Here is a 192,176-nt window from a genome sequence, read left to right on the forward strand (position 1 = left end):
CACGCCTCCCCAGTGCCCCGCCCCGGCCGCCCGCGGCGCCGGAAGAGGAGCCGCAGACCACCCGGTTGTCGATCGCCAAGAACGCGGTGCGCAACGCGGTCAGCACCGCCGCCGCCGCGGCGCAGCGCGCCACCGAGAGGCCCGCCTCCGGGCCGCCGGCCCCGCCGGCCCCGTCCGCCCCGCCTGCCCGCGAGGACCGCGAGATCGAGTCCTGGCTCGGTGACCTACGTGGTTCGCGCGCGTCGGGCACAGCTGCGGCCAATCCGCCGCAGCCGTTGCGGCCGTCCGCCGAGCCGACCCGGGCGATGCCCGACACCGGTGCGGCCGGGAACGAGCCGACCACGGCGATCCCGGCGCAGCGTGAATCCGAGCGGCACAGGGAATCCGCACGACACGACGATTCCGACGATTCGGCGGCGAGCACCCGCGCCATCCCGACGGCCCGGCAGTCCGACGCCGACGCCGCCACGGAGAAGCTCAACACCCGCCCCGACGACGAGGCGACCCGCCGCGGGGGCAAGGGGCTCAGCGCGCAGGACCTGCTGCGCCGTGAGGGCCGGCTGTAGCTGCCGGGCTATTCCTGCGGCGTTTCCACGTCGTCGGGTTCGGCGCGCACCACGGGCCCGTCCTCGGCCTCCATCGCGGCCTCCTCGGCGGCGGGATCCTCGGCGAGCAGGACACGCATCGCGCTGTTGACGAACGCCAGCGCCGGGACGGCCAGCAGAGCGCCCACGATGCCGGCCAACACACCGCCGCCGGCGATCGCCAGCACGATCGCCAGCGGATGGATGGCCACTGCGCGGCCCATCACCAGTGGCTGCAGCACGTGGCCCTCCAGTTGCTGCACCGCGATGATCAGACCGAGCGTGATGAGCGCGTAGATCCAGCCCTTGGCGATGAGCGCGACGATGACCGCCAGGAAGCCGGTCACGACCGCGCCGACCAGCGGGATGAACGCGCCGAGGAACACCAGCGACGCCAGCGGCAGCGCCAGCGGCACGCCCATGATGGCCAGTCCGACGCCGATGCCGGTGGCGTCGACGAGAGCGACGAGGAACGTGGCGCGGATGTAGCCGATCAACGACCGGAAACCCGCGCGGCCGGCGTCGCGGACCCGGTCCCGCACGTGCACCGGGAACATCTTGGTGACGAACGCGAAGATGTTGCGGCCGCCGTGCAGCAGGAAGATCAGCGTGAACAACACCAAAAGGGCGCCGGTGACGATCTCGGTGACGGTGCCAGCCGTGGACAGCGCTCCGCTGGTCAGCTTCTCCTGGTTGCTGCGCAGCGCCTCGATGGCCGCGTCGCGGAGCTGGTTGATCTGCTGGGGACTGACGTCCAGCGGGCCGTCGGTGAGCCACGTGCCGACCCCTTCGATGCTCGTCGTCACCTGCCCCACCAACGCGGGCGCACCCTCGACGAACTGCGTGATCACGAACGCGAGCAAGCCCCCGAAAAGCGCGAACCCGGACAGCAGCACCAACGCCACGGCCCCGCCCCTCGGTGCGCCGCGGCGGTCCAGGAAGTCCACCACCGGCAGCAACAGCGCGGCCAGGATCGTTGCCAGCGCGACGGGTACGACAATGATCTCGAGCCGAAGGATGAGCCACAGAAGCGTGACGATCGCCCCCAGGATCAGCAGCAGGCGCCACGACCAGGCCGCCGCCTTCCGGACCAGAGGGCTCACCGAGTCGTCGGCGAAAGTGTCGAAGCACGGGCCAGCTGACATCCCGGTAGCGTAACGGCCTGCTCTGTTCGTGCCCGGGATCTGCGGTTTCCGCCCTTTCGCGGCTTACCCTGTATCGCGTGTCCCACGACGCGCCCGCGAGCGACGCGCCGGCCGGCCCCGCCGGCCCCGACCGGAGCCGCGGCAAGTACTGGTGGCTGCGCTGGGCGCTCATCGCGCTCGCCGTCATCGTGCTGACCGTCGAGCTGGCGCTGGTGCGCGACCAGCTGGCCAAGGCGTGGAAGAGCCTGGTGTCGGCCGACTGGTTGTGGGTGCTCGCGGCCGCCGCCGCGGCGATGGCGTCGATGCACAGCTTCGCCCAGATCCAACGCACGCTGTTGCGGTCGGCCGGGGTGCGGGTGCATCAGTGGCGCTCGGAGGCGGCGTTCTACGCGGGCAACGCGTTGTCCACCACGCTGCCCGGTGGTCCGGTGTTGTCGGCGACGTTCATCTTCCGGCAGCAGCGGCTCTGGGGCGCGTCGCCGCTGGTGGCGTCGTGGCAGCTGGTGATGTCGGGGGCATTGCAGGTCATCGGCCTCGCACTGCTCGGCCTCGGCGGGGCGTTCCTGCTCGGCGCCAGGGAGAACCCACTGTCGCTGATCTTCTCGCTCGGCGGTTTCGTGGCGTTGATCCTGCTGGCCCAAGCGGTGGCGACCCGCCCGGAACTGCTCGACGGTATCGGTGCCCGGGTGCTGAGATGGATCAACTCGGTGCGCGGCAAGCCCACCCGCGCCGGGCTGGCCAAGTGGCGCGAGATCCTGACCCAGCTGGAGTCGGTGCAGCTCAGCCGCCGCGACCTCGGGGAGGCGTTCAGCTGGTCGCTGTTCAACTGGATCGCCGACGTCGCATGTCTGCTGTTCGCCTGCTTCGCCACCGGCGGGCATCCGTCGCTCGCCGGTGTGACGGTCGCCTACGCCGCCGCCCGCGCGGTCGGGTCGATCCCGCTGATGCCCGGCGGGCTGTTGGTGGTCGAGGCTGTTCTGGTGCCCGGCCTGGTGTCGAGCGGGATGTCGCTGGCGTCGGCGATCTCGGCGATGCTGATCTACCGGCTGATCAGCTGGATCTTCATCTCCGCGATCGGCTGGGCGGTGTTCCTGCTGATGTTCCGCACGGCACACGACGTCGACCCCGACTCCACCGCAGCGTCGACGGCCGCGGCCGCCGAGGATGTGGCCCCGCCGCTGTTCAGCCCGGACCCGGACGCCTTCCACCCGCCGGACGAGAAATCCGGTGCGCCACCGGAGGAGCCGGATCGCTAGCCTTCTTCAGGTGAGCACGGAGCCGACCATCGACCGCCCCTCCACCGGACTCGCGTTGAAGTCCCTTGCCGCCGACGTCGTGTGCGTCGTCGTGTTCTGCACGATCGGGCGGCGCAGTCACGCCGAGGGCCTGACCGTCAGCGGTATCGCCGAGACCGCCTGGCCCTTCCTCTCCGGCACCGCGGCGGGCTGGCTGCTGGTCCGTGCCTGGCGGCGGCCGACGTCGTTGATCCCGACCGGGCTGGTGGTGTGGGCGGCCTCGGTCGCGGTGGCGATGCTGCTGCGCAGGGCGACCGGGCAGGGCACCGCCGTGAGCTTCATCGTCGTCGCATCGTTGACCACCGCGGTGCTTCTGCTCGGCTGGCGGGCCGTGGTGCAGGTGGCCCGGCGACGGGCAGCCCACCGATCAGGACTCTGAATCCTGTTCCGGTGCAGGCTCATTCGAAATCGTGAAGGTGGCACGCAAGCCGCCCAGCGGACCGTCGGACAGCGTGATCGTGCCGCCGTGCAACGCGGCCTGCTGAGCGACGAGCGCCAACCCCAGCCCTGAACCGCCCGGCGCGGCATTGCTGCCCCGGGAGAAGCGGCCCAGTACCGCCTCGTGTTCGTCTGCGGGCAGGCCTCGGCCGTTGTCGTCGACGACGATGGTCACCGTGCCCGCGTCGCGGCGCGCGGCGAGCACGATGCGGGTGGCCTCACCGTGGGTGACGGCGTTGCGCACCAGGTTGTCCACCGCCAGCCGCAGCCCGCCCGGCCACCCCAGCACGGTGCCGAGATCGTCGGCCGCCTCGATGTCGATCTGTACGTCACGCCTGACCCGCATGTTCTCCCGCGCGACCCGCTCCAGCATGTCGGTCACGTCGATCACCTCGCGGTCCTCGGCCTGGGCCAGCTGGCCCGAGGCGAGCTGGCCCAGCGCGGTGATGATGCCCTCGACCCGGCGCTGCGCGCGGGACAGGTCGGCGACCACTTCCTCGCGTTCGTCGTCGGGCAGGTTGTGTATCCGCAGGGTGTCGAGGTCGGCACGCATGGCGGTCAACGGGGTGCGCAGCTCGTGGGCGGCGTTGGCCGCGAAGTCCTGGGCGGCCTGCAGAGAGTTCGTCGTGGCGCGCTGCGCGGCGGCGAGCCGGTCCAGCATCGCGCTCATCGCCTCCGACAGGTCCTCGGCTTCGCGCACCCCGCGCACCGCAGGCATCTGCTCGGCCTCATGGTCCAGCCGCTTGGTGTGTTCGGTGAGCTTGCGCAACGGTCTGATCGCCGGGCCGGCCAGCAACCAGCCCAGCACACCGGCGATGAGCACGGTGACCACGCCGACACCGATGTAGAACGGGATCCTGGCCCGGCTCAACAGGATGCTGTCGGCGCGGATACCGATCGACATCAGCACCCCGCCCTCCTGCTCGACCGGGATGGTCCGCACGCGGTACTCGACGCCGTTGACCATCACCGTGTCGGTGCCGGGGGGCAGCGGCGGCAACTGGAGTCCGCGCTGGAACACCACCTGCCCCGTCGACCGTGACCGGCCGGTCTGCAGCACGCCGCGGCGGGGATCCGAGAGCTGGTCGGGGAACATGCTGGCGTCGACGATCGCGTCGAGGCGCCGATCCAGTTGCGCCTCATCGTTGTTCGCCAACACCAGCGACGTGAGGATGGTGAACGCGGCGACCACCGCCGCCGCGGCGGCCGCCGCCGCGATGGCCACCCTGGTGCGCAGGGAAGCCGATCGCAGGAATCTGGGAAGGCGGGGCAGGGTCAGCACAGTTCCCGGGTCAGAGCTCTTCCCGCAGCACGTAGCCGATACCGCGCACCGTGTGGATGACGCGCGGCAGGCCGTCCCGCTCCAGCTTGCGGCGCAGATAGGAGACGAAGACGTCGGCCACGTTGGTGTCGACGTCGAAGTCGTATCCCCAGACCAGCTCAAGCAGTCGCTGCCTGCTCAGCACCACCCCGGCGTTCTCGGCGAGCGCGGCCAGCAGGTCGAACTCCCGCTTGGTCAGCTCGACCCGCTCACCGGCGACGAAGACGAGCCGGCGCGCGGTGTCGATGGTGAGCGAACCCACCGTCATGGTGTCCGACGTGGGATCGGAATGGTGCGCGCGGCGCAGCAACGCGTGCAGTCGAGCGACCAGCTCCCCGAGATCGAACGGCTTCGTCAGGTAGTCGTCGGCACCCGCCTCGAGCCCGGCGATCCGGTCGTTGACGGTGTCGCGGGCCGACAGCACACAGATCGGGATGTCGTTGCCCAGCGCCCGTAGCGCGGTGACCACCGCCACCCCGTCCAGCTCGGGCATCTGCACGTCGAGCACCAGCGCGTCGTGCGACTCGCTGGACAGCAGCCGCAGCGCCTCCTTACCCGTCGCGGCGACCCTGACGTCGAAGCCCGAATGCCGAAGACCCCGGGCGACCGAGGTCCTGACATCCGGGTCGTCGTCGACCATCAACACCGTGCGACCCGCACCGTCCTGAGCGGACAGCTCCCCCCCGCGAGCGGACGGAGCATCCACCCTGTCTCGCACCGGCGTTACGGGAAGTTCGGACCGTCGGGATCATCGGGGGTGAACCCGCAGCGGTGCTTGATATCCGCCAGCGGTTGACGGATTCCCCGCAGCTCGGCATTCACCTGCGGGTGCATCTCCAGGTAATTGGCGACCTCGGTCCGGATCTGCTCGTGCGGCATGCCGTGCAACCCGGTCAGGAACGTGTTCACGTCGGGGTGGGTGAAGAGGTAGGCCGACGAGGCCGCCGAGACACCGGAGGCGACCCCGGAGAAGTCGGCTGCCGTGCAGTTCGGCGGCGGAGGGGCGGGCTGAGCCGAGGCCGAGGGCAGGGCACCGACCAGCATTCCGCCGGAGACCGCACCCGCGCCGAGCGCACCCACGACCAAACGGCGCACAGCTGTGGCCGAGAACAACATGAAGGCTCCTTCTTCAGAGGTGGACCGACCCAATTTCGGACGCCGGTCGAGACCATCCTAGAAAGCTAAGCAGAACCGCCGCGCACTTTCTTGCCTAGCGGTTAACCGTTCATGAGAAAGTCCGCAGACGCCGGGTCAGCGCGTCTCGGTGACCCCGACGTTCTGCGCCGCCGGCAGCGCCGGAGCCTGCTGGGCGGCCTGCATCAAGCCGAAGACCTGCGGCAGGGTCAGCGGCAGTTTGCATTTGCCCGACAGCGCAACCAGCGGCTGCTGGAGCCGCTGCAGGTCCGCGGCGACCTTGGGGTTGGCGTCGAAGTAGGTCTTCAGCGCCGCCACCGACTGGGGCCCACCCTGCTGCTGCGAGATGGTGGTGATCGCCCGGTTGGCCTCGGGGTTGGCTTCGAGATAGTTGCCGGTGTAGGTGGCGACCTCGGCGACCGTCCTGGCCACCTCGCTGGCCGCGCACGGATCCGGCGCCGCGCCCGCAGGCGCCGCGGTCAACATCACCGCGCCGGCTGCGCCTGCCGCCGCGAGGGCGAACTTCTCCAGCAGATGCATGACGAACTCCTAACAGTTCGCTAACACGTCACGTGCTTCGCAAACTTGCTGCGATCATTGGCAGAGGGTCCCCGACGCCTGTACTTCTGTTACCGCAATTGCCCGCCATCCTGCCATCGCGCCGGCCGAGCACACCAATCCAGCGCCCGAACCTGCAGCTATTAGAGCTGCATGAGGCATTTCTGGCAGCTCTTTCCAGCCCCGCCGACTGGCAGAAACCTGCTGTACGCTTCCGCTACGGATTATCCGGGGAGAAAGTGGGGAGTTCCGATCCAGCAGTTCATGTTGCGCGTGAGCAGCAACCTGCGCAGGTTCCGCTGGGCGGTTTTCGCGGTCTGGCTCCTGCTCCTGGTGCCCTCGATCTATCTGGCCCTGAACCAGTCCAGCCACCTGACCGGCGGCGGCTTCGAGGTCGAAGGTTCACAGTCGCTCTACGTTCAGCGCCAACTCGAGGCGCAGTTCCCCGACCAGGGCGCCTCCCCGCTCGCCCTGGTCGCCGCGCCGCGCTCGGATGCGTCGTACGACGACATGACCGCCGCCGTCACCCACCTCGAGCGTCTGGCCGCCGAGGTGCCCAGCGTCACCGTCGTTCCCACCCCGCAACAGCCCCCGCCGCGGCCCGACCGCCCGTATGTCATCACGCTGCAGCTCGACTTCGAGAACACCGGTGCCGTCGACGTCGCCAAGCAGCTGCGCGAGAAGATCGGTGTCGACGGCGAAGAACCCGGCGAGATGGAGAACGGCAAGGTCCGGCTCTACGTCATCGGGCAGGGCGCCCTCGGTGCGGCCGCCACCCTGGCCACCAAGCACGACATCGCGCAGGCCGAGAAGTGGAACTTCCCGATCGTGCTGGTCATCCTGCTCGCCGTGTTCGGCTCGCTGGCCGCCGCCGCGATGCCGCTGCTGCTGGGGGTCTGCACCGTCGTGGTGACGATGGGGCTGGTCTTCCTGCTGTCGATGTACACGACGATGTCGGTGTTCGTCACCTCGACGGTGTCGATGTTCGGCATCGCGGTGGCGATCGACTATTCGCTGTTCATCCTCATGCGGTTCCGCGAGGAACTGCGCGCAGGCCGCGAACCCGAGGACGCCGCCGACGCCGCGATGGCGACGTCCGGGCTCGCGGTGCTGCTGTCCGGCCTGACGGTGATCGCATCGGTCACCGGCATCTACCTGATCAACACCCCCGTGCTGCAGTCGATGGCCACCGGCGCGATCCTGGCCGTCGCCGTCGCGGTGCTGACGTCGACGACGCTCACGCCCGCGGTGCTGGCCACCTTCGGCCGCAGGGCGGCGAAACGCTCGTCGTATCTGCACTGGGGCCGCGGTGTGGAGGCGACACAGTCGAAATTCTGGAGCCGCTGGACCGGCTGGGTGATGCGCAGGCCCTGGGTGTCCGCGACGGCCGCGGCAGCCGTGCTGCTGGCGTTCGCCGCGCCCGCGTTCTCGATGATGCTCGGCAACAGCATGCAACGGCAGTTCGACCCGACCCACGAGATCCGCGGTGGGGTCAACGCTGCCGCCGAGGCGCTCGGCCCCGGTGCACTCGGCCCGATCCGTGTGCTCGTCACCTTCCCGGAGGACGACGGCGCCGAGGCCGCGGCGCCGCTGCTCGAATCGATGCGCCAGAAGATGGGCCAGGCGCCCAACATCGTTTCGGTGTCGCCTCCGGTCTTCGGTAGCGACGGGCGCAGCGCGCTGCTGTCGGCGGTGCTGTCGGTCGACCCCGAGGACATGGGGGCCCGTGACACCGTCGACTGGATGCGCGAGCAGTTGCCGCCGGTGGCCGGGGCCGCCGCCCGCGTCGACGTGGGTGGCCCGACCGCGCTGATCAAGGACTTCGACGACCGGGTCAGCCAGACCCAGCCGTTGGTGTTCGTGTTCGTCGCGCTGATCGCCTTCGTGATGCTGCTGGTCTCGATCAGGTCGGTGTTCCTGGCGTTCAAGGGCGTGCTGATGACCGTGCTGTCGGTCGCCGCGGCCTACGGTTCGCTGGTCGTGGTGTTCCAGTGGGGCTGGCTCTCCGATCTGGGCTTCAAGCAGATCTCGTCGCTGGACAGCACGATCCCGCCGCTGGTGCTGGCGCTGACGTTCGGGCTGTCGATGGACTACGAGATCTTTCTGCTCACCCGGATCCGGGAACGCTTCCTGCAGACCGGCAACACCCGCGACGCCGTCGCCTACGGGGTGTCGACCAGTGCCCGCACCATCACCAGCGCGGCGCTGATCATGATCGCGGTGTTCATCGGCTTCGCCTTCGCCGGTATGCCGCTGGTCGCCCAGCTCGGTGTCGCGTGTGCGGTGGCCATCGCCGTGGACGCCACGATCGTGCGGCTGGTGCTGGTGCCCGCGCTGATGGCGATGTTCGACGAATGGAACTGGTGGCTGCCCCGCTGGCTGGACCGCATCCTCCCGTCCGTGGACTTCGAGAAGCCGCTGCCCAAGGCCGACATCGGCGACCTCGTCATCATCCCCGACGACATCTCGGCGCTCGCGCCGTCCGGCTCGGATCTGCGGACCGTGGTGAAGTCCGCGGCCAAGCTGAAAACTCTTGCGCCACAAGCGATCACAGTTGCCGATCCGCTCGCGTTCAGTGGCTGCCTACCGTGCGGCAAGATCAGCGGGACCCGTGTCGGCCGCGACGAGCGGATCACCGCGGCCGTCACCAACCGGGCCCACGGTAAAACCGTCGCGGTCAAACTGCCCAAGCACCCGGTGACGATGTGGCGCGGCAGGCTCGACGTGGCTCTCGACGCGCTGGCCGTCGAGCAGAACGCCGGCAACGGTGAGCCCCGGATCGAGCGCATCAGCCCGATGGAGACCACGAACGTGCTGCTGCCCACCGGCGACCGGTTGCAGATCCCGACCGGCGCCGAGACGCTGCGGCTCAAGGGCTTCCTGATCATGTCGCGCAACACCGCACGCGACTACCGCGACTTCACCGAACTGGTCGACTCGATGGACGTCGACACCGCGGCGGACGTGCTCGCCGGCATGGACCGGTATTACGCTGGGCAACCGGCACGCACGCACTGGGTGGCCACCCAGCTGGTGCGGCGTCTGGCCGAGCCCCTGCCCTCGGACGGCCCGGACATCGCGGCGGCCGGCGCCGACGAGGAGACGGAGTGGGCCAGGGTCAGGCAGCGCTGCCTGTCGGTGGCCGTGGCGATGCTGGAGGAGACGAGGTGATGGTGGCGCCTGAGATGTCGGGGAAGGTACGGGGTGAGGACCGCCGTGTCACCCCACCCGCCGACGACCGGCCGGTTGAGTTCTGGCCGACCGCCGCGATCCGCGCGGCGCTGGAGAACGACGACCTGGCGGTGTGGCAGCGCATCGTCGTGGCGATCAAACGCGATCCGTTCGGCAGAACCGCGCGTCAGGTCGAAGAGGTGCTGGAGACCGCGCGGCCGTACGGGGTGTCCCGGGCGATGTCGGAGGTGCTGACCCGCACCCGCGAACACCTCGAGGCCAACGAGTGCGCCGAGGTGGCCCGCCATGTGCACCTGCTTCTGGAACGTTCGGGCCTCGGCGAGCACGAGTTCGCCTCCCGCATCGGCGTTCCCGCCGACGACTTCGCCGCCTACCTGCGGGGCAGCGTCAGCCCGCCCGCCTCACTGATGATCAGGATGGGCCGACTGTCGGACCGGTTCGCCAAGATGCGGGCCCAGCGCTCCCGCGACTGACCCTTCCACCTGCCGTTCCGCGGATCCTCCTCAGCGGGAGTGGATCGGCGCGACGTCCTCGACTATCCAGCGGCCGTCGGTCTTGGACAACGCCACCCGCAGCGCCAGCACAGCGGTGTCGGGCCGCTGCCCGGGTGTGCTCTGGGTGCCCCGCAGGATCACTGCCACACTCGCCGCGTCGGGGCCGATCGCCTCGATCCCCGCAGACACCGTGCTGGCCTGGGCTGAGACGTTCCTCCCGCCCAGATCCTCTGCCACCGCGGCGAATTCGTTCTTGAAACGCTCGGCACTGGCCGCGGACATCATGCCGGCCGCACGGTCGATCGACGCGGTCGGGTTCTGCGGCGTGAACGTCGCCGAGGCCTCCGCGACGCTGCTGGCGATACCTGCCACCTCGGCGCTGTCGTCGCGCAGCGCCCGGTCGGGCAGAGTCCACTGGGTGTAGCCGACCACCGCCGCGGCGACCAGCGCGGCCGTCGTCGCGCCGACCACGGCCAACCGCAGCCCGGGACCGTCGTCGTCGGTGCCCACCGTGACGGCGTCACGCCGGGCCAGCACGAAGTTGGCGACCACCCCTTCGACCACCAGCACGCAGAGCACCGAGCACACCGACACCCACCACAGCGGCCAGCCCAGCGCGACGCCGATGTACAGCAGCGCCGCCACCGCAGCGAGCGGGGCCAGCACGTCGAAGGCCAGGACGCGTAACCGGTTCCTCATCGGATCGGCTCCAGCCGGGAGACGGCGAGTTTGCCGTCGACATCGGTGACGTCGAGCCGCAACGTCCACCGCACGGTCTGGGGCTTGTCGGTGCCCGCGTTCTCGGACAGCGACGTCGCCACCACCATCACGGTGTCGGTGCGCGCGGCGAAACCCTCAATTCCCTCCTCCTGCGGCGGGCTGTCGGGTTCGGCGTGGTGGATCGTCTCGATCGCCACCGAATCGATCTGCCCGGTGGTGCGTGACCGCAGCGTCTGCACCAACTTGCGGTAGGGCTCGACGGCGGTCTCGAAGTCGGCGTTGAGCTGGCCGACGGTGCCCTCGTGCAGCGTGGCCATGTCGGCGTCGACGGTGTCGGAGTTCATGTTGATGAGCACGCCGGTCCAGTCGGCCGCGGCCTGCAGCACCTGGGTGCGGTATCTGAGTTCGTCCGTGTCGTCGCGGTGGCCGCTCCAGACCCCGAGCGCCAGCACCGCCGCGGCGACCGCCACCACGCCGAGCACCGCCGAGGCGATGCCGTACGCGCTGAACACGCCGTCACCGTGGAGTTCAGGACGGGGCTCCGGATCGGAAAGCTGCTCGTCATCGGGCATGCGCGTGAGGGTACCGGTACGTTTCTGGAAGGATGTCGGGGTGACGGTAGAAGCACCTCGGAACCTGAAATCCGGAATCGACCTGCGCCACGTCGATACCGATGCCCGCCCCCAGGACGATCTGTTCGGTCACGTGAACGGCCGCTGGCTCGCCGAGTACCAGATCCCGGCCGACCGGGCCACCGACGGCGCCTTCCGCACGCTGCACGACCGCGCCGAGGAGCAGATCCGCGATCTGATCACCGAGGTGGCAGGATCCGGCGCCGCACACGGCACCGACGAGCAACGCAGCTCAGGCTCGATCGACGCGTCCCGCATCCCAACCTCGATCGACGCGACCCGCATCGGGGACCTCTACGCGAGCTTCATGGACGAGGACACCGTGCGGGCGCGCGGGCTCACGCCCCTGCGCGACGAGCTGGCCGCCGTCGACGCGGCCGACACCCCTGAGGCGCTGGCGCAGGTGCTGGGCGCGCTGCAGCGCGTCGGCGTGGGCGGCGGCACCGGCCTGTACGTCGACACCGACTCCAAGAACTCCAGCCGCTATCTGCTGCATCTGAGCCAGTCCGGGATCGGGCTGCCCGACGAGTCCTATTTCCGTGACGAACAGCACGCCGAGATCCTGGCCGCCTACCCCGGCCACATCGCGGCGATGTTCGGTCTGGTCTACGACGGCGAACCCGCCGACCACGCGGCGACCGCGGACCGGATCGTGGCGCTGGAGGCCAGGATCGCCGCGGCGCATTGGGATGTGGTGAAGCGCCGCGACGCCGACCTCACCTACAACCTGCGGACCTTCGCCGAGGTGACCGACCAGGCGCCCGGCTTCGACTGGCCCGGCTGGCTGACCGGACTGGGCGCGACGGCCGAGCAGGCCGCCGAGGTGGTGGTGCGTCAGCCGGACTTCCTGACCGCGTTCGCCGGGCTGTGGGCGGGCGAGAGCCTGGAGGACTGGAAGAACTGGTTGCGCTGGCGGGTGATCCACGCCAGGGCGTTCCTGCTGACCGACGAGCTGATCGCCGCGGATTTCTCCTTCTACGGGCGCAGGCTGTCGGGCACCGAGGAGATCCGCGAACGCTGGAAGCGCGGCGTGTCGGTGGTGGAGAGCCTGATGGGCGAGGCGCTGGGCCGGCTGTACGTGGAGCGGCATTTCCCTCCGCACGCCAAGTCGCGGATGGACGAGCTGGTCGACAATCTGCGCGAGGCCTACCGGGTCAGCATCAACTCGCTGGACTGGATGACCCCGCAGACCCGGGAGAAGGCGCTGGTCAAGCTCGACAAGTTCACCCCGAAGATCGGCTACCCGAACAAGTGGCGCGACTACTCGGCGCTGGTGATCGCGCGTGACGACCTGTACGGCAACTACCAGCGCGGGTACGCGCTGGAATACGACCGCGACCTGGCCAAGCTTGGCGGTCCGGTCGACCGGGACGAGTGGTTCATGACGCCGCAGACCGTCAACGCCTACTACAACCCGGGCATGAACGAGATCGTGTTCCCGGCCGCGATCCTGCAGCCGCCGTTCTTCGACGCCGACGCCGACGACGCCGCCAACTACGGCGGTATCGGGGCGGTCATCGGCCACGAGATCGGGCACGGCTTCGACGACCAGGGCGCCAAGTACGACGGCGACGGCAACCTGGTGAACTGGTGGACCGACCAGGACCGGGACGAATTCGGTGTGCGGACAAAGGCTCTGATCGAACAGTACGAGGAGTTGGTTCCGCGCGGCCTGGAGCCGTCGCATCACGTGAACGGGGCGTTCACCGTCGGCGAGAACATCGGCGACCTCGGCGGCCTGTCCATCGCGCTGCTGGCCTACCGGCTCTCACTGAAGGGCGAGCCGGCGCCGGTGATCGACGGATTGACGGGCGAGCAGCGCGTGTTCTTCGGCTGGGCCCAGGTGTGGCGCACCAAATCCCGTGAGGCCGAAGCCATCCGGCGTTTGGCGGTCGATCCGCACTCGCCTCCGGAGTTCCGCTGCAACGCGGTGGTCCGCAACATGGACGCGTTCTACGACGCCTTCGAGGTCGACGCCGACGACGAACTGTACCTGGAACCGCAACGGCGCGTGCATATCTGGAACTGACCGCCGGTCAGTCCAGGAACCGGGCCCGGACGTCGGGGGCCGGGATCGGGCAGGTGTCGTGGGTGCCGAAGATGCGGTAGCGGATCCGGGCGAACCCGTCGTAGAGCCGGTCCCGCAGGCGCGCCGGGACGACACCTGCGACCAGCAGTGCCCGCCACGGCCCGCCCAGGTACTCGGCCACCCGCAACGCCGCCGCGGACTTGACCGTCACACGTTCGTCGGGCCCGCCCGGGTTGTCGACGAACACCATCGAGTCGACGCCGTCCAGGGCCGGGTTCCGGACGATCACGCCTTCGGCGAAGCCGCTCTCGAGCGCCGCAAAGCGCAGAGTTCCGCGCCGGTCCAGCCGCAGAATCGTCTGCACCGCGCTGTTGCAGACACCGCAGACGCCGTCGTACAGCAGTACCGGTGCCGGCCGATGCGTGACCTCTGACATGGCACACCTCCTGTCGTCGTCATGTGGGTTCCCCGATGGCGGCCAAAGATGCCGGGTGTGAGCGAAAGCTCAGCGGGTGAACGGTTTCAGTGCCAACAGGTAGCCGGCGAGCAGAGCCGGCGGAGCCGCAAGCGGCAGCCACGGCACGTGCACGGGCAGCGCCAGCACGACGGCAGCGGCAGCGGCGAACCCGACGGCGAAGAACGCGGTCGGGGCAGTCGGGCTCGTGTGCCGCAGAACCAGATAGACGGCCGCGGCCAGTCCGGCGAGCACGGTGTGCATCGGCGCGGCGTCGGCCAGCACGGTTGTCAGCACCGCAAGCAGCACCGCCACCGTCGCCGCCGGACGCCACCACACCGAGACGACCACCGCCGTCAGCGCGGCCGCGGCCGCCGCGACGCCGTATCCGTGCACCCGGTAGGCCGCGGCGACGACCATGATCAGCCCGAACGCCAACGCCGGCAACAGTTTCGCGGTCATCGGCGCGCCCGGTGCACCGGAACCAGCGCCATCGCCTGATCCAGCGTGACGGCCGCCGGCCAGCCCACGACGTCGACGCCGACAGTCGCCATGTCGCGGTACATGAACGAGCGCTGCATCGACCACATCCGGTGCACCAGCGGGTCGTGGTCCCCTTCGAGCGGGCTGCCGTCGAGGACGTCGACGGCGACCACCGGATGACCCCGCTTACGCAGATCGATGAGCGCCAACGCGAATTCGGTGTCAAGCATGGTGGAGAACGCGATGACGATGGCGCGCGTCGGGACGGCGGGGCGCGGCGCCAGGGTGCCCGTGGCGTTCTGGAAGGTGTCGGAGGCGCCCAGCATCGTGTCGAGTACGCGGTAGAACTGCCGCTGCCCGATGTCAGCTCCCAGCCAGCGGACGTTGCGGCTGCCGAGCGCGACCAGTCCCGCCCGGTCGCCGTACCGCAGCGCGCTCTGAACCACCTGTGCTGCGCCACGAGCGATCCGTTCGGTGGCCGCGGTGGCCGGCCCCGGCGGTTGCGGGTAGGTGTCGACGAGGGCCACCACGTCGGCGGCCCGGTCGGTCAGCCGCTCGGTCACGTGCAGCGTGCCGCGGCGGGCACTGACGGGCCAGTTGACGGTGCGCAGCTGGTCGCCCGGCACATACGGCCGGATGTCGGCGAACTCGACGCCGGGACCGACGTGCCGGGTGAGATGCGTGCCCAGCCGGTCGAGCAGGTCGGTGCGCGGGATCGCGGTGGATTGCGGTGGTGCGACCGGGAACACGCAGACCTCCGCGGCGTCGGCCGTGCCGGTCCCCTCGACCAGCCCGCCCCGGCCGTCCACCCGCACGGTGGCCAGGATCGGATAGCGGCCCCACCGGGACGCGCGGACCGACAGCGTCGGCAGTGACATCGGCCCGACGAGTTCCATCCCCGCCACCACCGAGCAGTCCAGGGTCACCGCGCTACCGTCCTCCGCGCCCGCCGACACGGTCACCGCCACGCTCTCGCCCTCGAAGCAGCGCTGGAAGACCGGCTCTGCCTGCACGGTGACGGTCGGTTCCCCCCGCTGCCAGCCGATCGAACACAACACGCCGAGCAGTGGCGCGGCGAACGCCGCGAGCTCCCACCGCCCGGCCAGCAGTGCCGCCACGATCGCCGCCGCGGCACACGTGGCGATCGACCGGGTCAACGGGGATGCGCGCCAAATCAATTCGACGGTCGTCACTGCGTTCCCCGCGCACGGGGCACCGGTGTGCGCCGCAACAGCTCCTCGATCACGTCGGCGCCCTGCACCCGCCGGACCCACATCTCCGGCCGCAGGCTGATCCGGTGCGCCAGGGCGGGTACCGCCAACGCCTTGACGTCCTCGGGGATGACGTAGTCGCGGCCGAGCAGCAACGCGCGGGCCCTCGCCAGCTGCACCAGGTCGAGTTCGGCACGCGGGCTGGTGCCGACCGCCACCTGCGGATGCTGCCTGCTGGCGGTCGCCAGCGAGACGACGTACTGCAACACGTCGTCGTGGACGGTCACGTCCTCGACCGATTCCTGCATGGCCAGCAGATCGTGTGAATCCACGACCTGCTGCACCGTCGGGGCCGCCGATCCGCGCTCCAGGCGGCGGCGCAGCATGGTGACCTCCTCGGACTCGTTGAGGTACTTCAGTTCCAGCCGGATCGCGAACCTGTCCAGTTGCGCCTCGGGCAGCGGGTAGGTGCCCTCGTACTCGATCGGGTTGTCCGTCGCAAGCACCAGGAACGGCTGCGGCAGCCGATGGGTCACCCCGTCCACGCTGACCTGCCCCTCGGCCATCGCCTCCAGCAGCGCCGCCTGCGTCTTCGGCGGCGTCCGGTTGATCTCGTCGCCGAGGAGCAGGTTGGTGAAGATCGGGCCGCGGCGGAATTCGAAACGGCCGGACTGCATGTCGTAGATCGTCGAGCCCAGCAGATCGGCGGGCAACAGGTCGGGAGTGAACTGCACACGGGTGAACTCCAGCCCAAGCGCCGCGGCAAAGGACTTGGCGATCAACGTCTTTCCCAGCCCGGGCAGGTCCTCGACCAGCACGTGGCCGCGAGCCAGCACGGTGATGAGGATCAGGTTGAGCGCGTTGCGCTTGCCGACGACGGCACGGCCGATCTCGTCGAGCACAGCCTCGCAGCGGGCCGTGGTCAGCGCGGGTGTGGTCACAGTTTCTCCAACCGTTGCAGAATCTCGTCGAGCGTGCGTCGTCCGGGACCCTGTTCGGCACCTCCGGTCCGCGAGATGTTCTCCGGATCCACCCACTGCCACAGCTCGTCGCCGAAGACCATCCGGCCGGTCGCGTCAAATGCCTTCGGGTCCTTGATCTTCCGGTGACCGGCAGCGAGCTCGAATTGCCGGGCCAGCATCGGGCGCAGGCGGCGGTCCCAGTCGGAACGCGACGACTCCGACCAGGAGATCAGCGTCTCGGTGCGCGAGAGCCAACGGCGCATCGACGCCGCGGCTTCGTCGGTCACCGGGGCGGCCACGTCCTCGTCCCGGTGGGCGAGGTGGGCGCGGACGGCGACCAGCACGCACGCCAGCGCGCCGCCGGTCACCGCAAGCACGACGTCCCGTTCGAGTTGGGTTACCGCGAGCATCTGCACCACCACGATCAGGAAGGCGCCGACTACAACGACTTTCGTCATGTCGCCGCCTGCAGCTGATGCTGCACCTGCCGCAGCGCACGGACCGCGTCGGCGCGGTGACTTTCGTTCATCACGTGCGGACTGAAGCGGGCTTCTTCGAACAGGTCGACCAGTTCGGTTCCGGTGTCCGCCCGCAGTGCGTGGCGTGCGATGGCACGGGCCAGCACCTCCGACGGGGTGTCGGACTCCTGAGGGATCGTGCCCGGCGACTTCTCCAGCTCGCGCTCCATCGCGAGATAGCAGGCGATGATCGCCTGGCGCGGATCCCTGCTGAGGTCGCCCATTTCGGCCAGTCCGAGTTCGGCGGCCCTGGCCAGGTCGGGCTCGTCAGACTCGGACGTCGTCGTCCCGACGGTCGCCGGTTCCACCGGTGCCGGCGGCGCGGGCCCGCGCCTGCGGCCGAGCAGTGTGGCCGTCGCCGACAACGCGAACAGCAGGATCGTCGTCCCGGCCAGCAGGACGAACACGCTGCCGCCGTCGCCGGTCGGGGTCGGCGGCGCCGACGCAGGGTCGGGGTCGGCTCGACCGTCGGCGCCGGGCGCCGGCGGGGGTACGTCGTCGACGACCGCCGGGGACGCCCACCTCATCAGCACCAACATCAGCATCGACCAGACCAGCAGAACGGCGGCGGCGATCAGCAGCGGGCGCCACCGTAGGCCCGGCCATGGTTCGCGCAGATCCCTGACGGGACCGCCCGGGTCGGGAGCGGTTGAGCGCCGCCGACCTTGGGCGAGGATCGAGATCGAGATGACGCCGATCGACACGGCGAGGATGGCGGCGACGGCCACCAGGCTGCCGGTTCCCGACTCCGGGCGTTCGTCGGGTGGCGCGGCGCGGTCGGCGTCGGGCAGGTAGCCGCGCAACGCGACGACGGCCAGCAGCAGCAGCACGACCACCGCGATGGTGCGCCCCACCGCCTTCTTGTCCGCAGGCTCGATCTTGTCGGGCATGGCCCACCTCGACTCCGGCACCGACAGCCGGGCCGCCGTCGGCCTGTGCCCATCGTGGCACGACGGGCGGTGGGGGTGGAGCTATCCGGTCAGAACATCTGCCAGTCCGACGCGCCGTCGGGCTGGGTGTACATGCCACCGTCGGTGTTCTTGATGACGACCGCGTCGCCGCTGCCGAAGTTGTCGTAGAACCACTGGGCATTGGCGGGGCTGAGGTTGATGCAGCCGTGGCTGACGTTGCTCTCCCCCTGATCGCCCACCGACCACGGGGCGCTGTGCACGAAGATGCCGCTGTTGTCGATGCGCACCGCGTCCTGCACCTTGAGCTTGTAACCCTCGCCGGACGGGTCATCGACCGGCACACCGTACGTCGACGAGTCCATGACGATGTCGGCGAACTTCTCCAGCACGTAGTAGGTGCCGTTCTTGGTGTCGTAGCCCGGCTTGCCCATCGAGACGGGGAAGGTCTTCTCCACCACGCCGTTACGCACGACCTCCATCTGCTTGGTGTCGTTGTCGATCGTCGCGACCAGTTGCTCGGGGACGCTGAAGGTCGACTTGGTGCCTGCGGCGTCGATGGTGACGACGGTGCCCGCAGGCCAGAAGTCCTGAGGCCGCCAACGCAACTGGGTGTCGTTGACCCAGTAGAACCGGCCGGGCACCGGCGGGTTCGACGAGATGTGCACAGCGTCCTGGGCCATCTGCCGGTTGGCGATCGGCCGCTGGAAGTTGATGTAGATCGGCTTGGCCGCACCGACGATGGAACCGTTGGACGGGTTGAACGACGGCGGGATGAACGGCGGCTGACCGACGAACGGGTTCGGGTTCTGCCCGGCCGGGGTGCCTTCCGGGATGGGCATCGGCTGGCCGGGGATGACCGCCAGTGGGTTGGCCGCGGCGGGAGCCGCCGCACCCGCCGGCGCCGGGGCCGGCGGTGGAGCCGGCGCCAACGGGTTCGGGAACACGAACGGATCCGCCGGCGGCGGTGGCGGCGGCGCCGGTGCCGGAGCGGGCTGTGCCAGCGCCGACGGAGCGCCGAGCGTAAGTCCGGCGATCACGCCAACTGCCATGAACAGGGCGATGACCCGACCCCTGTTTCGCTGCCGCATGCGTTTACCTCCAGTCCAGCGACTGACCCCAGTGTGGCACAGCACCCGGATCGACCACGCTGGCGAACGCATCCGCCCGACCCCGGCGCCCTCCCCACGGAGGGCCTTGACCTGCTGTGATGATCGCTTCACGGGGCCTGTGCGTTACAGCGGGCCGCGACGGGATGAGGACGGTGATCATCGACGTTGTTGTCGGTCATGGCGACCATTCCGTCTGGATACGAACCGCTGCTGGAACGACCGCTCTACGGCCACCTGGCCACCACGCGTCCCGATGGGAACCCCCAGGTCAACCCGATGTGGTTCGACTGGGACGGGGAGGTGCTGCGCTTCACCCATACGACGAAGCGGCAGAAGTACCGCAACATCACCGCCAACCCGAACATCGCGATGTCGATCAGCGATCCGGACAATCCCTACCGGTATCTGGAAGTCCGCGGCGTCGTCGAGAAGATCGTGCCCGATCCCGAAGGTGCGTTCTACCTGCACCTCAACGACCGCTACAGCGGCCCGCTGACCGAACCGCCGGCCGACAAGGCGGACCGGGTGATCCTCGTCGTGCGGCCCACCGGCTACAGCTTGCAGTGACACTGGAGCCATGATCGTCGCGTTCAGCATCAGTCCTTCCGGCGGAGACGAGACCGGCGGGGTCGGTGACGCCGTCGCCGAAGCCGTCCGGATCGTGCGGGCGTCCGGGCTGCCCAACGAGACCAACGCCATGTTCACGAACATCGAAGGCGACTGGGACGAGGTGATGGCCGTCGTGAAGCAGGCCGTCGAGGCGGTGGCCGCCGTTTCACCACGGGTCAGCCTGGTGCTCAAGGCGGACATCCGGCCCGGCTTCACCGGACAGCTGACCGCGAAGGTGCAACGCATCGAGAATGCCCTGGGCTGAGTTCCCTTGCGCCGAAATTGCATTCCACGCGGCCGATCGCGCCTTGGATTCAAGCGGTGGCTGCAACGAATGTGGACGGGTCTGACAGTAGTCGGTCGAGTTCTTCGGCGGGTGTGCGCCAGCCGAGTCGTTTGCGGGGTCGGGCGTTGAGTTCGGCGGCGACTTGGTCGAGCCAGCCCGGGCCGTAGAACGACAGGTCGGTGCCTTTGGGGAAGTACTGACGGAGCAGGCCGTTGGTGTTCTCGTTGGTGCCGCGCTGCCAGGGGCTGTGTGGGTCGCAGAAGTAGATCGGCAGCCCGGTGGCTTCGGTGATCTTGGTGTGTAGAGCCATCTCGCTGCCCTGGTCCCAGGTCAGCGAGCGGCGCAGGATCTCGGGGATTTCGGGGACCTTGATCGACATGGCCTCGGCGAGGGTGGCCGCGGTGCGGTCCTCGGGCAGGTGCAGCAGCACCACGAACCCGGTGGTGCGCTCGACGAGGGTGCCGATCGCCGAGGCTGAGGCGGTGCTGCCCAGGATCAGATCGCCTTCCCAGTGACCCGGGATCGCACGGTCGTCAGCTTCGGCGGGACGTTCAGCGATACCGATCATCCCGTCTTTGAACCTGTTGCGGTCAATAGTGTTGCGGCCCTGCGCCTTACGGTGCACACGTCCAGTGCGTAAAGCTTTTTTGACCAGTCGGGCCAGCTCTCCGCGGGGCTGGACGTAGAGGGCCTGGTAGATCGTTTCGTGTGACACCCACATCTCCGGATCATCGGGGAAATCGAGACGCAACCGACCCGCGATCTGCTCGGGACTGTCGTGCTTTTCCAAGCGTGCCACCACCTCGGTCAGCAAGACAGGGTTGGCCTGCAATTTGCGGTCCTTAGGCCGCTTGCGACGGGCCTCGGCGACGTCCTGGCCCACCCGAGCGCGGTACCCCGAGCAGGTTTGACCCCGCTCGATCTCTCGGTTGATGGTGTCCTTGTGGCGCCCCAACGCCGCAGCAGCCTGCGCTGGCAGGTGGCCGGTTTCCAAGAGTTCCTCAAGCCGCCAACGCTCGGTGAACGTCAGTGGCGTTCGCGGCCGCGGGGGCGCGATCTCATCGGACGGGAGAGCATCGGGGGCCTGGGTTCTGGGCACATAACCAGCCTGGTTCACCCAGATCTGACCCATGTTCTCCGACACGCCGGCGATCACCGCTGCCTGCGTCGGTGAGGCTCCCGCCTGCATCGCCGCCCAGAACGAGTCGCGGATCGCCAAGGGATACCGGATACCGCGGTGCTTCAGATTCGCGGGCACTCCGGCAGCCTTGGCCCAACTACAGCCCGTCGTGTGAGAAACCCCAGCCACCGTTGCCGCCGCCGATTGCGACAACCCCGACCCCAACGCCTCCAGGAAGACCTCACGAGCCCCATCCGGAACGTCGTTGCTGCCACGCTTGCGAAACCCCATCGAACAACACCCCTAAACCAATCAGGTGTTGCAGCGACCGATTGAGTCTGACCGCCCGCGGGCCGCGTGGAATGCAATTTCGGCGGAGATTCAGGAACGGACGAGGCGCGCGATCGCCGCCGACGCCTCGGCGAGTTTCGCGTCGGCCTCCGCGCCGCCCACGGCCACCGCGTGGCTGACGCAGTGGCTCAGATGCTCGTCGAGCAGGCCAAGCGCGACCGACTGCAGCGCATTGTTGACCGCACTGATCTGGGTGAGGATGTCGATGCAGTACTTGTCCTCGTCGATCATCTTGGCGATACCGCGCACCTGACCCTCGATACGGCGCAGCCGCTTGGCGTAGTTCTCCTTCTGACCCGAGTAGCCGTGGGCGTCGGCCGCGACCGACTCCGGCGCGTTCTCCGTCGGGGCCTGATTGTTCGCTCCGCTCGGGGCCTGATTGTTCGCTCCGCTCGGGGCCTGATTGTTCGCTCCGCTCGGGGCCTGATTGTTCGCTCCGCTCACGGCAACCCCTCCAACATCTGCGTCATCTGCGCGATCTGTGTTTCCTGCGCGGCCACGATGTTCCTGGCGATGGCGATGGCATCGACGTTGGCACCGTCGGAAATCTCTGTGTTGGCCAACTCGACCGCTCCCTGATGCTGGCCGATCATCGACTGCAGCCACAGTTTGTCGAATTCCGGTCCGCTCAGCGACTCGAGCTTCGTGATCGTCGCCTCGTCGACGGTGCCCGGTAGCGCCCTTTCGGGTCCGCCGTCGTCCGGGCCGCTGCGGTTCTCCGGGTTCTCGTTCCACTGGACCAGAAAGACGTTGAGGATGTTGATCTCCGGCTGCTGGGTGGCCACGATCTGCTGGGCCAGCGCGGTCAGCTCGGGATTCGTCGACCGCTCCAGCGCCGTCCTCGACAGATCGATGGCCTGCGCGTGGTGCGGGACCATGTCGTAGGCGAACGCGATATCAGCGGCGTTGTAGCCCGCGGGATCCCCGGTGATCAACGGCGCCTCGGGCTCTTTCGAACCGCCCTGACCGTCGCCCGCCCCGTCGCTCTGACCGCCGCAGGCCACGAGCAACACCAACGCGGCCACCACGGCGATCACGCGCGCCATCAACGTCGTCATGCACCCAGGTTACTAGTACCCCACGGGGGTATCGGTAATGGTTTGGCCGGGAGAAACGCCAGGCGCATAATCACCCCATGCCCTCATCGCCAGACATCAAGCCCCGTAGCCGCGACGTCACCGACGGCCTGGAGAAGGCCGCCGCCCGGGGAATGCTGCGGGCGGTAGGCATGGGCGACGAGGACTTCGCCAAACCGCAGATCGGCGTCGGCTCCTCCTGGAACGAGATCACCCCGTGCAACCTGTCGCTGGACCGGCTCGCCAAGGCGGTCAAGGAAGGCGTCTTCGAGGCCGGCGGCTTCCCGATGGAGTTCGGCACCATCTCGGTGTCCGACGGCATCTCGATGGGCCATGAAGGCATGCACTTTTCGTTGGTGTCGCGCGAGATCATCGCCGACAGCGTCGAGACGGTGATGCAGGCAGAGCGTCTGGACGGCTCGGTGCTGCTCGCCGGGTGCGACAAGTCCCTGCCCGGCATGCTGATGGCCGCCGCACGGCTCGACCTGGCCAGCGTGTTCCTCTACGCCGGCTCGATCCTGCCCGGCCGGGCCAAGCTGTCCGACGGCACTGAGAAGGACGTCACGATCATCGACGCGTTCGAGGCCGTCGGCGCCTGTGCGCGCGGCCTGATGTCCCGCGAGGACGTCGACGCCATCGAGCGTGCGATCTGTCCCGGTGAAGGCGCCTGCGGCGGCATGTACACCGCCAACACGATGGCCAGTGCCGCCGAGGCGCTTGGCATGTCCCTGCCCGGCTCCGCCGCCCCGCCGGCCACCGACCGGCGCCGTGACGGCTTCGCCCGCAAGAGCGGCATGGCCGTCGTCGAGCTGCTGCGCCGCGGCATCACCGCCCGCGACATCATGACCAAGGAGGCGTTCGAGAACGCGATCGCGGTCGTGATGGCGTTCGGCGGCTCCACCAACGCGGTGCTGCACCTGCTCGCGATCGCCTACGAGGCCAACGTGAAGCTGTCCCTGGCGGACTTCACCCGCGTCGGCGCCAAGGTGCCGCACCTGGCCGACGTGAAACCGTTCGGCGCGTACGTGATGAACGACGTCGACCGGATCGGCGGCGTCCCGGTCGTGATGAAGGCCCTGCTGGATGCCGGTCTGCTGCACGGGGACTGCCTCACCGTCACCGGTAAGACGATGGCCGAGAACCTTGCCCACATCGCCCCGCCCGACCCCGACGGCAAGGTGCTGCGCGCCCTCGGCGAGCCGATCCATCCCACCGGCGGCATCACGATCCTGCACGGCTCGCTCGCTCCCGAAGGTGCGGTGGTGAAGTCCGCCGGCTTCGACTCCGACGTGTTCGAAGGCACCGCAAGGGTTTTCGAGCGTGAACGGGCAGCGCTCGACGCGCTGGAGGACGGCACCATCACGCACGGCGACGTCGTGGTCATCCGCTACGAGGGCCCCAAGGGTGGTCCGGGCATGCGCGAAATGCTCGCCATCACAGGCGCAATCAAGGGTGCCGGGCTCGGCAAGGATGTGCTGTTGATGACCGACGGCCGGTTCTCCGGCGGCACCACCGGTCTGTGCGTCGGCCACATCGCCCCGGAAGCGGTCGACGGCGGACCCATCGCCTTCATCAGGGACGGCGACAGGATCCGCCTCGACGTGGCCAACGGCACCCTCGACGTTCTCGTCGACACGGACGAATTCGAGGCACGCAAAGTCGGGTTCGAGCCGCTTCCCCCCGTCTACACCACCGGGGTGCTGGCCAAGTACACCAAGCTCGTCGGCTCGGCGGCCACCGGCGCGGTCTGCACGTAGAGCACTCCGGTGACGCTCGCCTTCCTGCTCACGTCGCTGGTGATCGTCGCCACCCCGGGAACCGGCGCCCTGTACACCATCGCCACGGGACTGGCGTTTGGAACGAGGGCATCGGTGGTCGCCGCCGTCGGGTGCACGATCGGGATCGTGCCCGCCATGCTGGCGGCCGTGACCGGGTTGGCCGCGATCCTGCACAGCAGTGCGATCGCGTTCCAGACCATCAAGTGGCTGGGGGTCGGCTACCTGCTGTACCTGGCGTGGATCACGTGGCGGGACAAGACCGAACTGGTCGCCGACGCGGTCTCCTCGGAGCGGCCGGGGTCCTGGCGCATCGCCGGGACAGCCGTGGCGGTCAACGTGCTGAACCCTAAGCTCACGATCTTCTTCTTCGCGTTCCTGCCGCAGTTCGTCGACCCGGTACGGTCCCCGGTCGTTCAGATGCTTTATCTGAGTGCGATTTTCATGGCGATGACGCTGGTGGTGTTCGCGCTGTACGGCGCATTCGCGGCGGGCGTGCGGACCCACGTGATCAGCCGGCCCCGGGTGGTGACGTGGATTCGGCGCACCTTCGCCGCGACGTACGTCGCGTTGGCTGCCCGGATGGCGGTCACGACGCGCTGAGTCCGCCGAGGTGTCCGCGTTCGACTTGAGCGCGAATATCCAGTGCCGCGGCCCACGATGTGAGTAGCATCACAACTTTGTTGATGCGCTCACTTCCCGTGGAGACAGCATGGCTCATGTGTTGGTTGCAGCTTCGGCAGCACTGATCGGCCTGATCGTGTATCCGTCCGCTCCGCTGGCCGATGCCGACGCAGACCAGACCATCCGGGTGCAGAACGGGCAGGTTCGGTGCCTTCTCAGCGCCGACTTCGAGGGTCGCGGTCGTCCCGCGGCGGTCTGCACCAGGGCGGACGGCGCTCCGTTCAGCACGGCGCCCGCACGGATGGACCTCGCGGTGGTGCAGGGAAGCGGCGAACTGTATTACCTCAAGGGCGCCCTGCCGGGCCCCGACACCGGAGATGCCGTGTTGGGCGTCGGCCAGACCTACCGCGCGAACGGTTGGACGATCGAAACCGAGGAACTCCGCACCCTCATCACCTACGACATCGGCCGCCACGGCATCAGGGTGAATCCGGTGGAAGTGGCCCCTATTTGGAAGTGACCCGGCGCGGGCTGGGCCTCAGGACCGCGGGGCACGCAGGCCGAGGGTTCGTCGACCGGCGTCGATCAGCTGCCTGCACAACTCCGCCTCGTCCGCCTCGACGACACCCGGTGCGGCGGTCGCGGCGATGCCCGCCATCACGACCGTGGCCCGCACCCGGCCGGCCAGCCCTGGCTGGACGGCCGCCAGAAGACCGATCTGGCGGCCGATCAGGTCTGCCCAATCCCGATCGGCGTGGATCACCTCGACCACACTGGGGTCACCGCTGGTGACTGCCACCAGAGCCCGGTTCGCGGCGGCCAACCGGGCATAACCGGTGAGGACATGTTCGGCCCGTGCCGAGGGCCTGCGCTGGGCTTCGGCATGTTCGACGATCGCGCGCAGCTGCTCGATCAACGGCCCGACCAGCGCGCGCAGGAGGTCCTCCCTGGCGCGGAAATGGTAGTAGAGCGAGCCCTTCGTGACGCCCATCTCGTCGGCGATCATCTGCAGTGACGTGCCCGCGTACCCGTGGCGCGTGAACAAGGCCAGCGCCACGTCGAGCACACGCTGACGCGCACTCTGCGGCGGCATCTGCGCCGACGACGCTGTCGTCACCTCGGCTCCCTACGTGTCGCACCCCACAATATCCGGTCGAGCGTCCGGTTGGCAGCCAGACGATCGTCCAGTAGATTACAGGACGATCGTCTGGTATGTCGCCGCTCTGCGAAAGGTTCTCCCCCATGGTCCGTGCATTGCCCCACAAGATCGCCGTCATCACCGGCGGAGCGTCGGGCATCGGGGCGGGCACCGCGCGGCGGTTCCTCGCCGAAGGCGCCCGCGTGGTGATCGCCGACATCGACCGCGAGCACGGAGAGGCACGGGCCGCCGAACTGGGCCCCGACTGCGTCTTCAAGTACACCGACGTCGCCAGCCGCGAGGACGTCACCGAGCTCGTCGAATACGCCGTGGACCGCTTCGGCGGCCTCGACGTGATGGTGAACAACGCCGGGATCTCCGGCCGGATGCAGCCGGAGCTGCTCGACGACGACTTCACCGACTTCGACCGCGTCATGCAGGTAAACCTGCTGGGCGTCATGCTCGGGACGCAGATCGCGGCGCGCCACATGAAAGACCACGGCGGCGGATCCATCATCAACACCACGTCCATCGGCGGCATCCAGGCCGGCTGCACCGTGATGACCTACCGCGCCGCCAAGGCAGGCGTCATCCACTTCACCAAGTCCGCGGCGATCGACCTCGCGCAGCACGCCATTCGCGTCAACACCATTGCACCCGGCGGCATCCCGACGGCGATCCTGTCCGCCGCCACCGGGGTGGACGAGTCCGACGAGCTGGGCACCACCGCGGCGATCCGCAAGGAGATCGCGGCCGAGCGCCCACTGAGGATGACCGCGTCCGTCGACGACATCGCCGCGGCCGCCGCGTATCTCGGCAGCGACGACGCGCGCTATGTCACCGGGGTGGTACTCCCGGTCGACGGCGGGATGACGGCGGGCAATCCGCGAAATCCGCTGCGCGACTTGGTAACCGCCGCTCAGTGAGGTTAGCCGGCGACATCGGCCCCTCGGCGACGGACCTGGGTCCCGGATGACCAGTGCTCCGCTTCGCCGGGCGCCGTCGCCGCTGCTCCTAGAATGGCGCCAGATCGGCGGTCATCGGCATCGGGCGGAGGTGAGGTTATGACGACGGCGTTCCCCGATACCGAGGTGCTGGAGAGCGTGCTTGACCGCGCTGCGCATGCCCCGTCGGTGCGCAACGCTCAGCCCTGGCGCTGGCACGTCGACCAGCGCGGCGTGCAGCTGTTCGCCGACTGGACCCGCCGCCTCGGCGACGCCGACTCCGACCGACGCGATGTGGTCCTGAGCTGCGGCGCGGTGCTGCACCACTGCGCGGTCGCGCTCGCCGACGCCGGATGGTCGAGCCGGATCCGTCGCTTCCCCGACGACGGTGTGCTGGCGGCCATCGAGCTCGCGCAGCGGCCACCCAGGGCGGGCAGCCACGAGCTGGCCGGCGCCATTGCGCACCGCCGCGCGGACCGGCGGCCCTACACCGGATCGCTGCCCGCGGGGATGATCGAACTGCTCATGCTTCGCGCGGAACGCTTCGGCGTCCGGCTGGCCGTGGTGCCCACCATTCGGTGGGCCCGGATCGGTGAAGCCGATTTCGCACTACGCTACGGCGACGGCTCACCGGGGCATCCGGGTGACGACGCCGCCATGCTCGTGCTGGCGACCGACACCGACACCGAAGTGATGCGGCTACGAGCCGGCGAGGCGCTCAGCGACCTGACGCTGGCGGCGACCGCCCTCGGGCTCGCCTCGTGCCCGTTGACGGACCCGCTGAAAGACGCCCGAGACCGGCTGGCCCTGGCGTGCGAGGTCTTCGACGGGGAGGCCTACCCGCAGGCGTTGATCCGGCTCGGGCGGCCGGCAGCCGGTGACCCGCTGCCGCCCGTGGACCGTCGGCCCGTCGCGGAGACGACCACGTTCGACCTTGATTAGGCGCCGGCTTTAACCGGTGAATCCCTCGCCCGATGTCGACCGGTCGTGATGGGTGTAGGTCAGCGGGATCTTCCGTCCGCCGGCGATCTTGTCCAGCATCGCGATCCGCTCACGCGCGGCCGCGCCGGTCTGCTTCCTGTGCTCACGGATCGGATTGGACCACGGCAGTTTGTCGGCCACCACGGCGATGCGGACGTTGAGTCTGGTCAGCTGCTCAAAGGTCTGCACGCGGCGTTCGATGTTGTAGCCGAGCGGCTCGAAGAGCGTGCCGACCAGCATGGCTTCGATCTGCTCGTACCCGAACACGACGCCTGCCGGCGCAAAGGCAATGGTGGCCGTGATCTGGTTGCTGTACCGGGAGACCACTTTTCTGAGCCAGCCGGGCAACGTCTCCGTCAGCGTTCGCAGGTGCTCGGGTCCGGCAATCGCATCGACAAGCTCGGCACGCCACGGGGACGGGCTGCCGCCCCTGGCAAGGACGTAGTTCAGCGACTTGATCAACTCAAGACCGTTGGAGGACGGAAGGAGTTCGGGGGCACCCCACAACCGCCCTGAGAACGACGAGTATTCGGCGAGGTCCTCGAGCTGCCCATGCGTCAGCTTGCGCCCGAACGCGTGATCGACGAGACGTCCGAGCAACATGCCGCTCCCGAAGCCCAGCAGCGACGTCACCGGAATGGGTTCTCCGAACTTCAGATAGACGTCGTCTCCCCATTTCCGCCGCAACCCACGACTGGCCAGCGCGTGCATCAACCGCACCCGCACCACATCCTGGAAAGCCTCCGACTGCCGGTCGAAGATCTCCGGCAGCGTGAACTGCGCGAACACCCGGGCGGTTTCGATGAAACGGCGCGGGCCGTCGTCCGCGAACCGACCTGTGGCCCCGGTGGCCGCAGAGATGTCGCCGGTCATCGCGGTCTCGTACACCGCCCACCCGCGGATGATCGTGGTGGCGGCCATCGTGCTCGACATCGCCAGCATCCGGCCCCGCTCAGCGGCGACGAGATCGAACCGACCTGGCAGCTGATCCAGATGCTCGAAGAGGTCGACGAACTCTTGGGGGGGATCGTCCAGCGTCTCGATACCCTGCGTGAGAGCCTGCTCGAACAGCGCGCGGCCCTGCGCATGACCAAGGCGCTCGAACGCGTCGACCACGCCGATCATGTGCTCGTCGCGCTGCCAGAAATAGTCGTCGCGCAGGCGCGTGAGGTCGCTGGTGTCGACCTCTTTGTCGATGTCGATCCACTCACCGAACATGAACTCGCGCATGCGACGCCACTGGGCGGCGAAATGGTCACGCCCCGGCGGGATGGGTCGCAACGGGCGATCGGGATGTTCGCGTCGATTGAAATCGACGTCCTCGAGGAGGATCTCTGGACGCTCACCAGTCACAGTCATGCAGCAACCCAATCTCGGATATAGAGGACACTGATTGAGACGTTATCTCACGATGCCGCGGATGTGAACGGCGATTCTTGATCTCGTCGCCGATTTCTTGCAGGCGACGGATCGTGATCACGTCCGGCTGCGGCCGGTCAGCCACCGCACCACTAGTCGTAAATGACGTCGAGCCCGCGACGCCGGAGTTCGGCCAGAGAGTCCCGCATCGCCTGCAGCTGCTCATCGGAATGGCCTGTCCAGTCGGTGATTTCGCCAACTATCCGCACGGGTTCGCGCGTGCGGAACGACCGGGTCGGATTTCCGGGCAGCTTCTTGTCGGTCACATTGGGATCGTCCTCCAGTGCACCCTGCGGTTCCACGATGAAGATCCGGCACCGGCCGTCGCCGGCGGCCAGCTCGGCCCCCCACACGGCAGCATCCAATGTCTGTGTCACGTATACGTGGTTCATCACCCGCCCTTCGTCATAGTTCGACCGGCGTCCGGGCAGCAGCACGTCGCCGACCGAAAGGTCGGCCCTGGAGCCGTGCAGGAACGCACCGGACTCGTGCATCTCAAAAGGTTTCGGTGTCTGCGGCACAACCACTTCCGTTCGTAGACCTAGTCGACCGCAGGATTGTGCCCCGCCTCGGGGGCCTTGCCGCAAGGCCCCCTCTATGCCATAAAGTGAGAGCGGGAAAGGCTGTGACAGCGCATGCATGTCCGCTTGAAACGACGAAGGCGCCCGCAACAGGGGCGCCCTCGTGTCACCAGCCGTCGTTCAGTTGCGCACGCTGGTGTCGACGTGCGGCACCTTCACCGTCGGGTAGAGCTGGTTCAGCCACGGGTTGTTGCTGTCCCGGCCATACCCGTAGCCGAAATCGTGGCCATAGCCGCTGTCGCTGCCATGTCCACCGAACGCAGGCCCGTTTCCGTCGGCCAGCGCCGGCCCGGCGAATCCGATCACCGCTGCGGACAATGCTCCCGCAACCACACTGAGAAGCCCGAATCTCTTCACGGCTCTCGCCTCTTTCCTCTGTACTGCTCCGTCGGCGGGCAGAACTCCCGCAACACCTGCTGGAACAGAGGACGGCGCGGATTGATTCCGGCGGTCAGTCAGCAATGCCGGGGCGAGGGCGTGGGACGGCGCTCCGCTATCGGCCGTGGCCTGTCTGATACTTCGCCGACATGGCCTCGATGCGGCGCAGCGCGATCGCCAGCACCGGCAGATAGCCCGGTGCCCACAGCGGGGCGCTCATCCAGACCCGGCTCCCGTCGTCCCGTGGCTGCACCCCGTGGCGGGTGGCCGGCACGCCGGCGACCCGCCAACCCCACGACCGGCCCTGGTCCAGCTCCGAGACCACGAACGGCAACGGCACACCGACCGGCGTCCAGATCCGTCCCGTCGTTCCCCACTCGAAAGCGGCCCCGTCGAGTTCGGCACGGGCCACGCTCGGACCCCACTGCGGCCACGCCTCCGGGTCGGTCAGCACGTGCCAGACCGCGTCCGCCGACGCTTCGACGTCCCTGCTCACCGTCCACATGCGGGCGGTATACCCCGGTGCGCCGTCAGCCGAACCTCGCGTGCAGCGCGGGCAGGAAGCCCGCGAGATGGTTCATCTCCTGGGCGCAGTGCACCAGCAGATCCCGGGGGTTCGGCAGCTGGCGCGCGGCCACCGGCCGAATCACGGTGTTCGCCAACAGGTTTCCGTGCCGGACGCCGACGTAGGGTCCCCCCATCCAGAACCGTGACCGCATCTCGGCACCGGCCGGCGTGCCACGCACATGGTGGACGAACCAGCCGATGTCGACCGGCACCTCCGAGGAGCCCAGCCGCGCGCACACCGCGACCGAGTCGCCGGGGTTCACGTCCAGCCCCACCGCCGCCGGATCGAGGAAGCGGATCGCGGCCTTCGCGTACGCCGACCCGAGGTATTCCTCGATGAGTGAGATCCGGCCGACGTAGTGTCCGTCTCCGCCGCCGTCGGCCCACCGCGCCGACGCGTGCGCCCGCGGATGCCACAGCTTGTAGCGCCGGGTGTCGCTGCCGTGCCAGCCGAACCACCAGTCCCACATCTGCGGTGTGACACCCGGCATGTCGGTGCGCACCGACACCTGGAACGCGCCGTTGCCCAACCGGCCGTACCCGTTCTCCGTCTCGTGGTAACCCTCGTCGAGAAGTGTTGCGGCGCTCTCCAATCGGAGGAGCAACGGTTCGGCCTGCGGGCCGTGGTGCAACGCGTCGACGATGTGGGCGGGCAGCGCGGTCATCTGGGGGTCGAAGAACCCGCCGTACTCGGTGTTGCCGTCGTCACCGCGGTACCCGAGGTAGGCACGTGCCATCAGGCCCTCCCCATCCAGCTGTGGAAGCGGCCCTGCGGGTCGTACTCGGCGCGGACGCGATCCAGCCTGGCCATCGCCTCCGGCGTGGCAAACGGTGCGGGACGGCGGCCGAGGTTCTCGTCGGCCAGCTGGATACCGGTCTGCAGGTGTTCCATCGCGGCCATGTTGGATCTCGCCCAGTCACCGTATTTTTCGTCGTCGGCGGCGTCGTCCCACACTCCGTAGAGAGCGAGGTAGATCTCGTCCTCCATGCTGTAGGCCATGTCCTGCCGCTGTGGTGACGGCCCCCAGTTCAGCCACAGGAAATGGGCGGGATGCGGCGGCATCGTCTCGAGGATGCGGGCGATGCCCGGCATCAGCTCGTCCGCGGACGCCGAGGTCCAGATGTTGTCGGTGGCGTAGCGATATCCGTCGGGATAGTTGCTCATCACCCCCGCATACCAGGTGTCCAGATCGGTGGGCGCATACGGCACCGCGACGAGGGCGCGGTCACGCACCGGGCAGGTCTCCAGCAGCGACAGGGCCGCGGCGGCCTCCTGCTCGGTATCGGCGAACACCGGCGAAGCCATCACGATGCCCGGGGACTCCAGACCCGCAGCCGGGACCGCACGCGAGGCGACCATCTGGAATTCCACCCGGCGGTCCACCTCGGCGCTGATCGACCGGGCCCACGGATAGATCAGCTCGGCCAGCTCTATCGGATACACGTACAGGCTGCTGCCGCAGACCCGCGGGCGCCGGTGCAGCTTGAGATGGAACGCCGTGACGACCGCAAAGAAGCCCGGCCCCGAACCCCTTGCAGCCCAATACAGATCGGCATGGTTGTCGCCGTCGATGTAGATCTGCTCACCGTCGGCGGTCACGACGTCCAGACCGAGCACGCTTTCGCATGCCGGGCCGAGCACGCGGCTGTTCCACCCGTACCCGCCCTGAAGCAGGTAGCCGCCGATGCACACGCCCTTGCAGTGCCCGGCCGGGAAGAACAGATCCTGCTCCCACAGCCGGCCCGCCAGCACGCTGCCCCCCACGCCGGGCCCCACCACTGCGGTCCCGGCCCCGGCGTCGACGTCACACCGGTCCAGGCCGTGCACGTCGAGCAGGACGCCGCCGTCGCGGATGTGATTGCCCGCCCAGCTGTGCCCGCCCGACCTGATGCCGATCTGCAGATCGTGGGCCGCGGCGTACCGCACTGTGGCCACGACATCGTCGGCATCGGCCGCCTGCACGACGAGGTCGGGGTAGCGCTCGGGGGTGCGCGCGTTCCATACCGTCCGGGCGCGTGCCTGTTCGTATCCGTCGTCGCCGCGGAAGAAGTGCCTGGTGGGAAGATCCATCTCATCCTCCACGAGATTCGGATATCGGATCTTGTGAGTCCGTTCAGCGGATCAATATAGTGACGGGATGCCTGGCGCGGATCAAAACGGACGAATCGACGCAACCGAGAGCCGTGACGACGGTCTGCAGGTCCTGCGCAGGGCTGCGTCGGCTCTCGACGAGATCGCCACCGCGCCGGGGCGGCTTCGGCTGGTCGACCTGGGCACCAACCTGGGGTTGGCCAAGTCGACGGCGCGCAGGTTGCTGGTGGCCCTCGTCGACGTGGGCTTCGCCGCGGTGGACGACGGCGGCCGGTACCACCTGGGCGACCGTCTACTGGGGCTGACCAGCGCGGACGGGTCGACTCTGGCGGCCAGGCTGCGGCCGGTGATCGAACGGGTCGCGCTGGCCACCGGGGAGACCGTGGACCTGTCGGTGCTGCGCGGACGGCAGATGTGGTTCGTCGACCAGATCGAGTCGGCCCACCGACTCCGCGCCGTCTCCGCCGTCGGCGGGCGGTTCCCGCTGCACGACACCGCCAACGGCAAGGCGGCGCTGGCCCTGATGGAGGACGACGCAATCCCTGACGGGTTACTCGGCGAGATCGCCGAAATCCGTCGGACCGGAATCGCCTACGACCGCGACGAACACACCGCGGGGATCTCGGCGGCCGGCATCGCCGTTAGGCTGCCCGGCGGGCACGTCGTCGCGATCTCGGTGCCCGCACCGACCGAGCGGTTCCTGGCCCACGAGGCCACGATCGTCGACGCACTGCGCGCCGCCGCAGCCGACCCGGTGTGGACCGGCGGTGCTAGCTGACCACCGCCACGGCGAAACCGTCCCAGCCCTTGGCGCCCACCGTCTGTATCGCGGCCGTGTCGAGCCGGGGATTGGCGCCCATCATGTCGAACATGGCGCGCACCGCACTGGCCTGCTCGTCGTCGGGCGCCGGGTCGAGGACGCGGCCGTTGCGGGCGATGTTGTCGACCACGATGACGGTGCCCGGCCGGCCCAGCGTGACGGCCCACTCGACATAGGAGACGTTGTTCTCCTTGTCGGCGTCGATGAACACCAGGTCGTACGACTCGCCGCGGTGTTGCAGGGTCGGCAGCGACTCCAGCGCGGCCCCGACGAGGATCTCCACCCGGTCGCTGACTCCGGCGCGCTCGAGGTTGCGCCGGGCCACCTCGGCGTGCGCCGGCTCGTATTCGAGCGTGACGACGGTGCCGTCGGGTCCGACGGCCCGGGCCAGTGCGATGGTGCTGTAGCCGGCGAGGGTGCCGATCTCCAGTACCCGGCGCGCGCCGGAGATCTTCACCAGAAGCGACAACAGTTTCGCGTGCTGCGCCGAAACCTCGATCGCGGGCATTCCGGCGGCCTGCCCGGCCGCTCTGGCTTCGCGCAGCGCATCGTCCTCACTGTGCAGCACGGACGTGAACAGTTCGTCGAGCGAAACCCAGTCGGGCGCAGTCACGCAGTCGACGCTACTTCACACCTTCCCGCGCGTACACGACCCGCAGCACGTGGGCGACCTCCGGTCCCATCACCGTCGCGGCCAGCTCACAGAACGTCGCGACGAACGCGGGGCCGTGCGGCGGGTCCACGTCGCAGAGGTGGTGGGCGATCTCATGCAGTACCACCAGTTCCCGCAGCGCCCACACCGCGCGGCCCTGCGGCACCGCGATTGTCGCCGCACCGTCCACCCGCTCGTAGTGGGCGGCCGCGGCGCCCCGGCGCGGCCGCACCCGCAGCGGTGCCGCCGCCGGCCAGCGATCCCGGACCGCGGGATGAGACAGCACCGTGTCGACGTAGGTCTGCACCGCCCCGGCGGAACCGAACCGCCCCTCCGGGGGCAGCGTCAGCTGCGTGCCGAAGAAGTCCACCACCGGATTCCCGCGCTCGGCGGCGCGGTCGAACATGGTGCGCACGAACCCTTCTGCGGCGTACACCTTTGCGCGCTGCCCGTCGCGGGTCATCTCTCCAACGCTGACCGCGCCCCCGCCAGCTCCGTCTCGCCACCCAGTCTGGCCCGTCGGCCGGCACGGTCGCCCGCGCGGCGCGCGGCCGACGAATAGCCCGCGGTGGCGCTCGTGGCACGCCACGTGCCGCGCGCCCGCGACGTCTCGCGGTAGTAGTCCTTGAGCTCGATGTCCTTGTTACGCAAGGCGATCGCGGTGCCCGGATTGCTCCCGGGACCACTCGTGGCCTCGCGCTGCGCCTCTTCGCGGGCTTCGGCGAGCCGCTGGCCCACCCTGGCGCCGAACGCGAGCTGGAAGTTCAGCCGCGCGGTGATCGTCGGCGTCGGCTTGTGGGCGCCGGAGCCGATGTAGTCCTTGGACGCCCGCACCATCTGCATGACGAGGCTGGTGTAGAGCGCGTGGGTGGTGTCGATGTCCTCGGCGAACCCGTAGGCGTACACGAAGGTGGAGTTCGACGCGACGTCACATTTGACGTCGTTGGCGGCGGCGATGACGACGAACAGCTGCACATAGGTGCGCAGTCCCCGTGCTCCGGTCTCACCGATGGTGATGGTGCGCTGCACCGGGGTCTGCGCCCTGGTGCGCCGGTCGGTGTGGCTGCGCGCGACCGCCAGGTCGATCGACGTCGCGGTGGCCAGCCGCTGGGCGGCAGCCATGAACGCGTCGGCTTCGTGTGGGTTGTCGGTGCCCTCGGCCTGGCGCAGCAGTGCCGCGATGCGGGCCAGCATTTTCTCGTCTGTGCTCATGCCGGCGAGGTTAGGGATCCGGTACGACGTTTCACCGGGTTCGAGTATCCCTCATCCCCACACCGGTTTTCATCCACAGGACGGCTCACTTGTCGGCGAACCCGTCCAGTGCGGAGACCAGCTGCCCGGACAACGGATCCTGCTTGGCGTAGTTGGCGATGTTGTCGGTCGGGTCGTCGCGCAACACGTGGCTGACGCCCTTGAGCTCGACGACGGTCAGGTCGGTGTGCTGCAGCGCAGCGATCAGCGGGGCCACGGCGTCGCAGCGGGCCTGGTTGTCGGAGTCCGAACAGGTGAGAAGCACCGGCGTGCCCGCGGGCACCGCGGCGGCCAGCGCGAGCGGATCGATCTTGTCCGCTTCGACCACGGCCGCGACGTTGCCCGGGTTCACGATCGCGTTCAGACCGTCGGGCAGTTTGGCGGGCACGGTGCCCTTGGTCCGGATCTCCTCGACCGCGGCCTGCCACGTCGCCACGGTCTCCGGGGATCCGTCAGCCTCGACCCGCTTGGTGATGATGTCCAGATAGCGCCCGGGCAGCGGCTGCAACAGGCCCAGAGAGTGCACCTTCGGCGCCCCGGGGGTGGTGTCGCCTGCCAGCTTCAGCGCGTGGATCGTGCCCTCCCCCAACGCATAGACCGATACCCGAGCGGGATCGGTGGCGGGCCGCCCGGCGAGGAAGCCCAGTGCCGCCGCGGCGCCATCGGTGTACACCCCGCTGACCACATCGGCGGGCCGGTTCTTGAACGGGCCGAGGCCCGTCCGGCCCGTCCCGACCTTGTCGTAGCGCAGGCTGGCCACACCGCGATCGGACAGCAGCTCGGCGAGTTGGCGCATGTTGCCGATCGGCCCCGCAACCTGGTTGTCGCCGTTGCGATCGGTGTTGCCGCTCTCGGAGATCAGCAGGGCCGCGGGCGCCGGTTGCCCCTCGGCGCGATACCGGTAGGTGCCGTGCAGGGTGAGGCCGCCCGCATCGAACGTCACCTCCTCGTCGGTCCACTTCGACTGGTCCTCGGCCGCGTCCGACGAGCATCCCGCCACCCATAGGAGGGCCGAGAGGAGAAGGGCTACAAGGGCTTTCACAGTTGCGACTCGATCCAGGAGGTGACGTCGTCGAGCACCAGGGCCTTCTCGGGTTCGTTGAACACCTCGTGGTAGAGCCCGGGGTACTCCTTGAGGTGCACATCGGCCGAACCGACGCGGTCGACGAGTTTACGGCTTCCTTCCACCGGGATCAGCTTGTCCTGATCGCCGTGCACGACCAGCAGCGGCGCGGTGATGGCCGCGGCCCGCGCCGGCATGGTCTCCCCGACGCCGATCAGCGCCCGCCCGACTCCTGCGGGCAACTTGCCGTGGTGGACCAGCGGATCGTTCTCGTAGGCGGCGACCACCTGCGGGTCGCGCGACACCGCGTCGGCGGGCAGGTTCTCGACGGGAAGGCCGGGCGAGAGGCGGCCCAGCACCTTGGCCAGCAACACCATCACCGGCGACACCGAGGAGTGGGCATCGACGGCCGGCCCGGAGAGCACCATGGCGTCGTAGTCGTCGGGATGCTCGACGCCGTAGGTGAACACGACGCCGCCGCCCATGCTGTGGCCGAGCACCACCAGTTTGCGTCCGGGGTGCTCGCCTGCGGCGATCCGGACCAGGCTGTGGAAGTCCCCGGTGTATTCGGAGATGTCACGCAGGTAGACCCGCTTGCCGCCGGAGCGGCCGTGCCCGCGATGGTCCAACGCGTAGGTGCCGAGACCGGCCTCGGCGAAGCGTGCGGCGACGTGGTCGTAGCGGCGGGCGTGCTCGGCGTAGCCGTGTGCGAGGACGACGATGCCACGCGGCGGCGTCTCCGGGGTCCACACGTCGTACACGATCCGGACACCGCCGATGCCGTCGAAACTGCGTTCGGTGCGGGTGACGGCCATGGCAGCGAGACTATCGGGCCGGCTCGGCATCGGCTTTCCCTGGCTGTCCCCGGCCGTCCCGGCCCGTCGCGCGAGTGCCTGGACATGTCACAGCCGGTGCGTAAGCTGCATTTCGTGACCGTCACAGCTCTTGACGGCAGCAGCGCCGAGGACGCCTTTCTCGCGGATGCGCAGAGGTATCGGCGGGAGCTGCTGGCGCACTGTTACCGGATGACCGGTTCGCTTCACGATGCCGAGGACCTGGTCCAGGAAACCTACCTACGTGCCTGGAAGTCGTTCAAAGGGTTTCAGGGCAAATCCTCGGTGCGGACCTGGCTGTACCGCATCGCCACCAACACCTGTCTGACGGCGCTGGACGGCAACAAACGCAGGGCGCTGCCGAGCGGGCTGGGCCAGCCGGCGTCCGACCCCACCGGGGAGCTGTTCGTGCGCCCGGAGGTGACGTGGCTGGAGCCGCTGCCCGACGCGCCCCGCGAGGACCCGTCGGATCCGTCGGTGATCGCCGAATCGCGCGAGTCGGTGCGGCTGGCATTCGTCGCCGCCCTGCAGCATCTCCCGCCGCGGCAGCGCGCGGTGCTGGTGCTGCGCGAAGTGCTGCAGTGGAAGGCCTCCGAGGTCGGTGAGGCGGTCGGCGCCTCGACCGCCGCGGTCAACAGCCTGCTGCAGCGGGCCCGCGCCCAACTCGACGAGATCTCACCGACCCGCGACGACGAGCCGGTGGCGCCGGAGTCCCCCGAAGCCGCGGAACTGCTGGACAAGTACATCGCCGCGTTCGAGGACTACGACATCGACCGGCTCGTCGAGCTGTTCACCGACGACGCGGTGTGGGAGATGCCGCCGTTCGACGGCTGGTATCAGGGTCCCGCCGACATCGTCATGCTGTCGAAGGTGCACTGCCCGGCGCAGCAGGCCGGCGACATGCGGTTCGTCAGGACGACCGCCAACGGGCAACCCGTGGCCGCGCTCTACATGCGCAACCCGGAAACCGGTGTGTACGAGGCGTTTCAGCTGCACGTGATCGACGCAGGCCGAACCGGCATCGCGCACGTGGTGGCGTTCAAGGAGAACGACCTGTTCGCGAAGTTCGGGCTGCCCCCCACGCTCTAGTCCGTGGACCTGGCGGCCCGGAGCCGGGACAGCACGACTTCGACGGCGGCACCGAACTCACGTTGCGCAGCGGCGGTGAGCCCGTCGAACACCATGGTGCGCACCAGATCCACATGCCCCGGCGCGGCGATGTCCAGGGCCGCCAGCCCGGCCTCGGTCAGCGCGACCGTCGCTCCCCGGCGGTCGTCGCCGTCGCCTTCGCGGTCCACCAGGCCGCGGCCCCGCATACGGCGCAGCTGATGTGAAAGCCTGCTCTGCTCCCAGCCGATCAGGTCGCCCAGCTCCTTGATCCGCATCGGCCCATGCTCCGAAAGCGCAACCAGGACGTCGTAGTCGGACAGTGAGAGCTCGCAGTCCTGCTGCAACTGGCGATGCATCGCCGTGTGCAGCCCGCTGACCATGGCGAGGTAGTTTCGCCAGATCACCTGCTGCTCGTCACTGAGCCACTCCATAGAGACCACCCTAACCGCGGAATATATGACACGTCATCAATGTTGTCGGCAGCAGGGCAGCCACCTAGGCTGACAAGGACTCTTCGAGGAGTGATCCCATGACCAGCAGCCCGAGCATCGTCGACGTCCGGCGGGCCGACGACCGCGCCAAGACCAGGATCGCGTGGCTTGACTCCAAGCACTCGTTCTCGTTCGGCAGCCACTACGAGCCGGACAACACCCACCACGGGCTGCTGCTGGTCAACAACGACGACATCGTCAAGCCCGGCACCGGATTTGACACCCACCCGCACCGCGACATGGAGATCGTGACGTGGGTGCTGCGCGGATCCCTGGTGCATCAGGACTCCACCGGGAACTCCGGCGTCATCTACCCCGGCCTGGCCCAGCGGATGTCGGCGGGACGCGGCATCATGCACTCGGAGAAGAACGACTCCTGGACCCTGACCGGGAAGGAAAGCCACAGCGAACCAGTGCATTTCGTCCAGATGTGGGTGGTGCCCGACGAGTCGGGCCGGGAACCCGGATACCAGCAGTTGGAGATCGACGACGAACTACTGCGCGGCAACCTTGTGACGATCGCGTCGGGGATGCCCGCGCACAGCGACGCCGCCGCCATCGCCATCGGCAACCGGTACGCGGCGCTGCACGGGGCACGGCTGGAGCCCGGCCAGAGCGTCCAGCTGCCCGAGGCGCCCTACCTGCATCTGTTCGTCCCGCGCGGTGACGTCACCCTCGAGGACGCCGGCCCGCTGCACGAGGGAGACGCGGTGCGGTTCACCGCTTCCGGCGGCCAGCGCGTCACCGCCACGACGCCCGCCGAGATCCTGATCTGGGAGATGCATGCGGGACTCGGTGCGGCATAAGCGATTCGGCGCGATCCTGCTCGGCGCCACGGTGCTCGCGGGGTGCTCTGCCGAACAGCGGGCCGAGCCTCCCCCGGCGGCGCCCGCTCCGGCGTCGACGACCTCCACCGCACCGGCCGCCGGGTCTACCCGGGTGACCGTCGAGGTCGACGACGGCCTGGCCGGGGCGCCGTTCGACGAACCCCGCGAGGCGGTGGTCCCGCAGGGCTGGACGCTGTCGGTGTGGGCGCGGACCCCACGTCCGCGGCTGGCCGCCTGGACTCCCGACGGTGACCTGCTCGTCTCGGTGCCGAGCGCCGGGCGGGTGCTGCGGTTCACGCCGCGCGGCGACGGCCCACCCGAGGAGTCCGTACTGCTCGACGGGCTCGACGAACCGCACGGCCTGGCCTTCGACGGCTCGACACTGTATGTGGCCGAAAGCGATCAGGTCGACGCCTACCGGTATGCCGCGGGGGCGGCCACCGAGCCCAGGACCGTCGCGGGCGGGTTGCCCGACGACCGCAGCCCGGATCTGCGGGGCGCCTATTCGCACGTGCTCAAGAGCGTGGCGGTCGGCCCCGACGGCGCGGTGTACTTCTCCATCGGGTCCACGGGCAACATCTCCGCGCAGGACCGCACCGCCGTCCCGCCGCGGGCAACCGTCATGCGGGTGCCGCCCGGCGGCGGACCGGCCGAGCCCTTCGCCACCGGAGTACGCAACGGCACCGGACTCGCCGTGGCGCCCGACGGCGCGGTCTGGACCGCCAACAACGGCCGGGACAACATCGCCTATCCCGAGCCGGGCCCGTCGTACGGGAAGGTGATCCCGGAGTACGTCGACGACAACCCGCCCGAGCAGATCGCCCGGCTGACCCCCGGACGGGAGCTCGGATGGCCCTACTGCAACAACGTGGGCGGGCCCGCCGACCTGCCGTTCGTCCGTGACGTCCAGACCAATGCCGACGGAGCGTTGCTGGACTGCGCGGCGCTGCCGCCCGTCGAACAGAGCATGGGCGCCCATTCGGCGCCGCTGGGACTCAGCTTCGTCGACGGCGAACTTCCGGCGCCGTTCCCCCGCGGCGCGCTCGTCGGCGTGCACGGTTCGTGGAACCGGCAACCGCCGCGCGCCCCCGAGGTGTCGTTCTACCCGTGGCAGGACGGGACGCTGGGGAACCAGCAGACGCTGGTCGGCGGATTCCAGGCCGACGACGGATCGCGCTGGGGCAGGCCCGTCGCCGCCGTCGTGGGCCCCGACGGGGCGGTGTACATCACCGACGACGCCGCCGACGCGATCTACCGGCTGGCACCGGGTTAACCCGGCGCGACGGCCAGCTTGTTGAGCACCGTGGCCATCTGCCGCTCGGCGCCACCGGCCCTCTTCTCGCACACCACCTTCATGACGGCACTGAGAAGCCTTGCGGTGCCGTACATTTCAAGATCAGCCTGGTAGGTCACCACGGACCCGGAGCCCTGGGCGTGCACCGTGATGGTGTCCACCGTCCTCGACGACTGGTTCTCCCCGACGAACACCACCCGGCGGTCGGTCAGCTCTTCGAGCTTGTAGGTCAACTCCGCGGTGACACCGAGGATCCTCGACACGCTGTGCCAGTAGGCGCCTTCGGCGACGGGGCCGCTGTCGATGCGCTCGCAGCTGCGGGTGCCCGGATCCCACTGCCGCGCGTGCTCGAAGTCCTTGAGGTAACCGACCACGAGGTCGGGCGGCGGAGCGACGGTGAAGGTCCGGGTCACGGTAGGCATCTCCTTCGGTTACCCGATCGGCGGCCACCCCACCCTGATCGGTCACCTTCCAAGCATGACGAACCCGGCCTCAGCAAAGGGCTCGGCAACCAGCCCGGAACCATCCCGTGATGCTGCTGTGACGAAAGTTGACAGGGTTTCTTCTGGGATTACTGTGGTTACGCCTGACCCGTCTTTTTCGATAGGAGCCGCCGGTGCCGACTCCACACGCAAACATCCGGCACCGCGCCAGGATCGCCGCCCTCGTGTCGAAGGCGACAGCGGTGGCGATGTGCGCCGTCGTGGCCGCCGCCACGGGGACTCCGACCGCACGCGCCGCCGGCGCCCGCGAACTGCTCGCCGGTGCGATCGCCAACACCCGCGGGTCGTACCTGGTGTACAACTTCGGCAGCGGGTTCCCGGCGCCGATGCTCAACGCGGCGGGCAACTGGTACGAGCTGAGCAACGGCGGCCGGCTGATGATCATCAAGGGCGCGTCCCAGCGGCTGGCGCCGCGGCTGCTCGCCGACTCCCACACCGGCTATCAGGCGCGCTGCGAACGTGATCCGCGCGCCCGCACCGGCGAAGGGCTCTGGCAGGCCTCCGAGATCTACTCCCCGATCGAGGCCTGGACGGCGCTCGGGCAGCCGACGATCGCGATCAACGCCAACTTCTTCGACGTGCGCGGTCAGCAGGGCGGCTCGTGGAAGACGACCGGGTGCAGTTCCCCGCTGGGCGCCTACGTCGACAACACCCGAAACCTGGGTCGCACCAACGCCAAGGTCACCGGCACGCTGGCATATGCGGGCAAGCAGGGGCTCTCCGGCGGCAACGAGAACTGGATGGCGCTGTCGACGATGATCCTGCCGGTGCAGGGCACGCCGTTCGTCGTTCCGCCCCGCAGCGACGACGACTACGACGCGGCCACGCCTGTGGTGACGCGGTTGATCGACCAGGGCACCCGGTTCGTCGCCGTCGCCGGCATCGGGCTGCTGGCGCCCGGCGAGACGGGTCAGCTCAACGATCCGGGGCCGAGCGCGGCACGCACCGCGCTCGCCTACGTCAAGGACCGCGACGAGATGTACGTGTTCCAGGGCGGCAGCTATACCCCCGATCAGATCCAGGACCTGTTCCGCGGTCTGGGCAGCGACACCGCGGTGCTGCTCGACGGCGGCGGATCCTCGGCGATCGTGCTGCGCCGCGACACCGGCGGCATGTGGGCGGGCGCCGGCTCACCCCGCGGCTCGTGCGACACCATGGCGGTGCTGTGCGATTCGCGTGAACGCGCCCAGCCCGCCTGGCTGGCGTTCAACTGAGCCACTTCGGCGTCGCTGGTCGCGCTCAGCGCGACTCAGCACGCCGAGATCCCTAAAGCTGCGGTGTCAGGTCGAACGAGGTGATGGTCGACATCCGGACGATGCGCCAGTCGCGGCCGTCCCGCTGCAACGTCAACCGGTACGACAGGTAGCGCAGCGACGGGATGTTCTTGGTCACCGGGCTGGTGGCCACCGAGTTGGTGTAGACCAGCGCGGTGGCCTCGGTCGGGGTCGTGGGCGGCGACACGGATTCGACGGCGGCGCCCATCACCTCGGTGGTGTTGGTGACCTGGGCCTGCTTGTTCGGCTCGACGATCGCGTCGATGTAGCGGCGGTACTCCGCGGCGAAATCCCCGCCGAGGTACACCGATGCGCGGTCGGCGAGCGTGGCCATGTCGTCGGGGGTGTAGGTCCACAGCGTGGTGATCGCGTCCGTTGCCGTGCGCGCGATGTTCAGCTTGGTCTCGACCAGGGCGCGCTGGACCAGATACGGCTGCACCATCGCCGCGGCGAATCCGCTCGCGCCGACGAACACCGCCGACGCGACGGCCGCCGCGACGACCAGTTTCCGGCCGGCGGGCCGGTGCGGCACCAGCACAACAGGTTCGGGCCCGGGTTCGGGCGGGTCGGTGTCGTCGGTGTCCAGCGCGTCGGCGGGGCCTTCGGTCTCCGGTTCTGCGTCCGGCGGCTGCGCCTTCGGGGTCCGCCGCGACTTACCTACGGGCACCTTGGGGTCCTCGACCTCGGTGGTCAGATCACCTGGATCAGGTTGCTGATCTTCCACTGCTGTCCTTCCTTGATAGCCGTCGCGACCCAGCGGCTCCCGCTCTCGATCGTCGACTTCCCGTCCGGCGTCTTCGAGGTGACCTTCGTCGCGATCAACACGTCGGCGCTGCCGTCGTCGTTCCATTGCCGCACCCCCGCGGCGAGCACCTCCCCGGTGCTCGGCTCGGAGCGAGCCACCTGAACCAGGATCTCGTTGAGCCGCCCGGCGAAGTTCTTCGCGAATTCGCCGGTGGCCTGCGCGGCGACGCGATCGGCATAGGCGTTGGCGTTGAACGGATCCAGGCTCGTGTACATGACCATGAACTCGCTCGTGTAACCCAGCGCGGCGGCCTCGTCGACCGCGGCGCGGCGATCCTGCTCGTGCCGGACCAGCATCAGGGCGCCGGCCGCGATCGCCGCAGCCATCACCAGGGCAACGATCCCGGAGACCAGCGGAAGTCCCCACCGCACAGCGGGTTTCGGCTCCAACCGGAAGTAGTCGGGACCGACCGCGCTGTCGCCGGGGTCGGAGTCGGTGAACCTGCGGGCCGGGCTCATTGCCCCGCCAGGTTCATCTGGGGCTTCTTCAGCACCGTCAGGTTCGCCACCCGCCACTGCCCGTCGGCCGACTTCTCGAAGTCCACCCGCACCGTCGCGGTGATGAACTTGACGTCGTTGGGGTTGGTGCCGCGCTGGCCCTGCATCGCCAGCAGCATCGACACCCGGTCCGGTGTAATGGGCGGATCGGTGAGCACCGCGCTGTTGACCGCCCAGTACTCGTTCGTGGTGGCGCCGGCCTGCTGCACGGCCTGCTGCTGAGAGATCAACTGAGGCCGATACCCGTCGGTGGTCAGGGCCTGGGCCCTGGCGAAGTCGTCGACGATGGTGTCCGCACCGTAGCTGAGCATCTGCTCGACGATGCGCGGTCCCTGCTCGGCGACCTGCTCGCGGGCCGTGTCCACCGCACGTTCCTGCCGGTACACCAGCGCATAACCCAGGCCCACCGCGACGACAGACGCCACTGCGGCCGCGACGAGCACCGTGGCGACCGTGCGGCGCATGTCCCGCTGCGGCCGCTCGACCCGGTACACCTCGGTGCCTGCCAGCAGGTCGGCGAAGGTCCGGCGCCTCCGGTCCCACAGCGGCCACACCCATCCGACGAACACCGCGAGGGTGTCGAGCAGGTGTGCGAGTTCGCGACCGGTCACCCGCAGCACCCCGACGGGCCGGTCGTCCGCGCGGCGCACGGCGATGCCGAACAGCGCACGCCCCAGCGTCCAGCCCGTCGCGACGGGCAGCATCAGCCGGTTGGCCGCCATCAGGAAGAACGTCACCGCCAGCGCCGCGATGAACAGCCAGCGCACCCAGCCGTCGGCGGCGGTCAGCGCCAGCAGCGCCGTCGTGACGATCACGCCGAGCCCGGGCAGGATGTCCACCGCGATCGCGCCCGCGCGGACCGGCCACGACGCCAGCGGCATCGGCGTGGTCGGATCGTCGGCAGAGGTGGTCAGGGTGGTGTCGAAAACCGCCGTCACGAGTTGACCTGGTCCAGGCTGGAGATCCGGTACTGCCCCTCGTCGAATGCCATCGTCGCGCGCAGCCGGTATCCGACCCGCTGGTCGGCGGCCTCGGAATTGGAGATCCTGACGCGCACCGCGACCAGCACATTGACCGTGCCGTCCTCGTTGCGCCGCTCGACGGCGGCCCGCAGGTCGTCGACCGCCACCGCCGCATCGGCAGCCTGGTAGGCCTCGGCCAGGACGCTGCTGAACAGCCCGGCCTGCACCCCGAACTCACCGGTGGAGCACTCCAGGATCTTCGACTGCGCGGCCGTCATCGCGGCCGTGTCGGGCGCCTGGGTGGCCGCCACGCATTCCTTGGCTGCCTGCAACGCGGCGTCATCGGAACGGGCGACCTCGGCCGCGCGTGCGTTCGCGCGCAGCGCGAGATAACCAGCGGTGATGCCGCCGCCGCCCAGCAGAAGCAGCACGGCGCAGATCGACGCGACCCAGCCTTTGCCCAACCGTGAAGGCCTGCGGGTGTCGGTCGGTTCTTCTTCTATGGGTTCTTCGGTGGATACCGCGTCGGCGTCGGCGCGCGATTCGATTCCCGGGTCGCTGCGCTCCTGCCCTCCGAAGGTCAGCCGGCTGGTGCCAGCATCTCCTTCCATCCGTCGTCTCCTGGGTTGCTCGAATTGCTCACGTTGTATCGGACCCCGTCAGGTCCCACCACCTCGCCACTGCTCGGGCTGTAGGCGGCGGTCGTGCCCGCCGGCCCCTGCGTCGGGGTGTAGATGCACGGGTTGGGCTGTTGACCGCTGCAGCTGACGGTACCCGAGCCGGGTGGGCTCGGAGGATCGCTGACCGGCGCGAGTGACTGCGGTGGCGGCAATTCGTCGGCGGGCAATGGATTGCGCCCGTTGTTCACCGACGGCGCGGGCACCACCTGACCTGGTGCGACGCGCTGGTCACACCGTGCCCCCGGGGCGGGGCAGGCAACGATCTGGTTCGGGTCGCCGTACCAGGGGTTGGTGCCCAGCGGGACGTACGGTTCATCGCTGCGGCACTCTTTCGGCGTCGCCGCCCGCTTACCAGGCACGTCGGCACACGGATAGTTGCGCGCGCCCCGCACGACGTTGCCCTGGTAATCCTTCGGGATCTTGCAGTACGTCCCCGACGGCAGCGGCGCCGTGCTGGTGTCGGCCGGCGACCGCCACTCCGACGAGGGTAAGAAGCCGGTCAGGCACGGCGGCGGCTGATTGATCGACAGGCCGAAGTGCAGCAGTCCCTGGCCTTCGAAGATGGTGGCCGTCTGCGCGATTGACGCACCCTGGGGCAGTACTACAAGTGTCTGCTCGAGGCCCTTGTTGTAGCGCTTCAGCATGTCGATCACGACGGACAGATTGGCCAGCGTCTGCGGCAACGAGTCCCGCACATCGGTGAACACGGTATTGACCTGGTCCAGCGTGGGCGCCGCCTGCTGCAGCCCGCTGCGCAGCGCATCGTCCTGCTCGGCGGTCTGCGACGCGATCACGTTCAGGTTTCGCGACCACTGCTTGATCGCCTCTCCGGACTGGACCTGGCTGTCCAGGATCGGTGCCGCGTTGGTAATGATGTCGTTGACCTGCGGGATGTTGTCGCGGAAGCCCTCGGCGAGGTTCGTCGTTGAGTCGACGAGCCGCTGCAGGGACGGACCGAGCCCGCCCACCGCGGCCGACGTCTCGGTGAGCAGCGCGTCGATCTTCTCCTTGGGCAATACGGCGAGGCCCTCGTTGGCGGCGTCGATCGCGGGACCGACCTCTTCGGGGACCGTGCTCTCGGTGATCGTCGAGCCCGGGCTGAAGTACTGATCAGTTCCCGACGGCGACACCAGGTCGAGGTACTGCTCGCCGATCGCCGACACCGAGTGCACGTTCGCGATCGCGTCCACCGGGATCTTGTACTTCTCGTCGATGCTCATCGTCGCCCGCGCACCGGTCTCGGTGGGTTCGACCTCGGTGACCTTGCCGATCTGGGTGCCCCGGTAGGTGACGTTGCCGGTGGCATACAGACCGCCGGAGCGCTCCAGGTCGGCGTAGAGCGTGTACTGCCCGACACCCGCCAAGCTCGGCAACCGCAGGTAGTGCAGGCCGAGCACACCGACCGCGAGGATGGTCAGGAGCGTGAAGATGATCAGCTGGATTTTGACGAAACGCGTCAGCATCGCTCACTCGCCCCTTTCCACCAGCGGTCCGCCCGGCACGGAATGTGCGTTCGGTGTGAAGCGCACATCCGGAATCATCGTGTTCGGGTCACGACCCCAAGCCTGTTCCAGTGCCCGGAGCATGCCTGAGACACCGGTGCCCGACAGAAACCCGTTGTCGATGGCCGACAGCGTCAGGTCCACCATGAGTGAGACGTTGACGTAGTCACCGCGGATTGCCTTCGGCACGTTCTCGATGCTGAACGGTGCGGTCAGCATCAGCTTCAGCGCGCCCAAAACATACGGTCCGGCCTTGCCCAACTCCCGCAGCGGACGCTGCAAATTGGCCAGATTGGCATTCAGGTTGTCACTCGCGGGGGCCAGTGCGTCCTCGGCGGCGCCGCTGATCCGGCCCAGCGCTTCGACGGCGTCAGCGAACAGATCCCGGGTATCCGCGAAATGCTCGATCAGCGGCGGGAATTCGGTGAGGACGGCATCGAGTGTGTTGTTCCGCTCGGCGACGATCGACAGCAGCCGGTTCGTCGAATCGATGGCGCGGGTGATGTCTTCGCGCTGCTGATTCAGTTCGTCGGTGAACGTGTCGAGCTGGCCGAGGAAGTTCCTGATCTCGTCACCGCGTCCGTTGAGGACGTTGTAGATCTCGGTCTGGATCGTCTCCAGATTCGACACCCCGCCGCCCGTCAGAATCGACGCGATGCTGGCCAGCACGCGCTCGGTCGTCGGGAACGCCGACGCGTTCTTCAGCGGGATCATGTCGCCGGACTTCAGCTTCTCCGGCGACGGGTCCGGCGGGAGGTCCAGCTGGACATGCTGAGAACCGAGAAGGCTCGTCTGACCGATCTTGGCGAGCGTGTTCACCGGCAACTGCACCGTGGGGTCGAGGTCCAGGGTCAGGGTCGCCACCCAGTTCCTCAGCTCGATCGCGCGGACGCGGCCGACGTAGACGTCGGCTACCCGCACGCGGCTGTTCACGTTGAGCGCCAACGTGTCCGGCATCTGGACGAGGATGGTCGTGTGGTCCGATCCCGTTCCGGGCCCGCCCGGCAGGGGGACGTTGGCTATGCCCTTCCAGGACCCGCACGACGTCAGCACCAGTGCCGCCGCACCGAGGGCGACGGTGCGCTGGGCCAAGGTGCGCAGCCTGATCATCGCGCTCCTCCAGCCTCGGCGGGCAGCAGCGGACCCGACGGCGCCGCGGGCGCCGCAGGTGCCGGTGCCGGTGCCGGTGCGCCGAGCGGGCTACCTCCACCCGGGATCACACCGGGAGCAGGCGCCGGTGGGGGTCCGGGCTGCGGGTACCACGGCGGGGGCAACGGGTTGTTCTGGTCGAACGCATTCGGGGGACCGGGCAGGTTGCCGTTCCGCGTCGTCCCGAATGCGGGCGGCGCCGCCGGCGGAACGATATCGGGGCCGCCCATCAGTTCGGCCAGCGATTCCGGTGTCAGCATGTTCGCGGTGAACGGCTGCACCTCGACGCCCTGCATGCCTGGCGCCACGATCCAGCCAGGCTCATGGTTGCCGTGCGAGAACAGGGTGTCGCGTGACCAGATGCCCGGCACGGTCGTGTCCTTGTATCCCGGCGGTGGCTGCAGGCGCGGCTCGGAGTACGCAATCTGCTTGGGCAGCGTCATCGCCGTCTGCAGCTGGTTCGCACCGAACGGCAGATAGTTGAACTTGATCGCGTCGAGGATCGGGCCCAGGTACTCCGCGCACAACTCCGCGGACTCCTGGTACCCCAGGCGGCTGCCCGCCTGGATCGAGCTGCAGATGAACTCCATCGGGTTCGCGAAGTTCGAGATGACCGGCATGTTGACGATGCCGCCGGCGTTTGGCGACGAGATGTTGACGATGTTCGAACCCAGGTTCGGGAACACGTGCAGACCCGTTTCCAGGCCGTCGCGCGGCTCCGGCTGCAGGATCGCGTTCGTCACTTCAGCCAGGTTGTTCACGTCGTGCGCCAGCACTTCACCGTTCTCCTCGATGAAGCCGCGTGCCGTCGACAGCAAGTCGTTGAGGTCCTGAACCGCGTCAGCGACTTCACGATCCGTGTTGGTGAACGCGTTGGTGAACTGCGCGAGATTGTTGTTCAGCGACACGAACTGCTGGTCGCTCTCGTGGAGCGCGTTGACGAACAGGGCGAGGCTCTTGACGACACTGAACAGGTCACCGCGCCCCTGGTTGAGCGAGAACAACGCTTCCGAGAGCGCGTTGAGTGACTTGTTCAGCTGCTCACCCTTGCCCGCAAAACCATCGGCAGCGGACTCGATGATGTCACCGAACGGACCCTTCGGCTGTTCGGGTGTGGGGCCCAGGTCGCGCAGCAGACGGCTCAGCGAGTCACGCAGATCGTCGTATTCGACGGGCACCTGGGTCCTGTCGGTGTCGAGCACCGCACCATCGGGCAGCGTGTTGCCGCCGGTGTAGGGCGGCGAAAGTTGAATCGTGCGCGACGCCACCAGGCTTGGGTTCAGGATCGACGCGCTGGCGTTCTCCGGGACCTTGTACTTGCTCTCGTAATGGAAGGTGACCTTCATCTTGTCGCCTGCGGGTTCGATCGAATCGATCGAGCCGACGCGCACACCCATGATCTGCACCTTGTCGCCGGGATACAGCGCCAGCGTCTGGGTGAAGTAGGCGACGACGGTGTTCGTCGTCGCCTTCTTGTAGAGGTTCCAGCCGAGGAAGCCGGCGGCCACCGCCACGATGATGATCACGGTGCCCAGGATCAGTGTGGTCTTCGACAGGCCGGGCGGCTTCATGTCCCGCACGTTGAAGATGGTCGACATGGTCTCCTACCCCCTAACCCTGTGATCCCGGCGGAAGAAATGGCGGATTGCCCGGCAGCGGCGGTTGCCCGGCAGGCGCCAACTGCGGACCGGGACCCGGCACGGCCGGCGCCGGAAGCGACGGCGGCAACGGCGCGATGCCCGGGGTGAAGTCGGCAGGCTGGGGCTGCGGCGCCAGCGGCACGGTGCGGGCACCGGGCGGCGCAGGCGGAAGCGGTGGGTTCGCACCCGGCACCGTCGGTGACAGCTGACCCGGGATGCCCGCCGCGGGCACACCGGGAGCCGGTTGCGGCCCATGGACATTCGGCGCCGACGTGATGACGTTCGGGGGCGGAAAACCACCGGGCACCGGACCGTACGGGCCTTGCGAGAGCGCCGCGCAGGGAAGCGGGTTGCCGGGGCTCGGGATCCCGTCTGCCGGCGGCGTGTACGAACACGGCGAGCCGGGCGGGACAGCAGGACCGGGGTTGGTCGGGGTGCCTTCGATCGGCGTCGGTGCCGGCGGGGGCGCGCCGTTTTCGAAGCCGACGCCGTTCGGGTCGGGGAAGCGGAACGCAGGCAGGCCCGCGTTGCGCCAGAACTCCTCGGGGTCGATGCCGCGCTTCTTGAATGCGGCATCGACGAACGGCTGCAGGATCCAGTACGGAGCGAGGTTGACGAGCATGACCTTGAAGTAGGGGCCCGACGCGAGCGCTTCGCCGAGGGACCCAGTAAATTTCGACAGCGAAGCCAGCACGTCGACGAGGTCGAACTTGCGCTCCCGCAGCACATCGCTGATGACCCTGAGCTGTTCGAGGACTCTGTTCAGGTTCGGGTTGTCGTCGATGACGCCGCGGACCTGAGTCGAGAACTTGTCGACGCGCTCGAGCAGCTGGCTCACGGCGTAGTTGCGCTCGTTGACCGCCGCGAGCAGCGTCTGCGCATTCACGAACAGCTGGTTGATCTGTTCGCTGCGGTTGCCCAGGACGCCCGCCACCTTGTTCGCGTTGGCCAACAGCTGCTTGATCTGGTCGTCGCGCTTTCCGATCGTGTCAGAGAACCGAGCGACCCCGTCGAGGGCGGCGCTGAGATGCGGGTAGGTCTGATCAATGGTCTCGGACAGGACATTCAGCGATTCCTTGACGGTCTGGGTGTCCCAGCCCGCCGCGGAGTTGCTGACATCGAAGAAGGCGTCGTAGATCTGGTACGGCGTGGTCGTCTGGCCCAGCGGCAGAACCCCGTTGGCGCGCAACGGATCATCACCGCGGGGTTCGATCTCGATGTTGCGCCGGCCCAGGATCGTGTCGGTCCGGATGGCGGCGCGGCTGTCGGTGCCGATCTCGGTGCCGTCCAGCGAGTAGCCGATGACCACCCGGTCGCCGTCGATGTCCGTCGACTTCACGACGCCGACGTCGACGCCGGCGATACGCACCTTGTCGCCCACGTTGATGCCGCCGGTGTCGGAGAACTGCGCGTAGTACGTCGGCTTCGCGAACAGCATGGGCACGCTGGCGAAGCTCTGCCCGACGCCGATGACGACGATCAGGATGATGATGCCCATCAGCCCGCTGCGGACGCGGTTGGATCCCTCGAGGACTCTCATTTCGGCGTGCACCTACCCGACGGCTGGCTCCAGACCTTCACGGTGCGGACGGGACCACCTGGCTGTAAACCGTTGAGCATCAACGAGACGTCGCAGGCATAGAAATTGAAGAAGTCACCGTAGACGCCGCCGGAGCGACCGATGATCTTCAAGGCTTCGGGCAGCCTTACAAGCTGGTCATTGAGCTGTTCCTTCTGATCGACTAGCGGCTGCTGGATGGCTTCCAACCGGCCGATCGTGCTCTGCAGCAGCGGACGGTTGTCGGCCAGCAGGTCGGCGACAGTGCCCGCGGCATCGCTGATGTCTCCCACCGAATCGGCGAGTGGATCGGCGCGGTTCTTGAGCCCCGTGATCAACACTTCGAAGTTCTTGACGGTGTCATCGAATTGCTGCTGGTGCTTGACCGTGGTGTCCAGCACCGTGTTCAGGTTGTTGACCACCTCGCCGATCGCCTGGTCGCGGTCGGCGAGAGCCGATGTGAGAGAAGCGGTCTGGTCCAGGATGTCGTTGATCGTGCCGCCCTGGCCCTGAAAGACCGTGATGATCGTCTGCGCGATCGTGTTGACCTTCTCGGGCTCCAGCGACTGGAAGACCGGCCGGAAGCCGCCGATGAGTGCGTCGAGGTCGAGCGCCGGTTCTGTTCTCTCCAGCGGAATCGTCGCTCCTGCAGCGATTCGGGTGTTGCTCTCACCGCGCTTGAGTTCCAGGTATCGGTCACCGATGAGGTTCAGGTAGCGGATCGATGCGGTGGTCTCGTCGAAAAGTTCCAGTGACCGGTCGACGTCGAAGTCGACCCGCGCCTTCGAACCGCCCTCGATCAACGTGACCTTTTGGACCTTGCCGACTTCCACGCCGGACGCGCGGACGAACTGGCCGGAGCGCAGACCACTGGCATTGCTGAAGATCGCCGAGAAGCCGTTCGTGCGATCGAATCGCATCTGGCCGAACACCACGATGATGATGCCCGTGAACAGCAGCAGCACCAGGGAGAAGGCGCCGAGCTTGATGGCGGTACCGGTGATTTTCATGGGTTGATCGTGTGCTCCCCGACTTGGCGTCCCCAGACGTACTCGGTGAACAGCGGCTGACCCAGTTCCATGTGGTTGTAGGGGGCGATCGACGCGCCGGTGTCCATGACGAGGTACGGCGCCGGCCACAGATCACGGGTGACGGGCTGCCAGCAGCCCGGCCGACCGCCGGGTCCGCCCTTGGCGTTCACGCGCGGCAGGTTGTCCGGATAGACGTAGGCGTTACCGGCACCCAGTCCGAGCACCTCCCCGCGGGTCCGCAGCGAATAGCCATTACCGCCTAGCGCCGCCGCGAGTTTGGGCTGAACGTCGTGGTAGTTGCGGATGGTGCAGAACAGCGCTGGGCTGTACTCGTCGAGCAGGGCGGTCGTGGGCAGCAGATCTTCGGCGCCGCGCGTGAGGTACGGGCCACCCCGTTCGAAGATGTCGCCGCCGTTGTTCCCGAAGCCCACTGCAGCCATCAACGCCTGGTCGACGTTCCCCTGCTGCTCGTTGAGCGTGCGCGCTGTCGTGACCGCGTTCTGCAGACCGTCGAACAGGTCCGGTGCGGCGTCGGCGTAGACCTCGCCGAGGTCGGCCAACAGCTGATTGTCGCGACGGATCTGCGGCATCTGGGGGTTGATCTCAGCGAGGATCTCGTTGCCGTTGGTGATCGACTCACCGAACCGATCGCCGAGGCCGTCGAGGGCCTGCGCGGTGGCGGTCAATGTCTGGTTCAGCTTGATCGGGTCGACCTGGCCTGCGATGTCGACGACCGTCTCGAACAACGTGTTGAACTCCGTCGTGACCGAAGTGACGTCGATGACGTCGGACGACGTGATCCGTTGGGGCGAGGGGTCCGTCGGAGACCGGAACGACACGTACTTGTTGCCGAAGACCGTCGTCGCGCTGATGTCGGCGTCGACATTCTGCGGGATCAGATCGAGGTATTTCGGGTTCACCTCGAGAACGATCTTGGCCCTCGGCTCGCCGTCGACGTTCGTCTCCTCGACGTTGCCGACGCGGCCGATCTCGACACCGTTGTAGGTCACCTTGGCGCCGGGGTCCATTGACAGGCCCGACCGCGCCGAGATCATCGTCAGCTGCGTGCGAGGCAGGAAGTCGCCACGGAACTGCAGGTACACCAGGACCAGCACGACGATGGTGATCAACGTCAGTACGAGACCCGCGATCTTGTACGGGGGCTGCCGCTTGGTGTTCATGGGTGCCGTCATCGCCGCTACACCGTCAGGTTGAAGTTCGGGTCGACGCCGTAGAGCGCCAACGAAGCGAACAGCACCACACACACGATCGCGACCAGCGAGGCGCGCATCGAGCGGCCCACCGCCTCGCCGACGCCGACCGGGCCGCCGCTGGCGTAGAAGCCGTAGTAGCAGTGGTTGAGCATCACGATGACCGAGATGATCACGGCCTGGATGAAGGACCAGAACACGTCGTCGGGTCGCAGGAAGGTGCGGAAGTAGTGCTCGTAGGTGCCGACGGACTGGCCGTAGAACACCGTGGTGGTCACCTGTGCCGACAGGAACGACATGATGATCGCCATCGCGTAGAGCGGGATGATGACGACGAAGCCGGCCATGATGCGCGTGGAGACCAGGTACGAGATCGACTTGATGCCCATCACCTCGAGCGCGTCGATCTCCTCGCTGATGCGCATGGCGCCGAGTTCGGCGGTGGCGCCGGCGCCGACGGTGGCCGCCAGCGCCTGGCCCGCGACCACGGGGGCGGCGATGCGCACGTTGATCAGCGCGGCGAAGAACCCGGTGAACGCCTCCACCCCGATGTTGCCCAGTGAGGCGAAGCCCTGGATGGCCACCAGCGACGACCCGGACAGCGTGACGAAGCCGACGATCGCGACGGTGCCGCCGACGACGGCCATCGCGCCGGTGCCCATGCCGATCTCGGCGATCAGGCGCAGCATTTCCCTGCGGTAGAACCGCATCGCGTGCCCGATCGAGCCGACCGCGGTGACGACGAACACCGCGACGTGGCCCATCGCGTCGAGCCCGCGCCCCGGTGCGCCCGCCCACTTCTCGGCGGTCGCCACCCCGCGGGGGAAGCGTGAGCGAAGGACTGCGGAGGTGGACACGTCAGCTCCCCGTTCCGAACCGGATGCCGATCGTGGTCAGCACGACGTTGACCGCGAACAGCGCGATGACGCACAACACCAGGGTCTCGTTGACCGCGGTGCCCACTCCCTTGGCGCCGCCGGCGACAGTCAGGCCGCGGTAGCACCCCACCAGACCGGCGATCAGGCCGAACGTGGCGGCCTTGACGATCGAGATGACCACCTCGGGCAGGCCGGTGATCAGGGTGAGGGTGGATACGTAGGCACCCGCGGAGACGTTCTGCAGGTAGACGCCGAAGATGAAACCGCCGACCAGACCGACGGTGATCACCGCGCCGTTGAGCAGGATCGCCACGAAGGTGGACGCGACGACGCGGGGCACCACGAGCCGGTGGATCGGATCGATGCCGAGGACTTCGAGCGCGTCGATCTCCTCGCGGATGGTGCGGGCGCCGAGATCCGCGCAGATCGCGGTGGAACCGGCACCCGCGACGACGAGGACCGTCACCAGTGGACCCAGCTGGGTGACGGCGCCGATGGCCGCGCCGGCACCGGACACGTCCGCCGCACCGAACTCGGCCAGCAGGATGTTGAGCGTGAAGATCAGCAGCACGGTCAGCGGGATCGACACCGCGAGGGTGGGTAGGAACGCCACCCTCATCAGGAACCAGCTCTGCAGGATGAACTCGCGCCACTGGAACGGCGGGCGCAGCGTGGCCTTGCCGACGAGCACACACATCCGCACGAAGCCACCGACAGCTTCCAAACCCGGCTTGACCTGTTCGCGGACGTAGCCCGTGAGGTTCGAACTCGACGTCACCGGTTGACTCCCGCGACGAACCCACGACTGGCGCAGCGCACCGGCAGCATCTGTCGCACGCTCCCTTCCAGCCTGGATCCAGATCGTGTGAGCACAGTCTCCCTACCGGTCGGTAGAAAGACAGGTCTCAGGACTGTACCCGATCGCGGAGGCGCTGCGTACCGCATCGGCGGGATTGAACGATCAACCGTAAGCAAGTTCGGTCCTCGGCCGCTAATTCCGTTGTGGTGCGGTTGAAATCGTTGGCGGAGTGGAACTTTCGCCTGCGTCAGCGAAACTCGCGGCGCTGTAGCGGATTCTCAGTTCCGTCTTGAGGACCTTGCCTGCCGGATTCCGGGGCAGCGCATCGACGATCTCGAGCGCCTTCGGGTGCTTGTAGCGCGCCAGCCTCTCGGTGAGGAAGTGCTCCAGATCCGCCAGCTCGATGCCCGCACCCGGTGTTGCTTCCAGCGAACTCCGCACCACCGCCACAGCAACGGGAACCTCGCCCCATTTCTCGTGCGCGCGTCCGATCACGGCGACCTCGACGATCTCGGGGTGGGCGGCGAGGACGTTCTCGACTTCGGCGCAGTAGATGTTCTCACCGCCGGAGATGATCATGTCCTTTTTACGGTCGACGACCCAGATGTAACCCTCTTCGTCCTGACGCACCAGGTCACCCGAGTGGAACCATCCGCCGGCGAAGGCCTCCGCGGTGGCCTTGGGGTTGTTCCAGTACCCCGCCATCAGTGTCGGGGCGCGGTAGACGATCTCCCCGACCTGACCGACGGGCACGTCGTTCATGTCCTCGTCGACGATGCGCGCGGACACCGTCGGGATCACCTTGCCGACCGAACCCAGTTTGCGGATCGCGTCGTCGCCCAACAGCATGCAGGTGACCGGCGACATCTCGGTCTGGCCGAACGCGGCCAGGATCTGCGCGCCGGGGAAGGTCTCCGCCATCTCCCGCAGCAGCGTGTCGGAGGCCGGGGCGGCGCCCCAGGACAGGAAGCGGAGCTTGAGGTCGCGGGGCCTGGCCTTCTGCGCGGCGCACACGGCCTGCCACTGCGCGGGGACCAGAAAGATGCCGGTGACCTTCTCGGCCTCGAGCACGTCGAGCAGTTCGTTCGGGTCGAACGCGCCGACGGGGTAGAGCACCGTCGGCCTGCCGAGCAGCAACCCGGACACGATGCTGCCGACACCGGCGATGTGGAAGAACGGCACCCCGATGAAGCCGATGTCGTGGTTGATGTCGGCGCCGTTGGTGAACAGCAGCGTCATCACCTGCCCGGTCAGGTTGGTGTGCGTGAGCACCGCGCCCTTCGGGCGCCCCGTGGTGCCCGAGGTGTACATGATCAGAGCGGGCGCGTCGTTCGGGATGTCGACCACCGGACACGGTGCGTTCTCGGCCAGCACGTCGTCGTAGCCGAGAACGTCATCTCCGGAGCCGCCGGCGGAGATCACGGTGGCCAGCGTCGGATCGATGGCGCGGACCGCGGTCGCGACGTTGGCGAGCACCGCCTCGGTGATGATGGCCTTGGCCTCGCAGTCGGACACCAGGAACGCGATCTCGGCCGGCGTCATGCGGAAGTTCACCGGCACCGCGATGGCGCCCAGCTTGTTGGTGGCGAGCACCGCTTCGATGAATTCGGTCCGGTTGAGCATCAGGATCAGCACCCGGTCGCCGAAACCGACGCCGCGCTTGTGCAGCGCGCCTGCCAGGGCGCTGACCCGCCGGTCCAGCTCACCCCAGGTGGTGGTGTTGCCCAGGAATCGCAGCGCCGGCTGGTCGGGCTGCATCAGCGCGTGCCGGGCGAGCTGGTTGGTCCAGTTCTGCCGGCGCGCCAGGTAGGGCTGCTCGGTCGCAAAGCCGGGCTGTTGGATCGCTTCGGTCAACGTCTTCTGCTCCATCGACGGGTTGCGGAAGGATGATATTTGATCAAACATGTTGTTGCCCCGGTCACACTAGGACCTCGGCGGCGACAGGACAACCCGTCCCGGCGCCTCGCCCGACAGGCCGGAAAGGCAACGACGGATGAATGCCCCCGCCAGGACTCCGGTCGCCGGTGCGGTGCGGCGGGAGCAGCTGTCCGACGAGGTGGCGGCCCGGCTACGGGCCGAGATCATGACCGGCGCGCTGCGCCCGGACTCGTTCATCCGCCTCGACGAGACCGCCGCGCGCCTGGGCGTCAGCATCACCCCGGTGCGCGAGGCGCTGCGCACGCTCCGCGGCGAGGGCATGGTCGAGTTGGAGCCGCATCGGGGACACCGGGTGGTGCCGTTGACACGCACCGACATCGAGGACATCTTCTGGCTGCAGTCGACCATCGCCCAGGAACTGGCCGCGACCGCCGCCCGCAACATCACCGACGCGCAGATCGACGAACTGGCCCAGCTCAACGAACGCCTCGCCGAGGCGGTCGAACAACGGGACCCGGACCGCGTTGCGCGGGCGGAGTTCACGTTCCACCGGGCGTTCAACCGGGCCGGCGGCCGGATCAAGCTGGCGTGGTTCCTGCTGCACGCCGCCCGCTACCTACCGCCGCAGCTGTTCGCCTCCGACGAGACGTGGGGCCCGGTGGCGGTCGCCAGCCACGCCGAGCTGATCGAGGCCCTGCGCAGGCGCGATGTGGACACGGTCGTCGAGTTGACCAGGGGACAGTTCACCGACGGCCGGGCACGGCTGATCGCGTGGCTCGAGCAGGTCGGGCTCTGGGGCTGACGCCGCTCGCGGCGACCACGTGCTCAAGACCCATGCGCCCGATGCGTCGCACGGGTCTGCGCTTTCAGGAGGTGCGAGGGCAGCGCTGCTTTTCAGGAGGTGCGAGGGCAGCGCTGAAATACGTGCAGGTGTGGGGAAGGCGTGGCCGCTGGGGCTCGCAAGCCCGGCCTTTCGCGACTTACCCCGGCCGCTACGTGCCCCAGCCGCACCAGATACCCGGGAGCTACGTCGACGCGAGTTGCTCGGCGCGGGTCTTGAGGTTGTCCGCCAGGTAGTCCAGCGTGTCCCCGACGATCTTCTTCACCATCGCGTTCGGGACGGCCATCTTCACCTCGACTTCGAGGTCGACGGTCAGCAGCGACGTCGCCCCCATCGCCACGACCGAGAATCGTTGCTCCTGCTTGGACAGGTGGTCGCCCTGCTGCAGCACCGTGTAGATCTGGTTCTCGCCCGGGTAGTACACCGCGGTGATGAAGGTGCCGGCCTGGCCCTGCACCACCACGTCGAGGCGGAGCTGGCTGGGGCGCCCGTCGTTGTAGCGGGCCAGCACCCAGCAGCCCTTGATCTCCTCGTTCCACTGCGGGTAGCTCTCGAAGTCGGCGACGATCCCCATGATCGTCTCGGCCGCAGCCTCCACCTCGACTGTCTTACTCACCAACGGCATCGGCAGAGCATAGCGAGTTCGGCGGGCCGGTCAGGCCGCCAGCGCGATGCCCTCCCGACGCAGCGCGGCGACCACGAGCGCCCGCAGTCGACGACCCACCTCGAACTGCTTGCCCGGCAGCGTGCGCGCCACCATCCGCACGTTGACGGTGTCGACCTCGATGCTCTCCACACCCATCAGCTGCGGCTCGTCGAGCAGGAGCCGGGCCAGGTCCTCGTCGTTCCCCGCGGTCACGGCCACCTCGCGCAGGACGTCGTTGACCCGATTGATGTCGGCGGTGGAAGGCACCGGGACGTCGACGACCGCACTCGCCCAGTCCTTGGACAGGTTCCGCGATTTGGCGATCATGCCGTTGGGCACGGTGTACACCTCGCCTTCGCTGGTGCGGAGTTTGGTGACCCGCAGCGTGACCGCCTCGACGGTGCCCGTCGCGGTGCCGCCGGCGCTGACGGTGAGCTCCACCAGATCACCGAAACCGTACTGCTTCTCCGAGATCACGAAGAACCCGCTGAGCAGATCCTGCACGAGACGCTGGGCGCCGAACCCGAGCGCGGCGCCGAGCACCGCCGCAGGCGCCACCAGCGACGCGATCGGCAAGCCGAGCTGGTTGGCGATGTCCAACGCGACCAGGACATAGAGCACCCCGATGGCCACCGACGACGTGGCCGCAGCCACCGCCTGCCGATGCTTGACGGTCTCCGAACGCACGGTCGGCTCACGGTCGTCACCGTCTGCGATGCGGCGGCTGACGCGCTCGGCGGCCCACCTGATGGCCCGCGTGACGACGAGCGCGAACACCACGACCATGGCGATGTGAAGGCCCGTGGTCATGATCCACTGCCCCACGCTGGTCAACATCCTCAGCCCTCCGGTCGACGACCCAGCTCAGCCTTGAGATCCCGGGCATTGCGGACCGCGTTGCCGCCGAGGTCGTTGTTGAAATACACGTACACGTCCCGGCCCTGCGCATCCCACTCACCGATGCGTGCGGCCCACCACCGCAGATCGTCGGCGCTGTAGGAGCCGCCGTACATGGCCTGCGGGTCGGGACCGTGCAACCGCACGTAGACGAAGCCGGCCGTGGCTTTCAGGATGCACGGCAGTCCCCCTCCGCTCATCACCACGTACGCGGCGTCGTGCCTTTCCAGCAGCTCGTACACCGCGGGGTCATCCCACGACGGATGACGGAACTCCACCGCGACGGGGATGCCGGCCGACATCGCGCCGAGGAAGTGGTCCAGACGTGCGTCGTCGCGCTCGAGCGCGGGGTGTAACTGCACCAACAGGGGGCCGCCGCGATCGCCGAGCGCGCGCCAGCCCCGCTCCAGCCGTTCGATCCACACCTCGGGCGTACGCAACCGGCGGGCATGCGTGAGCCCCCGCGCCGCCTTGACCGCCATGACGAAGCCGGGCTGCAGCTGGTCTCTCCAACGCTGGAACTGCGCATCCGATGGCCACCGGTAGAAGCTGCCGTTGAGTTCGACGGTGTCGAACTCGGCGGCGTAGCGCTCCAGCCGCCGTGCCGCGGGCAGACCCGGTCCATAAAGCACGTTCCGCCAGTGGTCGTAGGACCAGCCGGAGGTGCCTACTCGAACCGTCACCGGCCCCGGGTACCCGCGATGGCGGTGCCCCTAGCTCGGTTCCTCGAGAATCCGGGTTTTGACCGGGGCGTCGATGCCGACACCCAGCGGGGAGAGCGTGCGGACGGTCTCGTCGCGGATCAGGCCGCGCAGCAGCGCGGTGCTGAACTCGACGGCGATCTCCTGGGCGGTCCGTCGGCCGTGGGGTCGCAGCCACCGGTAGGACCCGAGCGTCATACCGATGTAGCCCAGGGCGAGCACGTGGGAGTCGCAGTCGTAGAACTCGCCGCTGGCGATGCCCCGATCGATCACGTCGCGGACATGCTCGTAGACCTGGGTCTCCTTCTCCCGGATGTACTCGACCTGCTCCTCGGTGAACCACTCGGTGATGTAGGGGCCCTCTTGGAAGTAGACGGCGGCACGCTCGATGTCGTTGGCGATGCCGACCAGCAACCGCCGGGTGAAGTGGTAGATCGTCTCGCGTGCGGTGGCCGTCGGATCGTCGTGCAGCGCGTCCACGGTGAAGTCGGCGGCACCCTTGTAGATGTCGTAGAGGATCAACGACTTGCTGGCGTAGTAGTGGTAGACGGTGGCCTTGTTCAAGCCGACCGCGTCGGCCACGTCGTCCATCCGCGTGCCGTGATAGCCGCGCGCGGCGAACAGTTTCGTGGCCACGGCCAACAGTTCTTCGCGGCGGGACATCCCGTTGGTCGTGGATTCAGACATGGCGACTCACTATAGGCAGGCTCGGCCTCGGCACGTTCTACTAACTGGTTGGTTCAGTCTAGGCCGTTGCCGTGTTCGGATGAGCGACGCCGGTCTAGACTCGTGCCAGGCTGACGGAGAGGTAGCGCAGTGGACCCGAACCCGGATTACGACGCAAGTGACGAGCTCGAGTACGGCATCAACTGGTGGGCGTGGATCCTGCGCGGGGTGTACCCGCCACCTGCCTACCCGCCGGTCTGATCCACCGTCCGCGCCGAACGGCGCTCGCTCACCCACATCCGGGCGTACTCCATGGCCTGATGCGCCCGCCTGCCCATGATGTCGACCTCGGCCCTGCCGCGTTGGCCGGCCACTGACAACTTCGATCGCACCTCTTCGCGCCAGTCCCGTGGCGGAACCGGCTCGCAGTCCGGAGGCCACTGGATCAACGACTCCTCGGCCGTGGCCGTCAGCGGGGCACCCGGCCGGCTGTCCTCGGCGTAGCACTCCCCGCATTTGCGGCAGCGCACTTCGTAGCGCGTACCGTGTCGCTCCGACTCGATGAAGACGTAATCGGCTACCGCGACGCATCGCGGGCATCTGGCAAGCCCGCGTTCGACCACCCTGCTCATGCCGATGATCGTGAGGCCACCAACGCATCCGACGCACGGGGAATTCGATGTCGATGCGTGATCGGTGCCGTTTCGAGATCTGGCCCGAGACGGCGGGGATGCTCAAGCCGCTCCCGTTGAACTCGCGGCTACGCCGCGGCTGCCTTCACCGCCCGGCCGACCTCGGCCCGCAGCTGCCCGTACTCCGGCGAACGCCGCAGCTCGTCGGGATCCACCCCGGTGCGCGGCAGGTCGACCGGGATGTCCAGCGCCACCTGGCCCGGCCTGCGGGTCAGCACCACGATCCGCGAGCCGAGGAAGGCCGCCTCGTCGGCGCTGTGGGTGACGAAAACAGTCGTGCGGCCCGATTCGGCGCTGACCTGCCGGACGTCCTCCTGCAGCCGCTCCCGTGTCAACGCGTCCAGCGCCGCGAACGGCTCGTCGAGCAGGAACAGCGGCGTCTCCGCCGCGAGTGCCCGCGCGATCGCCACCCGCTGCTGCTGGCCACCGCTGATCTCCCAGATCCGCCGGCCGGCCGTGCCCTCAAGACCCACGCGCCCGAGCAATTCCTCGCGGCGCTCGATCCGCTTGTCCCGCGGCACTTTCGCGTACCTGAGCGCCATGTCGACGTTGCCGCCGACGGTGCGCCACGGGAACAGCCGGGGCTGCTGGAACACCACCCCGGCCGTCACCCCCGGTGTGGGGCGCGCACCGGCCACCTGCACCGAACCCTGGCTGGGCTCCTCGAAGCCCGCCAGCAAGCGCAACAGCGTGCTCTTGCCGCACCCGGAGGCGCCGACGAGCACCAGGAACGATCCCGGATCGACGGTCAGGTCGACCGGTCCGAGCGCGGTGACCTCAGCACCTCCGCTGCCGTAGTGATGCGATACCGAATCGATCCGTATCGCACCGTCATTCGTTGAGGGCACCCGGTAGGCCTTTCGTGTAGACGGCGTCCTGGAACGTCTTCAACGGCGCCGCGGCCGGGATCTGCGACTGATCGGCCAGGAACTGCGAAGCGGATTCCAGGTTCACCGCGAGGTTGCCTGGATTACCCTCAGTGCCAAGCCATTCCGTGGATGAGATGTCCTGCGGGGTGAGGAACACCATCTGCTTGAGTTGACCGGCCACATCCTGCGGGGTCAGGCCGATCTCGGCGGCGATGGCTTCGGCGGCAGCCTGCGGATCCTCCCGGATGAGGTCAAGCGCGCGTCCCTGCTGCTGCCGCCACACATCGACGGCCTCGGGGTGGGCGGACGCGAACTCGTCGCTGACGGTCGCCAGATCGAGCGTGGGCTTGCCGGCATCGGCGAGCTGACGACTGGTGATCAGATCCCGGCCGGTCTTGCGCAGCTCGTCCAGGGTCGGCAGCCAGGTGTAGGCGGCGTCGATGTCCCCGCGCTCCCAGGCCGCGAGGATGGCCTGCGGTTGCAGGTCGATTAGCTGAACATCGTTGGCCGACAAGCCATTCTGGTCGAGCGCGGCCAGCAGGCTGTAGTGCGCGGTGGACGCGAACGGGGTGCCGATGCGCTTGCCCTTCAATTGCGCGATGGTGTCGATACCTGCCGCGTTGCGGACCACCAGGGCCTCGTTGTCGCCGGCCACGTCGAGCACGAACGCGACCTTGTACGGGATGTTGAGCGGCTCGGACAGGCCGCGCGCGACGGGGCTCGAGCCCAGCGCGCCGAAGTCGAGTTCCCCTGCGACGAAGGCGGTGTTCACGTCCGCGCCCGAGTCGAACTTCGTCCACTTGATGTTGTAGTCGGGCAGCGCTTCTTCGAGCCACGTGCTGTTCTTGACGATCAGGTCGCCGCTCGGGAAGGTCTGGTAGCCGATCCGGATGGTCGGCTTGCCTGAGTCGTTGCCTTGCTGCCCTCCGTTGTCCACAGCACAGCCCGCCAGAGCCAGTACGGCCGAGATGAGGGCAACGAGAAGGGCTTTGAGTTTCATATTCGGTTAGACCTTTCCTCTCCAGGGAACAGCGCGCCGCTCAGCGGCGCGAAGCAGACCGTCGATCACCAGACCGGAGAACCCGATGGCGAAGATCCCGACCAGCACGACCGGGGTGTTGTTGTAATTGCTTGCGTCCTTGACCAATCCGCCGACGCCCGGGATGCCGTTGAAAAGCTCGGCGGCCACCACCGAGCTGTACGCCATGCCGACGGCGAGCCGGACTCCGGTGAATGTCTCGGGCAGCGCCGATGGGACGACGACGTCGCGGATGACCTGGCTGCGGGACGCGCCGAGAGCCCTCGCGGCTTCCTGCAGCCCGACCGGGGCGGCGACGACGGCGGCGGTGGTCGCCACCGCGGCGGGCGGCAGCGCGGCCAGCGCCAGCAGCGTGATCTTGGGAGCCTCGTCGATGCCGAGCCAGATGACCAGAAGGAAGAAGTAGGCCAGCGGTGGCAGCGCCCGCAGGAACGTCAGCCATGGTTCCAGCACACTGCGGACCCAGCCGACCGATCCCATCACCAGGCCGAGCAGCACGCCCAGCACGACGCCGATCGCGACGCCGGCCAGGACCCGCCGCAGGGTCATGTAGAGGTGCTCCCACAACAGGTACCCGGCGTAACCACGGACCCCGTCGTGCGTGGTCGACACGTCGACGAAGGCCCCCCACACCGTGGCGGGGTACGGCACGAAGGTCTGGCTCCAGACGCCGCTGGCCGCGGCGAATTGCCAGGCGACGCCGAACACCAGCAGCGAGAGCAGCGGCAGCGCGGCGCGGGTCAGCCGACCGCGCCACCGACTCCGACCCGGGCGCGCGTCACTGCCCCGGGTCTGGTGACGCGCCCCCAGATCCGGGTCCGGTGCGATGTCGACGAAAACGGACACCGGCAGACCTTGACGGATGCGTCACGTTCCGGGAATGGCTAGGCTCACCGCGAGCAAAATGGGGTGGGGCCCGACCTTTACAACGGTGCGCCGATGCGTCACGCCCGCACCGGCGGGGTGCATCAAGCGGCCCCGCGCCTCTTACACTGACACCTTTACCCGTCCAACGCAGCACGGTGCCGGACCGCTCACAGGCGCCCCGGCCACACTGAGAGCAAAGCCTAGATCGGAACGATTTCGATGATCATCGGGATACCGAGAGAGTCTCTACCTGGGGAGACACGCGTCGCTGCGACCCCGCAGACCGTCGGGCAGCTGATCAAGCTGGGCTACCAGGTGGTGGTGGAGTCCGGTGCGGGTGCGGCGGCGAGCTTCTCCGATGCGGCGTTCGCCGAGGCGGGCGCGGGCATCGGGTCGCCCGATGAGGTCTGGTCGGCCGACGTGGTGCTCAAGGTGAACGCACCGACCGAGGCGGAGATCGCCGCCCTGCGCGACGGCGCGACGCTGATCGGCCTGATCTCGCCGGCGCTGCGGCCGGAGCTGGTCGAGCAGCTGGCCACCCGCCGGATCACGGTGCTGGCGATGGACGCGGTGCCGCGGATCTCGCGCGCCCAGTCGCTCGACGTGCTGTCGTCGATGGCGAACATCGCCGGCTACCGCGCCGTCGTCGAGGCGGCCCACAGATTCGGCCGGTTCTTCACCGGGCAGGTGACGGCGGCGGGGAAGGTGCCGCCGGCCAAGGTGCTCGTGGTCGGCGCGGGTGTGGCAGGTCTGGCCGCGATCGGCGCGGCGGGCAGCCTCGGCGCCATCGTGCGCGCCACCGACCCCCGCCCCGAGGTCGCCGATCAGGTCGCGTCCCTTGGCGGCGAGTATCTGGCCGTGGACCCCGCGGCGGCCGAGGTCTCGGCGACCGGTTACGCCAAGGAGATGGGCGACGACTACAAGGCCCGCGAGGCACAGCTGTATGCCCAGCAGTCCGAGGACGTCGACATCATCATCACCACCGCGCTGATCCCCGGTCGGCCGGCCCCGCGCATCATCACCGCGGACATGGTGGCCTCGATGAAGCCGGGCAGCGTGATCGTCGACATGGCCGCGGCCAACGGCGGCAATGTCGAGGGCACCGTGAAGGACCGGGCCGTCGTCACCGACAACGGCGTGACCATCATCGGCTATACCGATCTGGCCGGCAGGCTGCCGGCCCAGGCGTCGCAGCTCTACGGCACCAACCTGGTCAACCTGCTCAAGCTGCTCACCCCGGAGAAGGACGGGCAGCTCACCGTCGATTTCGACGACGTCGTGCAACGGTCGGTGACGGTGGTTCGCGACGGGGAGATCACCTGGCCACCGCCGCCGGTCCAGGTGTCGGCCGCTCCCGTTGCCGCCGCCGCGGCGCCGGTCGAGCAGAAGCCGGCGAAGAAGCCGATGACGACGGGGCGCCGCCTCGGCGTCACGTTCGCGGTCGCGGCGGCACTGTTCGTGTTGATCGCGCTGTCCCCCGCGGCGCTGCAGGTGCACCTGACGGTGTTCGCGCTGGCGATCGTCATCGGCTACTACGTGATCGGCAACGTGCACCACGCGCTGCACACGCCGCTGATGTCGGTGACGAACGCGATCTCCGGGATCATCGTCGTCGGCGCACTGCTGCAGATCGGGCACGGCAACATCGCCATCACCGCGCTGGCGTTCGCGGCGATCCTTCTGGCCAGCATCAACATATTCGGCGGTTTCGCGGTGACGCGCCGCATGCTTGCGATGTTCTCGAGGAGCTAGGAACATGTTCACGCTGGAAACCGCCGCCACCGCGGCCTACGTCGTCGCGGCCCTGCTGTTCATCCTGGCCCTGGCCGGGCTGTCCAGGCACGAAACCTCAAGGGCCGGAAACACCTTCGGGATCGTCGGGATGGTGGTGGCGCTCGTCGCGACCATCGCGCTGGCGCTGGCCCGCCATATCGAGCCGCTGGGCCTGGCGCTGCTCGTCGGTGCGATGACCATCGGTGCGGCCATCGGCCTGTGGCGCGCCAAGATCGTCGAGATGACCGGCATGCCGGAGCTGATCGCGCTGCTGCACTCGTTCGTCGGTCTGGCCGCCGTACTGGTCGGCTGGAACGGCTACCTGCACGTCGAGGGTGACCCCGGTAGCGCCGAGGCCCTGCAACTGGGCAGCGAAGGAATGCTCGGCATCCACTCGGCCGAGGTCGTCATCGGCGTCTTCATCGGCGCGGTGACGTTCACCGGCTCGATCGTGGCCAACCTCAAGCTCTCGGCACGGATCAAGTCGGCGCCGCTGATGCTGCCGGGCAAGAACATTCTCAACGTCGGTGCGCTCGTGGTGTTCATCGCGCTGACCGTCTGGTTCGTCATCGACCCGCAACTGTGGCTGCTTGTGGTGGTGACGGTGCTCGCTCTGGCGCTCGGCTGGCATCTGGTGGCCTCGATCGGCGGCGGCGACATGCCGGTCGTGGTGTCGATGCTCAACAGCTACTCCGGCTGGGCCGCGGCCGCGGCAGGCTTCCTGCTCGGCAACGACCTGCTCATCGTCACCGGCGCGCTGGTGGGCTCCTCCGGTGCGTACCTGTCCTACATCATGTGCAAGGCGATGAACCGCTCCTTCATCTCGGTGATCGCGGGCGGTTTCGGGATCGAGGCAGGCCCGGCCGAGGACAAGGATTACGGCGAGCACCGCGAGATCACCGCCGAGGGTGCGGCCGAACTGCTGGCGTCGGCCAGCTCGGTCATCATCACCCCCGGTTACGGCATGGCCGTCGCACAGGCCCAGTACGGGGTGGCCGACCTGACCCGCAAGCTGCGCGACCGTGGCGTCGACGTCCGCTTCGGCATCCATCCCGTCGCGGGCCGGCTGCCCGGCCACATGAACGTGCTGCTGGCCGAGGCCAAGGTGCCCTACGACATCGTGCTCGAGATGGACGAGATCAACGACGACTTCGACGGCACCTCCGTCGTCCTGGTCATCGGCGCCAACGACACCGTCAACCCGGCGGCGTCGGAGGATCCCGGCAGCCCCATCGCCGGCATGCCGGTGCTGACGGTGTGGAACGCCGACAACGTCATCGTGTTCAAGCGATCGATGGCCTCCGGTTACGCCGGCGTGCAGAACCCGTTGTTCTTCCGGGAGAACACCCAGATGCTGTTCGGCGACGCCAAGGACCGGGTGGACGCGATCAACGCCGCGCTGTCGGTCGCCGAGCACGTCTAGAGCACCGCAACTCTCGCGTCAGAAGGACGGGTCGACCCACTGAACCGGGGTGGACCAGCTGCCACCCCGCTATGGTGGAGGGATCCCGGGGGTGAAGCCACGGCCCCGCCGCAGCACCGCAAAAGCGGGGTAGCAGCATGCACACAGCGACCATCGACACTGCGACGGCGCCATACGCACCGCGCGACGACCTCCACTTCGAGAGCGACGACCTCGACGCGACCGAGGACTTCCTGGTCCGCGCCTACACGAAGATGTCCATCAGTGCCGAAGACGGCGAGCGGGCATCGGCACTGATCGACCGGCGCTGGCTCGGACCGGTCAGCTACGACGAGCTCCGGCTCGACTTCCACATGTCCTACGACGCCGCGCCGTTGGGCCGGATCTGCCTGTGCCGGGTGCACGAAGGATGCATCGAGGAGGACTTCATCGGGGAACCGCAGGACGTGTTCGTCCCCGGTAACGTCGCGTTGCTGTCGCCGCCGGAGTTGCCGTACTCGGGTCGGGTCTGCGAAGCCAGCTACGACCTGACGATGTTCGACACCGCGTTGCTGGACAGGGTCGCGACCCCCGATCGGGGCCGCTCGGCCGGCTCCGTGCGTCTGCTCGGCCACCGCCCGGTGTCCCCCGAGGCCCAGCTACAGCTGAACTCCGCCATCGAGTATGTGCGCACCGTGGTCCACTCCGACGGACCCGCGCCCACCCGCCTCGTCGCGTCCACCACCGCATCGATGATCGCCGCGGTGGTGCTGTCGGCGTTCCCCACCAACGCGGCCTCCGAGCCCACCGCCCTTGACCGCATCGATGCCAAGCCGCCGCTGCTGCGGCGGGCAACCGCCTACATCGAGGGCAACGCCGACGCCGACATCGCGCTCGCCGACATCGCCGGCAGCGTCCACGTGACACCTCGCGCCCTGCAGTACATGTTTCGCAAGTACCTGGACATGACCCCGATGGAATACCTGCGCCGGGTCAGGATGGACCACGCCCACCGCGAGCTCATCAAAGCTGACGCCGGGCAGACGACAGTCCAGATAGTCGCCGCCCGTTGGGGATTCGCACACACCGGCCGGTTCGCCGCGATGTACCGGGAAGCCTACGGGCGCAACCCCTCTGACACATTGCGGAGCTGAGCCGGGCGGCAGCCGCTCAGGCCGCGGGTGGCCGGGCCTTCGAGTAGCGCGCCGTCGGGGGCGAATCGGGAGCCGTGCAGTGGACACTCCCAGGCCCGGTCGGAGTCGTTCCACTTCACGATCCCGCCGAGATGGGGACAGACCGGCGACACGGTGCGCTGCACACCGTCGACGACGCTGGTGGCGCGCAGCCGCCACGGCGGTCCACTGACCACCCCGGTCCCGTCTGCGGGCTCCTCGGCCGACGACGTCAGCGGGGCCAGCCAGCCGTTGGCCAGATGCAGACCCACCTTGATGTTGGCCTGCAGCGCGGTGGGCACCCCACGCAGTTCGTGCAGCCGCCAGCTGGCGAAGGTCTGCGCCCAGTCCATCCGCCCACCGAGTATCCGGGCCGAGAGCGCCAATGCCGCGGCGACCCCGTTGGTCATCCCCCACTTGTCGAAACCCGTTGCCACCAGCACACTTTCGTGCATGGGCAGCAGCGGGCCGATGAACGGCACCTCGTCGTCGGGGTGGTAGTCCTGTGCGGACCAGTAATGAGTCTGCACCGCGCCGGGGTAGTGCAGGGCGGCCCAGTGCGACAACTCGGCAACGGCCTTGCTCGGGTTGTCGGCCCTGCCGACCGGGTGGCCCGCCCCTCCGACGATCAGCTTGCTACCCGCGGCGGTCGGGGCGTACCGCACCGATCGGGTGGGGCTGTCCACCGAGAGGAACATCGGCGTCGTGATGTCACCCGGCACATCGAAGGCCAGGCAGTACGACCGTTTCGCCTCGACGCGCGCGAAGAACATCCCGCGGTCCAGAATCGGTGTGCCGGTGGCGAGTACGCAGTGCCGCGCGGTGACCGAGAACTGCTCGTCGCGGGTGTCCTGCGCGGTGTCGGTCAACCGGAACCGGACCCGGACCGGATCGGTCCCGGTCACCGTGGTGGCGCGGACACCCTGCAACAGGGTTCCGCCGTGCTTCTCCAGTTCGGTGACCAGGCTGCCGAGGTAGGGCACCGGGTCGAGTTGAGCCTGCTCGCGCACCCGCACACCGCCTTGGAACGGGAACGGCACGTCGGCCTCGTCGACCCATTGGGCGTCGACCCCCGCCTCCCGGCACGCCGCCAGGACTTCTCTGGCCGTGCTGAGCCCGGATTCGGCCTGCGCGTAGGAGTGGTCGTCCTCGCGCTGGTAGGCCAGGCCGTGGTCGTCGTGGTACCGGATCAGCCAGTCCCGCCCCTCGGCGTTACCCGTCACATATGCGCTCAGGACGTCGGGCCCGTGCTTGGCTCGGATGCGCGCCAGCTTGGTGCCCTGCAGGACGCTGACCTTGCCGGTGGTGTTGCCCGTCGCGCACGCACCTACGTGGCGCGCCTCGACCACCAGCACCTTCTTGCCGGCGCGGGCCAGCAGCACGGCGGTGGTCAGCCCGGTGATACCCGCGCCCACCACCAGCACGTCGGCAGTGTGCGCCTGTGCCACCTCGTCCGGGCGGGAGGCGATTTCGATGCGACCGTCGGTCCACAGCGAGGACATGGCGCGCGGTTTACCCGGTGCGGGCCCGGTCAAACTTCCCGGTGTTTGTCGGCCACCCCAGCGGGAACGCCGATTCGGTGGATCAGACACAGGCACCGATGCTCGACGCGCTCGCCGACTATCACCGGCGGGACCGGTACGGCTTCACCCCACCCGGGCACCGGCAAGGTCGCGGCGTGGACGAACGGGTCACACAGGTGCTCGGCGTCGAACCGTTCCGCAGCGACGTGCTGGCCAGCGGCGGACTCGACGACCGCAGGATGCGCGGCGGCTTCCTCGCGACCGCCGAGGAGCTGATGGCCGACGCGGTCGGCGCCGACTACGCGTACTTCTCCACGTGCGGCAGCTCGCTGTCGGTCAAGGCCGCCATGATGGCGGTGGCCGGCGGCGGCGACGGGCTTCTGGTCAGCCGCGACAGCCACAAGTCGATCGTGGCGGGGCTGATCTTCGGAGGGCTGCAGCCGCGCTGGATCACCCCGCAGTGGGACGTCGAGCGGCATTTCTCCCACCCGCCGTCTCCACAGCAGGTCGAGGACACCTGGCGGCGGCATCCGGACGCCGACGGCGCGCTCATCGTCAGCCCCAGCCCCTACGGCACCTGTGCCGACATTCGCGGCATCGCCGAGGTCTGCCACCGGCGCGGCAAACCGCTGATCGTCGATGAAGCGTGGGGCGCTCATCTACCGTTCCACCGCGACCTGCCGACCTGGGCGATGGACGCCGACGCCGACGTGTGCGTGGTCAGCGTGCACAAGATGGGCATGGGCTTCGAGCAGGGTTCGGTGTTTCACGTCCAGGGCGACCTGATCGACCGCGACCGCCTGGCGGCCTGCGCCGACCTGCTGATGACGACGAGCCCCAACGTGCTGCTGTACGCGGCCATCGACGGGTGGCGCAGGCAGATGGTCGAGCGCGGCGAGGTGCTTCTCGGAGACGCGTTGGAACTCGCCGGCACCGTCCGCGCCACCGTCGGCGACCTGCCACAGGTCAACGTGATGGAGGAAGAGCTGCTCGGCGAGCAGGCGTCGCACGACCTCGACCGGCTGCAGGTGCTGATCGACGTGTCCGCGACGGGCACCACGGGGTACCAGGCACACGACTGGTTGCGGGAGAACTGCCGGCTGGATGTCGGGATGAGCGACCACCGCAGGATCCTGGCCACACTGTCGACCGCGGACGACAGCGCGACCGCGGCCCGACTGCTGGATGCGCTGCACGCGTGGAGTTCGGCTGCCGACAGCTTCCCGCGGCCACCGCGGATCAGGCTGCTTGACCCGGACGAGCTGCAGTTGGAGACGGTGATGCTGCCCCGCGACGCGTTCTTCGGCAGGACCGAGATGGTGCCCGCCGACGAGGCGGCCGGCCGTATCTCGGCCGAGCAGATCACCCCCTACCCGCCCGGCATCCCCGCCGCGATACCGGGCGAGCGACTCAACGAGGCCGTCGTCGACTACCTGCGTTCGGGGGTCGAGGCCGGCATGAACGTCCCCGATCCGGCGGACCCGTCGCTGCAGAAGTTCCGGGTCGTGGCCTAGTGGCGACCCGGCCGTTTCATCGCGCCGCAAGCGGGCAGTCAGACCGGGTGAGCATCTCCGAGCTGACCACCTTGCCGATCAGGGGCGGAGCGGCCCTGCGCAAGAAGAGGCTATTTCATCCCTCCGGGATTCTGTGCGGCGGCACCGTGACGCGCCTGGCACCCGACGGTGTCGGGCTGCCGCTGGTGTCCGGTGAGGTCGTCGGGCGTATCTCCAAGGGCGCCGGCACGCCGGGATCGTTGCCGGACTTCGCCGGCCTGGCGTGGCGGATGCCCGGCGACGCGGACGGGCCGCGGCCGTGGGACGTGTTGACGGTCTCGTCGGCCGCCCGCGTCGTGTTGCGCCCCGTCAGGTCCTGGCCGGAGGCGCAGTACTCGACACTGATGCCGCTGCGCTACCGCGGCGGCCTGTACTGGTTGCGCGCCCGCATGCGCACTCCTGTCGACGTTGACGGCTTGTCCGTGGAGGCCGTCCGCGACCGCATCGAAACCGGCCCTGTCGAGTTCACCGTCGAACAGGCCTGCGGCATAGGCTCTTTCACGGAACTGGCCACCCTGACGTTCGACCGTGAGCTGTGTGACGACGACCCCGGGTGTGATCAGCCCTTCGACCCCACGGTGCGCAGCGGCGCCGAGATCGCCTTGGAGCCTCGGTGGCTGACCAGGATGCGCAGGGCCGCGTACCGCAACAGCCGGGAAGGGCGGGGCGCCGAATGACCCGCGCGCCGAGGCTGACCGGTGTCCGTGCCCTGCGCGCGCTGGCCGACCTTGGTCTGCCGTCCATCGCGGCCGGCCCGATCGCCCGTCGTCGCCACGTCGTCGGCCTGCTCGACCGGTGGGAAGCCGACGCCCGCGGGGTGCGGCGGCTGCAGCTTCTGCGCCGGCGCTTCGGTCGCGGCCCCGTCGTGCTGGCCATCCCCGGCCGGCGCATCGTGGTCCCGCTCGACCCGGCTGACGTGGCGGGTCTGCTGGAACAGTCGCCGTATCCGTTCGATCCGGCCAGTTGGGAGAAACGGCACGCGCTCGCGCAGTTCCAGCCGCACGCGGTGCTGATCTCCCGCGGCGACATCCGCGCCAGACGCCGCCGGGTCAACGAGGCGGCGCTCGACACCGGCTCCGAACTGCACCGGTTGGCGGACACCTTCCAGGACATCGTCAACCAGGAGGCGGCGCAGTTCGCCGACCGGGCGCTCGAGACGCGGGGGTTCGATTCGGCGCAGTTCATCGTCGCGTGGTGGCGGCTGGTCCGGCGCCTCGTGCTGGGCGCCGAGGCGCGGGACGACGAGGCCGTCACCGATGACCTGTGGCGGCTGCGCACCTCGGCCAATTGGTCGTTCCTCAGCCTGCCGCACGTGCGCCGCCGCGAGCGGTTGTTCGCGCGGCTGTACCGCTACGCCGAGGATCCCGACCCCGACAGCCTGATGGCCGCGCTGAGCACCCAACCCGCATCGGGCGCCGTCGATCCCGTCGGGCAGGTGCCGCACTGGCTCTTCGCGTTCGACGCGGCGGGGATGGCCGCGCTGCGCGCCGCGGCACTGCTCTGCACCCATCCCGACGCGCTGGCCCGAAGCGAAACGGAGGACGCAGGCCGTGTCCGGGTGCGGCCCTTTCTGCGCGCCTCGGTGCTGGAATCGGTGCGACTGTGGCCCACCACGCCCGCCATCCTGCGGGAGATCGCGGCACCCACGACCTGGCATGAGGGCACGCCCGACGAGGTGACGGTCGCGCCGCCGGGCACGGTGCTCATTCCGGTGCCTGCCCTCCATCGGGACCCCGACCTGGTGCCGTTCGCCGACGAGTTCACCCCCGACGTCTGGCTCGACGGGCGCGCCTCGCAATACCCGCAACTGGTGCCCTTCAGCGCTGGGCCCGCCGCATGCCCGGGCCGCGATCTCGTGCTGTTCGTGACCAGCGCGCTGCTGGCCGCACTGTTGTCGCGGTTGCACCTCACGCTGGACCCCGATGGTGCGCTGCGACCCGGGCGCCCCCTGCCCGCGACGCTCAACCAGTTCGGGCTCTCGTTCGGCGCCTCCGTCGCCCCGCAGGGCGCAGCGCCGTCCTGATCGGTCGGTGGACCTCACGGTTTACACGTGTCATATCGTGGCGGTCATGGACTTCTCGATGTCAGCCAAGGCGCAGGACTATCACGACCGGTTGACCGACTTCATGACCGAGTTCGTGTTCCCCGCCGAGGAGTCGTACCACGCCTACCGGGCCGAGGCCGGCCCGGACGATCACACCGTGCCGCCGGTGGTCGAGGAGCTCAAGAAGCTGGCCAAGGCGCGCGGGCTGTGGAACCTGTTCCTGCCCTCGGAGTCGGGCCTGTCAAACCTCGAGTATGCACCGCTGGCAGAGCTCACCGGCTGGAGCATGGAGATCGCGCCCGAGGCCACCAACTGCGCCGCCCCCGACACCGGCAACATGGAGACGCTGCACCTGTTCGCCACCGAGGAGCAGCGCAAGCAATGGCTCGAGCCGCTGTTGGCCGGTGAGATCCGCAGCGCGTTCGCGATGACCGAGCCGGCCGTGGCGTCGAGCGACGCGCGCAACATCGAGACCACCATGCTGCGTGACGGCGACGACTACGTCATCAACGGCCGCAAGTGGTGGATCACCGGCGCCGCGGACCCGCGCTGCAAGATCCTGATCGTCATGGGCCGTACCAATCCCGACGGGCCCAGCCACCGACAGCAGTCGATGATCCTGGTCCCGGCCGACACCCCGGGTGTGGACATCCAGCGCTCGCTTCCGGTGTTCGGCTGGCAGGACCAGCACGGCCACTGCGAGATCGTGTTCGACAACGTGCGGGTGCCCGCATCGAACCTGCTCGACGAGGAAGGGTCCGGCTTTGCGATCGCCCAGGCCCGCCTCGGACCGGGCCGCATCCACCACTGCATGCGGGCGATAGGCGCGGCCGAGCGGGCGCTGGCGCTGATGATCGACCGCGTGCAGACCCGTATCGCCTTCGGCAAGCCGCTGGCCGAACAGGGTGTGGTGCGTGAGGCAATAGCCAAGTCGCGCAACGAGATCGAGCAGACCCGTCTGTTGTGCCACAAGGCGGCCTGGACCATCGACCAGCAGGGCAACAAAAGCAAGGATGCCCAGCTACTGGTCGCCCAGATCAAGGCCGTGGCACCGCAGATGGCGTGCGACGTGATCGACCGCGCCATCCAGGTGCACGGTGGCGCCGGGGTGTGTGACGACTTCCCGCTGGCTCGGCTGTACAGCTGGCACCGTGCGATGCGGCTGTTCGACGGTCCGGACGAGGTGCACATGCGCACGATCGCGCGCGCCGAGCTGGGTAGGGAGAAGTCCGCGATGGCGACGGCGGCGAGCCGCCAATCGGACACGGCGGCGAGCCGCCAATCGAACACGGCGGCGAGCCGCCAATCGGACACGGCGGTGACCGGCTAGTGGCCGCGGCCGGGGACGAGCTCTCGGGAGCGTGGAACTTCCGCGACGTGTCCGAGCAGACCGGCGTCGCACCGGGGCGGTTCTTCCGGGCCAGTGAGCTGTCGAAGCTCGATGACACCGGACGCGCGGCGCTGAAGGGTCTCGGTGTCACCGATGTCGCCGATCTGCGCACATCGCGGGAGCTGGAGCGGCACGGTCCCGGCCTGGTGCCCGCCGGCGTCGAGATTCACCACCTGCCGTTCGTCGAGACGATGGCCGCCGACGGGGAATCCCCGCACGAGCATGCGTTCCAACGCATGATGACCGACAAGCCCGATGACGAGCCGGTCGCCGACGCCGCCGCACGCTACATGACCGAGGAGTACGGGCGCATCGCCACCGCACCGTTCGCCCGGCGTGCCGTGCACCGCGTGGTGAACCTGCTCGGCTCGGAGCGTGCCGTGCTCGCACACTGCTTCGCCGGCAAGGACCGCACCGGCTTCACCATCGCCGTGGTGCTCGAAGCCGCCGGCGTGGATCGGGACGCCATCATGGCGGACTATCTCCGCAGCAACGTCGCAGTCCCCCGGTTGCGGGAGAGCATCCTGGCCACAGTGCGAGAGCGCGCCGTCGACGCCCCCGAGATCATGGAGCTGGCCGAGGCGCGCCTGACCGACGCCGTGCTCGGCGTGCGCGAGGACTACCTCGACGCCGCCCGCCGCACGATCGACGACCAGTTCGGCTCCCTCACAGGCTATCTGGAATCCGCCGACGTCACCGACGAGGACATCCGCCGGCTCCGCAAGGTCCTGCTCGGCTGAGCTTGCGCAGCCGTGGGCGAGGGTTGGAGCCGACGCGGTCCCGCCGAAATCGGTCCTCGGGATTCACCTCACGGCCCGCGCGTTCCGCACTTGAATCGCACGTAGCGTGAGGTTGTAGCGTCGCGTTCCATGCACAGCGGCGAGGATCGGCTATGGCGCGTTGGCGAATTGGCCCGCACAAGTGGATTGTCGGTTCGGGCACTGCACCACTACGAGCAGGTCGGCCTCATGTCCGCACGGGGGCGGACTTCGGGCGGTCACCGCCTTTACAGCAGCGAGGATGTACGGCGGCTGTATCAGATCCGCGCACTACGTGAATTCGGCTTGAGCCTGACCGAGACCGCCTCAGCCCTGGACGGCTCCGTCAGTCTCGACAGCGTTCTGAGAACGCACCTGCAACATGTGGAAACCCGACTCGCGCAACTGAGTTCGCTGCGAGACTGGCTTGCCGCGGCCTGCGTCCAAGCCGGCGCGCTCCCGTCGACAGAGTCGCTTCTGGCCACGCTGGAGGCGATGTCGGTCATTGCCGGCCACACTCGGAACCGCCGACCGTCCGATACACGTCACGCCTGGACGGCTCTCGGGCAGGAATTGCGCACGCTGCGTGACGCTGGGCAGCCGTCCTCCTCGTCGACGGTCATCGAGCTCGCACAGGCAGCCAGAGACTTGATCAACAGCTTCGCCGACCACGACCAGGCCGTGCTGGATGCCCTCGCCCATCTGCGACGCAATGCACCCCAGCTCGACGCCGCCGGCTGGGATCAGGACCTGATCGAGTTCCTCGACGACGCACTCACCGCACTCGACCGGCAGGAGGACCTTCGATGACATCCGAACAGATCGCGCACGGCGTGGGACCTGATCGCCTCGACATCGCCTACCGGCGCCATGGTCACTCCGGCGATCCGGCAGCGGTACTCATCATGGGAATCGCCGCGCAGTTGGTGAATTGGCCGCCTGAGTTCATCCGAGCGTTGACCGATCGCGGACTACAGGTGATCGTCTTCGACAATCGCGACACCGGACGTTCCACCCATCTCGATAGCGCGCCGGCGGATCTTTCGGCAGTGCAGGCCGGGGACCTGACCTCGGTCAGCTACACACTGTCGGACATGGCTGCTGACACCGTCGGGCTGATGGACCACCTCGGCATCAGAGCGGCGCATCTGGTTGGCGCCTCCATGGGAGGGGCTATCGCTCAGACGATCGCCATCGAGCATCCGGACCGGACGCTGTCCCTGTCGTCGATGATGTCCACCACCGGTGCGCCCGAGGTGGGCGCGGCTCACCCCGACGTCATGGCCGCCCTGTTCGGCGAACCGCCGGTCACCACACGGGAGGAAGAGGCCGCGCGGGCGATCCGCGCCGCCACTGTCGTCGGATCCCCGGCATATCCGCCGGATCCCGCAGCCATCGCTCGCCGGGCCGGAATCGCCTACGACCGCAGCCATGACATCGCGGGGATCACCAGAAACGCGGTAGCCGTCGTCGCCTCTGGTGATCGCACCGGTGCGCTGAGGACGCTGAAGATCCCCACTCTGGTCATCCACGGCCGCGCGGACAGGATGTGTGACCCCAGTGGGGGCCGTGCCACCGCTGCCGCCATCCCTGGTGCGCAGCTTGAGCTGATCGACGGCATGGGCCACGACATCCCTGCCCCGCTATACGACCGCATCGCCGACCTGATCGCCGAGAACGCACGCCGCTCCGATCATCTGCAGTTCAAGACTCGCGCGCCGTCCACACATACGCCCTGAACGACCCCGACAGCTCTCGATCTGCCGGCAGTACGACGACACAACTGCCACGCGGAGCGCACCAGATTCAGCGACCACGGTTCGCGGTTGTCGGGCAACCCGGAAGCTCGCTCGGCTACGCCGTCAGGAACACCCCGACGACCCAGGCCACCGTGGCCAGCAGCGCACCGGTGAGCTCCACGCCGACCGACAGCGCGACGCCCTTCAGGGCATGCCAGGTGGAGGCCCACGCCCGGGCCGCGTCCCGACGGATGCCCAACTCGGCGGCGTAGACGCCCAGCACAAAACCGATGAGCAGCCCGATGACGGGGATGACGAAGAACCCGACGACGCCCGCGACGCCGCCGACCACGAGCACCGAGGTGCGCACGTCGGCCCGGCGCATCCGCTTGACCGGCCAGGTGTATTTGATGATCTGGGACGCGATGAACAACGCTGCCGCGACACCGAAAGCCACCCAGGCCACCGCGGTGTTCTCGACGAACGCCCACACCCCGATCGCACCGATCACCAGAATCCCGCCGGGCAGGATCGGCACGATGATGCCCACCAGGCCGATCGCGATCGCCAACGCGACCAGGACGATTCCGCCGGTGCTCATGCCAGCGAGAGTAGCGCCTCAGGTCTGATACATCCCGAGGCCTATGTACGCCATGAACACCGTCAGCAGGACGATGTCGATGAGGTGGACGATCCTGCGTGTACGCACGCTGACGCCGCGGCGTCGCCGCCGACCGATTGCGGCGGCGCCCCATTGCCACGACAACGACGCCAGGAAGGCACCTCCGACGAAGACCGTTGCTTCCAGGCCACCGTAGGACGGCGCGGCGCCCACGATGACGCTGAGGAAGAAGAGGACTGTCACCGTGTCCGCCGCGGTGAAGGCGGCGCATTCCAGGTATGCACGCCGAGGCGACGTCGGGAGCCCCGCGTCTGGTGGGCCGGAGACGGCATCGATTCGAAGGAGCGCTCTGACAGCGAGTACCCAGAGCGCCAGCACGACCACGACCCCGGTCCACTGCAAGACGACCGCCCCCGGCGCCAGCAGTCGCCCAAGTGGCGAACCGGCCGCTGCCACCACCGCCGACCACGCGGCGTCACCGGAGGCGATGCCGGCGCCGGCGGCCAGTGCGACCAACCAGCCGCGGAGCGCCGCCGTCTCCAGCACCAGCAGAGCCGCACCCCCGGCCAGCGCCGCAGCGGAAAGCCCGATGAGCAACCCCGCCGTCAGGGCGTTGAGCACCCGCCTACGGCCTCACCTCGACGCGCAACGGGGTGCAGTGCCCCCCGTTGATCGGCTCGAGGTCCATCGAGCACGCCGTCACGATCACATGGATGTCGGCCTCGGCGCGAAGCGTGACCGAGTCCCCCGGTCTGCTGAGCGCGGGCAGGGCTGACACGACCCCGGTCTCGTCGACCGGGGTGCGCTGGAAGAAGTTGACCGGATCCGGAACGTGCAGGGGCCGCCAGTCGACCGTCGAGGCGGCGGTCCGAAAATTCTCACTGCAACTGCGATGGTGACCGTCGTACCCGAGCGCGCGGTACATCTCGGTGCTGCACGGTGCGGCGAGCATGTCGTGCGGGCCCGGCGAGTCATCACGTTCGAACGTCAGCAACGCCCGGTATCCGGTGCTGAAGAATGACTGTCCCACCGCGGGGAACAACCGCCAGTTCATCGCACGGGTCACCGAGACGCTGAGCCACTCGGTCTCGTTCTCGATCGACACCGCGAACAGGTCGGCGACCTGCGTGCCCTCCACGTCGATGAGCCGCAGTTGGTGGCCGCACGCCACGCTGACGATCGCGCCGCCCTGCGCGGGGATCTCCACCGTTGCCGGCGCACCGCTCGTCGGTATTGGCACAGGCGAAACCCTACTGCCGCGGGTTCGCCGAAAAGGGATTATCGCTCGACTGCGGCCCAGGCCCGCCGGCTCACGACTTCCTGCCGCGCACCCACTGGATGGTGCCGACCGTCTTGATTCGCACACCGGCCAGACCCAGGCTCTCGAAGGTGTCGCCGAGTTCATCGTCGCCGAAGGCGTGGGCACCGGCATTGGGCAGGTAGCGCAGCAGGCCGGCCGCCGGGCCCGCGGTCGGCACCATCACGGCCATGCGCCGCCCGGGCCGCAGCACCCGCACCATTTCCGCCAGCGCCACCGCCGGGTCGGGGATCAGTTGCAGCATCGCGATCGACACCACCGCGTCGAACGACTCGTCACGGAACGGCAGGTGTTGCGCGTCGGCGCGGATGAAACCCACGTTCGGTCCGGCTTCGGCGCGCACGGCACGCGCCAGCATCGGCTCGGAGATGTCCACGCCGAGCGCCAGCCCGCCGGGGCCGACCGCGCGGCCCAGCGCCCCGGTGACATTGCCCGGTCCGCTGCCGACGTCGAGCGCGGTACCGCCGACCGGGACGTTGAGCCATTCGGTGGGCTGCTGCCAGGCGGTCATCAGCCGCCGCGCGAGCGTCTGGGCGTTGTCGTAGAACATCGAGCCGAGGCGCGACGCCCACAGCGCCTGGATCGCGCCGCGGTTGCTGTCCGGCTCGTCGCCGAGCAGGTCCAGGTAGCCCTTGCTGGTGTCGGGGTGCTCCGGCGGGTCGATCAACAGCCGCTCGGTCATGCGCAGCACGGTGTGAGTCATGCCACCACGGTACGCCCGCGATTCACACTCCCAGGCGGTCTGCCAGATCGTGGAAATCGTCTGCCATGACGTCGAATTCGCCGTCAGCCGGGCGGGCCGGCGCACGGTCGGGCCCCTGCTCGAGAGGCCGGTGGACGAACGCCGTGGCCAGCCCCGCACGACGCGCACCACGCAGATCGGACGGGTGCGCGGCGACCAGCATCAGCTCGCCGGGTGCCACGTCGAGGATCTCCGCGCAACCGAGGTAAGCCTCCCGGTCGGGTTTGTAGTGGCCGAAGATCTCGGCCGACAGCACGCAGTCCCACGGTAGACCCGCACGCTTGGCCATGTTCGTCAGCAGTGACACGTTGCCGTTCGACAGCGTGGTGATGACGAAGCGCCGCTTCAGCCGGGTCAGGCCGGCGACCGCGTCCGGCCACGGGTCCAGCCGGTGCCACGCCCGGTTCAGCTCGTCGATCTCGCTGTCGCTCACCGTGATTCCGGTGCCTTCCAGCAACTCGACGAGACGCCCGCGGTGCAGGTCGTCCAGCCGCGTCCACGGCAGCTCGCCGCGCCGCACCCGATCCATCGCGGGCACGTAGCCGGCCCGCCAGTCGTCGGCGAAACGCGGCCAGTCCGCGGAGACACCGTTGCGGCGCCCGAAATCTCCGAGTTCGCGGATGACGCTCGAGCGCCAGTCCACGACGGTGCCGAACACGTCGAAGGCCAGCGCACGGATCACGACTGTCTGCTCTTCGCGCAAGCGCTCATCGGTGCCATCTGCTCTTCGCGCAAGCGCTCATCGGTGCCATCCGCTCTTCGCGCAAGCGCTCATCGGTCCGGCTCCAGGACGAGTTTTCCGTTGACGGCGCCGTCCGCGACGGCCTGCAACGCCGCCACCCCGTCCGACAGCGAGAACCGCACGGGCTCAGGCGGTCTGAGTCCTTGGTCGACGAGCGTGGCCAGCGCGGCACCCACCTGCGCCTGCGCGCCGGGCGTGCGGTTGACGAACTCACCCCACCCGACGCCGACGACGCTGACGTTGCGCAGCAGCAGCCGGTTGACCTTGACGGTGGGGATCCCGCCGGCGGCGAAGCCGATGACGAGCAGCCTGCCCTCGGTGGCCAATGCCCGGATCGCGTCGTCGAAGGCCGGCCCGCCGATCGGATCGACCACAAGGTCGACGCCGCGCCCACCCGTCTCAGCCTTCACCGCATCCAGCCAACCCTCGGTCAGCGGCAGCACGACGTCGGCGCCCAGCGACTCCACGAACTCGATCGCCGACGGCCGGTGCACCATCGCGATGACCCTGGCGCCCAACGCCTTTGCGATCTGCACTGAGGCGGTGCCGACCCCACCGCCGGAGCCGAGCACCAGCACCGTCTCACCGGCCTGCAGCGCGCCACGGCGCTGCAACGCGAAGTGCATCGTGTAGTAGTTGCCCAGCAGGCACACCGCCGACCCGTCGTCGAGCGCGTCGTTGGTCGGCACCACACTGCCCACCGGTACCGCGACCTGCTCGGCCCAGGCCCCCAGCAGACTGAACGCCGAGACCCGCTGCCCGGCAACGAGACCCGATTCCGCCGGGGCCGACCGCACGGTGCCTGCAACCTCGAGGCCGGGCACGAACGGCGCCGGCACCTTCATCTGGTATTCGCCGCGCAGCATCAGCAGGTCGGGGAAGCAGACGCCGGCGGCACCGACGTCGAGGACGACGGCATCGCCGCCGTGCACGTCCTCGACGTCGGTGTATGCCAGCCCCGCCGGGCCTGTCAGCTCTTGCGCGACAAGCGCTTTCACCTAATCGACCCCCGGTCGCTTCGCTCCTGCCAGCCGAGAAGTCAGCCGAGGCTGAAGGTGGCCCGCTCGGCCGCCGACAGATCGGTGATCTCGCCCCACCTGGCGGCGACGTCGTCGACCGACGGCACCTCGGTGAACGTCACGCCGCTGTTCTGGAACAGCGCGACACGCTGCACCTTGCCGCCGCCGACGATGAACACCGATGCCGTCTCGGGCACCTCCTCGGTGCACAGGTACGACACGATCGGTGCCACGTACTCCGGGGTGAGCTTCTCGAACACCTCCGGCGGCAGAATGTCCTGCGTCATCCGGGTGGCGGCGATCGGCGCGACGGCGTTGGCCTTGATGTTGTACTTCGCGCCCTCCTGGGCAAGCGTGTTGATCAGGCCGACGAGGCCGAGCTTGGCGGCGCCGTAGTTGGCCTGGCCGAAGTTCCCGAACAGACCGCTGGTCGAGGTCGCCACGACGACGCGGCCGAAACCGTTCTCGCGGAAGTGCGGCCATGCGGCACGGATGACGTTGTACCCGCCGTACAGGTGCACCTTGAGCACAGCGTCCCAGTTCGCGAACTCCATCTTGTGGAAGGTGCCGTCGCGCAGGATGCCCGCGTTGCTCACCACACCGTCGACCTTGCCGAATTCGTCGACAGCGGTCTTGATGATGTTGGCCGCACCCTCGGGCTCGGCGACGGAATCGTAGTTCGCCACCGCGCGGCCACCGGCGGCCTTGATCTCCTTGACCACCTCGTCGGCCATGGCCGACCCGGCACCGGTACCGTCCCGCGCTCCGCCGAGGTCGTTGACGACGACGCTGGCTCCCTCACGCGCGAGCGTCAGCGCGTATTCGCGCCCGAGCCCTCCTCCGGCACCCGTGACGACGATGACACGATCCTGCACTCCTGGCACTGATGTTCCTCTCTCAAAGGGTCCGGGCGCCACCAGCTAGAACAGCTTGCGCGCCAGCTTCCACGCCTTCTCTGTATACGGGGGGTAGATCATGGCGCCGAGGTCGGGTCGGGTCGGCTTGGTCAGCACCGACTTGCGGTGGCTGAACTCCTCGAAGCCGAACTTGCCGTGGTAGGCGCCCAGACCGGACGGTCCGACGCCACCGAACGGCAGCTTGTGGGTGGCGAAGTGGAAGATCAGGTGGTTGACGACCATGCCGCCTGCCGGGACTTCCTTGATCACCCGCTCGCGTACCGCCTTGGCCTTGGTGAACAGGTACGCCGCCAGGGGCTTGGGCCTCGAGTTGACGAAAGAGATTGCCTCGTCGAGGTTTTGCACAGTCACAACAGGCAGGATCGGGCCGAAGATCTCGTCGGTCATCAACGGCTCGGCCGGGTCGGGGTCCACCACGACGGTCGGCTGGATCTTCATGGCGACGGCGTCGGAGCCGCCGCCGATGGCGACCTTGCCTTTGGTGGCCGCCAGCGCGTTGGCGAGCCGGTTGAAGTGTCGCTCGTTGACGATCTTCTTGCCTGCCGCATTGCCCGCCTCGAACGTGTCGATCGCCTTGCGGATGGCCTCGACGAGCTTGTCGCGGATCGGGGCCTCGGCCAACACGTAGTCGGGGGCGATGCAGATCTGGCCCGAGTTGATGAGCTTGGTCCAGGCGATGCGCTTGGCGGCGACCTCGATGTCGGCGTCGGCAGCCACGATCACCGGGCTCTTGCCTCCGAGCTCGAGGGTGACCGGTGTGAGGTGGGTGGCAGCGGCCTCGTACACGCGGCGGCCGACCTCTGTGCCGCCGGTGAAGATCAGATGATCGAAGCCCTGCGCGATGAGTTCCTGGCTGACCGCGCCGTCTCCCTCGACGACGGCGATCGCGTCGTTGTCCATGTACCGCGGCACCAACTCGGCCATCAACGCCGACGACGCCGGTGCGACCTCAGAAGGCTTGAGCACCACGGTGTTTCCCGCGGCGATGGCACCCACGGCCGGGCCCAGTGTGAGCGCGAACGGGAAGTTCCAGGCACCGATGATCAGCACGGTGCCGTAGGGCTCGTATTCCACCCAGCCCCGGCCGGGCAGCTGCGACATCTCCAGCAGGCGGTAACGGCGCTTCATCCACTTGCCGACGTTCTTGGCCGCGTACGCGGCCTCACCGACGGTGCTGGCGACGTCGGCGAGCCACGCCTCGAACGGCCCCCGGCCCAGATCCTTCTCCAGCGCTTCGGCGATCGCGCCCTCGTTCTCGGTCATCAGCCGTTCCAGCGCGTGCAGCTGCTCTTTGCGCCACTGCACGCTTCGGGTGCGACCGGTCGCGAACGTCTGGCGGAGCTTGCGGACGACGGCCGGGATGTCGGTGCCGCCGACGTTTGCGGCCTGGGCGGGTACGACGGATTCGGTGGTCATGACGGGGTCCCTTCTTGACCTCGGGAATACCCGCATCGTAACCAACCATCCGGTTGGTGAACAGGAGCGGTCGGATGACGATCAAGCGGCGAGGCACGAGCCGCGTTGAGGAATCCGACCATCAGGCACCGTCGGATGACGATCGAGCCGCGAGGCACGAGCCGCGTTGAGGAATCCGACGGTCGGGGACCGCCGAGCTACGGCGGTTCAGCGCTTCACTGCGGTGGTGAACGTCGAGAACGACTGGTCGTCGCCGTCGGCGATTTCCACCAGGCGGTGCAGCCGCCGCATCTCGTCCTGCGAGGGGACGGCCTCGGCCCGCCACCCGTGGGCGGTGAGCCACTGCGCGACGTCGGCGCGGTCCGGGTCCTCGTAGGTCAGCTCGGTGATGTCCATCGGCTCGACGTCGAACTGCGCGGTGATCGACGCGAACCGTTCCCGCATGCGCTCGCGGCGATCCTGGGCGTGGATGCCCATGGATTCCGCAGCGACCCTGCTACCGGGAGCACTCAACTCGGTGATCTGCGCGAAGAGCCGGTCCTGCGCGTCGGCGGGCAGGTACATCAGCAGGCCCTCGGCCAGCCATGCGGTCGGCCGGTCCGCGTCGAAGCCGGCGTGGGTGAGTGCGGTGGGCCAGTCCTGCCGCAGGTCGATCGGCACCTCGCGGCGGTCCGCCGTCGGCTGCACTCCGTGCGACGCCAAGGTCGACGACTTGTACGCGAGCACCAGCGGTTGGTCGATCTCGAACACCGTGGTGCCGGCGGGCCAGGGCAACCGGAAGGCGCGCGAGTCCAGTCCGGAGGCCAGGATGCCGATCTGGCGGATACCCGCGTCGACCGCCGCGGCGAAGAACGCGTCGAAGAAGTGCGTCCGGACGGCCTGGTAGTTCTTCATGTGCTCGAACAACGGGCCGATCTCGGGATCGGACTCGGTCACCTTGGCGACGAATCCGTCGTCGGCGATGTACTGCCAGGCGCCGTTGCCGGCCCCGGCCACCAGGATCTTGGCGTACGGATCGTCGATCAGTGGTTCCGGGCGTTCGGTTTCCGCAGCACGTGCGGCCGCGACCATGACGGCGGTGGCCCCGACGCTGGAAGCGATGTCCCAGGTGTCGTTGTCGGTACGTAGTGAACTCATGACGGGCTCCTTCCGGTCAGACGCAGCATTGCATTGCAAGGCTATCTAACCAAGGGGCGGCGCCAGCTCGGCTGTGGGACAGGCCACAGCCCTGTGACACAGATTCACAGGAGAACCTCAGATGCGGTTACTCGCCGAGGTTCCAGAGCTTGTTGGCCAGCAGCAGTTCGAGTTTGTGCATCACGGCGCCGAAATCGCTGCGGTCGCCGACGAAGCCCGCGTAGAAACCCATTCCCCACACCACCGCCACCAACATTTCGACCAGATGGTTGACGTCGGTGTCGGCGCTCAACTCCCCGCGCGCGACCGCGTCGTTGACCGCCCAGGAGACGAATGCCCGCGAGTTGGTGAGCGAGTCGTGGTCGTCATCGGCGAGTTCCGGGTGACGCTGCGACTCCAGAACCGACGTCACCAGGAAAGCAGCCGCGGACCTGTCGTCGGTGTCGACCTGCGTGGCCACCGAGAGGAACGCCATCAGCCGGTTGAGCAGCGACGTCTGCTCGTGCGCCCGGGCGATGCCCACGCCGACAACCGAAGCGTAGGTCTGCTCGACCACCTCGGCCCACAGCACACGTTTGCTGCTGAAATAGTGGTTGATGGCCGGCCGGGTGAGATCCGCACGTACAGCGATCGCCTGGAACGTCGCCGCGTCGTAGCCAAGTTCGCTGAAGATCTCACGAGCGGCACGCACAATGCGCTCCCGCGTTTCAGCTGCCTTCGCTGCGGGAGGACGCCCTGGACCTCGACTCGCCGTATACGGCACGGTTAAATTGTGCCATACGTAAGCTGCGCAGCCAGCACCAGTTCGCGACCGTGACCCGACAGTGATCTTTCAGCAAACAATGCTGCCTGCTCATGGGCGTATCAGAGCGCCCCACCAACCCCGGCATGCTCGCCGGCGGCCGCCCGCGAACTAGGGTTTTCGGGTTATGGGGGCTGTGGCATCGCGAGAGTCGTTCTTCAAGACGGGCCTCGACGTGCTGGCCGACCTGGGCTACGGAGGCCTGAAACTCGCCGAGGTGTGTGACCGCCTCGGCGTCACCACCGGGTCCTTCTATCACTACTTTCCGAACTGGCCGGCGTACTCCCAGGAGCTGGTTGCGCACTGGTATGAGGGGATGACCCTCAAGGTCGTCGACACCGTGCAGGCCGAGACCGATCCGCGGCTGCGCATCGATCGCCTGATCGAGGCCGGACTCACGCTGCCGCACAGCGCCGAGGCCGCAATCCGGGTGTGGAGTGGCGTCGACCCTCATGTGGGCTCGGTCCAGGAGGCCGTGGATCGCCAACGCTTCGACGTCATGCGCGAATCCGCGCTGGAGGTACTGCGCAATCCGCGCCAAGCCGAGCTGTTCGCCGCCTGGGCGGTTTATCTTCTGGTCGGGTACGAGCAGGCCAGTTTGCCTGCGGACGTCGACGGCTTGCGGTGGATTGTCGGTCAGTTGCTCGAGGCGCTCGACTCGGGCCGGTTCACGTCGGTGCCCGGCCGTGAGTGAGGCCCCCGCGTCCGAGGCCGACGACGCGCCGGTCGGGCACGTCGTCGCCATGCTGCGCGAACGTCTCTACGGCGCGATCTCCTGCCTGGCGACCCTGGTGGTGCTGACGCGTTACACCGAGGACGACACCAGCGGGTGGGCGCGGATGCTCGATGTCGGGGTCACGATGGGTGGGCTGTGGGCGGCCAGCCTGCTCGCCGACTGGGTTGCCCACCTGAGCGTGCACGAGCAGACACCGCGGGGTATCGAGTGGTGGCGGATGCTGCAGGCTTCCGCTCAGATTCTGCAGGCGGCGCTGTTGCCGCTGCTCGCACTGGGCAGCGCGGCGGTCGGCCTCCTGGAGACCGACACGGCCCTGTGGGTCGCCAAATGGATTCTGGTGGCCGAGCTCGGGCTCATCACGCTTCTCGCCGTGCGCAAGACCCGTCTGCCCGGGTGGCAGCAAATCGTCACGGTGCTGCTGCTCATCGGGGTGGGCCTGCTGGTGATCGGCATCAAGGTCCTCGCGCACTGATGGCCGCCGCCCCGCACGAGCTGAGACATCGCCTCGTGCGGCGCGTCGCCCAGCGCGACCCGGACAACGACGCGTTACGCCGCGCGCTGCGCGCCGCGGCGGTGGTGCCGCTGGCCGCGGCGTTGAGCTTCGCGGTGGCCGGGGGAAGTGCGCAGACGCCGCTGTTCACCATCTTCGGCTCGACGGCGCTGCTGGTGTTCTCCGACTTCCCCGGCAACCGACAGAATCGCGCGGTCGCCTACGCCGGGCTCGGCTTCAACGGTTTCGTGCTGATCACGCTCGGCACACTCGTCGCGCCCCACCCCTGGCCGGCGGTGGCCGTGATGTTCGCACTCGGCGTGGTCGTCACGTTCTCCGGTGTGCTCAGCGAGACGATCGCCGCGGGGCAGCGCGCCACACTGCTGACGTTCGTGTTACCTGCCTGCACCCCGGCCGGCCCGGTCGGGGAGCGACTGCTCGGCTGGGCGATCGCGTTGGCGGTGTGTGTGCCCGCCGCCCTGTTCGTGTTGCCGCCGCGCCACCACGGACAGCTGCGCCGCCGCGCGGCGCGGGCGTGCCGCGCGCTCGCCGACCGACTGGACGGCTCCGCAACCCCCGCCGACGTCCAGCGCGCGATGGACGCGCTGCGGGCGACCTTCCTCGGCGCCGACTTCCGTCCGGTGGGCCTGACGGCCGGAAGCCGCGCCCTGGTGCGGGTCGTCGACGACCTCGAGTGGGTGGCCGACCGGGTGGGACGGAATACCGGTGTCGCCCTTCGAGACAAGGACGCGGTGGTGCGCGTGCTGCGGTGTGCGGCCGCCGTACTGCAGATCTCGCGACCTGCCGACCGCGACGCCGCCCGGGCCGATCTGGAGGCGGCACTGATCACGTTGCGTACGGTGGCGCGGGGCCGGTGGCGCGACGACCTCGACGCGATCCTCAGCGCCCCCGACGACGCGCAGGCCGTCGACCTGGGCCGGGATCTGCTGCGGCGGCGCACCATCGCGGCGACCATCGGTGCCACCGGCCGGGTCATCTCGGCCGCGGCCGCCGCCGATGCCCGCCCGGTCTGGGCTCGCGCGTTGGGTCTGCGTCTGCCGCCGACCGGCGCCTCGGACCGGCTTCTCCCCGAAACCGTTGCCGCCGCGCAGATCACCTCGGGCTTCCTGGCGAATCGGTCGGTGGCCGTGCGCAACAGCCTGCGTACCGGCCTGGGCCTGGCGCTGGCGGTGGCGGTCACCCACCTGTTTCCCGTCGAGCACGGCTTCTGGGTGGTCCTGGGGGCGCTGTCGGTCCTGCGCAGCAGCGCGCTGACCACCGGCACACGGGTCTGGCGTGCGGTGTTCGGCACAGCGATCGGGTTTCTGCTCGGAGCCGTGCTGATCAGTCTTGTCGGGGTGAATCCCGTGCTGCTGTGGCTGCTGATGCCTGTCGTCGTGTTCGGCTCGGCGTACGTGCCCGAGATCGCGTCGTTCACCGCGGCCCAGGCTGCGTTCACGATGATGGTGCTGATCTTCTTCAACCTGATCGCGCCCACCGGATGGCAGGTCGGGTTGATCCGCGTGGAGGATGTGGTGATGGGAACCCTTGTCGCCGCTGCGGTTTCGATGCTGCTGTGGCCCCGTGGCGCCACCGCGTCGGTGACGCGAGCGATCGACTCGGCCCGAACCGTATTCGCGACGTATCTGCGCACTGCGGTGCTGCGCATCACCCGGGGCGCCTCCGAGGCGCGCACCGACGAGGTGGCGACCCGCAGCCACGCCGCCCTCGCCGCCTCCCGGGTGATCGACGACGCTGTGCGGCAATATCTTTCGGAGAGCAGCGGCGAGACCGACTTCAGGGCGCCGATCGTCCGGTCGTTCAACCGCGCCATCCGGCTGCGTGGGGCCGCCGACCTGGTCGCCGACATCCCCACGCCGCCGCCGTTGGGCACGTATCCGAGCGTGCGCGCCGTCGTGGAGTCACACGCCGACGCCATCTGCGAACGGGTGGCCGGGCGCGCCGACCCGGAGCATTCGTGGGAGCCGATCAGCGACGACTTCGTGCGGGCGTTGCGGTCGGAGGCCCGCGGCGACGACCTCGGCCTGTCCGCGGCGTTGCCGCTGTTGACGGCGGCCGCCGCGCTCGGCGAACTCGAGCTGATCTATCCGCGACCGGCGACCGGTTGAGCATCAGCGCGGCGACCGGTTGAGCCTCAGCGCAGCGGGCGGTGCGGCATCAGCGCGTCCGGCGGGATGACGCCGAACTTGCCTGCTTCGAAGTCCTCCACGGCCTGGATCAGCTCGGACTTGGAGTTCATCACGAACGGCCCGTACTGGAACACCGGCTCCCGAATCGGCCGACCGCCCAACAGGAGGACCTCCAGGGCGGGCCGGTGGGAGTCCTGCGACCCGTCAGCGGCGACGGTGATGCGGTCGCCGGGTCCGAGCACGGCCAGTTGACCCTGCCGGACCGGATGCGCGACCGGCCCGACCGCGCCGCGCCCGGACAGCACGTAGACGAGTGCGTTGAAGTCGCGCTTCCAGGGCAGGCTCAGCTGCGCGCCGGGCTCAATCGTGGCGTGCGCCAACGTGATCGGCGTGTGGGCGACACCCGGTCCGCCTTGCCCGTCGATCTCGCCGGCGATGATGCGCACCAGCGCGCCACCATCGTCAGAGGACAGCAGCTTGACCTGGCCACCCTCGATGGCCTGGTACCTGGGAGCGGCGAACTTGTCCTTCCTGGGCAGGTTCACCCACAGCTGGATGCCGTGGAACAGGCCGCCGCTCTCCACCAACTCGGCGGGCGGCGTCTCGATGTGCAGAATCCCCGAACCAGCGGTCATCCACTGGGTCGCGCCGTCGCTGATCAACCCGCCGCCGCCGTGCGAATCCTGATGCGCGAAGCGGCCGTCGATCATGTACGTCACGGTTTCGAAGCCGCGGTGCGGATGCCAGTCCGTGCCACGGGGTTCGCCCGGCTGGTACTCGACCTCGCCCATCTGGTCCATGTGGACGAACGGGTCGAGGTCGCGGGCGTTCACGCCGGCGAAGGCCCGGACGACGGGGAAGCCCTCCCCCTCGTAGCCACGGGGACCGGTGGTGACCGAACGCACGGGGCGTTCCGTCTCGGCGGGGTCAGGCCCTGAGATGCGGGGCAGGGTGAGGGTGTCGGCGGTGATGGCAGGCATGCACAGATTAACCGGACTATGGTCCGATTCATTCCTTTCGCATCTCCCGCGAGGGCGCGGGTACCCCCTCCCGGACGAGAGGAGACGCCGGTGACCGAAGTGCATCAACCCGGGAGGTGGGAGGTCGTCGCCGCCACGCTGCACGACCGGGGCAACCCTGCCGACGGCGCGGAGGAGACCTCCCTGGTCCAGGGCTCCGAGGACGAAGCCCGCCGCGTCTACGCGGACGCCACCGCGCAGGCCGCCGAACAGGGCTACGAATACGTCAAGCTGCGGCACAACGGCGACGAAGTCGAGTCGTGGCCGCAGGCCACCGGCTGGACTGTCTAACCCAGCACCGACATTGCGACGGCGCGGGCGTCCGCGGCGCTGGCGGTGCGGAGCACGGCCTCGGCGGCATCGCGACACTGCTGGAGCGTGACCTGGGCGAGCTTGGCGCCCACGGCCTGGACGGCTGCTGCGGCCGCCGACAGGGACGTCACACCGAATCCGGTGAGCACGCATGCCAGCAGCGGATCGGCGGCGGCCTCGCCGCAGACGCCGACCGGCTTCCCCGCGGCCGCACCCGCGTTCACCGTCATCGCGACCAACGCGAGAACGGCCGGCTGCCACGGATCGGTGAGGGTGGCCAGCTCGGCCGACATCCGGTCGGCGGCCATCGTGTACTGCGCCAGGTCGTTGGTGCCGATCGACAGGAAGTCGACATGCTCGAGGATCCGGTCGGCCAGCAAGGCCGCCGCCGGCACCTCGATCATCACGCCCGGCGTCAGCCCGTGTGTCCGCGCCCTGTCCGCGAAGCTCTTCGCCTCCTCGGCGGTGGCGATCATCGGCGCCATCACCCAGGGCGGGTTGCCGGTGCGTTGCCCCGCCGCGGCGATCGCCTCGAGCTGACGGTCCAGCAGACCGGGGTTGTTGGCCGCGATGCGGACCCCGCGCACTCCCAGGGCCGGGTTGGCCTCGTCGGGATGGCCGGCAAACTTGAGCGGCTTGTCGGATCCGGCGTCGAGGGTGCGGATCACCACCTTGTTGCCGGCGAACGCCTCCAGCACCTCGGAGTAGATGGTCGCCTGCTCGTCGACGGCGGGCTCGGTGTCGCTGTTGAGGAAGCACAGTTCGGTGCGGAACAGGCCCACCCCCTCGGCCGGGGTCTGCCGCGCCGCACGGGCGGCCGCCCCGTCCTGGACGTTGGCGAGCACGGCAACGGCGTGACCGTCTGCGGTGACGCCGGGACCCGACCACTGCGCCGCGGTTTCGGCGGCCCGTTTGGCCTCGGCCACCGCCTCACGCGCGGACACCTCGTCCGGGCCGACGGTGACCGTGCCCCGGGTTCCGTCGACGAGCACCATGGCGCCGGCGGGAACGTCGTCGAGCCCGGCGACGGCGACGACGCACGGGATGCCGAGCTGGCGCGCGATGATCGCGGTGTGGCTGGTCGGGCCACCGAGCGTGGTGGCCAGCGCGACGACGAGGGCGGGGTCCAGACCGGCGGTGTCGGCGGGCGCGAGATCCTCGGCACACAGGATCGACGGCTCGTCGGGCAACGGAACACCCGGTTCGGGCAACCCGTTGAGCTCGGCGACCACGCGGTCCCGGATGTCACGCAGGTCGGTGACGCGCTCGGCCATCAGACCACCGAGCTTGGTGAACATCTCGATGAACTGGTCGATCGCGCCGTTGACCGCCCGCACCGCGGGGGTGCCCTCTTTGATGCGTTTCTCGGCGGCGCCGAGCCAGCCCCGGTCCTGAGCCAGCGTCGCCGTCGCGGCGAGCACCTCGGATGCGGCACCGGTTGCGTGTGCGGCCCGCTCCCGCAACCGGCCGGCGACGGTGGCGGCCGCGGCGGCGAAGCGTTCGTTTTCGGCGGCCCGCCGGTCTTCGGCGAGGTCGGGCATGGTGTCGCCGACGTCTGTCGACGGCAGCTTGCCGGGCCGGATCACCGGCGCGTACTGGACTCCCCCCACCACGGGCACACCGTGCAGCACGGTGCCGGCGGTCGGGTGTGAGGTGAGCGGAATCGACGCGGTCATGTGAACCAGGTTACAAGAAACCGTTGACAAGTCAACACATTCAGGAGTAAAACCAACAATATCAACATTGATCTGGCGCAAAACCCACATCTACGGAGCCACATGTATCCCGAGGAACGGCAGCAGGCGATCGCGTCGCTGGTGATGTCGAAGGGTCGGGCATCGGTGACCGAGCTGGCGCAGGCCTATGACGTCACCACCGAGACCGTCCGCCGCGACCTCGCCGTACTCGACAAGGCCGGCGTCGTGCGCCGGGTCCACGGCGGCGCCGTTCCCGTCCGCGCGCTGCATCTCGTCGAGCCCGGCGTGGGGGAACGCGACGTCATCCGGGCCGAACACAAGGACGCGATCGCCGCCGCCGCGGCGGAGTTCTTCCCGCTGAGCGGGGCCAGTGTGCTACTCGACGCGGGCACCACCACGATGCGGATCGCCGCACAGCTGCCCGCCGACCGTGAGCTCGTCATCGTCACCAACTCGGTGCCGATCGCCGCCCGCCTGGCCACCGTGCCTTCGGTGTCGCTGCAACTGCTGGGCGGACGGGTCCGCGGCGTGACGCAGGCCGCCGTCGGTGAGCAGGCGCTGCGCGTGCTGGACACGCTGCGGGTGGACATCGCCTTCATCGGCACCAACGCCATCAGCGTGCGCCATGGGCTGTCCACCCCCGACAGCGAAGAGGCCGCCGTCAAGCGGGCCATGGTCAGGGCCGCGAACTACGTTGTGGTGGCCGCGGATTCGTCCAAGGTCGGGCGGGAGGACTTCGTCAGCTTCGCGCCGATCTCCAGCGTCGACACCCTCATCACCGATCCCGAAATCTCCGCCGCCGACAGCGCCGAGTTCGGCGAACACGGCGTGGAGGTCATCTGCGCAGGAGGCCGACCGTGATCGTGACCGTCACCGCCAACCCGAGCATCGACCGCACCGTCTCGCTGCCGTCACCGCTGACCCGCGGCGCCGTGCACCGCGTCACCTCGGTGACCAACCAGGCCGGCGGCAAGGGCGTGAACGTAGCCAAGGTGCTGACGATGGCCGGCGTCGACGCGGTCGCGGTGCTGCCCGCCGCCGCCAACGATCCTCTGCTGCATGCCCTTCAGATCGCCGCGGTCCCGTACCGCGCCGTCACCACCACCGAACCGGCACGCACCAACCTGACGATCACCGAGCCGGACGGCACCACCACCAAGATCAACGAGCCGGGCGCGAAGCTCGACGCGGCGACACTGGAGGCGTTCACCGATGCGGTGCTCGACGCCGCAGGCGGCGCGGACTGGGTGGTGATGTCGGGGTCGCTTCCGCCCGGGGTTCCGGCGTCCTGGTACGGCGACGTGGTCGCGAGTCTGGCATCGCGGGACTGCCGGGTCGCCGTGGACACTTCCGACGCACCGCTGGCCGCCCTCATCGGCTCCCTCGACCGCGGCGCCCCGGATCTGATCAAGCCCAACGCCGAGGAGCTGGCCGGCGTACTCGGCCTGTCCGCGCAGTCCTTGGAAGACGCAGTGCTGCAGGGCGATCCGGGGCCGGTGGTGGCCGCGGCCCGGCAGCTGATCGACCGGGGCATCGGCGCGGTGCTGGCCACGCTCGGCGCTGCCGGCGCCGTGCTGGTCGACCACAACGGCGCGTGGATGGCTACGCCGCCACCCATCGTCCCGCGCAGCACCGTCGGTGCCGGTGACTCGTCGCTGGCCGGCTACGTGCGCGCCGAGGTCGGTGGCGCGGTGCCGCCGCAACGGCTGCAGATGGCCGTCGCCTATGGCAGCGCCGCGGCCGCGCTCCCCGGCACCACGCTGCCCTCCCCCGCCGAGATCGATCTGAATGCCGTTCAGGTGTCGCCGATCTCGCCCATTCCAGCCACCCGGTAGAGACAAGAGACGAAGGTAGGGCCATGACCAGTTCCACCGCACCCATCATCACACGCGACCTCGTGCTGCTCGATGTCGCCATCGACGGCGACAAACAGGCCGTCATCGCGCGGTTGGTCAACGCAGTGGCCGCCGCGGGCCGCACCGACGACGCCGACGGACTCATCGGTGCCGCGATGGCGCGGGAGGAACAGTCGGCCACCGGCCTGCCCGGAGGCATCGCGATCCCGCACTGCCGGTCCCCGTACGTGGACACCCCGACGATCGGGTTCGCGCGACTGACCCCGGGTGTCGATTTCGGCGCGCCGGACGGCCCCGCCGATCTGGCGTTCCTCATCGCGGCCCCGGACTCCGGCGGCCAGGAGCACATGAAGCTGCTGTCCAGCCTGGCACGGGCGTTGGTGCGCAAGGACTTCGTGGAGTCGCTGCGCAACGCCGGTTCGGCCGACGAAGTGGTCGCGCTCGTCGAAGGCGTGGTCAACCCCGCGCCGGCGGCACCGCCGGCCCCCGTCGAGAAGCCGGCCGCCAAGACCATCGTGGCGATCACCGCGTGCCCGACCGGCATCGCCCACACCTACATGGCCGCCGACGCGCTGGCCGCCGCCGCCAAGGAGGCCGGTGTCACGCTCGTCGTCGAGACCCAGGGATCCTCGGGCAGCACCCCGCTGCCGTCGGACACCATCGCCGGGGCCGACGCGGTCATCTTCGCCACAGACGTCGGCGTCAAGGACAGAGGCCGCTTCGCCGGCAAGCCCGTCGTCGCCTCCGGAGTCAAGCGGGCCATCAACGAGCCCGCCAAGATGATCGCCGAAGCCGTTGCGGCCGCCGACAATCCGAATGCCCCCCGGGTCGAGGGATCCGGCGCGGCGGCGTCCGAGGCGCCGTCGGGCGACGTCGGCTGGGGCACCCGCACCCGGCAGATCCTGCTGACCGGCGTGAGCTACATGATCCCGTTCGTCGCGGCGGGCGGCCTGCTGATCGCGCTGGGATTCCTGTTCGCCGGCTACGAGATCGCCGACACCGGCAACGACATCGCGCTGAACAATTCACTGACCAACCTTCCGCCGGGCGGTTTCCTCGAGTACCTGGGCGCGATCCTGTTCAGCCTGGGCGGGCTGGCGTTCGGCTTCCTGGTTCCGGCGCTGGCCGGCTACATCTCCTTCGCGATCGCCGACCGGCCGGGCATCGCACCCGGCTTCACCGCCGGCGCGCTGGCGGTCTTCATCGGCGGGGGCTTCATCGGCGGCATCGTCGGCGGTGTGCTGGCCGGCTTCGCAGCACTGTGGATCAGCAACCTCAAGGTGCCGCAATGGTTCCGGGGCCTGATGCCGGTGGTGATCGTCCCGCTCGGTGCGTCGCTGTTCGTCGGCCTGATCATGTTCTTCCTGGTGGGCCGGCCGCTGGCGCTGATCAACAGCGGCCTGACCAACTGGCTGTCCGGACTGTCGGGCACCTCGGCGATCTTCCTCGGCATCATCCTCGGCCTGATGATGTGCTTCGACCTGGGCGGTCCGGTCAACAAGGCCGCCTACGCGTTCGCCACCGCCGGGCTGGCGGCCGAGACCACCGCGTCGTTCGAGATCATGGCCGCGGTGATGGCCGCCGGTATGGTGCCGCCGCTGGCGATGGCGCTGGCCACCACCATCCGTCCCGGCCTGTTCAGTGAGCCCGAGCGCGAGAATGGCCGCGCCGCTTGGCTTCTCGGCGCTTCGTTCATCTCCGAGGGCGCCATCCCGTTCGCCGCGGCCGACCCGCTGCGGGTGATCCCGTCGATGATGTTCGGCGGCGCCATCACCGGCGCCCTGTGCATGGCCTTCGGCGCGACGTCACGCGCCCCGCACGGCGGCATCTTCGTGCTGTTCGCCATCGACAACAAGCTCGGCTTCGTCATCGCCCTGGTGGCGGGCACCGTCGCGGCCGCGCTGGCCGTCGTCGCAGCCAAGCAGTTCATCAAGGCCGGCGCCAAGACCGAACCCGAGCTCGTCACCGCCTGACCGTCCGTCCCGCCCTCAACGAAGGAGTATCCATGCCCACCAAGACCGTCATCGTCGGATCGGCCATCGGCCTGCACGCCCGGCCCGCCGCGATCATCGCCGAGGCTGTCGTCGAGGCCGGCGTCCCGGTCACGTTGTCGATGGACGGCGGTGAGCCCGTCGACGCCGGCTCGGCGCTGATGATCATGACGCTCGGCGCGGGCAACGGCGCCGAGGTCACCGTCTCCTCCGACGACGAGGACGCGTTGAACAAGGTCGCCGAGCTGGTCCAGCAGGACCTCGACGCCTAGCCCACCCCGCCGGAGTCGCATTCCACGCGTCAAATCACCCCGCGACCGCATGGAACGCGATTTCGCCAGGACCGAGGCCGGCAAGAAAGCGGAACGACCCCTCGCCGGACACCCTTAGCATTGCCGGTGTGCCGTTCACGCATCGCCTCGAGCTGACTTTTCGTGCCGCGCCGACAAGGCCGGAATGTTTGCTGCCGGCCCGCCTGCGACCGGATTTCTCGGGGGGTGACGTCAGGTGCGGCGAATTGGTGCGCTGATCGCCGCCCTGTTCCTGGTGCTGTTGACCGCTCCGCCCGCGAGCGCGATCGAGCCGCCGATCGTCGACCCGGCAGCTATCCCACCCGACGAAACCGGCCCCGACCAGCCGATGGAACAGCGTCGCATCTGCGCGGCGCCCACGGTCTTCCCCAACTCGAACTTCGCCGACCGCCCCTGGGCCAGCGATTACCTCCGGCTGACCGAGGCACAGAAGTTCGCCACCGGCGCCGGCGTAACTGTCGCGGTCATCGACACGGGAGTCAACGGTTCGCCACGGGTGCCCGCAGAACCGGGCGGTGACTTCGTCGACCAGGCCGGCAACGGCATGTCGGACTGCGACGCCCACGGCACGCTCACCGCGGCTGTCATCGCCGGACGCCCCGCACCGCACGACGCCTTCATCGGCGTCGCACCCGACGCACGGATCCTGTCGCTGCGCCAGACGTCGGACAGCTTCTTGCCCGTGGGCGCCCGCACCGACCCCAACGATCCCAACTCCACCCAGACGGCTGGCTCACTGCGCAGCCTGGCCCGGGCCATCGTGCATGCGGCCAACATGGGCGCGCAGGTCATCAACATCAGCGAGGCGGCCTGCTACAAGATCACGCGGCCGATCAACGAAGCCGTCGTCGGCGCCGCGATCAACTACGCCGTCAACGTCAAGGGTGCGGTGATCGTCGTGGCGGCCGGCAACACCGGCGAGAACTGCACGCAGAATCCACCGCCGGACCCCGCCGTCCCCGCCGACCCCCGCGGGTGGCAGGAGGTGCAGACGATCGTCTCACCCGCCTGGTACTCACCCCTGGTGCTCACGGTCGGCAGCATCGCACCCAACGGACAGCCGAGCGGCTTCTCGATGCAAGGCCCCTGGGTCGGCGCCGCGGCACCGGGCGAGAACCTGATAGCACTCGGCTACGACGGCAACCCGGTCAACGCGCTGCAGGGTGAGGACGGCCCTATCCCGATCAGCGGCACATCGTTCTCGGCGGCCTACGTCTCAGGGTTGGCGGCCCTGCTCAGGCAGCGATTCCCGGAGCTGACGCCTGCCCAGATCATCAACCGGATCACCGCCACCGCAAGGCATCCCGGCGGCGGGGTGAACAACGTCGTCGGCGCCGGCGTGATCGACCCGGTGGCGGCGCTGACGTGGGACGTCCCGCCGGGTCCGGCCGATATTCCCTACAACATCAAGGAGATTCCGCCGCCGGTGTACGTGCCGCCACCCGACCGCAGCCCCATCACCGGCGTCGTCCTGGTCGGCGTCGGGTTGGCCGCGCTACTGGGTATCGCAGCGTTGGGCCGACGAGCGTTGAGGCGCCGATGAGCAGGTTCGCGTCGATCTTCGGGCTGCGGTTCACCACCGGGCATGCGCTGTGGGCGGCGGCGTTGATCCCGGCGTGCATCCTGGTCTTCGCCCGGCTGGAGCTGCTGTGGCTCGGAATCACGCTGGGGGTGCTGATCGGTCTGGCGTCGGTGGTGACGATCCGCGGCCGCCGACTCACCGGCTGGGTGGCGGCGCTGTTCGCCTGGCGCCGCAGGCACAGGCAGCCGCCGCCCACTCCGTCGGAGCCCGCGGTCGGCGCCACGGTGATTCCCGGCGACCATGTCGCGCTGCGCTGGCAGGACGACTACCTGGTGTCGGTGATCGAACTCGTGCCGAGGCCGTTCACCCCGACGGTGATCGTCAACGGCGAAGCCTTCACCGACGACGTCGTCGAGACCAGGCTCGTCGAAGATCTGCTCACCGCTTACTGTCCCGATCTGGAAGCCGACATCGTCTCCGCGGGGTACCGGGTCGGCAAGACCGCGCCGGCAGCACTGGTCGCACTCTACGAACAGGTGGTCGGGCCCTACCCCGCACCGGCGAGCCGGCGAACGTGGATCGTGCTGCGCGCCGATCCGGACAAGACCCGCAAGTCGGCGTTGCGACGCAACGAAGGGGTCGCCGGGCTGGCCCAGTACCTGGTGTCGTCCACCACCCGGATCGCTGATCACCTGGCCAGCAAGGGTGTCGACGCGAGGCCGGCGCGCAGCTTCGACGACTTCGACCGCGCGACCGAGATCAGTTTCGAGCGCGAGACCTGGTCGATGGTCAAGGGCCGCAGCACCTTCACGGCCGCCTACCACGCGCCCGGCGGCCCGGATGTGTGGTGGTCGGCGCGCGCCGACCACACCCTGACCAGGATGCGCATCGTGCCAGGGTCCGCACCGACGACGACGGTGCTCCTCACCACTCTGGCGAATCCGTCGACACCACGCGGCTTTTCGTGCCTCTTCGGCGGTCAGCGCGCCGCGCTGCTGGGCGAGAACCCGGTGACCGACCGACACTACGAGCTGCCGATCGGATCAGCTGGTGTGCTGGTCGGCGAGACCGCTGACCGCTACCCGGTGTACATGCCGTTCGACGACGTTGACGTCAGCATCAACCTGGGCAACGCACGACTGTTCACCCAGTTCGTGGTGCGTTCGGCGGCCGCGGGAGCGGCGGTCACGCTGCAACCGCAATTCGAGGAGTTCGCCGGATTCGTCAACGCCCGAATCGGGCAGGTGGCGAAGGTGGCATGGCCCCATGCGACGACGTATCTGCGGCCGCACCCCGGTGTCGGACGAGTCATGTTGCGCGACGACTTCATTGCCACTCCTCGGCACAAGCAGTTGCCGATCCGGTTGATCAACCCGCGCGAGGAGAGCCGCTACCAGATGGTGCTCGAGCCATGACCGGGCGGACTCGATATCGGGAGGAGGGGTAACGGGGTAATGGCGGACGAACTCAAGGTCGACCCCGATGATCTCGACACGAAAGCAGGTACGGTCGAAGCGATTCCATGGGGGGAAGACCCCTCCGCGGTCGCGGTGGCCGACCCCGACAAGCTCACGCCGACGACAGCATCGGTGCGCAATCTGATCAAGAACGCCGAAGCTCTCGGCGCCGAGCAACGGTGGGGAATTGCCGAGGGCCGAAGACTCGCTGAGACGTTGAGACTCGTCGCGCAGGCATACCGGGCGGTCGACGAGGCCTCGGCGGGCAACATCGACAGCACGCTGCCGGGAGGCACGTCGTCACCGGCACCCGCGCCCGTCCCCATCCCACCCAACTCGGTGCCCGCACCGCCGCCTCCCCCGCCGATGCCCGGCTTCGAGAACGTCGCCGCTGATGGCGACATCCTCGATCCCATCGAGACCGACAACAAGCTGCTCGAGGGCGATCAGGCCGCCGCGCTGCGGGCGGCAGCGGCGCGGTGGAGCGCCAACGCCGTCCGACTGGCCGACGCCTCGGCCCCGTTCGAGATCAAGATCCAGAATTGGGAAGGCGTCGCCGCCGAAGCCGCGTACATCAAGTTCAAGTCCTTCGGCGGTTGGCTGCAGACGTTGGCAGGCAAGTGGACTCAGCTGGCGGCCGAGGCCGAGAAGCTCGCGGCCGCACACGACCAGGCCAAGGCGGCCAACGCACCGGTCCGGGCCCAGTACGAAGCCCTCCAGACCCAGTTGATGACGACGCCGATGGATGGCGGCGCCCAACGTGCCGTTCAGCTGCAGATGGAGCAGCTCTACCAGGAGTCCGAGGCGATCCGCGAGACCTACGCGAAGGCCGGGCAGCCCACGCCCGTGCAGCCGCCGCAGCCGCGGCCCGATGCCGTGGCGCCGGCCGCGCCGGTAACAGGCAACGGTGACCCGAATCGCCGTGGTGTGCCGGCGCACACGGAGGAGGAGTCACGGCGGGGCGGCGGTTCCGGTGCCGGACAGCCGTCGGGGTCGGGTGGACAGCAGCCGGGCGGGCAGCCGCAGATCCCGCAGGAGGCTCCGGTGTCCCCGATGTCGGCGGCCGAGCAGGCGGCCCAAGGCGCGCAACAGGCTGCGCCGCAGGGGGGTTCGCAGGGCGGGTCACCGGGCGGCGGCTCTCAGGGCGGCGGGTCTCAGGGCGGCTCACCCGCGGGCGGTTCGCAGGGCGGCGCGCCGGGCGGTGGAATGCCCGGTCTCGGCAAGGGCGAGCCCAAGTTGCCCACAGATCCCAGCCTGAGGCCGGCCGCAGCAGGTGGCGGAGGCTCCGGCGGCGGTGGTGGCGGAGGCGGAGTTCCCGCCGGCCCGCTGCAACCGGCGGTCGGCGCGGAGACCGTGGCGCCGACGCCGATCGTGCCGGCGGCTGCGGCGGGGCCGGGGGTGAGCAGCGGTTCGGGCGGCGTCGCCGGCGGCATGGGCGCCGGGGGAATGGCGCCCATGATGGGCGGGGCACACGGTGGCGGAGCCGGTGAGAAGAAGCGCAATCCCGCGCTGTCACCGGACGAGCCGCTCTACGTCGAAGACCGACCGCACACCGAGCAGGTCATCGGTGTGCGGCCGAGGCGGAGGGGCGCTGCCGAGGACACGAAGAAGGGGGACACGTAGTGACTGACGACATGCATCCGGAAGTGGCTGCGGTGCTTCGACAGGCGCGGCGACTGCAGTCGCTGATGGACGAGCAGTTGGACAAGATGGCGACCGAGTCGTTCACGGCGACCGATGAGAACGACACCGTCGAGGTCACGCTGAACGGCCACCAGTGGCTCAAGGATGTCTACATCCAGGACGGGCTGCTGCGGCTGGGCGCCGAAGAGGTCGAGCAGCGCGTGAACGAGGCGCTGCACAAGGCAAGTGCGGAAGCCTCGGCCTCGATCGACGCCGACCGTGAGCGAATTGACGCGGTCGTCGCGGAGATCACGGCGGAGATTTCGGACGACGAGCGGGAGTAGCGCGGTGGGCGGCGAGACGATCTCGGTAGTGCGCTCATCCAACCCAGTAGGCCTTGCAGAGGCTTCGGAAGCGATGCAACGGACGATCAGCGCGCTGGACGACCTCATTGAGAGCCGGCAGCGGACTCTGGACCAACTCAGTCTGGTCTGGTCCGGCGCAGCGAGCGACACCGCGATCAGGCGCGGACGCCGCTTGTTGCGGGAGAAGAACAACTTCCGCGACCGTCTTCACGCTATCCAGACGACATTGTTCAGGGGTGGCAGCCAACTGTCAGCTCTCCGTGAAGAGATCCTGTCGACGACAAGTCAAGCAACCACGCTGGGCGGAATCGTCGGCGACGACGGCTCGGTTCAACCGACGTCGGTGGCGCACATGCTCACGCCGACCATCGCCACGGCTTACTCGACCGTATTGCGCAAGCTGCTCCACACATTCGAGGCTGTCGACGAGGCCACGGCATCCGGCCTACGAGGCGGGCGTCCTGGTACCGGCGAGTCCATCTATCAAGCAGTCGACTTCGTCGTTGGCGGTGGCGCACCAGAGGCTCCACCTGATCAGGATCCCGCTGCCACTACGAGGCGACAGAATGAGATCAACGCGTTCAAGCAAGTATTCGGACGCCACCCGGAGTCACCGACGGACTGGAAGACAGCGGCCGCCCTTGATCCGCATAGCTACGACGATAAGTACAACGACGAGCCGCCGAGCGTCGTCGTAGGGCGCATCGAGCCCGTACCCGGGCAAGGAATCGTCAAGTCGGGACTCTTCATTCCGCGGGATGTCGTCTTCAACGTGCCACGCGACGATCTCGGTGACAACCGCGGGTTCGATCCCAATTTTGGTCCGGAGGAAACCCGCGTCAGCATTTACGTCGACTACGAAAACGGTCTGGTGATCGCGCGACAGAACCCGTCAGTGGATACCGCTGGCAATGTCCGCGTGCTGACACCTGATATCAAGGTGCAACAGGCACCAGGCGGGGCGGTGCGAATCCAGTACGAGGCGGCTAACGGTTTCGCGCCCCCCGGTGCCGAGCTTTCGGGTCATGTGGTTCGCGGTGACATCGTCGTTACGCCGGGGGCGGGTAGCGCGGCCGCAAGCGTCGATGGCGTCATCGGCGACTACCCGTCGTTGGAGGTCTACCAGGACTTGCCAACCGGCCAAACCTACACGCTCGTCCAAGACGCCGCGGACAGTGGCAATGTGTACGGCCCGCTGACAGAGCTGCCGTTCTCGCACGAAATTGGCGAGGGCACAGCGGCTTTCGCACCTTTCGAATCCCTTACTCCGCAACTTCCCGGCGGACCGCGCTATCCAGGCGACGCTATGCCTTACGTTCCCGGGCGCGTTGATCCGAATACGCCGACCGAACTCGCACCGGCTGACAAAATCCCCAACGTCGTCGTGGTCAAGTAGGCGATCGAATATGAACCCACAGACTCGTGTTGGTAATCGCCCGACCGCGTTCTGGGCCGCGGCCACGATAGGCGTTCCAGTCTTGCTGTCCGCGGCGCTGCTACTCACCCTGGTGTTGGAGATGTCGATAACCGCAGCCGACCTTCACCGTATGACATCGCGATTCATCGCTATTGCGATCGTGGAGGTGCTGCTGACAGTGGGGTCAGTCTGGGGTACAAGAAAATCCACTGCTGTGGGAGCAGGGACAGCGGTGGCCGCTGCGATCGTCGGCATCATTCTGGTCGCCGGGGCGGTGTTGACGTTGTGAGGCGGGCCGACTTAGGGCAGTTCTTCGGTCCGGCAAGCCTGATCGGTGTTGTCGCCGGAACGACATACTTGATGCTGATAGTGCTGCAGGTAGTCGAGGTCAACTACGGGTTCGCCGCCCTGGTCATCGCTGGAGCGCCGCTCATGCTCACATGGGGATGGGTGAAACAGCTCGGCACCGGTTTGGTGCTCTCGATTTGCGTGCTTCCGCTGACCGTCATCGCCTTTCTTGTCGGCGCAGGTTTGGGAGGGAGCGCGTTTGGCTGATCGCGCTATTGGGGTTTCGCGCGCATCGATATGGTGGCCCAGAGCGCGACAAAGAAGTCCGCGTACTCATGAATATCGGTGTCGTTGAGGGTGCGCAGGCTCTCGTAAGCTGGTGAGAGCCGAACAGACGTCGACACAGCGCAACTTATGCGTTGACTTGGGAGGATGGGATGACGAGGCGCGCTGTGGAGTGGTGCGTGTGACTTCACCTCCCCCCGGTCAGTGGTCTCCCCCGCCAGGTCCGCCTCCATGGGGTTCGCAGCAGCCGGGTCCGCGAGGCGGTGGCGCAGCCAAGTGGATTCTGGGCGGCTTGGCGCTTCTGGTAGTCGTCGTCCTGACCGTTGTAGCCACGTTGCTACTCACACGTGGGGATTCTCAAACGGGAACGCCGCAAGCGTCGTCGCCATCTGCAACCACCCCCGCCGATACCTCACCAATCGCGAGCGCCGAGGATGACGGTCCGGTCGAGGTAATTACTGAGGACCCAACCTGTACGGCATGGGGTCCCATCGCAGAAACCTTCTCCGCGCAAGCGTCTAAGGGCTGGAACGACCGGGATCCGTCCATCCCTGCTACTGGGTGGACGGCGGCCCAGCGAGCACAGCACGAAGCGATCGCGGACGCCATGGCTTCGGCCGCCGATCAGACGGTGGCACTAGTCAAGTTGACGACCCACCGCGTGATGCGCGAACTATACGACCAATCCATCGCGTACTGGCGTGCTTACGCCGCAGCGGTCCCTGCTTATACGCCGAATGATGATCATCTCGCCCGAGTGGCTACCGCCGCTGCCAACGCTGTGGGCAATATTTGCTCGGCGATTACATTCGGCTCAGCCGCATCTAGGGCGCCACTCGTCGCCCCCTCGCCTGCTCCGTATGGCGTCGGCGAACTTGGGAATCCTCAGAATCCGGCGCGCTACGTGACCGAACCTCTCTCGGTATGTCCCGACTGGATAGCCACTGCGGAAGAATTTGATAATGCCACTGCGGCGTGGCTAAATACCGACGCGAATATTCCCGCTTCTCAGTGGTCGCCCGAGCAGCAAGCAATTTACCTAGATGTGTTACCAATAATGCAATCCAATGCTGGTGAAATGCAGAATCTTGGCGCACAAAGTCTCGACCCCGTCTTTGATGACTTCGCTGCGCTTGCGGCACAATATCGCAGAGCCTTTGTACAGTCGATTCCCAGTTACTTGCCCGCTGACGGATATCTCGCGAACACTGCAGCAGAGCTGAGCGCTGCGAATAGTCACGCTTGTAGGGCTGTCGGGGCTAGCTGATGGGCATCGAGAAGGCGGCCGGTGAATTCATCGAAGAAATGACCGAGCCTGCAGGTTGGCCTGATATCGACGAGACGCTTATTTCTGATCGGGCTAAAGCAATGCTGGACATTCGCAATTCTGTCCACGCCACCGCGAGCGACTGGCGAGATCAGCAGACACATATGTTCGACGGTGATATATGGTCAGGCGGCGCCGCATCTGCCGCCAACTCGTCCATTCAGCAACGCATTGATGCGTTCAGCAGGTTGGAGGGCGACGCCGCCAAAGCGTACAGCTACTACAATCTTGTTGCAGGCATAGTTGAGCAAACGAAGAGTGCGATCAATCGTAATCTGGCGACTGCTCAGGGCGTGATTAAGAGTATCCGCGAATCTGCTACCTACAGCGAAGCAACTAAGACGGCGCTGATTAAGATGTACGTTGCTTGGCAGAATTCGGTAAATAGCGGACTGGTCAGCGCTGGTGTACCGCAGGTAGTCGACTTCAAGACTTTTGTTCCAGCACCAAATTCCATCCCAATACCGGTTCGGCCTTCGACTGCAGAACCGCCAGGACCCAATCCGCCGCAAGTGCGCTTTGCCACCACGAATTACGGCGCCCCGAGAATAAGTGCACCCATAACCCAATCGGTTAGCCCGCCCCCTCCTATGACACGGTCCGATGGTCAGGGAAGCAACCCTGGTTCACCGCCACTGGGCAGCCAAGCGACGGCATCCGCCCCACCTGACATCTCACCAAGCAGTCCCGGCGGCCTGGGCGGCCCAAGCTCCGCCCCAAGCCCTTCATCACCGTCGACATCGATGAGCTCGTCGGGTGGTGGGTCGTCATCCGGCAGCGGCGGCGCGAGTTCGTCCGGAGGTTCCCCGTCGGGATCAGGAGGGTCGTCCTCCTCATCCTCCGCAACCCCGTCATCGGTTGGCAGTCAATCGGCCACGGGCGCGGCGGGCGGTCAGCCCGCCGCTGCGTCGCCACCCAACGCCGCCAAGGCGCAGCCTTCTCCAATGCAGCCGCTGATGAATCAGGCGCCGCCGCCGTTGGCCTCGTCCGCGCCAGCGACATCACCGGCCCCACCACCGCCGGCGAGCAGCCAGCCCGCCACCACGTCACCGGCAACATCATCAGGCGCCGGACCAAGCAGCGGAGGCATCTCCGGCGGTGGCTCCGCTGGCCCCGCGCCCCTCGGCGGCCCAGCCACCAGCGGTCCTCCGCCCGCACCGCCTGTTCCCCTCGGCCCGCCCACCACTCCGGCACCGCCGGCGCCACCACCCGCCACCGGCGCTCCGGCCGCAGGCCCGGCAGCAGTCGGTCCTGGTGTCGCGCCGATGTCAACTACCGGCACCGCCGGCGGTGCGGCACCGGCGCCCATCCCGGTGTCCACCGCCCGCGCCGAGCGTGACGCGATCGCGGCCGCGTCCACTGCGGGCGCCCTGCGCCGCAAGACCAACGGCGCGGACCCCCTGCAGCAAGCGCGCCACATCGCCGCCGCCCTCAACGTCGGCATCATGGACTTCGGCTTCTTCTGGGTCACCGGCGTCACGATGGACGGCATGATCGTCGTCGCCAACAGCTACGGCCTCGCCTACATCCCCGCCGGGGTCGCCCTTCCCGACCAGGTCCGGATGGCCACGGCCGACGAGTCGATCCCGGCCGGCGAGCGCGCCAAATGGGCGACCTACCCGATACTCGCCGTGCAAGGTTGGGCGCAGCGCCACAACCAGCAGCTTCGTGCCGTCGTCGCCACCGAAGAGCAGTTCGCGAACTTCGACCCCGGCGTTGCGAAGATCATCCTCACCCAGGACGACATCCCTGAAAGCGGCCAGATGCAGGGACGCAGCCGCCTGGAAGTCATCGCACCCGAGGCGGCCCAACGCCTCAGCGCTGTCAGCGATTTCGGCTTGAACGACCTGTTGCCCCCCGCCACAGCAGACCTCGAACCACCGGCAGACGACAGCGCCCGGCTGTGGTTCGAGGTGGCCAAGCCCCTGATGAGCACTAATCCTCAGCGCAGCGGTCCGCATCTGCAGGCATTCGTCGCCTATGCCAGGCACGCCGAGGAGTTGGCGCTCCATAAGGCGCACAACGCCGCGGACCCGAGCGACCAACGACTGGCCATCGCCGACTGGGTCTACTGGCAGCACCTCGAGGTCCTGCTCACCGACGCCGTCGGCACGGATGCGGCCGTGTAGGTACCGTCGGTACGGATGCTTCCGTCGCCTCCACGACAGTGGCCGCACCCAGGCCGTCTCAACATTCCCGGCTACCCGGCCAACGGCCCCACAGAGAAATGGTCGGTCAGGGTCGCGGTTCTGCTGGTGCTCACCCTCGTCACCGTCGTCACCCACCAGGGGATGCCGCACGACGCCGGCCCACCACCGCCCGCGACGCCGGTACCCTCCGTGGGCCCACCGGTCGACGCATCCCAGATTGCCAGCGCCGAGGACGAAGACCCGGTCAGCATCGTCACCGACGACCCCACCTGCCCGGAATGGGAACCCATCACCGCCGCGCTGAACACCGCACTCGGGAACGGCTGGCATCAGCGCGATCCCTCGGTTCCGCAGACCGAATGGACCGACGACCAGCACACCCAGTACCGGGCGGTCGCCGTGGCGATGCGCGCGGCGGCCGACAAGTCCGTCGCGCTCGCGAAGCAGACCCCGCACCGGGTCATGCGCGAACTCTACGAACAGGCCATCGCCTACTGGCGCGCCTACGCCGACAGCGTCGACGACTACCGCCCATCGGCGGACCACCTCGCCGGGGCGGCCACCAGCGCCGCCGAGTCGATCCAATCAATCTGTGCCGCCATCGATTTCGGAGCGGCGGGGGCTCGAGCCGCCTTGGTGCTGCCCGGACCTCCCCCGGTGCCCGAAGGACCGCTGGCCGACCCCGGCCGCCCGCCGCGGTTCATCACCGGGCCGTCGGCATTCTGCAGCGAATGGGTCACCATGGTGAACGAGTACGGCACCGCCACCCGCGAATGGCGCGACCGGCACGACCCGAATCTCCCTGCCTCACAGAGTCCCCCAGACCTACGGGAACTCAACGCCAAGGCGGCGACGGTGATGCAGCAGAACGCCGACCGCACTCAGCTACTGGGTCTGTTGAGCGGCAACCTGACTGCCGCTGACTTCGCCGCGCTCTCGTCGCACTACCGGCGGGCGTACGCGATGGCCCTCCCCAGCTATGGCCTGCCCGACACCCACCTCGACGACGCGGCATCCCGGCTTCAGTCCTTGACCGACCACGCCTGCCGGGCGGTCAGGAAGTAGTCACCTTGGCCCCGGGATCCCGACACCGTCGATGGCGCGACCGGAGGTCTCGTCGGTCGCGTCGTACCGGTCTGCAGCACTCCTGAGGTCGGCACCGTAGGTGCGTGCGCTTCCGGCGATCTTCGTCATTTCCGTTGCCACCGTGGTTCTCGCCGCGTTGCAGGCAGCGGCAGTCTGTAGCTGAGGTACCGCAGCCGCCGCGTCACCAAGCGGGGCGTCGGCCTGCAGGCCGGCCATCCGGTCGCCGGCGGAGTCGAAGTCACTTCCGACCCGGCGCATCACGCTCGTGTCGACCTCCAGGGGCGCGCTCACAACTCGATCCTCTCGTCGGATTCCGCAGCACGGTGACGGCCCGGACGCTGTCCGCCGTCGGTGTCGGTTTTCTCCTCCGGCTCGGGCGCACGTTCGGCGTGAGGCTCAGCGGCGGCCGCACCCTCCTCGCGGGTTGCGGCGGTCGGAAGCTCCCCGGACGGTGTTCCTTTTTGCCCGTCCTTCGCGCCTTGATCCCCGAACTGCCCCACCATCTGCTGAACCTGTTGTCCGGCTTGCTGAGCGCCCTGCATGATCCCCTGCGGTACCGCCGCGACGGCACCCATCACCTGCATCGGCATCTGAGCCATCTGGCCTGCCATCTGCATCGGCATGCCCAGCGAGTCCGCGCCACCGCCGGCAGTGGAAGGCAAACTCCCTCCGCCGGCGCCTGTTCCGAGTGGGTCAAGCCGCGACTGCATCTGTTCGTGGATCGCCGCGCCGTTGCGCGCGTCAGTCTCGGCGTACACCTGCGCGGCGCTCACCACGTTCTGTGCGGTGCTGGTCGCCTGCGCCTGTATCAACGGCAGTTGGGTCGCGATTGGTGCCTCGACCGCCGGAATCTGCCCGATGATCGCCGCGGACAGGGGATCGTTTCCGACCGGATTGAACGGCGCCGGCGCCTGCGGCAACTCGCGCGCCGATTCCAGCAACGCACCGCCGGCTGCGCTCAGTTCCTCGGGGTCGACCGAAAGAGGGGGTGTGCCGCCGGTTGCCATGTCTCCCCCCTCAGAACCTCAGGTTTCGCAGGACGTCGTACACCCCGGCGATCCACAGCAGCATCGGGATGACCGCCGCGATGGTCGCCCCATCCAACAACTCGAGGATCCGTTTCGTCACCGGTGAGATCCTCCGGACGCCCTCACTTGCACCGATGACGATCACGGCCAGCAGAGCCAAGGCCGTGTAGATCGCCAACAACAGCCACGCACGCTCCGGGTACCACAGGCACAGCCGAACCACGACGCCCGTCGGGACCGCCACGGCCGCAGCCATCAGCGCCCACGCGCACCACCGCTCGGCGTACAGCCTCGAGCGAAACCCACACAGCATCGTCACCAGGCCGGCGACGATCATGCTGTGCAGGAAGAAATGGCCTTGCACCACAACGGCGATCGAACCGGCCGCGAGGATCAACGCGCCGGCGCTCAAGAATCCGATCAGCAGCCGCTTGGCGAGCCGACTGCGCTCCGTCAGCCGTGCCGCCGAACTGGGCACCGACGCGATGATCGCCTGCCAGGTCTCGGATTCCTCCGACGCGTCCGTCGTCGTCACCGGGTCCAGGAGCTCGTCGTTGGTCACCGTCTCACCCGGTGCCGGGATCGGCGGCAGCGCGATGCGGGCCACGGCCACCGTCAGTTTCGCGGCGTTGGTGACGACGATCAGGCCGAAGGCTATGGCACCGGCGGGAACCCAGTCGTTCCACCCGTAACCGAACGCGACCGCGGCGATCGTCAGCGCCAACGCGATCACCGCGAGGAAGGCCGCGACCTCTGCTCTTCGCCGTGGGCCGCCACGCGTCGCCAGCACCATCAACAGGACCAGGGCACCCGCACCCGCGACTTGCGGTGCACCAAGGCTGTCCACACCCTCCGGTAGCGGAACGGCCAGCACCACCGCACCGACGAGCGTCACCAGTGAGGAGACCAGCAGACTCTCGGCCATGTCCAGGTGTCGATACCGGTTCTGCGCCAGGACGCTACCGCCCATCAATCCGGCACCGAGCACACCGAGCGCGACGGCCCACCACCAGTCCCGGCCGGTTGATGACCACGACAGGATCGCAACGCAGGCGACCATGAATGCTGCGAGCGGCAGAATGAGGCCGACGAAGCGGTACAGCGCACTGCGGTCGAACTCAGGTGTCTCGTCGAGGACCGCGATCGCGTCGATCACGTCCTCGACGAGAGGCCGGTACCGCTCGGTGCGGCTCACCGACACGACGGTCAACAACGAGCCGTCAACGACGCCGGCGTCATCGAGGGATTCGGTGAGCTTGATCGGCGGGGCACCCGGCCGCGCGAATGACCACACCCCCTGCGCCTTGAAATCGAAGTCGGCCAGCACATTTTCGGGGGTATCGGCGAGAATATCGGCCAGCACCGACACCGTCTCATCGACATAGGTTTCGATGGGCGCGGCCGACGGTAGCACCAGATCGGTCATCCGCCGGCCGGTCAGGATCGTCACGCGGGTGGTCGTCGGACGACCCGGAGTGACGTTCGACGACGTCGGGGGTGCGACCGTCGCGGTCAACGCCGCTCGAGCCTGTCGAAGTCGTCGGACAACGCCGCGGCGAGTTCGACGATCTTGCGGTTGAACGTCTTGCCCAGCAGGCTGAGTTGAATCTCGGTTCCCGCCGCGATGTGCTTGTCCCAGGGCAACACGATCACCCGTCCCGCGGGCACGTGGCGTTCGAACTGCTGCACGAGATCCTCGACGTCGATGTTCGGCTTACCCGGGGTCACATGGTTGATCACCACGCACGAACGACCGAGCAGGTCCTGATACCCGTTCTGGCGCAACCAGTCCATCGTGATAGCGGCCTGTCGCGCGCCGTCGATGGAGGCACTCGCGACGATCACCAACCCCGACACGGTGGACAGAACGCCGCGCGCGCCCGGCTGGAACAGTCCGGCGCCGCAATCGGCCAGGACGAGGTTGTAGTAGCGCGAGACGATCTCGGTGGCCTCGCGCCAATCCTCGTCGTTGAACTCGCGGCGCGCAGCGCTGTATTCGTCCGAGGAGAGCACTTCCAGATTCGAGGCGTTCATGCTCGTGTAGGCGCGGATGTCGTTGTACCGGTTGAGCTCTTTGTCCGACAACAGGTCGGTGATCGTCGCCGCGGACTGACGGCCGGCTCGGTCGGCGAGGTTACCGCCGTCCGGGTCGGCATCGATCGCGAGTATCCGGTCGCCGCGGATGCTGGCGAGCGCAGAGCCGAGCGCCACCGTCACCGCTGTCTTTCCGACGCCACCTTTGAGCCCGAAAACGCCGATGTGGTACGAGTCGCGGGCGTTCCGGCGGATCCGGGCGTGCAGGTCGAGCTCGTAGAGCTCGTCGGCGGAGAGCCCGAGATTGATCCTCGTCATCACGTAAAGCCAGTGCCGCCAACCGCGTTGGGACGGCATTTTCACCGCGGACCGGACTCCGACGTGCGACAGTGCGTCGATCGCCCGGTGGTTGCCCATCGCTGCCGCGGAGGTCGGTGCTGTTGGCTGTCGCTGGTCGGTCGGCTCGCCGTAGAACTGCGACGGCGGAGGGGCCGGAGCTGGGCGCGGCGCAGGCGGTGGCGCAGAACGTTGTTGCTCGTGGCGGGCACCCACCGGCGGCGCCTGCGGGGCGCGCATCATTCCGTTGTTGGGGACACGTTGCGCGGCGGTCTGATTCGGCGGCTGCAGACCGGTGATCGGGCTCATCACCTCCGTCTGCCAGGTCGGGGGCGCCTGCATGGCCTGTGCGCGCGCAGCAGGCATGGGGGGCGGGGTGGCATCGCCATTGGGCGCGTCACCCGGGGGCGCCACGGTGTCCCGGCCGGCGGGCGGGGTGTCACGGTCCGACTCGTCGGCCGTTCGGGCGGCATCCGGGGAGTGGAAGAGCCGGTCATAGTCGGCCGACATGGTTGCCTCTCAAAGGGTTTGAGTGATGAAGAACGGGGTGCACGCGGTGGGCGACAACACAGCGTGTGGTCGCCCATCGCGCACATGGTCCCCGACTGGTCAGGTGAACTGGCCCGCCACGCCCTGATCAGCGCCGAACATGTCGCCACCGGAGCGGCTCAGAGCTTCGCTGAGGCTCTGCAGCGCCAGATTCAGCTCCTCAGAGTTCTGGTTCCAACGGTTCTGGACGGCGTCGTAGGCCATCTGCCCGTCACCCGTCCAGACGGCCTGCAGACGGGTCAGCGCTCCGTGGCCTTCTGCCAGCAGCCCGGCCACCTTTCCGACCTGTCCGCTGATCTCGCCTGCGTCACTTTCGATCCCGGCAAAATTGTATGTAATCACCTGTGCTCCTTGAATGTCGAAGTTGGGTTCGGTAATGGGGCTCTACAGGACGCTGCCCATGGAGTTCGTCAGGCTGGACGCATTGTCCGCGTCAGTGGTGTCGTACTTGACACCGCTGATGTTGATGTTCTCCGAGATGTCGGCGAGCAGGCGATTCTGCTGATCGGCTGCCTCGCGGTACCGCATCATCGCTGCCTGCGCCGCATCACCGGCAGCACCTCGCAGATTCGCCGAACTCGCCGCGGCGATCGCCTCGATCTGCGCGCGCACTGCCTGGAGTTCGCCCGTGATCCGGTCGAATGTTGCCGCCTCGGCGGCCAATACTGCGACGTCTGCTTCAAGAGCCATGTGTTGACCTTCTCTCTGTTACCGGCGTTTCGGTTTCCCTGTGCACTCGCCACCTCGGCGAGCCCTCCCGACCCAGGTGGCCGGTAAGTCTGTGGTGGACGACTACCAGTCGTCGTCGTCGTCTTCGCTGAGATCGTGTTCCAAGGGTGCAGGCGCGTTCAGTCCGGGTTTGTTGCCGCCGCTCTTGCCGCGCTGCCCCAGCATTCCCATCGGCCCACCGCCGCCCATCCCGCTTCCTGCGCCCACCGGGGCGAGGCCTGCACCGGCGCCGGCGCCGGCCCCCGCACCCACTGCCACGGCACTCACCGTCGGCTGCAGTCCCGAGCCGACGAGGTTCGACATCAGCGGTGTGCGCGCCGCGGTGCCACCGGCGCCGGGTAGCGACGCGGCGCGAACCAGGCCCGCACCCGTCGCCGCACCCGAGCCACCGATTGCCGGGTGGTTGGAAAACGGTGTGGCCCCCAGCATTCCGATCTGGGCACCCCGGTCACCGCCGAGACCGCCCATCTGACCGAACAGCGACGACATCTGCTGCAGCGGCTGGGTCAGCTGCTGGAACGGTTGGGTGACCCCTTGCATCATCTGCTGCGGCAACTGCCCGAGCGTGGACCCGAGCTGCGACGCCATCTGCATGCCCATCTGCATGCCCTGCTGGGGCGCCTGCTGAAGGAGTTGGCCTTGTTCCGCTTGCGAGCGGCCACTGTCGGCCGCCTGTTGTAGCAGCCCCTCCGCGTGGCCCGCCTTCTGGTTGACCTCGTCCAGCTTGCCGACGACGCTCACCTTCGTGAAGGTCGCGTTCCGCGCGGCGGCGCTGGCGATCCCCGGAGCCGCACTTCCGATCGCCGTGGCCATCGCCGCCTGGGTGCTGCCGAACACCGTGATCGGCTTCGGCGGCGCCACCGGCTCGAACGTCGAGTTGAGGATCGTCTCGGTTTCGTAACCGGTCATCACCGCGGCGGCCTGGTTCCACATCCGTATGTAGTCAGCCTCGTTGACCGCGATCGGGACAGTGTTCACACCAAGGAAATTCGTCGCATTGAGCACCGCGTTGGTGATGTGGTTGGTCTCGATCTCCGGCAGTTGCGGGGTGCTCGTTGCCGCAGAAGCCCACGCGGTGGCTTGCGCCGACGCCTGCGCAGCGCGCTTCTGGGCCTGCAACGAGAGCATGCGCAACCACATGACCATCGGCATCGTCGCCATGACCGCCCGCTCGCTGGCCGTGCCCTGCCACATCTGGGACAGCGTCGCGAGGCTGGCCGCGAGTTCGTCCGCCTGGGTTTCGAGTGAGATGGCGAACGCTTCCCAGCCCGCGGCGGCCTGCAACATCGGCACCGCACCCGCTCCGGCCTGCAGGCGCGAAGTGTTGATCTCGGGAGGAAATGCTCCCCAGATCGGTGGGATGGGAATGCCGATGGTGGCCATGGCTCAGGCGACTCGAAGTACCGGTCGGGTCAGATCAGGGTGGTGGCGTTCGAAGCATCGACCGCCTGGTAGGCGCCGGCAGCTTCGATGATCGATGCGCCGGCGCGTGCGATCTCCTCTTGCGCCAGCGCGTTGATCCCCAGGGTCTGGATGCCCTCGGCCGCGAACGTCACCGCGGCGGCAGCCGACACTTCGTCGGCGCCCGCCGGAGCGAGCGCACTCACGGCGCTGGTCGCTGCCGTGCCGGTGGCCAGCCCCCGCGCCCCATTGGCCGTGACCTGACCGCCGACACCGATTGCACCGGGATTATGACTCAATGGTTGCATTTGCTAGTTCCTCGCTGTTCTAAACACATGGATGTATTTAGTTGTCAGGTATCGGCACCGATACCCAGCGGAGATGGGTATCAACCCCCCCGACAATAATGGCTTTTCTACCGCCTTTGCATTTGCTAGAGAAGCACGGAATCAATGTTAACCGCTCTCGGAGGGTGGTCAGAACACTTCTTCTTCCGGTGGATCCACATATGCCGCCTGAATCACTTCCTTCACATCCGGCGTGACGTAAAACGCCTGCCCAGGCGGCCTTTTCTTGACGATGATCTCGCGCGAAGGGAAGTCCTGCTTCTCCCCGGACAGGAACATCGTCGGGGTGCCCGCCCCGTACGCAGCGCCGACGAACTTGTCCATCACCGCCCGGCTTGCCTGACTCATCTGACAGGTCACGACGAGGTGCAGGCCGATGTCGGCGGCTGCGGGCAGCAGCGGCGCCAGCGGGGCCATCGGGGAGAGCATCCCGCCGGCCGCCGTGATCATGTGCCAGTCGTCGACGAGCAGCACCACATCGGGGCCAGTCCACCACGACCGCTGCCGCAACTGTGACGGGGTGAGATCGGACGGCGGCAGGCGTTTGGTCAGGTTGGCGACAAGCGCCTTGATCGACTCCTCCAGCGTCGCATGGTTTCGGTTGATCGCTCCGGCAGGCAGCAGATGCGACTCGGGGACGGCCTCGAGCAGGCCCGACCGGTAGTCGGCCACCATGAACCGCACCTGCTGTGGGCTGTTGCGGGCGCAGATGGCTCGCGCGATCGCATGCGCGATGGTCGTCTTGCCCGATTTGGCGGCACCGAAGATCAGGTGATGCGGGGTCGAGTGCATGTGGTTGTGCGCCACCGTCAGGTCCGACTCGCGCACGCCGACCGGGATCGTCCACCGGGTGCGGTAATCCGCCTCCGGCCCAGGCGGTGTGGGATCCAGTTCGTGGAGATGGATGCGGCTCGGCAGCACCCGCACGCGCGGCGCTTCCTCGGTATGACGTGCGGCGATCTCCTTGACGGCGGCCGCCATCGCCGGCACCAACCCCTCGGCGCTGTGCACCCCGTCCAGCCGGGGCACCCCGATCATCAGGTGGTGTTTCTCGGTGGACACCGCCCGGCCCGGGCGATTGACCGGGATCTCGCGGGTGATCCGGTCGATCTGGGTCTCGTTGACGTCGCCCAACCGGAACTCGATCTTGGTGCCGAGGTAATCGCGCACCCTGGACCTGAGCTCGGTCCACCGCGGCGTCGAGATCATCGTGTGGACACCGAATGCCAGCCCCTGGCCGGCGATGTCCTGCACGGTGGCCTCGAGGTCGGGGAACTCTGCGGTGAACGCCGGCCAGCCGTCGACGACCAGGAACACGTCCCCGAACGGGTCCGCCGACGCCGGGTGGTTCGGGTCCTCGCGCATCTGCCGGTAGTCGGCCATCGACCCGACCCGATACTCCTTGAACGTCTGCTCCCGTTGCCTCAGTACGGCTTTCACCTCGGCAACCACGCGGTTGACCCGGTCCGGTTCGGCGCGGGTGGCCACCCCGCCCACATGGGGGAGATCCTCGATGTACATCAACCCGCCGCCGCCCATGTCGACGCAGTAGAACTGGATCTGGCGCGGTGTGTGCGAGGCGGAGGCCGACAGGATGAACGTCTGCAGCAGGGTCGACTTCCCGGTCTGCGGTGCGCCACCGACGGCGATGTTGCCCGCCGCGGTGGCGACATCGACTCCCCACACCTCCTGGCGGTGTCTGCGCGGCTCGTCCATGATTCCGAGCCCGATGCGCAGCGGGCGGCGGTCGTAGTCGCGGGCGATCAGCTCGTTGACCGGGGTGGGATCGGCCAACGGCGGCAACCACATCCGGTAGGCGTGGTTCTCGCCGGTGGTCAGCTGCTCGAGAACGACCTCACGCAGGACCTTCTGTCCGGAGTCGATGCTCATCAGCCCAGCCTCGCATCCATGATCGGCGCCGTCGTGAAACGGTGGATACGGATGTTCCTGTCGGCGTGTGCTTTCGGCGCCTCGTCATCCCCCGCGTTGCCGACCGTGGGTACATAGGGGTTGCCGGTGTAGACACTCTGGAACTTGACCGGGTCCTCCATGCCGACGCGGAGGAAGCCGACACCGCTCTCCTTGTTGGTGATGTACTGCGCCTCCGGCGTGCCGATCACCGCCTTGGACTCGGCAGAGCTGGTGGTGCGCAGCGCGATCCGGTACGTGAGGTTGGGTTCGAGCTTGTCGATGCGGGTGCCACCGGTGTTCAACGACTGCGTGGCCAGCAGCAGGTGCACGCGCAGCGAACGGCCGACACGACAGATACGGTCGAACAGCTGGATGAAGTCCGGGTGGTTCTGCAGTAGTTCGGCGAACTCGTCGACCACCACGAACAGTGTTGGTAGCGGCGCGAGGTCGGCCCCACGCTCGCGGTGCTTCTCGTACTCGGCGACACCGGAGAGCGCGCCCGCGGCGCCGACCTGCATCCCTGCCTGACGCAGGATGGACTGCCTGCGGTCGAGTTCACCCGTGAGCACCTCACCCATGCGGCTGACCAGCTCGGCTTCCTCTTCCATGTTGGTGACCACCGCCGCGGTGTGCGGCAGCTTCTCCATGCCGAGGAACGTCGACCCGCCTTTGAAATCTGTCAGGAGCAGGTTGATCTGGTCGGGATGATGGGTGGCGGCCAGCGACAGGATGAGGGTGCGCAGGAACTCCGACTTGCCCGAACCGGTTGTGCCGATCAGCATGCCGTGCGGGCCCGCGCCGAACTCGGCACCCTCCTTGATGTCGAGGTACATGACGTCGCCGGTCTTGAGCTCGTGACCGAACGGGATCCGCAGCCGGTCCCGGTCGGTGTCGGTGAACATCCGCCAACGGGCCGGTGTCACCTCCTCGACCGATTGCGCGCCGACGATCTCGTGCCACTCGGTGGCGACCTTCTTCTGGACGCGGGTGCCCTTGTCGATGATCGTCCCCGTGATCGACCAGCCCGCGAGCTTGCGGGCCACCCGTTCGGCCTGCCGCGGGGTCATCCCGTCCACCTGGCTGGCGACCAGCCGGAACGATGCACCCGGCAGCTTGTCGTCGGCGGTGCCGTCGGCGTCCACCCGGATCCGGTAGGCCGAGCGGTGGTTGCCGAGCGTGATGACGGTGACCCCGGACCTTCCGTCCATCGGGAAACCCGCTCTGCCGCCGGTCAAGTCGATCACGACGACGTAAGGGCCACTCGGAGCCGCATCGGCGGTGTGCGGACCGCGGGCGGCCAGGTCGCTGAGCGCGTCCGGGCGGGTGAACACCATGCGGGTGGTGCCCGCGGCGTCGGTGTCCGTCTCGTGCTGCAGGTGCGGTAGCCACTTCAGCCAGGCCCAGGCCGGATCCTCGGGGTCGTCGGTGAGGACCCGCATCTGCAACATGTCCGGCGGGTGGAACACCGCGAGGTGGCAGATCATCGCCGCGAGGAGCGCCGCCGATCCCGCGCTGTCACCACCGACCGCGATCGTCGGAAACGTCTTGAGCTGCACCAGTTTCGGGCAGTCATGGATCAGGCCGTGCGTACGCAGGAACTTCGTCACCCACATATGGCTGACGGGTTCGAGATGGGGCTGCGGGGCACCCGCGGGCCCGGCGAGCTCCGAGCCGACCGCGGGCTTCAACAGGCGGTCGACGGCGGGCTCGGAGCCGAGCCCGATCCTGGTGGCGGCGTAGAAGTCATGGTTGGCCGGCCGCGACCACTGCCGGTGGGTGCCGATGATCGACAGCAGGTCGTCGGGATGCGGGCCGTGGTAGTTGAAGAACGTCACCTGCGCAGACGCCGAGGAGGTCACCCGGGTGCGCAGGCCCGCCAGGTAGCGCAGATATTCCTTGCGGTCGGCGTTGATCTCGGGCACCTTCTTGCCGCCGCTGCCGCCGCCGGCCATCATGCCGACCGCGCCCATGACCACCATCATCGGCATCATCAGCATGTACGGCGAGAAGTTGCGCATACCGCCGAAGATCAGGATGGCGATCATGCCGAGCATGCAGCCGCCCATCACCCACGGCAGCGCCTTCTGCATGCCCGACGGCGGGATGTCCACCCCGAGGTCCTCGGGAGGGGTCACGTTGATCTCGCCGGGGGTCAGACGCGGTCCCCGCTTGATGATCGGCGTGAACTTCCGTGTCGTCATCCGCCGCCTCCGTTGTTCGCCCCCACGGGTGCGGCCGCGTCGGCACCGACACTGCGCGGATTGGGATTCGGTGGCAGCGTGTCGTGTTCGACCAGCGCCGCCTGCTGCGAGAGCACCGGCCCGTCGACCAACAGACTGACCACCTGCCACGGCGCGGTGCGGGGGGACGACAGCCCCAGCTTGGCCGCGGTCTCCTCGTCAGGAAGCCCGTAGCGCACACCCTGGGGGTCGATGTAGTACAGGTTCTCGCCGTACCGCGGGTCCGGTGACTGCAGCCGGATGTACTGCCCGCCGTCGATGTACACGGTCGCGTCACCCGTGATCTGGTCGATGCCGGTGCTCAGGGCCGACGGCGGCAGCGGCAGGCGGCGCCCGGCGATGACGGTCATCTTCGGCGCCTGGTCGCCTGCCACCCGTTGCCACGCCCAGCACAGCGTCGGAAGCTCCTGACGCGACAGCACGTCCATCGGGACGTCGGGAAGCGGTGAGTCGTACACCTGTTCCGGAATCCGGGCTACCGCACTGGATTCCAACGACGGGGGCTCGATGAGGCCGAACGAATTGGTGGCACGGAGCGCGGCGGCGGTGGTGGTGTTGACCTTCGCGACACCGTTGGGCAACACCACATAGTTCTGTTCGCCGGCCTGCTCGCCCGCGTCGGTGACGGTGACGAACACCGACCCGACCACCAACTCCGGCGGCAGACCGACCGAGTTCGGCGATCCGCCGGCCGGAATGTCGGGCAGCCGCCACGGCCCCGCGTTGGGTAGTGCGTTGAAGAGGCCTTCCGATATCGGGGCTGAGCGGGCGGTGACCGGGATCCCCACCGCCGAGGTCACCGCCCGGTCGGCCAGATCGATGAGGTGCCGGCCCGCCTCGGTGACGAGCCAGTTCTGGTCCTTGAACGAGACCAGCATCCCCTGCTCCGGTCGCATCGCGCCGACGGAGGCGTCCAGTGCCAGCGGCGTGATCAGGACCGACGACTCCACTGCCGGTGCGACACTGTCCGGCTTGATGACGGTGTCGCACAGCGTCCACTGCGACTCGGCGGACGACGCCACCGGCGTGGCGTAGGGGGCCCCCGGGATGCCGACGGGCTGTCCCTTCGGCATCTTGTCCAGTTCCTGGGACTTGACCGCAACCGGCGTCTTGCCGTCACCGAGGATGAGCCGCGCCGAGGTCAGGTTGTAGACGGGTCGCAGCTGGCCACTGTCGGGCAGCACGATGAACAGCTGGTTGGTGGTGCGGTCCACCAGAAGCGTGTCGCCGCCGCGCTTTCCGAGCGGTTTGAAGTAGGCCAGCAGCACGGCGCCGAGACAGATCAACACCGCGATGACGATGCCCGTGGTGACGGCGCGGCTGTAGAACTGCAGCGGGTCGTCGAACATCCGGGTATCACGCCGCACGATCGCGTGCTCGACCCGGCGCAGCAGGAATCGCCAACCGCTGACCTGCACCTTCGTGGTGAGCCGAAATCCCGCCATGACCTACCCGCTGATGTCCATTCGCCCGTGCACCGACGTGATCGCCGCTGCCATGTCGTCTCCGTTGATCTCGCTGAGCTGTTCGACGTCGAGGGTGTCGAAGTCCGGTGATCGGGCCAGACGCATGTCCCTGGTCTGCTCGCCGGCCTCCACCAGCTGTCGCGCATATCGACCGTTGCCCGCGACGTCAAGTGCCGGTTTCCCGTTCGACGTGCTCTGACTCAGCAGCGTCGCCGCCTCGAGCACCCGCTTGGCGGCCTCATCGGTCAGGCTCGAATCATTGTGTGCTGCAATGACTCTGGCGATATCGACGATCTCCTCCGGCGAGTAGGAATCGAACTCGATCCGGGTCGAGAACCGGGACCGCAGACCGTCGTTGGTCTCCAGCAGCCGGTCGATGTCATTGCTGTATCCGGCGATGATCACCACAAGCCGATCGCGGTCGTTCTCCATGCGGGCCAGCAGGGTGTCCAGCGCCTCGGTGCCGAAGGGGTCGGCACGCCCGTCGCGCTCCTGGACCAGCGTGTAGGCCTCGTCGATGAACAGCACGCCACCCATCGCCCGGTCGATGGTGCGTGCGGTCTTGACCGCGGACTGGCCTTCGTATTCGGCGACGAAATCCTTGCGTGAGGTTTCGACGAGCTTCGGTTCGGCGATCACACCGAGCCCGGCCAGGATGTTGGCCACGACGCGCGCGATCGTCGTCTTACCGGTGCCGGGCGGCCCGGTGAAGATCATGTGCTTGGACGCCTGGGCGACCTTCATTCCGCGGGCGGCACGGACTTTCGCCATCTGAGTGGCCGCACGGTAGCGCTCGATCTGATCCTTGACCCGGGTCAGCCCGATCTGGCGGTCGAGTTCGGCCTGTGCGTCGGCCAGCAGCATCTCCCTGCCGGTGTTGTCGGCCTCCACGGTGGTCGGGTCCCACGGGTCGCGCCGCGAGGCGATCTTCTCCGCCGTCGTCGTCTGCAACCGGTAGGACGGATCCTTGAGCGCGGCAGCGACCTCCGGGGACGGGTGGGAGGCCTGCAGCCACTCCAGCAGCCGCACCGCGGCCTCCTCGTTGCCGAGCGCACGGTAGGCCATCGCCGAGTACCACGCGATGGTCCGGTTGCACGCCTGCCCGGCCGGGGCCGAATTCGCCTCCACCAGGCGGCGTTCGGCCTCGGTGAAGAGCCCCAGGTTCGCGGCCGCCACCCCGTGTGCCACCAGCGCGGCGCCCGCCAGCAACTTGTCCGGCCACCCGGCACCGGCGGTGCGCACTTCCTCGATCACGTCGGTCCAGCGTTGCGCCGCACCGTAGACGACCGCCTTCACCCAGGACACCAGATGCTCACCGCCGGCGGCCTGCGCCTCGTCGAGCGCCTCCATCGCATCGGCATAGTTGCCGAGGGCAGCCTCACTGACGGCGAATCCCAATGTGATCGCCAACGGCGAGTTCACCGGGTAGGTGATGTCGCCGTACATCCCGCCGATCGGAACCCGGGCGCCCAGGCTGTTCATCGAGATCTCGGCGGTGCCCGCCAGTTGGCCGAAGTTGTTGCGCGAGTACCACGCCCGGAACATCGTCACGCGGTCGGTGTCGCCGCACCGGATCCGGCCCACCCAGGCGTCACAGGCGGACTCGTCGAGGGTGGTGATCTCGGTGAACAGTTCCAGCGACCGTGCCTGCGAGGTGGGCAGCAGGCCTACCGCGGTGCCGAAGACGCTTGCCAGGTGGTCGGTCATTCGTCACCTGCGTAGCGGGTCGTGAACAGCTCGGCGCGGGCCGCCCGAGCTTGTTCCGGGGTGGGCAGATCCAGGTCGCGGTTGAGAAAGTCCCTGGTGGTCACGTTGTCGTGGCCGTGTTCTCGCATCCCCTCCAACATGAACGTGTACTGGGCGGATCTGGCGTCCTGGGTGGCCAGGCCCGCGATGACCACGATCTCGTCGGCGAGCACCGCTTCGGGCAGCGCGGCCGCGCTCGGTGCCAACTCGATCTGGTGCACCCGGCCGTCCATGTAGGTCGTCACGGTCACGGTGCCGGGCGGGTTCGTCACGGTGAACATCGGCATCTCGCCGTCATCGTCACTCGCCGAGCCGAAGTCGCCGAAGATGACGCCGAGGTCGGCCTCGTCCTCGTCGCCGGCGATGCTGAAGTCCAGCGCCGCGAGGTCGTCGTGGTCCCCACCATCGTGAAATCCGGACGCGTCGAAACCGGACGCCTCGAAACCGGGCGGAGGGTTGGCCACCGTGAAATTCGCCTTTCTCAGTCCGAGTACGAGTTGTCGAGGGCGTCCGCGTGGTCGAACCATGCCCTGGACGGGAGGAACTCCACCAGTCCGTCGAGTGCACGCTGCAGGTTCTCCTGGGTGCCCGGTAGGAAGCTGCCGTACAGCTCGCCACCGACCTGCCTGGGAATGGACACGATCCTGCCGTGGGCCGAGTCGAGGACGCCGGCGCCCACCCCCGCCTGGGAGTAGGTCCCACCCGGGTGCCGTTCGGCGGCGGTGATCTCCACCCAGCTGTCCGGGTTGGCCGTCGCTTCGGCGTAGATCTTCGCCGACAACGGCGGCTGACCGTACGCGCCGATCTGCTCTGCGGTGCGGGCCTCCGCCAGCTTGGTTGCGATGCCGGTCAGCGGCTCGACGTCCGCCGCTGGGGCACCGCCGATCACCACGCCCACCATCGCTGCCAGACCGATCTGCGGTGCCACCCGCTGCAGCACGAGCATGTCTTCGTCACGGGCGGCGACGACATGCCGATCGCCCTTGCGGCAGACGACGAAGCGGACCATCTTGCCGCCGAGGTCCCTGCGCCACCACCTGCAGTCGAGGGTTCGGTCCGGGCGGCTCAGCGCGTCGACCATTGCCGCCACTTCCGGATGCGGGTCGCCGTAGGCGGTCAGAATGCCCTGAGCGGTCAGGTCCCGGGTCACCTGATCCCACACGATCTTGCGCTGATCCTCGTACGGGATGTTCGGCCGGATCCCCAGCGACAGCGGAAAGTCGACCAGGTGCAGCAGGTCGGCGATGACCAGCATGCCGTCGATCGTGACCTCGACACCCACCACGTCGTCATAGTGGGTGGGCTCGCCATCACCCAGGAACGGGCTCGCCATCACCACGACAGACCGGGCGCACGGACACCGGACCCGCGCTCTGTCCAGGCGATGGCAAATTTGCCGACCGCCATTTGACCGCCCAACTCAGCCATGGTCGAGCCCCCTTCCCTTCGGGAGCGTACCAGCGCTGCGGACCCCTTCAAGACACTTTTTCGCGGGCACACCGACCCGCCGAAGGGCCACCACGTGACGACCGCAGCAATCACTCCTACTGCTTTGAACAGCTTTGGAATGGAACTCGCTAACTGTGGATCACTTTGGACCGGCGATCAGCGACGACCGTCGCGTGGTCACGGTGCCGCCGCCGGAGGAAGGTGAGCGGTGCATTCCAACACCGCACGTCGACAGCCCAGGGAAGTTTGCTGACCTTTCGCCACGACTAGCCTTGGGGCCGACGCACCGAAGAGGAGACATGTGGTGAACGACCGCGATGACCCCGCGACCGATCAGGCCGCGGTGACACCGGAGCCTCCGCGGCCCCGCGAGATGTTCCGCCAGCCGACCCGTCCGCTCCCCCCGCAGCCTCGACGTCCCGACGGGTGGGAGCAACAACAGCCGCCGCCGGGCTGGGCCCCGCAGGCACCACCGTCGGCGCCGCCCTATCCGCCGCGGCCACAGGCCGACGCGCCGTGGACGGCACCGCAACCGACCTCGTATGCCGAGTGGATCCGTCCGGCCGATCTGGTCCCCCACCGCAAGGTCGTTCCGGGCAGTGGCTGGCGGTTGGCCCTCTACAAGGCGAGCTTCGGGCTGATCAACCTGGGCCCGTCACCCGAGGACAAGCGTGTGGCGGAGCTGGAGGCCACGATCCGCACGCCGCTGCGCGGACGTTTCAAGATCGGCGTGATGGGCAAGGGCGGCGTGGGCAAGACCACCGTCTCGGCGTCGATCGGATCGGTGCTGGCCGAAATCCGCCAGGACGATCGAGTCGTCGCCGTCGACGCGGACACCGCGTTCGGCAAGCTGGGCAGCCGCGTGGACCCACGCGCGCAGGGGTCGTTCTGGGAACTCGCGGCCGACCGCCATCTGGAGGCGTTCGCCGATATCCGTAATCATCTGGGCTGCAACGCCGCCGGACTGTTCGTGCTCGCCGGCGAGGCGACACCGGCACGGCGCCGGGTGCTGGACCCGGCGATCTACCGCGAGGCGACCACCCGGCTGGACCGCCATTTCACGATCTCGGTGATCGATTGCAGCTCCACGATGGATTCTCCGGTCACCCAGGAGGTGCTGCGCGATCTGGACGCGCTCGTGGTGGTCTCCTCGCCGTGGGTGGACGGCGCCGCCGCGGCAGGCCAGACCCTGGACTGGCTCGCCGCCCGCGGCCTGACCGATCTGCTGCAACGCACCGTCGTGGTCCTCAACGACTCCGACGGACACGCCGACAAGCGCACCAGAGGTATTCTCGCGCAACAGTTCTCAGGTCACGGTCAGCTCGTCATCGAGGTGCCGTTCGACGGACATCTGCGGCCCGGCGGCGTGATCGACGGTACGGGCGAGATGTCGCCTTCGGCGCGCCGCAAGTTCATCGAGGTCGTCGCCGCGCTGGCCGCGTTCTTTCCGGCATCGGTCACCCGATCTGGCTGATCAACGTCTCGATCGCGGCGATGTCGGCGGGCGAGAGCGGTTCGTCCGCCTCGGCCTGTTGCACTGCGTCCTCGGAAACGCCTGCCGCCTGCGCGGTTTCGAGGACCGTGAGGTTGGCGCCGCGGCGCGCCGCGTACAGCCGTTGGCCTAGGGTGGCGTGCGGTGCGCGGGCGGCGCGCACCATGAGGTCGTCGTAGAGGCCGCGGACCGCGCTCAGCGCCTTGATGAGTGCGGGGGTCACCCGGCCGATACGCGCCGCCCTCGACGCGACGGCGTCGAGCTGGCGCAGGTCGGCCAGGATCGCCGTGACCCGGGGAACGAACGCCGCGTCATCGACGGGTGGGAGCGCGGCCACCGTGGAGCCGAACGCACTGACGGCAGTGGTCACGGCCTGGGCGATCAGCGACACCTCGTCATTGCTCGCGGGGGCCCTGGACTCGGGCGGCGGCGGGGCGGCTCGTAAGGGTTCGCCGCGACGCAGCCGGGCTATGGTGCCCGGCGGCCACTGCAGGATCTCTTCGAGCCGCGCCCTGGTGCGCTCCCTCGGCCAGCTTCGCCCCTTCTCGAATGCGATCAATGCGCCGGCGTTGATGATTCCCTCGGCGGCGAGACTCCGCTGGCTGATGTCGAGTTCGCGGCGCCGGGCCGCGGCCGCGGCACCCGCCCTGACCATGCCGGGATCCGGTGCACCGGTCGACTGGTCGACCGGTTCGGCGTTCGTCATCTCCCGGGTCCTCAACCTGTGTCGTCACGGCGCACTCATCGTACCGAGCAATGTAGCAACTGCCGCGGGCGCTGGAGCGCCCCGCTGCACGTCAAAACTACATCACCATTGCGGTCTATACCGTAACAACGCGACAGGAAAAATCTGACATCTCCCGCCTCCGGCACGCCACCCCTTGTTGTGCGTCGTTGCTGGTAATGAGCCAGTTCGAGGAGATACAGACGGATCTCCGCAACGTCCCGCCCGCCAGACTGCAGCATTAACCGTTGCATCGCTATGGTTTGTCGGTTACGTTGTGCTCCATCGCGGCGTCCGTGCCGCCAGCCGCACAGAGGAGCAGACCGATGAACGCAATTCCGTGGGACGAAACGCCGATCGGCGAGTGCACGAGGGATCCCGAGCGGTGGACCACCACGGCCGACGACGAAGCCAAAGCCATCTGCCGGTCGTGCCCACGGCGTTGGTTGTGCGCGCGCGAGGCCTGCGAGTCACCCCGCGTCGAAGGTCTCTGGGCAGGGATCTACGTCCCCGAGGCCGGCCGTGGCCGCACGTTCGCGCTCCGCCAGCTCAAGTCCCTGGCCGAACAGCACGGTTACACCGTCCGCGAGCGCCGGGTCTACTACGCCGAAAGCGCGTGACACCAACCGTCCGCCGCCGCTCGCGGAGGGTCGGCGGCGGACGGGCCCCGGAATAGTTCCGGATGCGGTCCGGTTGATATGACTTGAGCTAGTCCTTCACAAACGCCTCCGGGGGTGTCAGGAAGGGATTGTCAAAGATTCCTATGAGGACCTGAGCGTGGGTGCGCTCTTGGTCCTCCTGGCACGCCCCGGAGGTGTTGTTGTGTCTGTGCAGAGTGCTCCAGTCACGTCGTCCACGATCGTCGTTGCCGTCGATGTCGGCAAGACTTCGGCGACGGTGTCGGTCACCGACGGCGCTCGTCGGCGGTTGATGGGCCCGGTTGAGTTCGCGATGACCCGGTCGGGTCTGAGGGCTGCGACGCAGCGCGTGTTAGCCGTGGCGCCCTCGTGTCCGCAGATCAGGGTGGGTGTGGAAGCGGCTGGCCACTACCACCGGCCCGTGGTGGATTACCGGTGGCCGCCGGGCTGGGAGGTGCTCGAGCTCAATCCCGCTCATGTCGCCGAGCAGCGCCGAGTGATGGGCCGGCGGCGGGTCAAGACCGACGGAATCGACTTGGAGGCGATCACCGAGTTGATGTTGGCCGGTCGTGGCCGGGTGGTCGGTGAGCGGGAGGTGCTCATCGGCGAAGTAGCGGCGTGGGCCCAGCATCGGTCGCGGCGAGTCGCTACCCGGACGGCGACCAAGAACCAGCTGCTCGCACAACTCGATCGGGCGTTTCCCGGACTGACGCTGGCGTTGCCGGATGTGTTGGGCACCAAAATCGGCCGCCTGGTCGCCGCCGAGTTCGCCGATCCGGCGCGGTTGGCGACGCTGGGAACGACCCGGTTGATCCGATTCGCCGCCGCCCGTGACGTCCAATTACGCCGCCCGCTCGCCGAGCGTCTGGTGACCGCGGCCAAGGACGCGTTACCGACTCGCGACGCAGTGGTGGCTCGACAGGTGCTGGCTTCTGACATGGCTTTGTTGGCTGACTTGAGTTCCCGGATCGCCGATGCAGAGACTGAATTGGCACGGCTGTTGCCACTGAGCCCGTTCAGTACCCTGACCTCGGTGCCCGGCTGGGGCGTCGTCCGTGTCTCGAATTATGCTGCTGCCCTTGGTGATCCAACACGGTGGCCGGGACCCCGGCAGATCTATCGCGCGTCGGGGCTATCTCCGATGCAGTACGAGTCGGCCGGTAAGCGCCGAGACGGATCGATCAGCCGCGAGGGCAGTGTGGCGCTGCGTCGAGCGTTGATAGATCTCGGTATCGGATTGTGGCTCACCGAGCCATCGGCCAAGTCCTACGCCCACGGACTCAAGGACCGCGGCAAGCGCGGTGGCGTCATCGCCTGCGCGCTGGCGCATCGCGCTAATCGCGTCGCCCATGCCCTGGTCCGCGACCACGCCGTCTACGACCCCGCCCGCTGGACCTGAAGAACCAGACCCCAGCCCAGGAAGGAGCCGTTACCTAACACCCCCTTCACAACCCTCGTCGGCAGTGCCACGCTGAAGGAGCGGGACGAAGGGCCGGATCCGATGCCGCTCCGGTTATGGCGGACCCACCGGGTTACGCCGCATCTAACTTGGCACCCGGCCCTTCGCCTCCACGGCAGCCCGAACGACGCCAGATGACCCACACCTCGAGGTCGCATAAGTCAACGTGGGCGCCCGGCACCCGCCCCCCAAACCCAAAGCCTCACCGCCGACACCAGAGCATCACCACCACACCCGAAAACCCCGGATGTCGACCCATCACGCCCAAACCGGTTCTTGACACGACCTACAGCCAGTTAGATGATGCGACGGTGCCGGGTATGCCCCGGGCCCCATCCAGAACAGTCGCTGCGAGCGACCACTCGCCGAGAGGCGCAGGCGGCACCGTCCCCAAGCGTTACCAGGTATCGACGAACCTGCCGAACCGGCTCCGTCCTGGAGCCGGTTTTCTCGTGTCCGTATCGGCCGCCGCGAACGTCGCCGCGATCACCGCGCGGGTCTCCGCCGGGTCGATCACGTCGTCGATCTCGAACAGCATCGCCGCGTTCAGCGCCTTGGCGTTCTCCTGCGCCGCCGCGGTCGCCAGCCGGACGCGTTCCTCGCGCTCCTGCTCGTCTTCGATGGCGTCGAGTTCCTTTCGCATCCCCAGCCGGACTGCGCCCTCCAGTCCCATCGGCCCCAGGTGCGCCCCCGGCCAGGCCACCGTCAGCACCGGTTCGTGCAGGCTGCCGCCGGCCATCGCCTGGGCGCCAAGCCCGTAGCCGCGCCGCAGGATCACCGCGGCCATCGGGACGCAAAGTGCGGCGCCCGCCACCAACATTCGCGATGCCCGGCGCACCAGCGATTCCGCCTCGGCGGCCGGGCCCACCATGTAACCGGGGCAGTCGATCAGCGACACGACCGGAAACCCGAACGCATCACACAGCTGCAGGAACCGTGCGGCCTTGTCGGAAGCGGCGGCGGTGATGGCGCCCGCGGTGAAGCGGGTGTCGTTGGCGATCACCCCGACCGGCCTGCCCTCGACGCGCGCCAGCGCGGTCACCATCTCGCGGGCGAACCGCGGCCGCAGGAAGGTCACCGAGTCCTCGTCGGCAATGGTCTCGATGACGGGGGCGACGTCGTAGGCGCGGCGCGCGCGGTCGGGCACCGCGGTGCGCAGCACGGTCTGGTCCGGCGCGCTCCACGAGTCGGTCGGGCCCTGGAAGTAGCCGAGCAGCGTCTTGGTCACCGCGACCGCCTCGGCCTCGTCGTCGACCACGACGTCGACGTTGCCGTTGGGCTCCTGCGTCGTCATCGGCCCGACTTCGTCTGGGGGCACGTCGCCCAGGCCGCCGCCGGCGATCATCGCGGGCCCGCCCATCCCCAGCGACGCGTCGCGGGTGGCCACGATCAGATCGGAAGCGCCTGCGATGACGGCATTTCCGGCAAAACAGCGGCCCTTGACGATCGCGATGCGCGGCACGACGCCGGACAGTCTCGCCCACAGCGCGAAGGCCCGGGTGTCGAGCGCGGACACGACTGGATAGTCGGTGTCACCGGGCCGGCCGCCGCCACCCTCGGCGAAGAACACCGTCGGCAGCTGCATCCGTTCGATGAGCTCGAAGAGCCGGTCCTTCTTACGGTGACCGAGCGCGCCCTGCGTGCCGGCGAGCACCGTGTAGTCGTACGACAACACCGCGCAGGGATGGCCGTCGACGCGCGCGGTGCCGGCGACCAGGCCGTCGGCGGGGGTGCGCGTGATCAGGTCCTCGACGTCGCGGCGCATCCGCTGCGGCGCGATGGCGAACCGTCCGTATTCCACGAAGGAACCCGTGTCGACCAGGTCGGCGACGTTCTCCCGGGCGGTGCGGCCCCCGGCCGCGTGCCTGCGCTCGACGGCGTCCGGGCGGGCGGCGTCCTCGGTCAGCGCACGACGGCGCCACAGCTCGGCCAGGTCGTCCCGGATCGGGTCAGGCATCGAGTTTCGCGATGGCCGTGGCGATCTCGCCGAGCAGCGCGTCGACCTGAGCCTCGTCGAAGCCGCGCTTGCCGAACGGCGGTTTGTTGAAGCGCACGTTGCGGACGTCCTCGGCGCTCAGGTGACCGCGGCCGTCGAGGCGGCGCGCGCACAACGCGACGAAGTCGCCGACCGCCTTCTCGTTGTATCCGCGCTTGCCCCACGGCGGCTTCTCGAAGACGAAGTTGCGCAGATACTCGGCCGTCACGGCGCCGTCGCTCATGGCGCCAGACTAGTGCCCGGGTTATCCACAGGGCGGGCGGTCGGCGCCTGTGGACTGTCGGGGCACGGGCATAACGTGCGGGCATGACGAACTGGATCAACACGGTCAGCCGCGACCATGTCGAGCGCGGCGTTCGCGGCCGTTTCACACAGGCCAACCACGGCAAGCCGCACATGCTGCGCAAGATGTCCCGGGGCGACTGGATCGTGTTCTACTCCCCGAAGACCGCTTATCCCGACGGGGAACCGTTGCAGGCGTTCACCGCGATCGGGCAGGTCGCCGACGACGAGCCCTACCAGGTGGAGGTGGCGCCCGACTTTCAGCCGTGGCGACGCAACGTCGACTTTCTCGACTGCGCCGAGACCCCGATCCGGCCGCTGCTCGACGATCTCGAGTTCATCGAGGACAAGGCGCGGTGGGGCTACAAGTTCCGCTTCGGCGTGTTCCGGATCGACGATCACGACCTCGAGGTGATCCGCTCCGCGATGGTCACGCCGACGGCACACATAGCCGGCACATAGCGGGCGATAAGCCCGCACCCACGAATCGCCCCTACCGTCGCAGGCACCAAACCTGCGAGGAGACACAGTGATTCATTCCAAGGTCCGGGTTGCGCTGGCCGCGGTGGCCGGTGCCGCAGTACTGCCCTTCGCCGTCGGGTGCTCGTCCGGTTCGGCAGCTGCCGAGCAGCCGTCGGGTAACCACGACGCGTTCGTGCAGTGCATGACCGAGCACGGGGTGTCCGCACCGCCCGGTGGAGGCCACTCCGGGCCACCCCCGGAGGGTGCCCCCGGGCCGCCGCCCGAGGGTGCAGGCGGGCCGCCTGGTTCCCCGGCCGACGGTGCAGGCGGACCGCACGGGTCCCCGGCCGACGGCTCTCCGCCACCTGCTCCGCCCGGCGTCGATCAGCAGACGTGGGACGCCGCGACGCAGGCCTGTGGGTCGCTGATGCCGGGGCCGCCGCCGTCGCGCTGACCTGCTCGTGGACCGGGCCGGTAACGCCTACGCTGGCGAGATGAGCAACACCGACCCCGCGCCGACTGAAGTCGATTGCGTCGCTTCACCGTTCGCGGGTGTCCTGCACCCACGCGAGGTTCCGCTCGGCGGCCCGCGGGCGATCCGGGTGCGGCGCACCCTCCCGCAGCGGGAACGCTCGCTGATCGGCGCGTGGTGCTTCGCCGACCACTACGGCCCACACGACGTGCGCGGGGGCACGGGTATGGACGTGCCCCCGCACCCGCACACCGGGCTGCAGACGGTGAGCTGGCTGTTCAGCGGCGAGGTCGAACACCGCGACAGCGCCGGCGTGCACGCGATGGTGCGGCCCGGCGAGCTGAACCTGATGACCGCAGGCGCAGGCATCTGCCATTCCGAGGTGTCCACGGGGGCCACGGAGATCCTGCACGGCGCCCAGCTGTGGGTGGCGCTGCCGGAGTCCGACCGCGACACCGACCGCGATTTCGCCCACTACGCGCCGACTCCTCGGCAGGTCGGCGCGGTCACGACGCGGGTGTTCCTCGGGGAACTCGAAGGCCAACGTTCCCCGGTGCACACGTTCACGCCACTGCTCGGTGCGCAACTCGACCTGGATCCGGGAGCCGAGGTCAGCCTGGACGTCGACGACCGCTTCGAACACGGGGTGCTCGTCGACCGGGGTGATGTCGAGGCCTGCGGGTCCGCGCTGGCGGTCGCCGACCTGGCCTTCCAAGGCACCGGCCACCACCGGTTGCACCTGCTCAACCGCGGGGACATCCCGGCCCGGGTGCTACTGCTCGGTGGCACACCGTTCACCGAAGACCTGGTGATGTGGTGGAACTTCGTGGGGCGCAGCCACGAGGACATCGCGCGTTTCCGTGAGCAGTGGCAGAACCACGACGCCCGCTTCGGGGCGGTCGAGGGTTACCGCGGCGCCGTGACACGGCTCCCCGCACCGCCGCTGCCGAACGCCACCCTGCGTCCCCGGCGCCATCCCGGGGTATAGAGGACGACATGACGACCGACAAGACAGGCGCCCCCACCGACGTCGCCCAGGAGTCTGACCGCTTCAGCATCTCCGTCGACGGCAAGAAAGCCGGCTTCACCGAGTACGTCGACTTCGGGGACCACAGGAACCAGCGCATCTTCCCGCACACCGAGATCGACGACGCCTTCGGCGGTCGGGGCCTCGCGACGATTCTCGTGGGCGAGGCGCTGGAAGCGACCCGGACTGCGGGGCTGCGGATCGTGCCGGTGTGCGAGATGGTCGCGGGCTTCATCGACAAGCATCCGGAGTTCAAGGACGTCGTCGATCCGGTCACTGCCGACGTCGAGCAGCTGGTGTCCAACCGCTGAGGCTATCCTCTGTGCCCGATGACAACACGGGCCTACTTCCTCCCCGATCGGGATGGTTTCGTGCCGACGGCGCTGGCACGGGGTCCGTGGGGAGGCACCATCAGCGGCAATTACGTCGGAGGCCTGCTCGGCCACGTCATCGACCGCGACACCGGTGACCCGGAGCTACAGCCGGCGCGGCTGACCGTCGACCTCATGCGGCCGGTGGCGATGGCGCCGGTGCAGGTGCAGACCTCGGTGGTTCGCTCCGGCCGGCGGCTCAAGCTGGTGGAAGCCTCGATGACGCAGTCCGGCACCGTCGTCGCCCGAGCCTCGGCGCTGATGCTGCGGCGCGGCGAGCAGCCGCCGGGTCCGCGGTGGTCGACGCCGGTGAGGATGCCGCCGGTTCCGCCGCTGCCCGACCCGCCGCCCAAGCGGGCCGTCCTGATGGTGTGGTCCTACGGCAACAACGGTGACACCCCGGCTCCCGGCCTGGACGCGTGGCGGTACGACGGACCCAAGCGGATCTGGACTTGCGACCTGGGGCCGCTGGTCGCAGGCACCGAGCAGTCCGCGTTCACCCGGGCGGCGGTGGTCGGCGAGATGGCGAGCTCGCTGACGCATTTCGGCGTGGACGGCCTGCCGTTCATCAACGCCGACTACACGCTGACGCTGAGCCGGCTACCGGAGACCCCGTATCTCGGCCTGGCCGCGTTGACGCACTTCAGCCACGCCGGGGTGGCGACGGGGACCGCGGTCGTCGTCGACGAACTCGGCCCGATCGGGACGGCGACGGCCACCGCGGTGGCCAACCCGGGTTTCGACCCGGCGCATCCCATCGGCTAGAGGTACTGCGCGGTGCTGCCCGAGATCGGCATGCCCTGCATGCCGAGCTTGCGGTGATCCCAGCTGCGGGTCCGCGACGGCACCACGCGCACGCAGATGCGGTTGTTCATCATCTGGTCTACGAACGGTCGCATCTCGTCGGTGTAGGGCCCGGTGTAGCGCTCCCAGACGCTGATGCCGACGCGCAGGCTGGTCTCCGGATCGTCGTAGATCTCTGCCTGCCCGTCGATCGACACCCCGCGAAGCGTGTCGTAGGACAGCCCGTCCTCGATCATCACGGTGATCGTCGGATCCCGACGAAGGTTGACGGCCTTCTGCGACTTGGCTTTCGTCTCGAACCAGATCTCTCCGTCGAGCACGGCGTACCACATCGCGACCAGGTGCGGCCGCCCGTTCGGCAGCACGGTGGCCATGGTGGCCGTGCGGCTGCGTTCGATGAACTCGGCGATCTCGCCGTCACTCATCACGATCTTCGCGCGTTCGTTCTTGCCCACGCGTCGATACTCGCAGGTCGCCTCCCGGGCCGTGACCCCGCCCGACGCTAACCCGGCATGTTTCGAACAGATTTGCGACGGGCACCCCGGACGTCATGAGCGACAACACCACACAGGCGCCCCGGGAGAACGCCGAGAAGGACACCTCGCAGTGGGTGACGGGCGACGAACCGATGACCGGCGCGCAGCGCAGCTACCTGCACACACTCGCACAGGAAGCGGGCGCCGACGTTCCCGATGACGCGACGAAGGCACAGGCCTCCGACCTGATCGACGAACTGCAGCATCTTACCGGCCGCGGCGAATAGGGCTGTACTGCAGCGCTATTCGCGCAACCAGTAACCGGGCACGGGACGGCCCGACACCGCGAGCAGCAGGTCGACGGTGCTCCCGCGCACCGCGTCGCCGCGGCCGGCCTCGTAGTCGCTGTCCGTTGCGATCAGCCGCAGACCTTCGGCACGCTCGCGCCCGCCGCCCATCGCGACGGCGGTGCCGACCTGATAGTCCAGTGCCGCCGCGGCGGCGTGGGCGTCGTAGCAGGCCTTGATTCCCAGCGGGCGCCGGATGTCCTCGCCGTGGACGATCGCTTCCACCAGCCGGGTTCGGCGCGGAGCGATCGGTGTCCGGGTCAGCGGCACCACGGCGCGCAGCGCGTCCAGCGTGTCGCGGGGATCGTCGCTGCGCTCCCGGGCGATGCCGAGCGCGTTGTCGGCGTCGAAGTCGAACCTGGCCGCCATCATCCGTCTCGCGAAGCCGACCCTGGTCGTCTTGGCGCTGTCGACGAGGTGGGCCAGCACATCGTGGACATCCCAGCCGGGGCACAGCGACGGCGTCGCCCAGGCGTCGTGCGGTAGCCCCGCGAGGTCATCGGCGAGGCGGGCCCGTTCGGCGTGGACGAAACGCCACACGGCGGCTTTGTCGAACCTCATGCCCGTTGTGACCTTGGGCGGGTGCCAATCTCATCGCTCAGCGGTCGTCGAGGGTGGCCTCGAACGCCACCCGGTCACCTCGGTAGAGCGCGCGCACCACCTCGATCGGCACCCCGTCGACGTCGACGGATCGCCGGTTGAGCAGCAACATCGGCATCGCGGTCGTCGACTCCAGCAGCTCGGCCTCGCGCGGCGACGGTAGCACCGTCTCGATCCGCTCGGTCGCCGAGCCGAACTTCACACCGCGCGCCCGGATCGCCGAGTACAACGAGGTCGTCGGATCGAAGTGCTGTTCGAGATCGCCGAATCGGTGCCGCGGAAGGTAGGTGCTCTCCAAGCCGATCCGCACGTCGTCGGCGAGTAGCACCCGCTCCAGGTGCATCACTCGCGCCGAGGGTGAAACATCCAGTGCGGCCGCGATTTCCGCGTCGACGGTGATGTTCTCCCACGTCACCAGGAGTCGGCCGGGCGTGCGTCCCATACGTTGGGCACCCTCGGTGTAGGACCTCAGCGAAAGCGGCTGGACGAGTTTGGGCCGTGACACCACGGTGCCCCGCCCGCGCCGTTCGATTCTGCCCTCGACCAGCAGTTCGTGCAGCGCCTGGCGCACGGTCTCGCGGGCCACCCCGAACCGCGCCGCCAGTTCACGTTCGGGGGGAAACGGGTCCCCCTCCTGTAGTCCGTCGAGGATGCCGTCGAGCCCCGTACGCACCAGATACGGCTTGGGGACGTTCATCTCGCGAGTTTCTGCGCCAGATCCAGCACCAGGTCGGCAGACGCCCCGACCGCATCCGGATCCTTGGCGGCGTCGTCGTAGCGGCGCAGCCGCAGCGCGTCGGCGCACCACGGGTGCTCGGCGAACTCGGGGTCGACGTGCGCGCCACCCTGTGCCGCAAGCGAGGCCACCGATGTCGGGCTCAGCGCGGCGGTGTAGGCGGGGTCGACGGCGGCCAGGTGCCGCTTGGCAGAGACATGTGCCCCGGCCAGCCAGCCAACCCTCGGCCCGAACCGCGGGGTGATCCAGTCGCGGGCCAGGCCGCAGTGATCGTGCACGTGGGGCCCACCGAGCAAGGGGCTGTGGCCGATGTCGTGCAGCGCGGCTGCCAGCACCAGCTCATCGTCCGCGCCGTCCTCGATTGCGCACGCCGCGGCCTGCATGGCGTGGTCCCACTCGTCGACCATCTCTTCATCCCACACTCCGCGAAGGGATTCCAGCACGGCAGCGGTCTCGGCACGGATCTCTCGGGCTCGCAGTGACATGCCACCACGATACCGCAATTGGTCTATACCAATTGTTTACCGGCTGTTCCCGCGGCCCACATCGTCCGCTTGCGGCAAGGACGTCCGCGTGCAGTTACGTCGGCGGCCATGCAGGTCACCATCATCGGCGCGGGCATCCTCGGGACTGCCCACGCCTGGCACGCGGTGCGGCGCGGTCACCACGTCATCCATCTCGAACGCGAGGTCGAGGCCCGCGGCGCCACCGTGCGCAACTTCGGGCTGGTCTGGGTGTCGGGACGCGCGTCCGGTGAGCTCGAGGCCAGCCTGCGGTCCCGCGCGTTGTGGGAGGAGATCGGCGCCGAGGTTCCCGCAATCGGGTTCCGCCCCTGCGGATCTCTGACTCTGCTGCGCACGCCTGCCGAGGTCGCCGTCGCCGAGGAGGTGTGCGGCAGGGCCGACGCCGCCTCCCGCGGATTCCGGTTGCTCGAGCCTGTCGAGGCGCGCGAGATCAATCCGGTGTTGCGGGGGAAGTTCCTCGCTGCGCTGCACTGTGACCGCGACGGGGCCGTCGAGTCCAGGCAGGCGCTGCCGGCGATCCGCGCGGTGCTCGACGCGACCGGCCGCTACACCTTCGTCCCGGGCACCGAAGCACGCGCGGTGGACGGCACCCGCGTCCACGACGACCGCGGCAACACCTACGACGCCGACGTGGTGATCGTCTGCGCCGGCGCCGCCCACGGCGGGCTGGTGCGGGACCTCGCCGGGGACATGCCGGTGCGCCGGGTCCGGCTGCAGATGATGCAGACCGCGCCGCTGGACGAACAGCTCACCACCGCGATCGCAGACGGCGACAGCCTCCGCTACTACCCCGGCTTCGCCGGGGGTGCACTGGATACGTTGCAGCGCAGCGAGAGCCAGGATCCCGTCGCCGACGAACACCACATGCAGCTGCTGTGCGTCCAGCGGCTGCACGGTGGCCTGACGATCGGCGACACCCATGAGTACACCGAGCCCTTCGACTTCGACGTGACCGAGGCGCCCTACAGCTACCTGACCGGTGTCGTCGAGGAGCTGCTGGGCCGCTCGCTGCCTCCCATCCGTCGACGCTGGGCTGGCGTGTACAGCCAGTGCGTCGATCCCGAACGGCTGGCCTACCGCGAGCAGGTCAGTCCCGGGGTGTGGGTGGTGACGGGCCCCGGCGGGCGCGGCATGACGCTCGGCCCGGTGATCGGCGAACAGACGACCAACGAGATCGGATTGTGACGATGCAACACAACGACATTCAACTGGCGGTCATCGACATGGCCGGAACTACCGTCGCCGACGACGGGCTCGTCGTCGAAGCCTTCGAGGTCGCGGCGGAAGCCGGCGGCCTGCCCGCCGCCGGGCCCGACCGCGACGACGCCCGCCAGTACGTGCTCGACACCATGGGCCAGTCGAAGATCACGGTGTTCCGTGCGCTGTTCGGTGACGAGGCCACCGCGCAGCGGGCCAACGCCTCCTTCGAGGACGCCTATGCCGCGTTGATCGCCGCGGGTCGCGCCGAACCGATTCCCGGTGCTGCGGAGTCACTCTCACGCCTGCGCGATGCCGGTATCAAGGTGGCGCTGACCACCGGCTTCTCCCCCGACACCCAGGGCAAGCTGATCTCCGCGCTGGGCTGGCATGACATCGCCGACGTCGTCCTCGCCCCCGGTGACGGTGTGCGTGGCAGGCCCTACCCGGATCTGATCCTCACCGCGTTGCTGCGCACCGGCGCCGATCGGGTGCAGGCGGTCGCCGCCCTCGGCGACACCGCCAACGACGTGGAAAGTGCGCTGCGCGCCGGATGCGCCATCGCCGCAGGCACTCTCACCGGCGCCCACGACGAACGGCAACTCGTCGCCGCCGGCGCCACCCACGTCGTCGCCTCCGTCACCGACTTCGCCGACCTCCTCCTGCGAGGCTGACCGGCGACACCGCGCACCACGCTCGCGGCAAGCGCCTGGTTGCCGAGATCGCGTCGTGTGCGGTCGTGGGGCGAATTCTCCCGCGTGGAATGCGTTTTCGGCGGTGGGCGCGCCCCGCAGCGCCGAACGTCACTCGGTTGCGGGGTCCGAGTTCTCCGTCCCCGCGGACTCGCCGGTGCCCTGCCCGTCGTCGGTCTCCGGTTCGCCGCCGTCTTCACCGTCGATGGTGTCGGCCGGTTCACCGCCGTCTTCACCGTCGATCGTGTCGGCCGATTCACCGCCCTCTTCACCGTCGATGGTGTCGGCCGATTCACCGCCCTCTTCACCGTCGATCGTGTCGGCCGGCTCAGTCGGCGCTGCCGCCGTGTCGGCCGTCTGCGGATCGTCCGTCTCGAGCTCGTCGACGATGCCGGCCACTTCATCTTCGGCCGGGCCTGCGGGTTCGTCGACGGCCTCAGGCTCGGGAGCGTCGGTGGCGGTCAGCTCGGTCAATTCCTGCTGCCCGGCCTGGTCCTCGATGTAGTCCGCGGCGTCCTGGTCGATCAGGATGCCGAGCGCGATGGGCCCGGGGAACAGGTAGCCCTCGACCGTCAGCGGCGTGACGAGGCCCGGAAGGTTGTCGAAGTCGCCGAACGGAGATCCGTAGCCGCCGTTGAGCACGCCGTCGAGAACCCGCGCGGGGATGTTGACCACCGCGTTGACCAGACCGACGAGGTCCAGTGCTGCCGCCGCGTCGACGACCTCGTCGATCGCCACGCCGAAGGCGGCGACACCACCGAGGATCGGACTCAGCGCGATCTGAAACAGCGCCTGCGGTGCATTGGGCTGGTTCATCAGGATGTCGACATATTCGAAGGCACCGAACACGGTCCTGACCGGTTGCAGAATCACCCTGCCGATCGCGGCCATGGCGGCCGCCCCGTCGCCTTCGCCGAGCGCATCGAAGGCCTCGCCCAGCGCGACGATCTGCTTCTCGATCGTCAACCGGGTCAACGGCAGCGGGTCGGCGAGGTATGCCTCGACGAGCGCTGCGCTGTTCTGCACCGCCCGCACCAGCACCTGCGGGTAGAGCTCCAGCGGGCTGGGGATCGCGGACAGTTGCACCGTCGCGTCGACGACGGGCGCGACCGCGGCGGCAGGCTCGACCGGCGCGCAGGCGATGACCCCGGCACCCAGCAGTGCGACGCCCGCGGTGAACGCCGGCTTCATCGTTGCGATCATGACACTCCCATCCCTGCCCCACGCCCGATGGCGGCAGTCTAGCGGCCGGACCGACGCCACGAAGCGAACTCGGCGACTGTGGCCGTTCATTCGCTGTACATTCCGAATTCACGCTCCTTCACCGTCTTTACGGGCACGTCGAGATAGCGGCTACGCTTCGCGCAGCACCTCAAGCAAAGGAGTGTCATGTCGTCCCCCACCAGCGCTGCAGTGCGCCTCACGGACATCCTGCCGACCGCCGCACCAGGCGAGATCCAAGCCTGGCTCAGGTCGGTGGCCGGGCCCGCCGAGCGCCGGCATCAGGTGTCGAGGTTGAGCCGAGCCGAATTGCGCCGCCTCGGTGAGGTTCTCGACGGCAGGACCGCCGAGATCCTGCTGGAATCATTGGACGACGAACTCGCCGCGCGCGCCGTCACCGCGATGGACGCCGCGGTGGCCGCCACCCTGCTCGCGGGTCTGGACACCGACCACGCCACCGACATCCTGCGCGAGATGCGCGCCCCCGCACGCGACTCGGTGCTTTCGGCGATGCCGGCGGACCGGTCCGAGGCATTGCGCCGAGTCCTCGAATGGCCCAGGGAGTCGGCGGCCGCGCACATGATTCCCGAGGCGCTGGCGATCACCTCTGAGCTGACCGTCGCCGACGCGGTCGAGCAGCTGCGCCGTGATGCGGTGGAGCTGCGTGTCGATGCCCACACCAGCGCCTACATCTACGTCACCGACCGCGACCGCCGCCTGCTGGGCGTCGCAGCGTTTCGGGATCTGGTGCTCGCCGATCCCGGTCGGCACGTCTCGGAACTGATGAACGACGACCTGCTCTGGGTGTCCCCGCTGACCGACGCCGAAGAAGCGGCCCAGGCGCTCGAGGACCACAACCTGGTCGCGGTACCGGTCGTCGACGCGGACATGCGACTGCTCGGCATTCTGACCCAGTCGACCGCCGCCGAGATCGCCGAGGAGGAGGCGACGGAAGACGCTGAGCGCCAGGGCGGTTCGGAGCCACTCGACATGCCGTACCTGCGTGCGTCGCCGTGGCACCTGTGGCGCAAGCGCATCGGCTGGTTGCTGCTGCTGTTCGTCGCCGAGGCCTACACGGGCACCGTGTTGCGCCACTTCGAGGAGGAGATGGAGGCGGTTGTCGCGCTAGCCTTCTTCATCCCGCTGCTGATCGGCACCGGCGGCAACACCGGCACACAGATCACCACCACACTCGTGCGCGCGTTGGCCACCGGCGACGTCCGGTTCCGGGACGTGCCGTCGATCGTCGCCAAGGAGCTGTCGACCGGCATGCTCATCGCGCTGACGATGGCCCTGGCCGCGGTGATCCGGGCGTGGACATTGGGCGTCGGCCCCGAGGTGACGCTCTGCGTCTCGCTGACCATCGGCGCGATCGTGCTGTGGTCCTCGTTCATCGCATCGATCCTGCCGCCGCTGCTGAAGAAGTGCCGCCTCGATCCCGCGCTGGTGTCCGCGCCGGCCATCGCCACCATCGTCGACGGCACCGGGCTGATCATCTACTTCTGGATCGCGCACCTGACACTGGCGCAGCTGCAGGGACTGTGACCTCCTCCCACCACTGAACCCTGCCGAAATCGCATTCCACGTGGGGTTTTCGCGTCTTCATCCGCGTGGAACGCATCTCGGCGCAGCTACTCAAGCCTTGCCGTTGCGCGTGCGATGCTTGCACCCGGGCCAGCAGCACGGACGACGCATGCCCTCCTCCAACTCCTCCTGCGTGCGCCGGATCCGCCGCTCCCGGGTCTTCTGCTGCTTGGCGTCCTCGACCCAGCAGATGAACTCGTTGCGCGCCAGCGGGGTGATGTCCTTCCACGCGGCGAGCGCGGACGCATTTCCCTCCAGCGCGGTACGCAGATCGGCGGGCAGTTCGTGCACCACACCGCCGGGCACTCGATGGCTGCTCACGGCGCCAGAGTAGCGCCACCGCGGCCGACCGTTCGTATGCGACGATCGGGGCGGCCGGAACGGGAGGATCATGGCGGTTTCAGTGTCGACGGTGCGGGACTCGAAGCCCGACCGACTGGTGGACGCCGCCGATGCCACCGGCAGGCACCGCTCCGAGCTGCAGACCATCATCGCGGGCCAGCGCGAGTCGCTCTCGCACCTGCAGGAACACTGGTCGGGGCAGGCGGCCTCGGCGGCCCTCGCGCGGGGGCTCGACGACATCGCCAGGCAGGACCGGGTCGCCGGGCGGCTGCTGAACCTGGAGTCGGCGCTGCGCAACGGCGGCCTGCAGATGGGCGCGCTGCGGGACGCACTGCTCGATCTGGTGTCGTCGCTCGAACGGTTCGGGTTCGCCGTGGCCGACGACGGGACAGTCACCCCCGAGCAGTGGCTGGTCGGACAGTTCCTCGACAGCCTGGCCGACAAGTTCACCGGGTTCCTGCAGAAGATGCTGCAACTGTTCACCGACCTCGACGAGAACACCGCCGCCGCAATCGACCAGGCCGCCGGCGTCGACATCCCCAACCCGCCCGTCGAGGTGGGCGGGCAGGACATCCATATCCCGTCGCCGGACACCGACCCCGCCGACGTCAAGCAGTGGTGGGATTCGCTCAGCGAGCAACAACGCCGCGAGCTGATCGACCGGCACCCGCCGATGCTGGGCAATCTCAACGGGATTCCCGCGGAAGTCCGCGACCAGGTGAACGTCGCCGTGATGGACGACGACCTGGACCGGGTGCAGAACGTCGCCGACCGCAACGGGGTGTCCACCGACGAGGTGGCGGGCAACCCGGGCCGCTACGGGCTGACCGACGGCGACGTCACCCGCTACCAGAACGCCAAGAGAACGCAGGAGGGCCTGCTGCACCAGCTCGGCGCCCAGGACGGCGAGACCCGCCGCTACAGCGAGATCGGCGAGCAGGAACGCCGCGACAAGAACTGGCGACCGACGATGCTGTGGGCATATGACCCGCAGGCCTTCGACGGCAAGGGCCGCGCCGCGGTGTCGATCGGCAACCCGGACCGGGCGTCGAACACGGCGGTCATCGTGCCGGGCACAAGCGCCAGCGTCCGCGACGGCTGGTTGTCCGACGGGCACAACGACGCGATCCATCTCTACGGCCAGTCGCTCAAGGCGGCCCCCGCCGACCCGACGGCGGTGATCTCCTGGATGGGCTACAACACCCCCGAGAGCTTCACCGACCCCAACATCGCCAACACCGGCCTGGCGCGCGCCGGCGGCGATGCCCTGGCATGGGATGTCAACGGACTCAACGTGACCCACGAGGCGGGTGTGCCCGAGCACGTGACGGTCATCGGGCACTCCTACGGTTCGACGACGGTCGCCGACGCGTTCGCCAACAGCGGTATGCAGGCCGACGACGCGATCCTGCTCGGCAGCCCGGGTACCGACGTGGCACGCAGCGCCGCCGACTTCAATCTTGACGGCGGGCAGGTGTACATCGGTGACGCGTCCACCGACCCGGTCGGTTGGCTGGGCCAGATGGGCAACACGCTGCCCGGCGAACTGAACGACTCCCTCGGCAACATGGTCGGTCCGACGGCCGGCCTCGGCGCCGACCCGGCGTTCGAGGATTTCGGCGCGACACGGTTTCGGGCCGAGGTGCCCGGCGCCGACATGATCGACCCGTCGGACCATTCGTACTACTACACCGTCGGCAGCGAGTCGCTGCGCAGCATGACCGAGATCGTCACCGGCAACGGCGGGCGCCTCGACGAGCTCGGGCTGCTGGCCCAACCGCGCACCGAGCTCACGGTGTCGACGCCGCAGCAGCTCGACGTCCCGGTCCTCGGCGAGGTGCCGTTGCCGCACCTGGAGGTCGAGACGCCGGTGATCTACGACCCCGAATGGAATCGGGCGGGAGGATCGGTGACCAATGACCACGGGTATTAGTCGTCATGTCGCGGCTCTGCTCATCGCGATGTCAGCTGTAGGAGGATGCTCACCGATGTCCCCATCCGACCAGAGCACACCGAAGGCGGACGGGCCCACCGCCCCACCGCCGTCAGACGCCGAATCCCGCGCACAGGTGGTCGACACCGCCAAAGACGTTGTGCGGGCGGCAGATCTGCGCGTGACTTACGCGAGCTTCCAGTGGGAGTGGTGCAACGACCAGGGCGATCCTCCGTTCCACGGCCGGGTCGACATGGCGTTCGAGGTGCCGCCCGGCGCCGACAGCCAGGGCCTGGGCCGGCAGATCGCGGCCACCCTCGCCGAGCTGCCGGGCTGGGCGCCAGGGCCACCACCGGGATTCCAGCCCGCGGGCGACGTCGTCCACAGGGGCGGTGTCATGGTGATCGTCGGTCCGGGAAACTACCCCGAGCGTGGCGCGGTCGAGATCTACGGTGAATGCCGCAACATGAACGACCACCGCGACGACAACGAGCTCACCGACATCACCGCCGAGGTCCGGGCCGGCTGAGCGTCAGCGCGGGACGTCGGGTGGGGTGATGGAACGCGGTGAAAGGTTCAGCGAACGAACATGTTCGGCCACTGCACCGAGGCTGGACACCCACACGTCGTCGTGGTCGAGCACGTAACGCATCAGCTCACCCAGCTCGGCGGCCCGGGACGGCCGGCCGGTGAGGAACGGATGGTTGGTCAGCACCCAGCAGCCGCCCACCTTCCGCAGCGCGTCGAATTCCGACTGCCACAGCTCCCGCGCCTTGCGCGGAGTCTCGATCAGTCCGCTTCCGGAGATGTCCGGCAGGAAGCAGTACTGCTCCCAGTCGTCGAGTGCCCATTGGATGGGGATCTCGACCAGCGACTCCTGCGCGCCGGGGGTGATCGCCAGTTCGTAGGGATGGTCGGCGTCCATCAGGCTCGAGTCGTACAGGAAGTCACGCTCGGCCAGCAGCGCCGGGGTGCGCCAGGACAGGTCCCACATCGGGGCGCGGTATCCCACCGGGCGAACCCCCGCCACGTCGGCCAGGGCGGCCAGCCCGCGGTCCAGGGCGTCGATCTCCTGCTCGAGGGTGAGCGCGGTGGGCTGCTCGTGCAGGTAGCCGTGGTGGGCGATCTCGTGCCCGGCGGCGACGATGCTGCGGACGGCTTCCGGGTACCTGTCGGCGGTGTGCCCCGGGACGAAGAACGTCGACGGAACCTGGTGCTGCTCAAGCAGATCCAGGATCCTCGGGATGCCGACCAGCGGCCCGTAGGCCTGATGACTCATCACGCTCATCCGGGCGCCGACACTCTCGTTGCCCCACAGGATCGCGGACTCAGCGTCGACATCGAAGGTGAACGCGGCGGCGGCGGTCTTCCCGTCGGGCCAGCGGAAGCGGTCCATCACCCGACCATAAGGCTGATCAGCTCGTAGGCGAGGTTCGCCGCGGCCACGGCGGTGACCTCGGCGTGGTCGTACGCCGGCGCCACCTCCACCACGTCGGCGCCGACGATGTTCAGCGCCCGCATCGCCCGCAGCACCGCGACCAGCTCGCGACTCGTCATCCCACCGATCTCGGGTGTCCCGGTACCCGGCGCGAACGCCGGGTCCAGCACGTCGACGTCGATCGACACGTACACCGGGTGCTCGCCGACACGCTCGAGCACACGCTCGATGACCCCGTCCACCCCGATGCGGTCGATCTCGCGGCAATGCACCGCGGTGAAGCCCAACTCGGCGTCGTCGAGCAGGTCCGCGGCATCGTAGAGCGAGCCCCGGATACCGACGTGGGCGGAGTGGCCCTTGACGATCAGACCCTGTTCGGAGGCGCGCCGGAACGGGGTGCCATGGGTGCACGGCGCCCCGAAATAGGTGTCCCACGTGTCGAGGTGGGCGTCGAAGTGCACCAAGGCCACCGGGCCGTGCAGCTCGTTGACGGCCTGCAGCGCGGGCAGCGCAATGGTGTGGTCACCACCGAGCAGAACGAACCGCTGTTCGGGGCTGGTGACCAGGCCGAGGATTCCGTCCTTGATCTGCTCCACCGCGGTGGTGATGTCGAACGGGTTGGCGGCGATGTCACCGGCGTCGACCACCTGCGCGGTCGCGAACGGCGACACCTCGAGCGCCGGGTGATACGGCTTGAGGAGCCGCGAGGCCTGACGGATCGCGGCGGGACCGAAGCGCGCCCCGGGCCGGTAGGTGACGCCGCTGTCGAACGGGACCCCGATGACGGCGATGTCGTGCGAGGCGACCTCGTGTCGTTGCGGCAGCCGCGCGAACGTGCCGAGCCCGGCATAGCGCGGCACCTGCTGGGCGTCGATCTGCCCGAGCACGCCGGATTCCGAGCGCATCCGCGGGTCGTTCTGCATTGTTGCCTCCTCCTTCTATGCCCGAGTCCGCGTCGAGCCGCCGTTACACGAGATCACCTGTCCGACAACTGCTTCCAGATCGAAGTCGGACAGCAGCTCGACTGCTACGGCCACTTCATCGGCGGAACCGATGCGTCCCAACGGGATCGCTTCGGCATATCGTCGGTGGATGTCGTCGAGGCCGACCCCGGCAGCGTCGGCGTCGACCTGCAGTTGGGGGGTGTCGATCACGCCGGGCGCCACCGCGTTGACGATGATGTGCTCGCGGGCGAGCTCCCGGCCCAGCGTCTTGACCAGTGAGATCAACCCGGACTTGGCGGCCGCGTAGGCCGTCGCCTCCGGCCAGCCCGTCACACCCCATTCACTGGCGATGACGACGATGCGGCCGGCCCCCGTTCTGCGCATGTGAGGCAGCACGCTCTGCACCAGGAAGAAGGTGCCGCCGAGGTTGGTGTCCACCACCTTCCACCAGTCGTCGTCGGCGTGCTCGAGCAGCGGCGCCATCGTCATGTAGGCGTGGTTGGCCACCAGCACATCGAGCCGACCGGTGGTGGCGGCGACGTGGGTGGCGAGGGCGCGGCAACTCTTCGGATCGGAGACGTCCCCGGGCGCGGTCAGCCCGCCGATCTCGGTCGCCAGGGCGGTGAGCGCGTCGCTGTCTTCGCGGTCGTTGACCGCCACCGTGGCGCCGGCGGCCGCCAGTCGCCGGGCGTGCGCGGCGCCCATGCCTCGGGCGGCGCCCGTCACCAAAGCGACCCGGCCGCGCAGGTCGGTGCTCATATCACCGCTCCCGAGTTCACGTTGACGACGTCTCCGGTGCTGAAAGTTGCGTCGCAGACCAGGTATTCGACGCAGCGGGCCACTTCGGCCGGTGTGGTGAGCCGGCGCAGCGGCAGTGTCTGCAGATATTCCGGTGCGCGCCAAGGTGAATCGGGGGCCAGCAGCGGGGTGTCGGTGGGTCCGGGGGCGACCGCATTCACCCGCACCCCGCTGCTGGCGGTCTCGACGGCGAGGCTGCGCACCAGCCCGAGGATGGCTCCCTTGGCGGCCGCGTAGTGGGCGTCCTCGTCACCACCGCCGACGGCGAGTTCACTGGCCACCGCGACCAGTGACCCGCGCGTGGCGGTCAGGTCCGGCAGGGTGGCGCGGGCGACGTTGACCAGCCCGCCCAGGTGCACGCGCAGCATCCGGCGCCACGCGTCCTCGCTGATGTCGGACACCGGAGCCATCTCGTAGTAACCGGCCGAGGTCACCACGGCGCTGACCGGCCCAAGCCGGTCCTGCAGTTGACCCACCGCGCGGGCCACCGCGTCGGCGTCGGAAACGTCAACCGCCCAGGTGTTTTCGGCGGGTCCGGGGTTCAGGTCCAGGCACCCGACGGTGTACCCGCGCGCGGTGAGCGCCTCGACCACCGCGGCGCCGATTCCGCTGGCGCCGCCGGTGACCAGGGCTACCGGCTGGTCAGTCATCCACCAGTGCCCGGTCGTCCTGATCCTGCGGTGCGGCGATCCGGGACTTCACGGTTGCGAACAACACCGCTCCGATCATCCCCAGCACCACGACGCCGATCCAGACCGACCAGTCCAGGTAGCGCTGCTCGAAAGCGACTCGGGGCCAGGCGATGTTGAGGAACTGGAGCACGGCCCACACCACGGCCACCACCGCGACCGGCAGCGTCAATCCGCGCAGTGAGAACGACGCGGGCTTCCAGACCTTGCGCAGGACCACCACGAGGAAGCCGATCAGCGGGAACAGGAAGGCCAGATAGAACCCGCCTGCGGTGAAGTTGACCATCAACGAGTAGATGTCTCCTGCGACGATGCTTAGCAGGAACAGGCCCGCTCCCAACACCGTGGTGACCAGGATCGCCACCACCGGGATGCGGGCGCGCCCGCGCAGCTGCACGAGTGTGCCGGCGGCAGGTAGTGCGCCGTCACGGGCGTAGGCCCAGATCACCCGGGACGCCGAAGTCTGCAGCGCCAGGAAGCTGGCCAGGAACCCGATGACGAACAGGACCTGGACGGGCTTGGCGATGCCGGAACCCAGCGCGGTGGTCAGCGTCTCGTACACCGGATCGCTGACGGCGCCTTCGGCGACCGCGTCGAGGTCCGGGATGGCCAGGATGATGGCCAGGCTGGAGTAGCCCACCACCAGCGCGATGAAGGCCAGCGAGAACAGCACGGCCTTGGGTAGGTCCCGGCCCGGGTGGTGCACTTCCTCGGCGATGGAGCCGGCGCTTTCGAAGCCGACGAAGGACCAGCCGATGAACGCGACCGCCAACAGGAACGGACCGCCGAGGTAGGACCAGAGGTCGACGTCGGTGCCGCCGCCTTCGAACAGCACCGACAGCGAGTTCTGCCGGTGGAACATCAGCAGCCACGTGCCCAGCACGACCGAGCCGATGACCTCGGCGATGATGCTGCCGATCATGAAGATCTTCAGCGCCTGACGGCCGACCAGGTTGACGGCCGTGCCGGCCAGCAGGATCAGCAGGGCGATCCAGGCCAGGGTGCCGCCCGACGCTTCTTCGATGCCGACGATGTGGGCGACGAAGCCGGCCGCGCCCAGCGCGACGGTCGCCATCGCGATCACCAGCGTCCACATGTAGACCCACCCGGCGAACCAGCCGTACGTGCTGCCCAGCAGGCGGCGGGACCACTGGTAGATGGATCCTTCCAGCGGCCAGCGCGACACCAGGGTGGCGAACACCAGGGCCACCAGGAACTGTCCGGCGAAGACCAGCGCGAAGCCCCACCAGAAGCTCGGCCCGGCGGCCGACAGGGCCAGGCCGAAGATGCCGTAGAGGGCGACGATCGGCGAGATGAAGGCGAAGGCGAAGGCGAACGCCGACCCCAGCGAGAATTCGCGGCGCAACTGTGGCGGCTGCTCCGCCGGGCTGACCGATATCGACATGGCACGAACTATCACGCCGGACATCCACCGACGCCAGTGGTTGACGCGAAGACGCCAAGATCGCACCGTGGCAGGGGGCCGGCGTTGAACGATCGCACAACGCCGAGCCGCCGGCGTGTGACGGCCGCGTTACGCTCCGTGGATGTCGGAGGTGCACGCTGAACCAGCTGCACCGACCCTGCGCGACCTCGCGACGGCCGGGCTCGGCTTGTCGGTTCCCGACGGCACGGCCCAGGAGCTGGATCGGCCCGTCAGCTGGGTGCACACCACCGAGATGCGCGATCCGTCCCGATACCTGCGCGGCGGTGAGTTGGTGTGCACCGTGGGCATCAGCCTGCACACCGACCAGGACTGTGCGACGTTCGTCGACGCGCTGTCACGGGCCAGGGCTGCCGGCGTGTGTTTCGGGGTGGGCGACGAGCACGACGCCGTGCCCGAGGCGCTGCTGGCGCAGTGCCGGCTGCACGGTCTGCCGCTTTTGGTGGCGCCGCCCAGTGTGCCGTTCAGTGTGGTCAGCCGCTTTGTGGCCGAGTACTGGCTGGGGTCGGAGATCGCGGTGGCGCGGGCCACCAATGCGCTGGTGCCTGAACTGCTTTCCTCGCTGCGCCGGCACGATTCGCCGCGGCAGCTGCTCGACAGCGCCGGGCAGCTGCTCGGCTGCTACTTCCTTCTGGAGCCCGAAGGCGGCGCGGACTCCGACGACGACGCGGTGACGGTGCCGGTGCCCGGCCTCGGCACGCTGGTGTGGGTGGGGCGGGGCGATCATCCGGAGCCCGCGCTGCTGGATCTGATCGCGCGGTTCGTGCGCGCCGCGCAGGGCGAGCGCGACATCGAGGCCGCACTGGCCCGGGAGCGGGTGGGTCAGCTGCTCTCACTCGTGGAGCGGCGGATGTTGTTGCCGGACGCGCTGAGTCAGCTGCTGGAGTGGCCGGGGTTCTCCGCCGGTGAGATCGCGTGCTCGGCGTGGCCTGCCGGTGCCGGTGCGCTGGTGTCGATGGCGTTTCCGGACGCGTTGATCGGTGACGCGCCGGATCTGTGCCTGATGCTGACGGTCGGGGCGCTGGAGGTGACCGACGATCTTGCGTTGCCGACAGGGCATTCGGCACCGGTGCCGTTGACCGACATCGGGTCGGCGATCGCGCAGGCCCGCATCGCGTTGACGTTGGCCGAGCACCGCGGCGGGCGGGTCGGGCCGGATCAGTTGAGCACGCTGGAAAGCCTGTTGGAGCAGTTGCCGCTGGCGCAGCTGGCGCCATTCAAGCAGCTGTTGATCGCCCCGCTGGCCGAGTTGGACAGTCAGCGCGGCACCCAGCACGTGCGCACGCTGCGAGTATTCCTGGCGTGCAACGGATCCCTGAGCGAAACCGCCAAGGAACTGTTCCTGCACACCAACACCGTGCGGCACCGGCTGTCTCGGATTCAGGAGATCACCGGGCGAGACCCGTTGCAGCACAACGACCTGACGGCGTTCGTGATCGGGTTGTGGGCAGCCGACCGGGCGGAGCGGCCAGCCGGGTTGTGAGGGTGCGGCGGCCCACCGCTTTTATACACCCGCACCTTCGGCACGGGCTCGATGCCGTGTCGGAGGCTGGTCCGATCGCTTCTCTCCGGCCGGACCGGCAAACCCCAGATTTCTGGGATGGTTTCGGCCTTTGACGGCCCATAACTTCGACGCCGCAATGATCTGACGCTGTGGGCCAGAAGGATCGTGGACGCCCGTGCACCGCCGCACGGTGATGGCGACCCCATCCGGTCTGCGGCCCGCGACAGGGGTGGGAAGAGCATGGGCAGACATTCGAAGGTTTCCGGAATCGGTTGGGCAGCATGGGTTACGAGTGGAATCGCCGTGCACGTGACGGTTGTCGTCGCCTGCACGTATGTGAGCGGCGGCCCGTTGGCCGCCACCGACTTGGCAGCGGCCACCAGCATCTTCGTCGATGGTTCTAAACCGATCCTGGGAGGACGTGAGGACGGGGTGCCGTTCTACCGGATGGCCGACTCGTTCAAGGGCGGCTATAGCGGCCCGGAGTACATCGAGAACTTCGTCATCTATCCGCGCAGCCTCGGCGCGCTCACCGGCTGGGGCGATCCGACCTACGACGACTCCGAGGACGAAGGCACCGTCAACACGATCGACGCGGTCCGGAATGCCAAGAAAGACACCGCGTTTCGGGCCGGTGATCCGATTCGCATCGTCGGATACTCGCAAGGAGCAGGAGCAGCCTCGGCCGCGATTCCCGAGCTGGAAGGCGGCGAATTCGCTGACGACAACATTCAGTACGTCCTGGCAAGCAACCCGTCCCGCAACGACGGCGGCATCCTGACACGGTTTCCGAAAGGGACCTACCTGCCGATCATCGGGGTGTCCTTCGGTGACGGGGTGAGCACGACCGACCCGGATACCGACGTCGTGCAGGTGACCAAGCAATACGACGGCGTGGCAGACGCGCCGGACTACGTGCTGAACGTCGTCGCCGACGTGAACGCCGTTCTTGGCTTCGCCTACCTGCACTCCGGCTACTACAAAGACGTCGAGCGCGTCGACCCCGAGACCCTCGACCCCGACGACCCGCCGGCCGGAATGCTCGTCTCCACCAACGCCGCCGACACCGTCACCGATGTGGTGCTCGAGGCGCCCGAGGGCGAGCTGCCGTTGACCATGCCGCTGCGCCAACTCGGTGTGTCTGACGACGTGGTTGTTGCACTCGACCCGTTCCTGCGCTCGGTGATCGAGACCGGCTACGACCGGCCGGTCGGGTCGGGCGAGTATCCCGACGAACCGGAACCGTTCAGGTTGGTGCCACCGGCCGATCAATGGGAGTCGGACGCCGCATCTGTCGCCGAGGGGCTAGCGGAGACCAAGCGCCGCCTCGCCGCGCTGCGCGACACCGACACGGGCGCAGGCCAAGACGCGAGCGATGACGACGCCGGGCCACTCGCGACGGGATCAGAGGACGCCGATCGGCACGACCGCCGCACGCCGTCATCGGAAGTCGACACGACGGACACCATCCACGGCCCCTCATGGTCGGACGAAGACGCGACCGACGACACCGACAGCGGCAATCCCCAGAAGGTCGGCCCATCCTCCGATCACGTTGGCTGGAACCAGATATCGCGGGCATCCGCCCTATCGCCGGGAGCGGACGCTGCCGCCGGCACGCCGCCAGCCGAGTCCACCGCGCACCCGGATGACGATGCCCGCCGATCGCCCGAGTCGGAGCCGCTGCAGCGCAGCGAGAAGACCCGCCGTCGCGGGGCATCGTAGGAAGGGATCGAGCGGATCCGTCGAGGCCTGATTAGGTTGCTGGACAACGGGGAATGCGGGCAGCCGGACCACCGGCGCTAGCGCAGCGTTGACCGGTGCCACACGACACGAGTCCGGTCGGCAGGCCGAAGCCGTGCTAGTTGTTGCTCGTTGGTGGTGGGGGTTGGTAGGGGTGGTACCACTTCCATTGGGCGCGTTCTCCCGAGGTTCCGGGGTAGGGGTTGACCTCTGGTGGTGGTGTGGTCGGGGGCCGCGCCAGTGACCCCGGTTGCAGTGGTCGGCCGGTGTGGTCGGTCACGAGCAGTTGGTGGGCGGGTCCGGTGATGGTGATCAGGCCGCGGTGGTGGGTTCGGTGGTGGTAGGGACAGACCAGGACCAGGTTGTCGAGTTCGGTGTCGCCGCCGTCTTCCCAGTGCACGAGGTGATGGGCGTGCAGGCCGCGGGTCGCGCCGCAGCCGGGGACCACGCAGGTGCGGTCGCGGTGCTCGAGGGCACGGCGCAGGCGGCGGTTGATCGTGCGGGTGGACCGTCCCGTGCCGAGGGGCCGGCCGTGGCGTTGGAACCAGACCTCACAGGTGGCATCGCAGAGCAGAAAGCGACGTTCCTCGTCGGTGAGCAGCGGACCCAGATGCAGGGCGGCGACCCGCGTGTCGATATCGACGTGCACGACCACGGTGGTGTGCTGACCGTGCGGGCGGCGGGTGGCTTCGGCATCCCAGCCGGCCTCGACAAGCTCCATGAACGCCTCACCGGCGCTCGGCCACGGCGGCAGCTGCACCCCACGGTCACCGTCACCGTCGCCGGTGGGGTCGGTGCCGTGGTCGCGAGTGTGTTGGGCGATCAGCCGGTCTTTATGCGACTGCAGGGCCGCGGTGAATCTCGCGGACTGCTCATGCGGCAGCTTGATCCGCCAGTAGGTGTAGTCGGCGTCGCAGGTGCTGGTGATCTCCGGCCTGGGCACCGGAGCGGGTTCGGGTTCCTCGTCCGCGTCGGCGAACGGATCGCGCACCGGTTCGGGATCGGGTCGGGGTTCGGATTTGACCGCGGTGCGCAACTGGCTGACCGAAGCGCTCGCCGCCAGGTGCGCGTAATGGGCATCAGAGCCCTGGCCGGCGTGTTCGGCGATCACCGCGACCTGGTCGAGGGAAAGACGGCCCTCACCCAAGGCCGTCACGCAGCGCGGGAACTCCTCGAGCCGGTCGGCGACCGTGGTGATCGTCTTGGCGTTGTGCGGCGAGCACCCGGTCTTCCACGCGACCAACGCCGCCACCGACCGCGCCCCGGTGATCCCGACAAGCCCGTCACGGTCGATCTGCGCGGCGATCTCCACGATCCGCCCGTCAATGGCATTGCGCTGCCCCGCCAACTCCGAAAGCTCCTCGAACAACACCTCAAGCCGCTCCGACTGAGTGCACCCAGCAGGCGAATCAACCACGGTCGAGGACATGACCCCAGTCAAACACGAGGCACCGACAAGTTTCGGCGTCGCGAAACCTCAATGCCGGCCGTTGAGTGCGACTCAGCCGCAGCCGATCTGACGGAGTACTGGTAGGTGCGGGTTCGCAACGGCGCCATGGTGATGTCGGGATCGATCGCGATCAGCTGCCGTAGTCGAGCTTTCACGTGGCTCAGAAGGTTTTCTGACAGTTCACCGTTGGGACCGGCTATTCTTTGGCACGATCCCGCAGAGCCAATCGGCGGCGAGGACAACTGCCCAGGTCTACAAGTTCCAGGCTGGCGCTGATGCTCAGGATTCTGGTGCCGTGCCGCTCGGCGATCTCGGGGGATGCGGGACCTTTCTCCAAATAGCGGAACACTTCACCATGCCGCGCTTCTCCGCCATGGAAACCGCCTCAGGCCCAGAACTCTAAGCGGCAGTGAGCCGGGACCTCGGATCAGCGCGAGTGGTACTCAGGACGAGCACCAGCCGACCTGCAGAGGCTCGGCCCGCCACCAGTCACAGAGCCGGTTCAGTTGCGGGCGGTACCGGTCGCATCCCCTTCCAGCTGCTCGCACCGATCGTGCGAGGGACTGGTGTCCTGAAACGGAATCGGGTATATCTGCGTGCCCGCTTTCAAGCGAAGCGGATAGCGTGACGAGCGGCCACCCAGGAGGGATTGAAGAAATGACACAAGATGTTCCGCCGTCCTTGGCGGCAGTGCTCGCGGAACCCGCTGTTCCACAACGCCCGTTCCCCTGGAACCGCTCTGCCTGGGCCACGGGAATGCACGACCTGCCTGACGTGCAGCGGGTACTCGATTCGCTGCCCGACGGAGTCGATCGAAATCTGGTCCGTGAGGTCGTTAACTCGCAGCTCAGTGACGGCCAAGTTCTTCCAGCCTTCGTCAGTGCCATGATCTGGGGTTACGGCGACAGCGGCTACGGACCGACTCGAGTCCGCTGGGTACTGACAGGCATCAAGACTGGCGCCCGCGACGCGCCGGTGCGGGGTGATGTCGTCGAATCGCTCCGTGCCGCTGTCGACACTGTGCGCATCCAGGGGCCTGTCGAAGGCTTCCGGTACATGAACAATGAGGGCCGGGTCAAGCATCTCGCTGGCGCGTTCTTCACCAAGTGGCTGTACTTCGCCTCTGCGACCACCAGTGCTGACGATGCCAATGCGGCGCCCATCCTGGACCGGCAGGTACAGGTTTGGTTGAAACTGGAGGCCAACCTGTTCATCGATATTCACCGCACCTCGGACTACGGGCGCTATCTCGACGTCCTACGAGCCTGGGCCGCTGCCTACGACCGCACCCCGGTGCAGGTCGAGAAAGCGATCTTCGGGCTGGCGACCGGACGTACCTAACAGCCGAAAAAGCACGATCAACTGCGGCACGTGCCGGCCTTGCCGCACAGTTCGTACTCACCATGCGCGTCCGCCCCTAGGCTCACCGCCGTGGGCAATGAGAAGCGCAAGCATGTTTCCACCAATCAGGGCCATTCACACGATGCCGGTGCCTTCCTGACACTCGGCCATGTGCTCGCCGCGATCGGCGCCGAGCATGCCCCGCCTATCCGACTGGATGACATCCGAGTGATTCGACACAGCTTCAACACCGGCGAAGCTTTGGGACTCAGAGGCCCCGAAGATCTGACTGAGGACAAGGTCCGGGAATACACACGATTCCAAGGCATCTCACCCCGGCAGTTTCCCGCGAACCCTGAGCGACACTGGGTGGTGCTGGTCGCCGACGGAAGGCGGCGCTCCCGGTTGTGGGGAACGTTCGAGAATCACGGCGAGATCGTCGCAGAGCGCACGGCGGAGGCCCGATTCTTTGATCTGCGTCGCAGCGACATTCTGAAACCACTTGTAAACCGGCTCGTCGTCGAGTGGGACACTCCGCGGGTCTGGCACCGACGGGCAGCAAGCGCAGCAGACATGCCCGTTCTCGAGATCGCCGACCGCGACAAGGTTCCGTTTCCGGGGTTCGACAATGTGCTACTTACCTTTCACGACCTCGGTGAGATGCTGTCAGACCCACGGTATCGCGACTGGCAGGTGGCGCTGTCGCAGGTGCAAGGCATCTACCTGATCACCGACTCGTCCAACGGCAAACAGTATGTCGGGAAAGCCGATGGCGCGGAACGCATTCTGCAGCGCTGGAAGTCCTATGCGCAGGACGGTCACGGCGGCAACCGCGCCCTGCGAGACCTCGCCAAGATCAGCATCGGTCTCGGCAGCGGCAAGACCGACCACGCGCGCCACTTCCTGTTCAGCATCCTGCGGGTGTTCGGACCAAGCACGTCGTCATCGGAAGTCGACAAAGCCGAATCTCACTACAAGGACGCTATGATGACCCGCAAGTTCGGCCTCAATCGCAACTGATCGGGTTCACGCACCACGTCTCAACCGCACCGCCGACAAAGACAAGGGGCCCGATCCTTCAGCTGTCCTGAATCGCGAGCACTTCAGGGATCTGCAACATGGCCTCGTCATACCCCGCCTGGGCCGCATCGTCGGAGACTGCCCGAAGTATCGGAAACAGCCACCGGCCCTGTCCCAGTATCGGATACTTTGGCCGGTTGGCTCGCAGCGGTCGTCCACTTTAGGTCGACCCCATCAAGGTGATCCACCTTGCCGTCATGGGAGACGATGTGTCCGCGTTCAGCGTCGAACTCGCCGGCCGACGATCGCTACCCCGCCCTCGCGGCATCCGCATACCCGGGTGCCAGCGCTTCCATCTGTTCGATTACCAGCTTGATCGCTTCGGGTTGCTTGTCTGGCGGGTACTTGTACTTCACCAGCAGCCGCTTGATCGAAGAACGCAGCTTGGCCCGAACGTCGTCGCGCACGGTCCAGTCGGTTTTGGTATCACGTTGCATGACCCCGACGAGCTCCCGGGCGATCTGCGCTAGCACGTCTTCACCCTGCAACTCGACGGCGGACTCGTTCTGCGCGACGGCGTCGTAGAACGCCAGTTCGTCATGGGACAGCGGCGGGCTGAAATGCGCGCCGCGATTGCTCTCTGCCGCAACCTCCTTGGCCATTTCGATCAACTCGGCGATCACCTCGGCCGAGGTGAGCTGCTGATTGGTGTAGCGCCGCATCAGGTCGGTGAGCCGTTCGGAGAAAGCCCGCTGCCGCACCACGTTGCTCTTGGTGGCGCGCACTGCTTCCTCGGTGATCACCGCACGTAACGCTTCGATCGCCAGGTGTGGGTTGCTCGCGGACGCAGCCTTCGCCTCGAACTCGGGCGTCAGATCCGACAGCGATGGCTTGGGCAATCCGGCGGCGTCGTAGATGTCGACGATGCCGTCGGAGGCGGTCGAGTCATAGACCAGGGACTCGAGCATCCGTCGTATCGCCTCTGGCACTGGCTTTCCGGATGCTTGCCGGTCGTTGGCGTCGAATTTCGCCATCCACACCCGGACTTCTTCGTAGAACTTGGCGGTCGGGCGCAGCGCATCGAGTGCCTGGTTTCCAGCGCACAGCGACCAGGCGCGCGACAGCTGGTTGGCCAGTGCCCGGAACCTGTCTGAGACCGTCGCCTCGCCTTCGGCGACCTGGTTGCCGGCAGTCGCCGGCGAGCGCAGGTAGTTGGTCAATCCCACGGCCGCCTTCATCCAACCGTGCGGCTGGGCGACTTTGGCGCGCCAGTCGTACCCGGCGCAAAGCGCATCCAGCTGGGCGATCAGGGTTTCGGTCAGCGCGACGGCCTCGTCGATGTTCTTGCCGACGGGCTTCTCGGTGCGGTCGGTCTGGGTGTACTCCGCCAGGGCCTTGTTCAGGTTCTCGACCAGCGGAGCGTAGGCGACCAGCAGCCCGTTGGGCTTCTCCCGGAAGGTCCGGTTCACCCGGGCCAGCGTCTGCATCAACAGCGCACCCTTGAGTGGGCGGTCCAGGTAGAGGGTGTGCAGCGGCGGCGCGTCGAAACCCGTCAGCAGCATGTCCTTGACGAGCACGATCTGCAGTTCGTCATCGGGGTCTCGCAGCCGCTGCTGAATGGTCTTGTTCTGCCCATCCCGGCGAACGTGTTTGGCGACCAAACCCTGGTCCTTGGCGCTACCCGAGTAGACGACCTTGATGACGCCCTTATCGACGGCATCGTCATGCCATTCCGGCTTGAGTTTGACGATCTCTTCGTAGAGCTCGGCACAGATCTCGCGCGTCGCTCCGACGATGAATGCCTTGCCGGGGCAGGAGATGAACTTACGCATCTCCTGCGACCGAACTTCCCAATGGTCGACGATGTCGCGGGCCAACGCCGCCAGTCGGTCCGGCGCGCCGTAAACCGCGTTGATGACGGCGACCGACTTCTCGATCTGATCGCGTTCGACGTCGTCGAGGCCGGCGGTGACCTCATCGGCGGCCTTGTCGAGGTCATCCTCGGTGACGCCCTGGGCGAGGGCGACCTTGATGAGCCGCGGCTCGAAAAACACTGGTACCGTGGCCTTGTCGTTGACTGCGCGGGTCAGGTCGTAGACGTCGATGTCGGGTCCGAAGACGTCGCGGGTGTCGCGGTCGGCTTCGGAGATCGGGGTACCGGTGAAGGCGATGTACACCGCGTTGGGCAGCGCATCGCGGATGTGCCGGGCATACCCGTCGAGGTCGTCGTAGTGGCTGCGGTGGGCTTCGTCGACGACGACGATGATGTTGCGGCGGTCGGTCAGCAGCGGATGGTCGGCGCCACTCTCCCGTTCTGCCTTCGACAGTCCGAACTTCTGCAATGTGGTGAAGTAGATGCCGCCGGTGGTGCGATTGGACAACTCGTCACGCAGCTGGGAACGCGTGGTGACCTTGACCGGTGATTCACCGAGAAGCTTTGAGCGGTCGAAAGTTGCGTAGAGCTGGCCGTCGAGGTCCTTGCGGTCGGTGACGACGACGACTGTCGGGTTCTTCAGTTTGGGCTGTTGGGCCACCAGATGGGTGTAAAGCTCCATCTCCATGGACTTTCCAGAGCCCTGGGTGTGCCAGACGACTCCGGCCTTGCCGTTGCTCTCAGCGGCGGTGACCGTCGAGCCGACGGCCTTGGTAACGGCAAAGTACTGGTGCGGCTTGGCGATCCGTTTGATCAATCCGTCGGCCCCGGCGTCGAAGGCGGTGAAGTTGCGGACTAGTTGTAGGAAGCGCTCGGGGTTGAAGAGGCCGTCGATCAGATACTCGAGTTCGGTGCCCAGGTGCACATCGTCGACGGGATCACCGAACGCGACCGGCTTGCCGTCGTCGTCGACGTTCCAGGGCGCAAAGTGCTCCAGCGGTGTGAACGGCGTCCCGTAGCGGGCGGTGAGACCGTCGCTGATGACGTTGAGCACCGCGAACCGGAACGCCATCGGGAATTCTCGCAGGTAAGTGGCGAATTGGGCGTGCGCGCCGGGCAGGTCCGCGTACTTCGAGCCGGCCTGCTTGAGTTCGAAGAACGCGATCGGCATGCCGTTGAGGTACAGAACGATGTCGAATCGGCGGTCGTGTTCGGCGTCGCGGATGGTGACCTGCTGCACGGCGAGGAGTTCGTTCTCCTCGGGCCGGTGGCTGATGAGCCGGATCGTCGGATTCTGCTCGATGCCATCGGAATCCACGTAGCTGATGCCTCGGTAACCCCCGACCAGGTACTGGTGCAGTCGGTAGTTCTCGGCGATGGCGTCTTGGGAGGACGGCTGCAGGATTGCCGCACGAGCTTGTTCGAGGTATTCGCCGGGCACATGGGCGTTGAGTTCGCGCAGCTTGGCCAGCATCCGGTCCGGGAGCACCAACTCGTCCCAGCTGGCGCGACCGTTCTCGGTGCCCGGGGCGATCGCGGAACCATTCAGCGGCAACCATTCCTGCTGGGCCAGCGTCTCCAGCGCGAGAGATTCCCATTCGGCTTCGCTGAAGTCAGTCATTGCTCTCCTTCTTGGACCACCGGATCGTGGGCGAGTTCGGCCTCGAGCTCGGCGATGGTCGGCAAGCTGGATTCCAGGTCTGCGGGCAGACTTTCGGTGATGACGGTTTTCCACTCGGCGACGCCGATCGGCGCGGTGTAGCCGCGCAGCGCGTATTCGGCGACGACGTTGTTCTTGGCCTTGCACAGCAGGAGACCGATGGTGGGGTTGTCGTCGGGGTGGCGCAGCAGGTCGTCAGCAGCGGCCATGTAGGTGCCGAGTTGGCCGAGGTAGCTCGGGTCGAAGTCGCCGATCTTGAGTTCGATGACGACGAAGCAGCGCAGCCGCAGATGGTAGAAGAGCAGGTCGGTGTAGAAGTCCGCGTCGCCGATCTCCAGATGGACCTGGCGGCCGACGAAGGCGAACCCTTGGCCGAGTTCGAGCAGGAACTTTTCGACGTGATCGGTCAGGGCGAGTTCGAGGTCACGCTCGCGGCGGATGTCGGCGGCGCCGACGAAGTCGAACAGGTACGGATCCCGGGTGGACTGTTGGGCGAGGTCGGAGTCCGCCGGTGGCAGGGTGCGGGCGAAGTTGGTGATGGCCTTGCCAGCCCGCTCGTGGAATCGTCCCTCGATGTGGTGGACCAGGATGTCGCGGCTCCAGCCCTGCTCGATGGCCGTCTGTGCGTACCATTCACGCAGGTCTGAGGCATCCAGCTTGTCCAGCAAGGCGACGTGGTGGTACCAGGGCAATTGTGCAAGCCTGCCTTGCACAATTTCAGGATCCGGCCAGGCCGCGGCGAAGGCGCGCATGTACTTGAGGTTGCGGGCCGAGAAACCCTTGGCGTCCGGGAAGCGCGCCCGCAGGTCGGCGGACAGCCGGTCGATGACGCGGGTGCCCCAGCCCTCGGTGTCCTGGCGGGCCAGGATCTCGCGACCCACCGCCCAGTAGGTGAGGACGAGTTCGGTGTTGGCGGCGGTGACGGCCCGGCGGCGGCCGATTTCGATGCGGTCTGCGACGGCGGTGAGGAACGCTGGGTACCAGTCGGGCCCCGATGTGTTTCTCGTGGGCGCAGACACCCCGTCGTCGGGGTCTCGATCGACGCCGGTCATGTCATATCCATCGCAACCACGATCCGTACCTGCGGTGGCCGTGGCGCATCACACCACCTCCGACACGCGGGCTTCGGCATCCTTGACGCGGATTCTGCCGGACATGAGCAGTGGGAGGAGTTCGTCTCGCGTGCGGGCGAGCACCCGAGTCTCCCGGAGGGCTGACAGTCTACGATCTTCGATCAACTCAAGTGACTCGCATACCCCGTCCCAGTCTGTCTCGTTGATCGCCGGGACACGTACGCTCTCGAGCGTCGACATCGTGATTGTTGAGAATACCGAGCCGTGTGCACGCGCCTTCAGCTCATCGGAAATCGACTCCAGTGCGCACCGTAACGCCACCCCCCGTCCTGCCGGCGGAATAAAGCCGTATGCCGACTGGTTGATCGCGCTTGCTACTCCCAGAGTCACGACTTTGCCAACCGTGCCCCTTGCAGTCAGGGCAACTGATCGCTCTGGTAGGGCAGCGAGGCGACCGACTGACTGAGAAACGGCCGAGCTGATCGTCTCGGCAGTAGCTAAGAGAACGCCACCGTCCGCAGCAGACATGTCGCGAACAGACGCCCACGGAACGTCACCTGCCCATAAGTTGCTATCGGAACGTGATGGTGTACCGCCAAGATGAGGCCGCACCAACGACCCTAGGGACACCTGACGGCTCCCCGTTGCAGCACGATGCCAGAGTTCCGACTGAAGGAGCCGACCGACATTCGCCAGTCTGCGATTCACGCCAATTTTGTCGTCGAGCGATCCCAAAATCGCTCCTATCGCTTGCTGCTCCAGAAGCCCAGGCAGAAGCGCAACAAAATCCTCGATACGGCTAGGGCTCGTATGACGAACTGTCGATCCCGAAGCAGTGCCTAGAATGTGGGATCTATAAGCGGCCGTGCGCAGGTAATAGTTGAGGAAAAGCCGATCAATCTTCGATCGATCGATCGCCTCGATAAGTCCGATCCGCTGATTGTGCAAATAGGTCGGGCCAGCCGGGATCAGCGCCGGCATACCGAGGGTCGCACCGTCGCGGCTAAGGTCGGTCATTGAAACCACTAAGTCGCCCGGCGCCAGTTCGAACCCTGGTGGGTAGTCGCCGTTGAACGTCTTTGGTTTCGATTCCTTGAATCCGCCTTCGATCGCGAAATTCCCAGGTGTGACCAAGATTGGATACGTCGGGTCTTCTGTGAACCCCTCGCCGGGGAAGGCATAGCCATGCTTGACAGAGATGAGATCGCCCAGTCGAACAGATTCACGCATCGATCCGCTCCAACTGCTCTCGAACCACCTTCTCCAGCCGCGCCGACTCATCAAACGCCGCAAGCAGTTCCGTCTTCAACCGGGCGATTTTCTCGTCGATCGGTTCGCCGTCGTCCTCGACGGCCGCAGCGCCGACGTACCGTCCCGGTGTCAGTGCGTAGTCGGCAGCCTTGATTTCGGCTAGGGTCGCCGACTTACAAAAGCCTGGGACATCCTGGTAGACAACGCCCTTCGCTGCCGCCGACGCCGATCCGCGCCAGGCATGGAAGGTGTCGCCGATCTTGACGATGTCGTCGTCGGAGAGGGCGCGCTCAGCGCGGTCGACCATGTAGCCCATCTCGCGGGCGTCAATGAACAGCACCTGCCCCGACCGGTCGACCGAGCCCTGCTTACCTGCGGTTTTGTCCTTGGCGAAGAACCACACGCACACCGGGATTCCGGTGCTGCGAAACAACTGGGTGGGCAGCGCGATCATGCATGACACCAGATCGGCTTCGACGATCTGGGCCCGGATATCGCCCTCGCCGTTGGAGTTCGACGACATCGACCCATTGGCCATCACCACACCGGCCTTACCGCCGGACGCCAGCTTGTACAGGATGTGCTGGATCCAGGCGTAGTTGGCGTTGTTGGCCGGCGGTACGCCGAACCGCCAGCGGGCGTCCTCCTCGTTGCGGGCCCAGTCCTTGATGTTGAACGGCGGATTGGCCAGCACGTAATCCATCTGGACATCGGGATGCTGGTCACGGGCAAAGGTATCGCCCCAGCGCGCACCCAGGCCCTTGTTGTCGATGCCGTGGATGGCCAGGTTCATCTTGGCCATCCGCCAGGTCTCCTCGATGGACTCCTGACCGTAGACGGCGATCTCCTTCGGGTCGCCGTCGTGCTCATAGATGAACTTCTCGGTCTGCACGAACATGCCGCCCGATCCGCAGCACGGGTCATACACCCGCCCGCGCGACGGTTCCAGCACCTCGACGATCACCTTCACCACGCTCGGCGGGGTGAAGAACTCTCCACCCCGCTTCCCTTCCGCCCGCGCGAAGTTGCCGAGGAAGTACTCGTAGACCTCGCCCATCAGGTCGCGCGCTCGGCCGTCACCCTGGCGGCTGAACCGGGCGCTGTTGAACAGGTCGATCAATTCACCCAACCGGCGCTGGTCGATGTTGTCCTTGTTGTACAGCCGCGGCAGGGTGCCCTGCAGGGTCGGGTTGGCCTTCATCACGGCGTCCATCGCCTCGTCGATCAGCTGACCGATGTTCTTGGCGGGCTCGCCACCGGCGGCCGGTAAACCCTTCGCATTCTCCGCCAGGAACTTCCACCGCGCGCCGGGCGGGACGACAAACACGCCGTAGCCCTGGTACTCCTCGGGATCCTCGATGAGGTCTTCGATCTGTTCGGCGTCGAGGCCGTCTGCCTCCAGCTCCGTCCGGATCGCCTCGCGGCGTTCGTCGTAGGCGTCGGAGACGTACTTGAGGAACACCAGGCCCAGGATCACATCCTTGTACTGGCTGGCTGACAGCGATCCGCGCAGTTTGTCGGCGGCTTTCCACAGTGTGTCCTTCAGCTCCTTCATCGTTGAAGGAAGCAGTGGCTCAGCCTTTTTCGTGCCCCTTCTCGGCGGCATCTCTGTCCTTTCCTAGTGATCCGCCGCGGCGACGCCGGGCGTGGTCGGTTGTGCGTCCAGCGTCAGGGCGCCGGCGGCGACCCCGTCGATCAACGCTGTCTTCAGTTCGCGGGCGGCCTCGACGCGCCGCCGCGCCTCGGCCTCGTAGTGCGCGATGTCAGCGAGGGCGACCTCAAGACGAGCAGCTTCGTCCGCCGACATCTCGGGTACCGTCCAACTCGGCCATTCCGATCCGGCGGTCGCGGTCTCGTTGATGACTGCGGCAAGCACCTGTGGGCCGAGATCCGCGGTGCGGCCCAGCCGAAGGATGCGGGCAGGCGCGGCGACCATGGCTCCACCGAACGTGTCGACCCACGCCCGGGGTTGCGGCTTCTGTACGAAGATCACGTCGCCGGGCTCTGTTCGCGTCGAGTGGGGATAGAGCCGTTCAGCGTCGACCGGATCCAGAGCGAGTCCATCATCGGCCGGCAAAACACGTACTGTGCCGTCAGACGTGGCGTGGGCCAGATCGATACGGTTGCCGCGCTTGAGCGTCAGCTTGCCTTCGTCGCGCAGCTCGCCCAACGATCGGTGCCGCAGCTTGAGCCTGCCCGGTGAGGCTTCGACGAGCACATCGACGGGTTGCAGCGGTGTCGTGGTGGTCAGCGTGATGGTGTGCACCCGCTCGACATGGCTGTCTCGGCCAGCCGGACTCAGCCCCACCGCCCGGGCGCCGCGCGGCACGAACGGCCCGCCTGCCAGCACGCCGGCGCGGTCGATCCGGCGCGCGTAGCGGAATGCCCGTACATCTGTCTGTGCCAGTGCGGCGGCGATGTCGGAGGCGAAGTCGCCGATGTCCAGGTCAGGTATCGCAGCGAGGTCGGTAACGTATGGTCGCTGCTCCTCGGCACCGCCGAGACACACCCACAACGCCAGGTTCTGTCGATGCGCCTCACGCCACAGCCCCCGCGGAAGGCGCACGGCCGCCATGACATTGCCGACGCGAAGCACATCCGCCCGCCGCTGCTGCAGCTCTCCTGCCAAGGTGTCGGTGAGCGCCGACGCCGGGCCCACAAGAACACCGATTCGGCCCGGCTCTAATCCGAGGACCAGCAAATCGGCGCGGTCGAGTACCGCCGCGGCGTCGAGCCCCACTGCGGACACGAAGGAGATCTCGCCGGCGTGCGATCTGCCCGTGCCCGCACCGGTAATCACCGCTCGACGCAGCACGGCGCGGTCCTTGGATGTCACGCCCATTCCGCATTCGGCCGCTACCGCCATTGACACCGTGCTTCCGTCGGCCCGCAAGGTCATGTCCTCGGCGCCCAGGAACACCGCGCACTCAGTCACGACCCGTCCCAGGATTCGCACGGCGTCGCCGGTGAGCTCGCGGACAGCACGCTCTCGGTAGAGCCGACCTTGCTCGATGCGCGCTAACGCGTCGGGTAGTCCGAAGGAGGCTTCGACAAGTTCGTCGACGTACTCCAGTACCGCGCCAGTGGGACGGATGGTGCGTATCTCGGTGAGCACACATCGATCGTCAGGGTCGTATTCCTCGGCCAGCCGCGCCCGTTCCGCTGGATTGGTGCCGGCAAGTTCGACCCCGGTGAGCACACGCCAGGCGAGTAGCACGACGAGCTCCTCCAGGTCGGCGTTGTCCGGCACAGCGATCGCGGGGGCGTCGTACTCGACCTCGGTGTTGTTGCCCCGGCCGGTGCGCTTCAGGTACTCGACCACCGCGTCGGGGTCGAACCGCTCGATACCGTCTCTGCGGCTCACCGCCTCAGGAAAGGGCACGAGTTCACCACGGACACGGGGGCGGTTTCGCCACATGCTGACGACCGGGCGCTGTACGTTCGCGAGGTCGGCCACATCCTGCAACGTCAAAGTCCGCACGGCCCGCCTCCCCTCACTTCCAGCCCACGGTATTCGCGCGGCGTCGTTATTGCAATGAATTACGCTGATAACCAGGCTTATCATTTAGATCTGTTGTAAATCGTGAGCTAGCCAAGTGATTCTCGATGCACCCGCCGCGCCCCTGCGGCTCAAGCACCGAGGAGCATTCATGACCGACCTGAAAGGCGCCCGCCTGGGCGACGACCAGAGCACGATCGTCATCAACCACCTGACCATCGAGGACAAGGACGTCGTCCGCGAAGCCCAGCGGTGGACCACCGGGCAACGCGGCGAGATCGTCGATGATCCCGCAGTTCTCGCGGATGCCGACCTGTCGGATTTCGTCGCCGAAGCCGTGAAGATCGGTGCCCACGCGCTATCGGCCACCGGGCAGTCCCAGGACGCTCGCGCCTTGGAACGGATGATCAAGGAGGCGGGCGACAAGACAGCGGCCACCTCCGCGCAGGCTGCCGAACTGACCGACCGCACCGTCAAAGACGCCACGAAGACGATGGCGAAGGCCGCCGAGGACGCCAAGAAGGCCATCGTTGAAGCCGATCAGACCAGCCGCAAGGAGTTCACCGAGTCGGTGACCGCCGCCAAGACCGCGCTGACCGCCGAAGTCCGGCGCATCTTCGCCGGCGACAGTCCGGAACTCCTGGAAAAGCTGCAGCCGCTGCTGGAAAAGTTCAGCGCCGAACTCGATGCCAAGAGCTCCGCGAGCATCACCGAGGTTGTCACCAAAGCCGTGAAGCAATTCGACCCCGCCGACCCCACGTCCCCGATGGCCAAGCACACCGCGACGCTCGAGCTCCGTCAGCAGCAATTGACCGAACTGCTGGGCAAGAACCACGAGGTGCTCACCCAGAAGATCGACGAAATCGGTACCGCAGTCAAAGTCCAGGAGGCCCGCGCCAGCCTGAGCAAGGTCACGCCGATCAAGGGTGACACGTTTGAAAACCAGGTCAACGAGGTGCTTTTCACCATCGCTACCGGCCTGGGCGATGAATACTCCGACACCCGCGCCATTGTCGGACACCTGCCGCGCTCCAAGAAGGGCGACGGACTGCTCACCGTGGACGGCGGAAGTGCGCGCGTGGCGATCGAGATGACGGACTCGGCCCGCGGGGGTTGGACCGAGTACCTGGACGAGGCCGAGCGCAACCGCCAAGCGGCGGCATCGCTCGGCCTCGTCCGAACCCTCGAACAGAACGCGGGCCAGTCCATTCGAGTCATCGGCTCACGCCGTGTCGTTCTCGCCTTCGACCCCACAGCCGATGATCCTGACCTGCTCCGCACGGTCCTCATGCTGCTGCGCACCGCCGCCCTGGCGGCCTCCACCCGCCGCGGCGCCAAACAGCTGTCCACCGCCGAAGAAAAGATCTGTGAAGCCGTCAACCAGCTGGATCGCATCGACGACATCAAGAAGGCCGCCGGCTCCATCCACAAGAGCGCGGAAAAGATCGAAACCGGCTGCACTGCAGTGACTTCTGGGATCAACCGGTTGTTGTCCGAGGCGCTGGCCGCGTTGGCCGACGCACAGGCCTCGGAAGACCCCTCGACCGACACATCCGGCGACACCGCTGCCTGATCCACTCAACAACAAGGAATGAAAATGAAGCGCATCTCCATCAAGGCTGCCGCCATCGCCCCGATCGTCGCCGTCGGATTGTCCGGCTGCATCGCTCCGGACGAGGTTACGTCGGCCAACGGCAACGACTCTGTTTCGGCATGGTCGGATATGACAACGACATCTCCGACACGGGCTGCGGCGCCGCCCACCCCGGCTGACTTCGTCGTCGGCGTGGTCATCACCGAGCAGAAATGCTTCGGATCCGCGGGCTGTAACTATCGCTACACGATCAACCCGCAGTACATCAGCTCCAAGCCCTTGCCGGAGAGGACGACCGTCGTCTACACCGTCACCGGCGGTGAACAGGATCAGGTCGGTAACTTCACCATCGACGCCGACGGCACGGCCACATTCGATCGCGAGACGCGTATCTCGGGCGAAGAGAACGCCAACCTGCAGGCCACCGTCACGCAGGTCATTCCCGGGCGGTGAAGAGCACCAACGGGAGACCCGACGCACGGCCGCACCGATCCATAGATGAGGCTGTCGACGTGACCAACATCGCCGACGCCATCGCCCATACTCGTGTCCCCATCTTCCACGGCACTCGGGCGTCGCTGGCCGAACCAATACTCTGTGGCGGGTTTGCGCCATTGCCGGTGACTAAACAGATCGAGGACGTCGCCGCGCAGTACGACGTCTCGATGGACGATCTGATGGAAGATCTCAAAGCGTACAACAGATTTGCGGTGGTCGATGCTCGACCAAACACGGCCTTTGTAACCGGGGATGCGGTGAAGGCGGGTAGTTGGGCGGATCGGGCACCAGAAGCCACGTGGGAGGCGCTATGGGCGGTCTACCGCATCCAAAACCCAGAAATCGGCTGGGACTGGAACATGTCGGACGAGGGACATCTCTGGGTACTGGCGCAGCGCGTCGACGACCCTCCGGCGGTGCTGGAAGCGCGTGCACCGCTGGTCGCCCTCCGGAATCGAAACAATGGCCGCACCGCTGCCGACGGGATTCGAGAAGCGATCGAGTCGGGCTCCACTGACGCTTTGTCGACCGAGCTGGAGCTGTTCCGTGCATCCCCCGAGTGGCTCGTTGCCCCATGTGATCTCACGCCGATCAGCTACCAGACGGTCCCCATGCGGGTGGACCATGACCTGATGCTGTTCATGTCGGGGGAAAGCAAGGAAACGTTCGTCGAGCGTTTGCGCGCGGGCTGCTGGGGAGAACCGGGTGCCAGCAGCGGCCCCGGCGACAGGCCGTGGCACCCATTCGAGGAGGTGTGGGCACGACTGAGCAGTGAGCGGCAGACCGCGCTCGAGGAGATCGTAGGAACGCCGATTACTTCGCGCATCTCCGTCGAACCGGACACCGTTGCGTAAGCGGTGCGGGAAATCCTGTACTCCGGCTTGGGCCCCGGCCCCGCTAAAAAGGGCCGTCACGGCGAATGCCCCACACTCGCGTCGCAGGCCAGGCCCAACCGCCCTCCACAAACGACAAAGGTCACGCCCTCTTACGAGGTCGTGACCTTTGTCGAACTGTGGGCGAAGGGGGACTTGAACCCCCACGTCCCGAAGGACACTGGCACCTGAAGCCAGCGCGTCTGCCATTCCGCCACTCGCCCGAATGACCGAGGGAGCCTATCACGCAGGCATCCCGGCTTCACAACCGTACTGGCGGACCCCCCGGAACTCCAAAACGAGCCGTCGCAGAACCGTGACCTGCATCAACGTGATTCTCAGAGTTCTGGTGGTCACGCATCGACCCAGATGGCCGATACCATGCATGAAGGCATCGCCACCAGCCGACACGCTGGCGGCGTCACTGCGCGGGTAAGAACAGTGCACCACAGCGAGGGAGGCGATCGGGCAGATGGGACTGGTCGGCCGCTTCGAGCGCAAGCTCGAGGACAAGGTCGGCGACGCCTTTGCCCGCGTCTTCGGCGGTTCGATCGTGCCGCAGGAGGTGGAGTCGCTGCTGCGCCGGGAGGCTGACGCCGGAGTCCGCGAACTGCATGGTGGGCGCATTTTGGCCCCGAACGACTACGTCATTACCCTCAGTGTGCCTGACTATCGAAAGGTTAGTGCCGACCCGGACATCACCGCGACCACGTTCGCCAAGCACTTGGAGGGATACATCCATGAGCAGGGGTGGCAAACGTATGGTGATGTGGTCGTCAGATTCGAGCAGTCGCCCAACCTGCACACCGGACAGTTTCGCGCGCGTGCCGCGGTCAATCCAGACGCGACCACAGTCGAACCCGCTCCACCCCCACGAGACGTCACGTCCCAGGCAGAACCAGGAGTACCACCGATGACCGACAACCCGACTTACCGCGGCGGCCAAGGACCGGGTCGGCCCGCGGACGACTACTACAACCGCCCCGAGGACGAGCGTCCCAACCGCGGCGACGAGCCGCGCGGCGGCTACCCGCCGGCCGACCAGGGCGGCTATCCCCCGCCGGCGGACCAGGGTGGCTACCCGCCCCGCGGCGGCTACCCCGAGCACGGCGGCTATCCCGAGCACGGCGGCTATCCCGATCAGGGTGGCTACCCGGAGCAGGGCGGCTACCCCCCGCAGTCCTACGAGCAGCGCCCGCCTGCGGGCTACGGTCCGCCTCCCGGCGGTTATCCCGACCAGGGCTACCGGCAGCCCCCGCCCGGGTACGGCCCTCCTCCCGGTGGCCAGCCCGGCTACGGCCCGCCGTCGGGCGACTATGACTACGGCCGTCGTCCCGACGACGGCGGCTACGGTCCTCAGGGCCCGCAAGGTCGGCCGTCCTACCCGGACCAGGGTGGCTATCCCGACCAGGGCGGCTACGGCGGTCAGCAGTACGGTCGCCAGGACTACGCGCAGCCCGATTACGGCCGCTACGGCGAGGCCCCGGCCGGCTATCAGGACCAGGGTTACGGCGAGCCCGCCGGCTATCAGGACCCGGGCTACGGACAGGGTGGCAGCTACGCCGGTTACGGCGCCCAGGGCGACTACCCGGCGGCCGGCGCCACCGTCACTCTGCAGCTCGACGACGGCAGTGGCCGCACCTACCAGCTGCGCGAAGGTGCCAACGTGATCGGACGCGGGCAGGACGCCCAGTTCCGGCTGCCCGACACGGGAGTGTCACGTCGACACCTGGAGATCCGCTGGGACGGTCAGGTCGCGCTATTGTCAGACCTCAACTCCACCAACGGCACCACGGTGAACAACGCCCCGGTCCAGGAGTGGCAGCTGGCCGACGGCGACGTCATCCGGCTCGGCCACTCCGAGATCATCGTCCGCGTCCACTGAGGATCGGCCGCTCGGGGGTAGCGGTCGCGTGGCGCTCACGTCGACCGACGCCCACGTATGGTGGCGGTTCCGACAGGACGCCGACGAGCGCTAGTGCGAGGAGTATTACGCCGACGAGCGCTTGCGCGAGGAGTATCAGCGGAGACGGAGAGGACGTCAGATGCAGGGCCTGGTACTGCAGCTGACCCGCGTCGGCTTCCTTCTGCTGTTGTGGCTGTTCATCTGGTCGGTGCTGCGCATCCTGCGCACCGACATCTACGCGCCCACCGGTGCGGTGATGGTGCGGCGCGGACTGGCGCTGCGAGGGTCGCTGCTGCCCAACCGCAGCCGAAGGCATGTCCCCCGGCAGCTGGTGGTCACCGAGGGCGCACTCGCCGGAACACGCATCCCGCTGGGAACGCAGCCGGTGTTGATCGGGCGTGCCGATGACTCGACGCTCGTGCTGACCGACGACTACGCCTCGACGCGCCACGCCAGGCTCTCGCCACGAGGTCCGGAATGGTACGTAGAGGACCTAGGATCAACCAACGGTACATACCTCGACAGGGCGAAGGTGACGACAGCAGTTCGAGTTCCGATGGGCACCCCGGTGCGGATCGGCAAGACGGTGATCGAGCTGCGCCCGTGACACTCGTCCTCCGATACGCGGCCCGCAGCGACCGGGGGTTGGTGCGCGCCAACAACGAAGACTCGGTCTACGCCGGCGCGCGGCTGCTCGCGCTCGCCGACGGTATGGGCGGTCACGCCGCCGGTGAGGTGGCGTCCCAACTGGTGATCGCCGCGCTGGCTCACCTCGACGACGACGAACCCGGTGGAGACCTGCTGAGCAAGCTCGACTCCGCGGTGCGCGAGGGCAATTCGGCGATCGCCGCACACGTCGAAGCCGACCCCGAGCTCGATGGCATGGGAACCACGCTGACCGCAATCCTGTTCGCGGGCAACCGGCTTGGCCTGGTGCACATCGGCGACTCGCGCGGCTACCTGCTGCGTGACGGTGAGCTGACCCAGATCACCAAGGACGACACGTTCGTCCAGACTCTGGTCGACGAAGGCCGCATCACCGCAGAGGAAGCCCACAGTCACCCGCAGCGCTCCCTGATCATGCGCGCGCTGACCGGCCACGAGGTCGAACCCACGCTGATCATGCGCGAGGCGCGCGCCGGTGACCGCTACCTGCTGTGCTCTGACGGGCTGTCCGATCCGGTCAGCCACGACACCATCGCCGAGGCGCTGCAGATCGAAGACGTGGCCGAAAGTGCAGACCGGCTCATCGAATTGGCGCTGCGCGGAGGCGGCCCGGACAACGTCACCGTGGTGGTCGCCGACGTCGTGGACTACGACTACGGACAGACCCAACCGATCCTGGCGGGGGCGGTGTCCGGCGACGACGATCAGAGCGACCCACCGAACACCGCCGCCGGCCGCGCGTCGGCCTTCAACCCAAAACGCAACGCCGCCAAACGCGTTGTGCCGCAACCGGAAGAGCCGCCGCCGCGCCCGCATTCCCGGCGACGCATGATCATCGCCGCCGCGGTGCTGGTCCTGGTGGTGCTGACGGGCCTGGCTGTCGGACGCGAGATCGTACGCAACAACTACTACGTCAGCGAACACAACGGCACCGTCTCGATCATGCGGGGTGTTCAGGGCTCCTTTCTCGGGGTCTCCCTGCAGGAGCCTTACCTCCTCGGATGTCTGAACGCCCGAAACGAACTCTCCCTCATCAGCGCCGGCCAGTCACAGGACAGCCTGGACTGCCGCCTCCTCGGCGTCGGCGACATGCGGCCCTCCGAGCGCGCGCAGGTGATCGCAGGCCTGCCCTCGGGCTCCCTCGACGAGGCCATCGGTCAGATCGAGGAACTGGCGCGCAGTTCCGTCCTCCCGGTGTGCGCGCCGCCCGCCCCGCCGTCGACCACCCGGCCCCCCGCGCCCTCTCCGCGCCCCGCGCCCGCCCCGACTTCCACTGCGCCGCAGACGACCGGGCCCAGCACCACCCCCCGCGCCAGTGGTCCGGCGCCCGCCCCGGAGACCCCGCGCACCGTCACCACCACCGCACCGTCGCCCGCGTCGCCGGCGCCCGTACCGCCGGCGTCGCCCACTCCCCCGCCGCCACCACCCACGGTGACCGCGCTGCCGCCCCCACCACCTGAGCCGGGAACGAACTGCCGGGAAGTCTCATGACGACCCAACCGCAGCCCGCAGTCGCGGTGACGCCCCCGCTGCCCAACCGCAGGAACGCCGAACTGTTCCTGCTCGGTTTCGCCGCGCTGATCACCACGGTCGCGCTGCTGCTGGTCGAGGCGAATCAGGAACAGGGACTGCACTGGGACCTGGCCCAGTACACCGTCGCCTACCTGGCACTGTTCACCGGTGCGCACCTGGCCGTCCGCCGCTTCGCCCCCTATGCCGACCCGCTGCTACTGCCTGTCGTGGCGCTGCTGAATGGCTTGGGGCTGGTCATGATTCACCGTCTCGACCTCGCCGAGGGTGAGACCACCGCGCAGGGTCTCGGCGGCACCGCCAACCAGCAGATGCTGTGGACGCTGGTGGGGGTCCTCGGATTCTCCGCCGTGGTGATCTTCCTGCGCGACCACCGCACGTTGTCGCGCTACGGATACGTCTGCGGTCTGACCGGCCTTGTCCTGTTGGCCATCCCGGCGATCCTGCCCCGCTCGATGTCGGAGCAGAACGGCGCCAAGATCTGGATCCAGTTCGAAGGCTTCTCGATTCAGCCCGCGGAGTTCTCCAAGATCCTGCTGCTGATCTTCTTCGCCGCGGTACTGGTGTCCAAGCGCGACCTGTTCACCAGCGCCGGAAAACACGTCCTCGGAATGGATCTGCCCCGGCCCAGGGACCTGGCTCCGTTGCTGGCGGCGTGGATCGCGTCGATCGCGGTGATGATCTTCGAGAAGGACCTGGGCACCTCGCTGCTGCTGTACGCGTCGTTTCTGGTGATGGTGTACATCGCGACCGAACGATTCAGCTGGGTGGTGCTCGGACTGGCGCTGTTCGCCGCGGGAAGCGTTGCGGCCTATTACCTTTTCGACCACGTCCGGGTACGGGTACAGACCTGGCGTGACCCGTTCGCCGACCCCGACGGCGCCGGTTACCAGATGGTGCAGTCGCTGTTCAGCTTCGCCACCGGCGGAATCTTCGGCACCGGTCTGGGGAACGGACAGCCGGGAACGGTGCCCGCGGCATCCACCGATTTCATCGTCGCTGCGATCGGCGAAGAGCTTGGGCTGGTTGGCCTTTCGGCCGTGCTGATGCTCTACACGATCGTGATCATCCGCGGGCTGCGCACCGCGATCGCGGTGCGTGACAGCTTCGGCAAGCTGTTGGCCGCCGGTCTGTCCGCCACGCTGGCGATCCAGTTGTTCATCGTCGTCGGCGGTGTCACCAAGCTGATTCCGCTGACCGGGCTGACCACGCCGTGGATGTCCTACGGCGGGTCCTCGCTGGTGGCCAACTATCTGCTGCTGGCGATCCTGGTCCGCATCTCACATTCCGCCCGTCGGCCCATCGTCACCAGGTCGCTGCCGCCGGGCAACATCGCGGGTGCCAGCACCGAGGTGATCCAGAAGGTATGAACACCTCACTGCGCCGCATCTCCGTCATGATCATGGCTCTGGTCGTGGTGTTGCTGGCCAACGCCACCCTGACGCAGGTGTTCACCGCCGACGGTCTGCGCTCCGACCCACGCAACCAACGGGTGTTGCTCGACGAATACTCCCGTCAGCGCGGCCAGATCTCGGCCGGCGGACAGCTTCTCGCCTACTCGGTCTCGACTCAGGGCCGGTTCCGGTTCCTGCGGGTGTATCCCGACCCGATGATCTACGCACCGGTCACGGGTTTCTACTCGCTGAGCTATTCGAGCACCGGACTCGAACGCGCGGAGGACACCATCCTCAACGGCTCCGACGAACGGCTGTTCGGGCGCAGGCTCGCCGACTTCTTCACCGGCCGCGATCCCCGCGGCGGCACCGTCGCCACCACCATCAACCCGCAGGTTCAGCGGGCGGCATGGGACGCCATGGAGAAGGGCTGCGACGGACCGTGCACGGGCTCGGTCGTCGCCCTGGAACCGTCGACAGGCAAGATCCTGGCCCTGGTGTCCGCCCCGTCGTACGACCCGAACCTGCTGGCCACCCATGACGTGGCCGAGCAGGCGGAAGCCTGGCAGCGTCTTCGCGACGACCCCGGCTCCCCGCTGCTCAACCGCGCGATCTCCGAGGCGTACCCGCCGGGATCCACGTTCAAGGTCATCACCACCGCGGCGGCACTGCAGGCGGGAGCCACGCCGGACACCCAGCTGACCGCCGCGCCGCAGATCGCGCTGCCCGACAGCACGGCCACCCTGCAGAACTTCGGCGGTGTGTCATGCGGTGCCGGCCCCACCACGTCGCTTCGCAACGCGTTCGCCCATTCCTGCAACACCGCGTTCGTCCAGCTGGGCATCGACACCGGCGCAGACCCGCTGCGCAGCACCGCCGGTGACTTCGGGGTGGGCGCGGTTCCACCGGCCATACCGCTGCAGGTCGCCGAGTCCACCGTCGGGCCCATCGCCGACGACGCGGCACTGGGGATGTCCAGCATCGGGCAGCGAGACGTCGCGCTGACCCCGTTGCAGAACGCCATGATCGCGGCCGCGGTCGCGAACAAGGGCGTCATGATGCGCCCGTACCTGGTTGAAAGCCTCAAGGGTCCGGACCTGGCGAACATCGCCACCACCGCTCCCACCGAAGAGCGGCGAGCAGTCACCGAGCAGGTCGCAGATACACTTACGGACTTGATGGTCGCCGCCGAGCAGGTGACTCAGCAGAAGGGAGCCATCGCCGGCGTGCAGATCGCATCCAAGACCGGCACTGCGGAGCACGGCACGGATCCGCGCAACACGCCGCCGCATGCCTGGTACATCGCCTTCGCGCCTGCTCAGGCACCCAAAGTCGCGGTCGCGGTGCTTGTCGAGAACGGGGGAAACCGGTTGTCGGCGACGGGCGGGGCCCTTGCGGCGCCCATCGGACGCGCGACGATCGCCGCGGCGCTGCGGGAGGCATCATGAGTCACCTCGCCGGAGGCAAGACCGTGAGCCACCTCGCCGGAGGCGAGACCGTGAGCCACCTCGCCGGAGGCGAGAAATGAGCCCAAGAGTCGGTGTCACGCTGTCCGGGCGGTACCGGCTGCAGCGGCTGATCGCCACCGGCGGCATGGGGCAGGTCTGGGAAGGCGTGGACTCGCGGCTGGGCCGCCGGGTCGCGATCAAGGTGCTCAAGGCCGAGTATTCGACCGACGCGGAGTTCGTCGAGCGGTTCCGCGCCGAGGCCCGCACCGTCGCGATGCTCAACCATCCGGGCATCGCCGGGGTGTACGACTACGGCGAGACCGACATCGACGGCGAAGGCCGCACGGCCTATCTCGTGATGGAACTCGTCAACGGCGAACCGCTGAACTCGGTGATCAAACGCACCGGGCGGCTGTCGCTGCGCCACGCGCTGGACATGCTCGAGCAGACCGGACGGGCGTTGCAGGTGGCACACTCCGCCGGGTTGGTGCACCGCGACGTCAAGCCCGGCAACATCCTCATCACGCCGACCGGTCAGGTGAAGCTCACCGACTTCGGCATCGCCAAGGCGGTCGACGCGGCCCCGGTGACCCAGACCGGCATGGTGATGGGCACCGCGCAGTACATCGCCCCCGAGCAGGCCCTCGGCCACGACGCCACCGCGGCCAGCGACGTCTACTCGCTGGGTGTGGTCGGGTACGAGGCCGTGTCCGGTAAGCGCCCGTTCATCGGCGACGGCGCATTGACCGTCGCGATGAAGCACATCAAGGAGACTCCTCCCCCGCTGCCCGCGGATCTTCCGCCCAACGTGCGCGAGCTCATCGAGATCACGCTCGTCAAGAACCCGGGCATGCGCTACAAGTCCGGCGGGCCGTTCGCCGACGCGGTCGCCGCCGTCCGCGCGGGGCGGCGCCCGCCCAGGCCCAACGCGGCGCCGTCGATCGGACGCGCCGCACCGACCGCGGTGCCCCCGGCGATTGCGTCCCGCCCGGCAGCCGACCCCACCGGCCGCGCTCCGGCCCCGACGTCGCGCACCCGTGCCACGGGCAGCCACCACCGCTCGGCCCCGCCCCCGCGCGGGGGGTTCTCGTCCGGGCAGCGGGCCCTGCTGTGGGCGGCCGGGGTGCTCGGCGCGCTGGCGATCGTCATCGCGATCCTGATCGTGTTGAACGCCCAGGACCGTAAGGACCAACCGCCGCCGACCACCGTCACCGAGACGCCGACCAGCCAGGGCGCGCCACCGGAGACCCCCGGCGCGGCCGCGCCCGCATTCGGCGATCATGAACCTGACCGATATTGGGTATTACGGCCCGTTGACAACCTGTCACCCCTGACGACACGGCACGTTTCAGAACAGAATTTGCGATGACGACCCCACAGCACCTTTCCGACCGCTACGAAGTCGGTGAGATTCTGGGCTTCGGCGGCATGTCCGAGGTCCACCTGGCGCGCGATCTGCGACTGCACCGCGACGTCGCGATCAAGGTGCTGCGCGCCGACCTGGCCCGCGACCCCAGCTTCTATCTGCGGTTCCGGCGGGAAGCGCAGAACGCGGCCGCGTTGAACCATCCCGCGATCGTCGCCGTGTACGACACCGGTGAGGCGGAGACACCGACCGGGCCGCTGCCGTACATCGTCATGGAGTACGTCGACGGTGTGACACTGCGCGACATCGTGCACAACGACGGCCCGATGGCGCCGCAGCGCGCGATCGAGGTGATCGCCGACGCGTGCCAGGCCCTCAACTTCAGCCACCAGCACGGAATCATCCACCGCGACGTCAAGCCGGCGAACATCATGATCAGCAAGACCGGCGCGGTCAAGGTGATGGACTTCGGCATCGCGCGGGCACTGGCCGACGCGGGCAATCCCGTCACCCAGACCGCCGCGGTGATCGGCACGGCACAGTACCTGTCGCCCGAACAGGCGCGCGGCGTCAAGGTCGACGCCCGCTCCGATGTGTACTCCCTGGGTTGCGTGCTGTACGAGGTCCTGACCGGTGAGCCGCCCTTTGTCGGCGACTCCCCCGTCGCGGTGGCTTACCAGCATGTCCGTGAGGATCCGGTGCCGCCGTCGCAGCGGCACGCCGGTATCTCCCCGGAGCTCGACGCGGTGGTGCTCAAGGCGCTGGCCAAGAACCCCGACAACCGCTATCAGACGGCGGCGGAGATGCGCACCGATCTCGTCCGGGTGCACAGCGGTGAGGCGCCCGACGCGCCGAAGGTGTTCACCGACGCCGAGCGCACGTCGCTGCTCGCCGCGAACCCCGCGCACCCCCGCACGGAGCCGGTTGAGCCGGACGATCGGCGCCGGCCCCGGTACGCGGAGCCGGAGCGGGGTGGGTCGCTGGGACGCTGGCTGATCGCCGTCGCCATCCTCGCGGTGCTGACGGTGGTGGTGACCATCGGCATCAACATGTTCGGCGGCGGGACCCGCGACGTGCAGGTTCCCGACGTGCGCGGGCAGGCGTCCGCCGACGCGATCGCCACGCTGCAGAACCGCGGCTTCTCGATCCGCACCCAGCAGAAGCCGGATTCCGAGGTGCCTCCGGACCATGTCATCGACACCGACCCCGGCGCCAACACGGAGGTCGGCGCGGGTGACGAGATCACCCTCAACGTGTCGACGGGGCCCGAGCAGCGCGAGGTGCCCGACGTGTCCGGCCTCAGTTACACCGAGGCGGTTCGTCGGCTCACCGAGGCCGGTTTCGAGAAGTTCCGGCAGACGGCGTCGACGTCGCTGCCCGAGCAGAAGGACCGGGTGCTGTCCACGGTGCCGCCGGCCAATCAGACCTCGGCGATCACCAACGAGATCACCATCGTGGTAGGCAAGGGGCCGGCGACGGCCGTCGTCCCGGAGTGCGTCGGGCAGACGGTCGAGGTGTGCCAGCAGATCCTGGGTGCGTCGGGGTTCACCAAGTCGGTGCCGGTCGAGGTGGACAGCACCGTCGCGGCCGGCCAGGTGGTCGGCCTGGAGCCCGCTGCCGGCCAGACCGTTCCGCAGGACACCGTGATTCAGATCCAGGTGTCGCGCGGCAACCAGTTCGTGATGCCGGACCTGCGGGGTCAGTTCTGGGCGGACGCCGAGCCGCGGCTGCGGGCACTCGGCTGGACCGGGGTGCTCGACAAGGGCGCCGACGTGCCCAACAGCGGGCAACGCACCAACGCTGTGGTGACGCAGAGCCCGTCACCGGGCAGCGGCGTGAACTACGGCAGCAGGATCACGCTGAATTTCGCGTCGTAGCCGCCGCGACGGCGTCCGCGACCTCGTCCTCGAGCCGGCGTACCAGCGCCTCATCCGGGGCTGCACCGCAAAAGCCCAGCCAGTTGGCGAGCATCCGGTGCCCACCCTGGGTCAGGATCGACTCCGGGTGGAACTGGACACCGTGGATCGGTAGCTCGACGTGCCGGACACCCATGATTACGCCACCTTCGGTCTTCGCCGTGACCTCGAGCTCGGCGGGCATCGTCTCCGGCAGGATCGTCAATGAGTGGTACCGCGTCGCGGTGAACGGGTCCGGAAGGCCTTTGAGCACGCCCTGATTCGTGTGGTGGACCGTGCTGGTCTTACCGTGCAGGAGCTCCGGGGCACGGTCGACGGTGCCGCCGAACGCCACGCCGATCGCCTGATGTCCGAGGCACACTCCCAACAATGGGGTGCGTGCGGCCGCGCACGCATGCACCAGACCGATCGACGCGCCGGCGCGCTCGGGAGTCCCGGGTCCGGGGCTCAGCAGCACACCGTCGAACTCCTCGGCGACGCGGCTGACGTCCGCGTCGGTGACCAACCTGTCGTCGTCATTGCGCCACACCTGCGCGTCCACGCCGAGCTGGCCCAGGTACTGGACCAGGTTGAACACGAAGCTGTCGTAGTTGTCGACGACCAAGACCTGCATCGGAACAGGCTACCGCCAGGACGTTGGCCGTCGCTCAGGCCGCGACGCCCTCGGCACCGTCGGGCGCGACGCCCTCCGGCGACCCGGACTCCGCCACCGTCGGCGACGAGGTCTCGCGCTGCTGCTCCGCCTCGGCCCCGGGTTCCGTCTCGATCTCGGCCTCGGGCTCATCCCCCTCGGGCCCGTCTGCCCCGTGTTCGTCGCCGCCGATGACGTCCGCGGGCTCCGGCGCGTCGGGTTCGTCCTCGACGACGTCCGCGTCGGGTTCGCCCTCGGCGATGTCCGCGCCGGGTTCGCCCTCGGCGATGTCGGTGTCGGCCGCGGACGGTTGCGCGTCCCCGTCCCCGTCCCCGTCGTCGGAGCGGCGTTCGGACGGTTCCGGGTCGGTGACGCCGTCCACACTGGGCGGCGGGTTGCCGTTGCCCCAGTCCGCGCCGTCGCCCTGCGGGGTGAAAGCGGGGCGCCGGTAATCGCGTTCCACCAACGGCCGGAAGGTCGCGTCGAGCTTGGCCATGCCCTCGTCGTCGACGAACCAGTCGAGCCAGCCCAGCATCGGCAGCACGTCGGCCTTGATCAGCATGTACGTCGTGTTGCCGTCCCGGTAGACGAGATTGTCGGGGTCGTTGATGTCGACGTCGTCGAAATAGGCCATGTGGCGCGCGAACGTGGTGTTGATCGACGAGAAGAAACCCCACCGGGTCGGGCGGTCGGCCACGCTGTCGTACTGCATCGTGACGTCCAGGTGCTGGTATGGAGAACCCTCGGGCAGGCCGGTCCAGAACAGGTTCCGGTCGTCGCCGCCGAACTTGTTCTCGGGGTTGCCGAACGTCACGACAAGCACTATCCGGTCGGGGTCGGGCGCCTTCGCGGGCTTCTCCGCCCACTCCCGGAGCCGGTGGTAGGTCGACGCCGCCCCCAGGGAGTACGCCATCACGATGACATCTCCCGGAGTGGCCGACACCGCCGTGTGGATCTGGCTGGAGCCCAGCGCGACATCGAACGGGGTGCGGTTGTTGTTGATCGACCGGCAGGTGTTCCGCTCACAGAACGAGCCCTGAAACGCCGTCTGGGTGGTGCCTTTCGGCTGGCCGGTGCCCTCGACGCCGAGCACCGTCGCAGCCGGCGCCGCAGGTGCCCATGACAGGCAGATCGCGGCCGGCACGGCCAATGCCGCGGTGAACATCCTGCGGCCCTCACGCACTCTCACGATTCCCCCCGGCACCTTCCAGCGTTTGCTGCCCACAGCCCACGGCTACGGGAAGCATCCACTGTTTTTGCGCGCTTTCAGCCACTGTCAGATTGCCGCCATTCGTCAGCGGCACCTGTCAGTGCAGTTCAACTTGATTGCTTGACCGTAAATATACATAGCACAGCTAGCGCAGCGTTGCTACCGATAGCAAAGAAATCTGTGGAAACGTTCAGTAACCAATAGGGCCGAGCGGCTGGGCGTACTTCATCCGAACCGGCTCCTGGTGCCCCACCAGCTCCACCTCGCGGGACTCCTCGGTGTAGCCGAGCCCGAAGCGGACCGCGTATCGCTTGTACAGCGTCACCAGGGGTGCCGCCGCCAACGCCGCCTGCATCGCCCCCGGATCTCCGACCGCCGAGATGACATACGGCGGGCTGTAGGTGCGGCCGTTGAGCAACAGCGTGTTGCCCACGCACCGGGGCGCGGAGGTTCCGATGATGCGTTGGTCCTGCACCTGGATGCCCTCAGCGCCGGCGCTCCACAGCGCGTTGATCACCGCCTGGATGTCCTGCTGATGGACCACCAGGTCGTCCGGTGACGCGTCCCGGGGAAACCGCCCCTGAGCGTCGCGCTGAGCGTCGTTGAGGGTGACGACCAGGCCCGGGCCTCGCAGGGGCGTCATGCCCGCCTGAGCGGCGAGCAGATCGCCACGCTCGACGATCGCGGACAGCGCGGCATCGGCGCCGGGGGAGCCGCCGTGATGGTTGTCGATCTCGAGGCTCAGCGAGTCGCGCTCGGCACCGAGACGGTCCACCGACTGCTGAGATTCCCGTACCAGATCGACCAGGCGTGGAGCGTCGCTGCGGCGGATCTCGTCGCCTCCCGAGACCCCGTGCGTCGCCCCGAGGAGCAGTCCGGCGGCCACACAGATCACCGGGACGCCGAAGCGCCACAAGGAGCGCTTCCCGGTGCGGGTGCCGCGGTGGTCCATCGGTGTCGTCTCTTTCGGAGCTGCCATGTGAGCCTGCGTTAGGCTTTCCCTACACATCGTCGCACTGACCGGTCGTTCGTGGCACCGGGAACAGGCGCGGCGCCGATCGTCCGAAGGTACGCATGCCCAAGTCCAAGGTCCGTAAGAAGAACGACTTCACCATCAATCCGGTGAGCCGGACTCCGGTCAAGGTCAAGACGGGGCAGTCGAGCACCTGGTTCGTGGTGCTGTTCGTCGGCCTGATGTTGATCGGGTTGGTGTGGCTCATCGTGTTCCAGTTGGCGGGCAGCGGACCGGACGTGCCGAGCTTCCTTCAGTGGATGGCCGATCTGAACGTCTGGAACTACGCCATCGCGTTTGCCTTCATGATCACGGGGCTGTTGCTCACGATGCGCTGGCGGTGAGCCGCCGACGGCTGCGAATGAATCCATCATGGTCGCCTGCCGTTACCCCGCAAGCCATCTGGCCGTCACCAGATCACACGGATGTGATTCATCCCCATTGGGGATAGCACTTGTGGATAACCGCGTTCGGCGCGGTAGAAGGGTGTGAGAAGCCCATGCAGCAAACACAGTGGGGTCCACCGGCCGCAAGCATCGTCACCGCGGGTGTGCTGGGACTTGCAATGGCTCTCGGCGCTGTGACGCTGGTCACAGACCCTCCGGGGCGCATTCTTGTCGGGGTTGCCTCGGCTGGGTTGGTTGTGTTTGCACTCATGTCGTGGCGCGCACGTCCGAAACTGGCAATCACCGACGGGGCGTTGACCTACCACGGCTGGTGGAGTGTGAAACGGCTCACAACAGCGGACATCACGCGCATCCGCATCACGGAGTTCCGCCGTCTGGGCCGAAAAATGCGGCTGCTGGAGATCGACACCCGCGATGGGCAGCTGCTGGTGCTGAGCCGCTGGGACCTCGGCACCGACCCGTTGCACGTGCTCGACGCACTCACCGAAGCCGGATACGCGCCCGGCCCGGGGTGATTTCGGTGTAGTTGGTCACGCTCAGCATGACCAACTACACCGAAAACGCTAAGAGATGGTGATCGACTCGATCACGACCGGGTCGGTGGGACGGTCGCTGCGGTCGGTGGCGGTGGTGGCGATCGCGTCGACGACCTTGCGCGACTCCGGATCGACGACCTCTCCGAAGATCGTGTGGCGCCGGTTCAGGTGCGGCGTCTCGGTCACGGTGATGAAGAACTGCGAGCCGTTGGTGCCCGGGCCGGCGTTGGCCATCGCCAGCAGGTAGGGCTTGTCGAACTGAAGCTCCGGATGGAATTCGTCGGCGAACTTGTAGCCCGCGTCGCCGCGTCCGGTACCGGTCGGGTCGCCGCCCTGGATCATGAACCCTTCGATGACGCGGTGGAAGATCACCCCGTCGTAGAACGGGCCCGACGAGCCGCCCGAGGCGTTCTCAGTGCTGTATTCCTTCGTGCCCTGGGCCAGTCCCACGAAGTTGGACACGGTCTTGGGGGCGTGGTTTCCGAAGAGTGCGATTTTGATATCGCCGCGGTTGGTGTGCAGTGTCGCGGTCGCGGTCTGAATGGGACTCGTCACAGGAATCCAGTGTGCCACGCCTGGTCTGAGGGCCAACCGGCCACCTTGCCGTTGGCCGGGATGGCAGGCTGGGGGCGCGACATCCGACAGCCCGAAAGAGGTGGGATATGAGCTCCACGACCCGCGTACGTCTGACCCCCAGTCAGCGGCTCAGCCGCGGCCTGATGTATTCGACCGTCGGCCCGATCGACGTCACCAGGGGAGCGGTGGGTCTCGGAGTCGAGTCGGCGCGGTCGTCCGCGGTGTGGGCGGGCAACAAGTATCGGCGAAGCAAGATGGCCCGCCAGCTGAAGGCCGAGCTCGCCGCGGCTCAGGAGGCGATCGCCGTCGAGGTGGCCGCCGCCCAGGAAGTGGTGGCCGGTTTGCCGCAGGCGCTCGAGAAGGCCCGCAGGTCCCGCCTCCGCAAGCGTCCGCTGCTGCTGGCCGGGATCGCCGTCGTCGTGCTGGCCGGGGGAGCGGTGACGTTCTCCATCGTGCGCCGCTCGACGCAGCCCGAACCGTCGCCGCTGCCGCCCAGCGTGGAGGTCAGCCCTAAGCCCTAGGAGGCCCGGGAGGCTGGGCCTCCGGCCTGGACCAGTTGCCGATCCAGTGGACGATCGTGACTCCCACCGGGATGTAGAGGGGTGCGAGCACCAGCCCCATGATGGCCAGGGGCGCGACGAGCTCAGACACCGACCAGATACCTCTCCCGCAGCTTGCCCTTGACCAGTTTTCCGGTCGGCGTTCTCGGCAGGTCGTCGACGAAATCCACCGAGCGCGGCGCCTTGTAGTGCGCGATCCGCGCCCGGGTGTAGTCGATCAGCTCCCGCGCCAGTTCCTCGGAGGGGTCGACGCCGGCGGTGAGGTGCACCACCGCCTTGACCTGTTCCCCCATCTCGGGATCCGGCACCCCGATGACCGCGACGTCGTGCACGGCCGGGTGCAGCGTCAGCGCGTTCTCGACCTCTTGGGGATAGATGTTCACGCCACCCGAGATGATCATGAACGCCTTGCGGTCCGCCAGGTACAGATAGCCCTCGTCGTCCACGTAACCGAGGTCACCGACGGTGGTCCAGAACGGATGCGCCGGATGCTGGGCCTCCGCGGTCTTCTCCGGGGCGTTGTGATAGCTGAACGGCATAGCGTCCCGCTCGAAGTAGACCGTTCCGACCTCACCGGCGGGTAGGTCGTGTCCGTCGTCATCGCAGATATGAAGCGTGCCAAGGACACTGCGCCCCACCGAACCCTGGTGGCTCAGCCACTGCCCGGTGTCGATGACGGTCATGCCGTGCACTTCCGTGGAGCTGTAGTACTCCCAGATGATCGGACCCAGCCAGTCGATCATGGCCTGCTTGACATCCACCGGACACGGAGCGGCGGCATGGATCACCACGCGCAGACTGGACAGGTCATAGCGGCTGCGGACCTCGTCATTGAGCTTGAGCATCCGCACGAACATGGTCGGCACCATCTGTGTCGCGGTGATCCGGAACTTCTCGATGTACCTCAACGTGTCGGCGGCGTCGAACCTCTTGGCAAGCACCACGGTTCCACCCAGCGCATGCACCATGCCACACCAACGCAACGGCGCGGCGTGATAGATCGGCGCCGACGAGAAGTAGACGTCCGACGAGGTGATGCCGAACAGGCCACCGGCGATGGCCACCACCGGATCACCGGGCTGGTCGACGCTGCGCTCCGGTAGATCGGGACGAATTCCCTTGGGAAATCCCGTCGTTCCCGAGGAGTAGAGCATGACAGCGCCGCACGGCTGCTCGGCCAGCGGGGGACCGGCCGCGGCCAGGGTGGACTCGTAGTCGGCGAATCCGTCGATGCGGCCGCCGAAGGCGATGCGCACCTCGGGACCGCCGGCCTCGGCAACCACCCCGTCGGCCAACTCGCGCAGGGCGGCCGACGCGACCAGTGCCCGCGCACCGGAATCGCAGACGATGTAACCGGCCTCCGCCGGGGTCAGGTGGTGGTTGATCGCGGTGACGTACAGCCCGGAACGCTGTGCCGCCCACAGCACGACGAGCGCCTCGGGCGCGTTGTCCGACAGCAACGCGACCACGTCACCGGGGCGCAGACCGGCGTCGTGCAGCACCCGGGCCAGCGCGGCGGACTGTTCGTCGAGCCGGCGGTAGCTGAGCGTTTCGCCGGTCTCGGCGACGACGACCGCCGCTCGCTCGGGCGCGGTCCTGGCGTGGGTACCGGGATACATCCGTCCTTCTCAGCCCTGCGCTGCCGCAGAGATGACGACCGGATACACGTGTTTGCGGCGGTCGTCGGTCATGTCGACGTGGATGAACTTCGGTTCGGTGTACTCGTCGAGTGCGTCGGGACCGAGTTCACGGCCGAGACCGCTCTGCTTGACCCCGCCGAACGGGTACATCGCGTTGATCATGTGCCAGTCGTTGACCCACACCGTGCCGGATTGCAGGCGGCGGGCGATCCCCAGCGCCCGTTCCCTGTCGGCACTCCACACCCCGGCCGACAGCCCGTACTCGCTGTCGTTCGCGATGGCGACCGCCTCGTCGTCGTCACCGTAGGTGAGCACGACGAGCACGGGACCGAAGATCTCCTCCCGGGCGATCCGCATGTCGTTGGTGGCGCCGGTGAGGATCGTCGGAGGCACCCAATGACCTTGTGCCAGAGCAGGATCCGTCGGGACGGTGCCCTGGTAGGCCAGCTTGCACCCTTCCTCCTGGCCGAGCGCGATGTACTTCTCCACCCGCGCCTTCTGCTTGGCGGAGACCAGCGGTCCCAGATCGGAGGCGAGGCTCATCGGGTCGCCCATCACCAGCGTCTCGGCACGGGCCACCATGCGGCGGACGAACTCGTCATGGATGGACTCGTGGACGAGCAGCCGGGTTCCGGACTCGCAGGCCTGACCGCTCATCAACAGGAACGCGAACAGCGATCCGTCGACCGCCAGGTCGAGGTCGGCATCGTCGAGGACGATGTTGGCGCCCTTGCCGCCCAGCTCGAGCGTGACCTTCTTCACCGTGTCGGCCGCCGCGCGCATGACGCTCTTGCCCACTTCGGTCGATCCGGTGAACGCCACCTTCCGGACGTCCGGGTGTTCGGCCAGACGTGCCCCGACGGTCGGGCCGGCGCCCGTGACCACGTTGAGAACCCCTGCGGGGAGCCCGACTTCGTCGGCGGCGCGGGCCAGCTCGAGCAGCGTCAGCGGCGTCTGGTCGTCGGGCTTCAGCACGACGGTGTTGCCGGCGGCCAGCGCCGGACCCAGCTTCCAGACCGCGAGCAGCAGCGGGAAGTTCCACGGGATGATGCCGGCGCACACGCCGACCGGATCCCTGACGATCATCCCTGCGGCCAGCGTCGGGGCCTCCATCAGCGGTCCGCTGGACTGGAACGCGTAGGTGCGCGCAAGGCCGGCGAAGTACCGCAGGTGCGCGATGGCGTAGCCGATGAGGAAGGCGCCCGCCGCGCGGACGGTGGCACCGTTCTCGGCGACCTGAAGTGCGGTCAGTTCGTCGGTGCGCGCAGCGAGGTTGTCGGCGATCGCATCGAGTACGTCCGCGCGTTGCTGTGCAGACGTGTTGCGCCACACCCCGGCCTCGTCGGCGGCCTTGGCCGCGGCGACCGCGTCGTCCACGGTGGTCACGCCGCCGTAGGCGACCGTCGCCACCAGTTCGCCGGTGGCGGGACTGCGGACTTCGATCGTGTCCGCGGCGTCACGCCACGCGCCGTCGATGTACATCCGGTAGTGCGGGATGTCGCTCATGAATTGCTCACCTTCATGTCGTAGTTCAGTTTTGCGATCCTGGATGGACCCGCCGGGCATGGCTCAGAACCGGATCACGCCGCGCAGGTTGCGCCCGTTGTGCATGTCCTCATACCCCTGGTTGATCTCCTCGAGGGTGTACTCCCGGGTGATGAGCTCATCGAGTTTGAGCCGGCCCGATCCGTAGAGGTCGAGGAGCCGGGGGATGTCCAGGCGCGGGTTGGACGAGCCGAAAAGGCATCCCCTGACCTGCTTTTCGTACAGCGTCAGGTCGAACAGCGACATGTCCACCACGGTGTCGGTGGGGTGCGGAATCGCGGTCATCACCACCCGGCCTCGCTTGCCGACCAGGCTCAGGGCCTGGGCCACATAGGCGCCCTCGGCGCTGTCGGTGGTGACGACGCAGACGTCGGCCATGGTGCCCCGGGTCAGATCGGTGATCAGGGCCTGGGCTTCGGCGACGTCGGCGGCCGCGTGGGTGGCGCCGAATTCGAAGGACCGCTCCCGCTTATAGGCGACCGGGTCCAATGCCACCACGTTCCGCGCGCCGGCGATGGCGGCGCCCTGGATCGCGTTGATGCCGAGCCCGCCGACGCCCATCACCACGACGGTGTCCCCGTCGGCAGCCTCACCGGTGCGCACCGCGGCGCCGTATCCGGTGGTGACGCCGCAGCCGACGAGGGCGGCTTTGTCCAGCGGAATGTCGTTGTCCACCTTGACCACCGAGGCGATCGGGACCACGGTGTACTCGGAAAACGTTCCCAGCACGCACATCTGACCGATATCGTAGGCGCGGCCCCCTGACGAACCATGGAAGCGGAAGGTGCCGTCGAGTTGGGGACCGGCCACGATGGCGGCCCCGTACACGCACAGGTTGCTGCGTCCGCGCGCACATTCGGTGCAGCGGCCGCACGCCGGGATGAAGCTCAGCACCACATGATCGCCGGCCTCGACCTCGGTCACCCCGGGGCCGACGTCGACGACCACGCCTGCGCCCTCGTGCCCGCCGACCACCGGCAGGTTCATCGGCATGTCCCCGGTCACCAGATGGTCATCGGAGTGGCAGAGCCCGCTGGCGGTCAGCTTGACCAGCACCTCCTGCGCACGGGGAGCGTCCAGCTCGAGCTCCTCGACCTCCCACTTCTGGTGCAGACCCCACAGCACAGCGGCCTTGGTCTTCATATCGTGATTCCTTTCGGGGCCGTCAGCGGCGTTCGGGGGTCCAGGTGGCGGGCAGGCTGTTGATGCCGTTGATGAAGTTGGCCACCTGGTATCGCGGTTCGGGCGCGGAGATGTCCGGGATGCGGGTGTACACCTCGGTCAGCAGCGACCGCAGCATGGTGCGGGCCAGTGCGGCACCCAGGCAGAAGTGCGGACCGCCGCCACCGAATGCGATGTGCGGGTTCGGGTTACGCGCGATGTCGAACTTGAACGGATCCTCGAAGATGTCCTCGTCGCGGTTGGCGGAGCTGTACCAGAGCACCACCTTGTCGCCGGCCTTGATCTCGGACCCACGCAGCGTGACGTCCTGAACGGCGGTGCGCCGCATGTGCACCAGCGGCGACGCCCAGCGCAGCACCTCCTCGACCGCAGTGTCCACCCTGCCCTCGACGTCGGCCACCAGCAGGTCGCGCTGATCGGGGAACTGCGAGAACGCCAGGATCGCGTGTGCCGACGCGTGCCGGGTGGTGTCGTTGGCGGCGACGGCCAGCAGCGTGAAGAACGCCTTCAGCTCGTCGTCGGTCATCTTCTCGCCGTCGAACTCGGCCTGCACCATCCACGACAACAGGTCGTCACCCGGGTTGGCCCGGCGCTCCGGAAGAAGGGTCGTCACCGTCTCGTGCAGGTCCATCACCGCGCCGACGAACAGTTCGACCGCGGTCAGGTCGCCGCGCACCTCCGGGTCGGTCCAGCCCAGCGTGCGCTGCGCGGCGTTGATGGTCTTCTCGTGCAGCTCACCCGGCGGCAGACCGAAGAAGCTGCCGAAGATGCGCCCGGGCAGTTTGACCGACACCAGATCGACGAAGTCGCCCTCACCGAGGTGCGAGATCTCCGAGATCAGGTCGCGGGCGTGGCCCTGGATCCAGTCCTGCAGCCGAAGCATGTTGCGCGGCTTGAACGCATCGAGGGTGATGCCGCGCAGCTGGGTGTGCCGCGGCGCGTCCATCGCGATGAACGACTGCGACATCATCCGGATCTCGACCGGGAAATCCTCGACCGTGATGCCCTCGGCCGAGGAGAAGATCTCGGGATGGCGGCTGGCGTACCGGATGTCCTCGTGTTTGGTCAGCGACCAGAAGCCCTTGAGGTTCTGCTCGGGGGGCAGCAGATCGGAGTCGGCCGGTCGGCTCCACGGCACGGGATTCTCGCGGCGCAGCACGGCGAATGCCGCATCCCGCTCCTCATGGGGCCTGGCCCAGAAGTTGCGGTCGCTGAGATCGATGTCGCGATGGGTTGGGACGGCGGTGGTCATCGAGAGTCCTTTCGTGCTGCTCCGCGCTGACCTGTGGTGCAGCTCACGTCGCGCAATCCAGGCCAGTCTCAATCACGCAGCAGCTCGATTACGCCGTCGTGCGGGCCAACTGCCGGTCCACGCGGGCCAGTTCGGCTGCGTGCGGGGGCCGGTCAGTTGACGGGAATGGTGAACGAGGCGGTCAGTCCGCCTTCGTCACGCGCGGTGAAGCGCAACGTGCCGCCGAGCGCGTCGACGATCTCGGCCACGATCCACAAGCCGAGCCCGGCGGTGCCGTGGCGGTCCGACAGGCTGACGAACTTGGTGGTCAGCTGGCCGAGATCCTCCTGCGGCACGCCGGGTCCGCGATCGGAGACGGCGACACTGAGATGCCCGTCGCCGCATTCGCACACCACGTCGATGGGCAGCCCGCGTCCGTGCCGTGCCGCGTTCTCCAGCAGGTTCGTCAGCACACGGCGCAGGCCTTGCGCGTCGACGTGGATGGCCGATGTCTCGCCGCTGATCGAGATCTGCAGTCGGGGCGGGCGGATGCCCGCCGCGTCGCCTGCTTCCCCGATCACCTCGGCCAGGTCGATGCGGCGGACCCGTCCGGACGAGAACGCCGGTTGTCGGCTGAGGTTCACGTCGGCCAACGAGTCGAGCATGTCCGAGAGGTGACGCGCGTGGCGTCCGGCGAGCTTGAGCGCGGACTCGCGGTCGGCCGATCCCATCTCCGACGAGACGAGTGCCTCGGTGAGCGCGTCCAGCGACGCGACCGGGGTGCGGAATTCGTGAAGCAGAACCTGCAGGCCCTCCTGCTGTGCCTCATACGAGCGCAGCAGGCGCGCCCGCAGATCCCGTTCCTCCTCGGCGGCGGCGTGTTCGGCCTCGGCCTCGACCAGCGCCTTCACCCGCGATTGGTGTTCGCGCTCGAGCAGTACCGACAGCGCGCCGCTGAGCAGCGCGATGAACACCAGATAGAGCGCCCACCACAGCCCCTGCACCGGTGCCGCCAGCCCGGAGCCGCCCCCGGCCGGCGACACCAGGACCACCACGAGATAGCCGAGGCCGGCCAGGCCGGCGAAGCCCAGACATTCGGCGAGTGTCAGTCGCGCCGCCGACGCGATCACCACCAGCGTCAACGCAGCCACAACCGGGCTGTCCACCCCGCCGGTGAGCCCGATCAACACCAGGCTGAAGCCGGTGTCCAGCAGCGACACCAACCAGGCGTAGCGGGTCCGGCGCACCTCCAGGTTCGGCCGCGCCATGACCACGGCCGCGTACGCCAACGTGCCGGCGAGAACCACCGCCAGGGCCACCGGTTGCCTACGCATCCAGTCAGGGCCGAAGGCCGCCAGCACGATGACCGACAGGACGACCACCACCCGAACCGACACGACGACACGAGCCAGGCCGAACCGATCCGCTGAGGGCACGACGAAGGCCCGCAGCCGGCCGGCGGTGTTCACGAGCTCACCCTAGACATCGCCCACCGGCCGGGCCCAGGCATTCCGGACTGCCGCGCAGCCGATGCGGCTACCATCCGCCCCGTGCACCACGGACCCTTCGTCATCGTGATCGTCGACGATCACGAGCTGTTCGCCGAAGGTCTGGAACTGCTGTTGCGGCGGGACTGGGGGGAGCAGTTCGTCATCGGCGGGCGCACCACGTTTGTCGAGGAGGCCGCGGACCTCGTCGGCTCCTGCAATGCCGATCTGGCGATCGTGGATCTGTCCATGCCGCCGCTGGGCGGGGTGGCCGCGATACGGCACATCAAGGCCCGGCATCCCGCCACGCGGATCCTGGCCCTGTCGGGGACCGGCGACCATCAGCTGGCCGAGGACGCGCTGCGCGCCGGCGCGGACGGGTTCCTGTCGAAAACCGTTCGGCCCGAAGCCCTCGTCGGCCCGCTGCAAACCATCGCGGCCGGCTTGAAGGTGCTCGACCCCGGCCTGCTCGACCGGTTGCTGTCGAGCACACGCAAGCCCGCGTCGTCGCTGGCGGACTCGCTGACGCCGGCGGACCTGAAGCTGTGGACGCTGCTGTCGACGGGCATGGAGACCGTCGACATCGCCGCGCGGATGGTGGTCTCCGAGCGCACCGCCAAGCGCATGGTGGCCTCGCTGCTGCACCGGCTCGGTGTCAACAACAGGATCGCCGCCGCCGCTCTCGCCGGCCGCAGCGGTCTGCTCGAAGACCTCGCCGAAGGCTGACGCCTCGTCGCAACTGGCACCTACAGGCCAAGTTTGGCGCGCTCGATCCAGCCCATCGTGCAGGCGAGCCCCAACACTGGGTGAACAAACGCGAATGGAGGCGTCATGCGGATCACGGTGGACTACACGTTGTGTGAGGGTCACGGCCAGTGCCTGATGGCTGCGCCGACGGTGTTCGACCTGCCCGACGGTTCAGAACAGGTCGTGGTGATCGACCCGGATCCGCCGGCCACCGAACGCGACGCCGTCGTGCGGGCGGCCGCGATGTGTCCGGCGGGAGCCCTGCGGGTGGGGGACTGACGAAAGGGAGGTTGTGGAGCCTAGGAGATTCGAACTCCTGACATCTGCCTTGCAAAGGCGAATCATGCTGCAGTTCAAGGGGTTTAGGCGGCACCGAACTGCTGAAACACACAACTGTGGTTAACAGCAGTTATCTGTAACTGTGGTCAAATTGTGGTCAGGATGTGGCCGTCAGTGAGGCGGTCCGGCGCAGGTTGCCACTCTTGCCCACTCAATAGCCGTCGTGGTGACACCTTGCCCGATGAAAGGAGTCGCGCAGTGCCGCGCGCCGGGTTTGACGCCGGACCGCCCTGGTCTTACTGAGCCCGCACCCGGTAGCGGTTGAGGACGACCTGCTCGGCGAGGGTCCACCCGAACGTGCCGCGCAGGGTGTACTCGTACTCGACGTCATCG

188 protein-coding genes, 2 tRNA genes and 2 pseudogenes are annotated in these 192,176 nt (G+C 68.0%); 81 read left to right on the top strand and 111 right to left on the bottom strand.

The features are described from left to right. Positions 1-566 (top strand): annotated as a pseudogene (locus tag BN976_RS05285) (hypothetical protein); the annotation flags it as partial. An 8-nt stretch (positions 567-574) separates the two neighbouring features. Here the strand turns inward: BN976_RS05285 and BN976_RS05290 are convergent. After that, positions 575-1,729, bottom strand: a complete 1,155-nt coding sequence (locus BN976_RS05290) for an AI-2E family transporter (RefSeq protein ID WP_011777519.1) — start codon at positions 1,727-1,729, stop codon at positions 575-577. A gap of 77 nt (positions 1,730-1,806) precedes the next feature. Between BN976_RS05290 and BN976_RS05295 the strand changes: the two genes are divergently transcribed. Both BN976_RS05295 and BN976_RS05300 read left to right on the top strand, forming a co-directional pair. After that, positions 1,807-2,985, top strand: coding sequence for a lysylphosphatidylglycerol synthase transmembrane domain-containing protein (locus tag BN976_RS05295; protein ID WP_036368528.1), 1,179 nt, complete (start codon positions 1,807-1,809; stop codon positions 2,983-2,985). Positions 2,986-2,995: 10 nt separating this feature from the next. Beyond that, positions 2,996-3,403, top strand: coding sequence for a DUF3054 domain-containing protein (locus BN976_RS05300; RefSeq protein ID WP_051558293.1), 408 nt, complete (start codon positions 2,996-2,998; stop codon positions 3,401-3,403). Here the strand turns inward: BN976_RS05300 and BN976_RS05305 are convergent. The 4 genes from BN976_RS05305 to BN976_RS05320 form a co-directional block, all read right to left on the bottom strand. Then, positions 3,392-4,735, bottom strand: coding sequence for a sensor histidine kinase (locus tag BN976_RS05305; RefSeq protein ID WP_036369275.1), 1,344 nt, complete (start codon positions 4,733-4,735; stop codon positions 3,392-3,394). The genes BN976_RS05300 and BN976_RS05305 overlap by 12 nt on opposite strands. Positions 4,736-4,754: 19 nt before the next feature. Continuing rightward, positions 4,755-5,423: a response regulator transcription factor gene (locus BN976_RS05310; RefSeq protein WP_199558906.1), complete on the bottom strand. Its 669-nt coding sequence runs from the start codon at positions 5,421-5,423 to the stop codon at positions 4,755-4,757. A gap of 83 nt (positions 5,424-5,506) precedes the next feature. Next, entirely contained in the window at positions 5,507-5,899 is a 393-nt protein-coding gene (locus BN976_RS05315) for a heme-binding protein (RefSeq protein ID WP_036368534.1), read from the bottom strand. A gap of 135 nt (positions 5,900-6,034) precedes the next feature. Further along, positions 6,035-6,457 carry a hemophore gene (locus BN976_RS05320; RefSeq protein ID WP_036368536.1) on the bottom strand — a complete coding sequence of 141 codons (423 nt, stop codon included), beginning with the start codon at positions 6,455-6,457 and terminating at the stop codon, positions 6,035-6,037. A gap of 282 nt (positions 6,458-6,739) precedes the next feature. Between BN976_RS05320 and BN976_RS05325 the strand changes: the two genes are divergently transcribed. Further along, positions 6,740-9,646: an MMPL family transporter gene (locus BN976_RS05325; RefSeq protein WP_036368539.1), complete on the top strand. Its 2,907-nt coding sequence runs from the start codon at positions 6,740-6,742 to the stop codon at positions 9,644-9,646. Then, positions 9,646-10,140, top strand: a complete 495-nt coding sequence (locus BN976_RS05330) for a hypothetical protein (RefSeq protein ID WP_036368542.1) — start codon at positions 9,646-9,648, stop codon at positions 10,138-10,140. Before BN976_RS05325 ends, BN976_RS05330 begins: the two co-directional genes overlap by 1 nt. Before the next feature lie 30 nt (positions 10,141-10,170). Here the strand turns inward: BN976_RS05330 and BN976_RS05335 are convergent, their stop codons facing one another. Continuing rightward, positions 10,171-10,860, bottom strand: coding sequence for a hypothetical protein (locus tag BN976_RS05335; RefSeq protein ID WP_036368547.1), 690 nt, complete (start codon positions 10,858-10,860; stop codon positions 10,171-10,173). After that, positions 10,857-11,453, bottom strand: a complete 597-nt coding sequence (locus BN976_RS05340) for a hypothetical protein (RefSeq protein ID WP_036368550.1) — start codon at positions 11,451-11,453, stop codon at positions 10,857-10,859. Before BN976_RS05340 ends, BN976_RS05335 begins: the two co-directional genes overlap by 4 nt. Positions 11,454-11,493: 40 nt before the next feature. Between BN976_RS05340 and BN976_RS05345 the strand changes: the two genes are divergently transcribed. Beyond that, a complete protein-coding gene (locus BN976_RS05345; protein ID WP_036369277.1) occupies positions 11,494-13,542 on the top strand; it encodes a M13 family metallopeptidase in 2,049 nt (682 codons plus the stop codon). A 7-nt stretch (positions 13,543-13,549) separates the two neighbouring features. Here BN976_RS05345 and BN976_RS05350 read toward each other — a convergent pair whose 3' ends face one another. The 7 genes from BN976_RS05350 to BN976_RS05380 all read right to left on the bottom strand — a co-directional run bounded on the left by BN976_RS05350 (position 13,550) and on the right by BN976_RS05380 (position 19,169). Next, positions 13,550-13,978, bottom strand: coding sequence for a thiol-disulfide oxidoreductase DCC family protein (locus BN976_RS05350; RefSeq protein ID WP_036368552.1), 429 nt, complete (start codon positions 13,976-13,978; stop codon positions 13,550-13,552). Between the two features lie 69 nt (positions 13,979-14,047). Then, positions 14,048-14,458 (bottom strand): hypothetical protein, encoded by a 411-nt coding sequence (locus BN976_RS05355; protein WP_036368555.1) that lies wholly within the window; start codon positions 14,456-14,458, stop codon positions 14,048-14,050. After that, entirely contained in the window at positions 14,455-15,672 is a 1,218-nt protein-coding gene (locus BN976_RS05360) for a DUF58 domain-containing protein (RefSeq protein ID WP_036368560.1), read from the bottom strand. Before BN976_RS05360 ends, BN976_RS05355 begins: the two co-directional genes overlap by 4 nt. Continuing rightward, positions 15,669-16,631 (bottom strand): AAA family ATPase, encoded by a 963-nt coding sequence (locus tag BN976_RS05365; protein WP_036368563.1) that lies wholly within the window; start codon positions 16,629-16,631, stop codon positions 15,669-15,671. Before BN976_RS05365 ends, BN976_RS05360 begins: the two co-directional genes overlap by 4 nt. Next, on the bottom strand, positions 16,628-17,110 hold the full coding sequence (locus tag BN976_RS05370) for a hypothetical protein (protein ID WP_036368566.1): 483 nt from the start codon (positions 17,108-17,110) through the stop codon (positions 16,628-16,630). Before BN976_RS05370 ends, BN976_RS05365 begins: the two co-directional genes overlap by 4 nt. Then, positions 17,107-18,060, bottom strand: a complete 954-nt coding sequence (locus tag BN976_RS05375) for a DUF4129 domain-containing protein (RefSeq protein ID WP_036368569.1) — start codon at positions 18,058-18,060, stop codon at positions 17,107-17,109. The genes BN976_RS05370 and BN976_RS05375 overlap by 4 nt, the downstream gene beginning before the upstream one ends. An 89-nt stretch (positions 18,061-18,149) precedes the next feature. Next, a complete protein-coding gene (locus tag BN976_RS05380) occupies positions 18,150-19,169 on the bottom strand; it encodes a L,D-transpeptidase (RefSeq protein ID WP_036368571.1) in 1,020 nt (339 codons plus the stop codon). A 198-nt stretch (positions 19,170-19,367) separates the two neighbouring features. Between BN976_RS05380 and BN976_RS05385 the strand changes: the two genes are divergently transcribed. Together BN976_RS05385 and BN976_RS05390 are read left to right on the top strand one after the other, a co-directional pair. Then, on the top strand, positions 19,368-19,757 hold the full coding sequence (locus tag BN976_RS05385) for a PPOX class F420-dependent oxidoreductase (protein WP_036368573.1): 390 nt from the start codon (positions 19,368-19,370) through the stop codon (positions 19,755-19,757). 10 nt (positions 19,758-19,767) lie between these two features. Next, positions 19,768-20,064, top strand: coding sequence for a thiamine-binding protein (locus tag BN976_RS05390; protein WP_036368575.1), 297 nt, complete (start codon positions 19,768-19,770; stop codon positions 20,062-20,064). A 49-nt stretch (positions 20,065-20,113) separates the two neighbouring features. Here the strand turns inward: BN976_RS05390 and BN976_RS05395 are convergent, their stop codons facing one another. The 3 genes from BN976_RS05395 to BN976_RS05405 all read right to left on the bottom strand — a co-directional run bounded on the left by BN976_RS05395 (position 20,114) and on the right by BN976_RS05405 (position 22,614). After that, positions 20,114-21,274 carry an IS30 family transposase gene (locus BN976_RS05395; RefSeq protein ID WP_457920257.1) on the bottom strand — a complete coding sequence of 387 codons (1,161 nt, stop codon included), beginning with the start codon at positions 21,272-21,274 and terminating at the stop codon, positions 20,114-20,116. A gap of 312 nt (positions 21,275-21,586) precedes the next feature. Next, the gene (gene ricR / locus BN976_RS34555; protein ID WP_084182213.1) at positions 21,587-22,000 is read right to left on the bottom strand and encodes a copper-sensing transcriptional repressor RicR; all 414 of its coding nucleotides are present in this window, start codon (positions 21,998-22,000) and stop codon (positions 21,587-21,589) included. Next, complete coding sequence (locus BN976_RS05405; protein ID WP_036368578.1) at positions 21,997-22,614, bottom strand: DUF305 domain-containing protein; 618 nt, start codon at positions 22,612-22,614, stop codon at positions 21,997-21,999. Before BN976_RS05405 ends, ricR begins: the two co-directional genes overlap by 4 nt. 77 nt (positions 22,615-22,691) lie before the next feature. Here BN976_RS05405 and ilvD point away from each other — a divergent pair, with 77 nt between their 5' ends. The 3 genes from ilvD (at position 22,692) to BN976_RS05420 (ending at position 25,551) form a co-directional block, all read left to right on the top strand. Next, complete coding sequence (ilvD, locus tag BN976_RS05410; RefSeq protein ID WP_036368579.1) at positions 22,692-24,389, top strand: dihydroxy-acid dehydratase; 1,698 nt, start codon at positions 22,692-22,694, stop codon at positions 24,387-24,389. A gap of 9 nt (positions 24,390-24,398) precedes the next feature. Beyond that, the gene (locus tag BN976_RS05415; RefSeq protein ID WP_036368580.1) at positions 24,399-25,010 is read left to right on the top strand and encodes a LysE family translocator; all 612 of its coding nucleotides are present in this window, start codon (positions 24,399-24,401) and stop codon (positions 25,008-25,010) included. A 109-nt stretch (positions 25,011-25,119) separates the two neighbouring features. After that, the gene (locus BN976_RS05420; RefSeq protein ID WP_036368581.1) at positions 25,120-25,551 is read left to right on the top strand and encodes a hypothetical protein; all 432 of its coding nucleotides are present in this window, start codon (positions 25,120-25,122) and stop codon (positions 25,549-25,551) included. A gap of 18 nt (positions 25,552-25,569) precedes the next feature. Here BN976_RS05420 and BN976_RS05425 read toward each other — a convergent pair whose 3' ends face one another. Further along, a complete protein-coding gene (locus BN976_RS05425; protein WP_036368582.1) occupies positions 25,570-26,148 on the bottom strand; it encodes a TetR/AcrR family transcriptional regulator in 579 nt (192 codons plus the stop codon). A gap of 125 nt (positions 26,149-26,273) precedes the next feature. Between BN976_RS05425 and BN976_RS05430 the strand changes: the two genes are divergently transcribed. After that, a complete protein-coding gene (locus BN976_RS05430; protein ID WP_036368583.1) occupies positions 26,274-27,095 on the top strand; it encodes an SDR family NAD(P)-dependent oxidoreductase in 822 nt (273 codons plus the stop codon). Between the two features lie 138 nt (positions 27,096-27,233). Continuing rightward, entirely contained in the window at positions 27,234-28,055 is an 822-nt protein-coding gene (locus BN976_RS05435; RefSeq protein ID WP_036368584.1) for a nitroreductase family protein, read from the top strand. 9 nt (positions 28,056-28,064) lie between these two features. Here BN976_RS05435 and BN976_RS05440 read toward each other — a convergent pair whose 3' ends face one another. The 6 genes from BN976_RS05440 to BN976_RS05465 all read right to left on the bottom strand — a co-directional run bounded on the left by BN976_RS05440 (position 28,065) and on the right by BN976_RS05465 (position 33,110). After that, the gene (locus BN976_RS05440) at positions 28,065-29,453 is read right to left on the bottom strand and encodes an oxygenase MpaB family protein (protein ID WP_036368585.1); all 1,389 of its coding nucleotides are present in this window, start codon (positions 29,451-29,453) and stop codon (positions 28,065-28,067) included. Between the two features lie 152 nt (positions 29,454-29,605). Continuing rightward, positions 29,606-30,034 (bottom strand): NAD(+)--rifampin ADP-ribosyltransferase, encoded by a 429-nt coding sequence (gene arr, locus BN976_RS05445; protein ID WP_036368587.1) that lies wholly within the window; start codon positions 30,032-30,034, stop codon positions 29,606-29,608. Positions 30,035-30,214: 180 nt separating this feature from the next. Further along, positions 30,215-30,451 (bottom strand): hypothetical protein, encoded by a 237-nt coding sequence (locus BN976_RS05450; RefSeq protein ID WP_036368590.1) that lies wholly within the window; start codon positions 30,449-30,451, stop codon positions 30,215-30,217. A gap of 136 nt (positions 30,452-30,587) precedes the next feature. Further along, positions 30,588-30,977: an SRPBCC family protein gene (locus tag BN976_RS05455; RefSeq protein ID WP_036368592.1), complete on the bottom strand. Its 390-nt coding sequence runs from the start codon at positions 30,975-30,977 to the stop codon at positions 30,588-30,590. Between the two features lie 25 nt (positions 30,978-31,002). Then, positions 31,003-31,776: a DAPG hydrolase family protein gene (locus tag BN976_RS05460; protein ID WP_036368594.1), complete on the bottom strand. Its 774-nt coding sequence runs from the start codon at positions 31,774-31,776 to the stop codon at positions 31,003-31,005. Further along, positions 31,776-33,110, bottom strand: coding sequence for an FAD-binding oxidoreductase (locus BN976_RS05465; protein ID WP_036369281.1), 1,335 nt, complete (start codon positions 33,108-33,110; stop codon positions 31,776-31,778). The genes BN976_RS05460 and BN976_RS05465 overlap by 1 nt, the downstream gene beginning before the upstream one ends. A 67-nt stretch (positions 33,111-33,177) precedes the next feature. On the opposite strand from BN976_RS05465, the gene BN976_RS05470 reads away from it, so the two are divergent. After that, complete coding sequence (locus BN976_RS05470) at positions 33,178-33,909, top strand: IclR family transcriptional regulator (RefSeq protein ID WP_036368596.1); 732 nt, start codon at positions 33,178-33,180, stop codon at positions 33,907-33,909. On the opposite strand, the gene BN976_RS05475 is transcribed toward BN976_RS05470, so the two are convergent. The 5 genes from BN976_RS05475 to BN976_RS05495 all read right to left on the bottom strand — a co-directional run bounded on the left by BN976_RS05475 (position 33,902) and on the right by BN976_RS05495 (position 37,732). Beyond that, positions 33,902-34,564 (bottom strand): O-methyltransferase, encoded by a 663-nt coding sequence (locus BN976_RS05475; protein ID WP_036368598.1) that lies wholly within the window; start codon positions 34,562-34,564, stop codon positions 33,902-33,904. The genes BN976_RS05470 and BN976_RS05475 overlap by 8 nt on opposite strands. A gap of 10 nt (positions 34,565-34,574) precedes the next feature. Beyond that, positions 34,575-35,066, bottom strand: coding sequence for a TIGR04338 family metallohydrolase (locus tag BN976_RS05480; RefSeq protein ID WP_036368600.1), 492 nt, complete (start codon positions 35,064-35,066; stop codon positions 34,575-34,577). Then, complete coding sequence (locus tag BN976_RS05485) at positions 35,063-35,815, bottom strand: DUF2786 domain-containing protein (protein WP_036368602.1); 753 nt, start codon at positions 35,813-35,815, stop codon at positions 35,063-35,065. Before BN976_RS05485 ends, BN976_RS05480 begins: the two co-directional genes overlap by 4 nt. An 85-nt stretch (positions 35,816-35,900) precedes the next feature. After that, a complete protein-coding gene (locus tag BN976_RS05490; RefSeq protein WP_036368604.1) occupies positions 35,901-36,896 on the bottom strand; it encodes an alpha/beta hydrolase family protein in 996 nt (331 codons plus the stop codon). Next, entirely contained in the window at positions 36,893-37,732 is an 840-nt protein-coding gene (locus BN976_RS05495) for an alpha/beta hydrolase (protein ID WP_036368606.1), read from the bottom strand. Before BN976_RS05495 ends, BN976_RS05490 begins: the two co-directional genes overlap by 4 nt. Before the next feature lie 84 nt (positions 37,733-37,816). On the opposite strand from BN976_RS05495, the gene BN976_RS05500 reads away from it, so the two are divergent. After that, positions 37,817-38,839, top strand: coding sequence for a sigma-70 family RNA polymerase sigma factor (locus BN976_RS05500; RefSeq protein ID WP_036368608.1), 1,023 nt, complete (start codon positions 37,817-37,819; stop codon positions 38,837-38,839). Here the strand turns inward: BN976_RS05500 and BN976_RS05505 are convergent. Continuing rightward, positions 38,836-39,291 (bottom strand): MarR family winged helix-turn-helix transcriptional regulator, encoded by a 456-nt coding sequence (locus BN976_RS05505; RefSeq protein ID WP_036368610.1) that lies wholly within the window; start codon positions 39,289-39,291, stop codon positions 38,836-38,838. The genes BN976_RS05500 and BN976_RS05505 overlap by 4 nt on opposite strands. A 98-nt stretch (positions 39,292-39,389) precedes the next feature. Here BN976_RS05505 and BN976_RS05510 point away from each other — a divergent pair, with 98 nt between their 5' ends. Beyond that, positions 39,390-40,157 carry a pirin family protein gene (locus BN976_RS05510; protein WP_036368612.1) on the top strand — a complete coding sequence of 256 codons (768 nt, stop codon included), beginning with the start codon at positions 39,390-39,392 and terminating at the stop codon, positions 40,155-40,157. Further along, positions 40,135-41,451 carry a PQQ-dependent sugar dehydrogenase gene (locus BN976_RS05515; RefSeq protein ID WP_036368614.1) on the top strand — a complete coding sequence of 439 codons (1,317 nt, stop codon included), beginning with the start codon at positions 40,135-40,137 and terminating at the stop codon, positions 41,449-41,451. Before BN976_RS05510 ends, BN976_RS05515 begins: the two co-directional genes overlap by 23 nt. On the opposite strand, the gene BN976_RS05520 is transcribed toward BN976_RS05515, so the two are convergent. Then, positions 41,448-41,894 carry an SRPBCC family protein gene (locus tag BN976_RS05520; protein WP_036368615.1) on the bottom strand — a complete coding sequence of 149 codons (447 nt, stop codon included), beginning with the start codon at positions 41,892-41,894 and terminating at the stop codon, positions 41,448-41,450. The two genes, BN976_RS05515 and BN976_RS05520, sit on opposite strands and share 4 nt — an antisense overlap. 194 nt (positions 41,895-42,088) lie before the next feature. Between BN976_RS05520 and BN976_RS05525 the strand changes: the two genes are divergently transcribed. Further along, positions 42,089-43,189 (top strand): phosphodiester glycosidase family protein, encoded by a 1,101-nt coding sequence (locus BN976_RS05525; protein ID WP_051558294.1) that lies wholly within the window; start codon positions 42,089-42,091, stop codon positions 43,187-43,189. A gap of 52 nt (positions 43,190-43,241) precedes the next feature. Here the strand turns inward: BN976_RS05525 and BN976_RS05530 are convergent, their stop codons facing one another. From BN976_RS05530 to fadD5, 13 genes are all read right to left on the bottom strand, one after another. Further along, entirely contained in the window at positions 43,242-43,973 is a 732-nt protein-coding gene (locus BN976_RS05530; RefSeq protein ID WP_036368617.1) for a hypothetical protein, read from the bottom strand. Continuing rightward, on the bottom strand, positions 43,940-44,512 hold the full coding sequence (locus BN976_RS05535) for an Rv1363c family protein (RefSeq protein WP_036368619.1): 573 nt from the start codon (positions 44,510-44,512) through the stop codon (positions 43,940-43,942). Before BN976_RS05535 ends, BN976_RS05530 begins: the two co-directional genes overlap by 34 nt. Then, positions 44,509-45,489 carry an RDD family protein gene (locus BN976_RS05540; RefSeq protein WP_036368621.1) on the bottom strand — a complete coding sequence of 327 codons (981 nt, stop codon included), beginning with the start codon at positions 45,487-45,489 and terminating at the stop codon, positions 44,509-44,511. Before BN976_RS05540 ends, BN976_RS05535 begins: the two co-directional genes overlap by 4 nt. Continuing rightward, positions 45,486-46,124, bottom strand: coding sequence for an Rv1363c family protein (locus BN976_RS05545; RefSeq protein WP_036368623.1), 639 nt, complete (start codon positions 46,122-46,124; stop codon positions 45,486-45,488). The genes BN976_RS05540 and BN976_RS05545 overlap by 4 nt, the downstream gene beginning before the upstream one ends. After that, a complete protein-coding gene (locus BN976_RS05550; RefSeq protein WP_036368626.1) occupies positions 46,094-47,656 on the bottom strand; it encodes an MCE family protein in 1,563 nt (520 codons plus the stop codon). The genes BN976_RS05545 and BN976_RS05550 overlap by 31 nt, the downstream gene beginning before the upstream one ends. Before the next feature lie 3 nt (positions 47,657-47,659). Continuing rightward, positions 47,660-48,805 carry a virulence factor Mce family protein gene (locus tag BN976_RS05555; RefSeq protein WP_036368627.1) on the bottom strand — a complete coding sequence of 382 codons (1,146 nt, stop codon included), beginning with the start codon at positions 48,803-48,805 and terminating at the stop codon, positions 47,660-47,662. Beyond that, positions 48,802-50,442, bottom strand: a complete 1,641-nt coding sequence (locus BN976_RS05560) for a virulence factor Mce family protein (RefSeq protein WP_036368629.1) — start codon at positions 50,440-50,442, stop codon at positions 48,802-48,804. Before BN976_RS05560 ends, BN976_RS05555 begins: the two co-directional genes overlap by 4 nt. 13 nt (positions 50,443-50,455) lie before the next feature. Further along, complete coding sequence (locus BN976_RS05565) at positions 50,456-52,024, bottom strand: virulence factor Mce family protein (RefSeq protein WP_036368631.1); 1,569 nt, start codon at positions 52,022-52,024, stop codon at positions 50,456-50,458. Next, entirely contained in the window at positions 52,021-53,052 is a 1,032-nt protein-coding gene (locus BN976_RS05570) for a virulence factor Mce family protein (protein ID WP_036368633.1), read from the bottom strand. The genes BN976_RS05565 and BN976_RS05570 overlap by 4 nt, the downstream gene beginning before the upstream one ends. Then, positions 53,049-54,266, bottom strand: coding sequence for an MCE family protein (locus BN976_RS05575; RefSeq protein ID WP_036368635.1), 1,218 nt, complete (start codon positions 54,264-54,266; stop codon positions 53,049-53,051). The genes BN976_RS05570 and BN976_RS05575 overlap by 4 nt, the downstream gene beginning before the upstream one ends. A 5-nt stretch (positions 54,267-54,271) precedes the next feature. Next, positions 54,272-55,141: an MlaE family ABC transporter permease gene (locus tag BN976_RS05580; RefSeq protein WP_036368636.1), complete on the bottom strand. Its 870-nt coding sequence runs from the start codon at positions 55,139-55,141 to the stop codon at positions 54,272-54,274. Position 55,142: 1 nt separating this feature from the next. After that, complete coding sequence (locus BN976_RS05585) at positions 55,143-55,940, bottom strand: MlaE family ABC transporter permease (RefSeq protein ID WP_036368638.1); 798 nt, start codon at positions 55,938-55,940, stop codon at positions 55,143-55,145. 213 nt (positions 55,941-56,153) lie between these two features. After that, on the bottom strand, positions 56,154-57,830 hold the full coding sequence (fadD5, locus tag BN976_RS05590; protein WP_036368640.1) for a fatty-acid--CoA ligase FadD5: 1,677 nt from the start codon (positions 57,828-57,830) through the stop codon (positions 56,154-56,156). Positions 57,831-57,954: 124 nt separating this feature from the next. Between fadD5 and BN976_RS05595 the strand changes: the two genes are divergently transcribed. Then, on the top strand, positions 57,955-58,641 hold the full coding sequence (locus BN976_RS05595) for a GntR family transcriptional regulator (protein WP_036368643.1): 687 nt from the start codon (positions 57,955-57,957) through the stop codon (positions 58,639-58,641). A gap of 223 nt (positions 58,642-58,864) precedes the next feature. Here BN976_RS05595 and BN976_RS05600 read toward each other — a convergent pair whose 3' ends face one another. From BN976_RS05600 to BN976_RS05615, 4 genes are read right to left on the bottom strand one after another with little or no spacing between them, the layout of a single operon-like run. Beyond that, on the bottom strand, positions 58,865-59,305 hold the full coding sequence (locus BN976_RS05600; RefSeq protein WP_011777454.1) for an SRPBCC family protein: 441 nt from the start codon (positions 59,303-59,305) through the stop codon (positions 58,865-58,867). 30 nt (positions 59,306-59,335) lie between these two features. Continuing rightward, a complete protein-coding gene (locus BN976_RS05605; RefSeq protein ID WP_011777453.1) occupies positions 59,336-60,163 on the bottom strand; it encodes a mechanosensitive ion channel family protein in 828 nt (275 codons plus the stop codon). A 2-nt stretch (positions 60,164-60,165) separates the two neighbouring features. Next, positions 60,166-60,906, bottom strand: a complete 741-nt coding sequence (locus BN976_RS05610; protein ID WP_036368644.1) for a DUF72 domain-containing protein — start codon at positions 60,904-60,906, stop codon at positions 60,166-60,168. Between the two features lie 30 nt (positions 60,907-60,936). Next, positions 60,937-61,611, bottom strand: a complete 675-nt coding sequence (locus tag BN976_RS05615) for a TetR/AcrR family transcriptional regulator (protein ID WP_011777451.1) — start codon at positions 61,609-61,611, stop codon at positions 60,937-60,939. Positions 61,612-61,740: 129 nt separating this feature from the next. On the opposite strand from BN976_RS05615, the pseudogene BN976_RS34285 reads away from it, so the two are divergent. Next, a pseudogene (locus BN976_RS34285) lies at positions 61,741-61,851 on the top strand (CAP domain-containing protein); the annotation flags it as partial. Here the strand turns inward: BN976_RS34285 and BN976_RS05620 are convergent. The 4 genes from BN976_RS05620 to BN976_RS05635 form a co-directional block, all read right to left on the bottom strand. Next, complete coding sequence (locus BN976_RS05620; RefSeq protein WP_011777449.1) at positions 61,836-62,222, bottom strand: hypothetical protein; 387 nt, start codon at positions 62,220-62,222, stop codon at positions 61,836-61,838. The pseudogene BN976_RS34285 and the gene BN976_RS05620 overlap by 16 nt on opposite strands. A gap of 128 nt (positions 62,223-62,350) precedes the next feature. Next, positions 62,351-63,130: an ABC transporter ATP-binding protein gene (locus tag BN976_RS05625; protein WP_036368645.1), complete on the bottom strand. Its 780-nt coding sequence runs from the start codon at positions 63,128-63,130 to the stop codon at positions 62,351-62,353. Beyond that, entirely contained in the window at positions 63,114-64,151 is a 1,038-nt protein-coding gene (locus BN976_RS05630; RefSeq protein ID WP_036368646.1) for a taurine ABC transporter substrate-binding protein, read from the bottom strand. Before BN976_RS05630 ends, BN976_RS05625 begins: the two co-directional genes overlap by 17 nt. A gap of 6 nt (positions 64,152-64,157) precedes the next feature. Then, a complete protein-coding gene (locus tag BN976_RS05635) occupies positions 64,158-65,036 on the bottom strand; it encodes an ABC transporter permease (RefSeq protein ID WP_036368647.1) in 879 nt (292 codons plus the stop codon). A 240-nt stretch (positions 65,037-65,276) separates the two neighbouring features. Here BN976_RS05635 and BN976_RS05640 point away from each other — a divergent pair, with 240 nt between their 5' ends. The 3 genes from BN976_RS05640 to BN976_RS05650 all read left to right on the top strand — a co-directional run bounded on the left by BN976_RS05640 (position 65,277) and on the right by BN976_RS05650 (position 69,386). Next, positions 65,277-66,809, top strand: coding sequence for a Re/Si-specific NAD(P)(+) transhydrogenase subunit alpha (locus tag BN976_RS05640; RefSeq protein ID WP_036368648.1), 1,533 nt, complete (start codon positions 65,277-65,279; stop codon positions 66,807-66,809). Positions 66,810-66,813: 4 nt separating this feature from the next. Then, positions 66,814-68,253, top strand: coding sequence for a Re/Si-specific NAD(P)(+) transhydrogenase subunit beta (pntB, locus tag BN976_RS05645; RefSeq protein ID WP_011777444.1), 1,440 nt, complete (start codon positions 66,814-66,816; stop codon positions 68,251-68,253). 137 nt (positions 68,254-68,390) lie between these two features. Then, entirely contained in the window at positions 68,391-69,386 is a 996-nt protein-coding gene (locus BN976_RS05650) for a helix-turn-helix transcriptional regulator (RefSeq protein ID WP_036368649.1), read from the top strand. Here BN976_RS05650 and BN976_RS05655 read toward each other — a convergent pair. Then, complete coding sequence (locus BN976_RS05655) at positions 69,350-70,906, bottom strand: FAD-dependent oxidoreductase (RefSeq protein WP_036368650.1); 1,557 nt, start codon at positions 70,904-70,906, stop codon at positions 69,350-69,352. The genes BN976_RS05650 and BN976_RS05655 overlap by 37 nt on opposite strands. A gap of 77 nt (positions 70,907-70,983) precedes the next feature. Here BN976_RS05655 and BN976_RS05660 point away from each other — a divergent pair, with 77 nt between their 5' ends. The 7 genes from BN976_RS05660 to BN976_RS05690 all read left to right on the top strand — a co-directional run bounded on the left by BN976_RS05660 (position 70,984) and on the right by BN976_RS05690 (position 78,411). Beyond that, positions 70,984-72,441, top strand: coding sequence for an aminotransferase class I/II-fold pyridoxal phosphate-dependent enzyme (locus BN976_RS05660; RefSeq protein ID WP_036369285.1), 1,458 nt, complete (start codon positions 70,984-70,986; stop codon positions 72,439-72,441). Positions 72,442-72,488: 47 nt separating this feature from the next. Beyond that, positions 72,489-73,157, top strand: coding sequence for a hypothetical protein (locus tag BN976_RS05665; protein WP_036368651.1), 669 nt, complete (start codon positions 72,489-72,491; stop codon positions 73,155-73,157). After that, on the top strand, positions 73,154-74,503 hold the full coding sequence (locus BN976_RS05670; RefSeq protein ID WP_036368652.1) for a cytochrome P450: 1,350 nt from the start codon (positions 73,154-73,156) through the stop codon (positions 74,501-74,503). Before BN976_RS05665 ends, BN976_RS05670 begins: the two co-directional genes overlap by 4 nt. Positions 74,504-74,549: 46 nt before the next feature. Further along, entirely contained in the window at positions 74,550-75,854 is a 1,305-nt protein-coding gene (locus BN976_RS05675) for an acyl-CoA dehydrogenase family protein (RefSeq protein ID WP_051558342.1), read from the top strand. Further along, the gene (locus BN976_RS05680; protein ID WP_036368654.1) at positions 75,854-76,654 is read left to right on the top strand and encodes a tyrosine-protein phosphatase; all 801 of its coding nucleotides are present in this window, start codon (positions 75,854-75,856) and stop codon (positions 76,652-76,654) included. The genes BN976_RS05675 and BN976_RS05680 overlap by 1 nt, the downstream gene beginning before the upstream one ends. A 129-nt stretch (positions 76,655-76,783) precedes the next feature. Continuing rightward, complete coding sequence (locus tag BN976_RS05685) at positions 76,784-77,482, top strand: MerR family transcriptional regulator (protein WP_036368655.1); 699 nt, start codon at positions 76,784-76,786, stop codon at positions 77,480-77,482. Further along, positions 77,479-78,411: an alpha/beta fold hydrolase gene (locus BN976_RS05690; protein ID WP_011777438.1), complete on the top strand. Its 933-nt coding sequence runs from the start codon at positions 77,479-77,481 to the stop codon at positions 78,409-78,411. The genes BN976_RS05685 and BN976_RS05690 overlap by 4 nt, the downstream gene beginning before the upstream one ends. A 115-nt stretch (positions 78,412-78,526) precedes the next feature. Here BN976_RS05690 and BN976_RS05695 read toward each other — a convergent pair whose 3' ends face one another. The 10 genes from BN976_RS05695 to BN976_RS05740 all read right to left on the bottom strand — a co-directional run bounded on the left by BN976_RS05695 (position 78,527) and on the right by BN976_RS05740 (position 87,087). Continuing rightward, positions 78,527-79,012 (bottom strand): DUF456 domain-containing protein, encoded by a 486-nt coding sequence (locus BN976_RS05695; protein ID WP_036368656.1) that lies wholly within the window; start codon positions 79,010-79,012, stop codon positions 78,527-78,529. 18 nt (positions 79,013-79,030) lie between these two features. Then, a complete protein-coding gene (locus BN976_RS31975; RefSeq protein ID WP_051558296.1) occupies positions 79,031-79,654 on the bottom strand; it encodes a LysE family transporter in 624 nt (207 codons plus the stop codon). A gap of 4 nt (positions 79,655-79,658) precedes the next feature. Continuing rightward, entirely contained in the window at positions 79,659-80,273 is a 615-nt protein-coding gene (locus BN976_RS05705; protein ID WP_158498001.1) for a DUF1989 domain-containing protein, read from the bottom strand. 70 nt (positions 80,274-80,343) lie between these two features. Then, positions 80,344-81,054, bottom strand: a complete 711-nt coding sequence (locus BN976_RS05710; protein WP_036368657.1) for a methyltransferase domain-containing protein — start codon at positions 81,052-81,054, stop codon at positions 80,344-80,346. Positions 81,055-81,076: 22 nt separating this feature from the next. Further along, entirely contained in the window at positions 81,077-81,775 is a 699-nt protein-coding gene (locus tag BN976_RS05715; RefSeq protein WP_199558888.1) for a haloacid dehalogenase type II, read from the bottom strand. Positions 81,776-81,864: 89 nt separating this feature from the next. Continuing rightward, positions 81,865-82,833, bottom strand: a complete 969-nt coding sequence (locus BN976_RS05720; RefSeq protein WP_036368658.1) for an NADPH:quinone oxidoreductase family protein — start codon at positions 82,831-82,833, stop codon at positions 81,865-81,867. A 41-nt stretch (positions 82,834-82,874) separates the two neighbouring features. After that, positions 82,875-83,738 carry an SDR family oxidoreductase gene (locus BN976_RS05725; protein WP_011777431.1) on the bottom strand — a complete coding sequence of 288 codons (864 nt, stop codon included), beginning with the start codon at positions 83,736-83,738 and terminating at the stop codon, positions 82,875-82,877. Positions 83,739-83,774: 36 nt separating this feature from the next. Continuing rightward, a complete protein-coding gene (locus BN976_RS05730; RefSeq protein WP_011777430.1) occupies positions 83,775-85,187 on the bottom strand; it encodes an aldehyde dehydrogenase family protein in 1,413 nt (470 codons plus the stop codon). A 207-nt stretch (positions 85,188-85,394) separates the two neighbouring features. After that, positions 85,395-86,324 carry an SAM-dependent methyltransferase gene (locus BN976_RS05735; protein ID WP_036368659.1) on the bottom strand — a complete coding sequence of 310 codons (930 nt, stop codon included), beginning with the start codon at positions 86,322-86,324 and terminating at the stop codon, positions 85,395-85,397. A 127-nt stretch (positions 86,325-86,451) separates the two neighbouring features. Next, a complete protein-coding gene (locus BN976_RS05740) occupies positions 86,452-87,087 on the bottom strand; it encodes a TetR/AcrR family transcriptional regulator (RefSeq protein WP_036368663.1) in 636 nt (211 codons plus the stop codon). A 166-nt stretch (positions 87,088-87,253) separates the two neighbouring features. On the opposite strand from BN976_RS05740, the gene BN976_RS05745 reads away from it, so the two are divergent. Genes BN976_RS05745 through BN976_RS05755 form a run of 3 tightly spaced genes read left to right on the top strand, consistent with a single transcriptional unit; the run spans position 87,254 to position 90,481 of the window. Further along, the gene (locus BN976_RS05745; protein WP_036368665.1) at positions 87,254-87,820 is read left to right on the top strand and encodes a TetR/AcrR family transcriptional regulator; all 567 of its coding nucleotides are present in this window, start codon (positions 87,254-87,256) and stop codon (positions 87,818-87,820) included. Beyond that, positions 87,813-88,334: a hypothetical protein gene (locus tag BN976_RS05750; protein ID WP_036368666.1), complete on the top strand. Its 522-nt coding sequence runs from the start codon at positions 87,813-87,815 to the stop codon at positions 88,332-88,334. Before BN976_RS05745 ends, BN976_RS05750 begins: the two co-directional genes overlap by 8 nt. After that, on the top strand, positions 88,334-90,481 hold the full coding sequence (locus BN976_RS05755; protein ID WP_036368669.1) for an FUSC family protein: 2,148 nt from the start codon (positions 88,334-88,336) through the stop codon (positions 90,479-90,481). The genes BN976_RS05750 and BN976_RS05755 overlap by 1 nt, the downstream gene beginning before the upstream one ends. Positions 90,482-90,507: 26 nt before the next feature. Here the strand turns inward: BN976_RS05755 and BN976_RS05760 are convergent, their stop codons facing one another. Then, positions 90,508-91,482, bottom strand: a complete 975-nt coding sequence (locus BN976_RS05760; protein ID WP_036368671.1) for a pirin family protein — start codon at positions 91,480-91,482, stop codon at positions 90,508-90,510. A gap of 90 nt (positions 91,483-91,572) precedes the next feature. Here BN976_RS05760 and BN976_RS05765 point away from each other — a divergent pair, with 90 nt between their 5' ends. Next, positions 91,573-91,812 carry a hypothetical protein gene (locus tag BN976_RS05765; RefSeq protein ID WP_036368673.1) on the top strand — a complete coding sequence of 80 codons (240 nt, stop codon included), beginning with the start codon at positions 91,573-91,575 and terminating at the stop codon, positions 91,810-91,812. On the opposite strand, the gene ptsP is transcribed toward BN976_RS05765, so the two are convergent. Next, positions 91,809-93,509: a phosphoenolpyruvate--protein phosphotransferase gene (gene ptsP / locus BN976_RS05770; protein ID WP_199558889.1), complete on the bottom strand. Its 1,701-nt coding sequence runs from the start codon at positions 93,507-93,509 to the stop codon at positions 91,809-91,811. The two genes, BN976_RS05765 and ptsP, sit on opposite strands and share 4 nt — an antisense overlap. 102 nt (positions 93,510-93,611) lie before the next feature. Between ptsP and BN976_RS05775 the strand changes: the two genes are divergently transcribed. The 12 genes from BN976_RS05775 (at position 93,612) to BN976_RS33515 (ending at position 105,912) form a co-directional block, all read left to right on the top strand. Beyond that, positions 93,612-94,391, top strand: coding sequence for a DeoR/GlpR family DNA-binding transcription regulator (locus tag BN976_RS05775; protein ID WP_011777421.1), 780 nt, complete (start codon positions 93,612-93,614; stop codon positions 94,389-94,391). Continuing rightward, on the top strand, positions 94,388-95,365 hold the full coding sequence (pfkB, locus tag BN976_RS05780) for a 1-phosphofructokinase (RefSeq protein WP_011777420.1): 978 nt from the start codon (positions 94,388-94,390) through the stop codon (positions 95,363-95,365). Before BN976_RS05775 ends, pfkB begins: the two co-directional genes overlap by 4 nt. 23 nt (positions 95,366-95,388) lie before the next feature. Next, positions 95,389-97,359, top strand: coding sequence for a PTS fructose transporter subunit IIABC (locus BN976_RS05785; protein ID WP_036368674.1), 1,971 nt, complete (start codon positions 95,389-95,391; stop codon positions 97,357-97,359). Positions 97,360-97,391: 32 nt separating this feature from the next. Beyond that, a complete protein-coding gene (locus BN976_RS05790) occupies positions 97,392-97,649 on the top strand; it encodes an HPr family phosphocarrier protein (protein WP_011777418.1) in 258 nt (85 codons plus the stop codon). Between the two features lie 235 nt (positions 97,650-97,884). Beyond that, positions 97,885-99,231 carry a type VII secretion-associated serine protease mycosin gene (gene mycP / locus BN976_RS05795; protein WP_036368675.1) on the top strand — a complete coding sequence of 449 codons (1,347 nt, stop codon included), beginning with the start codon at positions 97,885-97,887 and terminating at the stop codon, positions 99,229-99,231. After that, the gene (eccE, locus tag BN976_RS05800) at positions 99,228-100,625 is read left to right on the top strand and encodes a type VII secretion protein EccE (protein ID WP_011777416.1); all 1,398 of its coding nucleotides are present in this window, start codon (positions 99,228-99,230) and stop codon (positions 100,623-100,625) included. Before mycP ends, eccE begins: the two co-directional genes overlap by 4 nt. 39 nt (positions 100,626-100,664) lie before the next feature. Continuing rightward, positions 100,665-102,290 carry a PPE domain-containing protein gene (locus BN976_RS05805; RefSeq protein ID WP_036368677.1) on the top strand — a complete coding sequence of 542 codons (1,626 nt, stop codon included), beginning with the start codon at positions 100,665-100,667 and terminating at the stop codon, positions 102,288-102,290. After that, entirely contained in the window at positions 102,290-102,634 is a 345-nt protein-coding gene (locus tag BN976_RS05810) for a YbaB/EbfC family nucleoid-associated protein (RefSeq protein ID WP_011777414.1), read from the top strand. Before BN976_RS05805 ends, BN976_RS05810 begins: the two co-directional genes overlap by 1 nt. A 4-nt stretch (positions 102,635-102,638) precedes the next feature. Beyond that, on the top strand, positions 102,639-104,051 hold the full coding sequence (locus BN976_RS31980) for a WXG100 family type VII secretion target (protein WP_145977917.1): 1,413 nt from the start codon (positions 102,639-102,641) through the stop codon (positions 104,049-104,051). A 10-nt stretch (positions 104,052-104,061) separates the two neighbouring features. Beyond that, positions 104,062-104,361: a hypothetical protein gene (locus tag BN976_RS05820; protein ID WP_036368681.1), complete on the top strand. Its 300-nt coding sequence runs from the start codon at positions 104,062-104,064 to the stop codon at positions 104,359-104,361. Continuing rightward, positions 104,358-104,627, top strand: a complete 270-nt coding sequence (locus tag BN976_RS05825; RefSeq protein WP_036368682.1) for a hypothetical protein — start codon at positions 104,358-104,360, stop codon at positions 104,625-104,627. Before BN976_RS05820 ends, BN976_RS05825 begins: the two co-directional genes overlap by 4 nt. Before the next feature lie 625 nt (positions 104,628-105,252). Then, the gene (locus BN976_RS33515; RefSeq protein ID WP_145977918.1) at positions 105,253-105,912 is read left to right on the top strand and encodes an ESX-1 system-associated protein; all 660 of its coding nucleotides are present in this window, start codon (positions 105,253-105,255) and stop codon (positions 105,910-105,912) included. A 1,021-nt stretch (positions 105,913-106,933) separates the two neighbouring features. Here the strand turns inward: BN976_RS33515 and BN976_RS34560 are convergent. Next, positions 106,934-107,062 carry a hypothetical protein gene (locus BN976_RS34560; RefSeq protein ID WP_268748841.1) on the bottom strand — a complete coding sequence of 43 codons (129 nt, stop codon included), beginning with the start codon at positions 107,060-107,062 and terminating at the stop codon, positions 106,934-106,936. A gap of 175 nt (positions 107,063-107,237) precedes the next feature. Here BN976_RS34560 and BN976_RS05830 point away from each other — a divergent pair, with 175 nt between their 5' ends. Both BN976_RS05830 and BN976_RS05835 read left to right on the top strand, forming a co-directional pair. After that, a complete protein-coding gene (locus tag BN976_RS05830) occupies positions 107,238-108,101 on the top strand; it encodes an EspK C-terminal domain-containing protein (protein WP_036368684.1) in 864 nt (287 codons plus the stop codon). 15 nt (positions 108,102-108,116) lie between these two features. Beyond that, on the top strand, positions 108,117-109,187 hold the full coding sequence (locus tag BN976_RS05835; RefSeq protein ID WP_036368686.1) for an ESX-1 system-associated protein: 1,071 nt from the start codon (positions 108,117-108,119) through the stop codon (positions 109,185-109,187). Here the strand turns inward: BN976_RS05835 and BN976_RS05840 are convergent, their stop codons facing one another. The 14 genes from BN976_RS05840 to BN976_RS05905 form a co-directional block, all read right to left on the bottom strand. Continuing rightward, positions 109,188-109,499: an ESX-1 secretion-associated protein gene (locus tag BN976_RS05840; RefSeq protein WP_011777408.1), complete on the bottom strand. Its 312-nt coding sequence runs from the start codon at positions 109,497-109,499 to the stop codon at positions 109,188-109,190. Continuing rightward, positions 109,496-110,215 carry a hypothetical protein gene (locus BN976_RS05845; RefSeq protein WP_036368688.1) on the bottom strand — a complete coding sequence of 240 codons (720 nt, stop codon included), beginning with the start codon at positions 110,213-110,215 and terminating at the stop codon, positions 109,496-109,498. Before BN976_RS05845 ends, BN976_RS05840 begins: the two co-directional genes overlap by 4 nt. A 10-nt stretch (positions 110,216-110,225) precedes the next feature. After that, entirely contained in the window at positions 110,226-111,752 is a 1,527-nt protein-coding gene (gene eccD, locus BN976_RS05850) for a type VII secretion integral membrane protein EccD (RefSeq protein ID WP_011777406.1), read from the bottom strand. Beyond that, a complete protein-coding gene (locus BN976_RS05855; protein ID WP_036368690.1) occupies positions 111,749-113,116 on the bottom strand; it encodes a MinD/ParA family ATP-binding protein in 1,368 nt (455 codons plus the stop codon). The genes eccD and BN976_RS05855 overlap by 4 nt, the downstream gene beginning before the upstream one ends. Positions 113,117-113,215: 99 nt before the next feature. After that, positions 113,216-113,497 (bottom strand): WXG100 family type VII secretion target, encoded by a 282-nt coding sequence (locus tag BN976_RS05860; protein WP_011777404.1) that lies wholly within the window; start codon positions 113,495-113,497, stop codon positions 113,216-113,218. Positions 113,498-113,539: 42 nt separating this feature from the next. Further along, entirely contained in the window at positions 113,540-113,845 is a 306-nt protein-coding gene (locus tag BN976_RS05865; protein ID WP_011777403.1) for a WXG100 family type VII secretion target, read from the bottom strand. Positions 113,846-113,947: 102 nt separating this feature from the next. After that, the gene (locus BN976_RS05870; RefSeq protein ID WP_011777402.1) at positions 113,948-115,267 is read right to left on the bottom strand and encodes a PPE family protein; all 1,320 of its coding nucleotides are present in this window, start codon (positions 115,265-115,267) and stop codon (positions 113,948-113,950) included. A gap of 29 nt (positions 115,268-115,296) precedes the next feature. Next, positions 115,297-115,593: a PE family protein gene (locus BN976_RS05875; RefSeq protein WP_011777401.1), complete on the bottom strand. Its 297-nt coding sequence runs from the start codon at positions 115,591-115,593 to the stop codon at positions 115,297-115,299. A gap of 168 nt (positions 115,594-115,761) precedes the next feature. Then, positions 115,762-117,522 carry a type VII secretion protein EccCb gene (gene eccCb, locus BN976_RS05880; protein ID WP_011777400.1) on the bottom strand — a complete coding sequence of 587 codons (1,761 nt, stop codon included), beginning with the start codon at positions 117,520-117,522 and terminating at the stop codon, positions 115,762-115,764. Then, on the bottom strand, positions 117,522-119,744 hold the full coding sequence (gene eccCa, locus BN976_RS05885) for a type VII secretion protein EccCa (RefSeq protein ID WP_036368694.1): 2,223 nt from the start codon (positions 119,742-119,744) through the stop codon (positions 117,522-117,524). The genes eccCb and eccCa overlap by 1 nt, the downstream gene beginning before the upstream one ends. Further along, positions 119,741-121,228, bottom strand: coding sequence for a type VII secretion protein EccB (eccB, locus tag BN976_RS05890; protein ID WP_036368696.1), 1,488 nt, complete (start codon positions 121,226-121,228; stop codon positions 119,741-119,743). Before eccB ends, eccCa begins: the two co-directional genes overlap by 4 nt. 3 nt (positions 121,229-121,231) lie before the next feature. Continuing rightward, positions 121,232-122,956: a type VII secretion AAA-ATPase EccA gene (gene eccA, locus BN976_RS05895; RefSeq protein ID WP_036368699.1), complete on the bottom strand. Its 1,725-nt coding sequence runs from the start codon at positions 122,954-122,956 to the stop codon at positions 121,232-121,234. Next, a complete protein-coding gene (locus BN976_RS05900; protein ID WP_011777396.1) occupies positions 122,953-123,459 on the bottom strand; it encodes a hypothetical protein in 507 nt (168 codons plus the stop codon). The genes eccA and BN976_RS05900 overlap by 4 nt, the downstream gene beginning before the upstream one ends. Before the next feature lie 17 nt (positions 123,460-123,476). Further along, positions 123,477-124,328: an ESX secretion-associated protein EspG gene (locus tag BN976_RS05905; protein WP_011777395.1), complete on the bottom strand. Its 852-nt coding sequence runs from the start codon at positions 124,326-124,328 to the stop codon at positions 123,477-123,479. A 420-nt stretch (positions 124,329-124,748) separates the two neighbouring features. On the opposite strand from BN976_RS05905, the gene BN976_RS05910 reads away from it, so the two are divergent. After that, entirely contained in the window at positions 124,749-125,918 is a 1,170-nt protein-coding gene (locus BN976_RS05910) for a MinD/ParA family ATP-binding protein (protein WP_370500282.1), read from the top strand. On the opposite strand, the gene BN976_RS05915 is transcribed toward BN976_RS05910, so the two are convergent. Further along, positions 125,902-126,642 (bottom strand): hypothetical protein, encoded by a 741-nt coding sequence (locus tag BN976_RS05915; protein ID WP_011777393.1) that lies wholly within the window; start codon positions 126,640-126,642, stop codon positions 125,902-125,904. The two genes, BN976_RS05910 and BN976_RS05915, sit on opposite strands and share 17 nt — an antisense overlap. Positions 126,643-126,986: 344 nt before the next feature. Here BN976_RS05915 and BN976_RS05920 point away from each other — a divergent pair, with 344 nt between their 5' ends. Both BN976_RS05920 and BN976_RS05925 read left to right on the top strand, forming a co-directional pair. Further along, entirely contained in the window at positions 126,987-127,280 is a 294-nt protein-coding gene (locus BN976_RS05920; protein WP_011777392.1) for a WhiB family transcriptional regulator, read from the top strand. A 202-nt stretch (positions 127,281-127,482) separates the two neighbouring features. Further along, complete coding sequence (locus tag BN976_RS05925) at positions 127,483-128,697, top strand: IS110 family RNA-guided transposase (RefSeq protein WP_036368701.1); 1,215 nt, start codon at positions 127,483-127,485, stop codon at positions 128,695-128,697. A 457-nt stretch (positions 128,698-129,154) separates the two neighbouring features. On the opposite strand, the gene BN976_RS05930 is transcribed toward BN976_RS05925, so the two are convergent. Further along, positions 129,155-130,714: an acyl-CoA carboxylase subunit beta gene (locus BN976_RS05930; RefSeq protein WP_109489544.1), complete on the bottom strand. Its 1,560-nt coding sequence runs from the start codon at positions 130,712-130,714 to the stop codon at positions 129,155-129,157. Further along, on the bottom strand, positions 130,707-130,976 hold the full coding sequence (locus tag BN976_RS05935) for a DivIVA domain-containing protein (RefSeq protein WP_011777390.1): 270 nt from the start codon (positions 130,974-130,976) through the stop codon (positions 130,707-130,709). The genes BN976_RS05930 and BN976_RS05935 overlap by 8 nt, the downstream gene beginning before the upstream one ends. A gap of 83 nt (positions 130,977-131,059) precedes the next feature. Between BN976_RS05935 and BN976_RS05940 the strand changes: the two genes are divergently transcribed. The 5 genes from BN976_RS05940 (at position 131,060) to BN976_RS05955 (ending at position 134,132) form a co-directional block, all read left to right on the top strand. Further along, a complete protein-coding gene (locus BN976_RS05940; RefSeq protein ID WP_011777389.1) occupies positions 131,060-131,497 on the top strand; it encodes an EVE domain-containing protein in 438 nt (145 codons plus the stop codon). A gap of 67 nt (positions 131,498-131,564) precedes the next feature. Beyond that, positions 131,565-131,951 (top strand): hypothetical protein, encoded by a 387-nt coding sequence (locus BN976_RS33520; protein WP_145977919.1) that lies wholly within the window; start codon positions 131,565-131,567, stop codon positions 131,949-131,951. A 40-nt stretch (positions 131,952-131,991) separates the two neighbouring features. Further along, positions 131,992-132,957, top strand: coding sequence for a pirin family protein (locus tag BN976_RS05945; protein WP_036369301.1), 966 nt, complete (start codon positions 131,992-131,994; stop codon positions 132,955-132,957). An 8-nt stretch (positions 132,958-132,965) separates the two neighbouring features. Further along, positions 132,966-133,307 (top strand): GNAT family N-acetyltransferase, encoded by a 342-nt coding sequence (locus BN976_RS05950; protein WP_011777386.1) that lies wholly within the window; start codon positions 132,966-132,968, stop codon positions 133,305-133,307. A gap of 18 nt (positions 133,308-133,325) precedes the next feature. Further along, complete coding sequence (locus BN976_RS05955; protein WP_011777385.1) at positions 133,326-134,132, top strand: acyl-CoA thioesterase domain-containing protein; 807 nt, start codon at positions 133,326-133,328, stop codon at positions 134,130-134,132. Here BN976_RS05955 and BN976_RS05960 read toward each other — a convergent pair. Further along, positions 134,129-134,626, bottom strand: a complete 498-nt coding sequence (locus BN976_RS05960) for a pyridoxamine 5'-phosphate oxidase family protein (protein WP_011777384.1) — start codon at positions 134,624-134,626, stop codon at positions 134,129-134,131. The genes BN976_RS05955 and BN976_RS05960 overlap by 4 nt on opposite strands. Positions 134,627-134,721: 95 nt before the next feature. On the opposite strand from BN976_RS05960, the gene BN976_RS05965 reads away from it, so the two are divergent. Then, complete coding sequence (locus BN976_RS05965) at positions 134,722-134,934, top strand: DUF3072 domain-containing protein (RefSeq protein ID WP_036368703.1); 213 nt, start codon at positions 134,722-134,724, stop codon at positions 134,932-134,934. Positions 134,935-134,949: 15 nt separating this feature from the next. Here the strand turns inward: BN976_RS05965 and BN976_RS05970 are convergent, their stop codons facing one another. From BN976_RS05970 to BN976_RS05980, 3 genes are read right to left on the bottom strand one after another with little or no spacing between them, the layout of a single operon-like run. Then, positions 134,950-135,555, bottom strand: a complete 606-nt coding sequence (locus tag BN976_RS05970; protein WP_011777382.1) for a maleylpyruvate isomerase family mycothiol-dependent enzyme — start codon at positions 135,553-135,555, stop codon at positions 134,950-134,952. Between the two features lie 37 nt (positions 135,556-135,592). Continuing rightward, positions 135,593-136,291, bottom strand: coding sequence for a GntR family transcriptional regulator (locus BN976_RS05975; RefSeq protein ID WP_011777381.1), 699 nt, complete (start codon positions 136,289-136,291; stop codon positions 135,593-135,595). Beyond that, positions 136,288-136,815, bottom strand: coding sequence for an HD domain-containing protein (locus BN976_RS05980; RefSeq protein WP_049778002.1), 528 nt, complete (start codon positions 136,813-136,815; stop codon positions 136,288-136,290). Before BN976_RS05980 ends, BN976_RS05975 begins: the two co-directional genes overlap by 4 nt. 108 nt (positions 136,816-136,923) lie before the next feature. Between BN976_RS05980 and BN976_RS05985 the strand changes: the two genes are divergently transcribed. Together BN976_RS05985 and BN976_RS05990 are read left to right on the top strand one after the other, a co-directional pair. Beyond that, a complete protein-coding gene (locus BN976_RS05985) occupies positions 136,924-138,039 on the top strand; it encodes a TIGR03364 family FAD-dependent oxidoreductase (RefSeq protein WP_036368705.1) in 1,116 nt (371 codons plus the stop codon). Between the two features lie 2 nt (positions 138,040-138,041). Further along, complete coding sequence (locus tag BN976_RS05990; RefSeq protein WP_036368707.1) at positions 138,042-138,725, top strand: phosphonatase-like hydrolase; 684 nt, start codon at positions 138,042-138,044, stop codon at positions 138,723-138,725. 129 nt (positions 138,726-138,854) lie between these two features. Here the strand turns inward: BN976_RS05990 and BN976_RS31985 are convergent, their stop codons facing one another. Then, positions 138,855-139,946: an ICP22 family protein gene (locus BN976_RS31985; protein ID WP_051558298.1), complete on the bottom strand. Its 1,092-nt coding sequence runs from the start codon at positions 139,944-139,946 to the stop codon at positions 138,855-138,857. Between the two features lie 186 nt (positions 139,947-140,132). Between BN976_RS31985 and mgtE the strand changes: the two genes are divergently transcribed. Next, positions 140,133-141,509: a magnesium transporter gene (mgtE, locus tag BN976_RS06000; RefSeq protein ID WP_036368709.1), complete on the top strand. Its 1,377-nt coding sequence runs from the start codon at positions 140,133-140,135 to the stop codon at positions 141,507-141,509. A gap of 90 nt (positions 141,510-141,599) precedes the next feature. Here mgtE and BN976_RS06005 read toward each other — a convergent pair whose 3' ends face one another. Continuing rightward, complete coding sequence (locus BN976_RS06005) at positions 141,600-141,869, bottom strand: YdeI/OmpD-associated family protein (RefSeq protein WP_036369309.1); 270 nt, start codon at positions 141,867-141,869, stop codon at positions 141,600-141,602. Positions 141,870-141,939: 70 nt separating this feature from the next. On the opposite strand from BN976_RS06005, the gene BN976_RS06010 reads away from it, so the two are divergent. Both BN976_RS06010 and BN976_RS06015 read left to right on the top strand, forming a co-directional pair. Beyond that, the gene (locus tag BN976_RS06010) at positions 141,940-143,823 is read left to right on the top strand and encodes an alpha/beta hydrolase (protein WP_036368711.1); all 1,884 of its coding nucleotides are present in this window, start codon (positions 141,940-141,942) and stop codon (positions 143,821-143,823) included. Between the two features lie 55 nt (positions 143,824-143,878). After that, a complete protein-coding gene (locus BN976_RS06015) occupies positions 143,879-144,352 on the top strand; it encodes a lipoprotein LppJ family protein (protein WP_105387342.1) in 474 nt (157 codons plus the stop codon). 3 nt (positions 144,353-144,355) lie between these two features. On the opposite strand, the gene BN976_RS06020 is transcribed toward BN976_RS06015, so the two are convergent. From BN976_RS06020 to BN976_RS06040, 5 genes are read right to left on the bottom strand one after another with little or no spacing between them, the layout of a single operon-like run. Further along, complete coding sequence (locus BN976_RS06020) at positions 144,356-145,219, bottom strand: polysaccharide deacetylase family protein (protein WP_036368713.1); 864 nt, start codon at positions 145,217-145,219, stop codon at positions 144,356-144,358. Beyond that, on the bottom strand, positions 145,219-146,184 hold the full coding sequence (gene speB / locus BN976_RS06025) for an agmatinase (RefSeq protein ID WP_036368714.1): 966 nt from the start codon (positions 146,182-146,184) through the stop codon (positions 145,219-145,221). The genes BN976_RS06020 and speB overlap by 1 nt, the downstream gene beginning before the upstream one ends. A 15-nt stretch (positions 146,185-146,199) precedes the next feature. Then, a complete protein-coding gene (locus tag BN976_RS06030; protein WP_011777370.1) occupies positions 146,200-146,964 on the bottom strand; it encodes an SDR family NAD(P)-dependent oxidoreductase in 765 nt (254 codons plus the stop codon). After that, positions 146,961-147,653 carry an SDR family NAD(P)-dependent oxidoreductase gene (locus tag BN976_RS06035; RefSeq protein WP_011777369.1) on the bottom strand — a complete coding sequence of 231 codons (693 nt, stop codon included), beginning with the start codon at positions 147,651-147,653 and terminating at the stop codon, positions 146,961-146,963. The genes BN976_RS06030 and BN976_RS06035 overlap by 4 nt, the downstream gene beginning before the upstream one ends. Next, positions 147,646-149,097 (bottom strand): APC family permease, encoded by a 1,452-nt coding sequence (locus tag BN976_RS06040; RefSeq protein WP_036368717.1) that lies wholly within the window; start codon positions 149,095-149,097, stop codon positions 147,646-147,648. The genes BN976_RS06035 and BN976_RS06040 overlap by 8 nt, the downstream gene beginning before the upstream one ends. 142 nt (positions 149,098-149,239) lie before the next feature. On the opposite strand from BN976_RS06040, the gene BN976_RS06045 reads away from it, so the two are divergent. Together BN976_RS06045 and BN976_RS06050 are read left to right on the top strand one after the other, a co-directional pair. After that, positions 149,240-150,619: a PucR family transcriptional regulator gene (locus BN976_RS06045; protein WP_011777367.1), complete on the top strand. Its 1,380-nt coding sequence runs from the start codon at positions 149,240-149,242 to the stop codon at positions 150,617-150,619. A gap of 330 nt (positions 150,620-150,949) precedes the next feature. Next, entirely contained in the window at positions 150,950-152,365 is a 1,416-nt protein-coding gene (locus BN976_RS06050) for a PE-PPE domain-containing protein (RefSeq protein ID WP_158498002.1), read from the top strand. Positions 152,366-152,501: 136 nt separating this feature from the next. On the opposite strand, the gene BN976_RS06055 is transcribed toward BN976_RS06050, so the two are convergent. Then, a complete protein-coding gene (locus tag BN976_RS06055) occupies positions 152,502-153,812 on the bottom strand; it encodes an HNH endonuclease signature motif containing protein (RefSeq protein WP_011777365.1) in 1,311 nt (436 codons plus the stop codon). A gap of 645 nt (positions 153,813-154,457) precedes the next feature. Between BN976_RS06055 and BN976_RS06060 the strand changes: the two genes are divergently transcribed. Beyond that, positions 154,458-155,174: an 8-oxoguanine DNA glycosylase OGG fold protein gene (locus BN976_RS06060; protein WP_220096291.1), complete on the top strand. Its 717-nt coding sequence runs from the start codon at positions 154,458-154,460 to the stop codon at positions 155,172-155,174. A gap of 90 nt (positions 155,175-155,264) precedes the next feature. Next, positions 155,265-156,194 carry a GIY-YIG nuclease family protein gene (locus BN976_RS06065; RefSeq protein ID WP_109489545.1) on the top strand — a complete coding sequence of 310 codons (930 nt, stop codon included), beginning with the start codon at positions 155,265-155,267 and terminating at the stop codon, positions 156,192-156,194. A 308-nt stretch (positions 156,195-156,502) separates the two neighbouring features. Here the strand turns inward: BN976_RS06065 and BN976_RS06070 are convergent, their stop codons facing one another. From BN976_RS06070 to BN976_RS06090, 5 genes are read right to left on the bottom strand one after another with little or no spacing between them, the layout of a single operon-like run. After that, the gene (locus BN976_RS06070; RefSeq protein ID WP_011777362.1) at positions 156,503-159,688 is read right to left on the bottom strand and encodes a type I restriction endonuclease subunit R; all 3,186 of its coding nucleotides are present in this window, start codon (positions 159,686-159,688) and stop codon (positions 156,503-156,505) included. Next, positions 159,685-160,779 (bottom strand): PDDEXK nuclease domain-containing protein, encoded by a 1,095-nt coding sequence (locus BN976_RS06075; protein WP_011777361.1) that lies wholly within the window; start codon positions 160,777-160,779, stop codon positions 159,685-159,687. The genes BN976_RS06070 and BN976_RS06075 overlap by 4 nt, the downstream gene beginning before the upstream one ends. A 48-nt stretch (positions 160,780-160,827) precedes the next feature. Beyond that, entirely contained in the window at positions 160,828-162,030 is a 1,203-nt protein-coding gene (locus tag BN976_RS32435) for a restriction endonuclease subunit S (RefSeq protein ID WP_011777360.1), read from the bottom strand. After that, positions 162,023-163,657: a class I SAM-dependent DNA methyltransferase gene (locus tag BN976_RS06085; protein ID WP_011777359.1), complete on the bottom strand. Its 1,635-nt coding sequence runs from the start codon at positions 163,655-163,657 to the stop codon at positions 162,023-162,025. Before BN976_RS06085 ends, BN976_RS32435 begins: the two co-directional genes overlap by 8 nt. Positions 163,658-163,669: 12 nt before the next feature. Further along, positions 163,670-165,415, bottom strand: a complete 1,746-nt coding sequence (locus BN976_RS06090; protein WP_235621976.1) for a hypothetical protein — start codon at positions 165,413-165,415, stop codon at positions 163,670-163,672. A gap of 286 nt (positions 165,416-165,701) precedes the next feature. On the opposite strand from BN976_RS06090, the gene BN976_RS06095 reads away from it, so the two are divergent. The 3 genes from BN976_RS06095 to BN976_RS06105 are packed head-to-tail and all read left to right on the top strand — an operon-like array spanning position 165,702 to position 168,496. Continuing rightward, positions 165,702-167,123, top strand: a complete 1,422-nt coding sequence (locus BN976_RS06095; protein ID WP_011777357.1) for a hypothetical protein — start codon at positions 165,702-165,704, stop codon at positions 167,121-167,123. Positions 167,124-167,147: 24 nt separating this feature from the next. Then, positions 167,148-167,597, top strand: coding sequence for a hypothetical protein (locus BN976_RS06100; protein WP_011777356.1), 450 nt, complete (start codon positions 167,148-167,150; stop codon positions 167,595-167,597). Between the two features lie 59 nt (positions 167,598-167,656). Continuing rightward, entirely contained in the window at positions 167,657-168,496 is an 840-nt protein-coding gene (locus BN976_RS06105; protein ID WP_036368725.1) for a hypothetical protein, read from the top strand. A gap of 159 nt (positions 168,497-168,655) precedes the next feature. Here BN976_RS06105 and BN976_RS06110 read toward each other — a convergent pair. Next, positions 168,656-168,738, bottom strand: a tRNA-Leu gene (locus BN976_RS06110). A gap of 248 nt (positions 168,739-168,986) precedes the next feature. Here BN976_RS06110 and BN976_RS06115 point away from each other — a divergent pair. The 7 genes from BN976_RS06115 (at position 168,987) to pknB (ending at position 178,701) form a co-directional block, all read left to right on the top strand. Beyond that, positions 168,987-170,399 carry an FhaA domain-containing protein gene (locus BN976_RS06115; RefSeq protein WP_011777354.1) on the top strand — a complete coding sequence of 471 codons (1,413 nt, stop codon included), beginning with the start codon at positions 168,987-168,989 and terminating at the stop codon, positions 170,397-170,399. A 160-nt stretch (positions 170,400-170,559) separates the two neighbouring features. Beyond that, positions 170,560-171,027 carry an FHA domain-containing protein FhaB/FipA gene (locus BN976_RS06120; protein ID WP_036368727.1) on the top strand — a complete coding sequence of 156 codons (468 nt, stop codon included), beginning with the start codon at positions 170,560-170,562 and terminating at the stop codon, positions 171,025-171,027. Then, entirely contained in the window at positions 171,024-172,577 is a 1,554-nt protein-coding gene (locus tag BN976_RS06125) for a PP2C family protein-serine/threonine phosphatase (RefSeq protein WP_011777352.1), read from the top strand. Before BN976_RS06120 ends, BN976_RS06125 begins: the two co-directional genes overlap by 4 nt. Then, a complete protein-coding gene (locus BN976_RS06130) occupies positions 172,574-173,986 on the top strand; it encodes a peptidoglycan glycosyltransferase RodA (protein ID WP_011777351.1) in 1,413 nt (470 codons plus the stop codon). The genes BN976_RS06125 and BN976_RS06130 overlap by 4 nt, the downstream gene beginning before the upstream one ends. Then, positions 173,983-175,458, top strand: a complete 1,476-nt coding sequence (gene pbpA / locus BN976_RS06135; RefSeq protein WP_011777350.1) for a D,D-transpeptidase PbpA — start codon at positions 173,983-173,985, stop codon at positions 175,456-175,458. The genes BN976_RS06130 and pbpA overlap by 4 nt, the downstream gene beginning before the upstream one ends. Positions 175,459-175,534: 76 nt before the next feature. Then, the gene (locus BN976_RS06140; RefSeq protein ID WP_011777349.1) at positions 175,535-176,827 is read left to right on the top strand and encodes a protein kinase domain-containing protein; all 1,293 of its coding nucleotides are present in this window, start codon (positions 175,535-175,537) and stop codon (positions 176,825-176,827) included. Continuing rightward, on the top strand, positions 176,824-178,701 hold the full coding sequence (pknB, locus tag BN976_RS06145; protein WP_036368729.1) for a Stk1 family PASTA domain-containing Ser/Thr kinase: 1,878 nt from the start codon (positions 176,824-176,826) through the stop codon (positions 178,699-178,701). The genes BN976_RS06140 and pknB overlap by 4 nt, the downstream gene beginning before the upstream one ends. Here pknB and BN976_RS06150 read toward each other — a convergent pair. The 3 genes from BN976_RS06150 to BN976_RS06160 all read right to left on the bottom strand — a co-directional run bounded on the left by BN976_RS06150 (position 178,679) and on the right by BN976_RS06160 (position 181,560). After that, the gene (locus BN976_RS06150; RefSeq protein WP_011777347.1) at positions 178,679-179,353 is read right to left on the bottom strand and encodes an aminodeoxychorismate/anthranilate synthase component II; all 675 of its coding nucleotides are present in this window, start codon (positions 179,351-179,353) and stop codon (positions 178,679-178,681) included. The genes pknB and BN976_RS06150 overlap by 23 nt on opposite strands. Before the next feature lie 34 nt (positions 179,354-179,387). Beyond that, positions 179,388-180,560 carry a PE-PPE domain-containing protein gene (locus BN976_RS06155; RefSeq protein WP_036369318.1) on the bottom strand — a complete coding sequence of 391 codons (1,173 nt, stop codon included), beginning with the start codon at positions 180,558-180,560 and terminating at the stop codon, positions 179,388-179,390. Between the two features lie 211 nt (positions 180,561-180,771). Further along, complete coding sequence (locus tag BN976_RS06160; RefSeq protein WP_235621977.1) at positions 180,772-181,560, bottom strand: DUF881 domain-containing protein; 789 nt, start codon at positions 181,558-181,560, stop codon at positions 180,772-180,774. A gap of 95 nt (positions 181,561-181,655) precedes the next feature. Between BN976_RS06160 and crgA the strand changes: the two genes are divergently transcribed. After that, the gene (gene crgA / locus BN976_RS06165) at positions 181,656-181,937 is read left to right on the top strand and encodes a cell division protein CrgA (protein WP_011777344.1); all 282 of its coding nucleotides are present in this window, start codon (positions 181,656-181,658) and stop codon (positions 181,935-181,937) included. A gap of 155 nt (positions 181,938-182,092) precedes the next feature. Further along, entirely contained in the window at positions 182,093-182,515 is a 423-nt protein-coding gene (locus tag BN976_RS06170) for a PH domain-containing protein (RefSeq protein ID WP_036368734.1), read from the top strand. Between the two features lie 48 nt (positions 182,516-182,563). On the opposite strand, the gene BN976_RS06175 is transcribed toward BN976_RS06170, so the two are convergent. Next, positions 182,564-183,091, bottom strand: a complete 528-nt coding sequence (locus BN976_RS06175; RefSeq protein WP_036368736.1) for a peptidylprolyl isomerase — start codon at positions 183,089-183,091, stop codon at positions 182,564-182,566. A 107-nt stretch (positions 183,092-183,198) separates the two neighbouring features. On the opposite strand from BN976_RS06175, the gene cwsA reads away from it, so the two are divergent. Then, entirely contained in the window at positions 183,199-183,633 is a 435-nt protein-coding gene (gene cwsA / locus BN976_RS06180) for a cell wall synthesis protein CwsA (protein ID WP_036368738.1), read from the top strand. 122 nt (positions 183,634-183,755) lie between these two features. Here cwsA and BN976_RS06185 read toward each other — a convergent pair whose 3' ends face one another. The 5 genes from BN976_RS06185 to BN976_RS06205 all read right to left on the bottom strand — a co-directional run bounded on the left by BN976_RS06185 (position 183,756) and on the right by BN976_RS06205 (position 190,739). Then, complete coding sequence (locus BN976_RS06185) at positions 183,756-185,291, bottom strand: AMP-binding protein (protein WP_036368740.1); 1,536 nt, start codon at positions 185,289-185,291, stop codon at positions 183,756-183,758. Between the two features lie 9 nt (positions 185,292-185,300). Continuing rightward, positions 185,301-186,818: an aldehyde dehydrogenase family protein gene (locus BN976_RS06190; RefSeq protein ID WP_036368742.1), complete on the bottom strand. Its 1,518-nt coding sequence runs from the start codon at positions 186,816-186,818 to the stop codon at positions 185,301-185,303. A gap of 63 nt (positions 186,819-186,881) precedes the next feature. Beyond that, positions 186,882-188,000, bottom strand: coding sequence for an NDMA-dependent alcohol dehydrogenase (locus BN976_RS06195; RefSeq protein WP_011777338.1), 1,119 nt, complete (start codon positions 187,998-188,000; stop codon positions 186,882-186,884). A 22-nt stretch (positions 188,001-188,022) separates the two neighbouring features. Continuing rightward, positions 188,023-189,291 carry a cytochrome P450 gene (locus tag BN976_RS06200; RefSeq protein ID WP_011777337.1) on the bottom strand — a complete coding sequence of 423 codons (1,269 nt, stop codon included), beginning with the start codon at positions 189,289-189,291 and terminating at the stop codon, positions 188,023-188,025. 152 nt (positions 189,292-189,443) lie between these two features. Further along, on the bottom strand, positions 189,444-190,739 hold the full coding sequence (locus BN976_RS06205; RefSeq protein ID WP_036368744.1) for a sensor histidine kinase: 1,296 nt from the start codon (positions 190,737-190,739) through the stop codon (positions 189,444-189,446). A gap of 81 nt (positions 190,740-190,820) precedes the next feature. Between BN976_RS06205 and BN976_RS06210 the strand changes: the two genes are divergently transcribed. Both BN976_RS06210 and BN976_RS06215 read left to right on the top strand, forming a co-directional pair. Next, complete coding sequence (locus BN976_RS06210; RefSeq protein ID WP_235621978.1) at positions 190,821-191,483, top strand: response regulator transcription factor; 663 nt, start codon at positions 190,821-190,823, stop codon at positions 191,481-191,483. Between the two features lie 105 nt (positions 191,484-191,588). Further along, positions 191,589-191,783: a ferredoxin gene (locus tag BN976_RS06215; protein WP_011777334.1), complete on the top strand. Its 195-nt coding sequence runs from the start codon at positions 191,589-191,591 to the stop codon at positions 191,781-191,783. A gap of 14 nt (positions 191,784-191,797) precedes the next feature. Here BN976_RS06215 and BN976_RS33740 read toward each other — a convergent pair. Continuing rightward, positions 191,798-191,890, bottom strand: a tRNA-Ala gene (locus BN976_RS33740). Positions 191,891-192,176 lie beyond the last annotated feature (286 nt).

Origin of the sequence: Mycolicibacterium austroafricanum (genome assembly GCF_000612725.1) — a bacterium.
Lineage (GTDB): Bacteria > Actinomycetota > Actinomycetes > Mycobacteriales > Mycobacteriaceae > Mycobacterium > Mycobacterium austroafricanum.

What these genes read in the sequence shown, in the direction of transcription:
- BN976_RS05290 (WP_011777519.1), bottom strand. Translation starts at nt 1,729, where the DNA reads ATGTCAGCTGGCCCGTGCTTCGACACTTTCGCCGACGACTCGGTGAGC.
- BN976_RS05310 (WP_199558906.1), bottom strand. Translation starts at nt 5,423, where the DNA reads ATGGTCGACGACGACCCGGATGTCAGGACCTCGGTCGCCCGGGGTCTT.
- BN976_RS05315 (WP_036368534.1), bottom strand. Translation starts at nt 5,899, where the DNA reads ATGTTGTTCTCGGCCACAGCTGTGCGCCGTTTGGTCGTGGGTGCGCTC.
- BN976_RS05320 (WP_036368536.1), bottom strand. Translation starts at nt 6,457, where the DNA reads ATGCATCTGCTGGAGAAGTTCGCCCTCGCGGCGGCAGGCGCAGCCGGC.
- BN976_RS05325 (WP_036368539.1), top strand. Translation starts at nt 6,740, where the DNA reads ATGTTGCGCGTGAGCAGCAACCTGCGCAGGTTCCGCTGGGCGGTTTTC.
- BN976_RS05330 (WP_036368542.1), top strand. Translation starts at nt 9,646, where the DNA reads ATGGTGGCGCCTGAGATGTCGGGGAAGGTACGGGGTGAGGACCGCCGT.
- BN976_RS05335 (WP_036368547.1), bottom strand. Translation starts at nt 10,860, where the DNA reads ATGAGGAACCGGTTACGCGTCCTGGCCTTCGACGTGCTGGCCCCGCTC.
- BN976_RS05340 (WP_036368550.1), bottom strand. Translation starts at nt 11,453, where the DNA reads ATGCCCGATGACGAGCAGCTTTCCGATCCGGAGCCCCGTCCTGAACTC.
- BN976_RS05350 (WP_036368552.1), bottom strand. Translation starts at nt 13,978, where the DNA reads ATGTCAGAGGTCACGCATCGGCCGGCACCGGTACTGCTGTACGACGGC.
- BN976_RS05355 (WP_036368555.1), bottom strand. Translation starts at nt 14,458, where the DNA reads ATGACCGCGAAACTGTTGCCGGCGTTGGCGTTCGGGCTGATCATGGTC.
- BN976_RS05370 (WP_036368566.1), bottom strand. Translation starts at nt 17,110, where the DNA reads ATGACGAAAGTCGTTGTAGTCGGCGCCTTCCTGATCGTGGTGGTGCAG.
- BN976_RS05375 (WP_036368569.1), bottom strand. Translation starts at nt 18,060, where the DNA reads ATGCCCGACAAGATCGAGCCTGCGGACAAGAAGGCGGTGGGGCGCACC.
- BN976_RS05380 (WP_036368571.1), bottom strand. Translation starts at nt 19,169, where the DNA reads ATGCGGCAGCGAAACAGGGGTCGGGTCATCGCCCTGTTCATGGCAGTT.
- BN976_RS05385 (WP_036368573.1), top strand. Translation starts at nt 19,368, where the DNA reads ATGGCGACCATTCCGTCTGGATACGAACCGCTGCTGGAACGACCGCTC.
- BN976_RS05390 (WP_036368575.1), top strand. Translation starts at nt 19,768, where the DNA reads ATGATCGTCGCGTTCAGCATCAGTCCTTCCGGCGGAGACGAGACCGGC.
- BN976_RS05395 (WP_457920257.1), bottom strand. Translation starts at nt 21,274, where the DNA reads ATGCAGGCGGGAGCCTCACCGACGCAGGCAGCGGTGATCGCCGGCGTG.
- BN976_RS05405 (WP_036368578.1), bottom strand. Translation starts at nt 22,614, where the DNA reads ATGACGACGTTGATGGCGCGCGTGATCGCCGTGGTGGCCGCGTTGGTG.
- ilvD (WP_036368579.1), top strand. Translation starts at nt 22,692, where the DNA reads ATGCCCTCATCGCCAGACATCAAGCCCCGTAGCCGCGACGTCACCGAC.
- BN976_RS05420 (WP_036368581.1), top strand. Translation starts at nt 25,120, where the DNA reads ATGGCTCATGTGTTGGTTGCAGCTTCGGCAGCACTGATCGGCCTGATC.
- BN976_RS05430 (WP_036368583.1), top strand. Translation starts at nt 26,274, where the DNA reads ATGGTCCGTGCATTGCCCCACAAGATCGCCGTCATCACCGGCGGAGCG.
- BN976_RS05435 (WP_036368584.1), top strand. Translation starts at nt 27,234, where the DNA reads ATGACGACGGCGTTCCCCGATACCGAGGTGCTGGAGAGCGTGCTTGAC.
- BN976_RS05440 (WP_036368585.1), bottom strand. Translation starts at nt 29,453, where the DNA reads ATGACTGTGACTGGTGAGCGTCCAGAGATCCTCCTCGAGGACGTCGAT.
- BN976_RS05455 (WP_036368592.1), bottom strand. Translation starts at nt 30,977, where the DNA reads ATGTGGACGGTGAGCAGGGACGTCGAAGCGTCGGCGGACGCGGTCTGG.
- BN976_RS05460 (WP_036368594.1), bottom strand. Translation starts at nt 31,776, where the DNA reads ATGGCACGTGCCTACCTCGGGTACCGCGGTGACGACGGCAACACCGAG.
- BN976_RS05465 (WP_036369281.1), bottom strand. Translation starts at nt 33,110, where the DNA reads ATGGATCTTCCCACCAGGCACTTCTTCCGCGGCGACGACGGATACGAA.
- BN976_RS05470 (WP_036368596.1), top strand. Translation starts at nt 33,178, where the DNA reads ATGCCTGGCGCGGATCAAAACGGACGAATCGACGCAACCGAGAGCCGT.
- BN976_RS05480 (WP_036368600.1), bottom strand. Translation starts at nt 35,066, where the DNA reads ATGACCCGCGACGGGCAGCGCGCAAAGGTGTACGCCGCAGAAGGGTTC.
- BN976_RS05485 (WP_036368602.1), bottom strand. Translation starts at nt 35,815, where the DNA reads ATGAGCACAGACGAGAAAATGCTGGCCCGCATCGCGGCACTGCTGCGC.
- BN976_RS05495 (WP_036368606.1), bottom strand. Translation starts at nt 37,732, where the DNA reads ATGGCCGTCACCCGCACCGAACGCAGTTTCGACGGCATCGGCGGTGTC.
- BN976_RS05500 (WP_036368608.1), top strand. Translation starts at nt 37,817, where the DNA reads ATGTCACAGCCGGTGCGTAAGCTGCATTTCGTGACCGTCACAGCTCTT.
- BN976_RS05505 (WP_036368610.1), bottom strand. Translation starts at nt 39,291, where the DNA reads ATGGAGTGGCTCAGTGACGAGCAGCAGGTGATCTGGCGAAACTACCTC.
- BN976_RS05510 (WP_036368612.1), top strand. Translation starts at nt 39,390, where the DNA reads ATGACCAGCAGCCCGAGCATCGTCGACGTCCGGCGGGCCGACGACCGC.
- BN976_RS05515 (WP_036368614.1), top strand. Translation starts at nt 40,135, where the DNA reads ATGCGGGACTCGGTGCGGCATAAGCGATTCGGCGCGATCCTGCTCGGC.
- BN976_RS05520 (WP_036368615.1), bottom strand. Translation starts at nt 41,894, where the DNA reads ATGCCTACCGTGACCCGGACCTTCACCGTCGCTCCGCCGCCCGACCTC.
- BN976_RS05535 (WP_036368619.1), bottom strand. Translation starts at nt 44,512, where the DNA reads ATGAGCCCGGCCCGCAGGTTCACCGACTCCGACCCCGGCGACAGCGCG.
- BN976_RS05545 (WP_036368623.1), bottom strand. Translation starts at nt 46,124, where the DNA reads ATGGAAGGAGATGCTGGCACCAGCCGGCTGACCTTCGGAGGGCAGGAG.
- BN976_RS05550 (WP_036368626.1), bottom strand. Translation starts at nt 47,656, where the DNA reads ATGCTGACGCGTTTCGTCAAAATCCAGCTGATCATCTTCACGCTCCTG.
- BN976_RS05555 (WP_036368627.1), bottom strand. Translation starts at nt 48,805, where the DNA reads ATGATCAGGCTGCGCACCTTGGCCCAGCGCACCGTCGCCCTCGGTGCG.
- BN976_RS05560 (WP_036368629.1), bottom strand. Translation starts at nt 50,442, where the DNA reads ATGTCGACCATCTTCAACGTGCGGGACATGAAGCCGCCCGGCCTGTCG.
- BN976_RS05565 (WP_036368631.1), bottom strand. Translation starts at nt 52,024, where the DNA reads ATGAGAGTCCTCGAGGGATCCAACCGCGTCCGCAGCGGGCTGATGGGC.
- BN976_RS05570 (WP_036368633.1), bottom strand. Translation starts at nt 53,052, where the DNA reads ATGAAAATCACCGGTACCGCCATCAAGCTCGGCGCCTTCTCCCTGGTG.
- BN976_RS05575 (WP_036368635.1), bottom strand. Translation starts at nt 54,266, where the DNA reads ATGACGGCACCCATGAACACCAAGCGGCAGCCCCCGTACAAGATCGCG.
- fadD5 (WP_036368640.1), bottom strand. Translation starts at nt 57,830, where the DNA reads ATGGAGCAGAAGACGTTGACCGAAGCGATCCAACAGCCCGGCTTTGCG.
- BN976_RS05595 (WP_036368643.1), top strand. Translation starts at nt 57,955, where the DNA reads ATGAATGCCCCCGCCAGGACTCCGGTCGCCGGTGCGGTGCGGCGGGAG.
- BN976_RS05600 (WP_011777454.1), bottom strand. Translation starts at nt 59,305, where the DNA reads ATGCCGTTGGTGAGTAAGACAGTCGAGGTGGAGGCTGCGGCCGAGACG.
- BN976_RS05605 (WP_011777453.1), bottom strand. Translation starts at nt 60,163, where the DNA reads ATGTTGACCAGCGTGGGGCAGTGGATCATGACCACGGGCCTTCACATC.
- BN976_RS05615 (WP_011777451.1), bottom strand. Translation starts at nt 61,611, where the DNA reads ATGTCTGAATCCACGACCAACGGGATGTCCCGCCGCGAAGAACTGTTG.
- BN976_RS05620 (WP_011777449.1), bottom strand. Translation starts at nt 62,222, where the DNA reads ATGAGCAGGGTGGTCGAACGCGGGCTTGCCAGATGCCCGCGATGCGTC.
- BN976_RS05630 (WP_036368646.1), bottom strand. Translation starts at nt 64,151, where the DNA reads ATGAAACTCAAAGCCCTTCTCGTTGCCCTCATCTCGGCCGTACTGGCT.
- BN976_RS05640 (WP_036368648.1), top strand. Translation starts at nt 65,277, where the DNA reads ATGATCATCGGGATACCGAGAGAGTCTCTACCTGGGGAGACACGCGTC.
- pntB (WP_011777444.1), top strand. Translation starts at nt 66,814, where the DNA reads ATGTTCACGCTGGAAACCGCCGCCACCGCGGCCTACGTCGTCGCGGCC.
- BN976_RS05650 (WP_036368649.1), top strand. Translation starts at nt 68,391, where the DNA reads ATGCACACAGCGACCATCGACACTGCGACGGCGCCATACGCACCGCGC.
- BN976_RS05655 (WP_036368650.1), bottom strand. Translation starts at nt 70,906, where the DNA reads ATGTCCTCGCTGTGGACCGACGGTCGCATCGAAATCGCCTCCCGCCCG.
- BN976_RS05670 (WP_036368652.1), top strand. Translation starts at nt 73,154, where the DNA reads ATGACCCGCGCGCCGAGGCTGACCGGTGTCCGTGCCCTGCGCGCGCTG.
- BN976_RS05675 (WP_051558342.1), top strand. Translation starts at nt 74,550, where the DNA reads ATGGACTTCTCGATGTCAGCCAAGGCGCAGGACTATCACGACCGGTTG.
- BN976_RS05685 (WP_036368655.1), top strand. Translation starts at nt 76,784, where the DNA reads ATGCACAGCGGCGAGGATCGGCTATGGCGCGTTGGCGAATTGGCCCGC.
- BN976_RS05690 (WP_011777438.1), top strand. Translation starts at nt 77,479, where the DNA reads ATGACATCCGAACAGATCGCGCACGGCGTGGGACCTGATCGCCTCGAC.
- BN976_RS05695 (WP_036368656.1), bottom strand. Translation starts at nt 79,012, where the DNA reads ATGAGCACCGGCGGAATCGTCCTGGTCGCGTTGGCGATCGCGATCGGC.
- BN976_RS05710 (WP_036368657.1), bottom strand. Translation starts at nt 81,054, where the DNA reads ATGACTCACACCGTGCTGCGCATGACCGAGCGGCTGTTGATCGACCCG.
- BN976_RS05730 (WP_011777430.1), bottom strand. Translation starts at nt 85,187, where the DNA reads ATGACCACCGAATCCGTCGTACCCGCCCAGGCCGCAAACGTCGGCGGC.
- BN976_RS05735 (WP_036368659.1), bottom strand. Translation starts at nt 86,324, where the DNA reads ATGAGTTCACTACGTACCGACAACGACACCTGGGACATCGCTTCCAGC.
- BN976_RS05745 (WP_036368665.1), top strand. Translation starts at nt 87,254, where the DNA reads ATGGGGGCTGTGGCATCGCGAGAGTCGTTCTTCAAGACGGGCCTCGAC.
- BN976_RS05755 (WP_036368669.1), top strand. Translation starts at nt 88,334, where the DNA reads ATGGCCGCCGCCCCGCACGAGCTGAGACATCGCCTCGTGCGGCGCGTC.
- BN976_RS05760 (WP_036368671.1), bottom strand. Translation starts at nt 91,482, where the DNA reads ATGCCTGCCATCACCGCCGACACCCTCACCCTGCCCCGCATCTCAGGG.
- ptsP (WP_199558889.1), bottom strand. Translation starts at nt 93,509, where the DNA reads ATGACCGCGTCGATTCCGCTCACCTCACACCCGACCGCCGGCACCGTG.
- BN976_RS05775 (WP_011777421.1), top strand. Translation starts at nt 93,612, where the DNA reads ATGTATCCCGAGGAACGGCAGCAGGCGATCGCGTCGCTGGTGATGTCG.
- BN976_RS05785 (WP_036368674.1), top strand. Translation starts at nt 95,389, where the DNA reads ATGACCAGTTCCACCGCACCCATCATCACACGCGACCTCGTGCTGCTC.
- BN976_RS05790 (WP_011777418.1), top strand. Translation starts at nt 97,392, where the DNA reads ATGCCCACCAAGACCGTCATCGTCGGATCGGCCATCGGCCTGCACGCC.
- eccE (WP_011777416.1), top strand. Translation starts at nt 99,228, where the DNA reads ATGAGCAGGTTCGCGTCGATCTTCGGGCTGCGGTTCACCACCGGGCAT.
- BN976_RS05805 (WP_036368677.1), top strand. Translation starts at nt 100,665, where the DNA reads ATGGCGGACGAACTCAAGGTCGACCCCGATGATCTCGACACGAAAGCA.
- BN976_RS05820 (WP_036368681.1), top strand. Translation starts at nt 104,062, where the DNA reads ATGAACCCACAGACTCGTGTTGGTAATCGCCCGACCGCGTTCTGGGCC.
- BN976_RS33515 (WP_145977918.1), top strand. Translation starts at nt 105,253, where the DNA reads ATGGCTTCGGCCGCCGATCAGACGGTGGCACTAGTCAAGTTGACGACC.
- BN976_RS34560 (WP_268748841.1), bottom strand. Translation starts at nt 107,062, where the DNA reads ATGCCTCCGCTGCTTGGTCCGGCGCCTGATGATGTTGCCGGTGACGTG.
- BN976_RS05830 (WP_036368684.1), top strand. Translation starts at nt 107,238, where the DNA reads ATGTCAACTACCGGCACCGCCGGCGGTGCGGCACCGGCGCCCATCCCG.
- BN976_RS05835 (WP_036368686.1), top strand. Translation starts at nt 108,117, where the DNA reads ATGCTTCCGTCGCCTCCACGACAGTGGCCGCACCCAGGCCGTCTCAAC.
- BN976_RS05845 (WP_036368688.1), bottom strand. Translation starts at nt 110,215, where the DNA reads ATGGCAACCGGCGGCACACCCCCTCTTTCGGTCGACCCCGAGGAACTG.
- BN976_RS05855 (WP_036368690.1), bottom strand. Translation starts at nt 113,116, where the DNA reads ATGTCGGCCGACTATGACCGGCTCTTCCACTCCCCGGATGCCGCCCGA.
- BN976_RS05865 (WP_011777403.1), bottom strand. Translation starts at nt 113,845, where the DNA reads ATGGCTCTTGAAGCAGACGTCGCAGTATTGGCCGCCGAGGCGGCAACA.
- BN976_RS05870 (WP_011777402.1), bottom strand. Translation starts at nt 115,267, where the DNA reads ATGGCCACCATCGGCATTCCCATCCCACCGATCTGGGGAGCATTTCCT.
- BN976_RS05875 (WP_011777401.1), bottom strand. Translation starts at nt 115,593, where the DNA reads ATGCAACCATTGAGTCATAATCCCGGTGCAATCGGTGTCGGCGGTCAG.
- eccCb (WP_011777400.1), bottom strand. Translation starts at nt 117,522, where the DNA reads ATGAGCATCGACTCCGGACAGAAGGTCCTGCGTGAGGTCGTTCTCGAG.
- eccCa (WP_036368694.1), bottom strand. Translation starts at nt 119,744, where the DNA reads ATGACGACACGGAAGTTCACGCCGATCATCAAGCGGGGACCGCGTCTG.
- eccB (WP_036368696.1), bottom strand. Translation starts at nt 121,228, where the DNA reads ATGGCGGGATTTCGGCTCACCACGAAGGTGCAGGTCAGCGGTTGGCGA.
- eccA (WP_036368699.1), bottom strand. Translation starts at nt 122,956, where the DNA reads ATGACCGACCACCTGGCAAGCGTCTTCGGCACCGCGGTAGGCCTGCTG.
- BN976_RS05905 (WP_011777395.1), bottom strand. Translation starts at nt 124,328, where the DNA reads ATGGCGAGCCCGTTCCTGGGTGATGGCGAGCCCACCCACTATGACGAC.
- BN976_RS05915 (WP_011777393.1), bottom strand. Translation starts at nt 126,642, where the DNA reads ATGACGAACGCCGAACCGGTCGACCAGTCGACCGGTGCACCGGATCCC.
- BN976_RS05920 (WP_011777392.1), top strand. Translation starts at nt 126,987, where the DNA reads ATGAACGCAATTCCGTGGGACGAAACGCCGATCGGCGAGTGCACGAGG.
- BN976_RS05930 (WP_109489544.1), bottom strand. Translation starts at nt 130,714, where the DNA reads ATGCCTGACCCGATCCGGGACGACCTGGCCGAGCTGTGGCGCCGTCGT.
- BN976_RS05935 (WP_011777390.1), bottom strand. Translation starts at nt 130,976, where the DNA reads ATGAGCGACGGCGCCGTGACGGCCGAGTATCTGCGCAACTTCGTCTTC.
- BN976_RS05940 (WP_011777389.1), top strand. Translation starts at nt 131,060, where the DNA reads ATGACGAACTGGATCAACACGGTCAGCCGCGACCATGTCGAGCGCGGC.
- BN976_RS05945 (WP_036369301.1), top strand. Translation starts at nt 131,992, where the DNA reads ATGAGCAACACCGACCCCGCGCCGACTGAAGTCGATTGCGTCGCTTCA.
- BN976_RS05950 (WP_011777386.1), top strand. Translation starts at nt 132,966, where the DNA reads ATGACGACCGACAAGACAGGCGCCCCCACCGACGTCGCCCAGGAGTCT.
- BN976_RS05955 (WP_011777385.1), top strand. Translation starts at nt 133,326, where the DNA reads ATGACAACACGGGCCTACTTCCTCCCCGATCGGGATGGTTTCGTGCCG.
- BN976_RS05965 (WP_036368703.1), top strand. Translation starts at nt 134,722, where the DNA reads ATGAGCGACAACACCACACAGGCGCCCCGGGAGAACGCCGAGAAGGAC.
- BN976_RS05970 (WP_011777382.1), bottom strand. Translation starts at nt 135,555, where the DNA reads ATGAGGTTCGACAAAGCCGCCGTGTGGCGTTTCGTCCACGCCGAACGG.
- BN976_RS05975 (WP_011777381.1), bottom strand. Translation starts at nt 136,291, where the DNA reads ATGAACGTCCCCAAGCCGTATCTGGTGCGTACGGGGCTCGACGGCATC.
- BN976_RS05980 (WP_049778002.1), bottom strand. Translation starts at nt 136,815, where the DNA reads ATGTCACTGCGAGCCCGAGAGATCCGTGCCGAGACCGCTGCCGTGCTG.
- BN976_RS05985 (WP_036368705.1), top strand. Translation starts at nt 136,924, where the DNA reads ATGCAGGTCACCATCATCGGCGCGGGCATCCTCGGGACTGCCCACGCC.
- BN976_RS05990 (WP_036368707.1), top strand. Translation starts at nt 138,042, where the DNA reads ATGCAACACAACGACATTCAACTGGCGGTCATCGACATGGCCGGAACT.
- BN976_RS31985 (WP_051558298.1), bottom strand. Translation starts at nt 139,946, where the DNA reads ATGATCGCAACGATGAAGCCGGCGTTCACCGCGGGCGTCGCACTGCTG.
- mgtE (WP_036368709.1), top strand. Translation starts at nt 140,133, where the DNA reads ATGTCGTCCCCCACCAGCGCTGCAGTGCGCCTCACGGACATCCTGCCG.
- BN976_RS06010 (WP_036368711.1), top strand. Translation starts at nt 141,940, where the DNA reads ATGGCGGTTTCAGTGTCGACGGTGCGGGACTCGAAGCCCGACCGACTG.
- BN976_RS06015 (WP_105387342.1), top strand. Translation starts at nt 143,879, where the DNA reads ATGTCCCCATCCGACCAGAGCACACCGAAGGCGGACGGGCCCACCGCC.
- BN976_RS06020 (WP_036368713.1), bottom strand. Translation starts at nt 145,219, where the DNA reads ATGGACCGCTTCCGCTGGCCCGACGGGAAGACCGCCGCCGCCGCGTTC.
- speB (WP_036368714.1), bottom strand. Translation starts at nt 146,184, where the DNA reads ATGCAGAACGACCCGCGGATGCGCTCGGAATCCGGCGTGCTCGGGCAG.
- BN976_RS06030 (WP_011777370.1), bottom strand. Translation starts at nt 146,964, where the DNA reads ATGAGCACCGACCTGCGCGGCCGGGTCGCTTTGGTGACGGGCGCCGCC.
- BN976_RS06035 (WP_011777369.1), bottom strand. Translation starts at nt 147,653, where the DNA reads ATGACTGACCAGCCGGTAGCCCTGGTCACCGGCGGCGCCAGCGGAATC.
- BN976_RS06040 (WP_036368717.1), bottom strand. Translation starts at nt 149,097, where the DNA reads ATGTCGATATCGGTCAGCCCGGCGGAGCAGCCGCCACAGTTGCGCCGC.
- BN976_RS06045 (WP_011777367.1), top strand. Translation starts at nt 149,240, where the DNA reads ATGTCGGAGGTGCACGCTGAACCAGCTGCACCGACCCTGCGCGACCTC.
- BN976_RS06055 (WP_011777365.1), bottom strand. Translation starts at nt 153,812, where the DNA reads ATGTCCTCGACCGTGGTTGATTCGCCTGCTGGGTGCACTCAGTCGGAG.
- BN976_RS06070 (WP_011777362.1), bottom strand. Translation starts at nt 159,688, where the DNA reads ATGACTGACTTCAGCGAAGCCGAATGGGAATCTCTCGCGCTGGAGACG.
- BN976_RS06075 (WP_011777361.1), bottom strand. Translation starts at nt 160,779, where the DNA reads ATGACCGGCGTCGATCGAGACCCCGACGACGGGGTGTCTGCGCCCACG.
- BN976_RS32435 (WP_011777360.1), bottom strand. Translation starts at nt 162,030, where the DNA reads ATGCGTGAATCTGTTCGACTGGGCGATCTCATCTCTGTCAAGCATGGC.
- BN976_RS06085 (WP_011777359.1), bottom strand. Translation starts at nt 163,657, where the DNA reads ATGCCGCCGAGAAGGGGCACGAAAAAGGCTGAGCCACTGCTTCCTTCA.
- BN976_RS06095 (WP_011777357.1), top strand. Translation starts at nt 165,702, where the DNA reads ATGACCGACCTGAAAGGCGCCCGCCTGGGCGACGACCAGAGCACGATC.
- BN976_RS06100 (WP_011777356.1), top strand. Translation starts at nt 167,148, where the DNA reads ATGAAGCGCATCTCCATCAAGGCTGCCGCCATCGCCCCGATCGTCGCC.
- BN976_RS06115 (WP_011777354.1), top strand. Translation starts at nt 168,987, where the DNA reads ATGGGACTGGTCGGCCGCTTCGAGCGCAAGCTCGAGGACAAGGTCGGC.
- BN976_RS06120 (WP_036368727.1), top strand. Translation starts at nt 170,560, where the DNA reads ATGCAGGGCCTGGTACTGCAGCTGACCCGCGTCGGCTTCCTTCTGCTG.
- BN976_RS06130 (WP_011777351.1), top strand. Translation starts at nt 172,574, where the DNA reads ATGACGACCCAACCGCAGCCCGCAGTCGCGGTGACGCCCCCGCTGCCC.
- pbpA (WP_011777350.1), top strand. Translation starts at nt 173,983, where the DNA reads ATGAACACCTCACTGCGCCGCATCTCCGTCATGATCATGGCTCTGGTC.
- BN976_RS06140 (WP_011777349.1), top strand. Translation starts at nt 175,535, where the DNA reads ATGAGCCCAAGAGTCGGTGTCACGCTGTCCGGGCGGTACCGGCTGCAG.
- pknB (WP_036368729.1), top strand. Translation starts at nt 176,824, where the DNA reads ATGACGACCCCACAGCACCTTTCCGACCGCTACGAAGTCGGTGAGATT.
- BN976_RS06150 (WP_011777347.1), bottom strand. Translation starts at nt 179,353, where the DNA reads ATGCAGGTCTTGGTCGTCGACAACTACGACAGCTTCGTGTTCAACCTG.
- BN976_RS06160 (WP_235621977.1), bottom strand. Translation starts at nt 181,560, where the DNA reads ATGGCAGCTCCGAAAGAGACGACACCGATGGACCACCGCGGCACCCGC.
- crgA (WP_011777344.1), top strand. Translation starts at nt 181,656, where the DNA reads ATGCCCAAGTCCAAGGTCCGTAAGAAGAACGACTTCACCATCAATCCG.
- BN976_RS06170 (WP_036368734.1), top strand. Translation starts at nt 182,093, where the DNA reads ATGCAGCAAACACAGTGGGGTCCACCGGCCGCAAGCATCGTCACCGCG.
- cwsA (WP_036368738.1), top strand. Translation starts at nt 183,199, where the DNA reads ATGAGCTCCACGACCCGCGTACGTCTGACCCCCAGTCAGCGGCTCAGC.
- BN976_RS06185 (WP_036368740.1), bottom strand. Translation starts at nt 185,291, where the DNA reads ATGTATCCCGGTACCCACGCCAGGACCGCGCCCGAGCGAGCGGCGGTC.
- BN976_RS06190 (WP_036368742.1), bottom strand. Translation starts at nt 186,818, where the DNA reads ATGAGCGACATCCCGCACTACCGGATGTACATCGACGGCGCGTGGCGT.
- BN976_RS06195 (WP_011777338.1), bottom strand. Translation starts at nt 188,000, where the DNA reads ATGAAGACCAAGGCCGCTGTGCTGTGGGGTCTGCACCAGAAGTGGGAG.
- BN976_RS06200 (WP_011777337.1), bottom strand. Translation starts at nt 189,291, where the DNA reads ATGACCACCGCCGTCCCAACCCATCGCGACATCGATCTCAGCGACCGC.
- BN976_RS06215 (WP_011777334.1), top strand. Translation starts at nt 191,589, where the DNA reads ATGCGGATCACGGTGGACTACACGTTGTGTGAGGGTCACGGCCAGTGC.